Origin of the sequence: Streptomyces sp. NPDC002463, from assembly GCF_042889835.1 — a bacterium.
GTDB classification, from domain to species: Bacteria; Actinomycetota; Actinomycetes; order Streptomycetales; family Streptomycetaceae; genus Streptomyces; species Streptomyces nymphaeiformis.
The window spans coordinates 57,672-283,435 of sequence record NZ_JBIARL010000009.1 but is presented as its reverse complement, the minus strand read 5'-3'; the positions used below and the strand labels follow the sequence as shown (position 1 = coordinate 283,435).

The window sequence follows — 225,764 nt, the reverse complement described above, 5'->3', positions numbered from 1 at the left end:
CTTCGGCATCGACCGTACGGACGTACCGGACCTGGAGTACCGCACGTGACCCCGGTGAGTCCTCTGGCCCGGGCCGAACGGCTCGCGCCCGGGGCGCGGGTCGCCGTCGTCGCCCCCAGCGGACCCATCCCCGGGGAACGGCTCACGGCAGGGCTCGACATCCTGCGCGGCTGGGGCCTGGAACCGGTGGTCGCCCCGCACGTCCTGGACACCCACCCCACGCTCGGCCACCTCGCGGGCGCGGACCTGGCGCGGGCCCGCGACCTCACCGAGGCCTGGTGCGACCCCACGGTCTCCGCGGTGCTCTGCGCCCGCGGCGGCTTCGGGGCCCAGCGCATGGTCGACCTGGTCGACTGGCAGGCGATACGGGCGGCCGGGCCCAAGGCCTTCGTCGGCTACAGCGACGTCACCGCACTGCACGAGGCCTTCGCCGTCCGGGCCGGCTTCGCCACCCTGCACGGACCGATGGTCGCCGCCGGCACGTTTCTGTCGGACCCGCGCACCCAGGAGTCGCTGCGGGCCACCCTCTTCGAGCCCGGGACCGTCCTGACGCTCGGCCTGGACACGGCACGGGCCCTGGTGCCGGGCCGCGCGCGGGGCGTGACGCTCGGCGGCTGCGCCAGCCTCCTCGCCGCCGACCTCGGCACCCCGCACGGGCGGACCTCGGCGCGCGGCGGGCTGCTGCTCCTGGAGGACGTGGGGGAGGAGCCGTATCGCCTCGACCGCATCCTCACCCAACTGCTGCGCTCCGGCCTGCTCGACGGGGTCGCGGGCATCGGCCTCGGTTCCTGGGAGGAATGCGGTCCGTACGAGGAGGTACGGGCGGTGCTGGCCGACCGGCTCGGCGGCCTCGGGGTGCCGGTCGTGGAGGAGCTGGGCTTCGGGCACAGCACGACCGCGCTCACCCTGCCGCTCGGCCTGCCGGCCGTCCTGGACGCGGACACGTGCACGCTGACGCTGGAGGAACCGGCCTTCCGCTGACCGGGGCCGGGTTCTGCTCCAAGGCGCCCCTGCACGACGACCGCGCCCCCGCCCCCAGGGAGGTGGGGGCGGGGGCGCGGTCGTCCTGACGGTGTGGTGCCGGCCGGGGTGGTCACCCCACCGTCGCCTCGGGTGCGCCGACCGTCGGGGACCGGTCCTCGGGCTCGGACGGCCGCGACACGGCCCGTTCCAGGACGGCGTACGCGACCACCGCGACGACCAGGCCGGTGACCGCGTCGGACAGCTGCGGCGCCCACCAGTGGGCGGCACCGCCGGCCGTCGCGCCGATCGCCCAGGCCACGAAGGCCGTCGGACGGACCGCCACGGTGGGACGCCGGTCCATCGCGCCGCGGCCGCCGCGGGCGAAGAACATGTCGGCGATGAGCACGCCGCCGAGCGGCGGCACGAACACGCTCAGGATGACCAGCCAGCTCAGGAAGTGGTTCCAGACACCCGCGAGCGCGGCCGCCGTACCGATGAGACCGAGGACGATCGTCATCAGGCGCATCGTCGTGCCGGTCAGGTGCGACCAGCCCAGTGCGCCGTTGTACAGGCAGTGGCTGCACACGGAACCGAGGTTGACGAAGACGAACACGGCCGCGATCACGTTCAGGATCCCGGAGTGCTCGCCGGTCAGGATCGGCAGGAAGTCGCCGCCCGTCGTGCCGGCCGAGGCGATGGCGCCCGCCGCGACGACCAGACCACCGGTGACCTGGGCGACGAGGCTCGCGATCGGGAACGCGCTGACGGTCGCGAGGACGGCCTGCCGGCCGTTCTTCGACCAGCGGGTGAAGTCCGCGGTCATCGTGCCCGAGTCGGCGAACGTCGCCATGATCGTGGAGACGGCCGCGCCGAAGGTGAGCGCGGACGCGCCGCCGACGCCCTGGTACGAGAACACGGCACCCAGGTCGTGGTCACGGGCCACGACGACCAGGGCGATGACACCGGCGACGACGAACAGCGGCGCGGCGACCGCGCCCAGCCAGGACAGCGCCTTGATGCCCAGATAGGTCAGGCCTATGAAGCCCAGACCCGCGAGCACGGTGACCAACTGCTCGTGCCAGCCGAACGACGCGTGCAGCGTCGCGCCGGTGGCACCGGTGTTGAACGCGAACCAGCCGACCACGATCGTGGCCAGGAACGCGGAGGCGATGACGTAGCCGCCGCGGCCGAAGGTGCGTGTGGCCTGGAGCGAGAAGCTCTCGCCGGTGGTTCCGGCCCGGTGGCTGAGGATCCCCACGTACAGGAGCATGACGAGGTTGGCCACGAGGATGGCCGCGAGCCCACGCCAGAAGCCCAGCATGGCGACGACCACGCCGCCGGGGATGGCGTTGGTCAGGATCATCGGGAATCCGAACCAGACGGCCGAGACCGTCAGGAGCGACTTCCGGCGGTCGGCCGGTACCGGGCTGTGCTCGAACTCGTCGTCGAGTTCCCGGCCCGCGGAGGTGTCCGGTTCCGCGGCGGAGCGGTTTGTCTTCATCGTGTCCGGTCTTCCGGGAGGGCTGTCGCGCGTCAGGCGAGAGCGGAGGCGAGGGCGGTGGCAGCCTTGGTGAAGACCTCGGCGGGCGGGTGGGTGATGCCGGCGCCGATCATTCCGATGCCGGCCTCCTTGTGGGCGATGGCCGTGTTGATGATCGGCAGGATCCCGGTGTCGAGGACCTTGCGGACGTCGATGCCGGTGGGCAGGCCCTGGAAGTCGAGGGCCGGGATCGTGACGTTGGGGTTCTGCGCCGTGGTGATCTCGCCCATGTCGCGGGTGTAGCCCATGGCCTCGGCCACGGTGCCGCCGACCAGCGCGACGATGGCGGGGGCCGCCGACATCGCGAAGCCGCCGAAGCCGTACGTCTCGGTGATCGCGCTGTCGCCGATGTCGAGGCCGGAGTCCTCCGGCCTGTAACCGGCGAACATGGGGCCGATCACCTTCTGCGCGGGACCGGTGAACCACTGTCCGGGCAGGCCGGCGACGCGGATGCCGAACTCGACGCCGTTGCGGGCCATCGTGGTGACGATCGTGGAGTCCGCCACGCCGTTGGCGGCGTCGAGCGCGGCCTTGGCCATCGCCATCCACGTCGGTCCCGAGAAGTAGTCGGAGGACGCGACGAAGTCGAAGACCTCCTTCTTCTGCTCGGTCGTGAAGGACGACTGGAGCAGACCCGGCGCGAGCGCCTGGAAGAGCAGCAGCGTGCCGGCGCCGTTGCGGTTGTGGCACTCGTCGCCCATGTGAAGGGCCTGGGACAGCAGCAGGCGCAGGTCGAGGGGGCCGGTGAACTCCACGGCCTCCTTGAGCATCGGGCCGAAGACGTCCCGCATCCAGACGAGGCGGTCGACGACGCTCTGGTCGTTGGCGCCCATCCGCAGGATCTTCGCCATCTGCTCGGACAGGTTGGTGTACGCGATGTTGCCGTGCGTCTCGTTCTTCACGATGTGCACGTACATCGAGGCGGAGGTGACGCCGGCCATCGAGCCGACCGAGTCCGCCTCGTGGCACGGCTTGAAGGTGATCCGGCCGGAGGCGGCGACCTCGGCGGCCTCGTCGAGGTCCTCCGCCAGGCCCTCGAAGACGATCGCGCCGGTGACGGCGCCCTTCATCGGGCCGTTCATGTCCTCCCAGGCGATGGGCGGGCCCGAGTGGAGGATCGTGGTCGGGGTCATGCCGGGGACGACGTCGAGGGCGCGGCCGAAGCCGATCAGCATCGGGCGGGCGGCCATGATGCGCTCGACGGCCTCGGCGTTGGCGGCCTCGATCCGCGCGGCGAGCCCGGGGCGCTCCAGCGCTTCGAGGGCGCGGGCCGCCTCCGCGTTGCCGCCGCCGGGCGGCGTCCAGTCCAGGGTGGAGACCTTGGCGTCCTGGGCCTTGATGTCGGCGTCGAACATGGCGAGGCCGACGTTGACGACGCTCAGGTCGGAAGCGAACAGCCGGGCTGCCGGGGTGAGTTCGGTGTTCTCGGTGCTCATGCCTGGGCCTTCTTCGCGATCTCACGGGCGAACCGGCCCGTCTCGGTGGAGCTGAGGGTGACGGTGACGCCGGCCGCGCGCAGGGCGGCGCTCTGGGCGGCGACGGAGGGGGTGTCCAGGTCGGTGCCGAGGACGTAGGCGACGATCTCCAGGTGACGGCCGGCGTCCTTCGCGATGCGCAGGGCCTCCTCGATGGCGGGGAGGGTGGTGCCGACCGGGTCCTCGTGGGAGCCGAAGCCGAGGACGAAGTCCATGACGATCGCGGCGACCTCGGGGTCCTCGGCCTCCTCGACGATGCGCTCGATGCGCAGGGCCGGGTCGATCATCGGGTGCGGACGGCCGTTGGTGAAGTCGTCGTCGCCGAAGTCGAGGAAGGTGTGGCCGCGCGAGGCGGAGCCGGCCGGGAGGCGGAAGTCGGCGTTCTTCTGGATGTTGGACCAGACGTCGAGCCCGGCGTCGCGCACGGCGTACATGGTCTCGTCGCAGAGGGTGCCGCCGCAGAACAGGCCGCGCACGTACTTCTGGCCCTCGGCCAGGCGGGAGACGACGGCCTCGGCGGCGGCCTCCGCGCCGGCGCCGGCGTCCTGGGCGGCGTAGCCCTCGACGCCGGCGAGTTCGACGGCCTTGCGGGCGGCCTGGAGGCTGCCGGCGGCGAAGTGGCCGCCGGCGGCGGTGACCGCTTCCTCGGAGCCGTCGATGAACCAGACGACGACCGGCTTGCCCGCGGCGGCGACCTCGGCGAGGACCTTCTTCTCGACCGAAGCGGCCGGCGGCTTGGAGACCAGGACGATGACGTCGGTGGCCGGGTCGGCGGCGAGCGCGCGGATGCCGTCGACCATCATGATGCCGCCGACCTGCTCGGAGAGGTCGCGGCCGCCGGTGCCGATGAGCTGCGAGATGCCGCCGCCCAGGGCGTGGACGCGGACGGAGACCTCCTGCGAGCCGGTGCCGGAGGCGGCGACGATGCCGATCGAGCCCGGGCGGACCTTGTTGCCGAAGCAGAGCGCGATGTTGTTGACGATCGCGGTGCCGCAGTCCGGGCCCATCATGAACAGGCCCTTGTCGTGGGCGAGGTTCTTGAGCGCGATCTCGTCCTCGACGGCGACGTTGTCGCTGAACATCATCACGTGCAGGCCGCTCTCGAGGGCCTTGCGGGCCTCGCGGGCGGCGTAGGCGCCGTTGACGGCGATGACCGCGAGGTTGGCGCCGTCGATGCCCGCGGCGGCGGAGGCGATGGTCCGGTAGGTGACCTCGCCGCCGCCGGCGGAGGCGGGGGCCTTGCGGGTGAGGAGGTCCTCGATCTCCGCGAGGAGCGCCTCGGTGTCGGCGCCGTCCTCCGACACCAGGACGATCATGAGGTCGCCGCTCTCGGCGGCCCGCAGCTCGTCGGTGAGCAGGCCCAGGTTCTCCAGCACCCCCTTGTTCATCTCGGTGCCCATGGCGGTGAACGCCTGGTCCACCCCGTCCAGGCCGTTGGCCTTGGTCGAGACGGACATGAGGGACACGGAGTCGAAATAGGTGTTCTTCCGTACGACTGCTGTGATGCTCACAGCGGACCTCGCAGTTCTTCTTCCAGACGGAGTCCGGCCGCCAGGCCGGACAGGGTGTCGCCGCCCGAGGTGTGACCGATGGTCAGCACCTTCCGGACGGGAACGTTCAGGTCCCGCGCCGGGCGGCGTTCCGCCAGCAGACGCAGGAGGTCGAGGAGTTCGGCCCTGGTCCGGCCGTCGGCCGCCTCGCTCACCGTGGCGAGACCGAGGTCCGTGGTGCGGCCGCCGTGTCCGGTCAGGACGTCCCGCAGGACGGGCGGGAAACCGGCGAGCCGGCTGCCCGGCAGGGCGGCGAGCAGGGCGAGGCCGGTGAGGAAGTCGTCGCCGGCGGGGGTCAGTCCGGGGCCCAGGCCGAGCAGGGCGAGGACGCCGCGCCGTGTCCTGTCGGCGTCGCCGGCCCGTACGGCCTCGACCAGCGTCGTACGCCCCTCGTCGAGGGCGCGGGCGACGGCGGTCTCCATCGGTCCGGCGCCGGGGGCCGCGCCGAGCATGCCGCCGGGCGGTCCGTACGCGCGGCAGAGCCGGTCGAGGAGGGTGGCGGCGGCGGCGAGTTCGCCGGGCGGGAGGCCGGCGAGGGAGGGCGTGGCGGCGTGCCAGGGGCGGGCCTCCGCGGTGGTGACGCGGAGCGGGGGATGGGGGTGCGGACGGTCGAGGGTGACGCTCCCGTGCCCGAAGGCCACGCTCCGGCCGGCCTCGACGCCGCGCCCCGTCCAGGCGGCGAGGTCGGTGACCAGGGTCCGGGGCGCGTCACCGCCGTCGCGTGCGGCGAGGGCGATGAGCATGCCGTCCGGGGTCAGCAGGTTGACCATCCGGGCGAAGACCGAGTGGACCGAACCGCTGCCGGAAAGCCCCCGCAGGCGGTCGAGCAACAGCGCGTCGCCGGATCGGGCACGGAGACGGTCGGGCGTCCGGGCGTCGTGGGGCGGCAGTCCGTTGCCGGGCTGCGGCCGGGAGCCGCCGAGCGGCAGGGCGTCGCGGGACGGGGTCCCAGGGCGGTCGGGCGTCGGGGTGTCGCCGGACCGGGGCCGGGGGTGGCCGAACGGTATGCCGTCGCCGGACGCGGTCCGAGGGTGCTCGGGCGTCCCGGCGTCGCCGGGCCTGGGCCGAGCGTCGCCGGCATGGCTGTGGCACCTCACCGTGCCCTCCTCGTCGCCGTGCGTCAGTGACCGCTCCTGCCCCCTTTCGGTCATCCAATATTGGTATACCATTCTGGGTCTCATAGGCGAACACAAGCACCGCAAGGGAAATCGCATGCGCATCGTCGTCGCTCTCGGAGGAAACGCACTCGCCCGCCGCGGGGAGCCGATGACGGCCGACCGCCTGCGCGCCAACGTCCGGGGCGCCTGCCAGGCCCTGGCCGGTCTGGCGCGCGAGCACGAGGTCGTCATCACCCACGGCAACGGCCCCCAGGTCGGCCTCCTCGCCCTCCAGAACCTCGCCTACCAGGACGTCGCGGCCTACCCGCTGGACATCCTCGGCGCCGAGACCCAGGGCATGATCGGCTACGTCATCCAGCAGGAGCTCTCCAACGCCCTGGCCGGCGAGCGCGAGGTGGCGGCCGTCCTCACCACGACCGAGGTCGACGAGGCCGACCCGGCCTTCGAGCGCCCCACCAAGCTGATCGGCCCCACCTACTCGGCGCAGGACGCCGCCGAGGCCGCGGCCGAGTACCGCTGGACGATCGCCCGCGACGGCGGCGCGTTCCGCCGGGTCGTCCCGTCGCCCGAGCCGCTGCGCATCATGCAGGCGCCGCTGGTCGGCACGCTCCTCGACAACGGCACGCTGGTGGTCTGCGTGGGCGGCGGCGGCGTGCCCGTGCGCACCGACTCCAAGGGCCGCCAGATCGGCATGCAGGCCGTCGTCGACAAGGACGCGGCGAGCGCGGCGCTCGCCGCCGACCTGGAGGCGGACATGCTGATCATGCTCACGGACGGCGACTTCGTGAGCCGGAACTGGGGCACCCCCGAGCAGCGGGACATCCTCACCGCCTCCCCGGAGGGCCTGGCCGAGCTCACCTTCGCCGAAGGCTCGATGAAGCCCAAGGTCGACGCCGCCATCCGCGTCGCCCGGGCCGGCGGCCGCACCCTCATCGGCCCCCTGGAGCGCCTCGACGACCTGATGGCGCGCCAGGTCGGCACGGAGATCCGCGCCGACGTTCCCGGCGGTGTGGTGTACGTGGGGGAGTGACGGCCGTCAGCGCGGCCGGGGCGCCCATTCGGTATACCGTTTGATCATGAGCCGTGACGGCGACCCGCCGCCACGGCGCCGGCGGCCTACTCCGCCGCCGTCCTGCGCTGGTGCGCGGCGACCTCGTCGCGGCTGGTCTCCAGGTGGCGCAGGGCCAGCTTCTCGACGCGCTCCACGTCCCGCGCCTCGATCCCCCGGTACAGCTCCGCGTGCTCCTCGGCGACGACGGAGAGGTCGTCGTGCTGGCCGAGCAGCCAGCGCATCCGGCTGCGCAGCGTCGCGTTGAGTTCGTTGAGCAGGGCGTTGTCGGCGAGCTCCGTCACGGTCTCGTGGAAGTCGGCGGCCGCCCGTCGGGCAGCTTGGCCGTCGCCTGCCGCCGCCGCCGCCAGCTCGGCGTCGAGGTCGGCGCGGAGCTTGGCGAGCCCCGCCCGGGTGCGGCGCTGCGCGGCGAGCCGGAAGCCGAGGATCTCCAGGGCGGACCGCACCTCGCCGAGGTCCGAGATGTCGGACGCCGTGAACTCGCGGACCACCGCCCAGGTGCGGGGGCGCGGCGTCACCAGGCCCTCCGCGACCAGGTCCCGCAGGGCGTCGCGGACCGGCAGCCGGCTCACGTCGAGCTCGGCCGCGATCTCGCGCTCCACCAGCCTGCTGCCGGGGGCCCGGGTCCCGTCGATGATCTGATCGCGCAGCGCGCGCGTCACCCGCTCCGATTCGGGTCTGAATTCCTCAGCGCCTGTCATGCCCGCCATTCTCCCACCGAGGGCCGGGCGGTGATCCGCGGGACCCGGCGGCGGGCGCGGGCCGGGCCGCCTTCACTGAATCTCCGTCAGCGACCTTCGTCCTGCGCGTTGACGTGCTTATGACACGTGTCACAGCATGGGCGCTGCCCTCGTACCTACCAGTCGGTAGGCGCGAGTCGGTCTCTCGGCGTCGTCCCCAGCATGGAGGTCCCCGTGTCCCGTGCCGTGCCCCGATCCCGCACCGCCCTCGCGCTCGTGGCCGGCGCGGCCGCCCTCGCCGCGCCCCTCGCCCTCGCCGCACCCGCCGCCGGCGCGGAGCCGCCCGGCACCGAGGCGCCCGCCCCCGCCCCGTACACCGTGACCCCGCTCCGGTTCACCGTCCAGGCGGACGGCCGGAGTTGCACGGTCGACGCCGACCTCTACCGGCCCGCAGGTGCGGACGCCGACCACCCCGCCCCCGCCGTCCTCGCCACCAACGGCTTCGGCGGCAGCAAGAGCGACGGCTCCACCGCCGCCATCGGCAGGGCCTTCGCCGAGCGCGGCTACGTCGGCCTCGTCTACTCGGGCCTCGGCTTCGGGAAGTCCGGCTGCCTGATCTCCCTCGACTCCCCGGAGGCGGACGGCCGGGCCGCCGCCCGCCTCGTCGACTTCCTCGCCGGCACCCGCGCCGCCGACGACGGCACCCGCGCGGACTTCGTCGTCCGGGACGGCGCGGGAGACCCGCGCGTGGGCATGATCGGAGGCTCCTACGGCGGGGCCGTGCAGCTCGCGGCCGCCTCCGTCGATCCCCGTATCGACGCCCTCGTCCCCCTCATCACCTGGAACGACCTGGCGTACTCGCTCGCCCCGAACGCCGCCGACCGCGCCACCCCCGGCGTCTTCAAATGGCAGTGGGCCAACGGCTTCTTCCTCATCGGCGAGGGCCAGCCCCTGCTCTCCCCGTCCCTCGACCCCAGCCGGATCAACTCCCTCGGCTGTCTGCACTTCGTCACCGACGCCTGCGACACCGTGAGGCTCCTCGACTCCGGCAGCTATCCGGCCGCCGCGACCGAGAGGATGCTCGCCTACGCCCGCAGCGTCTCCCCGGTCTCCTATCTGGACCGGATCACCGCCCCGACGCTGATCGTCCAGGGCCAGTCCGACAGCCTGTTCAACCTCAACGAGGCGCGCGCCACCTACGACCGGCTGCGCGAGCGCGGCGTCGACACCCGGATGATCTGGCAGTCCTGGGGCCACAGCGGAGGACGGAAGCCGGGCGAACTCGACCTCTCGAACCCCGAGGCGAGTTATGTCGGGCAGCGCGTCCTCGCCTGGTTCGACCGCCACCTCCGCAAGAACGCGGCCGCGGACACCGGCCCCGCCTTCGCCTGGTACCGCGAGGGGCAGAGCGGTTACGGCACCGCGGACCGGGTCCCGGCGCTCAGCCAGAAGCTGTACCTCTCCGGCGACGGCAAGCTCGTCGACAACCGTACGAAGGTCGCCCGCGGCTCCCGCCAGTACAGCAACCGGCTGATCCCGACGAGCCATTCGGAGTCCTCGCTCGCCGGGACGATCGGGCTCCCCGACCCCCGGCCCTACGACACCCCCGGCACCTACCTCGGCTGGACCAGCGCCCCGCTCACCGCGCCCGTGGACCTCGTCGGCGCGCCGAGGGCGACCCTCAGGGTCGTCTCCCCGGCGACCGAACGCGTCCAGGACTCCGGCGACGCCGCCGACAAGCTCGTCCTCTTCGCGAAGCTCTACGACGTCGCGCCCGACGGGACGAAGGCCCTGGTCAACCGGCTGGTCGCGCCGGTACGCGTACCGGACGTCACCCTGCCCTTCACCGTCGAGCTGCCGGGCATCGTCCACCGGTACGAGACGGGCCACCGGCTGGAGTTCGTCGTCGCCGCGAGCGACACCGCGTACTCCGGCAACCGCGGCATCAAGCCGGTGACCGTCGTCAGCGACCCCGGGTCCACCGGGTCCGCGGGGACGCTCTCCCTTCCCCTGGTGGGCGGGGGAAGGGTGGAGTAGCCCCGGAGCGCCTACAGCGCCGCGTACCCCGGGCGGACGACCTCGTCGATCAGCCGCTGCCGCTCCGGCAGCGGCAGGAAGGCGGCCTCCAGGGCGGCGACCGTGAACTCCTCGAAGACCTCCGGGCCGTACCCGAACGCGTCCACCATGTGCTGGAACTCCTCGCTCATGGTGGTGCCGGAGACCAGCCGGTTGTCGGTGTTCAGCGTGATGCGGAAGCCGAGGCGGCGCAGCTCGTCGATCGGGTGCGAGGCGTAGTCCTTCGCGGCGCCCGTCTGGAGGTTGGAGGTCGGGCAGACCTCCAGGGCGATGCGGTTGTCCCGGACGTACGAGGCGAGCCGGCCCAGCGTGCCGTCCTCGGCGATGTCGTCCGTGATCCGCACGCCGTGGCCGATCCGCTCGGTGCCGCAGACCTGCACGGCCTCGTGGATCGACTCCGCGCCGACGGCCTCGCCGGCGTGGATCGTGTAGTGGCAGTTCTCCCGCTTCAGGTGCTGGAAGGCGGGGAGGTGGCGGGCCGGCGGGTTGCCGATCTCGCCGCCGGCTATGTCGAAGCCCGCCACGCCGTTGTCCCGGTGCGCGACCGTGAGCTCCGCGATCTCCAGGGAGCGGTCGGTGTGGCGCATGCCGGTGAGCAGCGTGCGGACGGTGATCCGGCCGCCGGCGCGGCGCTCGCCCTCGCGGAAGCCGTCGTTCACCGCCTCGACGACCTCGTCGAGGGTGAGACCGCCCTCCAGGTGCTGCTCGGGGGCGTAACGGATCTCGGCGTAGACGACGCCGTCCGCCGCCAGGTCCTCGGCGCACTCGGCCGCGATGCGCGCGAGCGCCTCGCGGGTCTGCATGACCGCGCAGGTGTGGGCGAAGGTCTCCAGGTAGCGCTCCAGCGAACCGGAGTCCGCGGCGTCCCGGAACCAGACCGCGAGCTCGGCCGGGTCCTCGGTCGGCAGCGCGGTGTAGCCGCACTCCCGCGCCAGCTCGACGATGGTCGCGGGGCGCAGCCCGCCGTCGAGGTGGTCGTGGAGGACGGCCTTGGGGGCCCGGCGGATCCACTCGGAGACGGTGGCGGCGGCGGGCGTGGCAGGGTTGTCAGACAAGTGCATGGCGGGGAAGTGTACGCCACGGGCGGGGCGGGTGCTGTGACGGCCGTGACAAGGGGCCGGGCCGGGCGGGCCGGGTCAGGCCGGGGCCTTGGCGGGCTCCCGGGGGCCTGGTCTGCCCGCGCCCGCGTTCCTGCGGGTGTTCCGCGCCCAGTGTTCCGCGCCCGGCGTTCCCGCGCCCGGTGTTCCGCGTCCGGCGCCCGGCGCGGCCGCGCCCCCCGCTCAGTGCGACTGCAGCACCGGCAGCGGGACCGTGCCCGTCGGGAGCATGTGCTTGGCGGCCAGGATCGGGGTCTCGCCGACCCGGACGACCTGGGTGACCAGGACCGCGGGGGTGTCCGCCGGGCGGCCCAGCTGCTCGCCGCGCCGCCGTCCGAGGAGCGTCGCCGTGATGCCGCTGTGCGCGTTCAGGGCCGTCTCCCGCGAGGCCCCGACCAGGACCGCGAGCATCGAGACCGCGGCCCCGGCGCCCGTCTGCCGCAGGGCCCGCGCGAACTCAGGGTGCACCCGGTCGAGCAGCCCGTCGGGCGCCGCCCACTCGTGGCTCAGTGCCGCAGCCGTGCCCTCCCCGGTGAGGAGGGACTCCCAGAACCGCAGCTCGGCACGGGCCGGCGCGAGGAGGTGCTGGGTGGTGAAGTCGGTCGGCTCCTCGACGGTCCTGAGCAGCGCCCGCACCCGCAGCGGCGCGCCCGCGCCGATCAGCTCCTCCAGCGGCTGGACGTGCTCGAAGCCGCGCCGGGGCGGGCGGTCGTTGACGGTACGGCCCACCCCGCGCCGTACCGTGAGGACGCCGTCCTCCTGGAGCAGCAGCAGCGCCTCCCGCAGGGCCGGCCGGCTGACGCCCAGCTCGGCGGCGAGCTTCGGCTCGGAGGGGAGCGTGGAGCCCGGCGGGTAGGTGCCGTCGTGGACGGCGTCCGCGATCCGCTCGTAGAGCGCCACGACCGGTCGCCGCCGCTGTCCGCTGACCGTCACGGCCCCTCCTCGTCTCGTCCCCGGCCGGTTCTTCGCCGGTCCTCGCACCACGGTAGTCGGCCCACGTTGTCTGACAAGTCACCCGTACGGCGCTGCTCGCCGTCACGGGGAGGCCCCGCGCGTCCCATTCTGGTGCCACGGCTGTGGCCGGGTACGACAGACGGCACGACGGAGGAGAGGGCCGGGCATGAGTCCCAAGCAGACGCCACGGACATCGGGCGGGGGCACGTCCCGGCTGGCCGGAGCCTTCACCCCGGGGCGGATCGCGATGATCGTGGTCGCCGTCCTCACCCTGGTCTTCATCTTCGAGAACACCCGCGAGGTCAGGATCCGCCTGCTGATCCCCGAAGTCACGATGCCGCTGTACGTGGCGCTGCTCGTGACCGCCCTCCTCGGCGCCGCATGCGGCTACTACGTCGCCGCCCGGAGGCGGAAGTGAGGCGGGCCACCGCCGTCGGCGTCGGCGCGCTCCTGGCGCTCGCGGCCGTCGCCGCCTCCTCGGTGGAGGACGCCGCCGCACCCGGCGACGAGGCCGGGACACGGCCGATGCCGGATTTCCTCGGCCGGGGCCTGTGGCGGGTCTTCACCCACCTGGACCGCCGGACCCGGCTCGACGTCCACGACGTGAGCGGCCGCGACCGGCGGGTGCTCTGGCCGCCGCGCTGGGAGGTCTGCACCCAGTACCCGGCCGCCGGCACGGTGCTCGACCGGCGGACCACCGTCATGATCGGAGTCGTACGGAAGGGGGAGACCTGCCCGCCCCGCGTCCGCGACGCCCGCCGCTGAGGCGCTGCGGCACCGCATAGCCTGGCCGCATGTCCGACGACTCCGGTACGTACCTCGCCAGCGGGCCCCGCGTGGGCCTGCGTCCGTTCTCCCCGGGCGACGCCGAGGAGTTCACCGCCCGCGCCCGCGAGAGCCGGGAGCTCCACCGGCCCTGGCTGTTCCCGCCGTGCACGACCGAGGCGTACGCCGCGTACGCGGGTGCGCTGATCGGCGACCCGGCGCGGGCGGGCTTCCTGGTGTGCGAGCGCGCCGACGGCGGAGCGATCGCCGGCTTCGTCAACATCAACAACATCGTCCGCGGCGCCTTCCGCAGCGGCGCCCTCGGCTACGGAGCCTTCGCGCACGCCGCCGGACGCGGACTGCTCACCGAGGCCCTCGGGCTGGTCATGGACCATGCCTTCGGGCCCCTGGAGCTGCACCGCCTGGAGGCGAACATCCAGCCCGGGAACACCGCCTCCCGCGCCCTCGTCCGCCGCGCAGGCTTCCGCCTGGAGGGTTTCTCGCCCGCGATGCTGCACATCGACGGTGCCTGGCGGGACCACGAACGCTGGGCGTTCACGGCGTCGGACTAGCGCTTGCGGTTGATCTTCATCGTGTCGAGGTCCGTCACCGCCGAGCGCAGCGCCTTGTACCCGTGGCCCAGCTCCTTGAGCGCGGTCTCCACCCGGTCCTCCGCGATCGCGCCCGCCATCTCCTCGCCGTCCTCGGCGTCCGAGACGACGACCAGGCGGTACGAGAAGGCCTTCAGCGTCCGGTCGTAGGCCAGCGAGCCCTCCTCCGTGAACTGCATCGCCGCCATCCCGTGGTCGTCCACCTCGGCGAGCAGCCGCGACCGGCTCTCCTCCGACAGACCGTCGAACGTGCCGCGCACGATGACCCGGTAGGTGTGCTGCGTACCCATTTCCTCGTACTCCCTGTGCCCCTGCTCTCCGGCCGCCACGGCGGCGGTCCGACCCTGCACACTACGGCGGCGGGCCGTGTCGCCGCCGGGAATATCCGGGCCCGCGGCCAGCGGGTCCTTTGCCGAAGCCTGACCGAAGCCTGACGTGGAGAGCCCCTGGTCAGGACCGGCTCCGGCGTGTTCCATGGATCGATGACGACCGTACGACGTGCCGTACTGACGCTGCCCGCGGCCCCGTTGGGCCCGGACAACCCTCTCCCCGCACTGCGGGCCCCCGCCGGCGCCGGGGCCCACGCGGTCGACGCGCGGACCCTCGCGGAGCTCCCGCGCGACATGGCCCGGGGCCTCGGACGGGCGCCGCTGCGCAGCCTGCTTCCCACCCCCGTGCGCGACGGCTACGGCCGCGACCGCACCCCCGCGGACCTCGACACGATCGTGATCGAGAACGACCGGCTCCGGGCGACCGTCCTCCCCGGCCTCGGTGGCCGTGTCCACTCCCTGCACCACAAGTCCACCGGACGCGAACTCCTCTACCGCAACCCGGTCCTCCAGCCCGCCGCCTTCGCCCTCAACGGAGCCTGGTTCTCCGGCGGCATCGAGTGGAACATCGGGGCCACCGGCCACACCACCCTCTCCTGCTCCCCCCTCCACGCGGCGACCGTCCGCGCCCCCGACGGCGGCCCGATGCTCCGCCTCTGGGAGTGGGAGCGCCTGCGCGACCTGCCCTTCCAGGTCGACCTGTGGCTGCCGGAGGGCTCCGACTTCCTGTACGTCGGCGTCCGCGTCCGCAACCCCCACGAGCGGACCGCCCCCGCCTACTGGTGGTCCAACACCGCCGTCCCCGAGGAGCGCAGGGTCCTCGCGCCCGCCGACGCGGCCTGGCACCACGGCTACGACCGCGGCCTGAACCGCCTCCCCGTGCCCCTCACCGAGGACGGCACCGACCGCTCGTACCCGCTGAACGGCGCCCACGCCGCGGACTACTTCTACGACCTGCCGGACGGGCAGCGCCGCTGGATCGCCGCGCTCGACGCCGACGGCCACGGACTCGTCCAGACCTCCACCGACGCGCTGCGCGGCCGCAAGCTCTTCCTGTGGGGCACCGAGCGAGGCGGTCGGCGCTGGCAGGAGTGGCTGACCGAACCCGGCACCCCCGGCTACGCCGAGATCCAGGCCGGACTCGCCCGCACCCAGCTGGAGCACCTGGAGCTCGCGGGCGAAGCGGAGTTCAGCTGGCTGGAGGCGTACGGACCGCTCGCCGCCGACCCCGCCACGGTGCTCGGCGACGACTGGGCCGCCGCCCGCGCGGACGTCGAGCACCGACTGGAGACGGCGCTGCCCCGCGCCGCGGTCGACGCGGCGTACACCGCCTGGCGGGAGGGCGCCGCGGACGCCGAACCGGAGTCCGTCCTCGCCGTCGGCTCCGGCTGGGGAGCCCTCGAAGTCCTGCGCGGGGGACACGCGTTGCCCGGTACGCCCTTCCCCGAGTCGACGCTGGGGCCCGACCAGGAACCCTGGCGGGAGCTCCTGCGCACCGGCGTCCTGCCGCCCCCGGCGAAGGGCGCGGGACCCGGTGCGCCGCTGGTCGCCGCCCCGTGGCGGGACATGCTGGAGACCGCACCCGCCGACCCGTCCACCGAGTACCACCTCGGCATCGCCCAGTGGCACGCCGGAGACCGCGCCCAGGCGGTACGGAGCTGGGAGCGCGGACTCCACCGGGCCGAGGTGCGCTGGCCCCTGCTGTACTGCCTGGCCGTCGCCGACCGGGAGGACGGGCATCCGCAGCGGGCCGCCGAACGGTTCGCGGAGGCCTTCGCCGAGCATGCGGGCCACGGGGACCACGACGGGGGCGAGGTCGTGGCCGCGGCCCTCGGCCGCGAGGGCGTGGCGGCGCTGCTCGCCACGGGCCGTCCTGGCCGGGCCCGGGAGCTGTGGGCCCGGCTGCCCGGCGAGGTCCGGGGGAGGGGAGCCTTCCGCCTCCTGGAGATCCGGATCCTGCTCGCCGAGGGCCGGACGGGCGAGGCCCGCGCCGTCTTCGACGAGGGCTTCGAGGTCGCGGACCTGCGCGAGGGTGCGGAGATCCTCGGCGAGGTCTGGGCGGAGCTCACCGACGAACCCCTGCCGGACGCCTACGAGTTCAGGATGCGGCCGAGCTGATGAACGGCGCCCGCCCGGAGTCCCGGGCGGGCGGACGACGGTACGGGTCAGGACACCCGACACAGGATCTCGCCGTGCGGGACCATGAACCAGGCGTCCTCCTGCCCGCCCCACTCCCGCCAGGCGTCCGCGATCGCCGCCAGTTCGGCGGCGGTCGCGTGGCCGCCGTCCACGGCCAGGTCGGCGTACCCGGAGGCGGTCGTACGGTCCGCCCACAGGCCGCTCCACCACTCCCGTTCCTCCGGGGTGGCGAAGCACCAGGTGCCGGCCGTCGTCGTGATCTCGGTGAAGCCGGCCTGCCGGGCCCAGGAGAGCAGCCGCCGTCCCGCGTCCGGTTCGCCGCCGTTGGCGCGCGCGACCCGGCGGTACAGGCCCAGCCAGCCGTCCAGGGCGGGCCGCTCGGGGAACCAGGCGAAGGCCCCGTAGTCGCTGTCGCGCGCCGCGACGACACCGCCGGGTCGACAGACCCGCCGCATCTCGCGCAGCGCCTGGACCGGGTCGCCCACGTGCTGCAGCACCTGGTGGGCGTGGACGACGTCGAAGGAGTCGTCGGGGAAGTCCAGGGCGTGGACGTCGGCGACGGCGAACTCGACGTTTTCCAGGCCGCGTTCGTCGGCGACCGCCTGCGCCTTCTTCAGTACGTCCTCGGCCGCGTCGACCGCGGTCACCCGACCCGGCGCGACCAGCGCGGCCAGGTCGGCGGTGATGGTGCCGGGCCCACAGCCCACGTCCAGGACGTCCAGGCCCGCGCGCAGTTCGGGCAGCAGGTAGGCCGCGGAGTTGGCGACGGTCCGCCAGCTGTGCGAGCGCAGGACGGACTCGTGGTGGCCGTGCGTGTAGACGGCGGTCTCATGGGCCGCGGGTTGCGCGGAGGCGTGCGTCATCGAAGCGACTCCCTCGGTGTGGGTGCGTGCCTCCACCGTACGCAGCGCCGCCGAATAATGAGACCCGCGTCTTGGGATGTGGACAACGGCTCAGCTCAACAGGTCCCGTCGATACCGGAGTTCCTCCAGGACCCGGCCGCCCGTCTCCTCCCGCGCCGCCGTACCGTCCGGCCGCCACCCGGCGGCCTCGTAGAACCTCCGCCCCCGGGCGTTCCCCGCGAACACCCACAAGGCCGCCGTCCGGAACCCGGCCGCGACGAGCGCCTCGGTCGTCGCCGACATGAGCGCCCGCCCGACGCCCGCGCCCCAGACCTCCGGCAGCGCGTACAGCGCCGCCAGCTCGGCCGTGCTCCCCGGCGCGAACTCCCTGTCGGGCCAAGGCCGGAAACAGGAGAACGCGGCGATCCGCCCGTCGTCCCCCGTCGCCACGAGGACCGAGGGCCGGTCCGCGGCCGTGAGGCGGGAGCGCCAGACGCCGGCCCGCTCGTCGACGTCCAGGGCGTCGAGGTACGGGGCGGGCACCAGGCCGCGGTAGGCGGCCCGCCAGGACCGGACGTGCACGGCGGCGAGTGCGGCCGCGTCCTCGGGAAGCGCTTCACGTATCGACATGCCGCATTCTGGCCCGGGAGCCACCCGTACCGCCCCTGCATTCCGGCCCGCGGGCCGCCTCGACCGCCAGTGCGTTCAGGCCCCGTCGATCGCTCGGGGCCGCCCGCGCATTCCGGTCCGGGGCAGTTCCGGCCGCCCCCGCATTCCGGCGCGATCCGGAGCGCCCCGCCGACCTGACGAACCCTCGTATGACGGCACTGTGAACAGACCGTCCGAAGCGCCGCCGCGCCCCTACCCTGGGCCCGCCGCCGACCGGTGGTCCGCCTCTCCCCCGTGCCGAGGAGTCCCGTGCCGTACTCGCCCGTGCCCGCCCGTCGCTCCCTCCTCAAGCTGCTCGCGGCCGGCCCCGCGGTCTCCGCCCTCGGCGGGCTCGCCGCCGCCGCTCCCGCGTACGCTGGTCCCATGGACGTCGTGGCGGATGCCGCGCCCGGCATCGTCAAAGCCCTCCCGCCCGAGTACTTCACGGTCCGCGGGACGAACGCCGAGGCCCGCTACGAGACCTTCGCGGACACCGGCCTCCTCACCCCCGTCGAGCGCTTCTTCGTCCGCAACCACACCTCCACCCCCGTCCTCGACGCCGCCGACTGGAGGCTGACGGTCTGGGGCGACGGACTGCACGGCCGCAGCCCCGTCCACTTCACCTACGGGCAGCTGCGCGACCTGCCCTCCGTCACCCGGACGGCCCTGATGGAGTGCGCCGGAAACGGCCGCAGCCTCTACGCCACCCAGCAGGGCCGGCCGGTCACCGGCACCCCCTGGACCCTCGGCGCCGTCGGAGCCGCCCGCTGGCGCGGCGTCCGCCTCGCCGACGTGCTCCGGCTCGCCGGGATCGCCCACGACGCCGTCGACCTCCAGCCGCGCGGCCTGGACGACCCGTACGTCTCCGGCGGCGTCGACTTCGGCCGGGTCCGCCGCCCGCTGCCGGTCGCCAAGGCGCTCGACGACGTGATCCTCGCGTACGAGATGAACGGCGAGCCGCTCCCGTACGACCACGGGTACCCGGTCCGGCTCGTCGTGCCCTCCTGGGTCGGCATCGCCTCCATCAAGTGGCTCGGCGACATCGAGGTCTCCACCAAGCCGCTCGGCTCGCCCTGGTCCACCGAGTGGTACCGCCTCTTCGGCGAGGCCTACCCCGCCGGCGGGAGCGCCCCCATCAGCCGCCAGACCCTCAAGTCCGCCTATCAGCTGCCCTTCGGCGCCACCCTGGAGGCCGGCGGCCCGCACACGCTCACCGGCCGCGCCTGGTCCGCCCTCGCCCCCGTACGGACCGTGGAGGTCTCCACCGACGGCGGCGCCCACTGGCGGCACGCCCGGCTCCACGACACCCCGCGCCGCGACGGCTGGGTCCGCTGGAGCGTGCCGTGGCGCCCGCACACCACCGGGCAGGTCACCCTGCTCTCCCGTACCACCGACGCCGCCGGCAACACCCAGCCCGAGCAGGCCGTGCACAACACCCAGGGGTACCTCTTCAACGCCGTCGTGCGTCACCCGGTCGCCGTCGTCTGAAGGGGCGAAAACAGCCGAACCTTCGTATAAAGGGCACGGGGGTGCCCGCCCGGCGCCCCCGTGCGCTCAGGAGGTACGGGACATGCGGCAGACGGCTCCGGAAGGCCGCGGCCCGGTGCGCTACGGGCCTCCCGCACCCGACACGGGCCTCGACACCGGCCTCCCCGTGCTGCCAGGACTCGCCGGGCTGCTCGCCGCCGCGGCCGGGCGGACCGCCCCCGAGCCGCCGGGCGGCGGGCCCGTCCTGCGCGAGGCCGCCGCCGGTTACTGGTGGCGCCGCGGCCTGCGCACCCATCCCGAGGACGTGGTGGCCGCGCCCGGCGCCCCCGCCCTCCTCCTGGCCCTGATCGCCGCCCACGGCGGCGATCTCCTGCTGCCCCGTCCCTGCCCCGCCTGGTGGACCCCGCAGGCCCGGCTCCTCGGCCGCCCGGCGTATCACGTGCCCACGCCCGCCGAGGCCGGTGGCGTCCCCGACCCGTACGCCCTCCTGGAGACCGTCCGGCGGATCCGCGCCGAGGGCGGCGACCCCCGGGTCCTGCTGCTCTCCGTCGCCGACGACCCCACCGCCACCGTCGCCCCGCCCGAACTCGTCCGCGAGGCCTGCGAGGCCGCCGTGGCCGAGGGCCTGCACGTCATCAGCGACGAGACCTGGCGCGACACCCTCCACGACCCGGGCGGCACCGTGCTGCTCAGCCCCGCCGAGATGTGCCCCGACGACGTCACCGTCCTCGTCGACCTCGGCGGCGCCCTCGCCCCCGCCGCCTGGCCCTGCGCCGTCGCCCGCTTCCCGCCCACCGACCCGTCCCGCGCCGACCGCTGGACCGACCCCAGGGCCCGCGTCCTCGACGTCCTCACGGCCCTCGGCGCCCTCGTCCCCGGACCCGTGGCCCCCGCCGTGGCCCACGCCCTCGACGAACCCGGAGACGTCACCGAACGGGCCCGGCGGGCCGCCGCCACCCACGGGCGGCTCGCGAGCGCCGCGCACCGCGCGGTCCTCGCCGCCGGAGCCCTGGCCCGGCCCCCGCAGGCCGGCCGCCACCTCTACGCCGACCTCGGGCCGCTGCGCGCCGGGCTCGCCGCCCGGGGCGTCGCCGACTCCCTGGAGCTGGAGAGCCACCTCACCGCGCGGCTCGGCGCGCCGGTGACCGGCGGCCACCGCTTCGGCGACGAACTCGGCGCGCTGCGCGTCCGGTTCGGCACCGGCATGTTCCTGGGCGCCGGCGAGGAGGAGCGCGCCGAGGCGCTCGGTGCGGACGATCCCGTGGAACTGCCACACGTGGCACGCGCGTTGGGGGACTTCGGAGGGGCCCTGGAGGAACTCCGGTGACCGCGACCGCGGCCCCGCGCCGATGTCCGGGGAACCCTCCACGACGCGCCGAGTCCGAGCGGAACGGAGCCCGCAGATGACCGAACGGACGGCACCCCCCGCGCAGGCCGGACAGGCCGCGGCCCCGCACCATCCCGGCCGGTCCGCGCCACCCGCCCCCGCCCCGCCCCCCGTCCTCCAGCCCGTCGGCCGGCTGCGGCACGACTGGCCCCGGACCTTCGCCGACCGGCTCACCGCGCCCCTGCCCGGCGTCCGGGCCCTGGCGCGGCTGGCCCGCGAGGGAGCCGTACGCCCCCGCCCCGAAGGCCTGCGGGACATCCCCCTGCTGCCCTTCGAGCCCGGCCCGCTGCCGCCCGCCGGGCCCGACACGCTCGCCGTCACCTGGGCCGGGCACGCCAGCTGGATCCTGCGCGTCGGCGGACTCACCGTCCTCACCGACCCGGTCTGGTCCCGCCGCATCTTCGGCGCACCGGCCCGGCTCACCCCCGTCGGGGTCCGCTGGGAGGACCTCCCGCGCGTCGACGCCGTCGTCATCAGCCACAACCACTTCGACCACCTCGACGGCCCCACCCTCAAGCGGCTGCCCCGGCACACCCCGGTCTTCGTCCCCGCCGGACTCGGCCGCTGGTTCACCCGCCGCCGGTTCAGCCGCGTCACCGAGCTCGACTGGTGGGAGGCCGCCGAACTCGACGGCGTCCGCTTCGACTTCGTGCCCGCCCACCACTGGTCCAAGCGCACCCTCCTGGACACCTGCCGGTCCCTGTGGGGCGGCTGGGTGCTCACCGACCGCGCCGGGCGCCGGATCCACTTCGCCGGGGACACCGGATACGGCCACTGGTTCGCCGAGATCGGCCGCCGCCACCCCGGCATCGACCTGGCGCTGCTGCCGATCGGCGCGTACGACCCCCGCTGGTGGCTCAGCGACGTCCACACCGATCCCGAGGAGGCGGTCCGCGCCCACCAGGACCTCGGCGCGCGGCGGATGGCGCCCATGCACTGGGCGACCTTCGTGCTCTCCTCCGAGCCGGTCCTCGAACCCCTCACCCGGGTCAGGGCCGCCTGGGAGAAGGCCGGCCTGCCCCGCGAGGACCTCTGGGACCTGCCGGTCGGCGGCTCACGGGTGCTCGTGCCCTGACGGGGCCCCGCTGTGACCGTGGTCCGAGGAGGCCCCGGAGCCCCGGATCCGCCGCCACAGCGCCGGGATCGCGCTGATCAGCACCGTCAGGCCCACCGCCGCGACCACTCCCTGCCAGGGCTCGGGGAAGAGCGAGCCGCCCAGGATCCCGATCAGCTGGTACGTCGCCGCCCATGCCAGGCACGCCGCCGCGTCCCCCCGGACGAAGCGGCGCAGCGGCATCTCCGCGAGCAGGCACGCCAGCATCACCGGGATCCGCCCCGCCGGTACGAGCCGGGACAGCACGAGCACCGACACCTGATGGGTGTCGAGCCGCTCCTGGGCCTGCGCGAGCCGGTCGGGCGTCACCCGCGACCGCAGCGCCGCGAGCCACCGGGAGCCGTTGCGGGAACGGACCCCGCGCTGCCCGAGCCAGTACAGCGCGGTGTCGCCGAGCAGCGCGGCGGACGCCGCGACCAGGAAGACGTAGAGCAGTGAGAACGGCGAGGAGTGGTGGAAGGCGACCACCGCCGCCGAGCTGACGATCGCGCCCGTCGGCACGACCGGCACCAGCGCGCCGAGCGCCACGAGCAGGAACAGCGAGGGATAGCCGACCGCCTGCTGCGTCGACTCCGGCGGCAGCTCGCGCACCGCCGTGACCAGCCCGGTGACACCGAGGATCACCGCGCGACCTCCGGCCGCACCCGGTCCCCGTGGCCGAGCAGGTGGACCGCCACCTTCGGCGCGAGCCGGGCCGCGTGCCGTACGAACTCGTCGCCCGGTGCGTGGAACTCGTGCGGCCGGACCCCGTCGAGTCCGATCGGCCAGTACGTGCCGAAGTGCACCGGCACCGCCGCCGCCGGCGAGAGCGCGGCGAGCGCCTGGGCCGCCCGCCCGGCGTCGAGGTGGCCGTGCCCGAGGTAAGGACCCCAGCCGCCGACCGGCAGCAGGGCCACGTCCACCGGTCCCACCGCGTCCGCCATGCCGTCGAACAGTCCGGTGTCCCCGGCGAAGTACGTCCGCGCCTCGCCCTCGACGACGTACCCGAGCGCGGGGGAGCGGTGCGGTCCGACCGGCAGCCGCCGCCCGTCGTGGAGCGCCGGGACGGCCCGTACCGTCACGCCCTCCACCGTCACCGCGTCACCCGGCTCCACCTCGGTCAGCCGCAGCCCGTCCCGGTCGAGCCTGCGAAGCCCCGGTACGGCGGCGGGCGCGCCGCGCGGCACGAGGACCCGCGTCCCCGGCGGGAGCTGGGCGAGCGAGGGGAGGTGGAGGTGGTCGGCGTGCAGGTGCGAGACGAGGACGGCCTCGGCCCGGGCGGCCTCGGGTGGCGGCAGGGCGCCGCGCCGCCGGCGCAGATGGGCGAGCCGCCGCGCGAACAGCGGATCGGTGAGGAAGCGGACCCCGGAGTCCTCGACCGTGCAGGTCGCGTGACCCCACCAGGTGACCTCCACCGGCATGCCGCCCTTCTGCTGTCCGTCTCGTCAGACGTCTGTCGTAACGAGGGTAAATGTCCGGAGCATGCTCCGGAGGATGTTCGGGCGTCACCTTCCGGCAGTAGGGTCTGGCCATGGACGACGTTCGGGTGGCGGCGATCGCCAGCCTCACCCCGCTCGAAGAGCTGGACAGCGACCCCTTCCTTGTCGACACGCGCGGTCAGCACGCGGTGTGCGCCCGCTGGGCCGTCGACAAGGGGTACGTGCTCGCCCGTCAGCTGTTCTGCTACGGAATCCGCCCGGACCACGCGGCGCTCTGGGACGACGTGGAGGCCGGGACGGTGGACCTCTTCGTGGCTCCCAACGAGCGGGTCCTGGCCCGCGCGTTGACCTCCGTGCCGGGCTTCCGCGCCGAGTGCGAGCGGCGCGGGGTGCGGGTGGAGACCGTCGGACTTGACGAACCCCCGTACGACACGGCGGCCAAAGCGGGGGTGCACCGGAGGCTTTCGATGCCCACCGCCGGGTACGACGGCTCCTGACCGCCGCACGCCGGCGAGGGCTTCCGCCTTTCCCGCCCGATCGCGGCCGTTGTGCCACGCTTGAGGCAGGTAACGGGCGAAAGGTGAAGCGCGCGTGGGTGACGGGCGATGGGGTGGCGCCGACCGCTGGCGGTCCGCGGGCAGAACACTGGCGCGCGTGCTCGTGGTCTGGGCGGTGTCCACGCTCACCATGCTCGTCCTCGCCGGGGTGCTGCCCGACTTCCAGCTCCAGTCCGCCGACGGCGACAGCTTCACGCGGACCGCGCTCACCGCCGCCACCGCCGCCGGCGCGTTCGGTCTGCTCGGGGCGCTCGTGTGGCCGGTGGCCGTACGGGCGCTGCTGCTCGTCCCGGCGCTCGTCCTCGGCCTGCTCGTCTTCTTCCTCAACGGCTCGCTGCTGCTCATCGCGCTGTGGGTGATCCCCGACGGGCGCGGCGCCGCCGCGCCCGAGACCGCCGTCGTGGTCGCCGCCGTCATGTCCGCCGTGGCCTCCGCCACCTCCACGGCCCTCGCCGTCCGCGACGACGACGCCTACCGGCGCCGGCTCTACCGGCTCACCGGCCGCACCCGCCCGCGGGATCCCGGCGACTCGGCGGGGGCCGGGCCCGGCACGGTCTTCCTCCAGCTCGACGGCGTCGGCCACCACGTGCTGCGCGGCGCCGTCGCCGACGGCCTCATGCCGACCGTCGCGGGCTGGCTGGACGCCGGCCACCGGCTCACCCCCTGGCGCACCGACTGGTCCAGCCAGACCGGCGCCAGCCAGCTCGGCATCCTGCACGGCTCCAACGAGGACGTGCCCGCCTTCCGCTGGTACGAGAAGGACACCGGCCGGATCATGGTGTCGAACCGCCCGGCGAGCGCCGTCGAGCTCCAGCGCCGGGCCGTGCACCGCACCGGGGACGGCGGTCTCCTCACCGTCGACGGCGCCTCCCGGGGAAACCTCTTCAGCGGCGGCGCCGACCAGCTCGCCCTCGTCCTGTCGATGGCGGCCCGCCGCGGCCGCCGCAACCGCTCCCGGGCCGGCTACTTCGCCTACTTCTCCGACCCGGCCAACGCCGTCCGCACCGCCGGCTCGCTCGTCGCCGAGTGCGTCCGGGAGATGTACCAGTCGACGCGGGCGCGGCTGCGCAGGGAGGCCCCGAGGGTCTCGCGCGGCGGCACGTACCCCTTCGTCCGCGCCTTCGCGACGGTCGTCGAGCGGGACGTCGTGGTCTCCGCCGTGATGGGGGACATGCTGGCCGGGCGGACCGCCGTGTACGCGGACCTCGTCGCGTACGACGAGGTGGCACACCACTCGGGACCGCACGGCCGCGACACGGACCAGGTCCTGGCGCGCCTCGACCGGGCGATCGCGCTCATCGCGACCGTCGCCGAGCACGCCCCGCGTCCGTACCGGATCGTGCTCCTCTCCGACCACGGGCAGAGCCCCGGCGAGACCTTCGAGTCGGCGTACGGTCTCACGCTCAAGGATCTCGTACGGGCGGGGTGCGGGCTTCCGGTGCCGCGCCGGGTGCGGCGCACCCCAAGCGGTTCGGAGGCGCGGGACGCGGCCAGGGACGCGCTGCGCAGTGCGCTGCACCGGCCGGTGGACGAGAGCGGCGAGACGGCGCGGGAGCTGCCCGCCCGGCCTTCGGAGCCGGTGGTCCTGGCCTCCGGCAACCTCGGGCTGATCTCCTTCCCCGACGTGCGCCACCGGATGACCCGCGAGGAGATCGACCGGCGCCATCCGGCGCTCCTGCGGACCCTCGCGCACCATCCGGGCGTCGGTTTCGTGCTCGTGGCGAGCGCCGAGCACGGCTCGGTGGTGCTCGCCCGCGACGGGGTGGAGGTGCCGGTCGCCGAGCTCGCGGACGGCGGGCCGCTCGCGGTCTTCGGGCGGGGCGCGGCGGCTGCGGTGCGGCGCACGGACGGCTTCCCGCACGTCGCGGACATCATGGTCAACTCCATGTACGACCCGGCGACGGGGACCGTGCACGCCTTCGAGGAGCAGATCGGCTCGCACGGCGGCCTCGGCGGCGAGCAGTCGCGCGCCTTCCTGCTGTCGCCGCCGGACCTGTCGCCGCCGGTCGGCGCGGGGGAGGAGCTGGTCGGGGCGGAGCGGGTGCACCGGGTGCTGCGGCGCTGGCTGCGCGAGTCCTCGGGGCCGCAGGTGCCGATCGGTCCGGTGGCGGCGGTGGAGATTTCCCCGTCCACACGCGAAACGGAATCAGTTCTTCCGGTCGAGGGGGCGGTCGCACCGGACAAAAACCACTGATTTGGACGCCTGTTCGTCGCTACCGGACGATGGTCCGGATTTGTACGACGGAAGGCGCACCACCCCATGAGCACGGCCACCACAACTCCACAGCGCGAGCCCGAGACGGACACCCCGCCGGCCGACCGGCACTCCCGCCGCTTCGGCCTCCCGATCGCGACCGCCCTGGTCATGGGCAACATCATCGGCGGCGGCATCTTCCTGCTGCCCGCCTCCGTAGCCCCGTACGGCACCGTCAGCCTCGTCGCCTTCGGCGTCCTCACCCTCGGCGCGATCGCCCTCGCCCTCGTCTTCGGCCGGCTCGCCCACCGCCTGCCGCAGACCGGCGGACCGTACGTCTACGCCCGCGCCGCCTTCGGCGACTTCGCCGGCTTCCTCGCGGCCTGGTCGTACTGGATCACCGCCTGGGTCTCCAACGCCGCCCTCGCCGTCGCAGCCGTCGGCTACCTCGACGTGATCGTGCCGATCCACGCGTCCAAGCCCGCCACCATCGCCGCCGCCCTGGCCTTCCAGTGGCTGCCCGCCCTCGCCAACCTGGCCGGCACCCGCTACGTCGGCGCGGTGCAGATCGTCGCGACCGTGCTCAAGTTCGTCCCGCTGATCCTCGTCGCCGTCGGCGGACTGTTCTTCTTCGACAGCGCCAACCTCGGTCCCTTCCACCCCGCCGAGGGCAGCACGCTCGGCGCGGTCTCCGCCTCCGCCGCGATCCTGCTCTTCAGCTACCTCGGCGTCGAGTCCGCCGCCGTCAGCGCCGGCGAGGTCCGCGACCCGCGCCGCAACGTCGGCCGCGCCACCGTCCTCGGCACCCTCGGCGCCGCCGCCGTCTACCTCCTCGGCACCCTCTCCGTCTTCGGCACCGTCCCCCACGACAAGCTGGTCGCCTCCAGCGCGCCCTTCTCCGACGCCGTGAACGCCATGTTCGGCGGCTCCTGGGGCGGCGCCGCCGTCGCCTGCATGGCCATGGTCTCCATGCTCGGCGCCCTCAACGGCTGGACCCTGCTGAGCGCCCAGACCCCCTACGCCGCCGCCCGCGACGGACTCTTCCCGAAGGTCTTCACGGTCAAGCGGCGCGGTGTTCCGACGGTCGGCGTCCTCGTCACCGTCGTCCTCGCCTCGCTCCTGACGGTCTACAACTACACGGCCGGCACGCAGGGCGTCTTCGAGATCCTCGTCCTCGTCACCACCTTCACCGCCACCGTGCCCTACCTGCTCTCCACCGCCGCCCAGATCTACTTCCTGCTGTGCGGGCAGCACGAGAAGGTCTCCCGCGCCCGGCTCGCCCGCGACGCCGTCCTCGCCCTCGCCGCCTTCGGCTTCTCCCTCTGGCTGGTCGCCGGCTCCGGCTACGCGGCCGTCTACCAGGGCGTCCTGTTCCTCTTCGCCGGCGTCCTCGTGTACGCCTTCATGGCGGCCCGCAAGCAGCGCGCCGCCGCCTCGGCGGGATGACCGCCGGGGCGGTGAATCCGGTGCCCTGACGTAGGCCGCCCGGGCGGATCCCAGGCCGGGGGCGCGTGCCCGTCCCCCGGCGGGGCAGTACGGATCACCGTGAGCCCCGCGCACCGGACGCCCGACCCGCCCGCCACCCCGGCGGGGCGCCGGACGCGCCCGGACCGGGGCCGGCACCGGTGGATCGCGGTCCTGCTCGTCCTCGCCGCGCTGCTCGGCGCCGGGGCCGCCGCCGCGCTCCCCGTCGCCGAGACGCGCGCCGCGGCCGCCGCCGCCCCGGCCTCCGACCCGGGCGGCGAGACCCACGACCACGGCGCCACCGAGGCCGGACTGCCGGGCCGGGCCCGGCGCCAGGACACGGGTCTCCGTCCCGCCGGGCCCGGACCCCGGCCCCACGGCCCCCACCGGGACCCGGCACCCACCCCCGACCCCGTACCCGCCCCGCACGGCGACGCGCTCCGGTGCGTGGTGATGCGCTGCTGAGAGGCCCCCGCCTCCCCGCAGTCCACCGACATCACCCCCGCACCACGAGGAGCTTCGCCATGTCCGTCGACCCGCACGCCGTCCTCCAGGCGCTGCTGCGCGCCGAGGCCTCCCGCGCCCGGCGCGCCGAGCGCACCGCCCCCGAGCCCGCCGCCCCGGCACCGGCCCGGACGCCCGAGCCGACCGCCCGCCGGGAGGACCCCGTCCACCACGAGGACCCCCTGCGCTGACCGCCGGCACAGGCCTCCCGGAGCGCGGCTCCGGGAGGTCAGGTCAGTACGGCGAAGGCATGGGCCGTCAGCGCCCGTTCGAACCGCTCACGCAGCCGCAGCCGCAGCCGCAGCCACTCGGGCAGCCGGGCTCCGCGCCGGCGCCCCTGGCCGGCGAGCCGGGCCCCGTCAGGCGGCCTCCGCCACGTCGATCGCCCGCGCGCCCCGCCTCGTGTGCAGCCCCACGAGGAGCGCCGCCGTCCCGGCGAGGGCCGTGAGCGCCACCAGGGCCGGGACGAGACCGACCAGCGGACCCGCCGCCAGGCAGCACACCCCGCCCACGGCCAGGGCGGTCGGCCGCCGTCCGGACGTGCGCAGGACGATCGCGGCGGCGCCCAGCAGATAGACGCCGACGCCCCCGGTCAGGGACCAGGCCACGACACCGTGCAGCGGCTCCGCGAGGCCGTAGTGCGCGGTGTCGGCGACCTGCTGGAGAACCTTCTTCATCCCGAGCGCGCAGAGCACGATCCCGGCGACCAGCGGCAGGTGCAGGAACGTGTACACGTCCCGCGCGAAACGGGTGCGGTCGTCGCCGGCGAGCGCGAAGAGACGGTGCTCGGCGGTCTCGCCCAGCTGCCGGAAGTACAGCCGCCACAGCCCGGCCGAGAGCAGCAGACCGGCGGCCGAGGCGCCGAGCACGGCGTACGAGAGGTGGAAGCCGGAGACGCCGACGCCCATCGCCACGATGGACTCGCCGAGCGCGATGATCACGATCAGGCCGTGCCGTTCGGCGAAGTGCCCGGGGGAGTTGACCCGCCAGCCGGAGGAGCCGGTGACGTAGATCCCGCCGTAGTCGACGGTCACCGCTCCCAGCCACCACAGGAGTTGGATCCGTCCGTCGAACGCACAGCCGATCAGCAGCAGCACGAGCGGCGGCAGTACGGACGCCATGGCCGTACGCCGCAGGGTGACGCGCAGCGCGGCGTCGCCCGGGCTGGAGAGCCAGTACGAGGTCAGGTGCAGGATCCGCACCGCGCCGTAGCAGAGCACGAACACCAGAGGCGCCGGGAGTCCGGCCGCCGTGTCCGCGAAGACCTCGGGCACGGCGATGGACACGATCAGGACGACGGCCATGACGGTGACGAGGACGCCGAACACGGCGCCGGAATCGGCCCGTACGACATTGCCCAGCCAGGCGAAGGCGCACCAGCACCACCACAGCAGCGCGAGGACCACCATCGCGCCGACCATCCGCACCGGCGAGGGCGCGGCCGCCATCAGGGCGGTGACCTGGGTGATCGCGTACACGAACACCAGGTCGAAGAAGAGCTCCGCGGGCGTCACCTTGTGATCGTCCCCGGTGGCCACCATGGCCCGTTCCCTGTTCCACGCCATCCGCGATCTCCCCCTTCGGGGCACCGGTTCCGGCCACCCCGGCGGGAAGACTACTCACCCCGGGGGAGCGGGCGACAAGGCTGTCCGGAGAACGGCATCGCCCCGGGCATGACCTCGCGCATTACCTCTCGCGTAATCGACCCCCTCCCCGCCGCCCGGCATGCTCATGAACACCGGAACCCGGGCGGCGCACTCCGCTCGGGCTCCGGGCCCACCACCAGCGCGAACGTCCCCTTCGGAGGGTGATCCACCATGTCCCAGGCCCTGCTCGCCGGTCTCGCCCGCACCGACCGCCCCCAGTCCGCGGTGCGCCGCTTCCTCGCTCTCGACGCCGTCGTCACCGGGGCCAACGGGATCGCCTACCTCGCGGCCTCCGGCCCCCTCGGCGAACTCCTCGGCGTCGACGCGGGGCTCCTCCTCGAACTGGGCCTCTTCCTCACCGCGTTCGCCGCCGGTGTCGCCTGGCTCGCGAGCCGTCCGCAGCCCCCGGCGCTCGCCGTGAAGGTCGTCGTCGACGCCAACGTCCTCTGGGCCGTGCTCAGCATCGTCGCCCTCGTGGCCTGGCTGGAGCCGACCACCGCCGGCCTGGTGTGGACCCCGATGCAGGCGGCCACCGTCGCCGGCTTCGCCGGACTCCAGTGGGCGGCGCTCAGGGCGACTGCGCGTTGAGCGACCGGAGGTACGCGACCGTCTCCGGGTCGGCCGGGAGGAACGTCTCGATGGCCAGCTCGGCGACGGTCACGTCCATCGGCGTGTTGAACGTCGAGATCGACGAGACGAAAGACAGCACATGGCCGTCGTGCTCGATCCGCAGCGGCAGCGCGAAGTACGGGTACGGCTCCGCGTCCGGCCGGTCCTCCGGGTCGATCCGCTCCGGCAGCGGATAGCCCGCCACCTCCTCGTACAGCTCCCGCAGCGCCTCCGAACGGGCCAGCGCGATCTGACGGTCCATCTGGGCCAGGAGGTGGCCGCGCCATTCCCGCAGGTTCCGGATCCGGGGCGCCAGGCCCTCCGGGTGCAGGGTGAGCCGCATCGCGTTCATCGGCGGGGTCAGCAGGTGCTCCGGAAGCCCCCCGAGCAGCAGCCCGATCCCCCGGTTGGCCGCCACCACCGTGTACGTGCCGTCCACCACCAGGGCCGGGTACGGCTCGTACCCGTCGAGCAGCTGCTGGATGCCCCAGCGCAGCGTCTCCAGGCGCGGCGCGTCCAGCGGCGACTCCGCGTACCGGGGCGCGTATCCCGCCGCGAGCAGCAGCGCGTTCCGGTCGCGCACCGGCACGTCCAGGTGCTCGGCCAGCTTCAGGACCATCTCCTCGCTCGGCCGGGAGCGGCCCGTCTCCACGAAGGAGATGTGCCGCGCCGAGGAGTCCGCGCGCAGCGCCAGCTCCAGCTGGCTCAGCCGCCTCTGCTCGCGCCACCCGCGCAGCAGCGGCCCTACCCCCGTGTCGCTCACGACAGTTGTCATGGCCAGACGGTATCCCAGAGGTGGACCCCGGGTAGTTTCACCCCGGGGCCCCTGTCCGTCACCCCGTCACCCGCAGCACCCGACCGGAGGGAGCACCGCCGTGCCCACACAGCCGCTGTCGCAGAAGGAGATCGAGGACCGCCTGAGGGAGCTTCCCGGCTGGTCCCTCTACGAGGACCGGCTCACCCGGAGCTACCGGCTCGGCGACCACTTCGCGGCGACCGCGCTGGTCGTCCACGTGGCCCAGATCCAGCAGGAGCTGAACCACCACTCCGACCTCACCCTCGGCTACGACACGGTCGCCCTCGCCGTGAACACCCACTCCGTCGGCGGCATCACCGAGAAGGACTTCGAACTCGCCGACCGCGTCGAGCGGATCGCACCCGGCCACGGCGCGAGCTGACCGGGCCCTACGATCACGGGCATGGCGGAAACCGTGCTCGACTACGAGGCAGAGGCAGCGCACTACGACCGGACCCGCGGCGGGGTGCCGAGGGCCGCGGCGGCCGCCGCGGCCGTCCTGCGGCTCGTCCCGCCCGGCGCCCGGACCCTGCTCGACCTCGCCTGCGGCACCGGCCTCGTCACCGAGCGCCTCACCCGGCCCGGCCTGCGCGTCTACGGGGCCGACGCCGCCCACGCCATGGTGCGGGTCGCCGCCGGCCGGGCGCCCGGCCGCGCCGTACGCGCCGACGCCCGCCGGCTGCCGCTGCCCGACGCATCGCTGGACGCCGTCGCCGCCGTCTGGCTGCTGCACCTCGTCCCCTTCGCGGCGGACGTCGTCGCCGAGGCGGCCCGGGTCCTGCGCCCCGGCGGCGTCCTCGTCGCCACCGTCGACAAGGACGCCGCCCACGACGTCGGCAGCGACATCGACGCGATCCTCCGCCCGCACCGCTCGGCCTCGGCGGCCTCCGACCGCACCGACCTCATCACCGAGGCCGCGGCCGCCCACGGCCTCGACCCCGCCCCCGGCACCCGCTTCACCGGCCACGGACAGGGCGGCACCCCGCGCGACACCGTCCGGAAGCTGCGCGCCGGCTACTTCGCCTCCTGGTTCGACGGCGACCCGGCGACCATCGAGACGCTCGCCGCCGCCCTGACCGCCCTCCCGGACCAGGACCGCCCCCGAGCCGACCCCCGTTACCGGCTCGCGAGCTTCGTCAGGCGCGGCTGAACTCCATCACCCAGTTCGTCACCCACGCGTCGCTACCCGCGGCGGCGAACGCCTGCTCCCAGCGGGCCGCGTCCGCCGTGATCCCCGACCACCGGAACCGCACCCGCACCGGCCGCCCCGCGTAGCTGTCGGTGCCGTGGAACTCGCCCGTCCCGTCCGCGGCGAACCGGCCCCGGACCGGCGGGTCCAGCCTCCCCGTACGACTGTTGGACCAGTTCAGCGTCCACTTGCCGGTCTCCGGCTCGTACAGCCGCAGCGTCAGACCGCCGAACCCCTCCGACGGGAAGACGATCTCGTCCACGTGCGCCCGGCCGTCCCGGAACAGACGGCCCGTGGTGTGCCCCTCGAACTCCTTCCACCCGCTCTCCGGGTCGAGGAAGTCCGCGAGGCGGCGGTTGCGGACCCGCCACCGGCCGTCGAGGAAGGCGAAGCCGTCGGCGCTCATGCCCGCCCTCCCGTCGTACCGGACGGCAGCGCGTCCCCGAGGTAGCCGGCGAGGTCGGGGACGTCCGGGGCCAGCATGTGCCGCACCCACGCGTCCCGTTCGTGCCCCAGCGGTCCCAGCTCCCACACGCACCCGATCCACGACCGGTCGACCCGGACGAAGTGCGCCGGATCGGTGTCGGGGCAGTCCAGGGCGGGCTGGCCCGCGGCCCCGCCGCCGAAGTGGAGCACGTTGTCCCACACCCAGCTGTACGCGTTGAGGTACGCGCCGCTGTCACCGCCCCGGTGCAGCACCACGAAGCCCGCCGCCGGAGTGCCGTCCGGGGCCGGCAGCAGTTCCGGAAGCAGTGCGTACGCCGCCTTCTCCACCTCCGGTTCGATGCCCGTGGAGCCGGAGGCGACGTGGTAGCGCTTGAGGTGCCGCCCGGCGATCTCGACCGGCGGCAGCACGAGGAGGTTCTTCTCTGCGAAAGCCATGGCTGGACTGTAGGAACCCTTCACTGACACCTTGTGTCAGTGAAGTCCAGCCGTCTGCTCTCGATCCTCCTGCTGCTCCAGACCGGCGGCCGGATGACCGCCGGCCGGCTCGCCGAGGAGCTCGGCGTCTCCGTCCGCACCGTCTACCGCGACGTCGAGGCGCTGCACGCCGCCGGCGTGCCCCTCTACGGCGACGCCGGACACCGCGGCGGCTACCGGCTCCTGCCGGGCAGCCGCACCCGGCTCACCGGCCTCTTCGCCCGCGAGGCCGAGGCTCTGGTCCTCGCCGGCATGCCCGGAGCCGCCGAAGGACTCGGACTCGGCCCGCACTTCGCCGACGCTCAGCTGAAACTCCGCGCCACCCTTCCGGAGGCCCTGCGCGAGCACGTCGACCGGCTGCGGGGCCGCTTCCACATCGACGCCCCCGGCTGGTACGACGAGGGCGACGAGGCCCCGTTCCTGCCCGAGGTCGCCGACGCGGTCCGCACCGGACGCGTCCTTGAGGTCCGCTACCGGCGCTGGAAGGAACCGACCGACGTCGACCGCCGCCTCGAACCGTACGGTCTCGTGCTCAAGGCCGGCCGCTGGTACCTGATCGCCGGACCCGGACCGCGGACCTACCGCGTCGACCAGATCCTCGCCCTCACCGTCACCGACGAAGAGGCCCTGATCCCGGAGGGCTTCGACCTCGCCGCGCACTGGCGGGCCAGCAGCACCGACTTCCACCGGCGGCTCCACCAGGGCGAGGCCGTCGTACGGCTCTCCCCGTGCGGCGCCGCCCGGCTCACCGGCGCCGCCGCCCGGGCACTCGCCGCCACCGGCACCCCCGAACCCGACGGCTGGACGCGCGCCACCCTCCCCGTCGAATCGCCCGAGCACGCCCACGACACCTTCCTCGGGCTCGGCGCGGAGGTGGAGGTCCTCGCGCCCGAGGACCTCCGCGATCGCATCGCCGCGACCGTACGGACCCTGGCCGAGCGGTACGGCTGAACCCGTCACGCCCCCGGTCCGCCCCACGCCTCCGCCGCGAACTCGGTGAAGGAGCGCGGCTCGCGGCCCAGGATCCGCTTCACGCCGTCCGTCGCCGAGGCGTTGTGGCCGTCGAGGAGCGCGCCGAACAGGGCCGCGAGCCACTGCGCCTCGCCGGCCGGGAGCCCGAACCCGGCGAGCAGCTGCGCGTACTCCGTCTCGGACACCGGCCGGTACACCACCGGGCGGCCCGAGGCGCGGGAGATCTCCGCCGCCACCTCGGCGAAGCCGACCGGCCGGGGGCCCGTCACCTCGTGCACCCGCCCCGCGTGCCCGTCCGCCGTCAGGGTCTCGACGACGACGTCCGCCAGGTCGTCCGCGTCGATGAACGGCTCCGCCGTGTCACCGGCCGGGAAGACGACCGCGCCCTCGGCGACGCCCTCCGCGAGCAGCCCCTCGTTGAAGTTCTGCGCGAAGAACGCGGCTCGTACGACGGTCAGTTCGGCCCCGGACGCGGCCGCCCGCAGCGCCTCCTCCGCCAGGACCGCCTCCGGCTCCCCCCGCCCGGAGAGGAGCGTGAGCCGCCGTACGCCGTTCTCCGCGGCCAGCCGGCCGAAGGTCTCCATCGCCTCGACCGCCCCGGGGGCGGCCAGGTCCGGGTAGTAGGCCACGTACGCGGCGTCCGCGCCCCGCAGCGCGGGGGCCCAGGTCTCCGGGGCCTCCCAGTCGAAGACCGTCGCCCCGCTCCGGGACCCCGCGCGGACCGTCGCGCCGCGGGCGGCCAGCCGCTCGGCCACGCGCCGCCCGGTCTTGCCGGTGGCGCTCGTCACCAGGATCGTCGTGTTCTCGAAGTGCTTCGTCTGCGTCGTCATGGCTCAAGACTCCCGCCCGGAGCGCCGCCCGCCCATGCTCCGCAGTCTCAGCTCCCTACGCCTCCGTCTCAGGACCTCGACGCCCTACGCTTGCGCACCATGGACGCACTCGCCGGACTCCTCGACGGGCCACGCGCCAAGGGCGCCTTCCTGCTCCGCATGATCATGGAGCCGCCGTGGTCCGTCCGTATCGAGGACGAGGCCCCGATCTGCCTCATGTGCGTCACCGACGGCGAGGCCTGGATCGTCCCCGGCACCGGCGAACCCGTCCTGCTGCGCCCGGGCGACATCGCCATCGCCCGCGGCCCCGAGCCGTACACCGTCGCCCACGCCCCCGACGCCCCGCCCCGCGCCAGGATCGGCCCCGACGGCGGCTGCACCACCCTCTCCGGGGAGCCGCTCGCCCAGTCCATGCGCCTCGGCGTCCGCACCTGGGGCAACGCCCCGGACGGCGGCACCACCGTCCTCGTCGGCACGTATCTGATGGACGGCGAGGTCGGCCGCAGGCTCCTCGACGCCCTGCCGGGCCTGGTGCACCTGCCCGCCGACGTGTGGAACTGCCCGCTCATGCCCTTCCTCGACGAGGAGATCTCCCGCGACGAACCCGGCCAGAGCGTCGTCCTCGACCGGGTCCTCGACCTGCTGCTCATCGCCGCCGTCCGCGCCTGGTTCTCCCGGCCGGGCGCCGAGGCCCCCGCCTGGTACCGCGCGATGGGCGACCCCGTGGTCGGCCGGGCGCTCCGGCTGCTCCAGAACGACCCCGCCCACCCGTGGACCGTCGCCTCGCTCGCCGCGAAGTCGGGCGTGTCCCGGGCCGCGCTCGCCCGCCGCTTCACCGAGCTCGTCGGGGAGCCCCCGATGGCGTACCTCACCGGCTGGCGGCTCGCGCTCGCCGCGGACCTGCTCCGCGACACGGACGCCACGGTGGAGTCCGTCGCCCGGCAGGTCGGCTACAGCGGTGCGTTCGCCCTGAGCGCCGCCTTCAAGCGCGTACGGGGCGTCAGCCCGCAGGAGCACCGGGGCCGTGGCTGACGGGCCCGGGGCGGGTGGCCGGAGCCGTTGCGGGACTGCTGTCGGACCTGTTGCCGGCTCTGTTGCCGGACCGGCAACATTTCTCGCGTTCGCGGCCGTCCCGTCGCACCCTGATGCCATGAGCCAGCATCACGCGTCCCACCACGGCCACCAGCACGGCACCGGTCACGGTCACGGCCCTCACGACCACACCCACCTCGACTGGAGCGAGATGGCTCCGCTCCTGGAGCGGCAGGCCGAGATCGCGAGCCCCGCCTACGCGGAGGCCGCCGCCTGGCTGGGCACCCTCGCGCCGGTGCAGGGCGTCCGCCGGATCCTCGACGTCGGCAGCGGTCCCGGCGTGGTGACCAGCCTGCTCGCCGAGGCGTTCCCGGCCGCCGAGGCCGTCGCCGTCGACGGCGCCCCCGAACTCCTCGCCCTGGCCCGGGCCCGCGCCGAGGCCCGCAACCTCGGCGCACGGGTCTCCACCCTCCACGCCGAACTCCCCGAGGCGATCGGCGCCCTGGGGCGGGCCGACCTCGTCTGGGCGGGCAACTCCCTGCACCACATGGGCGACCAGAGCGCCGCGCTCGCGGAGTTCGCCGGCCTCCTGAACCCCGGCGGGCTGATCGTCCTCGTCGAGGGCGGGCTGCCCCGGCGGCACCTGCCGCAGAACATCGGGATCGGCAGGCCCGGCCTGGAGGCCCGGCTCGACGCCGCCCACGCCGACTGGTTCGGCGAGATGCGCGCCGAGCTGCCCGGGGCCAAGGACGAGCCGGACGACTGGCGGGCGCTGCTCGCCGGCGCCGGTCTCACCCCGTCCGGCACCCGCACGTTCCTCGTGGACGTCCCCGCGCCCGTGTCCCCGGCGGTCCGGGAGCTGGCCCTCGCCCACTACGAGCGGCTGCGGGACGGCCTGGCCGCCCGGCTCGACGCGGACGACAAGGAGACCCTCGACCGGCTGCTCGACCCGGCCGACGCGCTGTCCCTGCACCACCGTACGGACCTGTTCCACCTCACCGCCCACACCGTGCACACCGCCCGCAAGGGCTGAGCCCGCACCGGGCCCGGGTCAGGACACCGGCTCCAGCCGCCACCACTGGAACGGCGAGTCGGTGTCCTCCCACTGCCGGACGTTCCCCCCGTCCTCCTTCGACTCGTCGGCGACCTCCAGGAACAGCCCGCTGACGAAGCTCACCAGGGCCACCGTCCCCGGCGACTGGAGGTCCTGCTCGATGATCCACTCCTGCGCGCCGAAGTTGTTCGGTCTCCACTGCTGGATGCCGGCGCCGTTCTCCGTGGACGCGTTCGCGACGTCGAGCCGTTTGCCGCTTGCCGCGTTGACCAGGTGGTGGAGCCCGCCGCCGTTCGGCACCGGCGTGATGTGCCAGTGCTGCCCGGGAGTTCCGTTCTCCGTGCCCTGCTGCACCTTCGCGCCGCTGCGGCTCGACCCCTGGTACACCTCCAGGAGCAGCCCGCTCGCCACGTTCCGCACCCGGTAGAGGCCCTCCCGCACGGGCTCCGGGGCACCGCTCACCGTACCGACTCCTTCTCCTCGCCGGGCAGTTGCACCGCGCGGCCGTCACCGCCGCGCGCAGCCCTCAGGGCCGTCTCCGACTGTACGTCCCGGGTACGACAACGGCCCCGGCCGCCGCCCCGCCCGGCGCACCGGCTGGCATGATGGGCCGGTGACCGATCCCGAACTCCGTACCCTGCTCGACGACCCCGCCGAGGTCCTGCGCCACGACCGCGCCGAGCTCCGCGCCCGCATCGACGCCCTGCCGGACGATCACGGCGGTGTCGGCCGCGAGGTGTTCACCCAGGCCGAGGCGGTGTTCGGGAGCGCCCCGGCGACCTCCGCCGAGTTCGCCTCCTGGCTGCACTTCGCCGCGACCGTCCTCGGCCACCGGGAGTACGCCGAGCGGGTGGCGGCCGCCGAACCGGGGCTGCCGTGGCGGACGGTGTGGGCCTGGTGGCGGCCGGTCGGCGCCCACGAGGCCGCGCCGAACCTCAGCGGAGACCGCTCCGCCGAGGTGTACGAGGCCGGGGGCGTACCGCTCCTGAAGCTCTGGGCGCTGTGGTGCGAGGACACCTGGTTCGACCTGGCCACCGGCGGGCCCCGGCCCGCCCCCGCCGAGGACACGGCCGAACCGTACGAGGAGAACGAGCCGGACGGGCCCTGGCTGTTCGACGGCGACGAGGAGTCCTGGGCGCTGCGCAGCCCCGACGGCTGGGAGGAGCCGATCCCGCTGGACGGCGGCCGCTACGTCTTCCTCGACGCGCGCGGAGTGGCCGTCGTGGAGCAGAACGACACGGCCCTCGCCGACTGGCCGACGGGCGGCGCCGATTCCGCCGGCCCGGTCCCGGCGGACGGCGGGCCGTGGTTCCGGACCGGCACGAGGAACGCGGACGGGCCGCTCACCGCGGCCCGGCTCGACGGGGTCTTCGGCCCCTCCGCGGTCCTCCGCGTCCCGGCGGCCGACCAGCCCGCCGCCCTCACGCACGCACCGACCAGGACGCTGCTCGCCGAGGCCGGACTGCCCAGGTACTGGGCGGCCGGCGTCACGTCCTTCGCGCTCGCCGACGAGCCGCTGGGCCCGGGCCCCGAGGGCCTGCTGCGGGTCGGCGAGTTCGACCTCGGGTACTGCGACCCCGGGGAGGTCTTCGTCCACCCCGGGACCGGCGCCGTGGGAATGCGCCAGCCGGACGGCAGCCACGGCCCCGGCGGCGACGCCGTCTTCCCGCTCGTCCGCGACCTGGAGTCCTTCGTCCGGTTCCTGGAGGGCGTCCGCCGTCACATGGGGGCCTGCTGGGACCCGTACCCGGGGGAGGAGGGCGTGAAGGACTTCCTCCGCGCGATGGAGGCCGTCGACGCCGAGGCCCTCGCCGAGGGCGCGCCCGGCGCCGAGGTCTGGGAGCACCTCTTCGCCTCGATCACCGAGCTCGGCGTCGACGGCTACTGAGCCGCGGGACCGCCGGGGCGCCGCGACGCACGCCCGCCGAGCCGGCGCACCGCGGAAGCGGCGCGCCGGCTCCACCCCCTCCGTCCCCTTCAGGCGCCGATGTTGAACTCCGCCGGGTTCGGGCCCAGGCGGCGGTTCTCGTCGAGGGCGGCGATCGCCGCCAGGTCCTCGGCGTCCAGCTCGAAGCCGAAGACGTCGATGTTCTCGCGGATGCGCGAGGGGGTGACCGACTTCGGGATCACCACGTTCCCCAGCTGGAGGTGCCAGCGCAGCACCACCTGGGCCGGGGTCCTGCCGTGCTTGCGGCCGATCGCGACGATCGCCGGGACCTCCAGGAGGCCCTTGCCGGAGCCGAGCGGCGACCACGCCTCGGTCGCGATGCCGTACCGCTCGTGCGCCTCGCGGGATTCCTTCTGCGCGAGCTGCGGGTGCAGCTCGATCTGGTTGACGGCGGGCACGACCGAGGTCTCGCCGATCAGCCGCTCCAGGTGCTCCGGGAGGAAGTTGGAGACGCCGATCGCGCGGGCGCGCCCGTCCGCGAGGATCTTCTCGAACGCCCGGTACGTGTCGACGTACGCGTCCTTCGCCGGCACCGGCCAGTGGATCAGGTAGAGGTCGACGTAGTCGAGGCCCAGCTTGTCGAGGGAGGCGTCGAAGGCGCGCAGAGTCGAGTCGTAGCCCTGCTCGCTGTTCCACAGCTTCGTGGTGACGAACAGGTCCTCGCGGGCGATCCCCGCGTCGGCGACGGCACGGCCGGTGCCCCGCTCGTTGTCGTAGATCGCGGCGGTGTCGATGGAGCGGTACCCGGCCTCCAGGGCCGTCGTCACGGCGGCCGTCGCCTCGTCGTCCGGCACCTGCCAGACGCCGAAGCCGAGCTGCGGCATGTGCACGCCGTTGTTCAGGGTGACCGAGGGGACGGTGCTGTCCGTGCTCACGTGGGGTGGATCCTTACGTCGTCGTGGTGGTACTTCCATGGTCAACGGGCGAGCGGCCGTACGCATTCCAGCGGGTTCCGGCCCGCTCGGAGGGGCGCCGGCGCCGGCTCACCCCTCCGTGAGCGCCGCCAGCTCCGCCCGGGCCTCCCGCGTGGCCGCGTTCCCCTCCCCGAGGACCCGCGCCCGGTCCGCGCACACCTCGCGGAGGAGCGCGGCCGCCTCCTCCGTCCGGCCGAGGCGCGCGAGGATCCGGGCCCGCCCGAACCGGGTCGTGATCACCTCGGGGTGGTCCGGGTTCCCGTACCGCGCCAGACGGTCCTCCAGCAGTCGGTCGAGCTCTCCGAGCGCCGTCTCCGGATCACCCAGCTGGGCCTTGAGCATGACGAGGTTGTAGCGGGTGATCATGACGGCGGGATGGGTCACGCCCAGCGCCTCCCGCTGGTCCACGAGGAGTTCCTCGTGCAGGACCCGGGCGGTCACCGCGTCGCCCAGCTCCCAGGTGAAGCGCGCGGTGTTCAGCCGGACCAGGAAGGTGTTCGGGTGGTGCGGGCCGCGGAGCCGGGTGACAAGGGGCAGCAGCGTGCGGTATCCGTCCAGTGCCTCCTGCCGCCGCCCCGACTCGCCGAGGAACCTGCAGATGTTCATGCGGCTGAAGACGACCTGTTCGTGCTCCTCGCCGAAGACCGCGATCCGGTCCCGCAGCAGCGTGGCGTGGAGGGCCAGGCTGCGCTCGTGGTCGCCGAGGGCGCCGTGCCAGTACGCGATGTAGTGGCGTTCCTCGAAGACGGCGACGTCCGTGGGGTCCAGGACCCGCTCCAGGTCGGGCAGCAGCTCCTCGTGCAGACGGAGCGCCTGCTCGCGGGCGCCCGCACGGCCCGTCCAGTACGCGATGTGGTGACGGGTGTGCAGGGTGCGCGGGTCATCCTCCCCGAACACGCGCCGTTGGTCGGCGAGGACCTCCTGGTGCAGCTCCAGGGCCCGCGTGAAGTCGCCGTTCTCGCCCGCCGCGTACGCCAGCCGGGCCCGGGTCTCCAGCGCCTCGGGGGAGTCCGCCCCGTGGACCCGCAGCTGGTCGGGGAGGAGCTCGGCGTGGAGCTCGGCGCTGCGGCGGTACGCCCCCGCCTTGCCGGTCCAGTACGCGGCCCGGGCCCGCGCACGCAGGGTCACCGCAGTGTCCGCGCCCAGCCGTTCCCGCAGCCGCTCCGCCCAGCCCGCCCAGCGTGCGCGGTTCACCGCCGCCTCGGGCGCCGGGCGCAGTTCCAGGGAGTCGAGCAGCCGGTCGTACAGCGGCCCGGCCTCCTCGCCCCGGGCGGTGGTCGCCAGGTGCCAGAGGTGTTCGGGTTCCGCCTGCTCGGCGTAGCGGTGCAGGGCGTCGTCGCGATCGTGCCGTTCCATGGGTGCCATGATCTCCAGAGCGTCCCGGAGCGCGCGATGCCCCTCTGCCACCGTCTGCCGGTCGGCGACGTACTCGATCAGCGAGGAGTGGTGGATGCCGAACAGTTCGGTGCCGGCCGGGTCCGGCACCCGGCCCACCAGTCCCACCAGCATGTCCACTACGCGCCCGCACTCCTCCTCGTCGGTCGGACGTCCCGGCCCGCCGGCCGCGTGGGCGAGCAGGGGGCCCGGCAGCGTCGTCCCGAGCCCGGCGGCGGCGAGGACGAGCAGCACCCGGTCCAGCAGCCTGCGGTCGACGTCCCGGGCCTCCCGCATCGGGGCGAGGACCGCGTCGTAGACGACCCGGACGCCCTTGCCCACCATCCGCGCCACCGAGGTGTGGTGCTCGGCCAGGACGCTGGTGAGCTGCCAGTTCCCCTCTGTGCTGTCGAGGAGCACGCGCTGGGTCTCCGCCGACACCTGCCGGGCGTCCAGGAAGGCCCTCAGGCTCCGCGCCTCGGGGGCCGCCGTCTCCGTCCGCTTCCACTCCGGGGGCAGCGGCACCCCTTCCCGCACGGTCGCGACCAGGCCGAACCAGTCGGGCGCCGCCTCGCACAGCGCCGTCAGCTCCGCGAGGAGCTCGGCCCGGCTCGTCGCGGCGGTCACCTGCTCGATGCCGTCGACCACGATCCGCACGGGCTCGCGCGGCCCCATGAGCGAGAGCGGGCCGCCCAGCAGGGCGACGGCGCTCGGCAGGACCTGCTCGGCGTCGGGCACCTGGGTCCTGTAGGCGTGCACCGCTTCGGCGAAGCCCGGCAGATGGTCGTGGAGCTGGTCGGCGAGCTGTTCGACATAGGTGCGGGAGGTCCACCGTCCGTCGGTGAGCCGTACGACCGCGCACACGGTCGGAGCGGTCTCCGCCTCGCCCGGCGGCAGCAGTTCGGCGCGGCTCAGCGCCGTCGCGAGGGTCGTCTTCCCGGTACCCATGCGACCCACCACCGCCACGCTCCGGTGGAGCCGCACCTGCCGCACGAGCCCCACCAGTTCCTGCGGTGGCTGGAAATGGCGCAGCGCGGGTACCAAGGTGCCCTGGTCGGGCGAGGCGGCCAGCACGCTCAGGAACGGGTCGTGCGCCACGTTCAGGGCGATCCAGGCGGGATCCGGGCGGCGGCCCGAGGCACCGCGCCCGTCGAAGGTCGCGACCTGCGGAAACTGGCGCCGGAGCATGCCGTACACGACGCCCCGGACGTCGTCGGTCCGCAGCTCGGGGTCGAGCCGGATGTCACCGTTCCGGATGACCCGGTTGAGTGCGCCCGAGAACTGGAGGCCGTACGAGACCTCGTCGTTCGAGGAGGTGAGGTGGTCGATCCGACGGCCCCTCGTCATGGCGGGGGTGTACCACCCCTTCACCGCCTCCAGCAGCGAACGCCCGGAGCGGCAGGCGTCGACCACGACGGTCAGTTCCAGTACGTTCCCGTGCCGCAGGGACCGCGAGCCCACCTCGCCGACGAGGTCGAAGGCGGTCTCGACCCCGGGCTCGGGCGGGGACGTGCGCACGGGGAACAGGAACGGGCCGGATCCGGCCATGTGCCCGTGACCCAGGAAGGCGAGGATCAGTGAGGCCTGGGCGGCCGAAGCGCCCTCGAACGCCTCGTCCAGGGCGGCGATCACCTCGTCCACCGACTCGGGGTTCAGCAGGAGCCCGTTGCCGCGGGCGGGCACGCAGGCCCCGCGCGCCGGGTCGAGGAGCAGGTCCCGCAGTTCGGCGGCGTTGGGCTCCAGCAGGGTCAGACGGTTCTCCTCCTTCCGCTCCTGGACGTCCCAGTGGGAGGCGATCACCAGTGCTCTGCGCGTATCGGTCACCCATGTATTTTCCGCCTGATGGCTTGTCAGCATCAGGTCGGATAAGGCCAGATGATCGTCGGCGGGGGAACCGGCCGCCACCCTCGGGCGTTGGAAGCGGAAGGGAACGGGACCGCCCCGCCCGGGTGTTCGGACGGACAGGGAGACACATGGCAGAGCTCGTCATGGTGCACGGCATCGGACCGGCGGAGCAGACCGGTGAGCAGCTCCGCGAGGAGTGGACGCGGGTCCTCGCGCGCACCCTGCGGGAGGAGGGCCGCGAGGAGGCCGCGGACCGTCTCGACGGCGGGGCGGTCTCGGTCGGCATGGCGTACTACCGGCACCTGTACGCGCCGTACGTGCCACGGGACGAGTTCGAGGTGCGGCTGCCGGCACCGATCGAGGCCGTCGGCACGGAGGTGGGCCGCGACATCGCCGACAACATCGTCCGGCACGCCTCCGACTCCCGGGACGCCGACGAGGCGGCCTACGCGCTGGAGGAGCTGACAGCCGAGGTCGGCCCCGAGCAGGGCCCGTTGGCGCCGCTGCGGATGACGGTGGCGCTGCTCTCCCGGCTCGGACCCGTCGCCCGGTCCGGCTTCGCCGCGCTGAGCAGCACGGGCGCCTTCCACCTCGGCCAGGTCGCGGCGTACCTGGAGGACGAGCGGGTCCGCGAGGGCGCCATCGAGGCGGTGCTCTCCCAGGTGACGCCCGACACCAAGGCGGTCCTGGCCCACTCGCTGGGCACGGTCGTCGCCTACGAGGCCCTGCACCGGCTCGACCGCCCGCTGCCGCTGCTCGTGACCTTCGGTTCGCCGCTCGGGCTGCGTTCGATCCTCAAGGGCCGTCTGCGGCCCCAGCCGATGCGCTCCCCGGCCCACCTCAAGCGCTGGGTGAACGTGGCCGACGGGGACGACTTCATCGTGGCCACGCTACGGCTGCGCACGCTCTTCCCGGACGACGACGCGGTGCTGGAGCGCACCCGGCGGGTCAAGAACCGGAACCTCGACCCGCACGGTGCCGCCGAGTACCTCAGCCGGTGGGAGACGGTGGAGCCGCTCGCCGACCTGCTCTGACCGGCCGTGCGCCGGTCGCCTGCGGCCGGCGCCGTCAGCCGTACAGTGCCTCGACCTCCGCCGCGTACGCCCGCTCGATCGCCTTGCGCTTCAGCTTCAGCGAGGGGGTGAGCAGCCCGTGCTCCTCGCTGAACGGATGCGCCAGGATCCGGAACGTCCGGATCGACTCGGCCTGCGAGACCAGCGTGTTCGCCGCCACCACCCCGCGCCGGATCTCCGTCTCCAGGGCCGGGTCGCGCACCAGCTCGGACGGGGAGAGCGGCGCCCGTCCCTGCATCGCCAGCCAGTGCTCGACCGCCTCCTGATCGACCGTCACGAGCGCGGCGATGTACGGCCGGTCGTTGCCGACCACGATGCACTGGGCGATCAGCGGATGCGCCCGCACCCGCTCCTCCAGGGCGGTGGGGGAGACGCTCTTGCCGCCCGAGGTCACCAGGATCTCCTTCTTCCGCCCGGTGATCGTCAGATAGCCGTCCGCGTCGAGGGCGCCGATGTCCCCGGTGGCCAGCCAGCCGTCGTTGAGGACGGCAGCCGTGGCCTCCGGGGCGTTCAGGTAGCCGGAGAAGACCTGGCCGCCGTGCAGCCACACCTCGCCGTCCTCCGCGATGTGGACCGTCGTTCCCGGGACCGGCTGGCCCACCGTGCCGTATTTGGTCCGTCCGGGCGGGTTCGCCGTGGCGGCCGCCGAGGACTCCGTCAGGCCGTACCCCTCGAAGACCGTGATCCCCGCGCCCGCGAAGAACAGCCCCTGCCGGCGGTCCATGGCCGAACCGCCCGACATCGCGTGCCGCATCCGCCCGCCCAGGGCCGCGCGCACCTTGACGTACACCGTCTTCTCGAAGAACTGGTGCTGCACGCGCAGCGCAGCCGACGGCCCCGGACCGGTCCCGAAGGCCTTCTGCTCCAGCGCCTCCGCGTACGCGACCGCCACCTCCACGGCCTTGTCGAAGGGGCCCGTCCTCCCCTCGCTCTCCGCCCTGCGGCGGGCCGCGTGGAAGACCTTCTCGAAGACGTACGGCACGGCCAGGACGAAACTCGGCCGGAACGCCATCAGGTCGGGGAGCAGCTCGGCCGCCGCCATCACCGGCTGGTGCCCCAGCTTCACCCCGCCGCGGACCGCCGCGACCTCCACCATCCGCCCGAAGACGTGCGCGAGCGGCAGGAACAGCAGCGTCGAGGCCTGTTCGCCGGGCCGCGAGCGGAACACCGGCTCCCAGCGGCCCATCAGCATGTCCGTCTCGAACATCAGGTTCGCGTGGGTGATCACACAGCCCTTGGGGCGGCCGGTCGTCCCCGAGGTGTAGATGATCGTCGCGACCGTCTCCGGGGTCACCGCCCGCCGGTGCCGGTGCAGGACCTCCTCGTCGATCCCCGCGCCCGCCGCCGTCAGCTCGCCCACGGCGTCCGCGTCCAGCTGCCACAGCCGCTGGAGCCTGGGCAGCCGGTCGATCACCGAGCCGATCGTCATCGCGTGGTCCTCGTGCTCGACCACGCAGGCGGTGACCTCGGCGTCGTGCAGCATCCAGAAGACCTGCTCGGCGGAGGAGGTCGGGTAGACCGGGACGGGCTGGGCGCCCAGCGTCCACAGCGCGAAGTCGAAGAGCGTCCACTCGTACCGGGTCCGGGCCATGATCGCGACCCGGTCGCCGAACCGCACGCCCTCCGCGATCAGCCCCTTCGCGAGGCTCACGACCTCGTCCCGGAACCGCGCGGCGGTCACGTCGTGCCACTGCCCGTCCGGGCCCTTGCGGCCGAAGGCGATCCGGTCCGGGTCGGCGAGGGCGTGGTCGAACACGGCGTCCGCCAGACCGCCGACCTGAGGCGCCGCCTCGACGGGCGGCACGGTGAACTCGCGCACTGACCTGCTCCTCGACGGCTCGATGGCTGGAAAAAGCCCGTTGTCGCGCTCCGTACGGCGCGGGTGACGGTACCCCACCGGACCGGCCGGTGGGAGGTCCTTCACCAAGCCGCGACATTCCGCGTTCGTACAGGTCAGGGCAGGTGAGGCGGCCAAGTCGAAGGGATCCCGGGGCGGTTACCGACCGGACAGTAGGTCCTCGGGGAGCGAATCTCCACGGAATCTGCGCCGACCACTCACGCCCCCGCCCCCGAAGCACCGGGCCGGCGCCTTCTCGCCGCCCGCAGGGCACGGCGGCAGGTGGGCAGGTGGGAGGCCCGACGCCCCCGCTCAGCGCGGCCGGTGCAGGCGGTCGCCGCCCGCCAGGATCGCCTCCGCGAGGGCGTCCGCCGCCTCCTGGGTCTCCCCGCCCCGGCGCCCCCTGCGCAGCACGAAACCCACGTCCCCGAGCTCCGGGAGCCCCGCGCGGGCCGGCACCGGGACGAGCCCCGGCGGCACCAGGCCCCGCGTGTGCGCCATCACCCCGAGCCCCGCCCGGGCCGCCGCCACGTTCGCGCTCAGGCTGGAACTCGTACACGCGATCCGCCACGCCCGGCCCTGCGCCTCCAGGGCCTCAAGGGCCCGCGCGCGGGTGATCCCCGGCGGTGGGTAGAGGATCAGCGGCACCGGGCGGTCCGGATCGAGCCGCAGCCCCGGCGCCCCGATCCAGACGAGCGTGTCCTCCCAGACGAGCCGGCCCTCGCTCTCGGCCCCGCGCCGCTTGGCCAGGATCAGGTCGAGACGGCCGGCCGCGAGCCGGGCCTGGAGCGTCCCGGACAGCTCGACCGTCAGCTCCAGGTCGACCTCGGGGTGCTCGCGCCGGAAGGACTCCAGGATCTCCGGCAGCCGGGTCGTCACGAAGTCCTCGGACGCCCCGAACCGCAGCCGCCCCCGCAGCCGCGTCCCGCCGAAGAAGGCCGCCGCCCGCTCGTGGGCCTGGAGGATCGTGCGGGCGAAACCGAGCATCGCCTCGCCGTCCTCCGTCAGCTCCACGCGGTGCGTGTCCCGGGCGAACAGCGGACGGCCCGTCGCCTCCTCCAGGCGCCGCACGTGCTGGCTGACGGTCGACTGGCGAAGCCCGAGGCGGTCCGCGGCCCGCGTGAAGCTCAGCGTCTGGGCCACGGCGAGGAAGGTGCGCAGCTGCGTCGGCTCGTACACCCCTCGACGTTATCGCGAACCGCGATGACAGTCAGAGCACTGTACGGGATTCCCGATCACCGGCCCGTGGAGCAGGATGGACGTGCGCGACCCCCAGCAGAGCAGTGGAGCCCATGACCCCCCGTACGCCCGGCCGCACCGCGCGCCGCCCCCTTCGCCTGCCGTCCCGGCTCCCCGTCGACGGGTACGTCCTCGCGCTGCTCGGCACGGTCGCCCTCGCCGCGCTCCTCCCCGCCTCCGGGGCCGCCGCGACCGTCACGGAAGGCGCGTCGACCGGGGCCGTCGCCCTGCTCTTCTTCCTCTACGGGGCCCGGCTCTCCACCCGCGAGGCCCTCGACGGCCTCCGGCACTGGCGGCTCCACCTCACCGTCCTCGGCGCCACCTTCCTGCTCTTCCCGCTGCTCGGACTCGCCGCGCGCGGCCTCGTCCCCGGGGTCCTCACCCCCCAGCTCTACAGCGGCTTCCTCTTCCTCTGCCTGGTGCCGTCCACCATCCAGTCCTCCATCGCGTTCACCTCGATCGCCCGGGGCAACGTGCCCGCCGCGATCTGCGCCGGCTCGTTCTCCTCGCTCGCCGGCATCGTCCTCACCCCGCTGCTCGCCGCGCTCCTCCTCGGCAACAGCGCGGGCGGCCTGTCCGCCGACGCGCTCCTGAAGATCGTGCTCCAGCTCCTCGTGCCGTTCCTGGCCGGGCAGTTCCTGCGCCGCTGGGTCGGAGGATTCCTCCTCCGCCACAAGAAGGTCCTCGGATACGTCGACCGGGGATCGATCCTCCTCGTCGTCTACACCGCCTTCAGCCAGGGCATGGTCGCCGGCATCTGGCACCTGGTGACCCCCGCCCGGCTCGGTCTGCTGCTCGCCGTCGAGGCCGTGCTCCTCGCGGTGATGCTGGCCGTGACCTGGTACGGGGCCGGCCGCCTCGGCTTCGGCCGGGCCGACCGGATCGCGATCCAGTTCGCCGGCTCCAAGAAGAGCCTCGCGGCCGGGCTGCCGATGGCGAGCGTCCTCTTCGGCCCGCAGGCCTCCCTCGCGGTGCTCCCGCTGATGCTCTTCCACCAGATGCAGCTGATGGTCTGCGCGGTCATCGCGAAGCGCCGCGCCGCCGACCCGGAGCCGACGGACGCGCCCGCGGCTCCGGAAGCCGTACGCACCCCCGCGGCTCCGGAAGCCGTCCGCGCCCCCGAGGTCCCGACGCCGGGCGGCCCGTGACGCGCGCCCGTACGCCCCTCCGTCGGCCGGATCACACCCACGGCCCGCCCGTGGTGATCATCCGGGCCGCTACGGTGCTCCCATGCCCGCTCACGATCTGCCCGCACTCGATCCCGGCAGCACCGCACTCGTCCTCGTCGATCTGATGGAACGCATCGTCGCGCTGCCCCTCGCCCCCCGCCCCGGCACCGACGTCCTCGACGCCTCCGCCCGGCTCGCCGACACCTTCAGGGCCGCCGGCGCGCCCGTCGTCCACATCCGCGTCGAGCGGCCGAACGTCGACACCCAGCCGCCCGGCAGCGAACTCGTCCCCGACCTCGTCCGCGACGGCGACCCCGTCGTCGTCAAGCGCACCATCGGCGGCTTCCAGGACACCGGACTCCACGAGCTGCTCACCGGACTCGGCGCCACCACCCTGGTCCTCGGCGGCATCGCCACCAACCTCGGCGTCGAGTCCACCGCGCGCGCCGCCTGCGACCTGGGCTACGACCTCGTCTTCGCCGAGGACGCCATGGCCGCCCTCACCGCCGACGAGCACCGGGCCTCCGTCGACCTCGACTTCCCGCGCCTCGGCAGCGTCGCCCCGGTCTCCGCGATCACCCTGGGCGGCCCCGAGTGACCCCGGTGCCGATACGGTACGGGGCCCGCCCCTGTTCCCTCGTCGTCTGCCGCGGCTGCTGCTGCGGCGACGCCCGCAAGAACCCCGGCACCGACCACGCCGGGCAGCTCGCCCGTCTCCGCGAGGCCGCCGCGGCCTCCGGCGGCCGCCTGGCCGTCCGTACGAGCGACTGCCTCGGACCCTGCGCGCAGGCGAACGTCGTCGTGGTCCAGCCCTCCACCGAGGGCCGGCGGCGCGGCGGGCGGGCGGCGTGGGTCGGCTTCACCCTGGACGAGGACTGCCTCGACGACATCCTCGCCTGGACGGCCGCGGGCGGCCCCGGCATCGCCCCGCCGCCGGCGACCCTCACCCTCCAGATGATCGACCCGCCGAAGAACTGAGAGCGGCTATACGGCGATCCGGTGCTCGCCCGCGTACACGTTCATGTCCGGCCCGCGCAGGAAGCCGACCAGGGTCAGGCCCGTCTCGGCGGCCAGGTCCACGGCGAGCGAGGACGGCGCGGACACCGCGGCGAGCACCGGGATCCCCGCCATCACGGCCTTCTGCGCCAGTTCGAACGAGGCCCGCCCCGACACGAGCAGCACCGCCCGCTCCAGCGGCAGCAGTCCCTCCCGCAGCGCCCGCCCGACCAGCTTGTCCACGGCGTTGTGCCGGCCCACGTCCTCCCGTACGTCGAGCAGCTCGCCGTCCTCCGTGAACAGCGCCGCCGCGTGCAGCCCGCCGGTGGAGTCGAAGACCTTCTGCGCCTCGCGCAGCCGCACCGGGAGCAGGGACAGCAGCTCGGGGGCGATCCGCAGCGGGGGAGTGTCGGCGATCGGGAAGCGGGCCGTGGTGCGGACCGCGTCCAGGCTGGCCTTGCCGCACAGCCCGCACGAGGACGTCGTGTAGACGTTCCGCTCCAGGGAGATGTCCGGGACCTTCACATCGGGGGCCAGCTGCACGTCCACCACGTTGTACGTGTTCCGGCCGTCCTCCGTGGCGCCCGCGCAGTACACGATGTTCCGCACGTCCGAGGCCGCCGCCAGGACCCCCTCGCTCACCAGGAACCCCGCCGCGAGCGCGAAGTCGTCGCCCGGCGTGCGCATGGTGATCGCGATCGGGCGCCCGTTCAGCCGGATCTCCAGCGGCTCCTCCGCCACCAGGGTGTCGGGCCGCGTGTTGACCGCACCCCCGCGGATCCGCAGGACACGCCGTCGCTCGGTGACCCGTCCCATCGTGACGCACTCGATTCTCTCCGCGGGAAGGCCGGGAAGGCCCTGACGGCCCCATTCTCCGACACACTCCTCCACCGAACGCACGTCCGGGGCCGGGCGGGGAGCCGTGCCCCGCCCGGGGCCTTGTCACGGTCGGCCAAGCGGTACGGGGGAATATTGGTGGTTTACGTCACCTGTTACTGATCAGTCGCTGACAACACTGGGACCTCCTGCCGGACGAACGAACCACCTAGGGGGTCCCGAGAATGACGGGCACTCGCATTGCCGCGCTCGGGCACTACCAGCCCGCCAAGGTGCTGACCAACCACGAACTGGCGGAGCTGGTCGACACGAGCGACGAGTGGATCCTCAGCCGGGTCGGCATCCGCACCCGGCACGTCGCCGGACCCGACGAGCCCGTCGACGAGCTCGCCGCCCACGCGGCCGGCAAGGCCCTCGCCCACACCGGCCTCACCCCCGGCGACATCGACCTCGTCCTCGTCGCCACCTCCACCGCGATCGACCGCTCACCCAACACCGCCGCCCGGGTCGCCGCCCGCCTCGGCATGGGCTCGCCCGCCACCATGGACCTCAACGTGGTCTGCGCCGGCTTCACCCACGCGCTCGCCACCGCCGACCACGCGGTCCGGGCCGGAGCGGCCCGCCGCGCCCTCGTCATCGGCGCCGACAAGATGACCGAGATCACCGACTGGACCGACCGCACCACCTGCGTCCTCACGGGTGACGGGGCCGGCGCCGCGATCGTCGAGGCCGTCGAGACCGACACGGGCGCCATCGGCCCGGTCCTGTGGGGCTCGGTCCCGGAGATGGGCAACGCCGTCCGCATCGAGGGCACCCCGCCCCGCTTCGCCCAGGAGGGCCAGTCCGTCTACCGCTGGGCCACCCAGCAGCTGCCCGCGCTCGCCCGGCAGACCTGCGAGCGCTCCGGCATCGCCCCCGAGGACCTCGCGGGCGTCGTCCTCCACCAGGCCAACCTGCGGATCATCGAGCCGCTCGCCGCGAAGATCGGCGCCGTCAACGCCGTCGTCGCCCGCGACGTCGTCGACTCCGGCAACACCTCGGCCGCCTCCATCCCGCTCGCCCTGGCCAAGCTGGTCGAACGCGGCGAACTCCCCTCCGGAGCCCCGGTCCTCCTCTTCGGCTTCGGCGGCAACCTCTCGTACGCCGGACAGGTCGTCCGCGTCCCGTAGGGGTGTCCTGCCGGTGGTCCTCCGGGCCGCCGTGCCCCGTTCGGCGGAGCCCCCGTGGCGGCGCGCCGGGGGCGGACCTAGCTTCGATCGCGGTGGGGGTCGTCCCCTACCGGACACGGAATCGCTCCGCGTCCGGGCCCCCGCCCGATCTGGAGGACCGCCATGCGCGCGATACGTGCCGCTTCCGCCGCTCTGCTCAGCGCCATCGCCGTCGTGTCGGTCGCGCCCCTGGCCCTGGCCGACGACGGCAACCACGACATCACGTCGTTCGGCTTCTCCGTCACCCCCGCGACGATCGCCCCCGGCGGCACCGTCACCCTGACGTCCGAAGGCTGCGAAGTGCCCTCCGTGACCGTCACCTCCACCGTGTTCGAGACCGTGACCCTCGACGAGGGCCGCCCCGGCACCGCGACCGTGGACGTCGACGCCAAGGCCGGCAGCCAGGTCGAGATCACCTTCGACTGCAAGGGCGAGCGCGGCACCACCCAGCTCACCATCGCCGGTGACGCCGGCGGGAACACCGGGCACGACACCGGCACCGGCACGCACACCGGAGCCACCAAGGGCGTCAAGGCCGGCTACGGCACCGCCGCCGGCACGGACCCCGCCGGGCTCGGCGCCACCGAGGTGGTCACGGGCGTCCTGCTCATCGCCGGAGCACTCGGCGCCGCCGTCGTGCTCACCCGCCGCCGCGCCGACGGCCGCGCCTGAAACGGCCCCTCCGCCCCGGTGTGACGAGGTCCGGGGCGGAGGGGCGCCAACACGTGCGGAACACGGAGGAGGGCGGACGTGGGGTGGTCGGACGGCACGGAGAGCCCACGGGACACCGAACGCCCGCAGCACGCCGGCACCGGACGACGCGGCGCCTGGGGCGTCATCGCCGTCGTCCTCCTCATCGGCGTGCACCTCGTGCGCGGCGGTACGGGGGCGTCCGGGGCCGACGGGCCGCCGCAGCCCCTCGCCGCGGCCGCCCCCGACGGGACCCGCGCCGGCCTCGCCGCGCTCGCCCCCGTGCCCGCTCCGCTGCCCGCCTCGCCCCCGGTGCGGGTCCGCGTCCCCGCCGTCCGCATCGACGCGCCGGTCACCGGCGTCGGGGTCGACGCCGACGGCTGGATCGAGGCCCCGCCGCCCGAGGACGACCGGCTCGCGGGCTGGTTCACCGGCGCGGTCACCCCCGGCGAGCGCGGCACGGCCGTCGTCGTCGGCCATGTCGACACCCCGAACGGGAGGGCCGTCTTCTACGACCTCGGAGCCCTCACCAAGGGCCACCGCGTCGAGATCGCCCGCCGCGACGGCACGACCGCCGTCTTCGCGGTGTACGGGGTCGAGGTCGTCCCCAAGGAGGGCTTCCCCGCCGAGCGGGTCTACGGCGACTCGGGCGTCCCCGAACTGCGGCTGATCACCTGCGGCGGCACCTTCACCGAGGAGGGCGGCTACGCGGGCAACGTGGTGGTCTCGGCCCGCCTGGCCGAGGTGCGCCGGCCGTCCACGACCTGACGGACTCCCGCCGGGGGATTGGCCTGGACCGCGTCGCGGTCGTCAAGGTGGCCCCACGGAGCCGGCGTCGGGGGGCGCCGGGCTCCCACCCACTGACCACGGGAAACGCTGGTGAAAGGCACCTCGAACCCCTGGTAGAGTTATCTCAGTCGCCGCGGGGGAAACCCCGGAACGACAATCACACCTAGTCCGGGTGGCGGAATGGCAGACGCGCTAGCTTGAGGTGCTAGTGCCCTTTATCGGGCGTGGGGGTTCAAGTCCCCCCTCGGACACCACACGAAGTGCCGGTCGATCTCGAATCGACCGGCACTTATCGTTTCCCCGGAAGCATCGCCCCAGGTCACGGCCACAACCGACGCTTATCCTGTGGGGGTGAACGAGAACCTTCCCCCTTGCCCCGAATGCTCCTGCGAATACACCTACGAGATGAACGATCTCGTGGTGTGCCCGGAATGCGCCCACGAATGGGTCCCCTCCGAGGGAGCCGCCGACGACGCCCCCGGTGAGCGTGTCGTCAAGGACGCCGTCGGCAACGTCCTGAACGACGGCGACACCGTGACCGTCGTGAAGGCCCTCAAGGTCAAGGGCAACCCCTCCGGCATCAAGGCCGGCACCAAGGTCCGCAACATCCGCCTCGTCGACGGCGTGGACGGCCACGACATCGACTGCCGCATCGACGGCTTCGGCGCCATGCAGCTCAAGTCGAGCGTCGTCAAGAAGGCCTGACCGCAGCCTGGTCCCGGAGGGCGGTCGGGGCCAGGGTCCGCAGGACGTCGAACTCGTTGCCCTCGGGATCGGCCAGGACCACCCAGCTCCGGTCGGGTCCCTGACCCACGTCCACCGCGGTGGCGCCGAGCCCGAGCAGCCTGGCGACCTCCTCGTCGGTGGAGACGTCGACCGGGCTCACGTCGAGATGGAGCCGGTTCTTCACCGTCTTTCCCTCGGGCACCTGGATGAAGACCACCGTCGGCGGCATCTGGCCGGCCCTGACGGCCTCGACGGTCGGCTCCCAGGACCCGATCTCGACCTTGCCCGGCCTCCGGTCGAGCACCCTGAAGTCCAGGACCGCGCACCAGAAGGCCGCGAGCCGCTCCGGATCGTGGCAGTCGACGACCAGTTCGGTGAACCTGCTGGTCATGACTTCTCCGGTTCGGTGAGGGCGGGGGCCGCGTTCTCCAGCTCGTCGACACTGCCGGACATCAGGGTCCGTACGTGCTCGGTGATGTGCTCCACGGGCCAGTCCCACCAGGCGAGCGCGAGCAGCCGGGCGATGTCCGCGTCGCTGTAGCGGGTCCGGACGAGGCCGGCCGGGTTGCCGGCGACGATGCCGTAGTCGGGGACGTCCTTGGTGACCACGGAGCCGGCGGCGACGATCGCGCCGTGTCCGATGCGCACGCCGGGCAGGACGGTGACGTGGTGGCCGAACCAGACGTCGTTGCCGACGACCGTGTCCCCGCGGTTCGGCAGACCGGTGAGCAGGTCGAAGTGCTCGGCCCAGGAGCCGCCCATGGTCGGGAAGGGGAAGGTGGAGGGGCCGTCCATGCGGTGGTTGGCTCCGTTCATGAGGAACCGCACCCCGGTGCCCAGCGCGCAGAACCTGCCGATGACCAGCCGCTCCGGTCCGTAGTGGTGGAGCACGTTGCGGGTCTCGAACGCGGTCGCGTCCTCGGGGTCGTCGTAGTAGGAGAACTCCCCGACCTCGATCAGCGGGGACGTGACCAGGGGCTTGAGCAGCACCACCCGTGGCTGGTCGGGCATGGGGTGCAGGACGGTGGGGTCGGCGGGTACGGGCATGACGGACGTCCTCTGCGTGCGTGGCGGCACGGCACGTGCCGTGCCGATGTGTTGAGAAGCGTGCCCGCGTCGGGGAGCACTGTCAAGAACGGCACGTGCCGTGCCGTTACTGTGGGGGCATGACCAACGCCCGTCGGAGCGGCCCCGACCTGACCGAAGCCATCATGCGAACCACGCTGGAACTCGGGCAGGAGCTCGGCTACGCCAAGCTCAGCATCGAAGCGATCGCGTCCCGCGCCGGCGTCGGCAAGCACACCGTGTACCGCCGATGGCCCTCCAAGGGCGCCCTGCTGCTCGACTCGCTGCTTTCGCTCAGCGAGTCGGCCCTGGACTACCCCGACACCGGTGATGTCGTCGCAGACCTGGGCCGGCAGATCCACGAGGCCGTCGACCTGCTGGCCGGGGCGCCCTTCGGCCCCCTCTTCCGGGCCCTGGTCGGCGAGGCCCAGCACGACCCCGGGGTTGCCGCCGCGCTCAACGAGCGGTTCATCGCTCCCCAGGAGGACAAGACCGTCGCCCGCCTGAGGGCGGCACGGGACCAGGGCCAGCTGTCGCCCGACTTCGACCTGGACCTGGCGATGGCGATCCTCTCCGGCCCGCTGTACTTCCGCCTCCTGGTCACGCAGGAACCGCTGACCCGCGCGTACGTCGACCGCGTTCTGGCCGCGCTCTTCGCCGGGATGGGACCGCGACCGTGAGGTGAGAACCGTGCATGTGGTTTCGGGCGGGATCACCCGGAGCCTTTTCGCGCCACGACGAGCCTGCAGCGCGGGCTTCCGCCCTCCCGGCGGCCCAGCGGCTCGACCGGGACGAGGGTGACGTCGAAGCCCGCGTCCTCCAGGCGGGCGCGGACGTCCGCGAGGCGGAAGGTGCGGTAGTACATGACGAACGGCGGGCGCCAGACGGCGTTCCTGACGCGCATCGCCGCGTCGAAGCCCCACAGGGTCCAGTAGAGGCGGGAGCCGACCGGCGGCGGGGCGGGGAGCGGGAAGGCGAAGGCGCCGCCCGGGCGCAGGGCGCCGTGGACCTGGGCGAAGAGGGTGCGCTGGTCGTCCGGGAGGAAGTGGCCGAAGGCGCCGAAGCTGACCGCCAGGTCGAAGGCGGGCGCGAAGGGGAGGGCCAGGGCGTCGGCGCGGACCAGGTCGGCGGCCGGGTGGGCGCCGCGGGCCCGGGCCAGCATGCCCGTACTGAAGTCGACGCCCGCGACCCGGCCCGCGCAGACCGAGCGGAGCACGCCGAGACCGGCACCGGTGCCGCAGCAGACGTCGAGGCCGGAGTCGAAGGGGCCGAGGGTCTCCAGGGTGTCGGCGACGGCGGCGAGGAGACGGTCGGAGGTGCGGAAGGGGGTCGCGTCGAACTTGGTCGCGAGCAGGTCGTAGCCGTGCTCGACCGAGGAGAGGGCCTGGACGGTCAGCTCGCGGAGGCTGGGACCCTGCGGGGTGAACATGGCACCGAGCCTAGGGCGTCGGCGGGCCCGCGCGTCAGAGCGTGGTGCTCACCGGCGGGGCCGACCAGGACGGCGCGATGCCCGTCAGCTGGCAGACGAGGAGGTAGAGGGGGATCGGCGGCGTGTACGGGGAGGTGCCGTCGGGGTGGTGGATGAGGCGCGGACCGCGGTCCGGGATCTCGGCGCCCCGCGCGTAGCAGGCGGGCAGCGGCCAGGTGACGTCGTGGTCGGAGCCGGCGGGGACCAGCCACCACCACCAGTCGGAGTCGGCGTAGACGCAGCCCTTGGCGGGGAGGCGGGAGAGGATCTTGAAGCCGAAGCGGGCGGGGACGCCGACGGCGTCGCAGCCGAGGCCGGTGTGCAGCCCGACGGGCACGGAGAGGCGGGTGGTGCCGAGCTCGTGCGCGCCCCGGGGGGACTCCGGTGAGCGGCGCGGGGCCGGTACGGAGGCTTCGAAGGGCCGGAAGGCCCGCGGGAGGATGCGCATCGACCTCAGCACGGTTCCCCCATGCCGTGGGCGAGTTCCGCCCAGACGACCTGCGCCGTGCCGAGGCCCGTGCGGTCGGCGCCCCAGGCGGTGCAGAGCGCGTCGACGATGAGGAGTCCGCGGCCGCGTTCCTCCTCGCCGCAGTCGCGTATCCGCGGTCCGGCGGGGCCGCCCTCGTCGCGTACGGCTATCCGCAGGGTGTCCTCGCCCTCGCGGAGTTCGCAGACGACACGGTCGCTCGCGGTGTGCACGACGGCGTTGGTGACGAGTTCGGAGACGACCAGGGCGACGGTGTCGCGTATCTCGGGGCCGCAGCCCCAGAGGATGAGCCGCTCCTCCGCGAGCCTGCGGGCGCGGGCGACCGAGGAGGTGAGGGCCGGGAGCTCGAAGGCGAAACGCCGGACGGGATCGGTGTGCTGCGGTGGGCGCTGGGCCATGACCCGAGGGGCTGCAGGGCTCATGAGACCTGAGGGCTGCGCGTTACCAGAAGCCACGACCGGTTCCTCACAACAGTGGGCAGGACTGCCGTACGGCGCTGTCGCCGTGGCGCGGTGGCGCACGGCGGCAGCGTGTACTGGTTCACCGGAACACTGTCCTCCTGCTTCGGACACTTGGCAAGGGGCACTCTGAAAATTGCAGAGTGCTGTGTTCTCTCTGGCCGGGCTTCATGGCACACTCGTCGAAACAGTGCGTCGGGGAGGTCTGAAGTGAGCGAGCCGCGGTCCGCCCCCACGGTGGGACAGGTCGTCCTCGGAAAGCGTCTGCAGGACCTGCGCGAGCGGGCCGGCATGAAGCGGGAAGAGGCCGCGAAGATCCTCCGGGTGGCCCCGGCCACCGTCCGGCGGATGGAGACCGCCGAGGTCGCGCTGAAGATTCCGTACGTGCAGCTCCTCTTGAAGGAGTACGGGATCACGGACTCCGAGGCGGAGGGCTTCGTCGCCCTCGCGGAGGAGGCCAACCTCCCCGGCTGGTGGCAGCGGTTCCACGACGTGCTGCCCGGCTGGTTCTCCATGTACGTCAGCCTGGAGGGGGCGGCGAGCCTCATCCGGGCGTACGAGCCCCAGTTCATCCCCGGTCTGCTCCAGACCGAGGGGTACGCCCGCGCCATTCTGCGCAGCGGGGCGGTCGGCGGTGGCGGCGACGCCGCCCGGGAAGAGGACATCGATCGGCATGTAGCCCTGCGGATGGAGCGCCAGTCCCTGCTGACCAGGGACGACGCCCCCAAACTCTGGGTGATCATGGACGAGACGGTGTTCCGCCGGCCGGTCGGTGACGGGCCCGAAGTGATGCGCGACCAGCTCGACCGGCTGCTCGAAGCGTCCGAGCTGCCGAACGTCACCCTGCAGATCGCGGAGTTCGCGACCGGCCACCATCCGGGCACCTACGGGCCGTTCGTCCTCTTCCGCTTCGCCATGCCCGAACTCCCGGACATGGTCTACAGCGAGTACCTGACCGGCGCCGTCTATCTCGACGCGCGTCCCGAGGTGGCTTCCCACCTGGAGGTCATGGACCGCATGGCGGCGCAGGCCGCGACTGCACAACGCACGAAGGAGATTCTCCGGAATCTCCGCAAGGAGCTGTGAATGGATCGCATATACAACGGCATGCCCGCCGCCGAGCTCGGTGCCGAGGGTTGGCACAAGCCCTGGAGCGGCGGGAACGGGGGCAACTGCGTGGAGGCCATGAAGCTGGCCGACGGCAGAGTCGCCGTGCGACAGTCCGCAGACCCTGAAGGACCAGCGCTCATCTACACCCACGGGGAGATCGCCGCTTTCATCCAGGGCGCGAAATCAGGTCAGGCTGACTTTCTGCTGACCTGAACCTTCCGCCTCACCCCTACCATCGCGTAACTCTTGTTTCAGTGCCACCCGTTCATCCCGACCAGGAGAGCCGATGACCCAGGACCCCGCATCCCCTCACGGCGGACAGAGCATCGACACCAGCAAGCCGCACCCGGCGCGCATGTACGACTGGTTCCTGGGCGGCAAGGACAACTACCCGGTCGACGAGGCGATGGCCCGTCAGCTCCTCACCGTCGACGCCCGGGGCCGGGACATGGCCCGCGTCAACCGGGCCTTCATGCACCGCGCCATCCGCTGGCTCAGCGCCCACGGCGTCCGCCAGTACCTGGACGTCGGCACGGGCATCCCGACCGAGCCCAACCTGCACCAGATCGCGCAGGAGGCCGCGCCGGAGTCCCGCATCGTCTACTGCGACAACGACCCGATCGTGCTCGCGCACGCGGCCGCCCTGCTGCGCTCGACCCCGGAAGGGGCCACCGAGTACATCCAGGCGGACGCCCGCGAGCCCGAGGTCATCCTCGAAAGGGCCGGAAAGGTCCTTGACTTCGACCAGCCCATCGCGCTGTCGATGCTCGCCCTGCTGCACTTCGTGGGGGACGAGGACGGCGCGTACGAACTGGTCTCCAAGATCGTCGACAAGCTCGCGCCGGGCAGCTATCTCGTCCTCTCCCACGTCACCGGGGACTTCGACCCCGAGGGCGCGGCGAAGGCGGCCGCCATGTACAAGGCGCGCGGGCTGACCCTGCGGCCCCGCTCGCGCGACGAGCTGGCCGCGTTCTTCGACGGCCTCGAGTTCGTCGAGCCCGGGGTCTCGCTCACCGCCGAATGGCACCCGGAGCTGGGCGAGCCCGTCCCGGTCCAGGGCGACGACCCCATCCCGGGGTGGGCCGCGGTGGCCCGCAAGCCCTGACCCCGAGCAGAACGAGAAGGGGGCCCGCCGACGGGCCCCCTTCGCGCTACCCCTCCACCAGCGTCACCAGGAAGCTCCGCGCCGGCCCGATGTTGCCGGCCGCGTCGATCGTGCGGTACTCGACGGTGTGCGTGCCGTAGTCCGGGCTGGCGTCGTCCCACGGCACCGCCCGGCTCCGGCCCAGCTTCCCGTAGACGAGATCGTCGATCACCGTGCCGCCCGGCGAGAAGCGGAACGGCGCGTCGGCGTCCGTCGGCCAGCCGTAGTACGTGTACCAGCCGTCGCCGTCGACCCGGAACTGGCTCACCACGGCGCCCTCCCGGTCGTCCCGCGCGGTCAGCCGCATCGTGAACGCCCCGTCGTAGACGTACTCCACCGGGCGCCCGGGACGCCGTACCGTCCGCAGCGGCTCGGACAGCTCGTACGCCGCCGTCGCCGGACGGGCGTCCACCGTCCAGCTCAACTCCTCGTCCGTGCCCGCGAGACGGGCCGTGAGGGTGTGCGTCCCGGGCGCGATCCGCAGCGCACGCAGGTCCAGGTCGCGGTCGTCGCGGCCGTACGTCGCGACCGGCCGCCCGTCCAGACGCCAGCGCACGGCGGGCGTGCCGTCCACCGCGTGGGTGGTGTCCGCGTGGACGACGCTCCGGGCCCCGACGGGGGAACCGGTCGGGGTGTACCCGGTGAAGCCGCGATCCTCCGGACCCCGCACCGTCGTCAGCGAGGGGTCCACCGTCCAGCCGACGGTCCGGGTGAGCGCCGCCGAGGCGCGGACCGCCGGGTCGCGGACGAAGGGCGTCGGGTCGGTGACCGTCGCCGTCAGCGTGTGCGTGCCCGGGGAGACCCGCAGCCCGCGCAGGTCGACGGTGCGGGCGCCGCGGGTGTCGAGCGTCCGCCCGTCCAGCCTCCAGGTCACGGCGAGCGCGCCGCCCACCGGGTGCAGGGTGTCCACCCACACCGTGCGGTCCGCCCCGATCGGCGCCGTGTCCGGGGTGTGGTCCTGGACCAGGTCCACCTTCGCCGAGATCGCCCGGACCATCACCTCGCGCTCCACCTGGTCGAAGGCGTAGCCGAGGGTCTTCATCAGGGAGTGCCGGCTCGGCCGCCAGACGCCCTTCGTGCTGTACATCCCGCCCTCGTGGCGGCCGATGACCCCGCCCGACTCGCTCTCCTCGCCGAGCCAGCGCCACCACTTGGCCCGCTGCTCCCGCATCTGGTCCTCGGTCAGGAGGGTGTGGTGGACCGAGGAGGGTTCGGGTCCTTCGTAGGCCTCGCCGGGGACTCCGCGCGCGTAGTAGTCGTACTCGTCCTGGAGGCCGCCCAGCGAATGGCCTATCTCGTGCGGGGTGATGAGCGAGGAGAGCGCGTTGCCGCCGGAGGCCGTGGCGTAACTCCCGCCCGCGCCGCCGTAGGTGTCGCTGTGGGCGAGGGCGACGATCTGACGGTTGGCGCGGCCGGTGCCGGGGACGAGGTCGGCAAGCGCGCCGGCCTTCCGGCTGTCGACGGTGAGCAGCCGCTGCACGCTGTCCGGATCGCAGCCGCCCCAGAAGCCCATGTCGAGCGCCGTGTCACGGGCGGGCGCGGTGAGACCGGGGTCGCAGTCCACGCCGGACTCGGCGGAGGGGACCTCCACCGCCCACACGTTGATGTACGAGCGGTACGAGGCGAAGGGCTCGATGCTCCACAGGGCGTTCAGATGCCGTTCGAGGTCCGCCCGGAACGCCGGCATCTCCGCCGCGGTGTAGCCGTCGCCCATGAACACCAGGTTGAACCGCTTGTCGGCGGGCCCGGTGGTCTGCACGGGGACGACGACCGGCCCCTCGCCGGGCGTGGGTGTCCCGGCCGCCGCCTGCGTGGTTCCCACCAGGCCGGCGGCCAGCAGACAGACCGCGGCGAGCCGCGCCACGGCACGCCGAACTCCCTTGCGCTGTGAGGTCATGGGGCGCGAGCCTAGGCCGCGCCCCCGGCCTCGTAAAGATGTTCGTCAGCCGACCGTTCGTCGGCCGGTCATCTCAGTTTCGCAGCCAGGCCAGGCCCGGGTGCTCCGCCGTGTAGCCCTCCACCAGCCGGCGCGCCACCGCCACCGAGTCCACCAGCGGGTGCAGCGCGAAGGCCTTGACGGCCGTCGCCCGCGAGCGGCTCTCCACCGCCGCGAGGACCTCGCGTTCCACCGCCTTCACGGCGGTCACCAGACCGACGGCGTGGTACGGCAGCGGGGCCACCGACACCGGGTGGGCGCCGTTCGCGTCCACGAAGCACGGCACCTCGATCACCGCGTCCGCGTCGAGCACGGACAGCGTCGAGCCGTTGCGCACGTTGAGGATCAGCGTGGTCCGCTCGTTCCGCGCGATGGCCCGCATGAGCGCGAGCGCCACCTTCTCGTAGCCGCCCGACTCCAGGTCCTCCTCGTCGCGCTCCCCGATCCCGGCGGCCTCCCGGTTCGCGGCCATGTAGGTGGCCTCGCGGTCGGCGAGCGTACGGTGCCAGGCCGCGAGGGCCGGGGTGCCGGGCTTGGCCATCTCCTCGTAGAACGCGCCCTGCTGGTCCCGCAGATACGCCCCGCGCGTCCGCTCGGCCGTCCGGTAGGCCTGCACCGCCTCCCGGTTGAAGTAGTAGTAGTGCAGGTACTCGTTGGGGATCGCGCCGAGCGACCGCAGCCACTCCGGGCCGAACAGCCTGCCCTCCTCGAACGAGCCCAGGGCCTCCTCGTCGGCGAGCAGCCGCGGCAGCACGTCCTGCCCGCCGACCCGCAGCCCCCGCAGCCAGCCCAGGTGGTTGAGGCCCACGTAGTCGATCCAGGCCTCGTCCGGGTTCGCGCCCAGGATGCGCGCGACCCGCCGGCCGAGGCCCACGGGGGAGTCGCAGATGCCGACGACCCGGTCCCCGAGCACCCGGGACATCGCCTCCGTGACCAGGCCGGCCGGGTTGGTGAAGTTGATGACCCAGGCGTCGGGGGCGAGTTCGGCGATCCTCCGGGCGATGCGTACGGCCACGGGCACGGTCCGCAGCCCGTACGCGATGCCGCCCGCGCCCACCGTCTCCTGGCCGAGCACGCCCTCGTCGAGCGCGATCCGCTCGTCGGCCGCCCTGCCCTCCAGACCGCCGACCCGGATCGCCGAGAACACGAAGTCCGCCCCGCGCAGCGCCTCGTCCAGATCCGTCGTCGCCGTCACCGCCGGCGCGTCCGGCACGCCCTCCGCCTGGTCGGCGAGGACCCGCGCGATCGCCGAGAGCCGCCCCTCGTCGAGGTCGTACAGGGTGACGTGCGTGACCCGCCCCTCGGCGTGGTCGCCGAGCAGGGCGCCGTACACCAGCGGCACCCGGAATCCGCCGCCTCCGAGAATCGTCAGTTTCATGCTCGTACGCTACTGGGACGAGTCCTCTGAGCAGCGGGATTCCGGGAGGTCGTCCACGGCGGCGTCCACATGCCGGGCGCCGCCGCGGCCCGTCGGGTGGGGGACAATGGCGCCATGTCCCGACGCAAGACCCGCCCCCGCACCTCCCCGGCCGCCGCCGTGCCCGCCGTGACCGCGGCCTCGCCCTGCCCCTGCGGACTCGACGCCGCGTACGGCGCGTGCTGCGGCCGGTTCCACTCGGGCACCGGTGGTACGGCACCCACCGCCGAGCTCCTCATGCGCTCCCGCTACAGCGCCTTCGTCGTCGGTGACGAGGCGTACCTGCTGCGCACCTGGGCGCCCGGGACGCGGCCGGGCGAGGTCGACTTCGACCCGGGGACGCGGTGGGCCGGCCTGGAGATCGAGGGGTCCACCGACGGCACCGCCTTCCACCAGCACGGAACCGTCACCTTCGTCGCCCGCTACGTCCACGGCGGTGAGGCCGGCGCCCTGCACGAGCGGAGCCGGTTCGCCCGCCACGAGGGCGCGTGGGTGTACGTGGACGGCGACTTCATCGAGTAGCGGGAACGCTCAGCGCGCGCCCGCGCCCGCCGGCACCCGTTCCCTCGGGAGCCCGTTCGCGAGGTCCTCGGCGACGATCTTCTTGGCGATGGAGTCCGTCGCCACCCGCAGCTCGGGTCCGCTGGGCCGGCCGCGCTCCTTCTCGACCTGGTCGGACAGCCAGTCGCCCCAGGCGTGGGTGATGACGTCCGCCTCGCGCTTGCCCGCCGTGGTGTGGGAGAGCAGGTTGCCGTCGCGCGTCAGGAAGCCCTCGTCGACCATCCGGTCGAAGACCGGCAGCAGGACCTCCGGCGGCACCCGGCGGCCGGCCGAGATCAGGCCCAGGCTGGCGTGCCCGACGGTCCGGGTGTAGAGCTCGACCTGCATGACCGCCCAGGCTCCGGCGAAGTCGAGCCGGGTGTCGGAGCCGATGACGATCCGGCGGGCCGTGTCCATGTCCTGGCGGCGCAGGATGCGGCCGACGGAGAGTTCGAGGAGCTTCTCCGAGTCGCCGGACATGGTGGGGGAGCCGAAGCCCTCGCCCATGTCGGGGGCGGCGGAGCGGGCCGAGTCGCGCAGCTCCACCTGCTTGAGGAAGAGGGCGACGACGAAGCCGACGGCCGCGACCGGCACCGTCCAGAGGAAGACGGTGTGCAGGGTGTCGGCGTAGGCCTGGACGATCGGTGCCGCGATCCGGTCCGGGAGCCGGTGCAGGCCGGCGGGGTTCTGGGCGGCCTGCGCGATTCCGGCCGGGTCGATGCCGAGGCTCCTGGCGATGGTGCCGGCCTCGACGAGGCCCGAGGCGAGGTTGGGCTTGAGGGAGTTGGTGTAGATCGTGCCGAAGACGGCCGTGCCGAAGGAGCTGCCGAGGGTGCGGAAGAAGGTGACGCCGGAGGTGGCGGTGCCGAGGTCGGCGTATTCGACGGTGTTCTGCACCGCGATGGTCAGGACCTGCATGCACAGGCCGATGCCGGCGCCGAGGACGAACATGTACAGCGACTCCAGCCAGGTGCCGCTGTCCGGTCCCATGAGGGAGAGCAGGTAGAGGCCGATGCCCATCACCAGGCAGCCGACGATCGGGAAGATCCGGTAGCGGCCGGTCTTGCTGACGTAGTTGCCGCTGAAGATGGAGGCGATGAGCAGGCCGATGACCATGGGGAGCGTGCGGATGCCGGACATGGTCGCCGACTCCCCGTCGACGTACTGCAGATAGGTCGGCAGGAAGGTCATCGCGCCGAGCATGGCGAAGCCGACGACGAAGCTGAGCACCGAGCAGACGGTGAAGACCGGGTTGCGGAACAGCCGCATGGGCAGCATGGGTTCGGCCGCCCGGGTCTCGACCCAGCAGAACAGGCCCAGGGCGACGATGCCGCCCGCGAAGAGCCCGATGATGACGCCGGAGCTCCAGGCGTACTCGTTGCCGCCCCAACTGGTCGCCAGGATCAGGGCGCTGGAGCCGACGGCGACGAGCGCGATGCCGGCGTAGTCGATGACCGGCCGGCTCGCGGAGCGTACCGAGGGGATCGAGCGGGCGGCGGCGATGACGACGAGGATCGCGATGGGGACGTTGACGTAGAAGGCCCAGCGCCAGCTGAGGTGGTCGGTGAACAGGCCGCCGAGGAGCGGTCCGATGACGGTCGAGACGCCGAACACGGCGCCGATCGCGCCCTGGTACTTGCCGCGTTCGCGCAGCGGGATCACATCGGCGATGAGCGCCATCGAGGTGACCATCAGGCCGCCGGCACCGACGCCCTGGAGACCGCGCCAGACGATCAGCAGGGTCATGTTGGTGGCGAGTCCGCAGAGGAACGAGCCGGTGATGAAGACGACCGCGGAGATCTGGAAGATCACCTTGCGGCCGAAGAGGTCGCCGAACTTGCCGACGAGGACGGTCGCGACCGTCTCCGCGAGCAGGTAGGAGGTGACCACCCACGACATGTGGGCGGCGCCGCCCAGGTCCGAGACGATCGTGGGCAGGGCGGTGCCGACGATCGTCTGGTCGAGGGCGGCGAGGAGGACGCCCAGCATGATCGTGCCGAAGACGATGTTGCGGCGGCGGCTGTCGAGCACGGGTGGCTCGGTGGCGGCCGAGGGCGCGGGCGCTGCGTCGCTGGTCGTGGTCACTCTCGCAGCGTCACACCGCCACGGTCCTCACGCATGCGGGGGACGGCCGAACAGGCGCACCTGTCAGGGGGTGACGGGCAGCTTGGGGTGGTGCTTGGCGAGGATCTTGTTCGCCCGGGCGAGGGCGGCGAGCGCGTGCTCGCGGTCCGCCCGGTCCTCCGCGCAGAGCGGTCCCCGGAAGCGGTACACCTCGCGCGCCGCGCAGTCCGCGTCGACCTCGGCCTGGAGGACGTGCAGCGGCAGGCAGGCGCCGATCATCGCGGCCACGCTGTCGGGGATCGGGACGGGAACGAGGCGCGAGGGCGAGGTGATCACGGGTCAGTCCTAGTCGGTCCGGGGAGGGTAAGGAAGGGTCTCCTCTCCATACGTACCGGATCGGCGTCCGGGTTCCGGCACGGCGATGTCGCGGGCGGGCAACGGCCGGGCGCGTCCGAGGAGCGCCGCGCGGGTCCCGGGGGGAGCGGACCGGGCGGGGGCGCGGGCCGGTGCCGGACGCGTTCCCGCAGGTACGGGGGCGGGCGACGGCCGTCGTGTCGTGCACGATCTCTGCGTATCGCTCGAATGTTCATCGAACGTGTTGCCGGTTCGAGGTGTCGGCGGCGGGTCTCGCGGCCGTCGAATGTGTGGCATCTCACGTTGCGGCGCGCCGGTTTCCCGGAGTGCGTTTCCGCGGCTGGGCGAGGACCTCGGTCAGGTCGTACGAGACGGGCTCGTCCAGCTGTCCGTAGCCGCAGGACTCCGGCGTCCGGTCCGGGCGCCACCGCTTGAACTGCGCGGTGTGGCGGAATCGCTCGCCCTCCATGTGGTCGTAGCCGACCTCGCAGACCCGCTCCGGCCGCAGCGCCACCCACGACAGGTCCTTCTTGCCCGACCAGCGGCTCGGCGCGCCCGGAAGCCGCGCCCCCTCGTGCGCCGCCTCCTCCGTCCACGCCTCCCACGGGTGCCCGTCCGGCGGGTCCATCCGGAGCGGCTCCAGCTCCTCGACGAGCTCGGCGCGGCGGGCGGCGGTGAAGGCCGAGCAGACGCCGACGTGCTGGAGGGTGCCCCGGTCGTCGTACAGGCCGAGCAGCAGCGAGCCGACCACGGGACCGCTCTTGTGGAAGCGGTATCCGGCCACGACGACGTCGGCCGTCCGCTCGTGCTTGATCTTGTACATGAGGCGGGCGTCCGGCCGGTACGGCAGGTCGAGCGGCTTGGCGATCACCCCGTCGAGCCCGGCGCCCTCGTACTGCTGGAACCACCGCTCCGCGAGCCCGGGGTCCCGGGTCGCCGGCGCCAGGTGGACCGGCGCGTCGACCCCGTCGAGGACGCGCTCCAGGGCGGAGCGGCGCTCGCTCAGCGGGGTGTCGAGCAGGGACTCGTCCCCGAGGGCGAGCAGGTCGAAGGCGATGAACCGGGCCGGGGTGGTCTCGGCGAGCAGGCGGACCCGGGAGTCGGCCGGATGGATCCGCTCGGAGAGCCGGTCGAAGTCGAGGCGGCCGCCTTGCTCGATGACGATCTCCCCGTCGACGACGCAGCGCTCCGGCAGCCGGGCCGCGAGCGCCTCGACCAGGTCGGGGAAGTAGCGGGTGAGCGGCTTGCCCGTACGGCTGCCGATGACGAGCTCCGTCCCGTCCCGGTGCACGATCGCGCGGAAGCCGTCCCACTTCGCCTCGTACTGCATCCCCGGCGGGATCCGCTTCACGGGCTTGGCGAGCATCGGTTTCACGGGCGGCATCACCGGAAGGTCCATGGGGCGATTGTCTGGTATGCGGGAGTTGTCGGCGAGCCCTAGGCTGACCCGCATGGCAGGCAAGGCGGCAGCGGTGGAACTCGAGGTCGGCGACCGGACCGTGCGGGTCTCCAACCCCGACAAGGTGTACTTCCCCGAACCCGGCTACACCAAGATGGACCTGGTCCGGTACTACCTGGCCGTGGGCGACGGCGTCACCCGCGCCCTGCGGAACCGCCCCACGACCCTGGAGCGCTATCCCGACGGGGTGACCGGCGAGTCCTTCTTCCAGAAGCGCGCCCCCAAGTACCTGCCCGACTGGATCCCGACGGCCCGCATCACCTTCCCCAGCGGCCGGTCGGCCGACGAGATGTGCCCCACCGAGCCGGCCGCCGTGCTCTGGGCGGCCAACCTCGGCGCCGTCACCTTCCATCCCTGGCCGGTGCGCCGGGACGACACCGACCACCCCGACGAACTCCGCATCGACCTCGACCCGCAGCCCGGCACGGACTACGCCGACGCCGTCCGCGCCGCCCACGAGCTCCGCGCGGTCCTCGACGAGCACGGACTGCGCGGCTGGCCGAAGACCTCGGGCGGCCGGGGCCTCCACGTCTTCGTGCCGATCGCCCCCGAGTGGACGTTCACCCAGGTCAGGCGGGCGGTGATCGCCTGCGGCCGGGAGCTGGAGCGGCGGATGCCGGACCGGGTCACGATCAACTGGTGGAAGGAGGAGCGGGGTGAGCGGATCTTCGTCGACTACAACCAGGCGGCCCGGGACCGCACGATCGCCTCCGCCTACTCCGTACGCCCCCGGCCGCACGCCCCCGTCTCGGCGCCGCTGCGGTGGGAGGAGATCGACGAAGCCGTGCCGAGGGACTTCGACATCAGGACGATGCCGACGCGGTACGCGGAGGTCGGCGACGTCCACGCGGACATGGACGACGAGCGGTTCAGTCTGGAGTCGCTGCTCGAACTGGCCCGGCGGGACGAGGCGGAACACGGTCTGGGCGACCTGCCGTACCCGCCGGAGTACCCGAAGATGCCGGGCGAACCCAAGCGGGTGCAGCCGAGCCGGGCGAAGGGGGAGGAGCCCGGGGAGAAGTAGGGAGAGGGCCGGGACGCTTCCGGGTGGGCGTCGCCGGCCCTCGATCTTCACTCTAAAACAACACGAACGATCGTGCTAGCATTTTTTCATCGTCAGGACGACCGAGGAGATCCGGCATGTACCCGATGGCTCCGCTCATCCGCACCGCCCTGAACACCACCGCCCGCCTCGCCCCCGGCACGGCCGGCCGCTGGGCCTTCCACCTCTTCGTCCGGCCGCTCGGCAGGGCCCCGGTGAAGCCGGGGGAGCGGGAGCTCCTCGCCGCCGCCCGCACCGGGACCCTCCACGTGCGCGGCAAGGAGGTCGTCACCTACGCCTGGGGCGACGGCCGGCGGCCCGTCCTGCTCGTGCACGGCTGGTCCTCCCGCGCCTCGCGGCTCGGGGCCTTCGCCGAGGAGCTCCTCGCGCGGGGATACAGCCCGGTCGCCTTCGACGGGCCCGGGCACGGCGAATCCTCCGGCAAGGCCACCAACATCGTCGAATACCGCGAGATCATCCGGGAGTTGCACGTCCGGCACGGCGACTTCGAGGCCGTCGTCGCCCACTCCTTCGGCGTCCTCGCCTCCCTCTTCGCCCTCCGCGACGGCGTCCGCACGGCCCGCTTCGTCGGCCTCGGCGGCGTCGGCTCCTTCGACCTGCTCATGGAGGGCTTCCGGGCCGGACTCGGCCTGGACGACCGGGTCGTGCGGGCCGTGCGCCGGTATGTCGAGCGGCGGCTCGTCCCCGGTGAGCCGGGCGTCTGGGACCGCTTCGGCGCCGACCACGCCCCGCACGAACTCGGCGCGCCCGTCCTGCTGTTCCACGACGAGGACGACGACATGGTGCCCCTGGCCCAGGCGCGGTTCCTCGCCCGCGCCCACGGCGAGAGGGCCCGGCTCGTCGTCACCCGGGGCCTCGGTCACCGCCGTATCCTCACGGATCCCGGCGTCGTGGCCGCGGCGGTGGAGTTCGCGACGGCGGGTGCCGTCGCATCCGAGCGTGTCAGTCTGCGCTGAGCGCCGCCCGGCCCTTCTCCGTGGCCGAGGACAGCAGACGGGCCGTGATGCCCCGCTCGGCGCGGGTGTACGTGCCGGGGTCGCCGAGCAGCAGGGAGTGGGCGTTGGCCGCCTCCATGAGGGCGATCACCTCGAAGGCCAGCTGCTCCACGTCCAGGTCCTCGGTGAACTCCCCGACGGCACGCGCTTCCGTCAGGGCCCCCTCCACGTACGCCGTCCAGTCGCGGCGGGTCCCTGCGACGGCGTCGTGGACCGGGCCCGTGCGGGCGTCGAACTCGGCCGCGACCGCGTAGAAGAAGCAGCCGCCGGTGAAGACCCGGTCCGATGAGTACGCGAGCCAGTTCCGGCACAGCTCGCGCACCCGCCGGGCGCCCGGCGGCAGGTCCTTCAGCGGGGTGACGACGCGGTCGGCGAAGACGGCGACGGCGGCCCTGACGGTGGCGAGCTGCAGCTCCTCCTTGGAGCCGAAGAGGGCGAAGACGCCGCTCTTGCTCAGCTCCAGCTCGGTCGCGATCCGGCCGAGCGACAGGCCTTCGAGCCCCTCGACCGAGGCGATGTCCATCGTCCGGCCGAGGACGAGGCGCCGGGTCTGGTTGCCCCGCTCGACACGTCCGTCCCGCTTGGTCCCGGTGCCGCTTCCCGTGCTGCCGCTCATGCCCCCATCGTACTGAACGCACGACCGTGCGGACATCTCGGTGCAGCCCCGGAGGCCGGCGGCCTCGGCGGTTTCCCGGCCCGCTCGCCCGGTCCCGGCGGCTACCCCGCCCGCTCGCCCGGCTCCCGGCGCTCCGCCGGGGCGAGCAGCAGCACCTCGAGGGCCCGCGCGCAGGCCCGCGCCTGCGCCAGGTACCAGTCGAGCCGCGCGTCGGTGATCAGATCGGAGGCTCCCCGGACCGAGAGCGCGAACCTCGCGTGCCCCGCCCGTCCCAGGACCGGCACGGCCAGCGCCCGGACCGCGTGGGCCGGCTCGCCGTCGTCGAGGGCGAACCCCGCCTCCCGTACACGCGCCGACTCGGCGGTGAGAGGGGCGGGTTCCTCGTCCGCCCGGGGCCAGGCGAGCAGCACCTTCCCGAGCGCCGTCGAGTGCAGCGGCCGCCGCAGTCCCACCCTCGGGGCCACCGGGCCGCCCGCCACGATCACCGCGTGCGGACCGCTGCGCAGCGCCAGGTCGGCGGTCGCGCCCGTCCGCTCGGCGAGATCGGCCAGCTCGGGACCCGCCCGGTGCAGCCCCCGCTGGTGGTACGAGAGCCGGCCCAGCTCGGTCATCGCCGGGCCGAGCCGGTAGCGCGCGGTCCTGGCGTCCTGCTCCAGGAAGCCCGCGCCGAGCAGGGTGCGGGCCAGCCGGTGCGCCGTCGAGGTGGAGAGCCCGAGCCGGCGCGCGAGGTCGGAGGCGCTCAGGTCGGGCCCGTTGTCGTGGAAACAGTGCAGCACGTCCAGTGCGCGGCGGACCGCCTGGGCGCCCGCCGGGGGTCGGACGATGCCGGCCTCGGTCGTCATAGGGTTCGCTCCCCGTGGGTGATCGTGCCCCCACGCTCCCACATGGCGGGAGCCGGATCAGGCGCTCGACGGGGTCGGAAACACACCGTTCATACGCGATTCCGGCCGACCGGAACGCCGCTCCCGGCGCGATGTATGCGCCATTGATCGAACGTTGATGGCGCGTTTACGGCCCCCGGGCAGGCTGTCGGTCATGGATACCGACGTGCTGACCGCCCCCGACCTCTCCTGGCGTGAGAACGCCCTGTGCGCCCAGGCGGGCCCGGAGTTCTTCTTCCCGGCCCCCGGTTCGTCGACGCGCGAGGCGAAGCAGCTGTGCGGGGCGTGCGAGGGGCGCCTCGCGTGCCTGGAGTACGCCCTGGCCCACGACGAGCGGTTCGGGGTGTGGGGCGGGCTCTCCGAGAAGGAGCGCGGGCGGCTCAAGCGGCGGAGCCGCTGAACCGCCCGGCCGCCCCGGCGGGCGGCTCAGCCGGCCGCGCGCGCGGCCATCCGGGCCTTGCGGGCCGCGAGCTTCTCGTCGAACTTGCTCGCCTCGCTGTCGAGGCCGTTCATGTAGAGCCCCAGCTCCTCCTGGGCGCGCAGGCCGTCCGGGCCGAGGCCCTCGATCTGGAGGACCTTGAGGAAGCGCAGGACGGGCTGGAGGACGTCGTCGTGGTGGATGCGCATGTTGTAGATCTCGCCGATCGCCATCTGCGCGGCCGCCCGCTCGAAGCCCGGCATGCCGTGTCCGGGCATCCGGAAGTTGACGACGACGTCCCGCACGGCCTGCATGGTCAGGTCGGGGGCGAGCTCGAAGGCCGCGCCCAGCAGGTTGCGGTAGAAGATCATGTGCAGGTTCTCGTCGAGCGCGATGCGGCCGAGCATCCGGTCGCAGACCGGGTCGCCGGACTGGTGGCCGGTGTTGCGGTGCGAGATGCGGGTGGCGAGCTCCTGGAAGGCCACGTACGCGACGGAGTGCAGCATCGAGTGCCGGTTGTCGGACTCGAAGCCCTCGCTCATGTGCGCCATCCGGAACTGCTCCAGCTTGTCCGGGTCGACGGCGCGCGAGGCGAGCAGGTAGTCGCGCATCACGATGCCGTGCCGGCCCTCCTCGGCGGTCCAGCGGTGCACCCAGGTGCCCCAGGCGCCGTCGCGGCCGAAGAGGCTGGCGATCTCGTGGTGGTAGCTCGGGAGGTTGTCCTCGGTGAGCAGGTTGACGACGAGGGCGATCTTGCCGATGTCGGTGACCTTGGACTGCGACGGCTCCCAGGCCTCGCCGTCCTCGAAGAAGCCGGGGAAGTTCCGGCCGTCGGACCACGGCACGTACTCGTGCGGCATCCAGTCCTTGGTGACCTTCAGGTGCCGGTTGAGCTCCTTCTCCACGACCTCTTCCAGTGCATAGAGCAGCCGTGCGTCGGTCCACCCTGCCGAGCTGTCGAGGGAGGGAGAGGTGAGCGTCACGGGAACTCCTGGGGACGGAGAAGGGCATACGGGCATACCTACGGATTCGTAGGTTACGAGACCGTAGGTTAAGCCTCCGTAAGGCGTCGGCCAAGCCCGCCCCGGCGATGTCCGATTACATTCCGTTATGCGTGCAGCTCCGGCGGGGTGCCGGAGACGCAGGTCACGTCCTGTCCGGCGTCCGTCGGTCAAGCGGCCGACTACACAGCGCAGATGTCCGGCGGCTCGGAGCGAGTGATCGGCGCCTCACAGCAGATGGTCGGCCGCCCCGGCCTTCACGGCCGAGATGAGCGCCCGCAGCGCCTCCACGGAGTCGGTGACGTACTCGCCGGGGGAGAGCGTCGAGCCGATGTAGGCGCGGCCGGAATCGTCGAGCCCGAAGCGGAAGCAGTTGGCGCCCTCGCTGCAGAAGGCCTCGTCCCAGTCGATCGCGGAGGCGGTGGGGGCGGACGGGGCGGTGGGGGCGGCGGTCGTGACGTTCATGGTGTGGGGGGTCCTTCACAGGTCCTGGGATATGGCGCGGACGAACGCGCGTGATTCGGTCGTGGACAGGGCGAGCCCGCGCAGCCGGTCCAGCAGGCCGCGGTACCGGCGCAGTTGCATGTCGGTGTCGAGCAGGAGCGAGCCGTGGGAGGAGTCGAGCTGCACGGTGTCGAGCTGCGGCACCGCTGCGGACACATAGGTGAACGACTGGCCCGCCCCGGGGAAACCCCCCGCGGCGAACGGGATGACGCGTACGGAGACGGTGTCGCGCTCGGTGTGGGCCAGGATGTGCTCCAGCTGCGCCCGCGCGACCTTCGCTCCGCCGAACTGCATGCGCAGCGCGGCCTCGTGGATCACGGCCTCGTACCGTACCGGCCGGTCGCCCTCCAGGATCTGCCGACGGCGCAGCCGCAGGGCGAGCCGGGACTCCAGGTCGGGTCCCGGCAGAGGGGGGACGGCGGTGTCGAAGACGGCCCGGGCGTGCTCCTCGGTCTGCAGGAGGCCCGGGATGTGGGTGGTGACGGAGGTCTCCAACTCCGAGGCGTGGAACTCCAGTTCGGCGAGGTCGAGGAGGGCGGGCGGGAGCAGTCCGCGGTGCTCCTCCCACCAGCCCCGGTCCCGTTCCCTGGCCATGCCGGCGAGGAGGTCGACGAGCCCGGTGTCCGGGCAGCCGTAGTTGAAGGCGAGGGTGCGGACGCGCTCGGGGCTGATCCCGAAGCGGCCCGACTCGATGTTGGGGATGCGAGTGCGGTCGACGCCCAGGAGGGCGGCGGCCTGCTGGGCCGACATCCCCGACTGTTCGCGCAGTTTGCGCAGTTCGCTCCCGAGGCGCTGCTGTCGCGCGGTCGGGCTGCTCCTGGGTGGCACGCTCCGCATCCCCTTCGCTCTGTGACGGCGTGGCCCGCGGCGGGCCGCCGATATGGCCGGAATGGTACGAGTGCCCGCAAGGTGTAGCACTGTGCTCCGGTCGTGCGCTACGGTCGGTAGTGCAAGTCTCACACGGGGCTACCGAGCTCGTGTGCAGGACCCCCCATGCACCAGGAAATGTGAGCAAACCGATGAAGGGCGCCCTGCGTTGCCTCCCGACCGCCGCCGCGGCCGGGCCCGTACCTCCCGCCACGGAGAACCTCAGCTACTCGATGCTGCTCCCCGGCGGCGCCTACTGCGCGGGACACGCGCGCGAGGCGGTCCACTCGCTCCTCACCCGGCACGGCCTCTCCGACCTCTGCGAGACCGCCGTCCTCGCGGCCTCCGAACTCGTCTCGGCCGCCTACCGGTTCACCCCCGACCGGGAGATGATCCTGCGCGTCCGCTGGCGGTTCGAGGCGTTGCGGATCGTCCTCTACGACCAGCACCCGGCCCATGCCGCACCCCGCGCGGCCGAGGAATGCCGCGACCGCCGCAGCCGCAGCATGTGGCTGCTGGCCGCGGCGGTCGACGCGCACGGCGGGGACTGGGGGCTCGCCCCCGTGCTCACCCCCGGAGGGGGAACCAAGTCCTGGGCGTTACTCCACCGCTAGGACCCGTCCGTCAGGACCCGTCCTGAGGATCACGCCGGGCTCGGGGCCGTCCCCCTGACCTCCTCCGCCGTCGTGGGCCGCAGCTCCCCGTCGAGCAGCAGCCAGCGGGTGATCCCCAGCGACTCCAGGAAGGCCACGTCGTGGCTCGCCACGATCAGCGCCCCCTCGTAGGCGTCGAGGGCCGCCGTCAGCTTCCGCACCGACGCCATGTCCAGGTTGTTCGTCGGCTCGTCCAGCATCAGCAGCTGCGGAGCCGGCTCCGCGAGGAGCAGCGCCGCGAGCGTCGCCCGGAACCGCTCCCCGCCCGACAGGGTGCCGACCGGCTGATCGGCCCGCGCCCCACGGAACAGGAGCCGCGCGAGCCGGGCCCTGATCACGTTCGCCGTCGCCTCGGGGGCGAAGCGGGCCACGTTCTCCACCACGCTCAGTCCGTCGTCGAGCACGTCGAGCCGCTGCGGCAGGAAGCGCAGCGGCACCCGTGCGTCCGTCTCGCCCGCCAGCGGCTCGAGCTCCCCGGCGATGGTCCGCAGCAGCGTCGTCTTCCCGGCGCCGTTCCGCCCGACCAGCGCGATCCGCTCGGGACCGCGCAGTTCGAACGCGCCGTCGACCCGCGCCCCGTAGCGCAGCTCCAGGTCCCGCAGGTGCAGGACCTCGCGGCCCGGCGGCACCGAGGTGCGCGGCAGCTCGACGCGGATCTCGTCGTCGTCCCGTACCGCCTCCACGGCCGCGTCGAGTCGCTCCCGCGCCTCCGAGAGGCGCTCGGTGTGCAGCGTGCGCTGCTTGCCGGCCGTGACCTGGGCGTCGCGCTTCCGCCCGTTCGCCACGATCTTGGAGGCGACCTTGTTCTCGGAGCTCTTCTGTCCGTACCGCTTGCGGCGCGCCAACTTCATGTGGGTGTCCGCGAGTTCGCGCTTCTGGCGCTGTACGTCGGCCTCGGCGACCCGCACCATCCGCTCCGCGGCCTCCTGTTCGGCGGCGAGCGCCGACTCGTACGCGGACCAGCTGCCGCCGTACCAGGTGACCTCGCCGTCACGCAGGTCGGCGATCTGGTCGACCCGCTCCAGGAGCTCCCGGTCGTGGCTGACCACGACCAGGACCCCGGACCACTTCTCCACCGCCTCGTACAGCCGGGCGCGGGCGTGCAGGTCCAGGTTGTTGGTGGGCTCGTCGAGCAGCAGCACGTCGGGCCGGGCGAGCAGCAGCGCGGCGAGGCGCAGCAGCACGGACTCGCCGCCCGAGATCTCGCCCACGGTCCGGTCCAGGCCGACGTGGTCGAGCCCGAGCTGGTCGAGGACGGCCCGGGCCCGCTCCTCCACGTCCCAGTCGTCGCCGATCGCGGTGAAGTGCTCCTCCGCGGGGTCGCCCGCCTCGATGGCGTGCAGGGCGGCCCGCTTGCCGGCGATGCCGAGGATCTCGTCCACCCGCCGCGAGGTGTCCAGGACCGGGTTCTGCGGGAGGTACCCGAGCTCACCGGTGACCTTGACCGTGCCCTCCAGCGGGGTCAGTTCGCCCGCGAGCAGCTTCAGGAGCGTGGACTTGCCGGAGCCGTTGAGCCCGACGAGCCCGGTACGGCCGGGACCGACCGAGAGCCGGAAGTCGTCGAGGACGGTGGTGCCGTCCGGCCAGGAGAAGGAGAGGGCGGAGCAGGTGATGAAGGTGGGGTGATGCGCCATGCAGGCCTCCGGGTCGCGCAAGCGTGAAAAGGGAGCAACGCGGGAGACACCGGGGCGCGGGCAGTGGAAGGAACGGCTCGTACGCCGAGGTCGAGAACGGCACACGCGGCACAGGGGGCACGCGCGGCTCGGTGTCTCGCAACCTCAGACGAGCAACGTCCTTCTCCGATCGGGTGACGACAAGGTCAGGAACGACCGTACGCCCCGGCCGGGAGGAGCGGCAAACGGATTAACGTCACGGGCGCTCGCGGAGCAGCTCCGCGAGGTCCTGGTCCCAGTCCAGGTACTGGTGCTCGCGGCCCGCCGGCACCAGGTGCTGCGAGCGCTCCAGGAAGCGGCGCAGCTCGGAGGTCCGCACATGGACCATGGCCACCCCCTCCGGGGCGTGGAACTCGACCACCGTGCGGTCGAACCCGTACGGACGCAGGCGCACGTCCCCGACCCCGGCCGGGCGCTCGACGCCCTGGACGAGCAGCTCGCGCGCGAAGGCCCAGGAGACCTCGACGCCCTCCAGGGTGGCCGGCGGCGGAAACGCCATGCTCACGGCGTACGGATCCTCGCGGTCGTACCGCAGGGTGGCGGGGACGGTCTCCATCCGGGGCGCGGACGCGACCAGACGGGCCTGCACGGCCTGCTCGATGACGGCGGACAAGACCGGCTCCTCTCACGCGGGCTTCGGATCCTGTGCGTCTCCCCGACACCAGGGCACCTGACACCCCTCAAGACGATCGGGAGGACCGGAACGTGCACTCCGGTACCACGTGAGTTGCGTCACCGGTCTTCCGGGACGTCGTCGTCGTCCGGTTCCGCGCAGGGGCCCGAGTGGTCGCAGTACGGCTGGTTGCCCGAGGCGCCGCAGCCGCAGAGCATCGCCCGGGTCTCGTGGCGGTCGCCGTGGGCGCCGGTCACCAGGAGGTCGCCGCGGACCACCAGCTGGCCGGCGGGCGTGCGCCGGACCGTGGTGGGGGAGTCCGGCTGCTCGGCGACGGCGTCCTCGGGACGGTGGTGGTACTGGAGCGCCCCGGAGGGGCAGCGCCGGACCACCTCCGCGACCCGGTCGGGGTCGGCGGCGTCGGGCAGCACCCACGGGCGCCGGGACGTGTCGAAGACCTCCGGCAGGCCGCGGACGCACTCCGCCGCGTGCAGACAGCGGCGCGGCTCGAACGTGACGGTGATGCCCTCGCCCTCGTACTCCTTGAGGCGGGGCCGTTCCTCCGTCGTACCTTCACCTTCCGTCATGCGACCCAGCCTAGGAACGCCGGGCCGAGGACGCACCCTGGACGCCGACCGGCCCGGGGCACTAGCTTCCGGCGCCATGACGTCCATGGGGAAGACGAGACGAACGATGTCGGTGGGGCTGATCGGGGCGGCGCTCGCGCTGACCCTGGCCGCCCCGGCGCGGGCCGGGGAGACCCCCACGGCCGCGGCCGGCTGGCAGCTCACACCGACAGGCACCGACGCCCGCTTCCGGGGCCTCGCGCCGGTCGACCGGAGGACCGCGTGGGCCGCGGGCTCCAAGGGCACGGTGCTGCGCACCACCGACGGCGGCCGCAGCTGGCGGAACGTGTCGCCGGCCGGAGCGGGCGACCTGGAGTTCCGCGACGTCGAGGCCTTCGACGCCCGCCGGGCCGTCGTCCTCGCCATCGGGGAGGGCGAGGCCTCCCGCGTGCTGCGCACCGAGGACGGCGGTGCCACCTGGACCGAGTCCTTCCGCAACACCGACGCGCGCGCCTTCTACGACTGCATGACCTTCTTCGACCACCGGCACGGACTCGCCCTGAGCGACCCGGTCGACGGGAAGTACCGCATCCTCTCCACCCGCGACGGCGGCCGCTCCTGGGAGGTCCTGCCGAGCGCCGGGATGCCCGACGCGCTCCCCGGCGAGGCGGGCTTCGCCGCGAGCGGCCAGTGCCTCGTGTCGGCCGGCCCCCGGGACGTGTGGCTCGCCACGGGCGGCGGCGCCACCGCGCGCGTGCTCCACTCCGCCGACCGGGGACTGAACTGGACGGCCACCGACACGCCGATCCCGGCCGGCGACCCGGCCCGCGGCGTCTTCGGGCTCGCCTTCCGCGACCGTACGCACGGCATCGCCGTCGGCGGCGACTACCGCAAGGACCAGCCGTCCCCTTCGGCCGGCGCGGTCAGCACCGACGGCGGACGCACCTGGAACCCCTCGGCGACCCCGCCGCCCGCCTACCGCTCCGGCGTCGCCTGGCTCCCGCACGGCAAGGCGGCCGCGCTTGCCGTCGGCCCGACCGGCACCGACCTCACCACCGACGGCGGCCGCACCTGGCGCACGGTCGACACCGGCTCGTACGACACGGTCGACTGCACCGCGGACGGCTCCTGCTGGGCCTCCGGCGAGAAGGGCCGCATCGCCCGCCTCGCCACGAAGGACTAGGAGGGCAGCTCCTCCCGGTACGCGGCGATCCCGTCGGCCGTCTTGGTCGCGTAGAACTCCGTGATCCGGTACGCGCACACGCCCTCGGCGCTGAACGGGTCGGCCGCCGCGATCTTCTCGATCTCCGCGCGGTCGACCCCGGCGGCCAGGATGATCCCGCCGTCCCGCGGGTTCTTCCGACCCGACGCCAGGAACACGCCGGCGGCGTACTGCGCGTCCAGCCATTCGACGTGCGCGTCGAGCAGCGCGTCCACCCGCTCGATCGGCGCGGTGTAGGTCAATTCGAGAATGAACATGATCGCCAGGCTACCCGTGCCGACCGGCGGCCGTTCGGCGTACGACCGGTCCCACGTACGGCCCACCGGGCGCGCCGCCGGCCGGGCAACCGCGAACGGGGCTGCCCCAATGACCGGGCACCACGCCCCGGGGCCCCGGGGCGCGGTGCCCCAGGAGAGTCTCCCCGTGAAGCGTTCCCCGTTCCCGCGCACGCGCGTCGCCGTCGGCGCCTCCCTGCTCGTCCTCGGCCTGGGCCTGGCGAGCGCCGCGCCCGCGATCGCGGTCTCGGGCCCGGGCGAGGTGAAGGACAAGAACGTCGTCCAGACCGACCACCTCACCGAGCAGGCCGCCTTCAAGGCCGCCCGCGCCGCGCTCTCCGCGGCCGCCCGCGCCGGCCGGCACGTCAGCGTCGCCGTCGTCGACCGCGACGGCAACACCATCGTCGTCCTGCGCGGCGACGGATCGGGTCCGCACACCTACGAGTCCGCGCAGCGCAAGGCGTACACCGCCGCGTCCTTCAACGCCCCGACCTCGGTCCTGGTCGGCCGCCTCCAGCAGAACCCGACCCTGGCCGACATCCCGGGCACGCTGTTCCTCGCCGGCGGCCTGCCGATCCACTACCACGGCGCCCCGATCGCCGGCATCGGCGTGGCCGGAGCGCCGAGCGGCCCGACGGACGAGGCGTTCGCCGCGGCGGGAATCGCGGCCATCAGCCTCCGAAGCCTCTGACCGCATCCGTGCGCCCGGGGGCCGCCGTAGGGTGGGCCCCATCATGACGATCATCGGGATTCCGGCGGGCTGGCCCGCCGACGAGGACGCCGCGCGGGACGTGCAGCGGGAGTTGCGGGGGCGGCTCGTGCTCGGGGAGAGCGGGCCGCCGCCGGGTGAGGGGCACGTCACCGGACTCGACGTGGCGTACGACGACGAGCGCGACCTCGTCGCCGCCGCGGCCGTCGTGCTCGACGCGCGCACCCTGGACGTGGTGGAGGAGGCCACGGCGGTCGGCCGGGTCTCCTTCCCGTACGTCCCCGGGCTCCTCGCCTTCCGCGAGATCCCGACCGTGCTCGCCGCGCTCGACTCCCTGAGCGCCGACCCGGGCCTCCTGGTCTGCGACGGCTACGGCCTCGCCCACCCGCGCCGCTTCGGCCTCGCCAGCCACCTCGGCGTCCTCACCGGCCGCCCGTCGATCGGCGTCGCCAAGAACCCCTTCACCTTCACCTACGAGCAACCCGGCGACGCGCGCGGCGACTTCACCCCGCTCCTCGCCGGCGGGGAGGAGGTCGGCAGGGCCCTGCGCACCCAGGCAGGCGTCAAGCCCGTGTACGTCTCCGTGGGCCACCGCGTCTCCCTCGACAACGCCTGCGCCCACACCCTGCTCCTCTCCCCGCGCTACCGGGTGCCCGAGACCACCCGTCACGCCGACTCCCTCTGTCGCAGAGCACTCAAGGAGGCGCAGGAATCACTCGGGTCACTCGGGTCCGTCTGAGTATCCCGGGTGAGTACCTGTACGGATACCCGTTGTCGTACCCCCGCGGCAGAGTGGTGCCCATGACAGCTCGCGTTCCCGCAACCCGTGGTCTCGGCGCCGCACTTGCCGTCGCCGGGGCCTCCGCCCTCGCCTGGGCCTGCGCCATCCTGTACGTCGTCGCGGACTGGACGCTGGGATGATCGGGCGTCTGCGCTGCCTCGTCCTCGACTGCCCCGACGCCCGTGAACTGGCCCTGTTCTACCAGGGGTTGCTGGGCGGCGAGATCGAGTGCCCCGATCCGGCGCTCGCCGTCGGAGAAGGGTCCGCCGTGCTCTGCGACGCGGGCGGCCCGGTGCTCGCCTTCCAGAGCGTGGCCGACCACCATCCGCCCGTCTGGGGCGCGCCCGAGCAGCAGTTCCACCTGGACGTACGGGTCGGGGACCCGGCCGCCGCCCACGCGGCCGTGCTCGCGCTCGGCGCCACTCCGCTCGACGGGGGCGAGGCGCCCACCTGGCGCGTCTACGCCGATCCGGCGGGCCATTTCTTCCGCCTCGTCGCTCCCTGAGACCGCGCCCCGGGGCGGGAACGGTGCGGCGCCGCCGGCCGTTGGGCGGGCATGGTGATGATGGTGAGCCTGATGGTCACGGCGGTGATCGTCCTGATCCCGTTCCTCTTGGCGGCCGCCCGGCACGTGGTGCTGCGGACCGGCAGACCGAAGTGGGTGCGCCATGTCCTGGCCGCCCGCGCCAAGGATGACGCGGACGGAGCGGGTGTCACCGTCACCGACGAGCTGCTCTCGTTCCTGAACCCCGGCAAGCGCGTCCAGATCGAGCGCCGCCAGGAGGAACGCCTCGTCCGCCACGACGTCCAGGACGGCGCCCCGCGCCGCGTGGGCGTCGACCTGGACAGGGGGACCGCCGTGATCCGCCCCGGCGGCGACAGGGGCTAACCGCGGTGCGCGACCCGGAAGCGGATGCCCGCCGCGCGCAGGCGGTCGGTCAGGGCGTCGCCCATCGCGACGGCCGTCGTGACCTGGCCGGCCGTCTTCGGCAGGTCGTCGAAGGCGAGGCACAGGGCGGACTCGGCGAGCATCTTCGCCGTCTCGTCGTAGCCCGGGTCGCCGCCCGAGACCTCGGTGAAGACCCGCCGCCCGCCGCCCTCGCCGACGAACCGGACGGAGAACCAGCTGTGGGCGCGCCGCTCGGCCGACGGACCCCGGCCCGCGGCATAACGCTCCATCAGCCAGGAACGCACCGGCGGGAGTTGGGCGGCCGCGACGCTCGCGCCGATGGCGGCGGTGCCTCCGAGTGCCATCGGGAGGGTCTTCACGGAGGCGTAGTGCCGGTAGCGGAAGTCCGGTCCGTACCGTTCGAGGGCGGCGGCCGAGCGGGCCACGACCTGCGGGTCGAGCGTCGGCAGCGGCAGCGCCCAGGTCCCCGTCTCCCGGCTGAACCGCGGCCCGGCGAGCGGCGCGCGGGCCCGGCGGCCCACCAGGCGCGGTTCGTGCAGCCTGCGCTCGTGCGCCGCCCGCAGGATCTCCCGACCCCGGCCGAACGCGGTCAGCGCCGAGGCGAAGGTGCCGCCGGAGAAGGCCGCCCCGGCCCGCACGAAGCCGTCGACGCGCAGCGGCACGTCCTCCGGCAGCTGCCGCACCGTGAAGTACACGCCCAGGTCGTGCGGGACGGAGTCGAAGCCGCAGGCGTGCACGATCCGGGCGCCGGTCTCCCGGGCGCGCGCGTCGTGCCGTACGAACATGAGGTCCACGAACTCGGCCTCGCCCGTCAGGTCGAGATAGTCCGTGCCCGCCTCCGCGCAGGCCGCGACCAGCCCCTCGCCGTGCCAGACGTACGGCCCGACCGTGGTCGCCAGCACCCGCGCGGACTCGGCGAGTTCGCGCAGCGAGCCGGGATCGGCCGAGTCGGCGACGAGCAGCGGCAGGGCGGCGAGCCGCGGCCGGCCGGCGGCGAGCCGGTCCCGCAGCGCCTCCAGTCTGCCGAGGCTGCGCCCGGCGAGCGCCCAGCGGCAGTCCGCCGGGGCGTGCTCGGCCAGGTACTCCGCGGTGAGCTCGCCCACGAAGCCCGTCGCCCCGAAGAGGACCACGTCGTACGGTCTGGCTCCGGTCTCGCGTCCCACGCCCGCCCCTGTCTCCATCAAGACCCTCGTCTCGGCCGTACCGCGCCGCCGCGCGCGGTTGTCGTCGGCGGAGGATAGCGGAACCGGGGCGGGCTCCCGTCCCGGAGCCCGCCCCGCACAATTTCCAAGCGCTTGCTCGGCCGGGGGGCTTGTGTCGAGTGGAACACGTTCCTAGCATCTCTGGTGTTACATCATTGGTGTCACATACTCCTGGGGGCTCGATGAGCACGACGCACACCGCCCGGAACGGCCCGCTCACGGGCGTGCGCGTGGTCGAACTCGCCGGGATCGGCCCCGGCCCCTTCGCCGCGATGCTCCTCGCCGACCTCGGCGCCGACGTCGTCCGCGTCGACCGCCCCGGCGGCGCCGGGATCGGCATCGACCCTGCCCGCGACCTCACCAACCGCAACAAGCGCTCCGTCCTCGTCGACCTCAAGGCCGAGGACGGCCCCGCCACCGTGCTCGACCTCGTCGAGCGGGCCGACATCCTCGTCGAGGGCTACCGGCCCGGCGTCGCCGAACGCCTCGGCGTCGGCCCCGAGGCCTGCCTCGCCCGCAATCCGCGCCTCGTCTACGGCCGGATGACCGGCTGGGGCCAGGACGGGCCGCTCGCCCCGACCGCCGGACACGACATCGGGTACATCGCGATCACCGGCGCCCTCGGCATGATCGGCCCCGACCCGGACGGCCCGCCCACCATCCCCGCCAACCTCGTCGGCGACTACGCGGGCGGCTCCCTCTACCTCGTCATCGGCGTCCTCGCCGCCCTCCAGCACGCCCGGACGCACGGCGAGGGTCAGGTCGTCGACGCCGCCATCGTCGACGGCACGGCCCACCTCACCACCATGATCCACGCCATGCTCGCGACCGGCGGCTGGCAGGACCGCAGGGGCGTGAACCTGCTCGACGGCGGCTGCCCCTTCTACGGCGTGTACGAGACCTCCGACGGCGGCCACATGGCGGTCGGCGCCCTGGAGGAACGGTTCTACGAGGAGTTCGCCCGCCTCCTGGGCCTCGCCGACGCCGGCTCCCTCCGCCACGACCTCGCCCGCTGGCCCGAGCTGCGCAAGGCCGTCGCCGACCGCTTCCGGAGCCGTACCCGCGAGGAGTGGACCGCCGTCTTCGGCGCCTCCGACGCCTGCGTCGCTCCCGTCCTCTCCCTGCGTGAGGCCCCCGGCCACCCGCATCTGGCCGCCCGCGCCACCTTCATCGAGCGGGACGGCATCGCCCAGCCCGCCCCCGCACCCCGCTTCTCCGCCACCCCCGGCACCCTGCGTACGGGCCCCGCCCTGCCCGGTGCCGACACCGCAGAGGTCGCCCGCGACTGGGCCGTACCCGCCCTGAACACCCAGGAGCCCGAAGCATGAAGCGTCAGCTCTACACCGAGGACCACGAGGCCTTCCGCGCGGTCGTCCGCACCTTCCTGGAGAAGGAGGTGCTGCCCCACTACGAGCAGTGGGAGAAGGACGGCATCGTCTCCCGCGAGGCATGGCTCGCCGCCGGCCGGCAGGGCCTCCTCGGCCTCGCCGTCGAGGAGGAGCACGGCGGCGGCGGCAACCCCGACTTCCGGTACGCCTCCGTCCTCGCCGAGGAGTTCACCAGGGCGGCCGCGCCCGGTCTCGCCATCGGCCTGCACAACGACATCATCGGCCCGTACCTCACCAAGCTCGCCACCGACGAGCAGCGCCGCCGCTGGCTGCCCGGCTTCTGCTCCGGCGAGATCGTCACCGCCATCGCCATGACGGAACCCGGCGCCGGCTCCGACCTCCAGGGCATCCGCACCACCGCCGAGGACCACGGCGACCACTGGATCCTCAACGGCTCCAAGACCTTCATCTCCAACGGCATCCTCGCCGACCTGGTGATCGTCGTCGCGAAGACCACCCCCGAGGGCGGCGCCCGCGGCCTCTCCCTCCTGGTCGTCGAGCGCGGCATGGAGGGCTTCGAGCGCGGCCGGAACCTCGACAAGATCGGGCAGAAGTCCCAGGACACCGCCGAACTCTTCTTCAAGGACGTCCGCGTCCCCAAGGAGAACCTGCTCGGCGAGCTCAACGGCGCCTTCGTCCACCTCATGACCAACCTCGCCCAGGAGCGCCTCGCCATCGCCGTCGCGGGCATCGCCGGTGCCGAGCACCTCCTGGAGCTCACCACCCGCTACGTCAAGGAGCGCGAGGCCTTCGGCCGGCCGCTCGCCAAGCTCCAGCACGTGCGCTTCGAGATCGCGGAGATGGCCACCGAGTGCGCCGTCACCCGCACCTTCGTGGACCGCTGCATCGCCGAGCACGCCGATCCGACCGGCCTCGGACTCGACCCCGTCAACGCCTCCATGGCGAAGTGGTGGGCGACCGAGCTCCAGAAGCGGGTCGCCGACCGCTGCCTGCAACTGCACGGCGGATACGGCTACATGAGCGAATTCCCGGTCGCCCGCGCCTTCACCGACGGCCGCATCCAGACCATCTACGGCGGGACGACGGAGATCATGAAGGAGATCATCGGCCGCTCCCTGCTGGGCTGACCACCGACCTCCCGGCTCGTCGAACACCCCCACCGCTTGTCGACAAACCCTCATCGCGAAAGGCTTCCCGTGAGCACCGAAGCGTACGTGTACGACGCGATCCGCACCCCGCGCGGACGCGGCAAGGCCAACGGCTCCCTGCACGGCACCAAGCCCATCGACCTGGTCGTCGGCCTCATCCGGGAGATCCAGGCCCGCAACCCCGGACTCGACCCGGCCGCCATCGACGACATCGTCCTCGGCGTCGTCGGCCCGGTCGGCGACCAGGGCTCCGACATCGCCCGCATCGCCGCCATCGCCGCCGGACTGCCCGACACCGTCGCCGGCGTCCAGGAGAACCGCTTCTGCGCCTCCGGCCTCGAAGCGGTCAACATGGCCGCGATGAAGGTCCGCTCCGGCTGGGAGGACCTCGTCCTCGCCGGCGGCGTCGAGTCCATGTCCCGTGTGCCGATGGCCTCCGACGGCGGCGCCTGGTTCGCCGACCCGATGACCAACATGGAGACGAACTTCGTCCCCCAGGGCATCGGCGCCGACCTCATCGCCACCCTGGAGGGCTTCAGCCGCCGGGACGTCGACGAGTACGCCGCCCTCTCCCAGGAGCGCGCCGCCGCCGCCGTCAAGGACGGCCGCTTCGCCCGCTCCGTCGTCCCCGTCAAGGACCGCGCCGGACTCACCGTCCTCGACCACGACGAGTTCATCCGTCCCGGCACCACCGCCGACACCCTCGCCCGCCTCAAGCCCTCCTTCGCCGACATCGGCGAGCTCGGCGGCTTCGACGCGGTCGCGCTGCAGAAGTACCACTGGGTCGAGGAGATCGACCACGTCCACCACGCGGGCAACTCCTCCGGCATCGTCGACGGCGCCTCGCTCCTCGCCGTCGGCTCCAAGGAGGTCGGCGAGCGGTACGGGCTGACGCCGCGCGCCCGGATCGTCTCCGCCGCCGTCTCCGGCTCCGAGCCGACCATCATGCTCACCGGCCCCGCCCCGGCCACCCGCAAGGCCCTCGCCAAGGCCGGCCTCACCATCGACGACATCGACCTCGTCGAGATCAACGAGGCCTTCGCGGCCGTCGTCCTGCGCTTCGTCAAGGACATGGGCATCTCCCTGGACAAGGTCAACGTCAACGGCGGCGCCATCGCGCTCGGCCACCCGCTCGGCGCCACCGGCGGCATGATCCTCGGCACCCTCGTCGACGAACTGGAGCGCCAGGACAAGCGCTACGGCCTCGCCACCCTCTGCGTGGGCGGCGGCATGGGCATCGCCACCGTCGTCGAGCGCGTCTGACGTCCCGTCCGCACCCCATACTCACGGAGAAGCAGCAGACATGAGCGAGAGCACCACCATCCGCTGGGAGCAGGACGAGACCGGGATCGTCACCCTCGTCCTCGACGACCCCAACCAGTCCGCCAACACCATGAACCAGGCCTTCCGGGCCTCGATCAAGGCGATCGCCGACCGCGTGGAGGCCGAGAAGGACTCCATCCGCGGCATCATCTACACCTCCGCGAAGAAGACCTTCTTCGCGGGCGGCGACCTCAAGGACATGATCAAGGCGGGCCCCGAGCACGCCCAGGACATCTTCGACTCCGCCATCGAGATCAAGAACGCCCTCCGCCGCATCGAGACCCTCGGCAAGCCGGTCGTCGCCGCCATCAACGGCGCCGCGCTCGGCGGCGGCTACGAGATCGCCCTGGCCTCCCACCACCGCGTCGCCCTCGACGCCCCCGGCTCCAAGATCGGCCTGCCCGAGGTCACCCTCGGCCTGCTGCCCGGCGGTGGCGGCGTCGCCCGCACCGTACGCCTCATGGGCATCACCGACGCCCTCCTCAAGGTGCTGCTCCAGGGCACCCAGTACGCCCCGAAGCGCGCCCTGGACAGCGGCCTCGTCCACGAGGTCGCCGCCACCGCCGAGGAGATGATGGCCAAGGCCATCGCCTTCATCGACGCGAACCCGGAGTCCCGCCAGCCCTGGGACGTCCCCGGCTACCGCATCCCCGGCGGCACCCCGTCGAACCCGAAGTTCGCCGCCAACCTGCCGGCCTTCCCGGCCAACCTGCGCAAGCAGCTCAACGGCGCGCCCTACCCGGCCCCGAAGGCCATCATGGCCGCCGCCGTCGAGGGCTCCCAGGTCGACTTCGAGACCGCCGTCACCATCGAGTCCCGTTACTTCACCGAGCTGGTCATCGGCCAGACCGCGAAGAACATGATCCAGGCGTTCTTCTTCGACCTCCAGGCGGTGAACTCGGGCGCGAGCCGCCCGAAGGGCATCGAGAAGCGCCAGGTCCGCAAGGTCGCCGTCCTCGGCGCCGGCATGATGGGCGCCGGCATCGCGTACTCCTGCGCCCGGGCCGGCATCGAGGTCGTCCTCAAGGACGTCTCCGCCGAGTCCGCCGCGAAGGGCAAGGCGTACTCCGAGAAGCTCTGCGCCAAGGCCGTCTCCCGCGGCCGCACCACCCAGGAGAAGGCCGACGCCCTCCTCGCCCGCATCACGCCCACCGCCGAGGCGGCGGACCTGGCCGGCTGCGACGCGGTCATCGAGGCGGTCTTCGAGGACACGGCGCTCAAGCACAAGGTCTTCCAGGAGATCCAGCACGTCGTCGCCCCCGACGCGCTGCTCTGCTCCAACACCTCCACCCTCCCCATCTCGGTCCTCGCCGAGGGCGTCGAGCGCCAGACCGACTTCATCGGCCTGCACTTCTTCTCGCCCGTCGACAAAATGCCGCTCGTCGAGATCATCAAGGGCGAGCGGACCGGCGACGAGGCGCTCGCCCGGGCCTTCGACCTGGTCCGCCAGATCAACAAGACGCCGATCGTCGTCAACGACTCGCGCGGCTTCTTCACCTCCCGGGTGATCGGCCACTTCATCAACGAGGGCGTCGCCATGGTCGGCGAGGGCATCGAGCCCGCCTCGGTCGAGCAGGCCGCCGCCCAGGCCGGCTACCCGGCGAAGGTCCTCTCCCTCATGGACGAGCTGACCCTCACCCTCCCGCGCAAGATCCGCAACGAGACGAAGAAGGCGATCGAGGAGGCGGGCGGCACCTGGGTCACCCACCCGGGCGAGGCCGTCATCGACCGCATGGTCGACGAGTTCGGCCGCCCCGGCCGCAGCGGCGGTGCGGGCTTCTACGAGTACGGCGAGGACGGCAAGCGCGGCAAGCTCTGGCCGGGCCTGCGCGAGCACTTCACGAAGCAGGGGTACGAGATCCCCTTCCGCGACATGCAGGAGCGGATGCTGTTCTCCGAGGCCCTGGACACCGTCCGGCTCCTGGAGGAGGGCGTCCTGACCTCGGTCGCCGACGCCAACATCGGCTCCATCATGGGCATCGGCTTCCCGGCGTGGACCGGCGGCATCCTCCAGTACATCAACGGCTACGAGGGCGGCGTCGCCGGCTTCGTGACGCGCGCCCGCGAGCTGGCGGCGACGTACGGCGAGCGCTTCGAGCCGCCGGCCCTCCTGGTGGAGAAGGCGGACCGCGGCGAGGTCTTCACCGACTCCTGAAGGCAGTCCTGAGCTCCTCGCTCAAGGACCGCTGGAACGCGGTGAGGAGGGCCTGGACCACCATCGGCTGCATGTGCGCCGAGAGCGACTTCATCGCGCTCACGTGGTCCGGGTCCTCCCCGCTCTCCCGGTACGGGCTCCACACCTCGTCCCGGAAGAGCCGGGACAGCTCCTGGGCGGCAGCGCGCGCGTGCTGCAGGAGCACGGTGCGGGAGGCGAGGATCGTCTCGTGCTCGATGGGCACGTCGAGCAGCTCGACGCCGAGCCGCAACAACGCACCGTCGAGCCGGAAGGTGTCGACGTCCTCGGTCCGGTCGAGCACGCCCATCGCGGCCAGCCGGTCCACGTCCCGTCCGGTCAGCGCCCGCCCTGCCCGCCGCTCCAGCTCCCGCCGGGTGATCGTCTCGGCGGACTCGGGCGCCCACGAGGCCACGAGGGCCCGGTGGATGGCGAGGTCCTGCGCGCTGAGGTCGTCCGGCAACTGCTCGAGGTACCGCTCGATCGCGGCGAGCGTCATCCCCTGCCGCTGCAACTCCTCGATCAGCGCGAGCCGCGACAGATGATCGGCCCCGTAGTGCCCCACCCGCCGCGCCCCGATGACGGGCGGCGGCAGCAGCCCCCGCGTCCCGTAGAACCGCACGGTCCGCACGGTGACCCCGGCCCGCGCGGCCAGCTCGTCCACGGTGTACACGGGCCCCTGCGCGTCACTCGCCTGCTCCATGGTTCAACAGTATTGCTGTCTCACCATTGCTGTAAAAGCCCCTGAAGGGCTCGTCTCGCAGGTCGGTCCCTCATCGGGGGCCGGGGGATCAGAGGGGCGCGGGCGAGGACAGGGCCGTGTCGACGGAGACGAACGTGACGCCGTGGTCGGCCAGCGCCTCGGCGACGACGCCGCCGAGGGCGGTGAGGGCAAGGAGGAGGTGCTCGTCGCCGATCTCGCGGTCCTTGCGGGCCAGGGCGACACGGAGGGACTTCTCCAGGACGGTCTTCGCCTCGCGGGAGAAGGAGAGGCGGCCCGACCACCACCCGGTGTCCTTGCGGTCGCCCTCCAGCGCGCCCGTGCCGTGGGTCTCCTCGACGCGCTCGACGATCGCGCCGACGTCGATGCCGAGGCCGGCCAGGGCCTCCGCGTCCGCCCGGGACAGTCCGGCCCGGCGCCGCGCGTCGGAGAGCGCGGCGAGCAGTGACGGGCGGCGCTCCGGCGGACACAGTTGCCCGAGGACCGCCGCCGCGCGGGTGTCCTCGCGGTCGAGCAGGGCCAGGAGGAGGTGCTCCGGGGTGACGACGGCCGCGCCGCCGCGCTCCGCGTGTGCGGCCGCGCCCTTCACCGTGGCCCGTGCGGCCTTCGTGAACCGTTCGAACATCACTGCCTCCCGTACTTCTTGTGGACGGCCTGCCGGCTGACACCCAGCTCGGTCGCGATCTCCTGCCACGACCATCCGTGGTTGCGCGCACTGCGCACCTGGACGGCCTCCAGCTGTTCCAGCAGTCGCCGCAGCGCGGAGACGGCCCTCAGTCCGACCCGTGGGTCGCGATCGCCGGCCCGTGCGGCGAGATCGGTCGCATCGGTCATGTTGTCAATGTAGGTTGACAGCGCAGAAGGTGTCAACCCTGGTTGACGTCCTCCGCGCCGCCCGCACTGTCGGTGCCGTCTCCTACGGTGATCCCATGACCGTGATCACGTACGTACGCGGGGATGCCACCGCACCCCAGGCCAAGGGCGTCAAGATCGTCGCGCACGTCTGCAACGACCTCGGGGGCTGGGGAAAGGGCTTCGTCCTGGCCGTCTCGCGCCGCTGGCCGGAGCCCGAGGCGGCCTTCCGGCGCTGGCACCGCGAGCGCGCGAAGAACGACTTCGGCCTCGGTGCGGCCCAGTTCGTCCAGGTCGAGCCCTATGTCTGGGTGGCCAACCTGGTCGGGCAGCGGGGGATGCGGACGGGGCGGAGCACCGGCGTGCCCGTGCGGTACGAGGCGATCGACGCCGCCCTCGGACTCCTCGCGGACAAGGCGGCCGAACTCGGGGCGTCCGTGCACATGCCGCGCATCGGCTGCGGCCTCGCCGGCGGCTCCTGGGGGAAGGTGGAGCCGCTGGTGCTCCGGCGTCTCGTGGAGCGGGGGATACCGGTCACCGTGTACGACTTCGGCGGGTAACGGGCGCGAGGGCGGGCCCTCGCAGAAGTGTTCGGGTGCGCGGGCTAGAGTCGGCGGTTCGCATCGGGGGAACGGGAAGCAGGGGAGTCGGATGTACGTGCAACTCAGGGAGACCGCGGACGAGTTGGCCGGGGTCCTGTGGCGGGAGCACGCCGTGTACCGGGAGCGGGGCGGCGGTGTGGTGATCCGGGGCGAGCACGTGCGCCGCTGGATCAGTCTCGCCCCGACCGGGGGCAAGGACCGGGCCCTGCTGCGGGCCGGGCGGATCCTGGACGGGGGGACGACCGCCCCGGCCCGTACGGAGGTCGTCGTCGACCTGACGGCCGGGACGGCGGAGCTCGCGACCGTCTGCCGCCGGCTGCTCGCCGACGTCGCCGCGGGCGTCGAGCCGGCCCGGTCCGCGGAGTCGGGGCCGTCCCGCGCCGGAAGGCCCGGGAAGCGCGAGAAGCCGGGGCGCGCGGCTCGTGCCGCCCGCCCCGGCCGCCGCCCCCGCAGGGAGCGGCACACCAGCCCCGGCTCCTGGTTCGTCCTGCTCTGCGTGGCCGGAGTTCTCGGTGTCTGGCTGTACAGCCTCTTCGGGAGCTACCCCTACTAGTAGGCCGTCACGGGGTAGTGGTCGGAGAGGTTGGTGTACGTGTACTGCGTGCCCCAGCTGGAGACCGTCCACGGCGCGGTCTGCTCCAGGACCACGTTGTTGGTCCAGCCGGCGGGCCGCGCGTTCCCGGCGCGGTAGAGGACGTAGTCGAGGTCCTCGCGCGGGTCGGTCGGGTAGCGGTAGGACGCGATCGAGTTCAGCTGAGTGTCGAAGGAGTACGGGTGGCCGGTGCGGGCGCCGGCCCCCACCAGGCCCGCGTCGGCGAGCATCGTGTCGTACTCGGGCGTGTGCGAGTCGACGTTCATGTCACCGGCGACGATGACCTGCTCGTTCGCCGGGATGTTCTTGGCGTCGAGGAACGCGTCGATCGCCTTGAACTGACGGCTGCGCATCTGCGCCGCCTCGCCCGCCGAGCAGCCCGGGTCGGTCGAGTTCGCGTGCGTGCCGACGACGTGGACGAGGCTGCCGTTCACGTTCAGGACGGTGTAGGCGAAGCCCTTGTTCGCGTACCAGTCGGCGCCGCAGGCGTCCTTGTAGACGTACTGCTCCTTGCGGACGATCGGCCACTTGCTGAGGACCGTCACCCCGCCGTCCTCGGGCGTGGTCGAGGAGTAGGCCCCGCCGGTCGCGTCCCAGCCGGTCTTGCTGCGGCCGACGACGGGGGTCTGGTACGGGTACTGGGCGGCGGCGTTCGCCTTGAGGGCGTCCGAGGCGGAGTTGTCGAAGGCCTCCTGGAGCACGACGACGTCCTGCCCCTGGAAGAAGGGGGCGGCGGGGATCGCCTTGGCCCGGTGGTCCTGGCCCCAGTTCGGGTAGAGGGTCTTCGACATCAGGAACGTGTTGTACGTGAGCACCTTCAGCCGCGGGGCCTCGGTGGTCGCGGCGGACGCGCCCGGGGCGGCCGCCGCCAGGGTGGCGGCGGCGAGGGCGAGCGAAAGGGCGGCGCCGGGGGCGCGGCGGAGCGCTGCGAACGACACGTGAACTCCCATGAGTGCGTGGGGGGTTGGGCTGGCGCCGCACATACAATCAGCCGTGGTTACCTTCCGGTAGCCTTTGGGTGCCGGGAATCTTGCCGAGCTCGCAAGATCACGCCAACTCACGTTCTGGTGTCTGAATTCTCATGTTTGCGCTGCTGTGCGGGCGGCATGGGTGCAGCCTGGAACATGTGAGGATGAGGCGATGGACCGTGTGAAGCCGCTGGACCGGGCCCCGGCCGGTCACGACCCCGAGCCGCCGCCCGTCGGCGGAGTGCTGTGGAGCGTCGCGGGGGACGTCCGGGCGCTGCTGATGCTGCCCGCCGCCCTCACCCTCCAGGTCGCCCATCCCGCGATCGGTGCCGGCGTCGACGACCACTCCGTCTTCCGCACCGACCCCTGGGGCCGCGGTGAGCGCTCCCTGCGCTCGCTGCAGCTGTGGATCTACGGAGGCGAGGAGGCCGCCGCGGAGGGCCGCCGGCTGCGGGAGCTGCACCGGACCATCCAGGGCACGGACGCCCACGGCCGCCGCTACCACGCGCTCACCCCGGCCTACTACTCGTGGGTGCACGCGACCGGCTTCCCGATCTACCGGCACGGGCTCCGTCTGCTCGCCCGCCCGCTGACCGAGGCGCAGGAACGGCAGCTGTACGCCGAGTGGCTCCAGGTCGGCCGGGTCCTCGGCATCCACGACCGGGACATGCCACAGACGATCGAGGCGTTCTGGCCGTACTACCGGAAGGTGCTCGCCGAGGAGATCGAGGCGACCGCGGTCGTACGGGAGCTGCTGGACACCGACCTGCCGCTGCCCGCCCCGGCCCGGGGCCCGCTGCCGCTCCGGCTCGCCCTCCGTCTCCTCTGGCCCGTCCTCCGCCGCCCCTTCCTGCGGCTGCGCGCGTTCCTCACGGTCGGTCTGATGCCGCCGGACGCGAGGGAGGCCATCGGCCTGGAGTGGACGGACGCGCAGGAGCGCACCCTGCGCCGTTTCGCCCGCATCGTCCGCACTGTGGTCCCGGCCCTCCCGGAACGCCTCCGCTATCTGCCCCTGGCCAGGAAGGCCCGCGAGGCCGCCCGCCGCGCGAAGGAGTAGGGCCCGCGCCCCCGCCCGTGTGGGCAATCGCCCCTGCGGGACGCCTGCCCACACGGGCGGGGCCGGGCCGCAGTGGGGCCCGTCGGCCCGGCCCGCGTCCCGGATCAGTGCGCCGCGTGGTTCCCCGGCGCCTCGTTCTCGTGGATCGTGTTCGTCGCCGCGATCTTCTTCCACGACTTCGGCTGTGCGGGCTTCGTCGGCTGCGCGGTGGTGCGGGCCGACAGGGCCGCCGTAGGGGCGGTCGCCGGGGCGGCGGGCTTCGACGGCTGGTACAGCCAGGTGTCGAAGAGGTCGGCCAGCGGCCGGCCGGAGACGCGCTCCGCGTACCGGACGAAGTCCGAGACGTGCGCGTTGCCGTAGGCGTTCTCCTGCGGCCAGCCCTTCAGGATCGCGAAGAAGGTCTCGTCGCCGACCTCGTTGCGCAGCGCCTGGAGCGCCAGCGCGCCCCGGTCGTAGACGGCGCCGTGGAACTGGTTGTCGGCGCCCGGGTCACCCGGCTTCACCGTCCAGAACGGGTCGTCGGCCGGCCGCGAGGCGTACACGTAGTCCGCCAGCTCCTGGGCCGTGCCCTCGCCCTCCTTCTCCGACCACAGCCACTGGCTGTAGCGGGCGAAGCCCTCGTTGACCCAGATGTCCTTCCAGTCCTTGACGGACACGCTGTCGCCGTACCACTGGTGCGCCAGCTCGTGGACGACCACCGACACGTTCGAGCCGTTGGCGAACTGCCGCGGGCTGTAGAACGGACGGGTCTGCGTCTCCAGGGCGAAGCCGCTCGTCACGTTCGGCACGTAGCCGCCGAGGGCGTTGAAGGGGTACGGCCCGAAGACCGACTCCAGCCACTCCGCCACCTCGGTCGTGCGCTCGATCGACGCGCGCGCCGCGCCCGCGTTGTCGCCGAGGTCCTTGCTGTACGCGTTGAGGACGGGCAGCCCGTTCGCGGTCTTGTCCGTCGTGATGTCGAACCTGCCGACGGCGAGCGTCGCCAGGTACGTCGCCTGCGGCTTGTCGGAGCGCCAGTTGAAGCGGGTCCAGCCGAGCCGCGAGGACTGCGACTGCAGCACGCCGTTGCTGATGGCCTGGTGGCCGTCCGGCACGAGCACCGAGACGTCGAAGGTGGCCTTGTCCAGCGGGTGGTCGTTGGACGGGAACCACCAGACGGCCGAGTCGGGCTCCTGCGCGGCGACGCCGCCGTCCGGGGTGCGGGCCCAGGCCGACCAGCCGTCGATCTTGAACTCGGAGGGCTTGCCCGCGTACCGGACGACCACCGTGATCGGCGTGTTCTTCACGAGCGGGGACGCCGGGGTGACCTCCAGCTCGTGGTCGCCCGAGGTGGCGAACTTCGCCAGGCGGCCGTTCACCCGGATCTCGCTGACCTTCAGACCGAGGTCGAGGTTGAAGCGGGAGAGGTCCTGCTTCGTGGTGGCGAGGATCGTCGCCGTGCCCTCCAGGAGGTCCGTCGCCGGCTGGTACTTCAGGCGCAGGTCGTAGTGCGAGACGTCGTAGCCGCCGTTGCCGCTGGCGGGGTAGTAGGAGTCGCCGATGCCCGGGGCGCCGACCTTGAAGTCGGCCGCCGATGCCGGGATCGCCAGCAGCAGGGAGGCCGCGAGGGCGCTCGGAACGATGATTCTGCGGTGCACAGGTGCTCCCCAAGTCATAAGAAACGTAAGACGCACGGGTGGTCGTCGATCCTTAACTCGGACCCTATTCAGCCTCCCGACGCACCGTCACGTCCAGAGGACCTCCTGTCACACGATCGCCATTCGGCCGACATGAACCCGCCCGTCACCTGAATGACCCGGAATCCCCCCTGAATCCCTCCGGCACTCTTTTGCCCGGGAGTCGACCGGGGTACGTTCCGGCGCATGCCGATGCGAATGCGGAGAACCCGCGGAGCCCGACTCACGTACGGAACCCTCGTGTCCGCGGCCACGGCCGCCCTGTTCGCCACCCTGATCACCCCCGCCGGCGCCCAGCCGGACCCGGTCCAGGCCGCCCCGCGCGAGTCCCGGCCGGCCTACTCGTACGCCGGCGCCGTCCGCGAGTCCGTCTGGGTCGACACCGGCCTCGACGGCGACGGCGACGGGCGCGCCGACCGGGTCGCCGTCGACATCGTGCGCCCCCGCGAGCCCGCGGCGGCCGGCCGGAGGATCCCGGTCATCATGGACGCCAGCCCGTACTACGCCTGCTGCGGACGCGGCAACGAGGGCCAGAAGAAGACCTACGACGCCGACGGCAACCCCGTCCAGCTCCCGCTCTTCTACGACAACTACTTCGTCCCGCGCGGCTACGCCTTCGTCGCCGTCGACCTCGCCGGCACCAACCGCTCCGACGGCTGCGACGACGTCGGCGGACGCTCCGACATCCAGTCCGCGAAGGCCGTCGTCGACTGGCTGAACGGCCGCGCCCGCGGCTACACCTCCCGCACCGGCGGCACCCCGGCCCGCGCCACCGCCTGGAGCACCGGGAACGTCGGCATGATCGGCAAGAGCTGGGACGGCACCATCGCCAACGGCGTCGCCGCCACCGGCGTCGAAGGGCTGAAAACGATCGTTCCGATCGGTGCGATCTCCTCCTGGTACGACTACTTCCACTCACAGGGCGCCCCGCTCTACGACGCCAACCCCAGCTGGCTCTCCGAGTACGTGAACAGCCCCGAGGCACAGGGCCGCTGCGGCGCCGTCCAGGAAAGGATCACCGCCGGCACCCCGTACAGCGCCGACTGGACCCCGGCCTGGACCGAGCGCGACTACGTGAAGGACGCCGGCAAGGTCAGGGCCAGCGTCTTCGTCGTCCACGGACAGCAGGACCTCAACGTCCGCACCAAGCAGTTCGGCCAGTGGTGGGACGCCCTCGCCGCCCACGGCGTCGAGCGGAAGATCTGGCTCTCCCAGACCGGCCACGTCGACCCCTTCGACTTCCGTCGCGCCGACTGGGTCCGCACCCTGCACCGCTGGTTCGACCACTACCTCCTCGGCTACGACAACGGCGTCGACCGCGAGCCGGTCGCCGACATCGAGCGCGCCCCGGACGCCTGGACCACCGACCGGCAGTGGCCGCCGCGCACCACGGCGACCACCACCCTGCGCCCCGCCCCCGGCGCCGCCTCGGGACCGGGCGTCCTCGGCCGTGCGTCCGCCGCTCCCGGCGCCACGGCGACCCTCACCGACGACCGGACCCTGGGCGAGCTGGACTGGGCCGCGCGGATCGACGACCCGACCCCCGAGAAGGCCGGGTTCGTCACCCGTCCGCTCTCCCGTGACCTGCGGATCTCCGGCTCCTCGAAGGTGACGGTCACCGCGACGCCCACCACGTCCACCGCGTACCTCTCCGCCGTCCTCGTCGACCTCGGGCCGGCCACGATCCGGGACTACGCGGCGGCCGGCGAGGGCATCAGCACGCTCACCGACCGCACCTGCTGGGGCGCGAGCACGCCCGGCGACAGCGCCTGCTTCAAGGAGACCGCGGCCCGTACGGCGGACGTCGCGTACACGGTCGTCAGCCGCGGCTGGGCCGACCTCGGCACGTGGGCCGACCCGCGCCGGGAGCGCCCGCTGACCCCCGGAAGGGCGTACACCCTCACCCTCGACCTCGCGCCGACCGACCACGTCGTCCCGGCCGGCCACCGGCTCGCCCTGATCGTCGGCGGCACCGACAAGGACCTCATCGACCCTCCGTCGACCACCCCGACCCTCACTCTCGACCTCGCCCGCACCTGGGCGAAGCTGCCCTTCGTCGGCGGTGCCGGGGCGTTCGACCGGGCGACGACGGGAGCGGCCCCGGCCGTTCCGGCGCCGACCGCGGCGCCGTCCCTGAACGGCCCCGTCCCGCCGGCCCCCGTCACCGGACCGCGACTGCCGGGGGCGGCCCGATGACCCCCCGTACCCGGAAGCGGAGTTCCCGGCGGGCGCTCGCCCTCGTCGTCGGCGCCGCCGCCCTCGCCCTGCCGCTCGTCACCGTCCCCGCGAAGGCGGCGGACAGTGCGCCGGCGCAGGCCCTCCCGCGCACCGGCTTCGAGGAGAGCGACGGCGGCCGGTGGACGACCGAGGCCGAGGAGACGGAGTTCCTCGCGGCGGTCGACCGGGGGAGCGACCGGGTGTCACTGCGCGAGATCGGCACCACCGGACAGGGCCGCCCGCTCAGGCTCGCCACCCTCGGAGCGGGCGGCACGACCGTGCTGCTCGTCTGCAGCCAGCACGGCGACGAGCCGGCGGGCCGGGAGACCTGTCTGAGCACGCTGCGCGACCTCGCGTACGCCGAGGACGAGGAGGCCCGGCGCTTCCTCGCCCGCACCACCCTCCTCGTCGTCCCGACCGCGAACCCCGACGGCCGGGAGGCCGACACCCGCGGCAACGGCGACGGCATCGACGTCAACCGCGACCACCTCGCCCTGCGGACCGCCGAGGCCCGCGCGGTCGCCGCCGTCATCCGCGACCGCAAGCCGTCGCTCGTCTACGACCTCCACGAGTACGGAGCCACCCCCCGCTACTACGACAAGGACCTGCTCGCCCTCTGGCCCCGCAGCCTCGACGCCGACCCGCACGTCCACGACGAGTCCCGGACGCTCTCGGAGTCCTACGTCCGGCCCGCCGCCGGACTCGCCGGATACAGCAGCGGCATCTACGGCATCTGGACCGACCCCCTCACCGGCGAGCCGGTCAAGCAGGTCGCGGGGGACGGCCAGGAGCGGATCCTGCGCAACACGGCGGGCATCAAGCACTCCGCCGGGCTGCTGGTCGAGACCCGGGTGGACGCCTTCGACCAGGCCGAGAAGGACGATCCGGCCCTGAACCGGCGGCGCCGCGTCGCCACCCAGCACGCCGCCCTGCGCGGGGCCTTCGCCTATCTGGACGAGCGGCGCGGGCCGCTCACGGCGGCCACCGCCCTCGCCCGGCGCGCCGGGTTCGCCGACCGGGGGCCGGTCTACCTCGGCGGCGCCGACAACGACCCGGCCGAGCCGGCGGAGATCCTCGCCGACCCGCCCTGCGGCTACCGCCTGGACGCCGCCCAGTACGCCGAGGTGGGCGACGAACTCGCCCTGCACGGCGTGACCGTACGGGCTGAGGACGCCGGGGTGTTCGTGCCGCTGCGTCAGTCGCAGCGCGCGCTCGTCCCGCTGCTCCTGGACGCGCGGGCGGCCTATCACCTCGTCAGTGGGAGTCCTGTGGAGGAGTGTTGACGATCGGGTGACCCCCGGCCGGGCGTGGCGCGATTCCGATGTTTGCCGAGGTAAAGTTACCGGTCGGTACTGACCATGCCTCGAACGGGCTCCCGGAGCCCTGGAGTTGGAGAACCACCATGCGCCACACCAAGCCCGCGCGCCGTACGCTCACGGCTCTGCTCGCCACGACGCTGCTCGCCGGGGGCGTGCTGTTCGGGCAGACGGTGACCGCCGAGCCGGCCGCCGCAAAGCCCATCACCTGCAACGTCAAGGCGCTGCGGGCGGAGGCCCACAAGGAGCGCGACCGGGCCGCCCGGCTCAAGAGGGACGGCGCCCCGGCGGAGGCCCGCAAGGCCCTCGCCCACGCCGACGCCCTGGAGCGCCGCGCCAAGCAGTGCGCCGACGCGGACAGCAACAGCAAGCCGCCGATCTGGAAGTAGTACGTGACGCGGGGCGGTCGCCCTCCGGAAGGAGGCGACCGCCCCGCGGCCGTTCCAGACCTTGAGCGGCCGGCCTTTCCGGCCCCGGGCCGGCCGCCCGCCTCAGCCCATCGCCAGCTCCGCCGCCCGCTCCGCACAGCCCCAGGCCACGGTCACCCCCGCGCCGCCGTGCCCGTAGTTGTGGACGAGCCGGCCGCCGCCCGGCAGCGGCACCGCCTCGATCCGCACCCCGCCCGCCCGCGCGGGCCGCAGGCCCACCCGGTGGCCCAGGATCCGGGCCCCCGCGATCTCCGGCCGCACCCGCGCGCACCGCGCCACGATCGCCGCCGCCGTCGCCGGGTCCGGCACGAGTCGCTCGTCGCCCTCCTCCGCCGTCCCGCCGAGCACCAGCCGGTCCTCGTGCGGGAAGTAGTACGTGGTCTCGCCCGCCGACTCGTCCGCCGCCGTGAACCACTCCTCGATCCCCGGGTTCTCCACCAGGACCAACTGCCCCCGCACCGGGCGCAGTCCGGGATCCGGTACGAGCTCCCGCGCCGCGAGCCCCGTGCAGTCGACGACCACGGGTGCCTCCGCCGCCGCCTCCTCGAGACCGGCGACCTCGCGCCGTTCGAAGGTCCCGCTCAGGGCCTCGAACCAGCCCCGCAGGAAGGTCAGATGGACCGGCATGTCGATCAACGGCAGCCGCGCGGCGAGCCCCGTCCCGTACGGCCCCGGCACCTCCTCCGGCGCCAGCTGCCGCAGCCCCTCGACCTCCTCGGCCCAGGCGCCGAGCTCGTCGAGGACCGTGCCCGCGTGGACCCCGGACACCCGACGGACCCCGGTCCGCTCCGGATCGACGGCCATCCGCTCGTACACCCGCAGCGATTCCAGGGACCAGGCGCCGACCTCGGCCGCCGGTTCGATCCGGTACGGCCACCACAGGGCGCCCGCCACCGCCGAGGTCGTCCCGAGGAGGTCGTCGCGGGACCAGATCCGTACCCGACGCCCGCGCTCCGCCAGCCGCGTCGCCGTCGCCAGGCCGACGACCCCGCCCCCCACCACGATCACGTCGTTCTTCATGCCCGGGACCGTACCGGGACCATGACATTTCCGGGACGGCGCGGCCACGGAAGGCCGAAATACTCGAGTCATGCCGGTCCCGTACACGTCCTTCGACCTCGTCCCCGCCGCCCCGTCCGGTGGTGACCACCTCCACCACGACTTCCTCGTCGACGGCAGGCCGCTGCTCCACCGGCTCGACGAGACCGACGGCTTCGACACCGTCTCGCCCCTCGCGGCGGACCTCCCGCCCACCGTCCGCGCCGAGCACGCCCACCGCCTGCTCCTGGCCGACGGCAGCCGCCAGGTGATCCACTCCTGCCCCGACTGCGAGGACCCCGGCTGCGGCGCGGTCACCGCCGTCGTCGCCCGCGAGGGCGCGGACGTCGTCTGGCGCGACTTCGCCTGGCAGACCGGCACCGCCGCCGAGCCCGTGCGCGAGCCCTACCCCGGCGTCGGCCCGTACCGCTTCCACGGCCCGACCTACCGGTCCGTGCTGCTCGGGCTCCTCGAATCCTCGGCGTGTCGCCGCGTCGCCTAGGATTCGTTCCCTGATGACTGCCACCCTCGTCGCCAAGGACCTCGCCGCCGGCCACGGCGAACGCACCCTCTTCGCCGGGCTCGACCTCGTCGTCGCCCCCGGTGACGTGATCGGCCTCGTCGGCGTCAACGGCGCCGGCAAGTCGACCCTGCTGCGGCTGCTCGCCGGGCTCGACACCCCGGAGGAGGGCGAGCTGCGGCTCTCCCCGCCCACCGCCGCCGTCGGTCACCTTCCGCAGGAGCCCGAGCGGCGCGCGGGGGAGACCGTGCGGGAGTTCCTCGCCCGCCGCACCGGCGTCGCCGCCGCCCAGGCCGCCATGGACGAGGCCACCCAGGGCCTCGTCGACGGCACGCCCGGCGCGGACGACGCGTACGCCGTCACCCTGGAGCGCTGGCTGAACCTCGGCGGCGCCGACCTCGACGAGCGCGCCGAGGAGGTCGCCGACTCCCTCGGCCTCACCGTCGGTCTCGACCAGCCGATGACCGCCCTCTCCGGCGGCCAGGCCGCCCGCGCCGGCCTCGCCTCGCTGCTCCTCTCCCGCTACGACGTCTTCCTGCTCGACGAGCCCACCAACGACCTCGACCTCGAAGGCCTGGAACGCCTGGAGTCCTTCGTGAAGGGGCTGCGCGCCGGGACGGTCGTCGTCAGCCACGACCGCGAGTTCCTCACCCGCACCGTCACCAAGGTCCTCGAACTCGACCTCGCCCAGCAGCAGATCACCCTGTACGGCGGCGGCTACGAGGCGTACCTGGAGGAGCGGGACACCGCCCGGCGCCACGCGCGCGAGGAGTACGAGGAGTACGCGGACAAGAAGGCCGCCCTCGAAGGGCGCGCCCTCATGCAGCGCAACTGGATGGACAAGGGCGTCCGCAACGCCCGCCGCAAGGCCTCCGACAACGACAAGATCGGCCGGAAGCTGCGCGGCGAGTCCAGCGAGAAGCAGGCCGCGAAGGCCCGGCAGACCCAGCGCATGATCGAGCGCCTCGACGTGGTCGAGGAGCCCCGCAAGGAGTGGGAGCTGCGCATGGAGATCGCCGCCGCGCCCCGCTCGGGCTCGGTCGTCGCGACCCTGCGCGAGGCCGAGGTCCGCCGCGGCGACTTCGCCTTCGGTCCCGTCACCCTCCAGATCGACTGGGCCGACCGGGTCGCCGTCACCGGGGCGAACGGCGCCGGGAAGTCGACCCTGCTCGCCGCGCTCCTCGGCCGTCTCCCGCTGGACTCCGGCGACGCGGTCCTCGGCTCGGGCGTCGTCGTCGGCGAGGTCGACCAGGCCCGGAAGCTGTTCCACGGCACGGAGACCCTCCTGGAGGCCTTCTGCGCGGCCGTGCCCGACACCGAGCCCGCCGAGGTCCGGACGCTGCTCGCCAAGTTCGGTCTCAAGGCCGTCCACGTGCTGCGGCCCGCCACCACGCTCTCCCCGGGCGAGCGGACGCGCGCCGCGCTCGCCCTGCTCCAGGGCCGGGGTGTGAACCTGCTCGTCCTCGACGAGCCGACCAACCACCTGGACCTGCCGGCCATCGAGCAGCTGGAGTCCGCCCTCGACTCGTACACCGGCACGCTGCTGCTCGTCACCCACGACCGGCGCATGCTGGACGCGGTCCGCACCACCCGCCGCATCGAGGTCGCCGACGGCAAGGTGACCGAGCTGTGATCACGGGCGCCTCCCTATGCGGTCGGCGATGACGGTCTCCTTCGGCTGGGGGCCCGTCGAGGCGCGGGCCCTCGCCCCGGCGGCCGCCTGCGTGGTCGTCGTCGACGTGCTGTCCTTCACCACCTCCGTGGGCGTCGCCGTCGAGGGCGGCACCGCCGTGTACCCGTACCGCTGGAGGGACGCCACGGCCGCGGCGTACGCGCGGGAGAAGGACGCCGTGCTCGCCGTCGGCCGCCGCGAGGCCACCGGGCCGCACCCGTGGACGCTCTCCCCGGCCGCCCTGCGCGCCGCCCCGAGGCCTTCGCGCCTGGTCCTGCCGTCCCCGAACGGCTCCACCATCGCCGCGGAGGCCGCCTCGGGCGGCGCGGTGGTCGTCGCGGCCTCCCTGCGCAACCGCTCGGCCGTCGCCCGCTGGCTCGCCGACCGCGGCCACGGCACGGCCGACCGGCCGCTGGCCGTCATCGCCTCGGGCGAGCGGTGGCCCGACGGCTCGCTGCGCCCCGCCCTCGAAGACCTGCTGGGCGCGGGAGCCGTGCTCTCCGCGCTCGCGGGCCCGCACACCCGCATGACCCCGGAGGCGACCGCGGCGGCCACGCTGTGGGACGCGACCGAGGACCCGGTCGCCGCCTTGCACGGCTGCGACTCGGGCCGTGAACTGTACGAGTACGGCTTTCCGCAGGACGTGGCCGTGGCCGCCGAGACCGACAGCTCGACGACCGTCCCCGCTCTCGTGGACGGCGCATTCCAGGAGGCACCATGACCGACCTACTGACCCGGCTGACCGAGATGCTGGACGATCTGGACGCGGACGTCGACGCCACGATCGACCTCGCCGACGAGATCGCGGCCTCGGGCGACGCCGGCCTCCTGCCGCGCCTCCAGGCGGAGCTGGACCGCGCCCTCGCCGAGCGGAACGCCTACGCCCGGGAACTCCTCGGCGGAGTCGTCGCCGCCATCGGCGGCACCGACACCCTCCCGGCCCTGGTCCGCGCCTCCGCCGTCGACCTCGGCGACGACCAGGACGGCCTGGCCGCCGAGATCGTCGACCTGGTCCAGGCGGACCCGAAGACGGCCCGCCGTCTCCTCCAGCCGATGACGGAGGACGACGACCTGTCCGTCGCCAACCGCGCCGACTGGGCGCTGCGCTTCCTGCCGTAGTCGCTGCGCACGCGAAGAGGCCACAGCCCGAGGGGCTGTGGCCTCTTCGACGCGGGCGCGGGGGCCGGCGGTCTACCAGAAGTTGCTGCAGGTCACGTTGCCGTTGTCATTGATGCAGACGCGGTAGTAGGCGCTGCCGCTGCCCAGCATGTTGGACCAGTCGGTGCCCGCCTGGTAGGGGAACTGCACCGAGAGGCTGCGCTGGAAGTCGGTGCCGGGGCCCAACCACTTCTCGATGGAGCCGTACCGGGGCCACCACTGGCTACCGGAGGGGGACGTGGTGCGGACCCAACCGGCCTGACAGGCGTTGGACCAGCGCAGCTCGGCCTTGAAGCCGTTGCCGTTGATGGTCGACGCCTTGGTCGTGGCGTCGGCGTCACAGCCCTGCGAGACGGGGCCGAGGTTGTCGCAGCCGCTGCCGGAGCAGCCGGCGGCGTACGAGGTGCCCGCGAGCGGGACGAGGGCCATGGTCATCGCGGCGGCGGAGACACCCGCCACCTTCGCGATCATGCGCTTCATCAGTCGATCCGATTCCAGGAGGGGGGAGCGTCGTGGGCGCCACGAGCAGAACGAAGATGATCATGAACCGTGTGCTCTGTCCACGTCAACCGGCGAATCGGACCACCTCGGCGCACGTCGCGACGGAGCCCCACGCGAAGAGGCCACAGCCCGGTGGGCTGTGGCCTCTTTCGTGCCGGAACGTTCCGGATCGCGCGGTCTAGCGGCGCTTGCCGCCTTCGCCGAGCAGCCCGGCCTTGCGGAGGGCGTCCGCCATCGCGCTGTTCGCGGGCGCGGGCGCCGCCGAACGGTCCCGGCCACCCCGGTCGTTCCGGTTGCCGCCCCGCTCCCCGCGCTCATTCCGCTTGCCGTCCTCGGAGCGGCGGCCACCGCCGCCCTGACGCTGCTGCGGAGGCCGGCCGGAACGCTCGCCGCGGTCGTCCCGCTCGCCCCGGTCCCGCCGGGGAGCGCCGCCCTGGCCCTCCGTGCCCGGCTCGTCGTCGAGCCGCAGCGTCAACGAGATCCGCTTGCGCGGGATGTCCACGTCCAGGACCTTCACCTTGACCACGTCACCCGGCTTCACCACGTCACGCGGGTCCTTGACGAAGGTCTTCGACATCGCCGACACGTGCACCAGACCGTCCTGGTGCACACCGACGTCCACGAACGCGCCGAACGCGGCCACGTTGGTGACGACACCCTCCAGGACCATCCCGGACGCCAGGTCGCCGATCTTCTCGACGCCCTCCTTGAAGGTGGCCGTGCGGAACGCCGGACGCGGGTCGCGGCCCGGCTTCTCCAGCTCGCGCAGGATGTCCGTCACCGTCGGCAGACCGAAGGTCTCGTCGACGAAGTCGTCCGCCCGCAGCGAGCGCAGTGTGCCCGTGTCGCCGATCAGCGCCGCGACCTCGCCGCCCGTCGCCTTCACCATCCGGCGCACCACCGGGTACGCCTCCGGGTGCACGGACGAGGAGTCCAGCGGGTCGTCGCCGCCCCGGATGCGCAGGAAGCCCGCGCACTGCTCGTACGCCTTCGGGCCGAGCCGCGCCACGTCCTTGAGCGCCTTGCGGGAGCGGAAGGGGCCGTTGGCGTCCCGGTGCGCGACGATGTTCTCGGCGAGGCCGCCGCTGATGCCCGAGACCCGCGAAAGCAGCGGCGCCGAGGCGGTGTTGACGTCGACGCCGACACCGTTCACACAGTCCTCGACCACCGCGTCGAGGGAGCGCGAGAGCTTCACCTCGGCCAGGTCGTGCTGGTACTGGCCGACACCGATGGACTTCGGGTCGATCTTCACCAGCTCGGCGAGGGGGTCCTGGAGCCGCCGGGCGATGGAGACCGCGCCGCGCAACGACACGTCCAGGCCCGGGAGTTCCTGCGAGGCGAAGGCGGAGGCCGAGTAGACCGAGGCGCCCGCCTCCGAGACCATCACCTTCGTCAGCTTCAACTCGGGGTGCTTGGCGAGGAGTTCGGCCGCCAGCTTGTCGGTCTCGCGGGAGGCCGTGCCGTTGCCGATCGCGATCAGCTCGACCGCGTGCTCCTTCGCGAGGCGCGCCAGCCTGTCGAGGGCCTGGTCCCACTTGTTGGCGGGCACGTGCGGGTAGATCGTGTCGGTGGCGACGACCTTGCCGGTCGCGTCGACGACGGCGACCTTCACGCCCGTGCGGAAACCGGGGTCGAGCCCGAGCGTCGCCCGGGTGCCGGCCGGCGCGGCGAGCAGCAGGTCCCGCAGGTTCGCCGCGAAGACCCGTACGGCCTCGTCCTCGGCAGCCGTCCGCAGCCGCAGCCGCAGGTCGATCCCCAGGTGCACCAGGATGCGGGTCCGCCAGGCCCAGCGGACCGTGTCCTGGAGCCACTTGTCTCCGGGGCGGCCGCGGTCGGCGACGCCGAAGCGGCCGGCGACGATCCCCTCGTACGAGGAAGGCCCCTCCGTCGGCTCCTCCGGCTCCAGCTCCAGGCTGAGGGCGTCCTCCTTCTCGCCGCGCAGCATCGCGAGCACGCGGTGCGAGGGCAGCGCCGTGAACGGCTCGGCGAAGTCGAAGTAGTCGGCGAACTTCGCTCCCGCCTCCTCCTGGCCCTCGCGGACCTTCGCCACCAGGCGTCCGCGGCCCCACATGCGCTCGCGCAGCTCGCCGATGAGGTCGGCGTCCTCGGAGAACTTCTCGGCGAGGATCGCCCGCGCGCCCTCCAGGGCGGCGGCGGCGTCCGCGACGCCCTTGTCCCCGTCCACGAAGGCCGCGGCGGCGGCCGCCGGCTCGACGGACGGGTCGGCGAGCAGCCCCTCGGCCAGCGGTTCGAGACCGGCCTCGCGGGCGATCTGCGCCTTCGTCCGCCGCTTCGGCTTGAAGGGCAGGTAGATGTCCTCCAGACGCGCCTTGGTGTCGGCGGCCCGGATGCTCGCCTCCAGCGTCTCCGTCAGCTTGCCCTGCTCGCGGACCGAGTCGAGGATCGCCGACCGGCGGTCCTCCAGTTCGCGCAGATAGCGCAGCCGCTCCTCCAGGGTGCGCAGCTGCGCGTCGTCGAGCATCTCGGTCGCTTCCTTGCGGTAGCGCGCGATGAACGGCACGGTCGAACCGCCGTCGAGGAGCTCGACGGCTGCCTTCACCTGTCGCTCGCGTACGCCGAGCTCCTCGGCGATCCTTGCTTCGATGGACGTCGTCACGGTGTCCCGACTCGCCTTCTCGTGCCTCAAGCTTGCGAGTGCATTCTGCCGGGTCGGTCACCCGTACGCGGCAACCGACCCGTCCCGCGCGCGTCCCCGGGGCCTGTCTCCCGGATCAGGCCCTCGGCCCGCCGGGTCAGCCCTTGCCGATCAGGTCCTCCGGGAAGGCGCCCGCGCCGGCCGCCGTGACCAGGAAGCCGCGCGCGAGCTCGGTGAGGCGCTCGACGCCGGCCGCGCCGAGGTGCTCGTACGGGGCGGAGTCCAGCCGGTCGGTGTGCTCCTCGAGCTCGGCGCGCAGGGCCGTGCCCGACTCCGTCAGCTCGCCCTCGGCGTCGATCAGCCCGCGCTCGCGCAGCCGCTCCCGTGCCGCCTCCCAGTCCTCGCGCCGCCAGCCGCGCGTGCCCAGGACCCAGCGCGGGGCCATGCCCTTGCCGGTGGCGGTGTGCGAGGCGAGGGCCTCGACGGGGTCGAGCCCGGCGGCGAGCAGGGCGGAGAGGTGGCCGTCGCCGCGGTGCTCGCGGAGCAGGGTGGCGGCGAACCAGTAGGCGAGGTGGGGCTGCTCGGGCACCGGCAGGTCGGCGTGGGCCGAGTACAGCGGCCGGGCGTGCCGGGTGCAGGCCTCGGCGGCGCGCAGGGCGAGCTCCGCCGCCTCGGCCATCTCCGGGGACGCGACCGCGTCCTCGCCGAGCAGCCGGCGCAGGGTCGCGTCGACGGTCCGGAGGCGTGCGTCCAGGACCTCGGCGGGGGAGGCGGTCTCCCAGACGGCCGGGAGGTGCCGGGCGAGGAGCTCGTGGTTGTAGTTGTAGAAGGTCGCGGCGACCGTGCCCGCGCCCACCGCGCCGAGCGCGGCGCTGCGCGCGGCGAGCCGCATCGCGCTCTGGTCGGTGAAGCCGAGCGCGGTGAACTCGCGGTCCAGGTCCGGCGAGAAGTACAGCGTGGAGTGGATCGGGTTGAGGACGTTGTGGCAGTGGCGTCCGGCGCGCGGGGGAAGGGCAGTCGTCATGGCACCGAACATTACCGACTGGTCGGTACGACGGGAACGGCTGGGGCGCATGGCGGAAAAGGTGGGTTCCCCGTCGTTGCGGACGCGACCGGGCACGCCGAGGATGGAGGCATGCCGCAGCGCCCCGTCCTCGTCGTCCTCTTCGACGACGTCCAGAGCCTGGACGTCACCGGCCCCGTCGAGGTGTTCGCCGGTGCCGGACGCGCCGCCGGGGACCCTTCCGCGTACCCGATCCGCACCGCCTCCCTCGACGGCGGACCGGTCCGTACGCACAGCGGACTGCGCCTGCTCCCCGACACCTCCCTCGACGACGCCGTCGCCGACGGGCCCCCGCACACCCTCGTCGTCCCCGGCGGCGAGGGCACCCGCGCACCCGACCCGGCGCTGATCGACTGGCTGCGCGTCCACGCCCCGACGGCCGGACGCCTCGTCTCCGTCTGCACGGGCGCCCTGCTCCTCGCCGAGGCCGGACTCCTCGACGGACACCGGGTGACGACCCACTGGATCGCCTGCGACCACCTCGCCCGCCGCCACCCCGACGTCGACGTCGACTCGGATCCGATCTTCGTACGGGACGGGCGGCTGTCCACCTCCGCCGGCGTCACCGCCGGCATCGACCTGGCCCTCGCCCTGGTCGAGGAGGACCTCGGCCGGGACGTCGCCCTCACCGTCGCCCGCCACCTGGTCGTCTTCCTGCGCCGCCCCGGCAACCAGGCCCAGTTCAGCGCACAGCTGTCCGCCCAGACCGCCCGGCGGGAGCCGCTGCGGGACCTCCAGCACTGGATCAGCGAGCACCCCGGCGAGGACCTCTCCGTCGACGCGCTCGCCGCCCGCGCCCGGCTCTCGCCCCGGCACTTCGCCCGCGCCTTCCACGCCGAGACCGGCACCCCGCCCGGCCGGTACGTCGACCGGGTCCGCCTCGAACACGCCCGCCGCCTCCTGGAGGAGACCTCGCGCGGCGTCGAGGAGGTCGCCCGCGCCTCCGGCTACGGCACGCCCGAGGCCATGCGCCGCGCCTTCCTGAAAGCCCTGGGGACCGGCCCCGCGGAGTACCGCCGCCGCTTCCACGCGCCCATCACCTGAGAGGAACCACCGATGCAGATCGCCGTCCTGCTCTACGACCGCTTCACGACCCTCGACGCCGTCGGCCCGTACGAGCTCCTCGCCCGGATGCCCGGTGCCGAGACCGTCTTCGTGGCCAAGGAGGCCGGGCCGGTCCGCAACGACCAGGGCAGCCTCGCGCTCGTCGCCGACCGGAGCCTCGCCGAGGTCCCGCGACCGGACATCGTCCTGGTCCCCGGCGGCCCCGACGCCCGGGTCGCCATGGACGACCCGGAGATCCTCGACTGGCTCCGTACCGCCGACGCCACCAGCACCTGGACCACCTCCGTCTGCACCGGCTCGCTCATCCTCGCCTCGGCGGGCCTGCTGAAGGACCGCCGGGCGACCACCCACTGGCTCGCCTTCGACGAACTGCGGGCGCTCGGCGTCGAACCCACCGGCGAGCGGGTCGTCTTCGACGGCAAGTACGTCACGGCCGCCGGCGTCTCCTCCGGCATCGACATGGCGCTGCACCTGCTCGGCCGGATCGCCGGGGACGAGACCGCCCAGACGATCCAGCTCCTCACCGAGTACGACCCGCAGCCGCCCTACGACGCGGGCTCCCCGGAGAAGGCCCCGGCGGCGATCGTCGCGCACTGGCGCGGCGAGAAGGAGCCGGTCCGGGAGGGCTGAGACTCAGAGCCCGTACGTGAAGCGGGGCGCGCGGCGCTCCAGGAAGGCGGCGACCCCCTCGGCGGTGTCGCCGCTGCCGCGTGCCTGCTCCGCCCAGTGCCCGTCCCGGTCCAGGCGCCCGTCGGCGAACTCCTTGGCCGCCGCCTGGGTGAGCAGCGAGCGGGAGGCGAGCAGCCGGGCGAACTCGGCCACCCGCTTGTCCAGTGCGCCCGCCGGGTGCAGCTCGTCCACGAACCCGGTCCGCAGCGCCTGCTCAGCGTCCATCAACTCGCCCGAGAACAGAAGGTACTTGGCGGTCGAGGGCCCGACGAGGGCGGTGAGCCTGCGGGTCGAGGAGGAGGCGTAGACGATGCCGAGCTTCGAGGGGGTGATCCCGAAGCGGGCACCCTCCTCGGCGAAGCGCAGGTCGCAGGCGGCGGCGAGCTGGCTGCCGCCGCCGACACAGAAGCCCCGCACGGCGGCGATCGTCGGCTTGGGGAAGGCCGCGAGCGCCTCCTCGGCCCGTACCGCGAGCGTCTGCTGCTCGTCCCCGGGCTCCCGCAGCGCCGAGATGTCCGCGCCGGCGCAGAAGGTGTCGCCCTCGCCGGTGAGGACGAGGACCCGCACGGTCGGGTCGGCGGCGAGCGGCTCCAGGACGCCGGGCAGGGCGCGCCACATTCCGACGCTCATGGCGTTGCGCTTGGCGGGGTTGGCGATGACGACGGTGGCGATCCCGTCCGTGACGCTGACCTTCAGCTGCGGCTCCATGGGCCGGATGCTATCCGCCGTACCCGAACGTACGATCAGGAAGGGGTCGCTCCGAGGAGGCACCGGACGGCCGGGGACGCCCACGGCGCACCCGCCGAACCGGACCCGGTCCGGGAGATGAGGCGCAAGGGGAAGAGGCTCCGCCGCAACTTCAGCCGGCTGGCCGTGCTCGGCGTCCTGCTGGTGATCGGCGGTGTCGTCGGCCTGATCTGCACGGCCGCCGCGACGCTGACCTCGATGATCCTCTTCGGCTGGCTGCTGCTCATCGGCGGGGTCGTGGGGCTGCTGCAGGCCGTCCAGTCGCGCGGCACCAGCTACTTCTGGCTCGCCGCGGTGGTGGCCGCCCTGAACATCGCGGCCGGTGTCGTGGTCATCCGCCACCCGGAGGGCTCGGCGGAGGCGCTGACGATGTTCGCCGCCCTGCTGTTCCTCACGGGCGGGCTGTCCCGGCTGGTCGGCGCCGTGGTGGTGCGGGGGCCGCAGTTCGGCTGGACGCTGTTCCAGGGAGCCTTCGGGCTGCTCCTCGGCCTGCTGGTCCTGTTCGACCGGCCGGACAGCAGCCTGTACGTCCCGGGCGTCTTCTTCTCGCTCGCCCTGCTCTTCGACGGGCTCGGCCTGATCGCGATCGGGGTGGGCGGCAGGCGGATCGTCCGTATGGTGACCCCGGCGGTGCCGGTCGCGGGCCCGGCTCCGGAGTCCTCAGAAACCGCACAGGACCAGTCGAACAACTGACGTTGGCATACTCAGCCGATCAGAATGTGGCCGATAGGTGTCGACTTCTGGTCAGTAGGCCGGTCGGCCTGCGCGCATTGCCAAGACTCGATCCGTGGCGAGAATCGAGCACGAGGGTGGGAACGGGACCGTGGGGACCCACGGAGGCGTCCCCGCCCGGCAACCGTCCTACGAAGGAGTCTGGCGCTTCACCGCTGCAGCGGTCGACGTCTCCGTCCCGCAGGCCCGGCACGCCGTACGCGACCTGCTGGTCCGCCAGGGAGTCCCGGTCCGTGAGGAGATCATGGACGGCCTGCTGCTGATCGTCTCCGAGCTGGTGACCAACGCCGTACGGCACGCGGCGCTGCTCTCCCCGGAGATAGCGGTGGAGGTCGCGATCGGCCCCGAGTGGGTCAGGGTGTCCGTCGAGGACAACCACCCCTACCGCCCCAAGGCCCTGGAGGCGGACTGGGGGCAGACCGGCGGTCGGGGGCTCCTCCTGGTCCGCGAGATCGCCCAGGAGGCCGGCGGCGCCTGCGACGTCGAGCACACCGCGAGCGGCGGGAAGATCATCTGGGCGGCGCTGCCCCTGGGACCGCTCTGACGGCTCCCGCCGGTCCGGCGGGAGACGTCGGACGGCCCCGGCCCCGATGGCACCGGGGCCGGGAGGCGTCGCCTCGGGAACAGGCGGTCACCAGCCCCCGGACGGACCCGTCAGCTCCCTGATCGCCGGACGCGCCGCGTCCAGGACCGTCATGAACCAGGCGGAGAAGGGCAGGGCGGCGTGCCGCTCGGCCAGCTCCTCGGGGGTGACGAAGTCGGTGGACTCGATCTCCTCCGGGTCCGGCCGCGGCGCGGCCTGCACCAGGCCGACGAAGAGGTGGTTGTACTCCTGCTCCACCAGGCCCGAGGCCGGATCCGGGTGGTTGTAGCGCACGGTGCCGGCCTCCGCGAGCAGCGACGGCGAGACGCCGAGCTCCTCGAAGGTGCGCCGGGCCGCCGCGGCGAACGGCGCCTCGCCCGGGTAGGGGTGGCCGCAGCAGGTGTTCGACCAGACGCCGGGGGAGTGGTACTTGCCGAGCGCGCGCCGCTGGAGCAGCAGCCGGCCCGACTCGTCGAAGAGGAAGACGGAGAAGGCGCGGTGGAGCCGTCCCGGCGCCTTGTGGGCGGCGAGCTTCTCCGCGGTGCCGATGGTCCTCCCCTCCTCGTCGACCAGTTCGAGCATGATCGGCGCCGGGACTCCGGACGGCTGGACGCCGTTCGACGCGATCTCCGGCGAGATCTGAGCCGCGGTGGCTGGTGTGGTCGGCATAAACCATCCTTCGCATCGGTCCTCGGCCCGTGGGGGCCACCACAGTCTGCCGTACAAAACCGGCTTGTCCGCACTTCGGCGGCCGGACGTGGCCGCTCCCACCGCACCGGAGTACACCCGGTGCGGTGGGAGCGGCGCCGCCCCGCGGGGCGCCTACACCCCGAAAGCCGCCGGATAGGCGATCGTGCCCGAGGGAACCGGCTGCGAACCGTCCAGGACGAGCGCCATCATCACCTCGTCCGGAACCTCGAAACCTGGCCGGATTCCGTACTCGGACGCCCGTGCGAACCCGAACCGCGGGTAGTACCCCGGATGGCCGAGCACGAGCACGAGCCGCTCGCCCCGCAGCCGGGCCGCGTCGAGGACCGCCCGGACGACGGCCTGCCCGGCACCGGCGCTCTGGTGCCCCGGAGCGACCGCGACCGGGCCGAGGGCCGCCGCGGGGACCCCGTTCACATGGCAGCGGGAGATCAGCGCGTGCGCGGCGACCGTGCCGTCCGGAGCCTCCGCCACGTACGACAGGCCCGGCAGCCAGGCTCCGGCGTCGGCGCGGAGCGCGTCGACGAGACCGGCCTCCTCCGGCGTCGGGAAGGCCGCCGCGTTGACGGCCCGTACGGCGTCGACGTCCCCGGGGGTCTCCGGCCGGGTGCGCCAGCGCGGATCGGCGGATCGCAGGACGAAGCCCGCGTACCCGTAGTCGGAGCCGTGCTCGCGCCGCAGCGCGATCTCGGCGCGCGCCCCCGCCACCGCCTCGGCCATGCCGGGCACGGAGGTGTCCGCCGCGTCGGCGTGCGCGGCCAGCGGGACGTAGTACTCGTCCCAGTCGCTCTCGGGCTGCGGGACGGTCCCCAGGACGTGGTAGCCGGCCCCGACGGCCGCCGCCGCGTTCCCGGCGACGGTGCGGAGGGTGTAGTGGTCCTCCCAGAAGGCGCGGGCCGCCGGGCCCGGCTCCTCGGCGGTCCAGACGCACTCGGTGAGCACCAGGATGCCCCCGGGCGCGAGGAGCCTGCGCCACTCGGCCAGGGCCCGGTCGAAGCCGAGGACGAAGACCGAGCTCTCGGCCCAGACCAGGTCGAAGGAGCCGTCGGGGAACGGCAGCGCGCCCATGTCGGCGTTCAGGGTGCGGACCGCCCCGTCGAGCCCGCGGGCCGCGGCGGTCTCCCGCAGCTCCGCGAGGAACGGCTCGTGGGTGTCGACGGCGGTCACCTCGGCACCCGCCTCGGCGGCCAGGAGCAGCGCGGAGCGGCCGGGGCCGCAGCCCAGGTCGAGCACGCGCGGACGCTCGGGAAGCCTCCCCGCGAGCGCGAGGAGCCGACGGGTGGTGGTGTCGGAGCCCGGACCCTGGCGCGGAAGGCCGTGGTGCAGGGCGAAGAAGGAGTCGTGCAGAGCGTTGTCGGACAACGTGGAAACCCTTTGGACGAAAGGGCCCCGGCCGACGACGTGACGTACCGGTGGGAAGACCGGGATCAGGTCAGCCGGAGACCCGGAGGCTGAGGGACGACCGGGCGCTGCCGCACAGGGCAGCCTCCATCGCGACGGTCATCAACCTCAGCTCCTCTCCACACGCGTTCGTACGACGAGACTAACAGCCGGGGCCGCTCAGAGGCAGAGCTTCGCCTCGTGCTCCGCGTGCCCGACCGGCTCCAGCTGGAAGGTGCAGTGCTCCACGTCGAAGTGCGAGCCCAGGCAGCCCTGGAGGTCGTGCAGCATCTTCTCGTGCCCGACGGAGTCCAGCGCGTCCTGGTCGACGACCACGTGCGCGGAGAGCACCGGCAGGCCCGAGGTGATCGTCCAGGCGTGCAGGTCGTGCACGCCCTCGACGCCCGGCAGGGCCAGGATGTGCGCCCGTACCTCCGCCATGTCGACGCCCTTCGGGGCCGCCTCCAGGAGCACGTCCAGGGTCTCGCGCAGCAGCTTGAGCGTGCGCGGCACGATCATCAGGCCGATCACGATCGAGGCGATCGGGTCGGCGTACTGCCAGCCCGTCGCCAGGATGATCCCGGACGCGACGATCACGGTGACCGAACCGAGGGCGTCCGCGAGCACCTCCAGATACGCCCCGCGGACGTTGAGGCTCTCCTTCTGGCCCCGCATGAGCAGCGACAGCGAGATCACGTTGGCCACCAGGCCGATCACCGCGAACGCGATCGCCGGCCCGCCCTTGGTCTCGGCCGGCTCGATGAACCGCTGGATCGCCTCGTACAGCACGTAACCGCCGACGACGAGCAGCAGCAGACAGTTGGCGAGCGCCGCCAGGATCTCGGCCCGGGCGTACCCGAAGGTGCGGTTCCCCGAGGGCGGCCGGTTCGCGAAGTGGATCGCGAGGAGCGCCATCGCGAGGCCGACCGCGTCGGTCGCCATGTGCGCCGCGTCCGCGATCAGCGCGAGCGAGTCGGCGACGAGTCCGCCGATGATCTCGATCACCATCACGGAGAGCGTGATGCCGAGCGCGATCCGCAGCCGGCTCCGGTACGCGGCGGCCGCCGTACCCGTCGGCGGCGGGCCGCCGTGGCTGTGCCCGTGGTCGTGTCCAGCCCCCATGACAAGGCCTCCCGGTCGTGTCTCTCGTGTGCCCCGATTCGCAAGTGAACTACGGGTGGGGGGTATGTGCAACACGGTACTGAACACCGTTGTCATATGCTCTGACCTGCGACGACGCCAGAACCGGGGGACAGTGCGGGTGGCCTCCCGGAACGGGGTTTGTCGGGCGTGCGGCCGATCGCCCATGATGATCTCCACGGAACGCGGCGCACCCGGACGGACACGGACGGTCCCGGGGGAGTACTGCCGACGAAGCCTCGGTGAAATCGCACTCCGTTCATCCGATAGCCTCAGCCGACGTGTCGCCGCCCGGTGCCGGGCCACACCGCCGCGCCCGGGGCCGCCATGGCCCCGCCGGCCCCTCCGTCAGCTTCAAGGAGTGAGTTCGTCTGTCGACCGCCATCCTCACCGGCCCGCCGGCACCCGGATCCTCGCTCGACGGTGATCTGCGGTCGCTCGGCTTCGACGTCCGGATCGCCTCCGGCGCCCAGGAGGCCGGCGCCCTGCTGGCCGCCGTCCCGGCGGGCGAGCGCGTCGCGCTCGTCGACCCCCGGTTCGTCGGTCACGTGCACGCCCTGCGCCTCACCCTGACCGACCCCCGCTTCCCCGCGGCCGCCGCCCCCGGCGCGCTCACCGCGCAGCCCGAGGCCCGCCCGGCGCTCGCCCGCGCCCTGGGAGCGGTCTCCGCGACCGCCGGCACCGGCGCGCGCACCGGCACCGACGCGCCGGCCCTCACCGAAGCGGGCGCCCGCACCGACACCGACGTCCTCACCGACACGCTCGCCGAGACGCTCGACGCCGACGGCGTCGCCGTGCACCGGCCCCAGCTCGGCACCCTCGTCGCCACCGTGCCCACCGACGCGGAGGCCCGCCACGAGGCCCGCGCCGCCGTGGACGCCGTCGACGACGAGGCCGTACGGCTGCGCTCCGCCGTCAAGGCGCACGACGGCTTCTTCACCACCTTCTTCATCAGCCCGTACTCGCGCTACATCGCCCGCTGGTGCGCGCGCCGCGGACTCACCCCCAACCAGGTCACCACCGCCTCGCTGCTCACCGCGCTGATCGCGGCCGGCTGCGCGGCCACCGGTGCGCGCGGCGGCTACATCGCCGCCGGCGTCCTCCTGCTCGTCTCCTTCGTCCTCGACTGCACGGACGGGCAGCTCGCCCGCTACGCGCTGAAGTACTCGACGATGGGCGCCTGGCTCGACGCCACCTTCGACCGGGCCAAGGAGTACGCCTTCTACGCGGGCCTCGCGCTCGGCGCCGCCCGCAACGGCGACGACGTCTGGGCCCTCGCCCTCGGCGCGATGGTCCTCATGACCTGCCGGCACGTCGTGGACTTCTCGTTCAACGAGGCCAACCACGACGCCACCGCGAACACGAGCCCCACCGCGGCCCTCTCCGACCGGCTCGACAACCTCGGCTGGACCGTCTGGGCCCGCCGCATGATCATCCTGCCGATCGGCGAGCGCTGGGCGATGATCGCCGTCCTCACCGCCGCCACCAGCCCCCGGATCGTCTTCTGGGCCCTGATCATCGGCTGCGCCTTCGGCGCCTGCTACACCACGGCCGGCCGCGTCCTGCGCTCCCTGACCCGCAAGGCGAAGCGGACCGACCGGGCCGCGCAGGCCCTGGCGGACCTCGCGGACAGCGGTCCGATCGCCTCGGCCGTCGCGAAGGCGGCCCGCCGCCTCCCGGCCCCCGCCCCGGTCGTCGCCCTCCTCGCCGCCGTGCTGATGGTCGCGGGCGCGCTGGTCCTGCCCTTCGGCGACGCCCTCCTCGTCGCCGTCGCGGCCGGGTACGCGATCCTCTCCGGCGCCGCCGTCGCCCGCCCCCTCAAGGGCGCCCTCGACTGGCTGGTCCCCCCGCTCTTCCGCGCCGCCGAGTACACCACCGTCCTCGTGCTCGCCGCCCGCTCCGACGTCCCGCAGGCGCTCCCCGCCGCATTCGGGCTGGTCGCGGCCGTCGCCTACCATCACTACGACACGGTGTACCGCATTCGCGGGGGCACCGGCGCGCCGCCCGCCTGGCTGGTGCGCGTCACCGGCGGACACGAGGGGCGCACGCTCCTGGTGACCGTCCTCGCCGCCCTGCTGGCGGACCGCGGCGACGACTTCACCCTGGCACTGACCGCGCTCGCGGTCGCCGTCGCGCTGGTGGTGCTCGTGGAGTCCATCCGCTTCTGGGTCTCCTCCGGAGCACCCGCCGTTCACGACGAAGGAGAAACAGCATGATCGGCCTCGTACTGGCAGCCGGTGCCGGACGGCGTCTGCGCCCCTACACCGACACCCTCCCGAAGGCCCTCGTGCCCGTCGACGGTGACACCACCATCCTCGACCTCACGCTGAAGAACTTCGCCGAGATCGGCCTCACCGAGGTCGCGATCGTCGTCGGCTACCGCAAGGAGGCCGTCTACGACCGCAAGGACGCACTGGAGGCCAAGTACGGCCTCGAGATCACCCTCGTCGACAACGACAAGGCCGAGGAGTGGAACAACGCCTACTCCCTGTGGTGCGCCCGTGAGGTCCTCAAGCGCGGTGTGATCCTCGCCAACGGCGACACCGTCCACCCGGTCTCCGTCGAGAAGACGCTGCTCGCCGCCCGCGGCGAGGACCGGAAGATCATCCTCGCCCTCGACACGGTGAAGAACCTCGCCGACGAGGAGATGAAGGTCATCGTCGAGGAGGGCAAGGGCGTCCAGCGCATCACCAAGCTCATGGACCCGGCCACCGCCACCGGCGAGTACATCGGCGTCACCCTCATCGAGGCCGAGGCCGCCGAGGAGCTCGCCGACGCCCTCAAGGCCACCTTCGAGCGCGACCCCGACCTGTACTACGAGGACGGCTACCAGGAGCTGGTCAACCGCGGCTTCACCGTCGACGTGGCCCCCATCGGCGACGTCAAGTGGGTCGAGATCGACAACCACGACGACCTCGCGAAGGGCCGTGAGATCGCGTGCCAGTACTGACTCGGCTGATTCCTTCGCCGGTCGTCGTCGACATCCGCAGGGGAGCGCTGGACGACCTGTCCGCGCTCCTCGCGGACCAGCGGATCTCCAGCAACGGCAAGATCGCCGTCGCCATCAGCGGCGGCTCGGGCCTCAAGCTGCGTGACCACTTCGCCCCCGAGCTGCCGGGTGCCGACTGGTACCCGGTCTCGGGCGGCACGATCGACGAGGCCGTCAAGCTCGCCGACGCCATGCGCGGCAAGCGGTACGACGCCGTGATCGCCCTCGGCGGCGGCAAGATCATCGACGTGACCAAGTACGCGGCGGCCCGGGTCGGGCTGCCGCTGGTGGCCATCGCCACCAACCTGTCGCACGACGGGATCTGCTCGCCGATCTCCACCCTGGACAACGACAACGGGCGCGGCTCCTACGGTGTGCCCACCCCGATCGCGCTGGTCATCGACCTCGACGTGATCCGGGACGCCCCCGTGCGGTACGTCCGCTCCGGCATCGGCGACGCGATCTCCAACCTCTCCGCCATCGCGGACTGGGAGCTCTCGCACCGCGAGACCGGCGAGCCCGTCGACGGCCTGGCCGCCGCCATGGCCCGCAGCGCCGGCGAGGCCGTGCTCCGCCACCCCGGCGGCGTGGGCGACGACGACTTCCTCGTCACGCTCTCCGAGGGCCTGGTGATGTCCGGCATCGCCATGTCGATCAGCGGCGACAGCCGCCCCTCCTCGGGCGCCTGCCACGAGATCAGCCACGCCTTCGACCTGCTCTTCCCGACCCGCGCCGCCAGCCACGGCGAGCAGTGCGGTCTCGGCGCGGCCTTCGCCATGCACCTGCGGGGCGACCGCGACGCGTCCGCGCTGATGGTCGACACCCTGCGCCGGCACGGGCTGCCCGTCCTGCCGGAGGAGATGGGCTTCACCGTGGACGAGTTCGTCCGGGCGGTGTCCTTCGCCCCGCAGACCCGGCCGGGCCGCTTCACCATCCTCGAACACCTCGACCTGTCCGACGACGAGATCAGGGACGCGTACGCCGACTATGCCAAATCCATCGGTAGCTGAGCTCCGTCCCGCGCGGAAGCCGACCGTCGCCGAGCTCCGCCCGGTCGTCCACCCCCCGGGTGTGAAGGACCGGCGGAGCGGCGAGCACTGGGGCGGCCGCCTCTACATGCGGGAGATCTCGCTCAGGATCACCCGTCAGCTCGTCGGCACCAAGGTCACGCCGAACCAGCTCACGTACGTCATGACGCTCGCGGGCGTCCTCGCCGCACCGGCCCTGCTGGTGCCCGGGATCCCGGGGGCGCTGCTCGGCGCGCTCATGGTCCAGCTCTACCTGCTGCTCGACTGCGTCGACGGCGAGGTGGCCCGCTGGAAGAAGCAGTACTCGCTGGCCGGTGTCTACCTGGACCGGGTCGGCGCCTACCTGTGCGACGCGGCGGTCCTCGTCGGCTTCGGCCTGCGCGCCGCCGACCTGTGGGGCTCGGGCCGGATCGACTGGCTGTGGGCCTTCCTGGGGACGCTCGCCGCGCTCGGCGCCATCCTGATCAAGGCCGAGACCGACCTCGTCGGCGTCGCCCGCCACCAGGGCGGTCTGCCTCCGGTCAAGGAGGCGGCGTCCGAGCCGCGCTCCTCCGGCATGGCGCTGGCCCGCCGGGCCGCCGCCGCGCTCAAGTTCCACCGGCTGGTCCTCGGCATCGAGGCCTCGCTGCTCATCGTGGTCCTGGCGATCGCGGACCAGGTCAGGGGAGACCTCTTCTTCTCCCGGCTCGGTGTCGCCGTCCTCGCCGGCATCGCGCTGCTCCAGACCGTGCTGCACCTCGTGTCGATCATGGTCTCCAGCAGGCTGAAGTGAGGCCGGCCGTGAGCACGCCGCTCAGGGTGGGTGCCGTCGTCATCACGATGGGCACCCGCCCCGACGACCTGCGCGCGCTCGTCGACTCGATCGCCGCGCAGGAGGGCGACCCGGTCGAGGTCGTCGTCGTCGGTCAGGGCACCCCGGTCACCGGGGTGCCCGACTGGGTCCGCACCGTCGAGCTGCCCGAGAACCTGGGCATCCCCGGCGGCCGGAACGTCGGCATCGAGGCCTTCGGCCCCGGAGGCACCGACGTCGACGTCCTCCTCTTCCTCGACGACGACGGACTGCTCGCCCACACGGACACCGCCGAGCTGGTCCGGCAGGCCTTCACCGCCGATCCGCGCCTCGGCATCATCAGCTTCCGGATCGCCGATCCGGAGACCGGGGTCACCCAGCGCCGGCACGTGCCGCGGCTGCGCTCGGCCGACCCGATGCGCTCCTCGCGGGTGACCACCTTCCTCGGCGGCGCCAACGCCGTCCGCACCAAGGTCTTCGCCGAAGTCGGCGGCCTGCCGGACGAGTTCTTCTACGCGCACGAGGAGACCGACCTCGCCTGGCGCGCGCTCGACGCCGGCTGGATGATCGACTACCGTTCCGACATGGTGCTGCTGCACCCCACGACAGCCCCGTCCCGGCACGCCTCGTACCACTTCAACGTGGCCCGCAACCGAGTGTGGCTGGCACGTCGCAATCTGCCCGCGCCCCTGGTGCCGGTCTATCTCGGCGTCTGGCTCCTGCTCACCCTGGCCCGGCGGCCCTCGCTCTCCGCGCTGAAGGCGTGGCTCGGCGGATTCCGCGCGGGCTGGACGACCCCCTGCGGACCGCGCCGTCCCATGAGGTGGCGTACGGTGTGGCGGCTGACCCGGATGGGTCGCCCCCCGGTCGTCTGACATCGTGGTACTCCACGTGCCGCGCATCTTGAACACGAAAGTTTCGACTGTGAGTGACACACACCTGGGCGTGGCGGTCGCGACGAGCGCGCCTCCGTCCGCCGTCGACGAGGGCCTGGAGCCGGCCGCCCTCGCCGCGAAGTACGGCCTCGCCGTCAGCGGCGCCCGGCCCGGCCTGTTCGAGTACGTCCGCGACCTGTGGAGCCGCCGCCACTTCATCGTGGCCTTCTCCTCCGCGAAGCTGGCCTCCCAGTACAGCCAGGCCAAGCTCGGCCAGATCTGGCAGGTGGCGACCCCGCTGCTCAACGCCCTGGTGTACTACCTGATCTTCGGGCTGATCCTGGGCGCCGGACGCGGGATGTCCGAGAACGTCTACATCCCGTTCCTGGTCACGGGCATCTTCGTGTTCACCTTCACCCAGAACTCGGTCATGGCCGGTGTGCGGGCGATCTCGGGCAACCTGGGCCTCGTCCGGGCGCTGCACTTCCCGCGCGCCACCCTCCCGATCTCCTTCTCGCTCCAGCAGCTCCAGCAGCTGCTGTACTCGATGATCGTGCTCGTGGCGGTCGCGCTCTTCTTCGGCAGCTACCCCTCCATGCGGTGGCTGCTGCTGATCCCCGCGCTGCTGCTGCAGTTCGTGTTCAACACGGGCCTCTCGATGATCGTGGCCAGGATGGGCGCCAAGACGCCCGACCTCGCCCAGCTGATGCCCTTCATCATGCGGACCTGGATGTACGCCTCGGGCGTCATGTTCTCGATCTCCGCGATGCTGGCCGACAAGCCCGCGTGGATCGCCAAGGTCCTCTTGTACAACCCGGCGGCCGTCTACATGGACCTCATCCGCTACTCCCTCATCGAGGGCTACGGCGCGGGGAACCTGCCGTCGCACGTCTGGATCACCGCCCTCGCCTGGGCCGTGATCTTCGGCATCGGCGGTTTCGTCTACTTCTGGAAGGCCGAGGAGAGGTACGGCCGTGGCTGACACGAACCAGAGCAACGTCCCCACCGTCATCTGCGACGACGTCCACATCGTCTACCGGGTCAACGCCGGTGGCGGAGGCAAGGGCAGCGCCACCGCGGCGCTCAGCCGGATCGTCGGCCGCGGCAAGGCCGAGGTCACCCGGGGCGTCCGCAAGGTCCACGCCGTCCGCGGCGTCACCTTCACCGCGTACAAGGGCGAGGCCATCGGCCTCATCGGCACCAACGGCTCCGGCAAGTCCACGCTGTTGCGCGCCATCGCCGGTCTGCTCCCCACCGAGAGCGGCAAGGTCTACACCGACGGGCAGCCCTCGCTCCTGGGCGTCAACGCCGCCCTCATGAACGACCTCACCGGCGAGCGCAACGTGATCCTCGGCGGCCTCGCCATGGGCATGAGCCGCGAGGAGGTGCGCTCCCGCTACGAGGACATCGTCGACTTCTCCGGCATCAACGAGAAGGGCGACTTCATCAGCCTGCCCATGCGGACGTACTCCTCCGGCATGGGCGCCCGGCTCCGGTTCGCCATCGCGGCGGCCAAGAACCACGACGTCCTCCTCATCGACGAGGCGCTCGCGACCGGTGACCGCAAGTTCCAGATCCGCTCCGAGGAGCGCATCCGCGAGCTCCGCAAGGAGGCCGGCACGGTCTTCCTGGTGAGCCACAGCAACAAGTCCATCCGGGACACCTGCGACCGGGTGCTCTGGCTGGAGAAGGGGCAGCTCCTGATGGACGGCCCCACGGACGAGGTGCTCAAGGCCTACGAGCGCGAGACCGCGCGCTGACGGCCCGCCGAAGGAACCCCTGCCGGAACTTCCGGTGGGGGTTCTTCCGTTTTCCGCGCGTCGCGCCCCTCACTCGTAATGTTCATGCGGTTAACTTCGGGCAGGATGAGCCCATGGCAGCGACCTCGGCGGGAAAGACCTACCACCACGGCGACCTGCGCAACGCGCTGATCTGCGCGGCCGTCGACCTCGCCACCGACGGCGGCCCCGAGCGGGTCGTCCTGCGCGAGGCGGCCCGCCGGGTCGGCGTCTCGCCCACCGCCGCCTACCGGCACTTCGAGGGACGCGGCGAACTCCTCCGCACCGTCCGGTCCCACGCCCGGCGGGAGCTCGCCGCCGCCATGGAGCGGGCGGCCGCCCGCGAGCCCGGCGCCGACGACCCCGTCCTCGCGGCCGAGCGCCGGGTCGCCGCCCTCTGCCGCGGATACGTCGGCTTCGCCGTGGAGCAGCCCGGCCTCTACCGGGCCGCGTTCTGCGCGGCCCACCCCGCCGCCGCGGGCGAACCCGCGCCCGGCCGCGCGACCGCCGAGCCCGAGATCCGCGCGTTCACCCTGCTCAGGGAGGCGCTCGAAGCGCTCGCCCGGCTCGGCGCCGGGCGACCCGGCGCCCGGCCCGCCACCGGTGCCGCCGCGTGGTCGGCCGTGCACGGACTGTCACTCCTCCTGGCCGACGGGCCCCTTCGCCGGCTCTCGGCGCACGGCAGGAGCGTCGTCGTCGACGCGACCCTCGCCATGGTGGTCTCCGGAACGGCCACCGTCTGAGCCCGAACTCCCTTGCGGTACCGACGGGTTGGTGCCATGCGCGAGGGGGTGGCGCGACGCCCGCCACCCCGGAATGGCGAAGGTCGTCGTACAACGTAAGCTGGACCGGTCTGTTTCGCGGCAAGTAGGGCGATACCCCGCGGCCATCGGGCCCCGCGGGTGGCGGCCCTACGGGCAGGGGTCGGCGGCGTGTCCGAAATAGGATGGATTGGATCGGCAGTGTAGAACGGGAGTCGTGACGGCCATGACGCAGAATCTCCAGCTCCACGAGGGTGTCGCCGTCCCTCCGTCAGGAACCGCCCAGTGACGGAGACCCGGCAGGCGCGCACCGACGCCGCCTCGCGCGCCACACTCGGCAAGGCCGCGGAAGAGAACTTCCCCGTGGCCCCCTTCTTCCTGCCCCGCGCCTGGCGCGACGACCTCATGGCCGTCTACGGCTTCGCCCGGCTCGTCGACGACATCGGCGACGGCGACCTCGCCCCCGGCGGCGCCGACGCCCGCCACCTCGGCGTCGGCCCCGAGGCCGAGGACGACCGGGTCGCGCTCCTCGACGCCCTGGAGGCCGACCTCCACCGGGTCTTCGACGCCACCCCGCAGCACCCGCTGCTGCGCGCCCTCCAGCCGACCGTCCGGCGCCGCGGGCTCACCCCCGGGCCCTTCCTCGGCCTGATCGCGGCCAACCGGCAGGACCAGCTGGTCCGCCGCTACGAGACGTACGACGACCTCCTCGCGTACTGCGAGCTCTCCGCCAACCCCGTCGGCCGGCTCGTCCTCGCGATCAGCGGCACCGACACCCCCGAGCGGATCCGGCGCTCCGACGAGATCTGCACCGCCCTCCAGATCGTCGAACACCTCCAGGACGTCGCCGAGGACCTCGCCCGCGACCGGATCTATCTGCCCGCCGAGGACCTCAAGCGCTTCCACGTCACCGAGCGCGACCTCGCCGCGCCCACCGCCGGAGCCTCCGTCCGGGCCCTGATCGCCTTCGAGGCCGAGCGGGCCCGCGAGCTCCTCCACGCGGGCGCCCCCCTCGTCGCCAGCGTCCACGGACGGCTCCGCGTCCTCCTCGCCGGCTTCACCGCCGGGGGACTCGCGGCGCTCGACGCGATCACCGACGCCCGGTACGACGTGCTGTCCGGCCCACCGAAGGCCACCAAGCCGAGCCTGATGCGCCAGGCGGGAGCGGTTCTGCTCCGGGCGCGGAGAGAGGGGTGAGCACGACCGTGGAGGCACCGCACCAGCCGTCCGCACCGGTCCAGGCCGCCTACAGCTACTGCGAGGCGGTCACCGGACAGCAGGCCCGCAACTTCGCCTACGGCATCCGGCTGCTCCCGGCCGAGAAGCGGCAGGCGATGTCCGCGCTGTACGCCTTCTCGCGACGCGTCGACGACATCGGCGACGGCACGCTCGCGGCCGAGGAGAAGCGCCACCGGCTCGAAGCCACCCGCGACGTCCTCGACCGCATCCGCAAGGGCCTCGTCGAGGAGGACGACACCGACCCCGTCGCCGTCGCCCTCGCCGACTCCGCCCGCCGCTTCCCGATCCCGCTCGACGGCCTCGACGAGCTCATCGACGGCGTCCTCATGGACGTGCGCGGCGCGACCTACGAGACCTGGGACGACCTCAAGGTCTACTGCCGCTGCGTCGCCGGCGCGATCGGCCGGCTCTCCCTCGGCGTCTTCGGCACCCAGCCCGGCGCCCAGGGCGCCGACCGCGCGCCCGAGTACGCCGACACCCTGGGCCTCGCGCTCCAACTCACCAACATCCTCAGGGACGTACGCGAGGACGCCGGGAACGGACGCACCTACCTGCCCGCCGACGACCTCGCCAAGTTCGGCTGCGGAGACGGCTTCCGCAGCGAGACGCCCGCCCCCGGCGCCGACTTCGCCGGGCTCGTCCACTTCGAAGTGCGGCGCGCCCGCGCCCTGTTCGCCGAGGGCTACCGGCTCCTGCCCATGCTCGACCGGCGCAGCGGCGCCTGTGTCGCCGCGATGGCCGGCATCTACCGGCGCCTCCTCGACCGGATCGAGCGCGACCCCGAGGCCGTCCTGCGCGGCCGCGTCTCGCTCCCGGGCCGCGAGAAGGCGTACGTCGCGGTGCGCGGGCTCTCCGGCCTCGACACCCGCCACGTCGCCCGGCGCACCGTCAGGAGGCGCGCCTGATGGGCCCGTCCTCCCGGCGGGCAACCCCGGACGCCGCCCCGGCGTCCCTGCCCGAGGCACCCCCGAACCCGACCGCGACGACCCGAACGGAGGCCCCGTGACCCCCGAAGGAACCGAACAGCCCCGTGCCGTCGTCGTCGGCGGCGGGCTCGCCGGGATCACGACCGCGCTCCAGCTCGCCGAGAGCGGCGTGCGCGTCACCCTGCTCGAAGGCCGGCCCCGGCTCGGCGGGCTCGCCTTCTCCTTCCGGCGGGGCGACCTGACCGTCGACAACGGCCAGCACGTCTACCTGCGCTGCTGCACCGCCTACCGCTGGTTCCTCGACCGGGTCGACGGCGCCCGGCTCGCCCCCCTCCAGGACCGGCTCGACGTCCCCGTCCTCGACGTCGCGCACCCCCGCGGCCCCCGGCTCGGCCGGATCCGCCGCGACGGCCTCCCCGTACCGCTGCACCTCGCGCGCAGCCTCGCCACGTACCCGCACCTCTCGCTCGCCGAGCGTGCCTCCGTCGGACGGGCCGCGCTCGCCCTGAAGAAGCTCGACCCCGCCGATCCGGCACTCGACGGCATCGACTTCGCCACCTGGCTCGGCCGGCACGGGCAGTCCCCGCGGACCGTCGAGGCCCTCTGGGACCTCGTCGGCATCCCCACCCTCAACGCCCCCGCCCCGCAGGCCTCCATGGGGCTCGCCGCGATGGTCTTCAAGACCGGGCTGCTCTCCGAGCCCGGCGCCGCCGACATCGGCTGGGCCCACGTCCCGCTCGGCGAACTCCACGACACCCGGGCCGCGAAGGAGCTCGACGCCCTCGGCGTCCGCACCCTGCTGCGCACCAAGGCCGAGCGGATCTCCCGTACCGAAGACGGGCGTTGGGCCGTCGACGTACCGGGAGAGCGGATCGACGCCGACGCCGTCGTCCTCGCCGTCCCGCAGCACGAGACCCACGGCCTGCTGCCCGAGGGCGCCCTCGACGACCCCGACCGGCTCCTCGACATCGACACCGCCCCCATCCTCAACCTGCACGTCGTCTACGACCGCAAGGTGCTGAAGCGGCCCTTCTTCACCGCGCTCGGCTCCCCGGTGCAGTGGGTCTTCGACCGCACCGACTCCTCGGGACTGCTGAGGGGCGGGCCCGAAGGGCCCTCGGACAAGGGTGGTGGCGGGCGACGGGTGGGCGGAGGCCAGTACCTCGCCGTCTCCCAGTCCGCCGCCCAGGACGAGATCGACGAACCCGTCGCCGCCCTGCGCGAGAAGTACCTCCCCGAGCTGGAGCGACTCCTGCCCGCCGCCCGCGGCGCCGGGGTCCGCGACTTCTTCGTCACCAGGGAGCGGACGGCCACGTTCGCCCCCACCCCGGGCGTCGGCCGGCTCAGGCCCGGCGCCCGCACCAGGGCCCCGGGTCTGTACCTGGCCGGGGCCTGGACCGCCACCGGCTGGCCCGCGACCATGGAGGGTGCCGTCCGCAGCGGATTCAGCGCCGCGGGCGCCGCGCTCTCCGCCCTCGGCCGCCGCCATGACCACCCGCTGCAGGAGGCGGTATGAGTGTGAGTACCGGAACAAGAGGAGAGACCGTGCCGACAGCGCAGCCGGGACATCCGGCCGTCGACACCGCGGACGTGTCCGCACTGCTGGAGCGGGGGCGGACCCTGTCCACCCCCGTACTGCGGGCGGCCGTCGACCGCCTCGCGCCGCCCATGGACACCGTGGCCGCCTACCACTTCGGCTGGATCGACGCCCACGGCAACCCGACGGACGCCGACAGCGGCAAGGCCGTCCGCCCGGCGCTCGCCCTGCTGTCGGCCGAGGCCGCGGGTGTCGGGCCCGAGGTCGGGATCCCCGGCGCCGTCGCCGTGGAGCTCGTGCACAACTTCTCGCTGCTCCACGACGACCTGATGGACGGCGACGAGCAGCGCCGCCACCGCGACACGGTGTGGAAGGTGCACGGGCCCGCGCAGGCGATCCTCGTCGGCGACGCCCTGTTCGCGCTGGCCAACGAGATCCTCCTGGAGCTCGGCACCGTCGAGGCCGGCCGCGCCACCCGCCGGCTGACCACGGCCAGCCGCAAGCTCATCGACGGGCAGGCCCAGGACATCTCCTACGAGCACCGCGAGCGGGTCACCGTCGAGGAGTGCCTGGAGATGGAGGGCAACAAGACGGGCGCCCTGCTCGCCTGCGCCGTCTCCATCGGCGCCGTCCTCGGCGGCGCCGACGACCGCACCGCCGACAAGCTGGAGGAGTACGGCTACCACCTCGGCCTCGCCTTCCAGGCCGTGGACGACCTGCTCGGCATCTGGGGCGACCCGGAGGCCACCGGCAAGCAGACCTGGAGCGACCTGCGCCAGCGCAAGAAGTCCCTCCCGGTCGTCGCCGCCCTCGCCGCGGGCGGACCGGCCTCCGAGCGGCTCCAGCGACTCCTCGCCGAGGACGCCAAGTCCAGCGAGTTCGCCTCTTTCACGGAGGACGACTTCGCCTACCGGGCCTCCCTCATCGAGGAGGCCGGAGGACGCGAGTGGACCTCCCAGGAGGCCCGCCGCCAGCACGCCGTCGCGATCGCGGCCCTGAACGAGGTGGACATGCCCGCCCGCGTGCGGGCGCAGCTCACCGCACTGGCCGATTTCGTGGTCGTACGGAAGAGATGATCACCATCACCCTGATATGAGTTCGCGGTCGCCGGCCGGTGCCACCCGGCGCCGGCCGACGGCAGACCCGCAGGAGCAGAAGGAACCGACTGCACGAAGGGGAAGCCATGACAGCGACGACCGACGGAAGCACCGGGGCCATGGGCCCCCGGGCCGCCGCGGCCAGCAAGGCGAACGACTCCGACGCCACGACGTCGGGACCGGACGGGACCGGCGCGGACGCCGGACCGGTCCTCGACGGGACCACCACGCCCGGCGCCCTCGGTCTCGACGGCACCGCCGCGCGGGCCGTCGAACGGGGTGTCGAGCACCTGCTCGCCCGGCAGGACCCCGCCGGCTGGTGGAAGGGCGACCTGGAGACCAACGTCACCATGGACGCCGAGGACCTCCTCCTCCGCCAGTTCCTCGGCATCCTCGACGCCGACACCACCCGCGCCGCCGCGCTCCACATCCGCCGTGGGCAGCACGAGGACGGCGCCTGGGCCACCTTCTACGGCGGACCCGGCGAGCTCTCCGCCACCGTCGAGGCCTATGTGGCCCTGCGGCTCGCCGGAGACCCGCCCGAGGCCCCGCACATGGCCCGCGCCTCCGCCTGGGTCCGCGCCCGCGGCGGGATCGCCTCCGCCCGGGTCTTCACCCGGATCTGGCTGGCCCTCTTCGGCTGGTGGCGCTGGGAGGACCTGCCCGAGCTGCCGCCGGAGCTGCTCTTCCTGCCGAAGTGGTTCCCGCTCAACATCTACGACTTCGGCTGCTGGGCCCGGCAGACGATCGTGCCGCTCACCATCGTCTCCGCCAAGCGTCCGGTCCGCCCCGCACCCTTCCCGCTGGACGAGCTCCACACCGACCCGGCGCGGCCGAACCCGCCCCGGCCGCTCGCCCCGGCCACCGGCTGGGACGGCGTCTTCCAGCGGCTCGACAAGGCGCTGCACGTCTACCACCGCTTCGCCCCGCGCGGGGTGCGCCGGGCGGCCATGAACGTCGCCGCCCGGTGGATCGTCGAGCGCCAGGAGAACGACGGCTGCTGGGGCGGCATCCAGCCCCCCGCCGTCTACTCGGTCATCGCCCTCCACCTCCTCGGCTACGACCTGAAGCACCCCGTCATGCGGGCCGGCCTGGAGTCCCTCGACCGGTTCGCCGTCTGGCGCGAGGACGGCTCGCGGATGATCGAGGCCTGCCAGTCGCCCGTCTGGGACACCTGCCTCGCCACCATCGCCCTCGCCGACGCCGGGCTCGCCCCCGACCACCCGTCGCTCGTCAAGGCCGTGGACTGGATGCTCGACGAGGAGATCACCCGCACCGGGGACTGGGCCGTGCGACGGCCCGAACTCCCGCCGGGCGGCTGGGCGTTCGAGTTCCACAACGACACCTACCCCGACATCGACGACACCGCCGAGGTGCTGCTCGCCCTGCGCCGGGTCCGGCACCCCGACCCGGCCCGGGTGGACGCGGCCGTCGCCCGCGGCGCCCGCTGGACGCTCGGCATGCAGTCGCGGGACGGGGGCTGGGGCGCCTTCGACGCCGACAACACCAGCGCCTTCCCCAACAAGCTGCCGTTCTGCGACTTCGGCGAGGTCATCGACCCGCCCTCCGCCGACGTCACCGCCCACGTGGTGGAGATGCTCGCGTACGAGGGCATGACCGAGCACCCGCGCGCCCGCCGCGGCATCGAGTGGCTGCTCGCCGCACAGGAGCCCAACGGCGCCTGGTTCGGCCGCTGGGGCGTCAACCACGTGTACGGCACGGGCTCGGTGCTCCCCGCGCTCGCCGCCGCCGGGCTGCCCGCCTCCCACCCGGCGGTCCGCCGCGCCGTGGGCTGGCTCGGCTCCGCGCAGAACGACGACGGCGGCTGGGGCGAGGACCTCCGCTCGTACAAGGAGGAGGAATGGGTCGGGCGCGGCCCCTCCACCGCCTCCCAGACCGCCTGGGCGCTGATCGCCCTCCTCGCCGCCGGCGAGCGCGACTCCGAGCCCGTCCGCCGGGGCGTCACCTGGCTGGCCGAGACCCAGCGGGAGGACGGCTCCTGGGACGAGCCGTACTTCACCGGCACCGGCTTCCCCTGGGACTTCTCCATCAACTACCACCTCTACCGGCAGGTGTTCCCGCTCACGGCGCTCGGGCGCTACGTGCACGGGGAGCCCTCGCCGCGCAAGGAGGACTGATGGGCCGCGAGCCCGGCCCGGGCGCCGGCCCACCCCTGCTGATCGCCTGCGCGCTCGGCATCGAGCAGTTCGCCCTGCGCAGCGGGGAGCGGGGCGCCGCGCCGGGCCCGGTGACCGTCCTTCGCACCGGCATGGGGCCGGACCGGGCCCGAAAGGCGGTGTCCCGGGTACTCGGCGAGGAGCCCTGGCGGGACGCCGCGGTGATCGCCTCCGGCTTCTGCGCGGGCCTCGTCCCCGGCATGCACCCGGGGGACCTGATCGTCGCCGACGAGACCCGCGGCCCCGACGGCACGACCCTGTGCACCGGGACCGAGCTCCTGGTGAAGGCCCTGGTCAAGGCGGTGCCCGGGCGCGCCGTCCACACCGGGCCGCTGATCGGCTCCGACCACGTGGTGCGCGGCCCCGAGCGGGCCGCGCTCGGCGCGGGCGGCGCGATCGCCGTCGACATGGAGTCCGCCACCACGCTCCGTACCGCCCGGGCCGCCGGAGCGCACGGGGACGGGCCGGACGCCCGCCCGGTTGCGGCCGTCCGGGTGGTCGTGGACGCTCCTGAACATGAACTGGTCCGGATCGGCACGGTACGCGGGGGAATATCAGCCTTCCGTGTTCTTCGTGCCGTCCTTCCCGCTTTCTTCGAATGGCACCGTTCTTTGCTGCTCCCCAGGAGGTGAACGAGTTATGGCCATGCCGCTCCGTCAGTCCATCCGGGTCGGGACCTACCTCTTCGAACAGAAGCTCCGCAAGCGGGACAAGTTCCCGCTGATCGTCGAGCTGGAGCCGCTCTACGCCTGCAACCTCAAGTGCGAGGGCTGCGGGAAGATCCAGCACCCGGCGGGTGTCCTCAAGCAGCGCATGCCGGTCGCCCAGGCGGTCGGCGCGGTCCTGGAGTCCGGCGCTCCCATGGTGTCCATCGCGGGCGGCGAGCCCCTGATGCACCCTCAGATCGACGAGATCGTCCGCCAGTTGGTGGCCCGGCGGAAGTACGTCTTCCTCTGCACCAACGCGCTGCTGTTGCGCAAGAAGCTGGAGAAGTTCACCCCCTCCCCGTACTTCGCCTTCGCCGTGCACATCGACGGGCTGCGCGAGCGGCACGACGAGTCCGTCGCCAAGGAGGGCGTGTTCGACGAGGCGGTGGCGGCCATCAAGGAGGCCAAGCGGCGCGGCTTCCGGGTCACCACCAATTCGACCTTCTTCAACACCGACACCCCGCAGACCATCATCGAGGTCCTCAATTTCCTCAACGACGACCTCCAGGTCGACGAAATGATGATCTCGCCCGCCTACGCCTACGAGAAGGCCCCCGACCAGGAGCACTTCCTCGGCGTCGAGCAGACCCGCGAACTCTTCCGGAAGGCCTTCGCCGGCGGGAACAGGCGCCGCTGGCGGCTCAACCACTCGCCGCTCTTCCTGGACTTCCTGGAAGGAAAGGCGGACTTCCCCTGCACCGCCTGGGCCATTCCCAACTACTCCCTCTTCGGCTGGCAGCGCCCCTGCTATCTGATGAGCGACGGATACGTCCCCACGTACCGCGAACTCGTCGAGGACACCGACTGGGACAAGTACGGCCGCGGCAAGGACCCGCGCTGCGCCAACTGCATGGCGCACTGCGGCTACGAGCCCACCGCCGTCCTCGCCACCATGGGCTCCCTCAAGGAGTCCCTGCGCGCGGTCCGGGAGACGGTCTCCGGGAACACCACGTCATGACCGGCGGGTTCGACCTGCGGGCGCTGCTCTCCGAGCGCGGCGCGGAGCGGTACGAGCTGCACGCCCGGTACCTCAACCACCAGCTGCCCCGCATGCTGCACACCATCGGCTTCGACAAGGTCTACGAGCGGGCCGAGGGCGCCCACTTCTGGGACGCCGACGGCGTCGACCACCTCGACATGCTCGCCGGCTTCGGCGTGATGGGCCTCGGACGGCACCACCCCGTCGTCCGCAAGGCCCTCCACGACGTCCTGGACGCCCAGCTCGCCGACCTCACCCGCTTCGACTGCCAGCCGCTGCCGGGCCTCCTCGCCGAGAGGCTCCTCGCCCACAGTCCGCACCTCGACCGGGTCTTCTTCGGCAACAGCGGCACCGAGGCGGTCGAGACCGCCCTCAAGTTCGCCCGGTACGCCACCGGGCGGCCGAGGGTCCTCTACTGCCACCACGCCTTCCACGGGCTCACCACCGGCTCCCTCTCCGTCAACGGCGAGCAGGGCTTCCGGGAGGGCTTCGACCCGCTCCTGCCGGACACCGCGATCGCCCTCGGCGACCTCGACGCCCTGGAGCGGGAGCTGCGCCGCGGCGACGTGGCCGCCTTCGTCGTCGAGCCCATCCAGGGCAAGGGCGTCCACGAGGCGCCGCCGGGCTTCCTCCGGGCCGCCCAGGACCTCCTGCACCGGCACGGCGCGCTGCTCATCGCGGACGAGGTCCAGACGGGCCTCGGCAGGACCGGCGACTTCTACGCCTACCAGCACGAGGAGGGCGTCGAGCCGGACCTGGTCTGCGTCGCCAAGGCGCTCTCCGGCGGCTACGTGCCGGTCGGCGCCACCCTCGGCAAGGACTGGATCTTCAAGAAGGTCTACTCGTCGATGGACCGGGTCCTGGTCCACTCGGCGAGCTTCGGATCGAACGCGCAGGCCATGGCCGCCGGGCTCGCCGTCCTCGCGGTCATGGAGGACGAGGACACCGTCGCGCACGCCCGCCGGATCGGCGACCTGCTCTCCGGCCGCCTGAAGGAGCTCGTGCCGCGGTACGAGCTGCTGCACGAGATCCGCGGGCGCGGCCTGATGATCGGGATCGAGTTCGGCCGGCCGTCCTCGCTCGGACTGCGCGGGCGCTGGACGATGCTCCAGGCGGCCCGCAAGGGCCTCTTCGCCCAGATGGTCGTCGTCCCGCTGCTCCAGCGGCACAGGATCCTCACCCAGGTCTCCGGTGACCATCTGGAGGTGATCAAGCTGATCCCGCCGCTGATCATCGACGAGGCGGACGTGGACCGGTTCGTGACCGCCTTCACCGCGGTCATGGACGACGCCCACGGCGGCGGCGGGCTGATGTGGGACTTCGGGAAGACGCTGGTCAAGCAGGCGGTCGCACAGCGCTGACCGATTCACGACGCCGGTTTTGCCTCTGAGGCAAGAAACTTGCCTCAGAGGCACGAGCCTGGCGGAATGGACGCATGGACCACGTCCCCGGGGACACCTCCCCGGACCCCGCCGTCACCGACGTCCTGCCGGACGTCGCCCCGCAGCTGCGGGCCCTGCGCCGCCGCCGGGGGCTCACCCTGGAGGCCGCCGCCCAGCGGGCCGGTCTCTCCCCGGCCCACCTCTCGCGCCTGGAGACGGGGAACCGGCAGCCCTCGCTGCCGATGCTCCTCGCCCTGTCCCGTATCTACGGTACGACGGTCTCCGAGCTCCTGGGCGAGACGCCCCCCGAGCGCGACCCCGTCGTCCGGGCCGACCGCTCCGAGCCCGTCGAGGCCGACGGCTGGATCTACCGCCAGGCGGGCGGCGCCGGCCGCGCCCTCCAGTGCCTGCGGGTGCACGTGCCCTACGCCACCCGGGCCGACATCGTGCGGGTCCACCCCGGCGAGGAGTGGATCCACGTCCTGGAGGGGCGGGTCCGGCTCGCGCTCGGCGACGCCGTCCACGTCCTCGACCCCGGGGACAGCGCGCACTTCGACTCGCTGACCCCGCACCGCATCGGTGCCGCCACGTCCGGCGGGGCCGAGCTGCTCTTCGTCCACACCCTGATGCAGAGCCCCGTCGCCGAGCTGTGCCTCGGCGACGGGACCCCGCATCGGCGCTGACATCCAGAAAGGACCGACATGTCCGAGAAGTCCGTACCGGTCACCGGCGAGGAGCGCGGTGAAGGCAAGTTCCCCAAGGGGCTCGTGCTCCGCCTCTTCGCCTATCTGATCGCAGGCCACCTCTTCGCCGGCTTCCTCTACCTGCTCTTCACGCTCGGCGCGCAGAACCAGTAGGGCGCGCGGGCGGGCCTCACGCCTCCGTCAGGAGGCGCTCCCGCAGGCGCTCGCGGGTCTCCGGGGCGAGCTTCAGGCCCTCCGTGAGGTAGGCGTCCACCGAGCCCCAGGTCGCCTCGATCGTCTCGAAGGCGGCCCGCAGGTACTCCACCCGCGCATCGAACAGCGGGCTCAGCAGCTCCATCACCTCGGGCGACATCGCGTCCGGGGAGGTGGAGCTGCGGCGCACCTTGTAGCGGCGGTGCGGGTCGTTCGACTTCACGTAGTCGGCCTCGATCGCCCCGCGCTCGACCCCGACCGCGAGCAGGGTGATCGCGATGGCGAGCCCGGCCCGGTCCTTTCCGGCCGCGCAGTGCATGAGGGCCGGGACGCTCTCCTCCGCCATGGAGTGCAGGATCCGGCTGTGCTCCGAGGTCCGCTCGACCACCATCTTCCGGTACGAATCGGTCATCCGGGCGGCCGCCTTGCCGTCGCCGAGGATCTCCCGCAGCTGCGCGATCTCGCCGTCGCGCACGAGGAGCCAGAACTCCTTGCCGTCGGCCGGGTCGTTGAGGGGTATGTTCACGTTCCGCACGCCGGGCAGGTCGACGTCCGCGCCCTCGACCCTGCGGTCCGACTCGTTGCGGAAGTCGAAGACGGTGTGCAGGCCGAGTGAGGCGAGGAAGGCGGCGTCGTCCTCCGTCGCGTGGGCGAGGTGGCCGCTGCGGAAGAGGCGCCCGGGGTGGACGGCGCGCCCGTCCGTCGTCGGCAGGCCGCCCACGTCCCGGAAGTTGCGGACCTCCGCCAGCTCGGGCTCGTCGGCTTCGGCGGGCGGGACCTGCGGCAGCTGCTGCGTCACGGCTGCTCCTGTTCTGTAGATCGGACCCTGTGTCCGGTGGATCGGTTCCTGGGGCGATCATCTCGGGTGGGGCCCGGAGGCGCACCCCCTCGGACGGGAATGGGCGATCTGTCCGTATTGAGAACTAAGAGGTAACCCGCCCTGGTTGCAGGGGAGATGGGGATCCGCGCGTGAGCAGCGTCATAACCGTGACGGACCGTGCCTGATCGTCTTTTCCAAATACCCCCCGCGAAAAGGAGATCGAGGGGCCGTCATCGACGGAGGGTGACCGGAATTCCGCCCGGAAATCAAGAAATCCCGGAGTGCCGGAAAACTGCGGCTTGTTCACGCCGACCCCACTCGTCTAGCGTCGCGCTCACTCCGGACGGACCGCCGAATCCTGCCACCGACCGGAATCCGCACTCACCGGTAGAAGGCAGGAGCGGGGGACCCAGGTAAGTCGCCGATCCCTTCGAAGAAGGACGGCTCGGGGTGAAGTCGCGTATGCACGCGGCCGGACATCTCCAGTCCGAACCCGACAGCTCACCTCGCAGGCGCCGGAGAGGAATTCGCCATGCCCGCGAAGGGTAAGCACCGCCGCACCAAGTCCAACCGTCTGACCCGTGGCCTCGCCGCCGCCGGCACCGGCGGCGCCGTCGTCGCCCTCCCGCTCCTCGGAGCCACCGGCGCCCACGCCGCCACCCCGGCCGCCGCTCCCGCGCAGGCCGTCGCCCAGGTGAAGGCCGCCGCCGTCGAGGCCGCGCCCGCCACCGCGAAGGCCGCGCCGAAGACGTACTCCGTCGTCCGCGGCGACTACCTGTCGAAGATCGCCGCCGAGCACCACCTGGCGGGCGGCTGGCAGAAGCTCTACAAGGACAACCGCCAGGTCGTCGGCGAGGACCCCTCGCTGATCCTGCCCGGCATGAAGCTCACCCTCGGCGCGAAGAGCACCGCCAAGGCCGCGCACCACGACCGGCAGACCTCCGGCAAGAACGGCGACACCCAGCGCGCCTCGCGCAGCAGCGAGCGCACCTCGGCCCCGGCCGCCCCCGCGACCGCCTCGGCGTCCTCCGCGCCGTCCTCGTCGGCCGGCACGACCTCCTCCTCCGGCTGGGTCGCCCCGATCGCCGGTGCCGCCATGTCGACCCCGTACCACCAGGCCGGCTCCATGTGGTCCTCCGGCTACCACACCGGTGTCGACTTCATCGCCTCCACCGGCACCACCGTCCACGCGGTCGGCCCCGGCACCGTCTACTCCGCCGGCGACGGCGGCGCGTACGGCAACCAGGTCGTCATCCAGCACGCCGACGGCACCTTCTCGCAGTACGCCCACCTCTCCTCGATCTCCGTCTCCGCCGGCCAGACCGTCACCGGCGGCCAGGAGATCGGCCTCTCCGGCGCGACCGGCAACGTCACCGGCCCGCACCTGCACTTCGAGATGCGCACCGGGCCGGAGTACGGCTCCGACATCGACCCGCTGGCCGCCCTGCGCCAGCACGGCGTGAACATCTGACGCGTCGTCGTCAGCGGTTCGTCATCCGGATGCCCGGCACACCCGTGCCGGGCATCCGGCGTATTCCGGTTTGGTGGAATCTTTATCGGTGGCATATGTCACCCTGCGTCAACCCCTCCTTACGGTCGCGTAGGTCACATCCGAGGAGGAAGGATGTGCTCCCGTGGCAGACGATTCGAGATCAACAGACAAGAACGCATTCGGGTCGTACGCGGCGATCGGTGACAGCTTCACCGAGGGCGTCGGAGACCCCGGGCCCGACGGGACGTACGTCGGCTGGGCGGACCGCTTCGCGGTGCTGCTCGCCGACCAGCTGCCGGAGCACGACGACTTCCGGTACGCCAATCTCGCCGTACGGGGGCGCCTTCTCGACCAGATCGTGGCGGAACAGGTCCCGCGGGCGAAGGAACTCGCCCCCGACCTGGTGACCTTCTGCGCGGGCGGCAACGACATCATCCGCCCCGGGACGGACCCCGACGACGTGGCCGAGCGCTTCGAGCGCGCCGTCGCCGACCTGAGCTCCGCCGTCGGCACCGTCATGGTGACCACCGGCTTCGACACCCGCGACGTGACCCTGCTCAAGCACCTGCGCGGCAAGATCGCCACGTACAACGGGCACGTCCGGGCCATCGCGGACCGCTACGGCTGCCCGGTCCTCGACCTGTGGTCGCTGAAGTCCGTCCAGGACCGGCGCGCCTGGGACGACGACCGGCTGCACCTCTCGCCCGAGGGACACACCCGCGTCGCCCTGCGCGCCGCCCAGGTCCTCGGCATGCCCGTGCCCGCCGACCCGGACCAGGCCTGGCCGCCGGTCCCGCCGCGCGGCACTCTCGAGGTCCGCAAGGACGACATCCACTGGGCCAGGGAGTACCTGGTGCCGTGGATCGGGCGCCGGCTGCGCGGCGAGAGCTCCGGCGACCACGTCGAGGCGAAGCGCCCCGACCTCATGCCCCTGTAGCCAGGGGCACGGCGGGGATCCGCTCCAGGACCCCGCCGGCGAACACGTCGTACAGCGGCAGCGTCTCCAGATGGACGTAGCCGATGTGGCAGTCGCAGACGGCGAGGGGGCAGGCGCGGGGACGCAGCGCGGCGCGGTACGAGCCGTCGTACAGGTTCCCGAGCCCGGCCTTGACGAAGTGGCAGCGCCGCACCGTCCCCTCGCCGTCCACCGAGACCACCGACGCGCCGGTGCGGCAGGGCAGCCCCGCCGACCGGTGCGGATGCCGGCTGTACGGGAAGAGCGGATCGAGCTCCGTCCAGCCCTCGGCCTCCGCGTCGGTGTACGTGTGCCCCTCCGCCGCGTTCACCCAGAGGTAGACGTGGGGCGGCAGCGCGGCCCGCAGCCGGACGGCGTGCTCCCGGTGCTCGGGCAGACCGACCACCCCGACGCTGTACCGGATCCCCCGACCGGCCAGATCGTGGGCTTTCGCGAGGAACCGCTCGTACGGAGTCTGCCCCGGGTGGTACGTGCACCAGAGGGCCACGACGTCGGGGTCCGCCTCCGCCAGCCACTCCGTGCGGCAGCTCAGATTGGTCTGGATCGCCACCCGCTCCACGTGCGGCAGCCGGGACAGCTCGACCAGCGCCCGCCGGTACCAGGAGCGGACGAGCCCCTCGCCCCACGGGGTGAACAGGATCCGCAGCCGGTCACCGGTCTGCTCGGCGGCCCAGCCGGTGAACCGTTCGAGCGCCGCCCGGTCCGCGCGCAGCTGCTCCCGGCTGTCCCGGCGCTTGGCGAAGGGGCAGTACGGGCAGTCGAAGTCGCAGGAGGACAGCGGGCCCCGGTAGAGCAGGGTGAGATCCACGGCCGCCGCCTACTTCGCCTCGTACGCGGCCATCGCGGCCCGCACGGCGGAAGAGAAGAGCTCGGGGCCGAGCCCGTCGGAGTGGGCGAGCCCCTCGGGCGACAGCCGCAGCAGCCCCGCCGGGGCGTCCGCGATCCAGCCGTACTCCTCGAACCGGGCGAGCTCCGGGCCGAAGTCCGCGAACGGCGAGGACCCGAACCGCTCCTCGTACCCGGCGACCGGCATGCCCTCGGCCTGGAGCAGCGACTGGAGGAGATGACGGCGACGCGCCTCGTCCCCGTCCACCGCCCGGCCCACCTCGGCGCGGGAGAAGTCCCCGGTCTCCGTGTACGCGTCGATGATCGAGCGGATCTCCCGCATGTCGACGGCGTAGTCGAAGGAGTAGTGCAGGTCCGAGGTGTACGAGCGGGCACCGCAGCCCAGGCCGATCATGCCGTCCGTCTGGCAGGCGTAGTCGTCCAGACCGGCAGGGCCCGCGTCCGCCCGGCGGAACATCCGCATCGACACCTGCTCGTAGCCGTGCGCGAGGAGATGGTCCCGGCCGTACCGGTACAGCCGCAGCCGCTGCTCGTCCCACTCCCGGTCGGCGGCCGCCGGGTCCTGGATCCGGCCGAGACCGGTGAGCGGGCGCACGTACAGCGGATAGAGGTACAGCTCCTCGGGCCGCCACGCGAGGGCCGCGTCGAGCGAGAACCGCCAGGACCGCTCCGTCTGCCCGTCGATGCCGTAGATCAGGTCGATGTTCAGCACGGGCACACCCGTGTCCCGGATCCGGCCGAGCGCCGCCTCGACGTCCGCGCGGCGCTGCGGCCGCACCGCCGCCCGCGCCTCGGCCTCCACGAAACTCTGCACGCCGATGCTGAGGCGCGTCGCGCCCCGGTCCGCGAGGACCGCGAGCCGGTCGGCGGTCGCGGTCGCCGGCGAGGTCTCCACGGAGAGCGGCACCGCCCGCAGGTCCGCACCCATCCGCTTCTCCGCGATGTCGCAGAGCCGCTCCAGCTCGGCGGCGGTCAGGAAGGTGGGCGTGCCCCCGCCGAACGCGGCCGTGGCGAACCGCACCGGCGACGCGTCCCCGAGGGCCTCGCGGACGGCGACGGCCTGACGGTCGAGGGCGTCGAGGTAGCGGGTGGTCAGCTCGTCCGGCGCGCCGATCCGGGTGAACAGGTTGCAGAAGCCGCAGCGGACCTCGCAGAACGGTATGTGCGCGTACAGCGAGAGTGCGTCCTTCGGCTCGTCCGCCCAGAGGGCGGCGAGCTCAGGGCGCTCCGGGAGCGCTCGGTAGGCCGTCTTGTGCGGGTAGGCGTAGACGTAGCTGCGGTACGGGCGGGGGGTGTCGCTCATGCCGCCACCCCGCCCTCGGGCCCGGCCAGGACGAACTGCGCGTACGGCACGGTCCACACCACCTCGTGGCCGAGCCGGTGCCCGGTGAAACCGTCCTCCCCGTACGCCGTGCCGTGGTCGGAGCACACGATCGCGAAGCAGGGGCGGCGGCTGCTCATCGCGGCGAACAGCCGACCGATGTGCCGGTCGACGTACTCCAGGGCGGCCGCGTGCGTCTCCCGGGAGTCGCCGGCCTCGCGGGTCGCGCCCGGCAGGTGGAACCAGTTGGGCTGGTGCAGCGCGGACACGTTGACGAAGAGGAAGAGGCGCTCCTCGCGCGGCAGCCCGGCGACGACCTCCTCCGCGCGGGCCACCTGGGACTCGAAGGAGGTCGGGGAGGCGACGCCGAAGGAGGGCTCCCAGTGGCTCTCCCGGAACAGGCCGGGGAGCACGGAGCCGAGGGGCGGCTGCTTGTTGAAGAAGCCCACCCCGCCGACGCACACCGTCCGGTAGCCCTCGCCCGCGAGCGCGGACACGAAGTCCGGAGTGTCGTGGACCCAGGTGCCGCCGGCCGTCGACTCGCTGCCCGCGAAACGGGCCGCGAACAGCCGGGGATGAGGTCCCTGGGCCGCGGGGGTCGGCAGGAAACCGGCGAAGATCGCCTGGTGGGAGGCGTACGTGAAACTCCCGGGCGCGTGCCGCCGCTCCCAGGCGCCGCCGGGGAGATGGCGGGCCAGGTTCGGGATGCGGCCCTCGGCCGCGAGCTCGGCCGCCACGTCGTACCGGAGGGTGTCGAGGGTGACCAGGAGCAGATCGTGGCTGCCGACGATCGCGTTCATGTCGGGCTGGTTCACGTCGGGCTGGCTCACGGGGTGCTCGTTCCTGTGGTGCTTGGTTCTGTGGTGCTGGTTCGTGCGGCGCTGGTTGGTGTGGTGCTGGTTCGTATGGTGCTGGTTCGTACGGTGCTTGGTCCCGTGGCGCCGGTTTCGTAGGGGTGCGGGAACTGCGCCGCGACCTGGGCCGCGTACGTGTCGAGCCCCTCGGCACCGCTGCCGGGCAGGCCCGTGAGACCGGGCAGCAGATCGCCGAAGGCGTTCACCTCGCCCACGGCGAAGCGGCGCCAGCCGCTCGCGGGCAGCAGGTCGACGCCCACGCACCGGGTGCCCGGGAAGGCGGTGGCGGCCCGCTCGCACACCGCGAGCGCGTCCGCCCACCGCCCGCCGGCCGCGGCGATCGCCGCCCTCGCCGCGTCGAGATCGCCCCGGGCGCCGCCCAGGTGCAGATTGGTCATGGGGGAGCGGCTGGTGCGGAGCACGGCGTGCGTGGCCCGCCCGTCGATCACCACCACCCGCAGATCGGCCGCCCGGCCGTCCTGCGTGGCCTTCGGCAGCCAGCGCTCGACGTGCAGGCCGTCGGGGGCGAGGGCGTCCACGATCGCGGCGACCTCGTGCTCGCTCGTATAGCGGCGTACGCGCAAGGAGTTGAAGAGCCGTCCGTCGGACCCGCGCTCCACCGAGGTGGTGGCCTGGACCCGGCCCGCGCCGTTCGTCTCGAGGGCGAGCACCCCCGAGGCGGAGGAGCCGTGCGCGAGCTTCACGAACACCCGGCGCATGCCGGCCCCGGCGGTCAGCGCCCTGACGTCCGCCCAGTCGCGCACCGCCGGGGCCTCGGGACCCGAGGTCGGCGACTCGGGCACCGGGACTCCGGCCGCCCTCAGCCGCCCGTGGCTCAGCCTCTTGTCGAACAGGACCGCCGGCTCGGCGGGATCGTCGACGAGGACGGCACCCGCCTCCGCCACGGAGCGGGCGAGGTCCGCCACGGCGGCGGTGAACCGCCCGTACCAGCGGCCGGTGCCCTCGACCCGGGCCGGATCGTCGACCCCGCGCAGCAGCCGGTCGGCCTCCGGATCCTCACCGGGAGAGTCGAGCCGCACGGTCTCGCCCCCGGCGAACCGCGCCCGGCCCCCGAGCACGTCCGGCCAGGACACCGCCCGCGCCTCGGGCAGCCCGGCGAGCCGCAGCGCGTCCTGGAAGAACGCGACGCGGCGGCCCGCCGGATCGCCGACGACCACGAGGCGCGGGCCGGAGGTCATTCGGCGACCGCGACGTAGCGCCAGACGTCCCCGTCGCCGTCGTCCTCGCCCACCTGCGCGTCACTGAGGTCGACGGTCACGCCGTACGGGACGAGCGCGGCGCGGACCCGCTCGGACATCGCCTCCGACAGATAGTGGTGGGAGAGGTCGAGGTGGGTGAGATGGGTCAGCGGCTGCCCGTCGAGGAGGGCCGCCGCGCCCTCGTCGGTCAGCACGCCCATGGACAGGTCGAGCCGCTCCAGGCGCGCGACGACGGGCGCGCCCGCGACGGCGGCGGCCACGGCGTCCTGGATCACGCTGTCGCACAGTCCCAGGCGGCGCAGGGCGGGGAACGCCGTGCCGGCGAGGAGCGGCGCCAGGTCCTCGGGGGTGCTGTCGCCGCCGTACTCGTCGGTGCCGAGCCAGAGTTCCAGCTTCCGCAGGGCGGGCAGGTCGCTGCCCGCGATCCCGCGCACCACCTCGGCGGGCAGGCCGCCGGTCTCCACGACCAGGGTCTCCAGACCGCTGTGCCGGACGGAGGGGAAGGCCAGCTGCGAACCACCGCGCACCCCGAACTCCCGCAGGGCCGGGTAGGCGGCGAGGAGCGGCGTCACGTCGGACTGGATGATCCAGGAGATCTCGCAGTCCTCGCCGGTCATGTCCCCGAGGAACACCGCCTCCAGGGCCGTGAGACGGTCGTTGGCGCCGATCAGCGCGGTGACGATGTCGGCGGAGGAGTTCTCGTACGCCTCGTCCCAGCCGCCGACGACCAGCGCGCGCACCCGGCCCGTGTCGACCGTCTTCAGGAAGCGCTCGAACCGCTGCCCCCACAGCTCGTCACCGGGGTCGGAGTACGTCGGGGCGGAGATCCGCCAGGCGACCGCGTCCGTCGCCGGCAGCTCGACCTGCACGTCCGCTTCGGGGAAGTCGAACACGGGCAGGCCGTGGAGTTCCTGCAGGTAGGTGCCAACGGTCATGGCGGTGCTCCAGACAACGGTCGGGACGGGTCGGCTGATGGAGAGAGTTCTACCAAGCGGCACCGACAACGCCCCTCGCCGGGGCGTCCCCGGACGGATTGTCAGTGCCGGGCCCTAGCGTCGTTCTCGTGTTCGGCAGCACGTGCCGGACGGGGAGGGGAGAGCCATGTACCGGCAGGGAGACGTGCTGATCGTGCCCGTCGCGGAGTCGGCCGTTCCGGAGCGGGCGAAGGAGGCGGCGGGGGAGCCGAGGGACGGCCGGGGCCGTCTGGTCCTCGCCCTCGGCGAGGTCACCGGGCACGCCCACGCGATCCCCGGCCCCGGCCGTCTCGTGAGGGAGCCGGGCCCCTTCGGCCCGCTCCTGCTCGAACTGCCCGAGGGCGGGCGGGTGGTGCACGAGGAGCACGCGCCGATACCCCTCCCGAAGGGCTGGTACCGCGTGGTGCGGCAGCGGGAGTACGTGCCCGGCGCGTACCGGATCGTCGCGGACTGACGTCCGCCGGAGAGGAGCGAAGGACATGGAGGAGTACGAGAGGGACCGCCTCACCGCGGCGGAGAGGTGGCGGGCGGTCGCCGCCGCCACCGGGCCCGCCGACCGCGCCGCCGCCGAGGTCGGCGTCCGGCTCGCCTACCGCTTGGCGGGCCTCGCCGAGCCGGAGCGCGTCCTCTGGGCGGACTCGCCGCTCGCCGCCGTCACGCTCGTACGGGGCCTGGCGGACCGGGGCCGTTCGGTACGGGACGAGGTGCGCACCCGGCCGTGGGCCGAGGAGCGCCGCCGCCTCCACGACGTGCTCGGCCCGGCCGGCTGGGCCGACCACTGGCAGGCGACCGGCGCCCAGCTCTGGGACCTGACGCGGAACCTCGCGGACCGGATACGGGCCGGGGTCACGGAAGCGGCCGACGCCGACGCGGCCGAGGTGCGGCTCCTGCTGCTCGACACGGTGCTCGGCCAGCACGACGCCGCCTGGCTCGCCGCCTTCGACGGACACGGCGTACGGCTCGCGGGCCTCGCCACCGTCGCCGAGCACGCCGGCTGGTGGTGGCCGTACGAGAACGCCGTCGTGATCTGCGAGCGGCCCGTGGAACTCCACCGGGACGAGGCCGGGCGCCTCGACCGGGGCGACGGCCCCGCGCTCGCCTTCCGTGACGGGTTCGCCCTGCACGCCTGGCGGGGCATGCCGGTCTCGGCCGAGTTCCTCGCCGGCCTCACGGGCCTCACCCCCGAGCGGATACGCGACGAGGAGAACGCCGAACTGCGGCGCGTGATGCTGGAGTACTACGGCTACGACCGCTACCTCGCCGCCTCCGGGGCCCGGCACGAGCACAGCGACGAGACGGGCGTCCTGTGGCGGATCGAACTCGCCGACGACGAGGACGTCGTGATGGTCGAGGTCGTCAACTCCACGCCCGAGCCGGACGGCACCCACCGCACGTACTGGCTGCGGGTGCCGCCCCGGACCCGGACCGCGCGGGAGGGCGTCGCCTGGACCTTCGGACTCCGTCCCGAGGCGTACGAGCCCCTCGTCCAGACCTGAGCCCGCGCCCGTGACCGGGCACGATTGGTGCGGAGAGGTGAAGGGAGCCGCCGGTCAGGAGTGGCGCGCGGGAGGCGGCGGCGCCGGGTGCTGGGATGTGCCCGCCGGAGCCCCGGCCCCCACCCCAGAGAGGACCGCCTGTGACGATCCGCCGGCCCAGCGCCGCCCGCACCGCCCGTCTGCTCGCCGCCACCGCCGTACTCGGCGGCCTCCTCGCCGGCACCACGGCCCCCGCCCTGGCCGCCGCACCCGGGCGGACCGCCCTCCGCGCCCCCGCCGGGGAGACCGCGCCGGCCACGGTCACCGTCACGGGCAACGGGCGCGCGTCCGCCGCGCCCGACCTGGCCATCCTGTCCGCCGGGGTCGAGGCCACCCGCCCGACGGCGAAGGAGGCGATGGCGGTGCAGTCCACCGCGGCCGAGGCGCTGCTCGACGTGCTGCACAGGCAGGGGATCACCGACCGGGACATCCGCACCGACAGCCTCTCGCTCGCCCCCGTCTACACCCAGAACAAGGACGGGGACAGCAAGGTCACCGGCTACCAGGCGGGCCAGTCCTTCTCCGTGAAGGTCCGCGACCTGGACAGGACCGGCCAGGTCATCGGAGCCGTCAACGACGCCAGCGGGGAGGCGGGCCGGATCAACGGCGTCGTCTTCGACGTCGCCGACCCCTCGGCGCTGCGCGCGAAGGCCCGCGAGGCCGCGTACAAGGACGCGTACGACAAGGCCGCGCAGCACGCGCAGCTCAGCGGCCACCGGCTCGGCCGGCTCGTCTCGCTGAGCGAGGGCGAGTCCGTACGTCCCGGCCCCGGCGCGTCCCCCGCGGCCTCCACGGACGAACCGGGCGTCCCGCTGGCACCGGGCGAGATCGAGGAGCAGGTCACGGTCTCGGCGGTCTACGAGCTGATCTGAGGGGTGCCGGGCGCGGGCTCTGCGGTGCCGGGCCTCCGCCGGCGACTTCGGTCTGTGACCGATTCGGTGCCGACCGTAGTGTTCGGCGCTCGCCGGCAGCCGTTCCTCCACCAGCCCGTGCGCCCGGGCGCACGGGCTGGTGCCGTACCTCCCCCGCCCGGCAGCGGGGGAGGGCTGAGCCTCGGCCGTTCTGGTCGACCGACCGCCCCGGACCGTTCCGGCGTGGGCCGCCCATAATGGAACGACCCCCAGAGATCAGGAGGTCCTGTGACCGGTACCGGCTCCGACCGTTCGCCGCGGGCGCGGCTGCGCGCGCTGCGCCCCGAGTCCTTCGGCGCGGACCCCACGGGCGAGCGTCTCGCCCGGATCCGCCGCTCGCCGAACTTCGCGGACGGGATCTTCCAGAACCCCGAACCGGCGCGACGCGGCCCCTCCGGGTCCAGCCTCGAGCTCGCCAAGATCTACTTCGAGAAGGAGGGGCGCGCGCGCCGAGCCCCCACCGGCACGATCCCCGTCCACCCCACCACCCTCGCCGACCTGGCCAAACCCCCGGCCACCGGTCTTCGGCTGACCTGGATGGGGCACTCCGGCGTCCTCGCGGAGATCGACGGCCACCGGGTCCTCTTCGACCCGGTCTGGGGCGACCGCTGCTCCCCGTTCCCCTTCGTCGGCCCCAAGCGCCTCCACCCGGTGCCCGTACCGCTCGCCGCGCTCGGCCCGGTCGACGTGGTCGTGATCTCGCACGACCACTACGACCACCTCGACCTGCCGACGATCAAGGCGCTCGCGGGCACCGACACGGTCTTCGCGGTGCCGCTCGGCGTCGGCGCGCACCTGGAGCACTGGGGCGTGTCCGCGTCCCGCCTGCGCGAGCTGGACTGGAACGAGTCCACCGAGGTCGGCGAGCTGCGGCTGACGGCGACCCCGGCCCGGCACTTCTGCGGCCGGGGCCTGCGGAACACGCAGCACACGCTCTGGGCGTCCTGGGTGGTGCGGGGGCCCGCCCACCGGATCTTCCACAGCGGCGACACGGGCTACTTCTCCGGCTTCGAGGACATCGGCGCCGCCCACGGCCCCTTCGACGCCACCATGATCCAGATCGGCGCCTACTCGGAGTTCTGGACGGACATCCACATGACCCCCGCCGAGGGGATGCGCGCCCATCTGGACCTCCAGGGCGGCGGTCCCGCCGGCGTCCTGCTGCCGATCCACTGGGGCACCTTCAACCTCGCCCCGCACCCGTGGGCGGAGCCGGGGGAGTGGACGAAGGACGCGGCCGAGGAGGCCGGCCAGGCGGTGGCGTTCCCCCGGCCGGGTGAGCCCTTCGAGCCCGGGGGGAAGCTGCCCGGGGAGGCGTGGTGGCAGGCGGTGTCCCACCCGATCGCGCGCCCGTGGCGTCGCCCCCGGAGCGTCGAGGTCGCGGCGGAGACGCACAGTGACGACCTCGACCTCGCGGGCGAGAGGTGACGTCAGTCCTGCGCCGACGGCTCACGAGCCGTCCACGCGGCCCCGCCCACTCGGCGGGGCCGCTGCGTTTCTGGATGCGGCAAAGGTGCGTGTGTCCTGATCTCAGGTGAGATGTCTTGCTGACCAGGGCTGTTGGCGGCGCGGCCCCGGCGCCGAGGCCTGGCCCATGTGCACTCGCACACACGCGAACCCCCTAACCTGGTGCCCGCCACGTGGCGGATACAGAGCACTGCGACGAACGGGATGTGACAGGTGACGGGGGCGAACGGCGAGGTTCTGGGCGGGCGGTACCGCGTGACCGCGACGATCGGCCGCGGTGGCATGGGCGTGGTCGCCCGGGCGGTGGACCAGCTGCTGAACCGCGAGGTCGCCGTCAAGGTCCTCCGGGCCTACACGGACGCCTCCCCGGCCGAACTGGCCGATCTGCGGGTCCGGATGCAGCGGGAGGCGCAGGCCGCCGCCCGTATCCGGCACAGCGGCGTGGTCACCGTCCACGACGTGGTCGAGGAGCGGGGACTGCCGGTCATCGTCATGGAGCTGGTCGACGGGCCCTCCCTCGACGACGTGCTGACGGAACGCGGCTCGCTGGACCCGCGCGAAGCGGCCGCGATCGGCGCCAAGCTGATGGACGCGCTCGACGCGGCGCACCGGGCCGGGGTCCTGCACCGGGACGTCAAGCCCGGCAACGTGCTCCTCGAGCGCGGAGGCCGGGTCGTGCTCACCGACTTCGGCATCGCCAGCATGGACACCTCGGGCGACGAGGCCCTGGCCAAGCTGACCCAGAGCGGTCAGATCGTCGGCTCTCTCGACTATCTGCCGCCGGAGCGCGCACAGGGCCAGGTCCCGGGCGCCGCATCCGACATCTGGGCGCTCGGCATGACGCTGTACGCGGCCGTGGAGGGCGCTTTCCCCTTCCGCCGTACGTCGGTGTGGTCCACCCTGGCGGCGATCGTCGGAGAACCGCTGCCGGAGCCCCGGCAGGCCGGACCGCTCGCCCCGGTGCTGCGGGCGCTGATGGCGAAGGACCCGCTGCAGCGGCCCGACGCCGCGCAGGCGCGCGAGATGCTGGAGGCGGTCGCCGGTGGCAGGGCGGTGGACCTCCCTGCCGCACCGACGCCCCCGCCCGCCACTCCGCCGGGCTTCGGCCCCGCCGTCGCCGCGCCGCCCTCCCGGCCCCTCGCCCAGCCGGGCTTCGGCCCCGCCTTCGCCGCACCGCCGGCCCAGCCCATGGCCTCCACCATGCCGGCCGGCGCGTTCGCGGCCCCGCAGCCGGGCACGGCGCCCGGCACGCCCGCCGGTCAGGACGGCCGTTCCGAGACCCGCGCCACGGCGGTCCGGGCCCGCCGCCGCACCCGCACCATCGTCGCGGTGGCGGCCGCCACCGCGCTCACCTGCGGCGGAGTCGCCTATGCGCTGATGAACGTGCGAGACGGCGAGGGCGGTACGTCGAACACGGCGCTTCCCACGCCGAGCACCTCCACCGACCACGGCGTGCCCGGCGCGGGCCCGACGACCGACGGCCCGACCTCCCCGGGGGACCTGACCTCCAGCACCCCCGGCGAGCTGGCCGGCACCCCCGGCGAGACGCCGTCCGGCACTCCCTCGAAGAAGCAGGAGGAGGACCGGACGACGAGCCCCACGTCGGCGCCCGGCGCGGGGGGCGACGAGCCGACCGGAAAGCCGTCGGCCTCCCCGAAGGCGACGCCCAGCGCCACGGTGAAGGAGCCCACCCCGGTGTCGACGACGTGCACCGGCTGGGCCCACCAGAACCGCAGCGACGGCTACGGCCGCGCGGCCCAGAACACCCACCTCTACACCGGGCCGTACGCGAAGTGCTCCTACGTGACCGCGATCGACTCCGGCACGAAGGTCTACTACCACTGCTACGTCACCAACGCCGAGGCCCACAAGTGGATCTACGCCCGCATCGCGGGCACGGACACCGAAGGCTGGATCTTCGGCGACAAGTCCACCCTGGACAGCGGCACGCTCGCCCGCTGCCAGGGCTGAACCGCAACGCGCCGGAGGCGCCCCGCAGATGGCCGGCCGGCCTCTGCTCTCACCGACCGTCACCGCGCACCCCGATCCGGCCCCCCGGGGCCGTCGTGGATCCTGGGGCCCGTGTGGCGGCAGGGGCGTCCGGCGGCGGCGCCGGGGTGGGGGCCGTCGGAGCTCGTTCAGCGCGCCGAGGGGGCGGCGGGTGCGGGGAGCCGTAGCTTCTCCGAGGGATTCCGGTAGGGGGCGATTTCCGCAGATTGCGGGGGTGTGGGGGCGCCTCCGTCCCCTTCCGCTCCCGCTCGCCGGAGACCCCGTCAGGGCCTGATGGCGCCTTTCGGTCGATCATTCTCGGCCAGTCGTCCCGGGGGTGATACCAGACCGGCCCGGTCTACGGGTAAGTTTGTCAACTGCGCACCGCACATGAACGGTTGACGACTACAGTGTGTGGCTGATGATCATCGGTAGGCTCATCGAACGTCTGTAGAACACCTCCCCCGTAGACCCCCCTGCAGAACACCCCCGCAGTACGCCGATTCCTGGGCACGTACCAAGGACACTCATGTCTCAACTTCGCGCACCCGCCTCGCGGTCCGACCGACGCGAGGGCGGGCGGCACGGCCGGCCAGGCGCCCGCTCCGCCACCGGTACCCACAGCAACCCCCCGGCGCAGACCTCCGCACCGCTTCCCGCCGAAGCCCGCATACGCCCCCAACTCCTGCGCACCTCCGTGCTTCCCGCCGTCGCGGTGGCCCTCGGCGGCGCGGCGGCCGTCATCTTCACCATCCGCTCCACGGGAGCCAGCCCGAGCGCCGGCCTCTGGGCCGCGCTCACCGGCGCCGCCGCCCTGACCGTCGCCTCCGTGACGGCCGCCGCGCTCGGCGCGGACCGGGCCGCCAAGGCCGTCCTCGACCGCTGCAACTCCCTGCGCCGCACCAGCGCCCGCGGCCAGAGCGAACTCCGGGTGGTCGTCGAGCAGCTGCGCAGGGGAGAGGGCCCCCCGCCCCGCCCCGAGCAGCCGGCCGCCCCCGTGTCCGGCGACGAATTCGATCTGCTCTCACACGAGTTGACACGTTCTCACGAGGCCGCCGTGGCCGCCGTCGTACAGGCGTCCCGGCTCTCCAGCAGCGTCGGAAACGAACAGAAGGTCGAGGTCTTCGTCAACCTCGCCCGGCGCCTGCAGTCCCTGGTCCACCGCGAGATCCAGCTCCTCGACGAGCTGGAGAACGAGGTCGAGGACCCGGAGCTGCTCAAGGGCCTGTTCCACGTCGACCACCTGGCCACCCGCATCCGCCGCCACGCCGAGAACCTCGCCGTGCTCGGTGGCGCCATCTCCCGCCGCCAGTGGTCGAACCCGGTCACCATGACCGAGGTGCTGCGCTCCTCCATCGCCGAGGTCGAGCAGTACCCGCGCGTGAAGCTCGTACCCCCGATCGACGGTACGCTCCGGGGCCATGCCGTGGCCGACGTCATCCACCTCCTCGCCGAACTCGTCGAGAACGCGACGCTGTTCTCCGCGCCGCACACCACCGTGCTGCTGCGCGCCCAGTACGTCACGGCCGGCCTCGCGATCGAGGTCGAGGACCGGGGTCTCGGCATGCCCGTCACCGAGCAGAACAAGATGAACGCCCTGCTCGCCGACCCCGACCAGGTCAACGTCGCGCACCTGCTCCAGGACGGCCGCATCGGACTCTTCGTCGTCTCGGCGCTCGCTCGCCGGCACGGCATCGCCGTGCGCCTCCAGTCCAACATCTACGGCGGTGTCCAGGCCGTCCTCGTCCTCCCGCAGGGCCTCCTCGGCTCCGACCCCGAGGGCCTCGCGCAGCACGAGCGCCAGACCGCCGCGACCGCCGGCTCCGCGGCGATCCCGCCCGGCCAGGTGCAGATGCAGCCGCAGGCCGCGCCGGAGGTCGCAGCCCCGGCGACGGCCCCGGCCCCGAGCCACACGTCCGCCCCGGCCCCGAGCCACGCCCCGGTCCAGGCTCCGGCCTCCGTGCCCGGTCAGGCGCCCGCCCCCGTCGCGGCGCAGGTCGCCGGCCAGGCAGCGGCGTACGGCACGGGTCAGACGCCTGCTCACGGTACGAGCCAGGCTCCGGTGCACGGCTCCGGCCATGCGCAGGCGCCCGCGCCGGCCGTCATGAACGGAGCGGCCGCCGCCGCTCCCGTACCGCAGTCCGTACCCTCGCCCTCCCCCGAGCGGGCCGCCGCCCGTCACGAGGAGGCCTCCGTGCCCGGCTCGCACCCCTACCTCCGTACGAACGAGGGGACGAGCGGATACGGGGACACCGGTCCCGCGATACCGGCCCAGTCGTCCGGCGCCGGCCACGCGGGCCCGCCGGACCACCTGCTCTCGCCGCTCCCCCCGGCCCCCCGTGCCGAGGACGACGGCAGGCCCCTGCTCCCCAAGAGGCGCGCACAGGAGCACATCGTCCCGCAGCTGCGGGACGAGCCCGTGGCCCGCAGGACCGAGGAGCACGCCCTGCACGACCCGGGTCTGATGGCCGCGTTCCAGCGCGGTATCGGCCTCGCCGAATCCCAGCCCGCCCCCCACGAATCGCTGCGTCTTGGCGACGCGCACAAGGAGTAGATCACCATGGCGAGCAATGCGCCGACCGGCCATTCCTCGGATCTCGACTGGCTGCTCAGTGGGCTGGTCCAGCGGGTCCCCTACACCCGCAACGCCGTCCTGCTCTCCTCCGACGGCCTCGTGAAGTCCGTGCACGGTCTCGACCCCGACGCCGCCGACCACATGGCGGCCCTCGCCTCCGGGCTCTACTCGCTCGGCCGCAGCGCGGGCGCCCGGTTCGGTGACGGCGGTGAGGTCCGCCAGGTGGTCGTGGAGCTCGACTCCACCCTCCTGTTCGTCTCCACCGCCGGCTCCGGCACGTGCCTGGCCGTCCTCGCCGGGCGCGAGGCGGACGCCGCCGTCCTCGGCTACGAGATGGCGATGCTCGTCAAGAGCGTCCGGCCGTACCTGGTCACCCCCGCCCGCCAGGCCGCGGGCGCGATGGGCGGGCGTGGGCAGTAGACGTGACGTCCCATCAGGAAGGACCCTGGCTCGACGACGCGGCCGGGCGGCTGATCCGCCCGTACACCGTGAGCGGCGGCCGGACCAAGCCGACCACCGCCCTGGACCTGCTGTCCCTGGTGATGGCGACCGGCTCGTCTCCGCAGGCGCACATGGGTCCCGAGCACAGCCTGGCCCTCGGGCTGTGCGGCGGGCCCACCTCGGTGGCCGAGATCGCGGCGCACTTACGGCTGCCGGCCGTCGTCACCAAGGTCCTGCTCTCCGACCTCGTGGACTGCGGGGCGCTCACCGCCCGGGCGCCCCGCTTCCACGCCAACCCAACCGACCGTTCCTTGCTGGAGGCAGTGCTCGATGGCCTACGACAACGGCTCTGAGCGCCACGACAGTTTCGCGGCCGACCCCTTCCCCACCGCGCTCAAGATCCTGGTGGCGGGAGGATTCGGCGTCGGCAAGACGACCCTCGTGGGCGCGGTCAGCGAGATCGAACCGCTGAGCACCGAGGAACTGCTCACCTCGGTCAGTGCGGCCACCGACAGCCTGGAGGGCGTGGAGTCGAAGACCACGACCACCGTCGCCATGGACTTCGGGCGCATCACGCTCGACGCCCGCCACGTCCTGTACCTCTTCGGCACGCCTGGCCAGGAGCGCTTCTGGTTCATGTGGGACGAGCTCTCCGAGGGCGCGCTCGGAGCGGTCGTCCTGGCCGACACCCGCAGGCTCCAGGAGTGCTTCTCCGCCGTGGACTTCTTCGAGCGGCGGGGGATCCAGTTCATCGTGGCGGTCAACGAGTTCGACGGCGCCTACCGCTACGAACCTGACGAGGTACGGGCCGCCCTCGACCTCAAGCCGGAGGTGCCGGTCGTCACCTGCGACGCCCGGATCTCCAGCTCCGGCATCAGCACCCTGCTGACCCTCGTCCAGCATCTGCTCACCACCATCCCGGACACCGTGCCGAGCTACGGAGCCACGCCATGACCTACGACCCGACCGGTCACCTCCTGCTGACCCCCATCGACAAGGACGCGCCCGCCCGCGTGCAGCGGCTGCGCGAACTCGGTCTCGGGGAGCGACCGGACCCGGCGTTCGACGACTTCGCCCACCGGCTCGCCGAGGTGACCGGCGCCCCGTTCTCGATGGTGAACTTCATCGACGAGAACCGGCAGTTCTTCGCGGGGCTGCACACCCCCGAGGGCACCCACTCCGGCAGCGACCTGGGCGCGGCCGCCGCGGGCGGCGGCGTCGGCCGGTTCATGGCGCGCGACCACGGCTACTGCCCGCACGTCGTGGTGCGGCGCAAGGCGCTCGTCCTGGAGGACGTCTGCGACTACCCGCGCTTCGCGGGGAACCCGGTCGTGGACGAGATCGGCATCCGCTCCTACATGGGGGCGCCGCTGATCGACCGTACCGGCGTCGCGCTCGGCACCATCTGCGTGGTCGACACCGACGTACGGCCGTGGGGCCGTGCCGGCCTGGAGACGATCAAGGCGATGGCGGCGGAGCTCATGGAGCAGATCCACCGCCGCGAGGACGGCGTGTTCTGACCGTCACCGTCCGACGACGGCCGGGAGCCCCGGTACGGCAGTGGCCGTACCGGGGCTCCCGGCCCGTGGGGGTGAGGATCAGGCGTGCACCGGCTCGAGGTCCCGGGTGCGGACCAGCTCGGACAGCCGCTCCGACCAGCTGCCCTTGTCCTGGCCGAGAGCGACCTCGGCCAGCCGCAGGAGCTGGATGTCGGAGGTGCCGGCGGGGGCGAAGATGTGGTGCGCGTCCCGGAGGTACCGCTCGATGGCCCGGTCCGTGTAGAGGCCGGCGGCGGCGTGGATCTCCATGGCGTTGCGGCCGGAGTCGATCGCCGACTCGACGTTGACGAGCTTGGCGTTCATCAGCTCGGTGTCGCAGGAGAGGCCCTGGTCGAGCAGGTGCACGGCGTGGTACGCGGCCAGCCGGGCGGTCATCAGCCGGGACTGCATCTGCCCCAGCTTCAGCTTCACCGTGGGCAGGTCGTGGAGCGGCTTTCCGTAGCGGATGCGCTCGGAGGCGAAGCGCGTGGTCTCCTCCAGGATGGCCTGGTGGATGCCGAGGGAGACGGCGGTGAGGTTGGCCCGTCCGTACAGCACGCTGGAGGAGTACGCGACGGCGAGGCCGTCGCCCTCGTCGCCGAGCCGGTTCGTGGCCGGCACCCGGCAGTTCTCGAAGATCAGCTCGCCGAAGCTGAAACCGTGCAGACCCATCGCGGGCTGCTGCGGACCGGTCCGGAAGCCCGGGCGATCGGCTTCGACCAGGAAGGCGGTGAGCCCCTTGGAACCGGGGCCGGTCCTGACCACGACACCGTGCAGATCGCCGACGTGACTGTTGCCGACGTAGACCTTCTGGCCGTTGAGGATGTAGTCGTCGCCGTCCCGGACCGCGCTCGCCTCCATGCCGAGGACGTGCCCGCCGGACTCGTACTCGGTGACCGCGATGGTCGGCAGGCACGCGCCGGCGGCGATCTCCGGGAGCCAGGTCTTGCGCTGCTCGTCGCTGCCGAAGTGGACGATCTTGGCGGTGCCCAGCTGGGAGGCCTGGACCATGGCGCCCATGGCGCCGCTGACCCGGGAGAGCTCCTCGATGATGATCGTCTTGGCCAGGTGGCCGGCGCCCATACCGCCGTACTCCTGGCTGATAGTCGCACCCAGCCAGCCCTGCTCGGCGATCTTTCGGGACAGCTCGTGGTGGACGGTCCGGGACGCCTCCATCTCGGCTATCCGGGGCCGGACCTCACGCTCTGCGAACTCTCGGACCGTCGCCCTGAGCTCATGATGCCGTCGGCTGCTGAAGTAGCTGTCCATCCGAGTCCTCACCTGCGAATCGCCTGCTCGGCGAGTTGTCCGAGCAGGTGGAGCATCGGCAGTGGTCCCGTCCCGAACAGGCCGACCCATTCATGGTGTTGATCTTTCCGGAACTGATCAATATCGCCACGGAGTTTGTCCGAAACCGGAGCGGTTGACGATCGAGTCTGACTGTGTTTCGCGTGGTCTAGGCGTTCTCTGTCAGGTCCGGAGCCTCGTCCGCGGGGGCGATTTTCTGCCACGCGCCGGCGATGACAATTTTGCCGATGTGTGGCAATTGAGTGCCCGATATCCCTGTATCAGCCGATTCCTCCAGAGAAGGGAGGCATTCCGGAAGCTCCCCCTCCTCTCTTCCCGCCCGCGCAACCCCGACCGGCACCCGCTCCCGCCCCGCCATGGCGGGCGCGGGCGCAGGAGGGCGCACAGGGGTGCGTCACGGAGAGTGAGCGCCCCGCGCCCGGCGCGCCGGGACCGCACGGAGGGCGCCAGGAAACGCGTGCGCGACCACCGGGGAAAGTGCGGTATTGTTCTCATGCGCGCTCGGCCGGGGGAAACCCCAGGTCAGACGGGCATCGGGACGTGGCGCAGCTTGGTAGCGCACTTGACTGGGGGTCAAGGGGTCGCAGGTTCAAATCCTGTCGTCCCGACCATGCGGAAACGCAGGTCGGAGGCCGTTCTCTCATCCGTGAGAGGGCGGCCTTTCGTGCGTCCGGGGTCGTGAATTCTCCAGGTGGGCGCCCCGTCGTGGCGCCTCGGGTGCCGTGTCGTGTGCGGCCGGCGCGGTTTTGTGCCAACTCCTCTGTTTCGCGGTCGAGTTGAACCGTTCTGACCTATGTTCGAGGGGCCCGCGACGGTTCACGGTTCGCCCAGGAGGTCCGATTGCAGCCCAGACGCATGCGCGCCCTTGCCGGAGCGTTCCGACGCTCCCCTCTCTACATCGCCTTCGCGCTCGGCTCGCTGCTCGTCGGGCTCACCCCCTTGCTGGGAGTGGCGAGTACGGGGCTGGACGGCCCCCGCCCGACGCCCCGGCCGGTGCCGGGGGTCCTTGAGCAGCAGACGGCGAAGCAGTCGCCGCATCACGGTGTGGCTCCGGCGAACGCCATGGAGCCCACGGCTCCCAAGCTCGACCGGACCGGATGGACCGCGACGGCGAGCGACGAGGAGACCGTCAAGGAGAACGGTCGCGCGGCCAACGTCCTCGACGGCGACGCGGCCACCCTCTGGCACAGCCGGTGGTCCGGGACCCCGGCCCCGCTGCCGCACAGCATCACCATCGACATGCACCGTACGGCGGTGATCTCGGCGCTCGTCTACCAGCCCCGCTCCGTCGGGGTCAACGGGCGCATAGGCGAGTACAGCATCAGCCTGAGCGCCGACGGCCAGAACTGGGGCAGTCCGGTCGCCACCGGCACGCTCGCGGACGATCCCAGCGCCAAGACCCTCGGATTCGCCCCGCAGGGGGCGCGGTTCGTCCGGCTCACCGCCAAGACCGAGGCCGGCAACCGCGGCCCGTGGAGCTCCGCCGCGGAGCTCAACCTCCTCGGCGACCCCGGAACCCCGGCGGCCACCGTCGACCTGCCCCGTACCGGATGGACCGCGACGGCGAGCGACGAGGAGACCGTCAAGGAGAACGGTCGCGCGGCCAACGTCCTCGACGGCGACGCCGCCACCCTCTGGCACAGCCGGTGGTCCGGCACCCCCGCCCCGCTGCCGCACAGCATCACCATCGACATGCACCGCACGGCGGCCGTCTCCGCCCTGGTCTACCAGCCCCGCAAGGACGGCATCAACGGGCGCGCGGGCGCGTACACCATCACCACCAGCACCGACGGCACCACCTTCGGCGCACCGGTCTCCACCGGCACCTGGCGCGACGACGACACCGTCAAGACCGCGACCTTCACCCGCAGCGCCAACGCCCGCTACATACGCCTGACCGTGACCAGCGAGGCCGGCAACCGCGGGCCCTGGACCTCCGCCGCCGAGATACGCCTGAGCGGACCCGCCAACCCGGCCGCCCACGGCTCCTGGAGCCGGATCACCGGCTTCCCCCTGGTTCCGGTCGCCACCGCCGTCCTGCCGGGCGACAAGCTCCTGGCCTGGTCGGCGTACGCCGTCGACCGCTTCGGCGGCAGCAACGGCTACACCCAGACCGCGATCCTGGACCTGAAGACGGGCAAGGTCACCCAGCGCCGCATCGACAACACCGGCCACGACATGTTCTGCCCGGGCATAGCGATGCTCGCCGACGGCCGGGTCCTGGTCACCGGCGGCAGCAACGCGCAGAAGGCGAGCATCTACGACCCCGCCACCGATGCCTGGTCGGCGACCACCGACATGAACATCGCCCGCGGCTACCAGGCGATGACCCTGCTCTCCACCGGCGAGGCCTTCGTCCTCGGCGGATCCTGGAGCGGAGCCACGGGCGACAAGTCGGGCGAGGTCTGGTCCCCGGACACCGGCACCTGGCGCAAGCTCCCCGGCGTCCCCGCCGTCCCGGCGATGACGGCCGACCCCCGCGGCGCCTACCGCGCCGACAACCACATGTGGCTGTACGCCACTTCGGGCGGCAAGGTGCTCCAGCTGGGCCCGAGCAAGCAGATGAACTGGATCACGACCGACGGGGACGGGAGCATCATCTCCGCCGGCACCCGGGGAGACAGCCAGGACGCCATGACCGGCAACGCCGTCGCGTACGACATCGGCAAGCTGCTCACCCTGGGCGGCTCGCCCGCGTACGAGAACACGCCCGCCACCCGGCGCGCGTACACCGTGAACGTCGACGGCGGTCAGGTCCAGTCTGCGCGCACCGGCGACATGGGCCACGCCCGTGCCTTCGGCAACAGCGTCGTCCTGCCCGACGGCAAGGTCGCCGTGTTCGGCGGCCAGGCGTTCCCCGTGCCGTTCAGCGACGCCACGTCCGTGCTGACCCCCGAGCTGTGGGACCCGGCGACCGGACGCTTCACCCCGCTCGCCAGCATGGCGATCCCGCGCAACTACCACAGCGTGGCGAACCTGCTGCCCGACGGTCGGATCTTCTCCGGCGGCGGCGGCCTGTGCGGCGACTGCGCCACCAACCACGCCGACGGGGCCGTGTTCACCCCGCCGTACCTGCTCAACGCGGACGGCTCGCCCAAGCCGCGCCCCGTCGTCACCGGCGGAGTACCGCCCCGGGCCGCCGCCGGCACCTCGCTCACCGTCACCACCGAGGGGCCGGTCGCCTCCTTCGTCCTGATGCGGGCAGCGGCCGCGACCCACTCGACGGACAACGACCAGCGGCGCGTCCCGCTGACCTCCACGGCCGCGGGAACCGGCACGTACACGGTCTCCATCCCGGCCGACAAGGGCGTCGTCCTGCCGGGCACCTACATGCTCTTCGCCCTGGACGCCCAGGGGGTGCCGAGCATCGCCAAGTTCATCACCGTCTCCTGACCGTCTTCTGACGGTACGACGGCGGCGTCCGTCGCCGGCCCCGAGCGCGTGCGGGGGCCGGTGACGGACGCCGCCGTCGCTCATCCGATGCGGCCACCGGCCGTGCACGACTTCAGGGCGACGCGCAATCTCTCGGCGAGCGGATGTTCCGCGTGCCGGTCGAGCCAGCCCTCGGCCAGACGAAGGAGCAGCGTCCTTTCGCTGCTCGGGAGCGACGGAAGAGCGAGCAGGTCTTCGAGGATCAGGCAGGCCTTGGGCAGGCCGCCGTGTCGATGGAGCCATCGCTGCGCACAGTCGACGGCGCGGGAGCGCTGGTCCGCCTCCAGAGCAGGGTTGCGCAGGACTCCTGAGAGTACGGCACGGTCCTTGGACGCCGTGTCGGCGGTCAGGCGATCCAAGGCGATGTCGATGCCGGCACGCGTCTGTTCGGCGGACAGGTCGTGGCGGGTGAGGAACGAAGCCAGCACGGGCCGTTGCGCCTTGCCGCGGTGGGAGGCCAGCCAGTGAAGGCTGACGTCGGCGATGGCCCGGGCCTGAGCGGTGGTCAGGCCGTTGAGCTGACTCAGCAGCATGGCCATGGCCTCGTGGTCGTGCGGGTGCGCCAGGAGATGGACGAACCCGTGCTCGACCGCCTTCTGCAGTTGGTGGGCGGTCAGTCCGGGCACGCGGAGAAGGGGGCTGAGGACGGTGGCGAGGCTTTCGGGGTCCTGATGATCTCTCAGCCATATGAGCGCGTGTGCGACCGTTGCGCGAGCCTGGTCCGGGCTGAGCTGGTCGTGGTGCAGGAGCAGGCGCTGCAGCACCGCCGGGGAGGAGGGAGAACCAGGCTGTGAGGCCAGCTGGTTCAGCAAGGGGAGAGCCGCGTCTTGTGTGTCGTCGTGGACGAGCAGGGCCTGCACGAGCTGGGAGTGGCTCGATGCCTCCCACTCGGCGAAACCTCGGGTGACCCACGAGCGCGCCAAGTCGCCCGCACGGCGCTTCAGTTCCGCCGGACAGCGCTCGTCGACCAGAACGCCGCGCAGGACGCGGCCCGTGCTCGGGTGCCTCCGCGGCTCGCCCAGCCACTCCAGGGCGAGGCGGAACAGTTCGATCCGGGCGGTTTCGGGCAGGCGGTCGCATTCCAGGAGAGCGCTCACGGTGGGTCCCACATCCGTGCCGGCTCGCATGCCCGAGCGCAACCAGGCGAACCCCCTGCTGACCGCCTCCTCGCGGACGGTGTCGTCGACGTCCTCGCGCTGGAGCAGGGCACGGATCACCGCACCGACTCCGCCGACCCGGTAGTGCGTCAACCACCCGAGTGCCACGCGCGTCACCTGCGCCAGCCGAGTGGGCGCGTGGTCCATCGTCAGCAGGCGCTTCAGAAGCGCGGGCGTGTAGCGCCAGTCGGGCCGGGACGGCACCCACCTGAGCGTGCAGTCGACGACGAGGGTCTCGGCCTCGGACGAGAGGTCCGGGCGGGCCAGCAGGGCGCGGAGGAGATGCTCGGCATCGGTCTGCCGGCCGCGACGCGCGAGCCAGCCGACGGAAGCGTCCAGCAGGGCGGCCGAGGGTTCGTCCGAACCGCGAAGGGCGGCGGTCAGGAAGGGCTGCGCCACGAATCCTTCCTCGGCCCGGACGAGCCAGGGTGTCACGAGCGCGCTCCACACCGAAGGCGCGTAGCCGTGCCACGGCCTGCTCGTCACCAGGGTCAGCAGCGCTTGTTCACCGTCATGGCCGGCGCCTTCCAGGAGGCGCCCCAGTGAATCCGCGCGGGCGACCAGCCATTCACCGCAGAACCGTTCCAGGGCGGTGGCGCGGTGGGCGGGGCCGTGAGCGGTCAGGTCGGCGGCGAGGCGCCGGAGATGACCGGTGAACACGGAGAACGTGCGGGGATGCCGCGCGACCGCGGCGAGCAGGGGGTCGGCGGAGGGCTGATGGACGCTCCACCCCGGAGCGGGCATCAGCGACTGCAGCAGCAGTTCGTCGGTGACGATGTCGTGGACGACCACCAGCCGTCCGTCGGCTTCGTCGAGCCATCCCAGCGAGATCAGCGTGTCGACCACCTGGCGCCCGCTGTAGCGCCTGCCCTGCTCCCCGGCCGCGGCGAGGAAGGAGTCGACGGTCTGCTCGACGATTCGCCGGGGTTGCGGGGTGGAAGCCACCGCCACGGCGAACGCGAGCTGCCCGACGTCAGGAGTCGCGACGTCCAGAGGCGAAGCGGAGCCGGCGAGACTCGTCGCGAGCGCGTCCCGCCGCATCCCTTCCCGCAGCCATGCGAGCAGTTCGCCGGGGCGTACCGAGGCCGTCACCTTGAGCGGGAGCCGCCCCAGGCCCTGCTCCTCGATGGCCCGGGCGATGAGCAGGGCGGTGACGGGACGGCGCCCGCACAGGCGTGACAGTTCCTCGAGCCCCCACGTACGCGCGGTCTCGGGGGCCGCGTGCTTCAGGACCTGCGTGATGACCGCGGACTGATGGGGCCAGTCGTCCCGTACGAAGACCTCGTCGAGCACGCGCGCGCTGCCGCGCAGATGGACGGCGTGCCGCGCGCCCGGCCGTACCGAGGCCAGGCACGCCACGGTGACGCCGCGCCTCCGGGCCTCCGGAAGCAGCACCTCGTCGAGGGCTTGCAGGTCCAACTGCGGGCAGGCGTCCAGGTGGTCCAGCACCAGCAGCACCCGTCTGCGTCCACCCGTCAGGACCGACGTCGCCACGTCGTCGAGGTCCACGGAGCTGTCGGCCTGGACGTGCAGGACCTGCCAGCCGGCGCGGTCGGCCCGCTGTGCGACCTCGAAGCACGTGCGTGTCTTGCCCGATCCGGCCGGTCCGATCAGAAGGACCCCGCGCGGCCGGTCGGCGCTCAGTCTGCCGAACAGCTTGTCCGGATGGGAGTCGTGGTCCACCCCCGGGTGGACGAAGGGGAGCTGCTCCTGATCCAGGTAGTTGCGTCGTCCGCGCAGATCTCGGGCCACGTCGGCGTGTGTACGTATGCGGCGGCGGATGTCGCCGTCCTCGGAGAAGGGCACGGCCGGGCCCAACGAGACCTGTTCCACCCCGTGTTCGACCAGCAGCCGCTCGAACTCCGGGTCTTCGGTCAGCCGGGAGAAACCGGTCGCCGTGAGGCTCGCGGCGCCGGCGGGAACGTGGTGGCTCGTGCACACACCCACCAGGACGTCGTTCCGGGTGAGGACACCCGCCCCCGAAACCCCCTGCCACGGGGATCCGACCGCCTGTCGGGGGGCGGGGCTCGAGAGCGAGAGCTCCATCTCGTGGCTTCCGAGAAAGGAACCCAACAGGATCGAACCGGTCATCTGCCGTGTCGTCGGCACGTCCCCGCGGGACGCGAAGTCGGGGAACCCGACGGCGACGAACGGGAGGGATCCCACGGCCGGAGGGACGACGCCCCACCGAGCCGGAGGGATCGGCTCGCCTCCGTCGCCGAGGAGCAACAGGGCGAGATCCACCCCCGGGTCGCGGTGCCGGAACACCTCCACGACGCCGACCCGCCGCGCGGACTGCCCCGGCAGCCGCACCTCGTGGACGGCTCCGTGTCGGGTGAAACCGTGACCCGCGCAGATGGCCAGCCCGGGAGCCAGCAGAAAACCGGTCGCCGCGAAACGAGGGGTGCCGTCGGGGTCCCGGCGGACCACCATGGCGACCCGCTCAAGACCCTGCTGTGTGCCGGTCATCGCCGACCCGCCCGGGATCCTCGGCGGCCGGCCGACTCACTCACGGCGTCAGTCCTCCAGCCGGGCCCCACGTGCCGAATCCGTCAGTACCGAGCCGCCCTCGGCCGTCTCCGCCGTCAGCTCCAACGAGACGGTGTGCGTGGCGGACGTGCCCTCGGTCGCCTTCCCGTCGGCGGACAGGACCCAGAACTTGACCCCGCCGTGGGCCTCCGCCGACGCCGTCACGGCGACCTGCACGTCCAGCTTCACGGACTGCACCCGAAGCCGGACGGGCTGACCCTCGCCGTCCGCCATGGCCCTCGACAGCTCCCCGCGCAGGGCCTTGATGGTGTCCGCCAGACCGATCTCCATGAACCCCCCTTTCATGCCGGTTCCCAGACGCGGCCGCACAGGTGGCGACGGCTGCGGAGGGGGACCGGGTGAGGTGCTCATGTTAGAGGTTCGCTTGTGGATCACCTACTCGATCGCGGGGACGCTCCCCGACCCTCCCGGCCCTCGTCGGCAGGGCTATTCGGCCGCCGCCGGAGCCGCGAGCTCCGGAGGGAGGTCGCGCAGGCCCGTGCGGAGGTGCTCGACGTGGTAGAGCGCCTGGTCGAGGAGTTCGGCGACGTGGTTGTCGTAGAGCGCGTAGACGATCGAGCGGCCGTGCCGTTCGCCGGTCACCAGGCCGAGGTTGCGCAGCAGGCGGAGCTGGTGGGAGCAGGCCGAGGGCTCCATGCCTACGGCGGCGGCGAGGTCGCCGACCGACGACGGTCCTTCGCGGAGGCGCGCCAGGATGTAGAGCCGCGAGGGCGTGGCGAGGGCCTGGAGGGTCGCGGCCACGTCGGTCGCGCCGACCGCGTCGAGGCGTTCGCGGGTGGTGGCGCTGTTGGCGTTCGTTCCGTGGCCCATGCGACCATGATACGGACGAGATATGAAGAGCTGTTCAGGTGTTCTTGTATGGTGGGCAGGTCGCCCCATCCGCCCGTGAAGGGTTGATCTGTCATGTCTTCTGTCCTGGAACGGCCCTCGACGGCCGCCCCCGGATCGAGCTCCGTGCCGCCCCGTCGGCGCACCGGGATCCTGGCCCTTCCCGAGGCCCGCTGGGCGCTCGCCGCCCTGGTGCTGTTCCTGCTCGCCCTCCCGCTGTACCTGCTGGACGCACCGGTGTGGCTGTGGGCGCCGCTGTTCGCCGCGACCTACGTCACCGGAGGCTGGGAGCCGGGCTGGGAGGGTCTGAAGGCGCTGAAGGACAAGACCCTGGACGTCGACCTGCTGATGGTCGTCGCGGCCCTCGGCGCGGCCGCGATCGGCCAGGTGCTCGACGGCGCCCTGCTGATCGTCATCTTCGCCACCTCCGGCGCCCTGGAGGCCGTCGCCACCGCCCGTACCGCCGACTCGGTACGCGGCCTGCTCGACCTGGCGCCCGAGACCGCGACCCGACTCGCGGACGACGGCACGGAGAAGGCCGTTCCGGCCGCGGAACTCGCCGTGGGCGACCTCGTCCTCGTACGACCGGGGGAGCGGATCGGCGCCGACGGCCGGGTGGTCGACGGCGCGAGCGACGTCGACCAGGCCACCATCACCGGCGAGCCGCTGCCCGTCGCCAAGCGGGCCGGCGACGAGGTCTTCGCCGGCACCCTGAACGGCTCCGGCTCCCTGCGGGTCAAGGTCGAGCGCGATCCCTCGGAGTCGGTGATCGCCCGGATCGTCGCGATGGTCGAGGAAGCCGCCGGGACCAAGGCGCCGACCCAGCTGTTCATCGAGAAGGTGGAGCAGCGGTACAGCCTCGGCATGGTCGCCGCCACCCTGCTGATCTTCGCGATCCCCCTGCTCGTGGGATCCGATCTCCGGTCCGCCCTGCTGCGCGCGATGACCTTCATGATCGTCGCCTCGCCGTGCGCCGTCGTCCTCGCCACGATGCCGCCGCTGCTCTCCGCGATGGCCAACGCCGGCCGTCACGGCGTACTGGTCAAGTCCGCCGTCGTCATGGAGCGGCTCGGTCGGATCGACGCGGTCGCGCTCGACAAGACCGGCACCCTGACCGAGGGCACTCCGCGACTGGCCGATGTGCGGGTCCTGGGCGGCCCCGGCGGCTTCGGCGACCCCGGTGCTCTCGGCGGCTTCGGCGACCCCGGTGCTCTCCGCCGCTTCGGCGACCCCGGTGGTCCCGGCCGCTCCGAGTTCGACGAAGACTCCCTGCTTCGTCTCGCCGCCGCCGCCGAGTACCCCAGCGAACACCCCCTCGCCCGCGCCGTCGTGGAAGCCGCCCGCGCCCGCGGGCTCGTCCTCCCCGCCGTCGAGGGCTTCGTCTCCACCCCCGGCACCGGCGTCACCGCCACGGTAGGCGGCCGCATCGTCGCCGTCGGCAGCCCGGCCCGCCTGCTCGGACGCGACGTCGACCACCCGGGGGCTGCGCTCGCCGCCGCGCTCGAAGAGGGCGGACGGACCGCCGTCGTGGTCACCGTCGACGGTCGCGCCGCCGGCGTCCTCGGCATCGCCGACCGGCTCCGTCCCGAGGCCGCCCTCGCCACCCGCGCCCTCACCGAACTGACCGGCCGGGCCCCGGTCCTGGTCACCGGCGACAATCCGCGCGCCGCGGCCCGCCTCGCCGCCGAGGTCGGCATCACCGACGTCCGCGCCGGCCTGCTGCCGCAGGACAAGGTCGCCGCGGTCGACGAGCTCCAGGGCGCCGGAGCCAAGGTCCTCGTCGTCGGCGACGGCGTCAACGACGCCCCCGCACTCGCCGCCGCGCACACCGGCATCGCCATGGGCCGCGCCGGCTCCGACCTGGCACTGGAGACCGCCGACGCCGTCGTCGTACGCGACGAACTCGCCGCCATCCCGACGGTGATCGGCCTCTCCCGCAGGGCCCGCGCGCTCGTCGTCCAGAACCTGGTCATCGCGGGTGCGTTCATCGCCGTCCTGGTCGTCTGGGACCTGGCAGGCACCCTCCCGCTGCCCCTCGGCGTCGCCGGTCACGAAGGGTCCACGGTCCTCGTCGGCCTCAACGGCCTGCGTCTCCTCGCGGACGGAGCCTGGCGACGCGCCCGGCCCGAGGCGGTCCGGTGAGCCGCCGAAGCCGGCCGCCACGGCGTGGGGGCGGCCGGGGCGGCCTCGGAAGCCGGTCCGATCCGGACTCTTCGGACGGCCTCCGTCGTCCCGTGCCTACCATTCCCTCATGGCTTCACGCGAGGGAACCCCGACCGCACCCGATGCGCATCAGCGCACGCCGGGTGTCACCGAGCTGACGGCGGCGGCGCGTGTCTTCGCCCAGCTCGCAGACCCCACCCGGCTCCACATCGTGTGGCTGCTGTCCCGTGGGGAGTCGGACGTGAGCGCCCTCGCCGAGGCGGTGGGTGCCGCCCGGCCCGCGGTGAGCCAGCATCTGGCGAAGCTGCGCCTCGGTGGTCTCGTCGAGTCGCGCAAGGAGGGCCGTCGCGTGGTGTATTCGCTGCCGGACGGGCACATGAAGCGGATGGTCGTGGAGGCCGTCAGCCACGCCGATCACCAGGTGACGGGCGAGCCCTGGCACGACTGACCGCGGGGTCGAGCCGCAGCGACAAGTCAACAGGTGCGCAATCATGCACGCGTCGGTTACGGTGAAGACCCAGCCGACCGAGGGATGCCCGCATGCTGTCCGTCCTGAGGAACCGCACCTACCGCCACCTCTTCACCGCCCAGGTCGTCGCCCTCGTCGGCACCGGTCTCGCGACCGTCGCGCTGAGCCTGCTCGCGTACGACCTCGCGGGCGGAAACGCCTCCGCCGTCCTCGGTACGGCACTGGCGATCAAGATGGTGGCGTACGTCGGGATCGCGCCGCTCGTCAGCGCCTTCGCCGACCGCCTGCCCCGGCGGGCGCTGCTCGTCTCCATGGACCTGATCCGGGCCGGCGTCGCGCTGACCCTGCCGTTCGTGACGCAGGTCTGGCAGGTGTACGTACTGATCTTCCTGCTCCAGGCCGCCTCAGCCGCCTTCACCCCGACCTTCCAGGCGACCGTCCCCGAGGTGCTGCCCGAGGAACGCGACTACATTCGGGCGCTGTCGCTCTCCCGACTCGCGTACGACCTGGAGAGCCTGTTCAGCCCGGCGCTCGCGGCGGCCCTCCTCTCCCTGATCTCGTACCCCTGGCTCTTCACCGGCACCGCCGCCGGCTTCGTCGCCTCCAGCGTGCTCGTCGTCTCCGTCCTGCTGCCCAAGCCCCCGCCGGTCGAGCGCACCGGTGGCGTCTACGCCAAGGCCGCCTTCGGGACGCGCCTCTTCCTCGCCACCCCCCGGCTGCGCGCCCTGCTCGCCCTCGACCTCGTCGTCGCCGCCGTGGGCGCCATGGTCCTGGTCGACACGGTGGTCCTCGTCCGCGACACCCTGGGTGGCTCCGCAGGGGACGTGTCGCTGGCGCTCGGCGCGTACGGGGCGGGTTCCATGCTCGTGGCGCTGCTGCTGCCCCGGGTGCTCGGCCGCGCGGGGGACCGGGCCCTCATGCTGCCGGCCGCGGTCGTCATGACCGTCGTGCTCGGGCTCCTGGGGGCCGGGCTCGCGGCAGGGCCCGGGAAGGGCCCGTGGGCGTGGCCCGCGCTGCTCGTGGCCTGGCTGCTCATCGGCGCGGCGACCTCGGCGATCCTCACCCCCGGGGGCCGGCTCGTCCGCCGCTCCGCGGCGACGCCCGATCTGCCCGCCGCCTTCGCCGCCCAGTTCTCCCTCACGCACGCCTGCTGGCTCGTCACCTACCCGCTGGCCGGCTGGCTCGCGGCACGGGCCGGCCCGGCCGTCGCGGCGGGTGCTCTGACGGTGGTCGCGCTCGCCGGAACCGTGGTCGCGGTACGGCTGTGGCCCCGCACCGACCCGGCCGAACTGCCGCACGCCCACCCCGAACTGCCCCGGGACCACCCGCATCTCGCGGGAGCCGGGCAGAGCCACACCCACGACTTCCGCATCGACGTCCTGCACCCGCACTGGCCGACCCACGGGCGTCGGCGGCGACTGGTACGACGTGATCCCGCTGTCCGGCGCCCGCGTCGGGCTCGTGGTGGGCGACGTGGTGGGCCGCGGGCTGCACGCGGCGGTCACGACGGGGCGGCGGCGGACGACCGTACGCGCCCTGGCCGCGCTCGACCTCGCCCCCGAGGAGCTCCTCGGCCGACTCGACGCCCTGGTCGGGCAGGCCCGTATCGGCGTCGACCCCCAGGAGACGAACGGCATGGACCCGGCCGTGGGCGCGCGAGTCTGTACCTCGTGTACGACGCCGTCCACCGGCGGTGCGCCGCGGCCGGCGCCGGGCATCTCCCGCCGGTCCTCGTCGCCCCGGGCGGGTCGGCCGCACCCCTGGAGATGCCCGTCGGCCTGCCCCTGGGAGTGGGCGGACTGCCCTTCGATTCCGCGGAGTTCGAGATCGCCGGGCGCAGCCTGCTCGCACTGTTCACGGACGGACTGGTGACGGGCCCCGAGCGCGATCCCGATGCCGGCGTCGCCGACCTGTGCCGGACCCTGACCGAGTACTCAGGTCTCCGTCCGGACGAGATGCGCGACAGGATCGTCGCGTCCGGCCTCCCCGCCCACGCCCGCGACGACATCGCGCTCCTGCTGGTCCGGGTGCACGCCCTGGCCGAGGACGGCATGGCCGGCTGGCGCATCGACCCGGACCCGGCGAAGGTGGCCGGAGCCCGCGCGTCCACGAACGCCCAGCTGGAGCACTGGGGGCTCGACGCCGTCGGCTTCGCCGTCGAGCTGATCGTCAGCGAACTCGTCACCGACGCCGTCCGGTACGGCGCCCCGCCGGTCTACCTGCGGCTCCTGCGCGACAAGGACCGCGCGCTGATCCGCGAGGTGTCGGACGGCCGTGAGACCTCGCCGCATCTGCGGCGGGCGAGGCCGGACGAGGAGGGCGGCCGCGGACTGTTCCTCATCGCCCACCCAGCTCGCCGACCAGTGGGGTACGCGCTCCACGCGCGAGGGGAAGACGATCTGGGCCGAGGTCCCGATCGCCACCGACGAACCGGACCTCGACCTCTTCGGGGACGTGCTCGGCGACGCTCTCGGCGACTGACCCCGAGACGGACAGGGCGCACTGTCATTCAATGATCTTGTACGGCCTCCGGCTGATATTCTCGACTCATGGTCGAGAACCGGGTGGAATCGCAGGTGGCTTCTCGCCCGGCGCCCGTGCAGCGCCGCGGCATGCTGCGTGTACAGGCGATCCTGGACGCCGCCGATCAGATCCTCGCGGAGGAGGGATACGAGGCCTCCACGCTCGGCGCCATCGGCAAGCGCGCCGGCATTCCCACCGCATCCGTCTACCACTACTTCGCCGACCGCAACCAGGTCGACGCCGCGCTCATGGAGCGCCACGGCCGGAACGTCGAAGAGCTCGTCGTCGCAGCGGCGGACAACCCCGGGCTCGGCACCCTGCGCGAGGTGATCGACGCGCTGATCGACCCGCAGCTCGCCTACTGCCGCGAACACCCGAGCGTGGTGGAGCTCTGGTACGCCCCGGGACGCTCCCCGATGCTCGTGGAGCTCGGGGAGTCCTGGGGCAGGGCGCAGGCCTCGGACTTCTGGCGCTACCTGCTCGACCGGGAGCTGATCGCCGCCGATACGCCCGAGCTCGCCGTGTACGTCGGCTACAAGGCCGCCGACCGGGTCTTCGGCGTCGCCTTCAAGGGATCCAGGACCGGCGACGAGGCCACGATCGACGAGGCGCGCCGCCTGATGACCGCGTACCTCGAGACGTACGCCCCGAAGCGCCGCTAGGGGACCGGCCGTGTCCACATCCGAGGGGCGCCGGAGAGGCCGGCCGCCGGCGACCGTCAACGGCCGCACGGCCCCTGAGCGGTTGCTGGACGCGGCCCTCGAGCTCTTCGCGGAGAAGGGCTTCGACGGCACGTCGGTGCAGGACGTGGTGCGCGCCGCAGGGGTCACCAAGGGCGCCATGTACCACTACTTCCCTTCCAAGGACGACCTGCTCCACGAGATCTACCTCCGGGTGCTGCGGATGCAGACCGAACACCTCGACGCCGTGGTGGCGATGGACCTGCCGGTGGCGGAACGCGTCCACGCGGCGGTGGTGGACGTCGTCGTGACGACGATCGAGAACATCCAGAGCGCCACGATCTTCTTCCGGTCGCTGCACCAGCTCGCCGAGGAGAACCAGCGGCAGGTGCGCCGTGAGCGCCGCCGCTACCACGAGACCTTCCGGGCGCTCGTCGTCGAGGGGCAGCGCGAGGGTGTGTTCCGCGACGACGTCAGCGCCGAGCTGGCCGTCGACTACTGCTTCGGGTCGGTCCACCACCTTCCGATGTGGTGGCGCGCCGAGGGCGACGCCTCGGCCGACGAGGTCGCCCGTACCTTCGCCGACCTGTTCATCGCGGGCATCGCGGTCCGCTGACTGCAGCCTTCGAGCGCCGCTGTCGACATGACATAAGTCATTCCGCTCGCATCCCCCTTGCCTGTTGACGGCTCTCCGTCGCCCGTTGCACAGTGGGCCCCTCTTGAGTAAGCAACCGCTTAGCATGTAAATGGAGGTCCCGATGCCCGAAGCAGTGATCGTCTCGGCGGCCCGGTCCCCGATCGGCCGAGCCGGCAAGGGTTCGCTGAAGGACATGCGCGCCGACGAGCTGACCGTCCAGATGGTCCGGGCGGCGCTCGCGAAGGTGCCCGAGCTCGACCCGCGCGAGATCACCGACCTGATGCTCGGCTGCGGTCTGCCCGGCGGTGAGCAGGGCTGGAACATGGGGCGCAACGTCGCCGTGCTCTCGGGGTACGACCACCTGCCCGGCACGACCATCACGCGCTACTGCTCGTCCTCGCTGCAGACCACCCGGATGGCGTTCCACGCGATCAAGGCCGGCGAGGGCAACGCGTACATCTCCGCCGGTGTCGAGTCGGTCAGCCGCTTCCGCAACGGCACCAGCGACCACATCCCGGGCCACGACATCCTCAACCCGGCCTTCGGCGACGCCGGCAAGCGCACCCACGAGCGCACGCAGGGCGGCGCGTCCGACTGGACCGACCCCCGCGAGACCGGCGCCCTGCCCGACGTCTACATCACGATGGGCCAGACCGCCGAGAACGTGCAGCAGGTCCTCGGCATGTCGCGCGAGGAGCAGGACGCCTTCGCCGTCCGCAGCCAGAACCTCGCCGTCCAGCGCGTCGAGGAGGGTTTCTGGGCCCGCGAGATCACCCCGGTCACGCTCCACGACGGCACCGTCGTCACCGCCGACGACGGCCCGCGCCCCGGCACCACCCTGGAGGGCGTCAGCGGCCTCAAGCCGGTCTTCCGCCCCGACGGCACCGTGACCGCCGGCAACGCCTGCCCGCTCAACGACGGCGCCGCCGCGCTGGTGATCATGAGCGACACCCGGGCCAGGGAGCTGGGCCTCACCCCGCTCGCCCGGATCGTCTCGACGGCCGTCACCGGGCTCTCCCCGGAGATCATGGGCCTCGGCCCGGTCGAGGCGATCCCGGCCGCGCTGAAGAGCGCCGGCCTCGGCCTCGACGACATCGACCTCTTCGAGATCAACGAGGCGTTCGCCGTGCAGTCGCTCGGCTCCGCGCAGCAGCTCGGCATCCCGCTGGAGAAGCTCAACGTCAACGGCGGCGCCATCGCCGTCGGCCACCCGTTCGGCATGACCGGCGCCCGCATCACCGCCACCCTCGTCAACTCGCTCCAGTGGCACGACAAGCAGTTCGGCGTCGAGTCCATGTGCGTCGGCGGCGGCATGGGCATGGCCATGGTCATCGAGCGCCTCAGCTGAAAAGGGAGTACGAAGACATGAAGCGTTTCGAGGGAAAGACCGCGATCGTCACCGGCGCCAGCCGCGGCATCGGCCTGGCCATCGCCGAACGGCTCGTCTCCGAGGGAGCCAGGGTCGTCATCACCGGCCGCACCAAGGAGACGCTCGACCAGGCGGTCGCCGGCCTCGGCGGCCCCGCGCACGCGCTCGGCGTCGCCGGCAAGGCCGCCGACCTCGCCCACCAGGCCGACACCGTCCGCCAGGCGATCGAAACGTTCGGCAGCGTCGACCTGCTGGTGAACAACACCGGCGTCAACCCGGTGTACGGCCCGATGGTCGAGCTCGACCTGGAGGCCGCCCGCAAGATCGTCGAGACCAACTGCCTGGCCGCGCTCTCCTGGATCCAGCACGTCCACGGGGCGTGGATGAAGGAGCACGGCGGCTCGATCGTCAACGTCGCCTCGGTCTCCGGCGTCCAGCCGGCGCCCATGATCGGCATGTACGGCGCCAGCAAGGCGATGCTGCTCTCCATGACCGAGCTCCTGGCCGTCGAGCTGGGACCGGACATCCGCGTCAACGCGATCGCGCCGGCCGTCGTCAAGACGAAGTTCGCCACCGCCCTGTACGAGGGCCGCGAGCAGGAGCTCGCGAACGCCTACCCGCTCAAGCGGCTCGGCGAGCCCGAGGACATCGGCAGCGTCGTCGCCTTCCTGCTCTCCGCGGACGCCGCCTGGCTCACCGGCCAGAACGTCGTCATCGACGGAGGCGTCACGCTCGTGGCAGCGGCCTCGTGACCGCCTCCGGGCAGGCGAGCGCACCGGTCGAGGCCGTCGTCTTCGACTACGGCGGCGTGCTCACCCGGCCCGTGAAGGAGTCGATCGCGGCCTGGACCGAGGCCGACGGCATCGAGCCGCACTCCTTCTCCCGGACCCTCAAGGCCTGGATGTCCCGCGGCGTCCCCGCCGGCACCCCGATCCACCGCCTGGAGACCGGCGAGCTGACCGTCGAGGAGTTCGACGCCCTCCTCGCCGCGGAGCTCAGCACGATCGACGGCCGCCCGGTCGACCCGGTCGGCGTGCTCTCCCGGCTCTTCGCCGCGATGCGCCCCGACCCGGCGATGTTCGACCTCGTCGAGGAGCTGCGCGAGCTCGGCATACGGGTCGCGCTCCTCTCCAACAGCTGGGGCAACACCTACCCGCGCGAGCGGATCGACGCGCTGCTCGACCCCGTCGTCATCTCCGGTGAGGTCGGCCTGCGCAAGCCGCAGGCCCCCATCTACGAACTGACCCTCGCGCGCCTCGGCGTCCCCGCCGGGAGCGTGCTCTTCCTCGACGACGCCGAGCCCAACGTGCTCGGCGCGCGGGCCGTCGGGATGCGGGCCCACCTGCACGTCGACGCACCCTCCACCCGCGCGGCGCTGGCCGCGCTCGTCCCGGGGCTGCGCCCCACGCCGAACGGAGCTCCCGTATGACCACCCGACGGACGTTCGACGGCCTGGCCGAGCTGGAGAAGGCGGCCGGTACCCACCTCGGCCACTCGGACTGGCACACGATCTCCCAGAAGCAGATCGACACCTTCGCCGACTCCACCGGTGACCACCATGGGGCATCCCCTGCTCGAAGAGCTCGGGGAAGGATCCACGTCGACCCCGAGAAGGCCGCCCAGGGCCCGTTCGGCACCACCATCGCGCACGGCTACCTCACCCTCAGCCTGGTTCCGATGCCGTGCTGGGAGGTGTACGGCATCCAGGGCGTGCGCTCGAGCGTCAACTACGGCGCGAACAAGGTCAGGTTCCCCGTGCCGATCCCGGTCGGCCCTCGGGTACGGGCCGGCGTCGAGCTCCTCGAAGTGACCCCCGGCGATGGTGGCCACCAGGTCGTCACCCGGATCACCATCGAGCGCGACGGCGGCGACAAGCCGGTGTGCGTGGCCGACACCGTCACCGTGGTGGTGCCGTGACGAGCGCTCGGCACCCCGCCACGCCGGGCCTCGACCCGGACAGGCTCGGCGGCTGGCTGACCGCGCACGTCCCCGGCGCCGGCACCGACCTGTCGGCGACGCTGATCGCCGGCGGCAAGTCCAACCTGACCTACCGGGTCACCGACGGCACCAGCACCTGGATCGTCCGCCGGCCGCCCCTCGGCCACGTCCTGGCGACCGCGCACGACATGGGCCGCGAGTACCGCGTGATGAGCGCGCTGCGCGACACCTCGGTGCCGGTGCCGCGGACGTTCGGTCTCTGCGACGACCCCGAGGTCCTGGGAGCGCCGTTCTACGTGATGGCGCGCTGCGAAGGCACCCCGTACCGGCTCGGTTCGGAACTCGCGGCCCTCGGCGAGCAGCGCACCCGGCTGATCTCGGAGCGGCTCGTCGACACCCTCGTCACACTGCACCGGGTGGACCCGGCGGCCGTCGGTCTCGCCGACTTCGGGCGCCCCCAGGGCTACCTGGAGCGCCAGGTCCGCCGCTGGAAGAAGCAGCTCGACGCCTCGTACAGCAGGGACCTCCCGGCAGCCGAGGAGCTCTACCGCCGGCTCTCCGCCGACGTCCCCGCGGAGTCGGCGAGCGGCATCGTGCACGGCGACTACCGGCTCGACAACCTCCTCGTCGACGAGGACGACCGGGCGACGGCGGTGCTCGACTGGGAGATGGCCACGCTCGGCGACCCGCTGTCCGACCTCGCCCTGATGGTCGTCTACAACCGGCTCGGCGAGGTCGCCGGTGACGACGCCGGCGTCAGCACCGTCGCGGGCGCGCCCGGCTACCTCACCGAGGCCGAGACGATCGAGCGGTACGCCGCGGGCAGCGGCCGCGACCTCTCCCGCATCGGCTTCCACCTGGGTCTGGCCGCCTTCAAGCTCGCCGTGATCATCGAGGGCATCCACTACCGCCACCTCAACGGCCAGACGGTCGGGGAGGGCTTCGAGACCCTCGGCGACGCCATCGATCCACTGCTCGACGCCGGCCTGTCCGCACTGAAGGAGAACCACTGATGGAATTCCAGTTCGACGCCAGGACCGAGGAACTGCGCGCGTCCCTGCTCGAGTTCATGGACCGGCACGTGTACCCGGCCGAGAGGGTCTTCCACGAGCAGCTTGCCGAGCTCAAGGACCCCTGGGCCTGGGACTCGGTCCCCGTCCTCCAGGAGCTGCGGACCGAGGCCCGCAGGCGCGGCCTGTGGAACCTGTTTCTCGTGGACCGGCACGGCCTGCCGGGGGAGGAGGGCGGCGGCCTGACGAACCTCCAGTACGCCCCGCTGGCGGAGATCAGCGGGCGCAGCCTCCACCTCGCGCCCCCCGCGATGAACTGCGCGGCGCCGGACACCGGCAACATGGAGGTGCTGCACATGTTCGGCACCCCGGAGCAGAAGGAGCGGTGGCTGGAGCCGCTGCTCAAGGGCGAGATCCGCTCGGCGTTCGCGATGACCGAGCCGAACGTCGCCTCCTCGGACGCCACCAACATCGGCACGTCGATCGTCCGTGACGGCGACTCGTACGTGATCAACGGCAGCAAGTGGTGGATCACCGGCGCGATGAACCCCAACGCCGAGATCTTCGTCGTGATGGGCAAGACCGACCCGGACGCCGAGCGGCACCGCCAGCAGTCGATGATCCTCGTCGAGCGGGACACCCCCGGCTTCGAGATCCTCCGCGGCATGGAGGTCTTCGGCTACGACGACCGCGAGCACGGCGGTCACGCCGAGCTGACCTTCACCGACGTGCGGGTGCCCGCGGCGAACCTGATCGGGGGCGAGGGCGACGGCTTCGCCATCGCCCAGGCGCGCCTCGGCCCCGGCCGCATCCACCACTGCATGCGCTCGATCGGCATCGCCGAGCGGGCCGTGGAGCTGATGTGCGCCCGCGCCGACGAGCGCGTCGCCTTCGGCAGGCCGATCGCCGATCAGGGCGTCATCCGCGACTGGATCGCCGAATCACGCATCCGCATCGAGCAGTTGAGGCTGCTCGTGCTCAAGACCGCGTGGCTGATGGACACCGTCGGCAACAAGGGCGCGCACGCCGAGATCCAGGCGATCAAGATCGCGACCCCGTCGACGGTGCAGTGGATCCTCGACAAGGCGATCCAGGTCCACGGGGCCGGCGGGCTGTCCCAGGACTTCATGCTGGCCGACATGTACGCCCACATCCGCACCCTGCGGTTCGCCGACGGCCCGGACGAGGTCCACAAGAACGCTCTGGCGAAGAGCGAGCTGCGGCAGCAGGCGAAGGCACGCGCGGCGCGGCCGTGACGGATGCGCTGCGGGAGCCACCCCGGGCTTCGCCGCGTGGCGCGAAACCGTCGGCGTGGCACCGGGCCTCCGGCCCGCGCTCGTCACACCAGGGCCGCCGTGTGCGCGCTCTGCGACCATCCTCGACCGCCCTGTCGGGTGATGTGGGATGGATCACCGCTCACACGCTTCCGATCGGGGCGGTGGCGGCCCGATTCTGGTCGGACTCAGAACCCGAATCGTAGTCGGGGATGTTTACAGACCATCGACGGCACCTCCAGCGAACGGAGAACACTCGTGATTGTCGGAGTCCTCAAGGAAGCGCGGGCAGGTGAGCATCGGGTCTCGGCCACGCCGGCCACGATCGAGCCGATCCGCAAACTGGGGTACGACGTGGTCGTGGACTCCGGCGCGGGTGTCGCCGCGGGCTTCACCGACAGTGCGTACGAGGCCGCCGGGGCGCGCATCGGCGACGCCACGGCCGCCGACGTGGTGCTCGGTGTCAACGCCCCAAGTCCCGCACAGCTGGACGGAGTACGGCCCGAGGCGACGGTGATCGCGCTGTTCGCCCCGGCGTTCGACCCCGAGATGGTCGAGGAGCTGGGCCGCCGGCCGTTCACGGCGCTCTCGATGGACGCCGTGCCGCGCATCAGCCGGGCGCAGTCGATGGACGTGCTGTCGTCGATGGCGAACATCGCCGGCTACCGGGCCGTGGTCGAGGCCGCGCACACCTTCGGCCGGTTCTTCACCGGCCAGGTGACCGCGGCGGGCAAGGTGCCGCCGGCGAAGGTGCTCGTCGCCGGTGCCGGCGTCGCGGGCCTGGCCGCGATCGGCGCGGCGGGCTCGCTCGGCGCGATCGTACGGGCGACCGACCCGCGGCCCGAGGTCGCCGACCAGGTCCGGTCCCTCGGCGGCGAGTACCTGTCGATCGAGTCCGCGGAGGTCGAGGTCTCCAAGACGGGCTACGCCAAGGAGATGGGCGACGACTACAAGGCGCGCGAGGTCGAGCTCTACGGCGCGCAGTGCCGCGAGGCCGACATCGTCATCACCACCGCGCTGATCCCCGGACGCCCCGCGCCGACGCTGATCACCGCGGAGATGGTGGCGAGCATGAAGCCGGGCTCGGTGATCGTCGACATGGCGGCCGCCAACGGCGGCAACGTCGTGGGGACGGTGAAGGGCGAGAAGGTCGTCACCGACAACGGTGTGACGATCATCGGCTACACCGACCTGGCGGGCCGGCTGCCGGCACAGGCCTCGCAGCTGTACGGCACGAACCTCGTGAACCTGCTGAAGCTGATGACGCCCGGCAAGGACGCGACCCTCGTCCTCGACTGGGACGACCCGGTGCAGCGCTCCATCACCGTCGTACGCGAGGGCGAGTCGGCCTGGCCGCCCCCGCCGGTGCAGGTCTCGGCGGCCCCGGCGCCCGCGACCAAGGTGGCCGAGACGAAGCCCTCGCCGGTGAAGGAGCCGATGTCGGCGAAGCGGAAGTTCGGCGGTGTGGCCGTCGGCGCGCTCGCGCTCTTCCTCGCCGCCGGGTTCGCACCGGCTGCGCTGCTCCCGCACGTGACGGTCTTCGTGCTCGCGATCGTGATCGGCTACTACGTCATCGGGCATGTGCACCACGCCCTGCACACGCCGCTCATGTCGGTGACGAACGCGATCTCCGGGATCATCGTCGTCGGCGCGCTCCTGCAGATCGGGCATTCGAGCATCACGGTCACGGTGCTGTCGGCCGTGGCGATCCTTCTGGCCAGTATCAACGTCTTCGGCGGCTTCGCGGTGACGCGTCGCATGCTCGCCATGTTCAACCGGAGCTGACATGTCTGCGACCATCGCCGCACAGGCGGCTTACCTCGTTGCCGCGCTGCTGTTCATCCTCGCGCTGGCGGGACTCTCCAAGCACGAGTCCGCACGGCTCGGCAACGCGTTCGGCATGCTCGGCATGGCCGTCGCGCTCGTCGCGACGATCGTGCTCGCGATCGACGGCGACATCAGCACCGCGGGCCTCGGCCTGATGGCCGTGGCCATGCTGATCGGCGCGCTGGTCGGGCTGCAGCGGGCCCGCGGCGTCGAGATGACCGGCATGCCCGAACTGATCGCGCTGCTGCACTCCTTCGTCGGTCTGGCGGCCGTACTGGTCAGCTGGAACGGCTTCCTGAACGTCGAGCACGAGCCCGAGGGCCACGAGGCCCAGGCCCTGGACGCGCTCGGCACGCTGGGCATCCACCACGCCGAGGTGTTCATCGGCCTGTTCATCGGCGCGGTGACCTTCACCGGCTCCATCGTGGCGTACCTGAAGCTCTCGGCGAAGATCAGCTCCAAGCCGCTCGTGCTGCCCGGCAAGAACGTGCTGAACCTCGGTTCGCTCGGCCTGTTCCTCGCCCTGACCGTGTGGTTCGTGATCACGCCGCAGCTGTGGCTCCTGATCGCCGTGACGGTCCTCGCGCTCGCCCTCGGCTGGCACCTGGTCGCCTCCATCGGCGGCGGCGACATGCCGGTCGTCGTCTCGATGCTCAACAGCTACTCCGGCTGGGCCGCGGCGGCCTCCGGCTTCCTCCTCGGCAACGACCTGCTGATCATCACCGGCGCGCTGGTCGGCTCCTCGGGTGCCTACCTCTCCTACATCATGTGCCGGGCGATGAACCGCTCCTTCCTCTCCGTGATCGCCGGCGGCTTCGGCATCGAGGCGCCGTCGTCCTCCGACGTCGACTACGGCGAGCACCAGGAGATCACCCCCCAGGCCGCCGCGGAACTCCTCGGCGCGGCCCGGTCCGTGGTCATCACCCCCGGCTACGGCATGGCCGTGGCCCAGGCGCAGTACCCGGTCGCCGAGCTCACCTCGAAGCTGCGGGCGAAGGGCGTCGAGGTGCGCTTCGGCATCCACCCGGTCGCCGGCCGCCTGCCCGGCCACATGAACGTGCTCCTCGCCGAGGCCAAGGTGCCGTACGACATCGTGCTCGAGATGGACGAGATCAACGACGACTTCGCCGACACCGACGTCGTCCTCGTGATCGGCGCCAACGACACCGTCAACCCGGCCGGAGCCGAAGACCCCAGCAGCCCGATCGCCGGCATGCCGGTGCTCACCGTCTGGGAGGCCAACAAGGTCATCGTCTTCAAGCGCTCGATGGCCTCCGGCTACGCGGGCGTCCAGAACCCGCTGTTCTTCCGCGAGAACACCGCGATGCTCTTCGGCGACGCGAAGGCCCGAGTCGAGGACATCGTCGGCGCCCTCTGACCCACGGGTCGGAACCCCTCCCGGGCCGGTCGCGGCCGGGGAGGGGTTGCGGCACAGGTCCTCCGAGGCCCTACGACACCAGCCCCTGCCCCTCCAGCTCGGTCAGGCGCACGGTGCACAGGCCGCCGCGCTCGGTCGTCACCTCCGTGACCTTCAGCTGGGTGCCGGGGGTGAGGATGTACTCCTCCTCGCCCGTGAACGCGGAGAACCGCCGGATCCCCACCGCGCGCGCCGGCGTCACCTCGAACAGGGTCCGTCGGCCGCGGCTGCCGAGGAAGGAGCGGGCCACGCTCGGCTCGGACGTGCACGAGGAGACACCCCACCACGTCACCGTGCGCCCCAGCGGATACTGGGACCGCAGGTCCAGGGCCACGCCGCGCCACAAGGGCTCTGTCCGTACGGGCAGTTCGGCGACCGCCGAGAACAGCAGGCGCAGGTACGGCAGGTACGGGACGAGGCGCTCCCGGTCGGGTGAGCGCAGCACGGCGTTGATCTCGCGGTAGAACGCCGACTCGCACGTGTACAGGTACAGCGCCGAGATCGCGTCGGCCGACAGGCCGCCCTCGGCCCCCGCCTCCGTCACCTTGGTCTCCGCGAACCGGCTGGACCGCTCCACGTACCGGTCCAGGTTCGCGAGCACCTGCGTCACCGGCTCGACGGCCTTCCGGAAGTCCATCACCGGCGTGTCGAACACCCCGGTGATCGGCGGCAGGACGAGCCCCTCGTCCTTGACGCTCGTGAGCCGCTCCAGATAGAGCTGGTGCAGCTCCATCGTCGACGCGATGAACGCGCCCATGCGCTCCGAGACACCACCACCGCCGGACCCGCCGGCCCCGGCCGAGTCCTGGTCCCAGCCCTTCGCCGGCAGCCAGTCGACCGGCTCCGCCCCCACCGACGCCAGGGCGTCGTTCACCTGGGCGAAGTGGTCGCCCTCGCAGAAGACGTCCCCCTGCGCCGCCGGGTTCACGTGGTCCAGGTGCCGGACCTCCACCCCCGGATACTTCTTCTCGAGCCGCTGGACGACCCGCTTCAGACTCCGGGCGTGCGCGCCCCACCACGCGAACACCACTCCACGGTCCTCCTCCTCGGCGTCCTGCTTCGCCCGGAGGATCTCCTCGACGATCTGCTCGGCCACGGGCCGCCAGAACGAAGTGTGCTGCTCGGTCGCCACGGCCCCGTCCGCACTCGCCGTGAGGGACGCGTTCAGCAGGAGGACACCCTGGGTGAGCATCGCCTGGAACCACTCCGGCGGCTGGACCGTGTCCTCCTTCTTCAGCAGGGCCCGGACGTCGGCGATCGGCGTCTTCTTCGCGATCCCGTACTTCCACATCGCGGCCGCCTTGATCAGGCAGCGGATGCTCACCACCCGGCCGAACTGGCTGTCCTTCCAGTCGTGGAAGGTGTTGTCGAACATCGCGATGCCCGTCGCGCTCTCCGCCCGCGGATACGGGTTCTGCCCGAAGGCCACCACCCTCCACTTGTGCGGCGGATGCGGCTTCAGCGCCTGGAACGTCAGCTCGCGCACCGGAACCACCTCAGGGCTCCGCTTCGGCCCGATGAACGCGCCGGCCCCGGGCTGCGCCTCGATCACCGGGGCGAGGAGCGGCAGCCACGGCTCACCGCCACCGGTGAACAGCTCGGCGAGCTTCAAGGGGTCGCCCGCGGGTGCGGGGGAGGGCGACGGGGCGGCCGGCGCCTTGATCCGCACCCGCTGCGCCGGGCCCGCGCCCTCGATGTCGTCCAGCTGCCCCAGTACCGCCGCCCGCAACGCGTCGTAGTCCGCGAACCCGTGGTCGTGGAACAGGGTGTACCCCGTCCACATCAGATTGGCGCACACCTGCGCGGGCACCTGCCCCGTCCGCGCGCCCATCCCGACGAGCGCCACCGAGCGGATGCTGCCGGGCTTCGCCAGGTTCTGCAGGTGGACCGCCTGGAACGCCGCCGCGCACGCCAGCGCCACGTTCATCGTGTCGCTGACGTTCTGCGAGGACTGCCGCATCGTCGGCGTCGAGATCAGATGGCGCGGCACCGCCGCCCCCGACGGGACGCACACCGCGCTGCCCACCGGCAGGCTCCCGCCGAAATGCTCGCGGATCGCCCGCTGCACCCGCACCTGTACACCGGCACCGAGGTGCCGCTTCACGAGGGCGTCGACCCCTCCGTCCATCCGGCCCCGCGCGTTCGTGGGGGACACCCACGCGTCCACATCGACGTCCAGAAGGGAGCCCTGCCGGATCTCGACCCCGGGCGTGTCCGCGAACGCGGACTTCCAGGCCGCCACCACCTCGTCGTTGACGTCGACGAGAACGACCCTCAACGCACGCTCGACACCCATGAATTCCCCCTGTCGTGCAATCTTCCGAACGATCTCGAAGCTATCGCCCACCACTGACAACGCCCGTGAGCCGTGTCTCACCGGCCCGGTCCGCCTTGCTATGCAACTCGTTGCATAGCAAGATCGGGCGCATGGCGCTCGACCACGCGATCCTCGTGTCCCTGCTCGAGAAGCCCGGATCCGGCTACGAGCTGGCCCGGCGCTTCGAGCGGTCCATCGGATACTTCTGGACCGCCACCCACCAGCAGATCTACCGCGTGCTCAAGCGCATGGAGAGCGACGGCTGGGTGGACGTCCGGGACGTCCCGCAGCAGGGGCGTCCCGACAAGAAGGAGTACTCCGTCGCCGGACCGGGCCGGGACGCGCTCTCCGCGTGGCTGCACGAGCCGATCGAGCCCGAGAGCGTGCGCCACGACCTCGCCGTGAAGATCCGGGGTGCCGCCTTCGACGATCCGGCCGCACTCATCGGCGAGGTCCAGCGGCACCGGCGGGCGCACACCGACCGCCTCGAGCACTACCTCGCGGGCGAGGCGCGCGACTTCCCGGAAGCCGAGAGCGACGGGCCGCTCGACGCCGAGCGGGAGCTCCAGCACGCCGTGCTGCGCGGCGGCATCGCGTACGAGCGGATGATGATCGCCTGGCTCGACGACGTCCTCGCCACGCTCGCCCGGTTCGAAGCCGACCGCTGAACCGAGCCGTACCAACCCCTCGATCCCCGAAAGGCGGACGTCATGGCCGACCCGCTGCTCTTCAACCCGCACACCTACGATCCCGCGCACTTCGACCCGGAGACCCGCCGGCTGCTCCGCGCCACCGTGGACTGGTTCGAGGCGCGCGGCAAGCGCCGGATCATCGAGGACTACCGGACCAGGGCCTGGCTCGGCGACTTCCTCGCCTTCGCCGCCGAGGAAGGGCTCTTCGCGACCTTCCTGACCCCGTCCTCCGCCGCCGGGGAGGGCGAGGGCGACAAGCGCTGGGACACCGCCCGCATCGCCGCCCTCAACGAGATCCTCGGCTTCTACGGCCTCGACTACTGGTACGCCTGGCAGGTCACCATCCTCGGGCTCGGCCCGGTCTGGCAGAGCGACAACGCCGCCGCCCGCGCCCGCGCCGCCGAACTCCTCTCCCAGGGCGAGGTGTTCGCCTTCGGACTCTCCGAGAAGTCGCACGGCGCCGACATCTACTCCACCGACATGCTGCTCACGCCCGACGGCGACGGCGGCTTCCGCGCCACCGGCTCCAAGTACTACATCGGCAACGGCAACGCCGCAGGGCTCGTCTCGGTCTTCGGCCGCCGCACCGACGTCGAGGGCCCCGACGGCTACGTCTTCTTCGCCGCCGACAGCCGCCACCCCGCGTACCACCTCGTCAAGAACGTCGTCGACTCGTCGAAGTACGTCAGCGAGTTCCGTCTGGAGGACTACCCGGTCGCCGCCGAGGACGTCCTCCACACGGGTCGCGCCGCCTTCGACGCCGCGCTCAACACCGTCAACGTCGGCAAGTTCAACCTGTGCACCGCCTCGATCGGCATCTGCGAGCACGCGATGTACGAGGCCGTCACCCACGCGCAGAACCGCATCCTGTACGGCAAGCCGGTCACCGTCTTCCCGCACGTGCGGCGCGAGTTGACCGACGCGTACGTCCGGCTCGTCGGCATGAAGCTGTTCAGCGACCGCGCCGTCGACTACTTCCGCACGGCCGGTCCCGACGACCGCCGCTACCTCCTCTTCAACCCGATGACGAAGATGAAGGTGACCACGGAGGGCGAGAAGGTCATCGACCTGATGTGGGACGTGATCGCCGCCAAGGGCTTCGAGAAGGACAACTACTTCGCCGAGGCCGCCGTGGAGATCCGCGGCCTGCCGAAGCTGGAGGGCACGGTCCACGTCAACCTGGCGCTGATCCTGAAGTTCATGAGCAACCACCTCCTCGACCCGGTGGCGTACGAGCCCGTGCCGACGCGTCTGGACGCGGCCGACGACACGTTCCTGTTCCGCCAGGGCCCGGCCCGCGGCCTCGGCTCGGTCCGCTTCCACGACTGGCGCCCGGCCTACGAGGCGTACGCCCACGTGCCGAACGTCGCCCGCTTCCGCGAACAGGCCGACGCGCTCTGCGAGTTCGTGCTCAAGGCCGCCCCCGACGAGGAGCAGAGCCGCGACCTCGACCTGCTGCTCGCCGTCGGTCAGCTCTTCGCGCTCGTCGTCCACGGGCAGCTGGTCCTGGAGCAGGCCGCCCTGACCGGACTCGACGAGGACGTGCTCGACGAGCTGTTCGCCGTCCTCGTCCGCGACTTCTCGGCGCACGCGGTCGAGCTGCACGGCAAGGACTCCGCGACGGAGCAGCAGCAGCTCTGGGCGCTCGGCGCGGTCCGCCGTCCCGTCGTCGACGAGGCGCGGTCGGGGCGGGTCTGGCAGCGCGTCGAGGCGCTGTCGGGCGCGTACGAGATGACGCCCTGATCGACCCCCGACCGCCTCTGCCCGCCGTCCTCTCGGGGGTCGGCGGGCAGAGTCGGCCGAGGTGTTACGGCTTGGGCAGGGTGCAGCCCGGGCGGTTCAGGTCGATCACGTTGCCGGCGCCGATGCAGGGGACGATCGTGTACGTCTCCTGGGCGTAGTTGATGCCCTGGCGGACGGTGACCGCGCCGCTCTCGTCGATCTCGCACGGGTTGTTCACGGTGCAGCTCTCACCGTTCTCGTTGCCCGTGTTGTTGACGGCGACGACCTTGCCGGTGGTGGCGTCGATCACGGGCGAGCCGGAGGTGCCGCCGATCGTGTTGCACGCCGAGGTGTAGCGGACCGAGTCCTTCCAGGTCCAGTCGCCCTCCTTCATGCGGTAGACGAAGCCGTCCACGTCGCAGCTGTAGATCCGCTTCCAGTATCCGGAGACCACCTTGATCGCCGAACCCTGCACCGGGTGGGCGTCGTTGAGGGTCAGGGCGCTGATGCCGTACGTGCTCTGTATCTGCGCGTACGTCTTGGTCAGCTGGTAGATCGAGATGTCCGTGTCGGTCATCGTGCCGTACGCGATCTTGCTGGCGCGCAGGGTGCCGACGCCGGTGCCGGCCGAGTTGAGCAGCGTGAACGAGCGGGAGGAGCGCTTGTTCAGGACGACCTGGCCGGGCGCCGGGAAGCCCGTCTCCAGGCAGTGGCCGTTGGAGAGGACCAGCGCGGGGTCGCTCGGCAGGGAGCTGGGCGTGCGGACGACGGAGCCGGAACAGTTGCTGAGCGCGACCGTTCCGGCGAAGTCGACGGCGGTCACTGCCGGGGCCTGCGCGACCGTCTCCCGGGGTGCGGAGGCGGCGGCCGGGACCGCTGCCGCGCCCGTCAGGAGCAGGGCGAGCAGGGCGCCGACGAGAGGCTTCTTCATGTGGGGGTTCCCCTCTGATGACTGTGCAGCCGAAGATCCTTCGGTTGTCATGCACATTCTTTGGAGGAGATGCCGCAACTGGCAAGACCACGTGCCCGGTTGAGGAGAAAGCGTCGGAGAGGTCCGGTCCCGGCCTCGTACGTCCAGCCGAGTGGATCACTCGTTCGTGAGTTCCGCCGCCACGGCCACCCGTCCGCCGCCACGCTGGGAGCGAGAGGTGACCATGAACCGGGGGAGTTGGGTGTGACGCGAGAACCGGAATCCCGTGGGGGTCTGGACGAGCGGGCGGTGCTACTGGCGGCGGGTCTCGCGGATCTGGCGGTGACCACGCTGGGTTCGGGCCTCGGGATCGTACGGGGGCTGTTGAGGAGGTCGGACGCCGCCGAGATGGCGAGCGAGGCCGAGCGGGACCTGGAGGCGCGCGGCCGCCTCGTGCTCGACCGGTACGTGTCCCCGCCCCCGGCCCACCTGGAGGTCCTCGCCCGGCACGTCCTCGCGCGACGGGCCGGCGACGGTGGCTGAGCACTGGGAGCCGACCGCGTTCAAGGCGCGCGTCGACGAGGTGCTGCGGAGGTACGCCGCCGAGGAGGCCGACGAACTCACGGCGGTCGACCCGGCCCTCGGCCCGGTGGCCGGGCAGCTGGAGTCGGCGGTCGCGGACGGCAAGCGACTGCGGGCGGCGTTCTGCTACTGGGGCTGGCGCGCGGTGGGACAGCCCGACAGCGACGCGCTCGTGCGGGCGGCGGCGTCCATGGAACTGGTGCACGCGGCCGCCGTCGTGCACGACGACCTGATCGACGACAGTCCGCTGCGGCACGGCCGGCCCACCGCGCACATGGCCCTGCGCGGCGCGGTCGCGCATCACCCGCGGCCCGCGGCGGGAGCCCGCTCGCTCGCGATGCTGGTCGGCGACCTGCTCATGTCGCTCGCCGGGCAGCTCTTCGTCACCAGCGGCCTGCCCGCCGCCTACCTCGGCCGGGCCCGCCCCCTCTGGGCGGCGCTCGCCCGGGACCTCATCGCGGGGGAGTCCCTGGAGATCCTGCGTACCGGAGCCGCCCCGGACACGACGGCCTCGCTGAAGGTGATCCGCTACAAGACCGCCAAGTACACCGTCGAGCAACCCCTGTTGATCGGCGGCGCCCTGGCCGGCGCCGGCCGGCGCCTGCGCGAGGGCTACACCGCGTACGGCGTGCCGCTCGGCGAGGCGTTCCAGCTGAGGGACGACCTGCTCGGCCTGTTCGGCGACCCGGAGGCCACCGGAAAGGCCGACGCCGACGACGTACGGGGACACCGGCCCACCGCCCTGCTGGCCGAGACCTGGCGGCTCGCCGGCGACGGGGAACGTGCCCGGCTGCGCGAACTGCTCGGCCGCTCCGAACCCGACGGGGACGCCCCGGAGGCCGTACGCGAGCTGATGCGGCGGCTGAAGGCGCCCGAGCGCGTCGAGGCCATGATCGCCGAGCGGGTCGACGAGGCCCTGCGCGCGCTCGACGAGCTGAACCTGCTCGCGGCCCCCGCCGCCGCGCTCACCGCCCTCGCGCACTCGGCCGCGGTCCGCCGTTCCTGACGCAGAACGACCCTGGACAAGGAGCTCTTCCCATGACCCCCACCGAGACGTCCATGGACGCCCTGCGCCACGCCGGTGACGAACTCGCCGACGCCACGGTCGCCACCCTCTTCGAACGCGGCGAGGTCGGCACGTTCAACACCCTCATGCGGTACGTCTCCACCGCGGGCGCCCCCCTGCCGGCCGGGCTGCCCGACGTCGCCCGCGAGTACCTCCACGCCACGAGCGCCCCGCCGTCCTGGGTGGACTGGGGGGAGATGGAGAAGGCCCGGCTGTTCTTCATCGACAACAACGTGCACATCTCCACCGCCCTCTCCTTCGCCTCCATGCCCGCCTGCTACCTCGTCCCGCACGTGGCGAAGCTGCTCTCGGCGACGCACGGTCTCAAGTACCCCTCCAAGCGGATGGCGGAGACCGGACAGTTCACCGTCCACCTGATGCAGCCCGACGCCTTCGAGGCCGGCAGCCGCTTCATCCCCGCCGCGCAGAAGGTCCGCCTGCTGCACGCGTCCATCCGGCACCACCTCAGGCGCGAGAACCGCTGGGACGTCGAGGCCTCGGGGGTGCCGATCTGCCAGGAGGACATGATCGGCGGGCAGATGTTCTTCTCGATGCTCGTCCTCGACAGCCTGCACCGCCTCGGCATCCACATGTCCTCCGAGGGGGCCGACGCGTACTACTACGCCTGGCGCGTCGTCGGCGCCATGCTGGGCGTCGACCAGGAGGCCGTGCCCAAGACCCTCGACGAGGCCCGCCGCTTCCTCGACCTGTACATGCTCCGCCACATGGGACCCTCCCCCGAGGGCGTCCATCTGACCCGGCAGCTCATCGACCTCTACGAAGAGGTCGTCCCCGGCACCTTCTTCGACCCGATCGTCTCCGCGCTCATCCGCCACCTCGTCGGCGACACGTGCGGTGACTGGCTCGAGGTGCCCCGCACCCCCTGGGACACCGTCGTGAAGTCCGTCCCCCACCTCCTCGGCGTCCTGGAGACCGTCGAGGACCGCTCCCCGCTCGGCGCCTGGGTCCTGGACCGCCTCGGCCACCTCGCCACCGTCCTCGAACTGTCCTCCCTCACCCGAGGACGCGTCATGCACTACGCCATCCCCGAACACCTCAAGAAGGACTACGGCCTCCCCACCGGCCCCCCGCGCACCCGCCGCTGGACCCCGCCGCCCGCCACGGTCTCCCCGTGACCCTCCCTCCCACCCCCGCTGACCACCGGAAACGTGGGTGAAGAGCACCCCGAAGACCTGGTAGATTGTTCTCTGTCGCCGGGGGAAACCCCGGAACGACAATCACCTGGTCCGGGTGGCGGAATGGCAGACGCGCTAGCTTGAGGTGCTAGTGCCCTTTATCGGGCGTGGGGGTTCAAGTCCCCCCTCGGACACAAGAAGAACACCACGTGGTGGTCGGGATCTCCCGGCCACCACGTGGTGTTTCTGCGTGCTGCGACACGACGCGAGGGGCGGAGGCCCGACCGGACGGTCGGACGGAAAATGCTTGGACCGCGAGAGCGTCCGCGCGGGAGACTCCTTTTGCTCACCTTCGGTACGACAACACAGGGTTGGGTATGGGATCACCAGAATCGCGCGAAGGTTCGCCGAGCAAGGGTTCGGTACTCCTCGCGCTTCGCTTCTACGGACGGGAAATGGTCCGCCTTCGACGGCTGACCACGTCGACGCTGCTCCTGGCGGCGCTCGGCAACATCGGCATCCACTACGTCGCACCACTGGTCGTCGCCAAACTCGTCGGACGGATCGCGGAAGGCGGCACCGGCGGCGTCGGCCCCCTTCTTCCGTACGTTCTGGGCTTCGCCGGCGTCCTGCTGCTCGGCGAGGTCCTGTGGCGCGTCTGCTACCACTGCCTGAACCGGGTCGACGCACGCGGCATCGAGCACCTCTACGTCATCGGCATGGACGAACTCTTCGCCAAGGACGCCGCGTTCTTCCACGACAACTTCGCCGGGTCGCTGACCAAACGCGTCGTCACCTTCGCCTCCCGCTTCGAGGAGTTCATCGACACGCTGACCTTCTCCGTCATGGGCAGCTTCGTGCCGCTCGTGTTCGCTTCGGTGGTGCTGTGGCAGTACGACCCTCTGCTCGTGGTCGGACTCCTGGTCCTCATCGCGCTCACGGGCGCGTGCGTGACCCCGCTGATCCGGCGGCGACAGGTGCTCGTCGCCGAACGCGAACAGGCCATCGCCCGGGTCTCGGGTCACGTCGCCGACAGCCTCACCAACATGGACACGGTCCGGTCCTTCGGCGCCGAGCGGCGCGAGGCCGCCGAGCACCGGTCCCGCGTCGCGGAGTCGCGGCGGCTCACCCTGCGCTCCTGGGACTACGGCAACCTGCGCATCGACACGCTCGTCGCGCCCATGTCCGTCCTCACGAACGTCCTCGGACTCGTCCTCGCCGTCGCCCTCGGCGGCGGGGAGCACGGCGTCGAGGCCGTCATCGTCGCCTTCACGTACTACGCCAACGCCACCCGGATCATGTTCGAGTTCAACCAGATCTACCGGCGCCTGGAAAGCTCGATGACGGAGGCCGCGCAGTTCACCGAGCTCCTCCTCGACAAGCCGACCGTCCTCGACCCGGAGACCCCGGAACCCCTCCGGCCCGCCGACGCCGAGGTCCGCTTCGAGAAGGTGACCTTCGCCCACGCGGGCGCGAAGCCGCTCTTCGAGGGCCTCGACCTGGACGTGCCCAGCGGCGCGAAGATCGGATTCGTGGGCCGCTCCGGCGGCGGCAAGACCACCCTCACCCGGCTGCTCCTGCGCATGACGGACGTCGACGGCGGCCGGATCACGATCGGCGGCCAGGACATCAGCCGGCTCAGGCAGACCGACCTGCGCAGCATGATCGCGTACGTCCCGCAGGATCCCGCGATGTTCCACCGCACCCTGCGGGAGAACATCGCCTTCGCCCGGCCGGACGCCACCGAGGCCGAGATCCGGCGCGCGGCCGAGGCGGCGCACGTCACGGAGTTCGCGGACGCCCTCCCCGAGGGCTTCGAGACCATGGTCGGCGAGCGGGGCGTCAAGCTGTCCGGCGGCCAGCGCCAGCGGGTCGCCCTCGCCCGGGCGATCCTCCGCGACGCCCCGATCCTGCTGCTCGACGAGGCGACCAGCGCCCTGGACTCCGAGAGCGAGATGCTCGTCCAGGACGCGCTGTGGCGGCTCATGGAGGGGCGGACGGCCCTCGTGGTCGCCCACCGGCTGAGCACGGTGGCCACGATGGACCAGCTCGTCGTCCTCGACCGCGGACGGATCGTCGAGCAGGGCACGCACCAGGAGCTCCTCACCGCCGAGGGCGCCTACGCGAAGCTGTGGCAGCACCAGTCGGGCGGCTTCATCGACGACACCCCCGCGGCGGCCGGCCTGCGGTGACGCGGTGACGTGAGGTGTCGGGGGTTGTCCACAGGTTGTCCCGGGCGGGGCCGGAGTGTCGGTGCGGACGGCTAGGCTTCAGAAATGCTCCTTTCCGACGCTCCCGACGCCACCCCCGAGATCTCCGACGCCGCCCGGGTGCTGAACCGTGTCTTCGGCTACAGCTCCTTCCGAGGGAAGCAGCAGGAGATCATCGAGCAGGTCGTCGGCGGCGGCGACGCGCTCGTCCTGATGCCGACGGGCGGCGGCAAGTCGCTCTGCTACCAGATCCCGGCCCTGGTCAGAGCGGGTACGGGCGTCGTGATCTCGCCCCTCATCGCCCTGATGCAGGACCAGGTGGACGCGCTCAGGGCGCTGGGGGTGCGGGCCGGCTTCCTGAACTCGACACAGGACCCGTACGAGCGGCAGGCCGTCGAGCAGGCGTTCCTCGCGGACGAGCTGGACCTGCTCTACCTGGCCCCCGAGCGGCTGCGCACCGAGGGCACCCAGCGGCTGCTCGACCGGGGCACGGTGTCGCTCTTCGCGATCGACGAGGCGCACTGCGTCGCCCAGTGGGGCCACGACTTCCGGCCCGACTACCTCGCCCTCTCCATGCTCCACGAGCGGTGGCCGAAGGTGCCGCGGATCGCCCTGACGGCGACGGCCACCGAGGCCACCCACGCCGAGATCGCGAAGCGGCTGGGTCTCGAGGACGCCCGGCACTTCGTCGCCGGCTTCGACCGGCCGAACATCCAGTACCGCATCGTCCCGAAGAACAACCCGCTCAAGCAGCTCCTGGAGCTGATCGGGACCGAGCACGACGGGGACGCGGGCGTCGTCTACTGCCTCTCGCGGGCCTCCGTGGAGAAGACGGCGGCCGCCCTCGTGGAGCACGGCGTCGACGCCGTCCCGTACCACGCCGGCATGGACGCCCGGACGCGCGCGGCGAACCAGGCCCGCTTCCTGCGGGAGGACGGGGTCGTCGTCGTGGCGACCATCGCCTTCGGCATGGGCATCGACAAGCCGGACGTACGCTTCGTGGCCCACCTCGACCTGCCGAAGTCGGTCGAGGGCTACTACCAGGAGACCGGCCGCGCGGGCCGCGACGGGGAGCCGGCCACGGCCTGGCTGGCGTACGGCCTCCAGGACGTCGTCCAGCAGCGCAAGCTCATCGACGGCTCCGAGGGCGACGAGACGCACCGCCGCTCCCTGGCCATGCACCTGGACGCCATGCTCGCCCTCTGCGAGACGGTCGACTGCCGCCGCGTGCGCCTCCTGGAGTACTTCGGGCAGTCCGGCAAGCCCTGCGGCAACTGCGACACCTGCCTCACGCCCGGCGAGTCCTGGGACGGGACCGTCGCCGCGCAGAAGCTGCTGTCCACGGTGTGGCGGCTCGCGAAGGAGCGGCGGCAGAAGTTCGGCGCCGGGCAGATCATCGACATCCTCCAGGGCAAGAAGACGGCCAAGGTCATCCAGTTCGACCACGACCAGCTGTCGGTGTTCGGCGTCGGCTCGGACCTGGGCGCCGCCGAGTGGCGCGGGGTCGTCCGCCAGCTCCTCGCGCAGCGGCTGCTCGCGGTGGAGGGCGACTACGGGACGCTCGTGCTGACGGAGGACAGCGGGGAGGTCCTCGGCGGACGGCGCCAGGTCCCGATGCGCAAGGAGAAGGCGCCCGCCGCCGCCTCCCGCAAGGAGTCCGGCGGCCGCTCCGGCAAGGGCGCGCGCGTGCCCGTCGACCTGCCCGCGGCTGCCGTGCCGGTCTTCGAGGCCCTCCGCGCCTGGCGGGCGGCGACGGCGCGCGAGCAGGGCGTGCCGGCGTACGTCGTCTTCCACGACGCGACGCTCCGCGAGATCGCGACCCGGCTGCCCGCCACCGTCCAGGAGCTCGGCAGCATCGGCGGCGTCGGCGAGGCCAAGCTCACCAAGTACGCGGAGGGGGTCCTCGAGGCCCTGGCGCAGTCCGGGGGCGGGGGGACGGGCGACGCGGGTCCGGACGGGATCACCACGTCCGCGCCTGCCGCGCCGACCGCGCCCGCTTCTGCGCCTCCCGCCCCGACCGTGCCCGCCGCACGCGCCGCGTCCGGCTCCGCGCCGTCGGTGCGCGGGGCAGAGCCGGACGTTCCGCCGTCCTACGACGAGGAGCCGCCGTGGGACGACGAGTTCGAACCGCCGTGGGACGAGGACGAGTAGACCGGGTCATACCGGTCGCCGGAGGCCGTGTCGGAGACATCCGACACGGCCTCCGGCCGTTCCCCGGCAGGGAACGCCTGTGCGGCGGCGGTGCGTTGGACGGGGGCGATGATCATGGTCGCGTCAGAACCTGCGATGATGTGCGGGTCTTCGGCCTTCCACCCGAACGTCAAGACGCCGTGACCCATTCATGTGAGGAACCTTCCGCCGATGACGAGCAGCCGGGACCGAATCCTGCGGACGGGTGCGGCCCTTGCCATGGCCGCCCTCGCCCTGACGGGGTGTTCCTCCGGGCAGCCGACAGGGCACGCGGCGCCGGCCGCCGCCACCGTCACGGCCGGCTCCGCCGCCGACCCGTCGTCCTGGACGCTGCCCATGCAGGCGTACCGTCCCACCACCGAGCAGGCCCGGACGCTCGCCCGGGCGGAACAGAAGCTGGTCGGCCAGTGCCTCAAGGGGTTCGGGATCCCCTGGAAGCCGGCGCCGGAGCTTCCCCGGGTCGGCCCGAAGAACTTGCTCGACTGGCGGTACGGGATCCACGACGCGGGAATGTCCGCGAAGTTCGGCTACCAGGTGGACCCGGCGCAACAGGCCCGCTACGACAAGGCGTTGCGTGCCGCAGACGCGCGGCCGCAGCTCTCCGACGACGCCCAGCTGGTCCTGGGTGGCACCGACGTCCCCGCCGAACTGCTGCAGAAGGTCGGCCCCGAGGCCCGGCGCGGCTTCTACGCGGGGCGGAAGATCCCCGAGGGCGGCTGTTTCGGCCGGGCCCGCCGGACCCTGGGCGGTTCGTCGCAGGGCGCCTCCCCCCTCGTACAGCGGCTCACGAGCGACTCGTACCCCGCGTCCATGGAGGACCCGCTGGTGAAGGCGGTGTTCGCGCGCTGGTCCGCCTGCATGAAGGCGAAGGGCTTCACGTATCCGGCGCCCATGGCCGCCAACGACGACCCCCGGTTCCGGCCCCGGCCCGAGGGCGCGTCCCGCGAGGAGATCGGCACGGCCCTGGCCGACATCGGCTGCCGCGCCACGCACCACGTCGCGGAGATCTGGCACGAGGCGGAGACCCGGATCCAGCGCGCGTCGATCGCGAGCAACGCGACGGCGCTCGCGGCGGACCGCCGCGCGCTCGACGCGTCGCTGCGCAAGGCGGCGGAGGTCCTGGCCCACTCCTGACCCTGCGGAGCGGGTGACGTCCCCGCCCGCGCCGACTTCCGCGAGCGGCGGGCGTCCTCGCCCCGCGCCCTCCCCGCGAGGCGGTGCAGGTCCTCGCCTTCCCTCGGCCCCGCGAGGGGGTGACCTCCCCGTGCCCGACTCCCGCGGAGCGGGTGACGTCCTCGCCCGAGCCCCGATCCCGCCGGCGCCGGACGTCCTCGCCCGCGCCCGACCCGCAAGGCGGCGGACGTGCCCGCCTGCACCGCCCCCGAAAGGCGGCGGACGTCCTCGTCCGCCCCTTCCCCACCCGACCTTCCTTCCTCTCGATTCCGATCCGACAATCATTCTGGAGATCCTGATGCAGACCTCGACCACCTCGCGGCGCCGCCTCCGCACCGCTCTCGTCGCCGCCGTGATGGGCGCTTCCGCCCTGTCCGGCACGGGCATGGCCCACGCCGAGGGCAACCCCACCGCCTGGATCTCCAGCGACGAGGACACCATCATGTCGATGCAGAAGTGCGCCGGCTCCTCCGAGGAGTTCCGCTTCCGCCTCTACTACAGCCCCAACTACTCCGGCGCCTGGGTCAACATCGGCCACAACATCTACGACATGCTGGCCCTCAAGATGCCGTACACCCCGGCCACGCCGCTCCGCTTCTGCTCCAACACCGGCTCGGGCAGCGGCCAGGTCGCCGGCAACAACGCCGCCTCCGCCTACAACTGGTACGACGGCTACTCCGCCAACGTGTACTACAGCGCCGGCTACAAGGGCGCCTACGACTACGTCGGCAGCCGGTCCGGCGTCTCCACGCTGGTGAACACCCGGAACGACAACCGATCCATCCAGTTCAGCGTCTCCTGGTAATCGTTCACTCGGGTTGCGGCGTGAGGCGCCGCAGCCCCCTGCGGTCGTAGTAGTGGGTCATGGCGAAACCGAACGCCAGGGCCGCCACCATGCCGACCGCGATCATGATCCAGCCGCGGGCGAGTCCCGCGTCGGCTCGGGCGTCGAAGTACAGGATGGACCTGACGCCCGAGCTGAGCTGGTGCATCGGCTCGAAGACGCCGAGGAAGCGGTAGAACGCCGGGGTGGCCTCCAGGGGGACCGTCGCCCCCGAGGAGGGGAGGGCCAGCGCGATGAAGACGAACATGGACACGAGTTGGCCGATGCCTCCGAAGGCGGCGTTGATGGCCTGGACGCCCAGGCCGACGGCTACCGTCGCGCAGTAGGAGAAGAGCCACAGCATCGGGATGTGGTCGGCGTCCATGCCCAGGATCGCGATCGTCGCGATCATGACGAGCGTGGTGGTCAGGAGCGAGATCCCGGCGGTCATCACCATCTTCAGGACGAGCGTCTGCGTGCGGCTGACGGGGACGGTCGGCCGGCGGGTGTGCCAGGGGCCGATCTCGCTGTCGGCGTAGCCCAGCGCGGTGTCGGCACCGGCGTTGACGAGGTTGCCGCCGATGAAGCCGCCCAGGACCAGCAGCAGCGTGTAGTAGAACGCGGTCAGGCCGAGCCCGCTGTGCCGGCCGATCGGATGGCCGACGCGGGTGACGACCGCGACGGGGTCGGCGAGGAGCACCCGCGTGGTCGGTACGGTGCTGGTGGCCGCGAGCTGTTTGCCGATGGCCAGTGAGGCCTGGTGTGCCGCGCCCTGGTTGATCTGGGACGCCAGGGACGAACCCAGGCTGCCGAGGCCGGGGTTGGTGAGCACGGTCAGCGTCGGGCGGGTCGTCGCCCGGTTCGTGGCCAGGGCCGCGACGGAGGCGGTGAAGTCCGCCGGGACGACCAGGGCGCCGAAGACCTTGCCCGAGGCCAGCGCGTCCTGGGCCTCCGCCGCGTCGAGGCGGCGCCAGTCGATGCTGGTCTTCGAGGAGCCGGCCGTGGCGACGGTGTCGGTGATCTGCTTCCCCAGGTTCTCCTGCTGTCCGGGCAGCGGGCGGCCCTGGTCCTCGTCGACCAGGGCGATGGGCAGCCGGTCCAGGTGGTCGCCGGGGCTGAGGATGCCCCCCATGTAGAGGAGTGACAGGAGCAGCGACACCAGGGCGCACAGGATGGTCGGTACGAGCCACAGCTTGGCGTGCCGCAGGAGCGCGGAGGCGTGGACCTGGGGGCCGCGGGCCGGGTCCGAGGCCGGGGCCGGGGTGTTCGGGGGAATCGCGGAGGTCATGGGGCCATCGTCGGCGGACGGAGCCGCGATCCGGGCATTTCGGTCGTCCGTACGGGGCGGGCGTGTCGGGCGGGCGCGGCCGCGTTCGCTCTCCGATTGCGGACCCGTCGGCGCCGGGTTTGAGTGAGAGCGACCCCTTTCGCGCCCTCATCCGGTGGGGAAGCCCCTCCGCGCTTTCAGGAGCAGCCATGTCGATGGCGTTCGGTTCGCCCTTCGGTTCGTCGGATCCGTTCAGTGACCTGTTCAACCGGTTCTTCGGGATGTCGCCGGCCTCGTCGCCGCCCGCGGTGCAGCGCGTGCCCATCGGACGGCTGCTGACCGAGTCCGCCCACGAACTGCTGAACACGGCCGCGCGCAAGGCCGACGAGGACGGCAGCTCCGACCTCGACACCGAGCACCTCCTGTGGGCCGCGACCCAGGTCGAGCCGACCCGCGGGCTCCTCTCCCAGGGCGGCGTGAACCCCGACAAGCTCGCCGACCAGCTCGCCGAGGTGCTCCCCCGGGAGTCCGCCGAACCGTCCGCCGAGCCCGGACTCACCCCGGCGGCCAAGCGGACCCTCGCCAGGGCCCACGCCTACTCGCAGGCGGCCGGCGTCTCGTACATCGGCCCCGAGCACATCCTCAGCGCCCTCCTCGGCGACGCCGACTCCGGCGCCTCCCGCTTCCTGCGGGCCGAGGACCTGGACGTGAAGAAGCTGCGCGGCCTCACCGACCAGGCGGCCCGCCCGGAGCCGCGCGGCGCCCCCGCCGCCGCGAAGGAGCCGGCCACGACCCTCGACGAGTACGGCAGGGACCTGACCGAGGAGGCCAGGGCGGGCAGGCTCGACCCCGTCGTCGGCCGGGCCGAGGAGATCGAGCAGACCATCGAGATCCTCTCCCGGCGCTCCAAGAACAACCCCGTGCTCATCGGCGAGCCCGGCGTCGGCAAGACCGCCATCGTGGAGGGCCTCGCCCAGCGGATCGTCGCGGACGAGGTCCCCGACACCCTCAAGGGCAAGCGGGTCGTCTCCCTCGACCTGTCCGGCATGGTGGCGGGAGCGCAGTACCGGGGACAGTTCGAGGAACGCCTCAAGAAGGTCATCGAGGACGTCCAGGAGGCGGAAGGGGAGATCATCCTCTTCATCGACGAGCTGCACACGGTCGTCGGCGCCGGCGCCACCGGCGAGGGTGCGATGGACGCGGGCAACATGCTGAAGCCCGCCCTCGCGCGCGGCGAACTGCACGTCGTGGGCGCCACCACCATCGACGAGTACCGCAAGCACATCGAGAAGGACGCCGCCCTCGAACGCCGCTTCCAGCCCGTCCTGATCCCGGAACCCACCGTCGAGGAGACCGTGCAGATCCTCGAAGGACTCAGGGACGCGTACGAGGCCCACCACCAGGTCCGCTTCGCCGACGGCGCCCTCGCCGCGGCGGCCGAGCTCTCCGACCGCTACATCAGCGACCGCTTCCTGCCCGACAAGGCCATCGACCTGATGGACCAGGCCGGCGCGCGGGTACGGCTCCGCAGCGGCGGCCGCTCCACCGAGGTCGTGAGCCGCGAGGACAAGATCGCGAAGCTGCAGCGCGAGAAGGACCAGGCGGTCGCCCGCGAGGACTTCGAGCGGGCCAAGGAGCTCAAGGAGCAGGTCGCTGAGGCCGAGGGCGAACTCGCCGGGATCGAGGAGCGCCGCGAGGGCGTCGTCTCGGTCACGGCCGCCGACATCGCCGACATCGTCTCCCGCCGTACCGGCATCCCCGTCTCCCAGCTCACCGCCAGCGAGAAGGAGAAGCTCCTCAAGCTGGAGCAGGAGATGCACGCCCGGATCGTCGGCCAGGACGAGGCGGTCACCGCCGTCTCCGAGGCCGTGCGCCGCAACCGGGCCGGCATGGGCGACCCCGACCGGCCCGTCGGCTCCTTCCTCTTCCTCGGCCCCACCGGCGTCGGCAAGACCGAACTCGCCAAGACCCTCGCCGAGCTGCTCTTCGGCGCCGAGGACCGCATGATCCGGTTCGACATGAGCGAGTTCCAGGAGAAGCACACGGTCGCCCGGCTCGTCGGCGCGCCTCCCGGATACGTCGGTTACGAGGAGGCCGGCCAGCTCACCGAGAAGGTCCGCCGCCAGCCGTACAGCGTCGTGCTCTTCGACGAGATCGAGAAGGGGCACCCCGACGTCTTCAACACGCTCCTCCAGATCCTCGACGACGGGCGCCTCACGGACGGCCAGGGACGCACGGTCGACTTCCGCCACTGCGTCGTCATCATGACGTCCAACATCGGCGCCCACCGCATCCTCGCCCACCAGGGCGACGCGGCCGAGCTCAAGGACGAGCTGATGGAGGACCTGCGGGGACGCTTCCTGCCCGAGTTCCTCAACCGGATCGACGACATCATCGTCTTCCACAGCCTCACCGAGGACGACCTTTCGGAGATCGTCGACCACCTCCTCGACCGGAGCAAGCACCGCGTCCGCTCCCAGGGCATGACCCTGGAAGTCACCGAGGCGGCGAAGAAGCTGCTCGTCGCCCACGGCTACCAGCCGGCGTTCGGCGCCCGGCCGCTGCGCCGCACGATCCAGACGGAGCTCGACAACCGCGTCGCCACCCTGCTCCTCGGCGGCGAGGCCGACCCCGGCGACACGATCGTCGCGGACGTCATCGACGACTCGCTGCACTGCACGGTCCGCAAGCCGGAGGGGGCGGAGAGCGCCGCCGCGGCCTGAACCGCGGACAGGAGCCCGGGAGGCTCCGTGCCCTCGTCTCACCGAGGTACGGAGTCTCCCGGGAGCCGGTCCAGGACGGCGGCGACGTCGGTGCGGCCCGCGACCTCACGGAGCGCGCGGGCGAGGACGGGCTCGGGCTCCCGGACGACCGTCACCAGGCCCATCGGCACCGACCGGGCCGGCTCGGTCATCGGGACCGCCCGCATGCCGTGCGGCACCCCGAAGACGTGCAGCCAGGTGTGCGGCACGATGCTCGTCCAGCCGCCGGTCCGCACATGCGCGAAGAGCGCAGCCACCGAGTCGGTCTCGACCCGGGGCGTGGGCCGCACCCCCGCCTCGGCGAACACCTCGTCGAGCACCTGACGCCCCTGCATGGACCCGGTCAGCAGACAGAGCGGCAGCCGCGCGGCCTCCGCCCAGGTCGCCGTCGTCCGGTGCGCGGGAGCGTCGGCGGCGCCGGTGAGCAGCACGTACCGCTCCTCGTACAGCGGCACGGCCCGGAAGTTCTCCGCGAGCCCCTTGTGCAGGTACGTCACTCCGGCGTCGAGCTCGAAGTCCCGCAGCTGCCGCAGGACGTCCTCCGACCGGAGGTCGGCCGCCACCTCCACGTTCACCAGCGGGTGCGCCTGGCAGAACGGCGCCGTCAGCTGGGCGACCGCGCCGGACGCGGTCGGCACCGAGCCTATCCTCAGCCGGCCGCTCAGCCCCGTCCGCAGGGCGCCGACCTCGCTCTTCAGCGCGTCGCGGTCGGCGAGCAGCCGCTGCGCCCACACCACGATGCGCTCGCCCTCGGGCGTGAGGCCCTCGTACCGGCGGCCGCGCTGGACCAGCGGGACGCCCAGCTCGTCCTCCAGCTTCCTGACGGCCTCCGAGAGCGCGGGCTGGGAGACGTGGCAGGCCTGGGCGGCGCGGGCGAAATGACGCTCCCGGGAAAGGGCGACCAGGTACTCGAGTTGACGGAACAGCACGTCACGGGTCTACCCGACCGCCCGCCGCAACGCCAGTCGGCCCCGCCGTCACCCCGTGGCGGGGGTACGGGCCGGCTCCAGGCGGACCACGACGCCCTTGGACGTCGGGCAGTTGCTGATGTCGGCGACGCTGTCCAGAGGCACCAGGACGTTCGTCTCCGGGTAGTAGGCCGCCGCCGACCCCCGGCTCGCGGGGTACGCGACCACCCGGAAGCCCTCCGCGCGCCGCTCCCGCTCGTCGTGCCAGACGCTCACCAGGTCCACGAGCTGCCGGTCGGCCAGGCCGAGGGCGTCGAGGTCGGCCGGGTTGACGAGGACGACCCGGCGGGCGTCGTGGATGCCCCGGTAGCGGTCGTTCGGCGCGTACCAGACGGTGTTCCACTGGTCGTGCGAGCGCAGCGTCTGCAGCAGCAGGTGCCCCTCGGGGACGTGCGGCATCGTGAACGCGTTGCACGTGAAGACGGCCTTGCCGCTCGGCGTGGGGAAGACCCCGGAGTTCACCGGATTGGGCAGGTGGAAGCCGCCCGGCCGGGCCACGCGCGCGTTGAAGTCCTCGAAGCCGGGCACGACCCGCGAGATCCGGTCCCGGACGGTGCCGTAGTCCCGCTCGAACTCCTCCCACGGGACGGCCGGCTCCTCGCCGAGCGTCCGGCAGGCGAGGCGCGCCACGATCGCGACCTCGCTGAGCAGGTCGGGCGAGGCGGGCGGCAGCTTGCCCCGGGAGGCGTGGACGTCGCTCATGGAGTCCTCGACCGTGACGAACTGCTCGACCCCGCCCTGCACGTCCCGGTCGCTGCGGCCGAGCGTGGGCAGGATCAGCGCGGTCTCGCCGCAGACCGTGTGGGAGCGGTTGAGCTTGGTGGAGACGTGCGCGGTGAGCCGGCACCCTCGCATCGCCTCCTCGGTGACCGCGCTGTCGGGGGTGGCCCGGACGAAGTTGCCGGCGACACCCAGGAAGACCTTCGCGCGGCCCTCGTGCATGGCCCGGATGCCGTTCACCGCGTCCAGACCGTGGTGGGCGGGCGGGCTGAAGCCGAACTCCCGTCCCAGGGCGTCGAGGAACCTCTGGGGCATCCGCTCCCACACGCCCATCGTGCGGTCGCCCTGCACGTTGCTGTGACCCCGCACCGGGCACACGCCCGCGCCGGGCCTGCCGATGTTGCCGCGGGCGAGGAGGAAGTTGACGACCTCGCGGATCGTGGGAACCCCGTGCTTGTGCTGCGTGAGGCCCATCGCCCAGCACACGATGATCCGCTCGCTGCGCAGGACCCGCTCGAAGACCTCCTGGATCTCCTCGCGGGACAGCCCGGTCGCCGTCAGGACGTCCTCCCACGAGACCTTCCGCGCGTGCTCGGCGAAGGCGGTGAAACCGGTCGTGTTCCGCTCGATGAAGCCGCGGTCGAGGACGGTGCCGGGAGCGGCGTCCTCGGCCTCCACGAGCAGCCGGTTCAGGGCCTGGAAGAGCGCGAGGTCGCCGCCCGCGCGGATGTGCAGGAACTGGTCGGCGATCGCCGTGCCGCGGCCGATGATCCCGCGCGCCTTCTGCGGGTGCTTGAAGCGCATGAGCCCGGCCTCGGGCAGCGTGTTGACGGCCACGACCTGCCCGCCGTTGCGCTTCGTCTCCTCCAGGGCCGACAGCATCCGGGGATGGTTCGTGCCCGGGTTCTGACCGACGACGAAGACCAGGTCCGAGTGGTGGATGTCGTCCAGGGAGACGCTGCCCTTGCCGATGCCGAGCGTCTCCGACAGAGCGGAACCACTGGACTCGTGGCACATGTTGGAGCAGTCCGGCAGGTTGTTCGTGCCGTACGCGCGCGCGAAGAGCTGGAGGAGGAACGCGGCCTCGTTGTTCAGCCGGCCCGAGACGTAGAAGAGGGCCTCGTCGGGGGAGTCGAGCGCCGTGAGCTCGTCAGCGAGCAGCCCGAGCGCCTCGTCCCAGCCGATCGGCTCGTAGTGCGTCGCATCGGGCCGCTTCACCATCGGCTCGGTGAGCCGGCCCTGCTGGTTGAGCCAGTAGTCCGACATTCCGTCGAGCTCGGCGATCGAGTGCTCGCGGAAGAATTCCCTCGTGACGCGGCGCGAGGTGGCCTCGTCGTTGATGTGCTTCGCGCCGTTCTCGCAGTACTCGTTCCTGTGCCGCTCGCCCGGCGCGGGCTCGGGCCAGGCGCAGCCCGGGCAGTCGATGCCCTCGGGCTGGTTGATGTTGAGGAGAGTGAGCGCGGTGCGCCGCGGGGACGTCTGGCCCAGGGAGTACTCCAGGGCGTGCGTCACGGCGGGGAGCCCTGTCGCCCAGGTCTTCGGCGGGGTGACCTTCAGGTCGTCGACCGGGTCCTCGATGCCGCTCATGCTCTGGTCCGCCTCGTTTCTCGCGCCTGGCCGGATTCACGCCGCAGAGCAGATTCGACCCGTTGCGGAACGAAGTCAAAGAGATGTTTTCGATGAGCTGATAGGTGCGGCCTATGAGCCCTTTCCCGGCAGGTCGACAAGACCGGTGGATCGCGTCATCGGAATTGCCTCTTTGACTTGCGAAACGAATTCGCCGAGGGTGATCGGGTCATGCACAAACGCCTCGGTCGCACCCTCTCCCCGAGAGGCGCGCTCGCCCTGCAGAGCGTGGACGGCGCCCTGTCCTTCGCCCTGCGCGCCGCGCTCGCCATGGCGCTGCCCGCGCTGCCGCTGGCGCTCGCCGGGCGGGCCGACCTCGCCGTCTCCACGATGCTGGGGTCCTTCACCACCACCTTCGGGCGCAATCTGCCGTACGCGCGCCGGGCCCGGGTGCTCGCCGTCGTCGCCGTGGCGATGACCGCGTGCGTGGGCTGCGGCGCGGCGCTCGCCGCCTGGGCCCAGCCCCGGAACGGGGGAGCGGGCGCCGCCGTCACGGTCGCGGCCACGGCCCTGGTCGCCGGGCTCGCGAAGCTCGCCTGCGACGCGGCCCGGCTCGGCGGGCTCGGTGCGGTGCTGCTGCTCTTCTCCTTCGCGGTGGCCGCCAACGGGGCGTCGACCCCCGCCGACGTCCTGCCGCAGGCCGGCCTGGCCGCCTGCGGTGCGGCCGTGGCCTGGGTCCTCGCGGTGGCGGGCGGGCTCCTGCACCCGGACCGCCCGCAGCGGCTCGCCGTCGCCGCCGCGCTCCGCGAGCTCGCGGACCTGTGGGAGGCGGGCGGAACCGGTCCCGTACGGCACCGGGCGACGGCCGCCGTGCTCCAGGCGTACCGCACGCTCGGCGTCCTGCCCCCCTCGGGCACCGACCCGCACGGCCGCGACGACACCTGCGTCCGTCTCGCCGACCTCTCCTGGTCGCTGCTCGTCGGCTCCGCCCGCCGCCCACCGAGCGACCCGGCCCCCCTCGCCCGCGCCCTGCGCCGCCAGGTCCGGGTACTGGTCAGCCGCCGCCGACGGCCCCCGCGGCTCCTGCCGGAACTGGCCCTCCCGGTCCTGATCGCCCAGGGCGGCATGCCGGCCCGTCCGGACGGGTCTGCAGGGTCGCCCGACGCCACCATCGGGTCCTCCGGGGCCGCCACCGGACCCCCCGACCCCACCACCGGCATCTCCGCCCCCGCTCCCGGCCCGGCCGGCCCCACCACCCTCCGCGCCACCGAGCTCCGTGCCGCCGCTCTCGTGGCAGGCCCGGTCCACGGCCGCGCGGCCGTCCTCCTCGTGCCCGCGCTGCGGATGGTCCTCGGCACCGGTCTCGCGGGCGGGGCCGCGCTCCTCCTCGGGCTCGGGCACGGCTACTGGGCGGCGATCTCCGCCGCCGCGGTCCTGCACTCGGTCAACGTGCGGACGGCGGCCCAGCGCGCCGTCCAGCGCACCCTCGGCACCGTCGCGGGCCTCCTGCTCGCCTTCGGCGTCCTCGCCCTGGGCCCCGAACCGGTGGTGCTGGTCCTGGTGATCGTGCTCTTCGAGTTCCTCCTGGAGTACGTCGTCGCCCGCAACTACGGCCTCGGCGTCGTCTTCCTCACCCCCCTTGCGCTGCTCCTCACGGATCTGGCCGCGCCCGCACCGGCCGGGTCCCTCGTGCGGGACCGGGCGCTGAGCAGCGCGCTCGGCGTCGTCGTCGGGCTCGGCTGCGCGCTGCTGGTGGTCCACGACCGGGCGGCGGTACGGGCGGAGCGCGCGCTCACCGCCTGCGCGGCGGCCTCGGAGCAGGCCGAACGGGCCCTGGGGGAAGGGGCCGTGGCGTCGTTCCCGCTCGTGCAGGCGCGGCTCGCGGCGGCCGCCGTGGAGCTGCGGGAGGCCGACGACGCGGCGGCGGGCGAGCTCTGGCCGGCCGAGATCGACCCCACCGAGCTCGCCGCCGCCGAACGCCGCGCGTACCTCCTCCTGGACCGGCTGGTCCGCCAGGAGTGACGGAACGTCAGGAGGCGGTCTCGATCGTCACCTTGACGTGCTTCATGATCGGCTGGTCGCTCTGGGTGCTGTAGTCGCCGAGCGCGCACAGCACGTTCATCTCCGGCATGTAGCCGGCCGCGCAGCCGCGCGGGATGTCGTACGGGACGGCGAGGTAGCCCTTCAGATGCCGTCTGCTGCCGTCCTTCGCGGTGCTCGTGATGTCGACGGGGCCCATGTCGGCGATCCCGCGCTCACGCATGTCCGCCCGGTTCATGAAGACCAGCGTGCGGAGGTTCTTGACACCCCGGTAGCGGTCGTTGTCGGAGTAGATCGTGGTGTTCCACTGGTCGTGGGAGCGCATGGTGCCGAGCGCCAGGGTGCCGGGCGCGGGCACCACGTCGGGCAGCTCGGCGGCGGAGAACTCGGCGCGCCCGGACGGGGTGAGGAAGACCAGCTCGCGGGCGGGCTGCTTGATGCGGAAGCCGAGCGGCAGCCGTACGCGCCGGTTGAAGTCCTCGAAGCCGTCGAGCGCCCGGGCCATGGTGTCCCGGATGCGGTCGTAGTCCTCGACGTACCACTCCCACGGCGTGGCGCTGTCGGGCAGCGCGGCGCGCGCCATGCCGGCGACGATCGCCGGCTCGGAGAGCAGGTGCGGCGAGGCGGGCTTCTTCATGCCGACGGACAGGTGCACCATGCTCATCGAGTCCTCGACCGAGGTGCTCTGGATCCCCTTGCGCTGGTGGTCCTTCTCGGTCCGGCCGAGGCAGGGGAGGATGAGGGCCTGTCGGCCGTGCACGACGTGGCTGCGGTTCAGCTTCGTGCTGACCTGCACGGTGAGCTCGCAGTTGCTCAGCGCCGCGTAGGTGTACGGGGTGTCGGGGGCGGCGAGCGCGAAGTTGCCGCCCATGCCGACGAAGACGCTGATCCCGCCCTCGTGCATCGCCTTGATGCTCGCGACGGTGTCCTTGCCGTGCGCGCGGGGCGGCCGGATCTCGCAGACCTCGGCGAGCCGGTCCAGGAACTCCTCGCTCGGACGGTGGTCGATGCCGCAGGTGCGGTTGCCCTGGACGTTGCTGTGGCCGCGCACGGGGGAGGGGCCCGCGCCCTCCCGGCCGAGGTTGCCGCGGAGCAGCAGCAGGTTCACGATCTCCCGGACGGTGTCGACGCCGTGCTCGTGCTGGGTGATGCCGAGACACCAGCTGACGATGGAGCGGTCGGCCTCGCCGTACACGCGCGCGGCCTTGAGGATGTCGTCGCGGCTCAGCCCCGACTGCCGTTCGAGCTCCTCCCACGGGGTGGCCTCGCACAGCGCCCGGTACTCCTCGAAGCCGGACGTGTGCCGCTCGATGAACTCGCGGTCCAGGGCCTTCGGGTCCGTCGACGACTGCTCCAGGATCGCCTTCGCCATGCCCCGTACGAGCGCCATGTCGCCGCCGATGCGCGGCTGGAGGTTGAGCGTGCTGGTCTTCGTCGTCTTGAACAGCGCCATGTCCGTGAAGTCGTGCGGGACGATCGTGCGGGTGGCGGCGGCCTCGACGAGCGGGTTGACGTGCACGATCTGCGCGCCGCGGTGATGGGCCTCGGCGAGGGCGGTCAGCATCCGGGGCGCGTTCGACGCGGCGTTGACGCCGAAGATGAACAGCGCGTCGGCGGTCTCCCAGTCCTGGAGGTCGACGGTTCCCTTGCCGGTGCCCAGGGAGGCCTGGAGGGCGCGGCCGCTGGCCTCGTGGCACATGTTGGAGCAGTCGGGCAGGTTGTTGGTGCCCAGTTCGCGGGCCATCAGCTGGTACAGGAACGTGGCCTCGTTGCCGAGGCGGCCCGAGGTGTAGAAGGTGGCCCGGTTCGGGTCGTCGAGGCCGCGCAGGGTGCGGCCGACGAGCGCGAAGGCGTCCTTCCAGCTGATCGGGACGTAGTGGTCCGACTCGGGGTCGTAGACCATCGGCTCGGTGAGGCGGCCCTCGTTCTCCAGGTCGTAGTCGCTCCACCCGGCGAGCTCGGTCACCGAGTGGGCGGCGAAGAACTCGCGCCCGACCCGCTTGCGGGTCATCTCCCAGGTGACGTGCTTGATGCCGTTCTCGCAGATGTCCAGGTGGAGGCCCTTGGTGTCGTCGGGCCAGGCGCAGCCGGGACAGTCGAAGCCGGTGTTCTCGTGGTTCATCCGCATGATGGCGCGAGGCCCGTCGACCAGCGCGCCCTCGCGCACCAGGAAGTTCGTCACGCTCTTCGCGGCGCCCCAGCCGGCGGCCGGATGGTGGTACGGACGGAATTCCGGATCGCCCTCGGGGGTCGGGCCCACCCGGTGTCCGAGGGGTTCCCGCTCGTCCCGGGCCGTGTTCTCGTCCTGGTCGGTGCTCAAGGCGCCTCATCCTCTCGCCCTGCGGACGCATGGGCATGATGGACAGAAGGACCCCCTGGGCAGGCTAAGCCCGCCACCCCGCGCCCGCCACCCCGCACCGGCCCGCCACGCCCGTCGCCCCCGCACCGGCCCCCCACGCCCGTCGCCCCCGCGTCGGCCCCCCACGCCCGCGGAGCGGCCGCCGGGCTGCGTACCGGATCATGCGCACCTACGCTGACGCTGTCCCTATTCCTCCGCATTCCGGTCATCTCTCGTGGGAGCGTCATGGTCGTACCCCAGCCCGTCGTCGCTCCGCCCGCCCGGGCGGCCGTCTTCCTGGTGGCCACCGTCAACCCGGGCGGCGAGAGCGCGGTGCGGGAGGCGCTCCAGGACCTGTCGGGACTGACCCGTTCGGTGGCGTTCCGGTACCCCGACGCCCGGCTCACCTGCGTCGCCGGCATCGGCTCCACGGGCTGGGACCGGCTCGTCGGCGGCCCCCGCCCCCACGAGCTGCACCCCTTCCCGACCCTGCGGGGCCCCCGCCACCGTGCCCCGGCCACCCCGGGCGACCTGCTCTTCCATCTGCGGGCCCGGCGCCTCGACCTCTGCTTCGAACTGGCCCGGCACATCGTGGCCGCCCTGGGCGCGGCGGTGACCGTCGTCGACGAGGTGCACGGCTTCGCGTACTTCGACGACCGCGACCTGCTCGGATTCGTCGACGGCAGCGAGAACCCCGACGGCACGACGGCCGCCGACGCGGTCCACATCGGCGACGAGGACCCGGACTTCCGCGGCGGCAGCTACGTCGTCGTCCAGAAGTACGTGCACGACATGCCGGCCTGGGACGCGCTCACCGTCGAGCAGCAGGAGCACGTCATCGGGCGCGGCAAGGGGTCGAACATCGAGCTGTCCGACGACGTCAAACCGGCGGACTCGCACGTCGCGCTCAACACGGTCACCGACGAGAACGGCATCCAGCAGCAGATCTTCCGCGCCAACATGCCGTTCGGCCAGGTCGGCACGGGCGAGTTCGGCACCTACTTCGTCGGCTACGCGCGGACGCCCGCCGTGACCGAGCGGATGCTCCGCAACATGTTCCTCGGCGATCCCCCCGGCACCACGGACCGCATCCTCGACTTCTCCCGGGCCGTCACCGGCGGCCTCTTCTTCGTGCCGAGCGCCGGCCTCCTCGACGACCTCCCCGCCCCCTCGGCCGCCGCGACCCCCGGGACGACCCTCGGCATCGGCAGCCTGAAAGGAGCCCTCGCCCCATGACGTCCCCCGAGTCCACCAGCAACCTCCACCGCGAACTCGCCCCGATCACCGCGGCCGCGTGGGCCGAGATCGAGGAGGAGGCCCGCCGCACCTTCCGGCGCAACATCGCGGGCCGCCGCGTCGTCGACGTCCCCGACCCGGCGGGACCGGAGCTCTCGGCCGTCGGTACGGGGCACCTGACCGACCTGGCGGATCCCGCGCCCGGCGTCACGGCACGGCTGCGCGAGGCGCGGCGGCTCGTCGAGGTCCGGGTGCCGTTCACCGTCGACCGGGCCGCCGTCGACGACGTCGAGCGCGGCTCGAAGGACTCCGACTGGCAGCCCGTCAAGGACGCGGCCCGCGCGCTCGCGTTCATCGAGGACCGCATGGTCTTCGAGGGGTACGAGGCCGCCGGCGTCGAAGGGCTGCGCGCCCGCAGCTCGAACCCGCCGGTGCGGCTGCCGACCGAACCCCGCGACTACCCCGACGCGGTCAGCCGGGCCCTCACCGCCCTGCGGCTCGCCGGTGTCGACGGTCCGTACGCGCTGCTGCTCGGCGCCGACCAGTACCGGGCGGTCAGCGAGACCTCCGACCACGGCTACCCGATCGCGGCCCACCTCGCCCGGATGCTCGACGGCTCCCCGATCTGGGCACCCGCCCTCGACGGCGGCTTCGTCCTCTCCACCCGGGGCGGCGACTTCGAGCTGCGCCTCGGCCAGGACGTGGCCATCGGCTACACCGGGCACGACGCGACCGGCGTGCAGCTGTACCTCCAGGAGACCCTGACCTTCCTGGCCTACACGGACGAGGCAGTCGTCGTCCTGGAGCCCTGAACCGTGGACCGACGCCTCTTCGGCGCCGTGCCCCGGCTCGCCGCGTCGGCGTTCGGCGGCGCGGCGGCCGGCGCGTCCGTGGCGGCGCTGACCCATGCGCCGCTGGGCGTCCTCGCCGGCATCGCCGCCGCCGAGACCCTCTTCGTCGTCACCGGCTGGATCGTCCTGTGGCCCATGGACGCCGCCACGACCCACCACAACGTCCGGCGCGAGGAGTTCCGGCCCGTCGTCGAGGAACTCGTCGTCGTCGCGACCTCCCTGTGCGGACTCGTCGGCATCGTGGTGCTGCTCCTGGTCGGCCGCACCGACCTCAGCCACGCGGCGGCCGCGACGGCGCTCTGCGGCGTCTTCATGGCCTGGGCGGCGCTCCACCTCATGTACGCCACGAGGTACGCGTACCTCTACTACGCCCTGAAGCCCGGCGGCGGGATCGACTTCAACTCCCCGTCCCCGCCGAAGTACAGCGACTTCCTCTACTTCAGCTTCAACCTCGGCATGACCTACCAGGTCTCCGACACGAACGTCTCCAGCGCCACGGTCCGGTCGATCGTCCTGCGGCACTGCCTGCTGTCGTACGTCTTCGGGGCGAGCATCCTGGCCACCACCATCAACCTCGTCACCGGGATCGTCACCGGCTGACCGGGGCGGGTCTCAGCGCCGCCACCACGGCTCGCGTACGTAGCGGCTCTCCTCGCTCACGCACCCGAGGCCGTTGGAGATCTGCTCCGAGTCCAGGTTCCAGCCGACCACGCCGTCGCCCTCGCGGCTCAGCTCGATCAGGCGGTCGCTCTCGGTCCGGGTGCCGTCCGTGACACGGCACTCGACGATCCCCGTCCACGCCTGCCCGTCGAGTGCCGACACGAACGCCAGGAACGGCAGCACGACCACCGTCAGGGACAGGGCCGCCCACTGCTCCGCCCCGGCGGTCCTGCGCAGCCAGACGGGCGGCCGGTAGCCGGGATCGCCGTGCCCGGCGCCGTCCTGCTCGCGGTGGTGGTGCGGCCGGCGGCGTCCCGTGCGGTACTCCACGACCACGCCCTGGCGCAGCGCGAAGGCACCGAGCCCGGTGGCGAGTCCCCACCACGGCCCGAAGAAGCAGGCGTCGATGATCCCCACCGCGATCGGGTTGACGACCGTGAGCGCCGCCCGCCGCAGGGCGCCCACCGGCCCGCCGCCGAGGGGGACCGCGCCGCGCGCGGCGAACAGGGCGAAGACCACCCGGGAGACGACGACGGCGAGGACGGACCCGAGGAGCGGGTCCGTGATGACCATGCCGACGAGGATGTCCGGCCAGTTCGCCGGCTCCATCCCGACCAGCACGTCACGGACGGCGTCACCGCCGCCGACCGTGTACGCCAGCTTCGTGACCGGTACGGCGAGGGCCAGCGCGAGCAGGACGGTGTGCCCGGGGCCGCCCTTGCGGTCGGCCTTCCCGAGTTGCCGCTCCCCCACCGCCGTCAGCCGAGCGAGAGCACGACCGCGGTCGTCCGGCCCTCGGGCGTGTCGTACGTGACGGTGTCACCGGCCCGGTGGCCGAGCAGGGCCCGGCCGAGCGGGCTGTCGGCGGTGACCAGCGTCGCGTCGAGGGCGTTCGCGAGCTCGCCGACCTGGAGGGTCGACTCGGTGCCGTCCTCGAACCGCACGGTCACGCTGCTGCCCACACCGACCGCGTCGGTGGACGGAGCCCCCGCGACGGACGCCTCCTTGAGCCGCCCCTCGATCTCGGTGATACGGGTGTCGAGGCGGTCGAGGTCGTCGCCGCGCTGCAACTCGTCGGCCTCGTCGGCCCGGTCGCCGACCTCGTCGCCACCGCCGTCCCGCAGGGTGGCGGCGACGGCCTCGCGTTCGACGCGCAGATCGGCGAGCTCGCGCTCGAGCTCCTCCCGGCCGACGGCGCTGATGGGCTCGGGTCCACCGGTCATTGCTGCTCCCGATTCTGCGGCGGCACGGACGACCGCCGGGGATCATTCAGGACGAAACGGAGATTAACAGGCAGGTGGTCGTGGGGTGGAAGGACGCGCGTCAGCTTCCGCTCGGACTCGGCTTGGGCTCCGTCACCGGGATGTCGAAGACGTGGTCCGGGGTCACGATGCGGGTGATGGCCTGACCGAAGAGCGTGCTGGGCTCGTTGTTGTCGTGCAGGACGTCCGTGTTGAGGAGGACCACCAGCGTGGCCCTGGCCTCCGGCAGGTAGACCGTGAGCGACTCGTAGCCCGGCAGGGAGCCGTTGTGGCCGATCCAGCCCTGGACGTCGAAGATGCCGAGGCCGTAACCGGCGCCGGGGACGCCCGAGGGGTACGTGTGCAGCCGCTCGGCCTGCGTCTTCGGCGTCAGCAGGGTGCCGGTCGCCACGACGCGGGCCCAGGTGCGGAGGTCCTGGAGGTCGGAGATCATCGCACCGGCCGCCCAGCCCCAGGACGGGTTCCAGTCGGTGGAGTCCTCCAGCTTCCCCGAGGCGGTCTGCTCGGTGTAGCCGTGGGCGTGCGGGCTCGGGAACGCGGCGTCCGTCGGGAACACCGTGTGGGGCAGGCCGGCCGGCTCGACGACGTTCTTCCGGATGAACTCGTGCAGCGGAGTCCCGCTGACCTTCTCCACGACGAGACCGAGCAGGATCAGGTTCGTGTTGCAGTAGTCGAACTCGGCGCCCGGCTGGAACTGGATCGGGTGCTTGAAGGAGTAGGCGAGCAGCTCCTGCGGGGTGAAGGGCCGGTACGGATCGGACGTGAGGGCCTTGTAGAAGCCTTCGTCCGCCGAGTAGTTGAAGAGACCGCTGCGCATGGACGCCAGGTTGCGCAGGGTGATCTTGTCGCCGTTCGGCACACCGTCGACGTACTTCGAGATCGGGTCGTCCAGGCCCACCTTGCCCTGGTCGGCCAGTTCGAGCAGGGCGGTCACCGTGAAGGTCTTGGTCTCGCTGCCGATCCGCATGTAGAGCCCGGGGTCCATGGGCTCTCCCGTGGCCTTGTCGGCGATGCCGAAGGAGCGGATGTACGTGCCCTTGCCGGGAGCGGAGAGGGCGACGCTGACACCCGGGACACCGGTCTCCTTCATCACGCCCTGGATCGCCCGGTCCAGGCGCGCGGCGACGTCCGGGGTGAGTTCCGGGAAGTTCGCGTCCGCCGAGGGCGAGGGCGCCGCCGCCACCAGGGTGGCGGGACCGGGGGGTTCGGCCGCGAAGGCGGCACCCGCGCCGACGGGGGCGACGAGGATGCCCAGGGCCGCGAGAGCCGCGCAGACGCGTCGGTCCCGGGTGTGCGAGTACCTCACGGCGGGCCTCCTGCCGGCCGGGGACAACACTCCACCTCCAGGCTAGGTCGGCGTGGGCGCCCTCGCATCGCGGCCCGGTCCGTCTGTTAGGTTGCGGATCCCTGACCCGGGGGCGAGAGGGAGAAGCGCACGATGGCCGTCATCCACCACACCACCATGCAGCCCACCAAGCTGGAGCTGCTCGCCTCGTGGCTGCCCACCCGCGCCTGGTATGCCGGTGGGGCCGAGGAGCCGCGCCCCGCGAAGACCGGCGGCTTCCGGCTCGACGACCCGGCCGGCGAGGTGGGCATCGAGTTCATGGCGGTCGCCGACGGCGAGGGTCCCGACGCGGTCACCTACCTGGTCCCGATGACCTACCGCGGCGAGCCCCTGGAGGGCGCCGAGCACGCCCTCATCGGCACCTCCGAGCACGGCGTCCTCGGCACCCGCTGGATCTACGACGGCGTCCACGACCCGGTGCTCGTCGCCGAGTTGTACGCCCTGCTCGCCGGCCGGGCCGAGGCGCAGGCCCAGTCCGTCGACAGCACGCCCGACCCCACCGTCGCCGCCTCGCTCGCCCCCGCCGGGACCGGGGCGGAGCTCGTAGGGGTCACGGACGGCCCCGACCACACCGACGTGGTGGTACGGGAGACCGGCGCGGCCGCGCCGCTGACGCTCCGGGTGCGGCGCGTCCTGCGCCCCGGCGAGGACGGCGGCCCCGGCCGCGGCCGGGTCACGGCCGAGTGGCGTCTCGGCGACGGCACCACCGCCCGCGGCGCGTACACCGTGGCCCTCGCCGAGTAGGGCCCGCTCAGACCCAGTTGACCTCCGCCTTCTCCAGCAGCGGATCCTCCACGAGCTCCCACAGCGGGACGGCGAAGTTCCCCGTGCGGTAGCGGCCCCCGAAGTGCAGCCCGAGGACCCGGTGGTCCGCGAGGTCGAACACCGGGGAGCCGCTGTTGCCGCCGAGCGTCGAGCAGTCGTGCTTCATCACCAGACCGCCCGGGGTGAACTCGGTGGCCGTGCCCGGCTGGAGCCGCTTCACGTTGTAGACGTCCATGAAGATCCGGCGCATCGACTCGGGCTCGTTGCGCCGGCCGTCCCAGGCCGGGTAGCCGATCACGTACACCGGGCGGCCCGGCAGGCTCGCGGGTGCGTCCGCCGCGACCGCGAGCGGCGTCGGCAGACCGCCGTCGGACGCGGGCTCGACCCGGAGCAGGGCCATGTCGACGTCCGGGTGGATGCCGATGACGTCGGTGATCTCGTACGGCACCGAGGGCCCGGGCGGTCCGCCCTCGGCGGGCAGCTCCTCCGCCGGGTCGACCCGCGCCGACATCCCGAACTCCAGCGCCCAGCGCTCTCCCTCGAAGCGGCTGAACTCCGCCGCCACGTGACGGTTCGTCATCACGGTGCGCGGGCCCACCAGGAACGCCGTGCCGATCCAGTCCAGGCTGGGGTGCCCGGTGACCTCGACCCGGCCGACCCGCAGGAGCGACTCGCGGATCGCGGGCCGCTGCGGCTCCAGGACCGCCCACTCGTCGTACTGCGGGGCGAAGTCCTGGCGCTGCACCAGGATGGCGGGCCGGCCCTCCAGGAGGACGATCGCCTCCACGCCGAAGGTCTCGTCCCCGTCGAGCTCGTCCTCGCGGTGCGCGGCCAGTTTCTCCAGGCCGCTGACCCCCGCCTCCAGGACGCGGGCCCGCTCGTCACGGGCGAAGCGGGAGATCTCGGCGGCCGGTGCCGCGTCGGCGGGCAGTTCGAGCGCCGACTCGGCGATCTCCGCCTCCAGTTCCGCGCGCACCCGCGCGGCGACCTCCCGCAGATCGTCGAAGATCCGCTCGGCGCCGGTCGCCACCGGCGACACGCTCCGTCGTCCGTTCGGCATGGTCGCTCACCTCGGCTTCGCGTTCGGTTCCCCCCGGCCCGGCCGCCCGGACTGGGCCGCCATGATCTCCGCGTACAACTCGGGCCGGAACTCCCGGAGATGGGCCAGGATGCCGCTCATCTGGGTGCCCACGTTCACGAACCGCGTCCGGGCGCCCTGGAACTCGACCTCGTCCACCTTCCGCGTCCCCCGGTGCAGCCCCACGACCGTCCAGTCGTCGAGGCAGACCGGGGAGCCGGAGGAACCGCCCCGGGTGTCGGTGAAGTACAGGATGTCGTGCTCGTCCGCCCGGTAGACCAGGTTGTTGCGGAGCGCGACCCGCTTCGGCAGTCCGCCCGGGTGCTGGATGATGTTGACCGGGACACGCTGCCGCTCGCGGACGAGCAGCGGCCGGGTGGCGATCCGGAGCGTCGGCCGCTCCTCCTGGTCGGCGGAGAGCCGCACGATCGCGTAGTCGAGCGCCGCGTCCCAGGCCGCGAGCTCACCCGCCGTCGCCTCCGGCGCGGCCGCCGCGTTCTCGACGAAGTCGAAGCGGGAGCGGGACATCAGCGCCTGGAGCCGCAGGTCCGTGTCGCTCACGTACGGCCGGACGCCCGCCTCCCACGAACGGGCCATCACCACATGGTGGTTGGTGATCAGCAGCCCGGGGGCGATCATCCAGCCGGTGCCGCCGTGCGGGTACGCCGGCAGGAGCGGCTCCCCCGACTCGTACGGCGGGATCCGCAGCAGCGCCACGGAGGCGCCGGCCCGGATGCCGCCGTGCAGGAACTCGTACGGCACGGTGTCGTCCTGGAGGACGATCTCCTCCTTCATCTCCCCGGGCATCATCTCCGCCGGAAGCTCCGCCTCGCCCGTGATCTCCCGGGCCACGGTGTCCAGGGCGCCCTGGAGGACGGCGCGCGGGCCCGGCTCGTGGGTCTGCTCGATCGCGTTGTGCAGCCAGATCTCCAGCGGCACCAGACCGTCGAGGAGGCGCTCGACCTGGTTCATCGCGTCCAGGTCGGCGTGCGTCTGCTCCAGGGGGTCGTCGAGGGGGTCGAGCTCGGCCGTGAAGTAGCCGGGGACGCCCTTGAGCAGCGCCTGGCGCAGGCTCCGGTCGGCGAGCCCGGCCTCCATGGCGGCGTTGCGCACCCGGACCAGCTCCGGCTGCGGCAGGAACGGCACCTTCCGGAGCGCCGCCCCGGCGGCGGTCGGCGGCGGCCGGGTCCACAGGCCGGTCCCTCCCGGCCGGGGACGGGTCCACCGGCCGGTGTCTCCCTGGCGGGGACGCGCACCGGTGCGTCCCCTCCGGAAGCGCATCCGGAGTCTCCGCTCCGCGCCGTCTCCCTCGTCGGCCGCTGCCGGCGGAGGCGGACCGAGCCCCGGCTCGGCGCCGTACCCGTGGCGGAGGTCCTCTCCGGGCGGAGGCGGCGGGGGAGTGCCGGCGCCGCGTGGGGCCGGGCCCGCGTCCATCGCGGAGGCCACCCCGAGCAGCAGGTCCCCGCTGCCGTCCCGGAGCATGAGCGCCTGCCGGGCGACGCTGTCGAGGGTGCCGCGCCGCCGCGCCTCCCGCAGGTCCCGCTCGATCCGCTCCAGGTCCGGGCGGTCCCCGCCCGGGGAGTCCTCCGATCCGGCGGCGGACTCCAGGATGCGGGTCAGCGGCACGCGCAGGCCCGGCTGGTCCGTGAAGGCGACGTCGATCCAGCGGGCCAGCTCGGTGACCACCGCCTCCTCGTCCGCCGGAAGCCCCACGAGCCGCAGCGTGTGCTCCAGGAGCCGGGGGTCCGCCCGGTACGCCGCGGCCGCCGCCGTGCGGGCCAGTGAGGGCTGCCGGGCCAGGTCCGCGTCAGGCATCCCCCGCAGGGTCCGGGCAAGCCGTTCCTCCGCCGGGGCGGCGTCGACGTCCGCGAGCGCCGCGAGGCGCGACCGGGCGACGAGCACCCCCAGCGACTCGTGGCGAAGGCCGAGCCCGGCGGCGATCTCCTCCGCCTCCTGGAGGTCACGGTCCGCCTCAGCGAACGCGCCGGAGTCCTGGGCGAGCCGCGCCGACAGCTGGAGCAGTTCGAGCTGCGTCTCCGCGCAGCCCGCCTCCTCGGCCCGGTCCACGGCCCGCTGGGCGCCCTCGCGGGCCTCCGCCGTCCGCCCGGAGCGGGCGAGGGTCTCGGCGAGCAGCGCGTGCAGCCTGCTGCACGGCGTCCACGGCCGCCGCTCCGAGAGCCGCTGGCCGGCGGCCTCCACGTACCCCTGGGTGAGCAGGTCCTCGACCTCGCGGGCCGCGATCCGCTCCCAGTCCTCCTGGTCGGCCTCGGTCATGATCTGGTCGGGCACGTGGCCGCCGATCCTGCCGAGGAGGAACGCGGCCGAGCGGTGCGCCATCTCCCGGTGCGTCGAGCCGCCCAGGTAGGGCGCGACCCCCGGCTCCCAACGGGCCTCCACCGTACGGGGGTTATCCCCGAGCCGGAGCCGGTGGTAGATCTCCTCGGCACGGTCCCGGGGCCCCTCGCGGACCGCGTAGTACGCGACGGCCCTCCGGTCCACGGCCCGCATCAGATCGGTCCGCGCGCTGTCCGAGAGGCGCAGCATGATGGCCCGCAGGTCGGTCCGGTGCCGGATGGCCTCCGGTCCCGCCGACTCCATCAGATCGACCCGGGAGGTGAGCAGCCCGTAGAGCCGCCGGGCCTCCCCGGCACTGTCGACGACGAGCCCCGCCGGCCCGGCGAGGACCTCCCGGATCAGGTCGGGGGTGATGAAGCGGAGGGCCAGGCCCGCCTGTACGAGGGCCCGGACGTCGTCCTCCGCGATGTGGTTGAGCAGTCGGTCGTACAGCGTGCCCTGGATGAGCATCTGGTCGACCTGACGGTCGAAGTAGCGGCGTCGGGAGGGCAGTCCGCGCAGCAGCTCGCCGAGCGAGGGGGAGTCGGCGCCGAGGGCGACCGCCGTCCGGGCCGCGAGCTTGAGGCTCAGCGGGTGGCCGCCGATCCGGTCGGCGAGGTCCTCGGCGAGCGGCTCGTCGTCCACTCCGGAGGACATCAGCAGGTCCACCGAGGCCTCGTGGTCCAGCTCGGTCAGCTCCATCGTGCGCGGGGTCAGGACCCGGGCCGGGTGGTCGATCGGCGCGCGCCCGGAGACGACGAACCGGAGCCGCGAGTAAGCCGCCCGCAGGGCCGTCCAGACGGCCCACATGCGGGCGAGGACGGGGGAGCCCCGGTACTGGGCCTCCTCGAAGGAGTCGACGACCACGAGCAGCGGCGGGCGCTGCTCGCCGGGCGCGGGACGGACGGCCTCGGCGACCAGGGACGCGGCCCGGTGCGCGAGCTCCTGCTCGCGTGCGCTGGCCCGGGCGTGGAAGTCGGAGGAGTAGTCGCGGCCGAGCGTCGCCCGGGTGCCGGCCAGCTGGGAGAGCTCGTCGAGCTCGTTGCGTTCGGCGCGCTGCAGCGCCGCCGTCCGCTCGCACTCGTCGGCGAGCTCCTCGAACGCGGCGCGGTGGGACGGGTGGTGGACGCCGAGCTGCCGGGCCATCTCCGCGATCACGGTCGCGGGTTCGTGGATGGAGAGCGTGGGGCGCGCGAAGTCGATGTGGACGAAGGGGAATCCGCCGGGTTTCGCGGCGGCGAGCGCGTCGACGAGGAACTTGGCGAGCAGGGTGCTCTTGCCGATGCCGCCGACGCCGTGGATCAGGACGGGCGGCTCCGCCGGCTCCTCGGGCAGCGCCAGATACGCGTGCAGGGCGTCGAGTTCGGCGGTGCGGCCGTGGAAGGTCCCCCGGACGAGCCGGCGCATCGGCTGGAGCAGCCGGGCCTGCTCCAGGCGGTGCTGCACCTCGTCGACCTCGGGCAGCCCGGTCACGCCCGGTACCCGGCTCAGCCAGAGCGTGGCCTGGAGGGCGTCGGAGAGCACCTCGACCTCGTCCCGGCCGGCCTCCGGCGGCGGCAGACCCGCGCCCGTGAGCAGGGCGAGCGCGGTGCGTTCCGGTCCGGGGCCCTCGGGCCGCAGGCCGATGTTGGCCCGCAGGGCGTCACGCGCGGCACCGGGGCCCGCGAGGCCCGCCAGGGCCGCGTCGCGGACCTCGGGCTTGAGCACCCACACGGTGGCCCCGGGCGCCGGCAGGGCCGTGCAGTCGTCGACGAGCTCCAGGACGGCCCGCCCGGTGGCCTGCTCCTCACCGGGGAGCCGCAGCCCCGCGGGGTCGAACTCCCGGAGCAGGCAGGCGGCCTCGCGGTAGGAGCGGCGCAGGTCGGGCAGCGCGGCGGCGGGGGCGGCGAGGCTGGTGCGCAGCGCGTCGCGCAGCACATGACCGGCCTCGCCCGGCGGCGGCGACGTCGACGGCAGCGCCCGGTGGAGCCGTACGACGTCCTCCACGGCCGTGCACAGGCGCCGCATGTGGCTGTCGCCGTTCGACGGGGACTCGACGGACCGGAGCACCTCGGCCACGGCCGTATCCGTCAGCTCGCCGACGGTCCCCTCCTGCCCGGCGGGGACGGTGTCGGCGAAGAACTCCCGGAAGAACACGCGGAGATCGCCCTCGTCGGCGAGGCGGGTCGTGTCACGGCACTCGTTCTTGCGGATCTCGTACGGGAGCTGCCGCATCGTCGTCGCGTAGCCGAGCAGGACGAGGCGCGGCACGGTGTCGGTGCGGACCGGGGTGTGCTCGTAGATCGCCCGCGCCAGGACGCCGATGCAGTCCCACACGTCCGAGTGCGGGTCGAGCCGGTCGCAGTCGTCGAGGACCAGCCAGAAGCGCTCTTCGGCGGCGGTCGCCCGGGCGACGATCCGGTGCGCCGCGTCCTCGAAACAGGGCAGTGGATCGTTCAACCGTGTGGGGTTCAACGGGAGCCGGTCCTCCTCGGGACCGGCCACGAAGGCCGAGAGCCGCTCCATCAGCCGCGCCGCCGTCGACGTCCGGGAGAGCGTGACCCGGACCGGCCGGAAGTCGCAGTGCTGGCCGAGGTGGCGGATCAGCTCGTACGTGTAGGAGCGGCCGCTGTCCGGCGGCCCGTCGACGACGAGCACCGTCTGCTCCGGGTCGGCCAGGAAGCCCCGGAGCTTCTCGCGCAGCTCGCTCCGGTCCAGGAACACCTCCGTGCCGTGCTTCAGGAGCGTGCTGAGGAACGGGTCTCCGGGCGAACGGCGCAGCCGCTCGTCCTCCCGCAGCCGGGTCAGCAGGTTCCGGGCCTCCGCGCCCTGCTCGAAGCCGTGCGGGTCGTCGATGGCGGCCAGCGCGTCGAGACCGGCGAGCACGGAGAGCAGCCGGCGCTGGTGGGCGATGTCCCGGCGGGCCGCGGCGACCACGAGCAGGGCGTTCCGGTCGGGGTCCGGGGTGAGCGGCAGGTCCTCCACGAAGTCGGCCGGAAGACCCGCGCGCAGCAGCCGGTCGCGTGGCTCGGGGGTGTCGAGGAGGTGGTCCCGCACCCAGCTGGCGACGAGCCCCCACTCCGTCTCGGTGAGCGGCATACCGCACCTGCCCGGCGCTCTTCGCGCAGCGCCGGTCGCTCCGGCGCCGGACCTGACGAGATCAGTCGTGACCGGACATGACCGGTCGAGGCCAGACGAACTGGCTGATCCCTCTCATCGTTTCACCGGCCGGGAACGGTCGCAATCGCTGCCCCGGGACCCGCCGGGGTCACGGGTGCAGGACCATGTCCGCGTACGACTCCAGGCGCCGCCAGCGCTCCTCCGGAGCACGGAACACCGGCATCACGTCCACGTCCGGCAGCGGACCGAACTCCAGCTCCGTGATCTCCGCGACGTCCGAGACCGGCACCTGGTACGTCCGGAACGGGCCCAGCGGCGGCGGCGCACCGGCCGTCGCCCCGGCGAGGGCCCGCTCCGCGTCCCGGCTCAGGTCGGGGCTCTGGTCGAGGACGTACGCGGCGGCGGCGAGCGCCCCGTCCTGGACGAACGCGGCCACCTTCCAGAACCGCATCGGCACCTGGAGCCCCCGGTAGGGCGGATCGGAGTCCTGGAGCACCGGGCCCGTGAGGACCGCAAGCTTCCGGTCGTACTCGGCGGCGTGGTCGAGCAGATAGTTCTCCAGGCCCTGCCAGAGCTCCCTGCCCTGGTTGAAGACGTCGGCCTGGGGCGCGGCGTTGGTGAAGTGGAAGGTGTCCGTATTGGCCAGGGAGGCCACGGCCGGGGCGCCCCAGACCGGATCGAGCCGGCGGACCAGATGACCCCGGTCGAGGCTGTTGTTCCGGTAGATCTCCTCGCCGGCCTGCTGCTCCTCCGGCAGCCGGGGATCGAACTCCCAGACGTCCTCCCGGGGCACGTCCTCGAGGAGCTGACCCCCCTCGATGCAGACCGCGGTCGACGCCGCGAGCCGCCGGTCGGGCCGGAAGACCACGGTGAAGTGGGTGTACGGCAGGATCACCGTCTCGACCGTGCTCCGGACCGGGAGCGCCAGCGGCACGACGGGGCCGAGGAAGGTCTCGTCGTAGCCGGTCCGGCCGGTGAGGGCGGCACGGCGGGCACCGGGCGAGGCGGGAGGCGGCGGAGGGGCGGAGGAGACCGGGGGATCTGGGGAGAGCGGGGGATCGGAAGGATTCATACGATGTAAGTACCGCGTGGAGAGGGTCGCGCTCGGCACGGGACCACAGGCCACTCGATCAGCCGCCCCTGCGTCCCCGGGAGACCGGCGTCACCGGCCGCCCGGCATCCCGGGCCCCCGGCCGTCCCCCGCCCCGGCATCCCTCCCTTCCGCACCAGGAGGCACCCCATGGCCACCGGACTCTCCCTGCACGTCGGACTGAACCGGGTCGACCCCGCCCGGTACGAGGGCTGGGACGGCACCCTGAACGCCTGCGAGAACGACGCCCACGACATGGCGCGGCTGGCCAGGACCGCGGGCTTCGAAGCCACCACCCTGCTCACCCCGGACGGCACGACCGCCAACATCACCTCCGTGCTCCACGGGGCCGCCGCCCGGCTGGTCGCGGGCGACATCCTGCTCTTCACCTACTCGGGCCACGGCGGCCAGGTCCCCGACGTCACCGGCTCCGACGACGAGCCCGACGCGCTCGACGAGACCCTCGTCTTCTACGACCGCCAGTTCCTCGACGACGAGGTGGCGCAGGCCTTCCGCGCCTTCGCCGACGACGTACGGATCGTCGCCCTCCTCGACTGCTGCCACAGCGGCAGCAGCATCGAACTCCCCGGCGGAGGCCAGGACGAGAGCACGGGCCGCTACATGCCGGAGCCGCGGCAGCGGCAGCTCTACGAGCGCGACCGGTCCTATCTCGAAGAACTCCAGCGGACCCTGGCGAAGGACGCCCCCGCCGACGGGAAGGGGCACGACGCGCTGCTCGTCTCGGCCTGCCAGGACAACCAGGTCGCCTCCGACGGCGACGTCAACGGCGCCTTCACCGAGGCCCTGCTCCAGGTGTGGGACGAGGGCTCGTTCCGGGGCGACTACCGCACCTTCCACCGGCACATCCAGCGCCGGCTGCCTCCGCGCCAGAGCCCGAACCTCTACGTGACCGGCACCCCGTCGCCGGACTTCCTGAACCAGCGGCCGTTCACCGTCTGAGCGAACCGAGGGCCGAAAACAACAGAGGCAAGGAGGGAAGACCTCTCCTTGCCACTCTCAAGATATAGCGCACAGGGGGCCTTGCGGCAAGGCCCCCTTCCTGCCGCAGAATCTCCGCTCGAAGCAAGGAACTGCGGAAACGGGGCGTACTGAATGTTTGACGTGATCGTGGTCGGCGGCGGACCGACCGGCCTGATGCTCGCGAGCGAACTGCGGCTGCACGACGTGCGCGTGGTCGTCCTGGAGAAGCTCGCCGAGCCGACGAAGGAGTCCCGGGGGCAGGGCCTGCACGCGCGCAGCGTCGAGATGATGGACCAGCGGGGGCTCCTGGAGCGGTTCACCGCGGTCAGCGAGAAGTTCTCGGTCGGGGGCCTCTACGGCGGCGTGATGAAGCCGTGGCCCGAGCGGCTCGACACGGCCCACCCGTACGGCCTCGCCACCCCGCAGCCGGTCACCGAGCGGCTGCTGAACGAGCGCGCCCTCGAACTCGGCACGGAGATCCGGCGCGGCACCGAAGTGGTCGGCGTCGGCCAGGACGAGGACGGCGTGACCGTCACCCTCGCGGACGGCACCGAGCTGCGCTCGCGCTACCTCGCCGCGTGCGACGGCGGCCGCAGCACGGTCCGCAAGCTGCTCGGCGTGGCCTTCCCCGGCGAGCCCGCCACCGTCGAGACGCTCCTCGGCGACATGGAGGCGACCGCGGACGAGGAGACGATCGCCGCCACCGTCGCGGAGGTCCAGAAGACCCAGCTGCGGTTCGGCCTCAAGGCCCTCGGGGACGGCACGTACCGCGTCATCGTGCCCGCCGACGGGGTGGCCGAGGACCGTACGGCCGCGCCGACCCTCGACGACTTCAAGACCCGGCTGCGGGCCGTCGCCGGCACCGACTTCGGCGTCCACTCGCCGCGCTGGCTGTCCCGCTTCGGCGACGCCACCCGGCAGGCCGAGCACTACCGGGTCGGCCGGGTGTTCCTGGCCGGCGACGCGGCCCACGTCCACCCGCCGACCGGCGGCCAGGGCCTCAACCTCGGCATCCAGGACGCGTTCAACCTCGGCTGGAAGCTGGCCGCCGCGGTCGCCGGCTGGGCGCCCGAAGGGCTGCTCGACACGTACGAGTCCGAGCGGCACCCGGTCGGGGCCCGCGTGGTGGAGAACACCCGCGCGCAGATGACCCTGCTCGGCACCGACCCCGGGGCGACGGCGCTGCGGAAGCTCCTCTCGGAGCTGATGGACTTCGAGGAGGTCAACCGGTACGTGACCGGCCTGATCACCGCGGTCGACGTCCGCTACGACCTCGGCGAGGACCACGAACTCCTCGGCCGGCGCCTGCGGGACCTGACGCTGAAGCGGGGACGGCTGTACGAGCTGACGCACGGCGGCCGCGGCCTGCTGCTGGACCAGACGGGCCGGCTGTCGGCGGAGGGCTGGGCGGACCGCGTCGACCACGTCGTCGACGTCAGCGAGGAACTGGACGTCCCCGCCGTACTGCTCCGGCCGGACGGCCACGTCGTCTGGGCGGGCGAGGACCAGGAGAGCCTGGCGGGTGCCCTGCGGGAGTGGTTCGGCACGCCGACGGCCTGATCGTGTGCGTTGCCCCGGAGGGCGGGGTCCGGCCGGCCGGACCCCGCCCTCCGGGCGCTTCGGCGCGGGCCCGTCGTGTTCCGGGCCTCGGGTGGGCGCGGGGTGTCCGGCCTCGGCCGGAGGGGCCGGTCGTGCGGGTGCGGAGCGGGACGGCTGCCGGGGGCGGCGTACCGTCGGATGTCAGGGGCGCAGGGCCGTGGCCAGTTGGGCGCGGGAGCGGACGTCGAGTTTCTGGTAGATGCGGGTCAGGCGGGCCTCGACCGTCTTCACGCTCAGGTACAGCTTCGCCGCCGCCTCCTGGTTGCTCGCGCCCTGGCCCACCAGACGGGCCAGGCGCAGTTCCGCCTCCGTCAGGGAGGAGAGGGCGGGCACCGACTCCTCGACCCCGGCACCGGGTCCCGTGCCCTCGCCCGCCGGTGTCTCGCTCGCCAGGGCCAGCCACGGGGCCGCCCCGGCCCGCTCGAACACCGACGCCGCCTCGTGCAGGGCGGTCTGCGCCGCCGACCGGCGCCGGCGGCGGCGCTCGACCCGGGCCAGGGCGATCAGCGCCCGGCCCCGCTCGAGCGGCAGCCCGGCCCGGCCGAAGCTCTCGGCCGTACGGGTGAGCAGCTCGGCCGCCTCGTCGGTCCGCCCCTCCGCCGCGAGGCACAGGGCGTACGCCCGGTCGCAGCCGAGCAGGACCGTGGACCGGCCCAGGCGCTCCGCCACCGGCCGAACCTCCGCCAGGAGCGCCAGGGCCTCGTCGCCCGCGTCCTGGGCGAGCAGCGCCTCGGCCAGCTCCTCGTGCCAGCGCAGCATCGAGGGGTCCACCGTCGACTGGGCGCGCTCGTCGGCCTGGACCCGCCGCAGGGTCTCCAGGGCGGTGGCGATGTCGCCGGTGATCAGCTGGACCCGACCGAGCGCGTACCGGCTGCGGGAGAGGAAGACGCGGTCGCCCTCCTCCTCCGAGGCCTGCACGCTGCGGCGGGCGTAGCTCGCGGCGCGCGCGAAGCTGCCGCCGGCCGTCTCCGCGAGCGCGAGCGTGTACCAGGCGGGGCCGGGGGAGAGGCCCGCCTCCAGGGTGAGCGCGAGGGCCTGCCCCGCGTGCGACAGCGCGGCCGCGCAGGCGCCCCGGCGGGACTCGATGGCGGCCAGCGTGGAGAACAGCTCGATGGTGTCCTCCACCGAGCCGCGTCGCTGGACCAGCGGAAGCAGCGCGTTCAGCTCGTCGCGCGCGTCCGTGAGCCGGTCGTCGAACAGGGCGTGGCGGATCGTCAGGATCTGGGCGGCGTTGCGGATCCCGAGCGGTCGCTCGGCCAGCTCCAGGGCGCGGGCCTGCGCGAGCACGGCCTCGGCGTCCGGGGCGCCGAGGGCCCGCTCCATCCGCGCCTGCACGGTCAGCGCCTGCACCGCGAGCCGGGGGTCGCCCATCGAGGCGGCCAGCGCGGCCGATTCGACCGCCGCCGTCCGCGAGCGCTCCGGATCGCCGTCCGCGAGCACGTACTTGACGGCCAGTCGCAGCTGCACGGCGGCCCGCAGGGCGGTGTCGCCCTCGGAGTCCTCCATGGCGTGGGCGTACATCTCGTCGAGCCCGGTGAGCCCCTGGCCGGCCGTGTCGAGCACGGCGAGCCGCGCCCTGACCCGGTCGGACGGCCCCGCGTCCCGGGCGAGCAGATCGGTGGCGGCCCGCATCGCGAGGTCGGCGCGGGCGGCGCGGGCGGCCTCCTCGGCGGCGTCCACGAGCCGCGCGATCCGTCGCGTGCCGTGCCGGCCGGGTGTCGACTCGGCGGCGAGCAGGGCGAGTTCGGCGGCGAGCGCGCTGTTCCCGCGCCGCCGGGCCAGATCGGCGGCGGCCGCGACCTCGGCGGCCAGCTCCTCGTCCGGCCGCTCGGTCGCGAGCGCCCGGTGCCGTACGGCCTCGACGGGGTCGTCCACGACCTCCGCGAGCGCGGCGTGCCCGGCGCTCCGCTCGGCCCAGCAGGCGTCGTGCACAAGCGTCGAGGGCAGCAGCCCGGCCGTGAAGGTCACCGAGCCGTCCTCGGACAGCGACACCAGATCGGCCCGCTCGGCGGCGGCGAGGTCCGCCTCCGCGGTGGGCCGCCCTGCGCGTCGTACGAGCGTGGCCGAGGGGCGCAGCGCGAGTGCGGCGAGCAGCAGCGTCTCGCGTACGGCGGGCGGTGCGGCGCCCAGGAGCTGGCGGGCGAGGTCGCGGGCGCGCCCGGAGAGCGTCAGCGCCTCGGCGTGGTGCACGGGGGTCCGCGCGTCGGCGAGCGAGCGGCCCACCGCGAGCGCGAGCCGCGGATTGCCGCCGCTGGCGCGGTGGATGCGGCCGGCCATCCGGGAGGGCAGCCGGTGGTGGATGAGGAGTTCGGCGATCTCGTCGGCGTGCAGCGGCGGGACGCGCAGCACGTCCGCCTCGGACGGCACCCACAGGTGCGCGGCGTGCGGGTCCTCGGTGCGGTGGCCCTCGCGGTACGGCTCGTGGGCCTCCGCGTACGGCTCCGGGGTCTCCACCGCCACCACCCGCAGCGAGGGCGGGGCCAGGTGGAGGGCGAACCGCAGCAGGTCCGCGCTGTCCGCGTCGATGTGCTGCACCCCGTCGACGACGAGCAGCACCGGGCCGCGGCAGGTCAGGGCGCGCAGGATCCGGGCGACACCGAGGCGCAGCGCGATCGGGTCCCAGCCGCCGGCGTCGATCGGCGCCTCGCGGCAGAGCATGGCGACGGCCGTGCGCTGGGGGCCCGGCAGCTGGTCGAAGACTCCGGAGGAGAAGATCCCGGAGTCGAGCACGCCCGCGGTGAGGATCCCGGAGGCGAGCGCGCCGGGGGCTGCGGCCCCGTACGGCTCGGTGGTCGGGTCGGCTCCGGCCGCATGCGTATCGGCGGCGGGGGCGGGCGGTTCGGGACGGCTCGTGCCGAGCCCCGGCCAGGTGACCGTCGCCGCCACGGAGGCCACGAGCGCGGCGGCGGCCGCCCCGGGTATCTCGCGGTCGGACGGCAGGGTCGCGAGCCACAGCACGGTCTCGCCGCGCGCTTCCGCACGGGCGGCCTCGGCGAGCGCGACCTCGGTCTTACCGACGCCGGCGGGCCCGGTGAGCAGCGCGCGGCCACGGGTGTGGAGTGCGCGTTCCAGTCGGGTGAGGAGTTCCTCCCGGCCCACCGGGGCAGGGCTCTGCGGAGCTGTCGTCACTGTCCACCACCTCCGGCCCCTCGGGGCCCGGCCCATGAACCCCGTGCGCAGAGGATACGGAGCCCACGGGCACAGTCCAGGCCTTGTGTCCGGCATACGGACAGGGGGCCCGGCGCGTGCGCGCTCCCACGGTGCTCCCACAACGCCAGAACGCGCCAGTGGTGTAGACCACGGGCGCGTCGCTGACCAGCAATGATGCTGTTGTGGGGGGTGGTTCAGAGGTGGTGCGGGCGGAGCGTCAGAAGGTGAGGCTCCAGGAGTCGATGTAGCCGGTGTCACCCGAGGCCACATCGCGGACCTGGAGCTTCCAGGTGCCGTTGGCGACCTCGCTCGACGCGTCGACCGTGTAGGTGGCCAGGACGTTGTCGGCGCTGTCCGAGGAGGACGAGGTCTTCAGGTTGCGCACCGTGCCGTCGGGGGCGACCAGGTCGACGACCAGGTCTCCGCGCCAGGTGTGCTTGATGTCCACGGCGACCTTGAGGGTGGCGGGCGCGTTGCCGGTGAGGCCGGTGACGGCGATCGAGGACGACACGGTGGTGTTGTCGGGGATCGCCACGTCCGTCGCGTTGGTGAAGACGGTGCCGGACGGCGGGGTGGTGTTGAGGACCGCGTTCACGGACTTCGCGGCGTCGGCGATGCCGGTGCCGCAGCCGCCGGTGCAGGTGCCGGGCAGCGGGCGGGCGTTGGCCTTGATCGTCGACTCGATGTCGGCCGGGGTGAGCGTGCTCTTGGCCGACTTCAGGAGGGCGGCGAGGCCGGCGATGTGCGGCGCGGCCATCGAGGTGCCCTGGTAGGGCTTGTACGTCTCGGTCGACTGGGTCGTCAGGCCCGAGTTCAGCGTCGAGTAGATCGCGTTCTCGGGGGTGGTGACGGTGCCGGGCGTGTCGGTGGCGTTGCGGGTCTCGCCACCGGGGGCGGCCACGTCCACGATCGTGCCGTAGTTGGAGTAGTACGACCGGGCGCCGGCGCGGTTGGTCGACGCCACCGTGATGACGCCGGTGCAGTTCGCCGGGGTGAAGCCGGAGGCGTTGGCGTTGCTGTTGCCCGCGGCGACGACGACGGTGGTGCCGCGCGAGACGGCGCCGTTGATCGCGGTCTGGTAGACGCTCGGGCAGGTGGCGCTCGCGCCGCCCAGGCTCATGTTGATGACCTTGGCCGGGGTCGGGTTGGCCGGGACGCCCGGCACGGTGCCGCCAGAGGCCCAGGTGATGGCGTCGGCGATGTCGGAGGACGAGCCGCCGCACTTGCCGAGCACGCGCACGGGCTGGATCTTCGCGTTGTACGCGATGCCCGCGATGCCCTTGGTGTTGTTCGTGACGGCGGCGATGGTGCCGGCCACGTGGGTGCCGTGCCAGGAGGAGTTGGAGGCCGTGGAGCCGGTGCCGCACTCGCCGTCGGTGGCGTTCCAGTCGCCCTCGTCCTTCGCGTCCGCGTCGCGGCCGTTGCCGTCGCGGGCGTCGGCGGAGGTGGAGATGAAGTCGTAGCCGGAGACGACGTTGGACGCCAGGTCCGAGTGGGCGGCGTAGCCGGTGTCGATGACGGCGACGGTGACGCCGGAGCCGGTCGCCTTGTCCCAGGCGGCAGGAACGTTCATGCCACCGGTGGGCTCGAAGAGGTCCCACTGCTTGGCGTAGTCGGTGTCGTCCGGGGTGACCGCCATCGCGTAGGCGCGGATGTCGGGCTCGACCGAGGCGACGGACGGGTCGGCGCGGAACGCGTCCATGACCTCGGTCACGTCCTGCTTGGTCGCCTTGCCGCCCAGGTTCACCAGGGCGCCACCGCCGGCGAGGCGGCGCTCGAAGGAGAGCTTCTCGCCCGTCTGCGCGGCCTTCTCGGCCGTGTCGCTCTTCGCGGCGGTGTTGGAACCGGCCTCGGCGGTCCGGCTCTTGTAGGTGACGATCACCTTCTCGACGGGGGCCTTGGGAAGGGCCCGCATCGTCTGCGAAGCCGGAACCGGCTTCGGGGTGGCAGCGACCGGGGTTGCGGCGAACGCCCCGGAAGTCATGGCAGCGGCACCGAGGATCGCGGCGCTCGCGACCACGGATATGACTCTCCGCCTGGAACCGTTCAAGGTGTGGCCCTTTCGAATACGACGTAACTGCGGAGCAGTGGCGGCGGCGCGGGACGCACGGGGCGAAGTGGGGTCGCGTCCGCCGTTCCCTGGGCTTGGGGGGCCCGTGCGCCGCCACCGGCGCGACGGCCCGGGTCAAGGCCGTCAGCGGCGGATGGCACCCTCCGCATGCACCTGTCATGGTGCGGTCGGGGGATGATATCTGCCGGTGTGGAGGACAGTAGGGAACGGGGGGGTGAACCCGATACGGGGAAAACCCTTGTCACCCCTCGGGGGGTGGTGGGGGTTACGGGGAGGGTGGTCCGGGGAGCGGCGGGGGCGGCCGAGCCGGAGGGTGGTGACCCCGGGGAGGCGGGCTCGTGCCGCGGGGCGGTGTGGCGGGTCGGCCGAGTCGGAGGGTGGTGCACCGAGGACGCGGTCTCGGGCCTCGGGGCGGCGCGGCGGGGTCAGCCGAGTTCGAGGGTCGTGACGCCGTAGACGCGGTCCCGGGCCACCGGGCGGACCGGGCCCGTGTACATCCGGGCCGTCTCGAACGTCGGCTCCAGGCCCCGCTCCTGGGCCAGCCGGGCCGCCGCCGGGTTCGCCTCCGGCATGTCGACCGCGATCCGGGCCGCGCCGAACTCCCGCGCCTCGGCGGCCAGCCCGTCGAGCAGGGCGGCCGCGTCCGCCGGGGTGTCCGCGAACAGCGGCCCCACACGCGCCTCGTCCTCACAGGGGCGAACCAGCCCGTATCCGGTCAAGCGGCCGTCGACCACACGGGCCAGCGCCCGATGGCCGGGAGTGGACAGCCAGGTGCCCAGGAACCGGGGCCGGTCGGCGTGGTGGCAGGCGCTGTCGTACGCGGCGAGCGCGGCCGGATCGACGCGGTCGGCGGCCACCACGCCGGTCACCGGGCGGTCCGGGGCCGGGACCTCGCCCACGTACCGGGCGGTGCGGTAGGCCGTGGTGAAGCCGGAGCG

General features: G+C 72.9%; 206 protein-coding genes, 3 tRNA genes, 3 pseudogenes and 1 riboswitch (2 of these 213 cut by a window edge). Of the genes and pseudogenes, 130 read left to right on the top strand and 82 right to left on the bottom strand.

All coding sequences use genetic code 11. The features are described 5' to 3' along the window. Both ACFYX3_RS20385 and ACFYX3_RS20380 read left to right on the top strand, forming a co-directional pair. Positions 1-49 carry the end of a prolyl oligopeptidase family serine peptidase gene (locus ACFYX3_RS20385; RefSeq protein ID WP_389015176.1) on the top strand. 1,973 nt of this gene lie to the left of the window's left edge, so 49 of the gene's 2,022 nt are visible here — the last part of the coding sequence; its start codon lies beyond the left edge, outside the window; the stop codon is at positions 47-49. Then, positions 46-981, top strand: a complete 936-nt coding sequence (locus tag ACFYX3_RS20380) for an LD-carboxypeptidase (protein WP_389015173.1) — start codon at positions 46-48, stop codon at positions 979-981. Before ACFYX3_RS20385 ends, ACFYX3_RS20380 begins: the two co-directional genes overlap by 4 nt. A gap of 112 nt (positions 982-1,093) precedes the next feature. Here the strand turns inward: ACFYX3_RS20380 and ACFYX3_RS20375 are convergent, their stop codons facing one another. From ACFYX3_RS20375 to ACFYX3_RS20360, 4 genes are read right to left on the bottom strand one after another with little or no spacing between them, the layout of a single operon-like run. Further along, positions 1,094-2,464, bottom strand: a complete 1,371-nt coding sequence (locus tag ACFYX3_RS20375) for a cytosine permease (RefSeq protein ID WP_389015170.1) — start codon at positions 2,462-2,464, stop codon at positions 1,094-1,096. Between the two features lie 32 nt (positions 2,465-2,496). Next, positions 2,497-3,939, bottom strand: a complete 1,443-nt coding sequence (locus ACFYX3_RS20370) for a DUF1116 domain-containing protein (protein ID WP_389015167.1) — start codon at positions 3,937-3,939, stop codon at positions 2,497-2,499. Beyond that, entirely contained in the window at positions 3,936-5,489 is a 1,554-nt protein-coding gene (gene fdrA, locus ACFYX3_RS20365) for an acyl-CoA synthetase FdrA (protein ID WP_389015164.1), read from the bottom strand. The genes ACFYX3_RS20370 and fdrA overlap by 4 nt, the downstream gene beginning before the upstream one ends. Further along, positions 5,486-6,679, bottom strand: coding sequence for a DUF2877 domain-containing protein (locus ACFYX3_RS20360; protein WP_389015161.1), 1,194 nt, complete (start codon positions 6,677-6,679; stop codon positions 5,486-5,488). Before ACFYX3_RS20360 ends, fdrA begins: the two co-directional genes overlap by 4 nt. Positions 6,680-6,740: 61 nt before the next feature. Here ACFYX3_RS20360 and ACFYX3_RS20355 point away from each other — a divergent pair, with 61 nt between their 5' ends. Further along, positions 6,741-7,676, top strand: coding sequence for a carbamate kinase (locus tag ACFYX3_RS20355; protein ID WP_389015158.1), 936 nt, complete (start codon positions 6,741-6,743; stop codon positions 7,674-7,676). Positions 7,677-7,762: 86 nt separating this feature from the next. Here the strand turns inward: ACFYX3_RS20355 and ACFYX3_RS20350 are convergent, their stop codons facing one another. Then, a complete protein-coding gene (locus tag ACFYX3_RS20350; RefSeq protein ID WP_376591385.1) occupies positions 7,763-8,416 on the bottom strand; it encodes a GntR family transcriptional regulator in 654 nt (217 codons plus the stop codon). 201 nt (positions 8,417-8,617) lie between these two features. Between ACFYX3_RS20350 and ACFYX3_RS20345 the strand changes: the two genes are divergently transcribed. After that, entirely contained in the window at positions 8,618-10,432 is a 1,815-nt protein-coding gene (locus ACFYX3_RS20345; RefSeq protein ID WP_389015154.1) for a CocE/NonD family hydrolase, read from the top strand. A gap of 11 nt (positions 10,433-10,443) precedes the next feature. On the opposite strand, the gene ACFYX3_RS20340 is transcribed toward ACFYX3_RS20345, so the two are convergent. After that, entirely contained in the window at positions 10,444-11,532 is a 1,089-nt protein-coding gene (locus tag ACFYX3_RS20340) for an adenosine deaminase (RefSeq protein ID WP_382652181.1), read from the bottom strand. A gap of 219 nt (positions 11,533-11,751) precedes the next feature. Next, positions 11,752-12,501, bottom strand: coding sequence for a GntR family transcriptional regulator (locus ACFYX3_RS20335; protein ID WP_389015150.1), 750 nt, complete (start codon positions 12,499-12,501; stop codon positions 11,752-11,754). 187 nt (positions 12,502-12,688) lie between these two features. Here ACFYX3_RS20335 and ACFYX3_RS20330 point away from each other — a divergent pair, with 187 nt between their 5' ends. From ACFYX3_RS20330 to ACFYX3_RS20320, 3 genes are read left to right on the top strand one after another with little or no spacing between them, the layout of a single operon-like run. After that, complete coding sequence (locus tag ACFYX3_RS20330) at positions 12,689-12,940, top strand: lipopolysaccharide assembly protein LapA domain-containing protein (RefSeq protein WP_184932034.1); 252 nt, start codon at positions 12,689-12,691, stop codon at positions 12,938-12,940. After that, on the top strand, positions 12,937-13,287 hold the full coding sequence (locus ACFYX3_RS20325; protein WP_116158020.1) for a hypothetical protein: 351 nt from the start codon (positions 12,937-12,939) through the stop codon (positions 13,285-13,287). The genes ACFYX3_RS20330 and ACFYX3_RS20325 overlap by 4 nt, the downstream gene beginning before the upstream one ends. Before the next feature lie 29 nt (positions 13,288-13,316). Further along, a complete protein-coding gene (locus tag ACFYX3_RS20320) occupies positions 13,317-13,859 on the top strand; it encodes a GNAT family N-acetyltransferase (protein ID WP_376591378.1) in 543 nt (180 codons plus the stop codon). Here the strand turns inward: ACFYX3_RS20320 and ACFYX3_RS20315 are convergent. Next, complete coding sequence (locus tag ACFYX3_RS20315) at positions 13,856-14,188, bottom strand: DUF6204 family protein (RefSeq protein WP_359518541.1); 333 nt, start codon at positions 14,186-14,188, stop codon at positions 13,856-13,858. The two genes, ACFYX3_RS20320 and ACFYX3_RS20315, sit on opposite strands and share 4 nt — an antisense overlap. Before the next feature lie 192 nt (positions 14,189-14,380). Here ACFYX3_RS20315 and ACFYX3_RS20310 point away from each other — a divergent pair, with 192 nt between their 5' ends. Beyond that, positions 14,381-16,345, top strand: coding sequence for a DUF5107 domain-containing protein (locus tag ACFYX3_RS20310; RefSeq protein ID WP_389015144.1), 1,965 nt, complete (start codon positions 14,381-14,383; stop codon positions 16,343-16,345). Positions 16,346-16,392: 47 nt separating this feature from the next. Here the strand turns inward: ACFYX3_RS20310 and ACFYX3_RS20305 are convergent, their stop codons facing one another. Together ACFYX3_RS20305 and ACFYX3_RS20300 are read right to left on the bottom strand one after the other, a co-directional pair. After that, a complete protein-coding gene (locus ACFYX3_RS20305) occupies positions 16,393-17,229 on the bottom strand; it encodes a class I SAM-dependent methyltransferase (protein ID WP_389015140.1) in 837 nt (278 codons plus the stop codon). Between the two features lie 90 nt (positions 17,230-17,319). Continuing rightward, a complete protein-coding gene (locus ACFYX3_RS20300; protein ID WP_389015137.1) occupies positions 17,320-17,838 on the bottom strand; it encodes a GNAT family N-acetyltransferase in 519 nt (172 codons plus the stop codon). Positions 17,839-18,126: 288 nt separating this feature from the next. Here ACFYX3_RS20300 and ACFYX3_RS20295 point away from each other — a divergent pair, with 288 nt between their 5' ends. The 3 genes from ACFYX3_RS20295 (at position 18,127) to ACFYX3_RS20285 (ending at position 21,806) form a co-directional block, all read left to right on the top strand. After that, positions 18,127-19,344, top strand: coding sequence for a sulfite oxidase (locus ACFYX3_RS20295; RefSeq protein ID WP_389015134.1), 1,218 nt, complete (start codon positions 18,127-18,129; stop codon positions 19,342-19,344). Positions 19,345-19,426: 82 nt separating this feature from the next. After that, the gene (locus tag ACFYX3_RS20290; RefSeq protein ID WP_389015131.1) at positions 19,427-20,671 is read left to right on the top strand and encodes an aminotransferase class I/II-fold pyridoxal phosphate-dependent enzyme; all 1,245 of its coding nucleotides are present in this window, start codon (positions 19,427-19,429) and stop codon (positions 20,669-20,671) included. A gap of 76 nt (positions 20,672-20,747) precedes the next feature. Next, entirely contained in the window at positions 20,748-21,806 is a 1,059-nt protein-coding gene (locus ACFYX3_RS20285) for an MBL fold metallo-hydrolase (RefSeq protein WP_389015128.1), read from the top strand. On the opposite strand, the gene ACFYX3_RS20280 is transcribed toward ACFYX3_RS20285, so the two are convergent. Together ACFYX3_RS20280 and ACFYX3_RS20275 are read right to left on the bottom strand one after the other, a co-directional pair. Then, entirely contained in the window at positions 21,786-22,469 is a 684-nt protein-coding gene (locus ACFYX3_RS20280) for a DedA family protein (protein ID WP_389015125.1), read from the bottom strand. The two genes, ACFYX3_RS20285 and ACFYX3_RS20280, sit on opposite strands and share 21 nt — an antisense overlap. Further along, the gene (locus tag ACFYX3_RS20275; RefSeq protein WP_389015122.1) at positions 22,466-23,245 is read right to left on the bottom strand and encodes an MBL fold metallo-hydrolase; all 780 of its coding nucleotides are present in this window, start codon (positions 23,243-23,245) and stop codon (positions 22,466-22,468) included. Before ACFYX3_RS20275 ends, ACFYX3_RS20280 begins: the two co-directional genes overlap by 4 nt. A 110-nt stretch (positions 23,246-23,355) precedes the next feature. Between ACFYX3_RS20275 and ACFYX3_RS20270 the strand changes: the two genes are divergently transcribed. The 5 genes from ACFYX3_RS20270 to ACFYX3_RS20250 all read left to right on the top strand — a co-directional run bounded on the left by ACFYX3_RS20270 (position 23,356) and on the right by ACFYX3_RS20250 (position 28,173). Next, positions 23,356-23,760: a hypothetical protein gene (locus ACFYX3_RS20270; RefSeq protein WP_382652214.1), complete on the top strand. Its 405-nt coding sequence runs from the start codon at positions 23,356-23,358 to the stop codon at positions 23,758-23,760. A 94-nt stretch (positions 23,761-23,854) separates the two neighbouring features. Beyond that, on the top strand, positions 23,855-26,014 hold the full coding sequence (locus tag ACFYX3_RS20265; RefSeq protein ID WP_389015118.1) for a phage holin family protein: 2,160 nt from the start codon (positions 23,855-23,857) through the stop codon (positions 26,012-26,014). Between the two features lie 66 nt (positions 26,015-26,080). Next, complete coding sequence (locus tag ACFYX3_RS20260; RefSeq protein ID WP_389015115.1) at positions 26,081-27,460, top strand: amino acid permease; 1,380 nt, start codon at positions 26,081-26,083, stop codon at positions 27,458-27,460. A 99-nt stretch (positions 27,461-27,559) separates the two neighbouring features. Next, a complete protein-coding gene (locus ACFYX3_RS20255; RefSeq protein WP_389015112.1) occupies positions 27,560-27,943 on the top strand; it encodes a hypothetical protein in 384 nt (127 codons plus the stop codon). A 59-nt stretch (positions 27,944-28,002) separates the two neighbouring features. Continuing rightward, positions 28,003-28,173 (top strand): hypothetical protein, encoded by a 171-nt coding sequence (locus tag ACFYX3_RS20250; protein WP_389015109.1) that lies wholly within the window; start codon positions 28,003-28,005, stop codon positions 28,171-28,173. A 168-nt stretch (positions 28,174-28,341) separates the two neighbouring features. Here the strand turns inward: ACFYX3_RS20250 and ACFYX3_RS20245 are convergent, their stop codons facing one another. Next, positions 28,342-29,547 carry a low temperature requirement protein A gene (locus ACFYX3_RS20245; RefSeq protein WP_389015107.1) on the bottom strand — a complete coding sequence of 402 codons (1,206 nt, stop codon included), beginning with the start codon at positions 29,545-29,547 and terminating at the stop codon, positions 28,342-28,344. A 252-nt stretch (positions 29,548-29,799) separates the two neighbouring features. Here ACFYX3_RS20245 and ACFYX3_RS20240 point away from each other — a divergent pair, with 252 nt between their 5' ends. Next, positions 29,800-30,216 (top strand): hypothetical protein, encoded by a 417-nt coding sequence (locus tag ACFYX3_RS20240; protein ID WP_389015105.1) that lies wholly within the window; start codon positions 29,800-29,802, stop codon positions 30,214-30,216. Here the strand turns inward: ACFYX3_RS20240 and ACFYX3_RS20235 are convergent. Further along, a complete protein-coding gene (locus ACFYX3_RS20235; RefSeq protein ID WP_376591684.1) occupies positions 30,197-31,012 on the bottom strand; it encodes a helix-turn-helix domain-containing protein in 816 nt (271 codons plus the stop codon). The genes ACFYX3_RS20240 and ACFYX3_RS20235 overlap by 20 nt on opposite strands. A 100-nt stretch (positions 31,013-31,112) precedes the next feature. On the opposite strand from ACFYX3_RS20235, the gene ACFYX3_RS20230 reads away from it, so the two are divergent. After that, complete coding sequence (locus tag ACFYX3_RS20230) at positions 31,113-31,415, top strand: 4a-hydroxytetrahydrobiopterin dehydratase (RefSeq protein WP_376591682.1); 303 nt, start codon at positions 31,113-31,115, stop codon at positions 31,413-31,415. A 33-nt stretch (positions 31,416-31,448) separates the two neighbouring features. Next, on the top strand, positions 31,449-32,183 hold the full coding sequence (locus ACFYX3_RS20225) for a class I SAM-dependent methyltransferase (protein ID WP_382652770.1): 735 nt from the start codon (positions 31,449-31,451) through the stop codon (positions 32,181-32,183). Here ACFYX3_RS20225 and ACFYX3_RS20220 read toward each other — a convergent pair. After that, a complete protein-coding gene (locus tag ACFYX3_RS20220; protein WP_389015101.1) occupies positions 32,170-32,628 on the bottom strand; it encodes a hypothetical protein in 459 nt (152 codons plus the stop codon). The genes ACFYX3_RS20225 and ACFYX3_RS20220 overlap by 14 nt on opposite strands. Then, the gene (locus ACFYX3_RS20215; protein ID WP_382652236.1) at positions 32,625-33,104 is read right to left on the bottom strand and encodes a hypothetical protein; all 480 of its coding nucleotides are present in this window, start codon (positions 33,102-33,104) and stop codon (positions 32,625-32,627) included. The genes ACFYX3_RS20220 and ACFYX3_RS20215 overlap by 4 nt, the downstream gene beginning before the upstream one ends. 39 nt (positions 33,105-33,143) lie before the next feature. On the opposite strand from ACFYX3_RS20215, the gene ACFYX3_RS20210 reads away from it, so the two are divergent. After that, the gene (locus ACFYX3_RS20210) at positions 33,144-34,094 is read left to right on the top strand and encodes a helix-turn-helix transcriptional regulator (RefSeq protein WP_389015098.1); all 951 of its coding nucleotides are present in this window, start codon (positions 33,144-33,146) and stop codon (positions 34,092-34,094) included. Between the two features lie 5 nt (positions 34,095-34,099). On the opposite strand, the gene ACFYX3_RS20205 is transcribed toward ACFYX3_RS20210, so the two are convergent. After that, entirely contained in the window at positions 34,100-34,945 is an 846-nt protein-coding gene (locus ACFYX3_RS20205) for an NmrA family transcriptional regulator (RefSeq protein ID WP_389015096.1), read from the bottom strand. Positions 34,946-35,044: 99 nt separating this feature from the next. Here ACFYX3_RS20205 and ACFYX3_RS20200 point away from each other — a divergent pair, with 99 nt between their 5' ends. Continuing rightward, entirely contained in the window at positions 35,045-35,977 is a 933-nt protein-coding gene (locus ACFYX3_RS20200) for a cupin domain-containing protein (RefSeq protein ID WP_389015093.1), read from the top strand. Between the two features lie 118 nt (positions 35,978-36,095). Further along, a complete protein-coding gene (locus ACFYX3_RS20195) occupies positions 36,096-37,010 on the top strand; it encodes a class I SAM-dependent methyltransferase (protein ID WP_389015090.1) in 915 nt (304 codons plus the stop codon). 18 nt (positions 37,011-37,028) lie between these two features. Here the strand turns inward: ACFYX3_RS20195 and ACFYX3_RS20190 are convergent, their stop codons facing one another. Continuing rightward, on the bottom strand, positions 37,029-37,493 hold the full coding sequence (locus ACFYX3_RS20190) for an RICIN domain-containing protein (protein ID WP_376591668.1): 465 nt from the start codon (positions 37,491-37,493) through the stop codon (positions 37,029-37,031). Positions 37,494-37,644: 151 nt separating this feature from the next. On the opposite strand from ACFYX3_RS20190, the gene ACFYX3_RS20185 reads away from it, so the two are divergent. Next, on the top strand, positions 37,645-38,919 hold the full coding sequence (locus ACFYX3_RS20185; RefSeq protein WP_389015087.1) for an SUKH-4 family immunity protein: 1,275 nt from the start codon (positions 37,645-37,647) through the stop codon (positions 38,917-38,919). A gap of 89 nt (positions 38,920-39,008) precedes the next feature. On the opposite strand, the gene ACFYX3_RS20180 is transcribed toward ACFYX3_RS20185, so the two are convergent. Then, complete coding sequence (locus tag ACFYX3_RS20180; protein WP_389015297.1) at positions 39,009-39,893, bottom strand: aldo/keto reductase; 885 nt, start codon at positions 39,891-39,893, stop codon at positions 39,009-39,011. Between the two features lie 69 nt (positions 39,894-39,962). Beyond that, complete coding sequence (locus ACFYX3_RS20175; protein WP_389015084.1) at positions 39,963-43,091, bottom strand: tetratricopeptide repeat protein; 3,129 nt, start codon at positions 43,089-43,091, stop codon at positions 39,963-39,965. A gap of 149 nt (positions 43,092-43,240) precedes the next feature. Between ACFYX3_RS20175 and ACFYX3_RS20170 the strand changes: the two genes are divergently transcribed. After that, positions 43,241-44,146: a hypothetical protein gene (locus tag ACFYX3_RS20170; RefSeq protein ID WP_389015081.1), complete on the top strand. Its 906-nt coding sequence runs from the start codon at positions 43,241-43,243 to the stop codon at positions 44,144-44,146. Positions 44,147-44,180: 34 nt separating this feature from the next. Here ACFYX3_RS20170 and ACFYX3_RS20165 read toward each other — a convergent pair whose 3' ends face one another. After that, positions 44,181-46,004, bottom strand: a complete 1,824-nt coding sequence (locus tag ACFYX3_RS20165) for an AMP-dependent synthetase/ligase (protein ID WP_389015079.1) — start codon at positions 46,002-46,004, stop codon at positions 44,181-44,183. A 330-nt stretch (positions 46,005-46,334) separates the two neighbouring features. Continuing rightward, on the bottom strand, positions 46,335-47,201 hold the full coding sequence (locus ACFYX3_RS20160; protein WP_389015076.1) for a LysR substrate-binding domain-containing protein: 867 nt from the start codon (positions 47,199-47,201) through the stop codon (positions 46,335-46,337). Between the two features lie 113 nt (positions 47,202-47,314). On the opposite strand from ACFYX3_RS20160, the gene ACFYX3_RS20155 reads away from it, so the two are divergent. The 3 genes from ACFYX3_RS20155 (at position 47,315) to ACFYX3_RS20145 (ending at position 49,408) form a co-directional block, all read left to right on the top strand. After that, positions 47,315-48,409 (top strand): bile acid:sodium symporter family protein, encoded by a 1,095-nt coding sequence (locus ACFYX3_RS20155; protein WP_389015073.1) that lies wholly within the window; start codon positions 47,315-47,317, stop codon positions 48,407-48,409. Positions 48,410-48,491: 82 nt separating this feature from the next. Continuing rightward, the gene (locus tag ACFYX3_RS20150) at positions 48,492-49,028 is read left to right on the top strand and encodes an isochorismatase family protein (protein ID WP_389015070.1); all 537 of its coding nucleotides are present in this window, start codon (positions 48,492-48,494) and stop codon (positions 49,026-49,028) included. Beyond that, positions 49,025-49,408 (top strand): (2Fe-2S) ferredoxin domain-containing protein, encoded by a 384-nt coding sequence (locus ACFYX3_RS20145; RefSeq protein ID WP_389015067.1) that lies wholly within the window; start codon positions 49,025-49,027, stop codon positions 49,406-49,408. The genes ACFYX3_RS20150 and ACFYX3_RS20145 overlap by 4 nt, the downstream gene beginning before the upstream one ends. 6 nt (positions 49,409-49,414) lie before the next feature. Here ACFYX3_RS20145 and fdhD read toward each other — a convergent pair whose 3' ends face one another. Beyond that, positions 49,415-50,242 carry a formate dehydrogenase accessory sulfurtransferase FdhD gene (gene fdhD, locus ACFYX3_RS20140; protein ID WP_389015064.1) on the bottom strand — a complete coding sequence of 276 codons (828 nt, stop codon included), beginning with the start codon at positions 50,240-50,242 and terminating at the stop codon, positions 49,415-49,417. A gap of 245 nt (positions 50,243-50,487) precedes the next feature. On the opposite strand from fdhD, the gene ACFYX3_RS20135 reads away from it, so the two are divergent. The 5 genes from ACFYX3_RS20135 (at position 50,488) to ACFYX3_RS20115 (ending at position 53,655) form a co-directional block, all read left to right on the top strand. Continuing rightward, on the top strand, positions 50,488-51,432 hold the full coding sequence (locus tag ACFYX3_RS20135; RefSeq protein ID WP_389015061.1) for a beta-ketoacyl-ACP synthase III: 945 nt from the start codon (positions 50,488-50,490) through the stop codon (positions 51,430-51,432). A 162-nt stretch (positions 51,433-51,594) separates the two neighbouring features. Next, positions 51,595-52,143 (top strand): hypothetical protein, encoded by a 549-nt coding sequence (locus tag ACFYX3_RS20130; RefSeq protein ID WP_389015058.1) that lies wholly within the window; start codon positions 51,595-51,597, stop codon positions 52,141-52,143. Between the two features lie 78 nt (positions 52,144-52,221). Beyond that, positions 52,222-52,929 carry a class F sortase gene (locus ACFYX3_RS20125; RefSeq protein ID WP_389015055.1) on the top strand — a complete coding sequence of 236 codons (708 nt, stop codon included), beginning with the start codon at positions 52,222-52,224 and terminating at the stop codon, positions 52,927-52,929. A gap of 187 nt (positions 52,930-53,116) precedes the next feature. After that, positions 53,117-53,204, top strand: a tRNA-Leu gene (locus tag ACFYX3_RS20120). Between the two features lie 97 nt (positions 53,205-53,301). Next, positions 53,302-53,655 (top strand): zinc ribbon domain-containing protein YjdM, encoded by a 354-nt coding sequence (locus tag ACFYX3_RS20115; protein WP_389015052.1) that lies wholly within the window; start codon positions 53,302-53,304, stop codon positions 53,653-53,655. Here ACFYX3_RS20115 and ACFYX3_RS20110 read toward each other — a convergent pair. Continuing rightward, positions 53,642-54,067: a VOC family protein gene (locus ACFYX3_RS20110; protein WP_382652267.1), complete on the bottom strand. Its 426-nt coding sequence runs from the start codon at positions 54,065-54,067 to the stop codon at positions 53,642-53,644. The genes ACFYX3_RS20115 and ACFYX3_RS20110 overlap by 14 nt on opposite strands. Further along, entirely contained in the window at positions 54,064-54,723 is a 660-nt protein-coding gene (locus ACFYX3_RS20105; RefSeq protein ID WP_389015048.1) for a CatB-related O-acetyltransferase, read from the bottom strand. Before ACFYX3_RS20105 ends, ACFYX3_RS20110 begins: the two co-directional genes overlap by 4 nt. A gap of 119 nt (positions 54,724-54,842) precedes the next feature. Between ACFYX3_RS20105 and ACFYX3_RS20100 the strand changes: the two genes are divergently transcribed. Beyond that, positions 54,843-55,421 (top strand): TetR/AcrR family transcriptional regulator, encoded by a 579-nt coding sequence (locus ACFYX3_RS20100; protein WP_389015045.1) that lies wholly within the window; start codon positions 54,843-54,845, stop codon positions 55,419-55,421. Positions 55,422-55,453: 32 nt separating this feature from the next. On the opposite strand, the gene ACFYX3_RS20095 is transcribed toward ACFYX3_RS20100, so the two are convergent. The 3 genes from ACFYX3_RS20095 to ACFYX3_RS20085 are packed head-to-tail and all read right to left on the bottom strand — an operon-like array spanning position 55,454 to position 57,094. Continuing rightward, on the bottom strand, positions 55,454-56,170 hold the full coding sequence (locus tag ACFYX3_RS20095) for a class I SAM-dependent methyltransferase (RefSeq protein WP_389015042.1): 717 nt from the start codon (positions 56,168-56,170) through the stop codon (positions 55,454-55,456). 34 nt (positions 56,171-56,204) lie between these two features. Further along, positions 56,205-56,657, bottom strand: coding sequence for a hypothetical protein (locus ACFYX3_RS20090; RefSeq protein WP_389015039.1), 453 nt, complete (start codon positions 56,655-56,657; stop codon positions 56,205-56,207). A gap of 5 nt (positions 56,658-56,662) precedes the next feature. Further along, the gene (locus ACFYX3_RS20085; RefSeq protein WP_376591638.1) at positions 56,663-57,094 is read right to left on the bottom strand and encodes an ATP-binding protein; all 432 of its coding nucleotides are present in this window, start codon (positions 57,092-57,094) and stop codon (positions 56,663-56,665) included. A gap of 270 nt (positions 57,095-57,364) precedes the next feature. Here ACFYX3_RS20085 and ACFYX3_RS20080 point away from each other — a divergent pair, with 270 nt between their 5' ends. From ACFYX3_RS20080 to ACFYX3_RS20070, 3 genes are all read left to right on the top strand, one after another. After that, entirely contained in the window at positions 57,365-58,240 is an 876-nt protein-coding gene (locus ACFYX3_RS20080; protein WP_359516089.1) for a helix-turn-helix transcriptional regulator, read from the top strand. Continuing rightward, positions 58,241-58,477 carry a DUF397 domain-containing protein gene (locus ACFYX3_RS20075; RefSeq protein ID WP_015037566.1) on the top strand — a complete coding sequence of 79 codons (237 nt, stop codon included), beginning with the start codon at positions 58,241-58,243 and terminating at the stop codon, positions 58,475-58,477. It abuts the gene before it with no gap. Positions 58,478-58,550: 73 nt separating this feature from the next. Continuing rightward, positions 58,551-59,369 (top strand): SAM-dependent methyltransferase, encoded by an 819-nt coding sequence (locus tag ACFYX3_RS20070; protein WP_389015034.1) that lies wholly within the window; start codon positions 58,551-58,553, stop codon positions 59,367-59,369. Between the two features lie 46 nt (positions 59,370-59,415). Here ACFYX3_RS20070 and ACFYX3_RS20065 read toward each other — a convergent pair whose 3' ends face one another. Further along, on the bottom strand, positions 59,416-61,305 hold the full coding sequence (locus tag ACFYX3_RS20065) for a M64 family metallopeptidase (protein ID WP_389015031.1): 1,890 nt from the start codon (positions 61,303-61,305) through the stop codon (positions 59,416-59,418). Positions 61,306-61,378: 73 nt separating this feature from the next. Further along, entirely contained in the window at positions 61,379-62,722 is a 1,344-nt protein-coding gene (locus tag ACFYX3_RS20060) for a 6-phospho-beta-glucosidase (RefSeq protein ID WP_389015028.1), read from the bottom strand. 114 nt (positions 62,723-62,836) lie between these two features. Here ACFYX3_RS20060 and ACFYX3_RS20055 point away from each other — a divergent pair, with 114 nt between their 5' ends. Beyond that, entirely contained in the window at positions 62,837-63,283 is a 447-nt protein-coding gene (locus ACFYX3_RS20055; protein ID WP_382652285.1) for a YchJ family protein, read from the top strand. A 9-nt stretch (positions 63,284-63,292) separates the two neighbouring features. Here ACFYX3_RS20055 and ACFYX3_RS20050 read toward each other — a convergent pair whose 3' ends face one another. The 3 genes from ACFYX3_RS20050 to ACFYX3_RS20040 all read right to left on the bottom strand — a co-directional run bounded on the left by ACFYX3_RS20050 (position 63,293) and on the right by ACFYX3_RS20040 (position 67,118). Next, a complete protein-coding gene (locus ACFYX3_RS20050; protein ID WP_389015024.1) occupies positions 63,293-65,386 on the bottom strand; it encodes an MDR family MFS transporter in 2,094 nt (697 codons plus the stop codon). A gap of 63 nt (positions 65,387-65,449) precedes the next feature. Continuing rightward, positions 65,450-65,644, bottom strand: a complete 195-nt coding sequence (locus ACFYX3_RS20045; RefSeq protein ID WP_052499750.1) for a hypothetical protein — start codon at positions 65,642-65,644, stop codon at positions 65,450-65,452. 373 nt (positions 65,645-66,017) lie between these two features. Then, a complete protein-coding gene (locus ACFYX3_RS20040; protein WP_389015021.1) occupies positions 66,018-67,118 on the bottom strand; it encodes an ATP-dependent DNA ligase in 1,101 nt (366 codons plus the stop codon). A gap of 52 nt (positions 67,119-67,170) precedes the next feature. Between ACFYX3_RS20040 and ligD the strand changes: the two genes are divergently transcribed. Beyond that, positions 67,171-68,202, top strand: a complete 1,032-nt coding sequence (gene ligD / locus ACFYX3_RS20035) for a non-homologous end-joining DNA ligase (protein ID WP_389015018.1) — start codon at positions 67,171-67,173, stop codon at positions 68,200-68,202. Positions 68,203-68,318: 116 nt separating this feature from the next. Continuing rightward, positions 68,319-69,197, top strand: coding sequence for an alpha/beta hydrolase (locus ACFYX3_RS20030; RefSeq protein ID WP_389015015.1), 879 nt, complete (start codon positions 68,319-68,321; stop codon positions 69,195-69,197). Here the strand turns inward: ACFYX3_RS20030 and ACFYX3_RS20025 are convergent. Both ACFYX3_RS20025 and ACFYX3_RS20020 read right to left on the bottom strand, forming a co-directional pair. Beyond that, positions 69,184-69,852 carry a TetR/AcrR family transcriptional regulator gene (locus ACFYX3_RS20025; RefSeq protein ID WP_382652298.1) on the bottom strand — a complete coding sequence of 223 codons (669 nt, stop codon included), beginning with the start codon at positions 69,850-69,852 and terminating at the stop codon, positions 69,184-69,186. The genes ACFYX3_RS20030 and ACFYX3_RS20025 overlap by 14 nt on opposite strands. 101 nt (positions 69,853-69,953) lie before the next feature. Then, positions 69,954-70,694 (bottom strand): IclR family transcriptional regulator, encoded by a 741-nt coding sequence (locus ACFYX3_RS20020; protein WP_389015012.1) that lies wholly within the window; start codon positions 70,692-70,694, stop codon positions 69,954-69,956. Positions 70,695-70,887: 193 nt separating this feature from the next. Between ACFYX3_RS20020 and ACFYX3_RS20015 the strand changes: the two genes are divergently transcribed. Then, positions 70,888-71,133: a WhiB family transcriptional regulator gene (locus ACFYX3_RS20015; protein WP_359516061.1), complete on the top strand. Its 246-nt coding sequence runs from the start codon at positions 70,888-70,890 to the stop codon at positions 71,131-71,133. Positions 71,134-71,159: 26 nt separating this feature from the next. Here the strand turns inward: ACFYX3_RS20015 and ACFYX3_RS20010 are convergent, their stop codons facing one another. From ACFYX3_RS20010 to ACFYX3_RS20000, 3 genes are all read right to left on the bottom strand, one after another. Then, the gene (locus tag ACFYX3_RS20010; RefSeq protein ID WP_352026575.1) at positions 71,160-72,134 is read right to left on the bottom strand and encodes an acyl-ACP desaturase; all 975 of its coding nucleotides are present in this window, start codon (positions 72,132-72,134) and stop codon (positions 71,160-71,162) included. A gap of 246 nt (positions 72,135-72,380) precedes the next feature. Beyond that, positions 72,381-72,617, bottom strand: coding sequence for a hypothetical protein (locus ACFYX3_RS20005; RefSeq protein WP_376591616.1), 237 nt, complete (start codon positions 72,615-72,617; stop codon positions 72,381-72,383). A gap of 15 nt (positions 72,618-72,632) precedes the next feature. After that, positions 72,633-73,484 carry a helix-turn-helix domain-containing protein gene (locus tag ACFYX3_RS20000; RefSeq protein WP_389015007.1) on the bottom strand — a complete coding sequence of 284 codons (852 nt, stop codon included), beginning with the start codon at positions 73,482-73,484 and terminating at the stop codon, positions 72,633-72,635. 179 nt (positions 73,485-73,663) lie between these two features. Here ACFYX3_RS20000 and ACFYX3_RS19995 point away from each other — a divergent pair, with 179 nt between their 5' ends. Continuing rightward, positions 73,664-74,137, top strand: coding sequence for an ATP-binding protein (locus ACFYX3_RS19995; protein ID WP_389015004.1), 474 nt, complete (start codon positions 73,664-73,666; stop codon positions 74,135-74,137). Between the two features lie 29 nt (positions 74,138-74,166). Here ACFYX3_RS19995 and ACFYX3_RS19990 read toward each other — a convergent pair whose 3' ends face one another. The 3 genes from ACFYX3_RS19990 to ACFYX3_RS19980 all read right to left on the bottom strand — a co-directional run bounded on the left by ACFYX3_RS19990 (position 74,167) and on the right by ACFYX3_RS19980 (position 77,049). Continuing rightward, positions 74,167-75,810 carry an ABC-F family ATP-binding cassette domain-containing protein gene (locus ACFYX3_RS19990; protein WP_389015001.1) on the bottom strand — a complete coding sequence of 548 codons (1,644 nt, stop codon included), beginning with the start codon at positions 75,808-75,810 and terminating at the stop codon, positions 74,167-74,169. Between the two features lie 235 nt (positions 75,811-76,045). Next, the gene (locus ACFYX3_RS19985) at positions 76,046-76,462 is read right to left on the bottom strand and encodes an SsgA family sporulation/cell division regulator (protein WP_376591611.1); all 417 of its coding nucleotides are present in this window, start codon (positions 76,460-76,462) and stop codon (positions 76,046-76,048) included. Positions 76,463-76,581: 119 nt separating this feature from the next. Then, positions 76,582-77,049: a (4Fe-4S)-binding protein gene (locus ACFYX3_RS19980; protein WP_389014997.1), complete on the bottom strand. Its 468-nt coding sequence runs from the start codon at positions 77,047-77,049 to the stop codon at positions 76,582-76,584. Positions 77,050-77,134: 85 nt separating this feature from the next. Between ACFYX3_RS19980 and ACFYX3_RS19975 the strand changes: the two genes are divergently transcribed. After that, complete coding sequence (locus ACFYX3_RS19975; protein WP_389015294.1) at positions 77,135-78,211, top strand: WD40/YVTN/BNR-like repeat-containing protein; 1,077 nt, start codon at positions 77,135-77,137, stop codon at positions 78,209-78,211. Here the strand turns inward: ACFYX3_RS19975 and ACFYX3_RS19970 are convergent. Next, entirely contained in the window at positions 78,208-78,507 is a 300-nt protein-coding gene (locus ACFYX3_RS19970) for a YciI family protein (RefSeq protein ID WP_389014994.1), read from the bottom strand. The genes ACFYX3_RS19975 and ACFYX3_RS19970 overlap by 4 nt on opposite strands. Before the next feature lie 166 nt (positions 78,508-78,673). Here ACFYX3_RS19970 and ACFYX3_RS19965 point away from each other — a divergent pair, with 166 nt between their 5' ends. From ACFYX3_RS19965 to ACFYX3_RS19945, 5 genes are all read left to right on the top strand, one after another. After that, complete coding sequence (locus ACFYX3_RS19965) at positions 78,674-79,216, top strand: heme-binding protein (protein ID WP_389014991.1); 543 nt, start codon at positions 78,674-78,676, stop codon at positions 79,214-79,216. A gap of 43 nt (positions 79,217-79,259) precedes the next feature. After that, positions 79,260-79,973 (top strand): endonuclease V, encoded by a 714-nt coding sequence (locus tag ACFYX3_RS19960; protein ID WP_389014988.1) that lies wholly within the window; start codon positions 79,260-79,262, stop codon positions 79,971-79,973. Positions 79,974-80,035: 62 nt separating this feature from the next. Further along, positions 80,036-80,155 (top strand): morphogenic membrane protein MmpA, encoded by a 120-nt coding sequence (mmpA, locus tag ACFYX3_RS19955; RefSeq protein WP_385659231.1) that lies wholly within the window; start codon positions 80,036-80,038, stop codon positions 80,153-80,155. Beyond that, the gene (locus ACFYX3_RS19950) at positions 80,152-80,520 is read left to right on the top strand and encodes a VOC family protein (RefSeq protein WP_359516042.1); all 369 of its coding nucleotides are present in this window, start codon (positions 80,152-80,154) and stop codon (positions 80,518-80,520) included. The genes mmpA and ACFYX3_RS19950 overlap by 4 nt, the downstream gene beginning before the upstream one ends. A gap of 51 nt (positions 80,521-80,571) precedes the next feature. Beyond that, a complete protein-coding gene (locus ACFYX3_RS19945; RefSeq protein WP_389014983.1) occupies positions 80,572-80,904 on the top strand; it encodes a DUF6191 domain-containing protein in 333 nt (110 codons plus the stop codon). Here the strand turns inward: ACFYX3_RS19945 and ACFYX3_RS19940 are convergent. Further along, a complete protein-coding gene (locus ACFYX3_RS19940; RefSeq protein WP_389014980.1) occupies positions 80,901-82,106 on the bottom strand; it encodes a saccharopine dehydrogenase family protein in 1,206 nt (401 codons plus the stop codon). The genes ACFYX3_RS19945 and ACFYX3_RS19940 overlap by 4 nt on opposite strands. 203 nt (positions 82,107-82,309) lie before the next feature. Between ACFYX3_RS19940 and ACFYX3_RS19935 the strand changes: the two genes are divergently transcribed. From ACFYX3_RS19935 to ACFYX3_RS19920, 4 genes are all read left to right on the top strand, one after another. Then, on the top strand, positions 82,310-83,455 hold the full coding sequence (locus ACFYX3_RS19935) for a CaiB/BaiF CoA transferase family protein (RefSeq protein WP_389014977.1): 1,146 nt from the start codon (positions 82,310-82,312) through the stop codon (positions 83,453-83,455). After that, positions 83,452-84,603, top strand: a complete 1,152-nt coding sequence (locus ACFYX3_RS19930) for an acyl-CoA dehydrogenase family protein (protein WP_389014974.1) — start codon at positions 83,452-83,454, stop codon at positions 84,601-84,603. Before ACFYX3_RS19935 ends, ACFYX3_RS19930 begins: the two co-directional genes overlap by 4 nt. A gap of 69 nt (positions 84,604-84,672) precedes the next feature. After that, on the top strand, positions 84,673-85,887 hold the full coding sequence (locus tag ACFYX3_RS19925; protein WP_376591592.1) for an acetyl-CoA C-acetyltransferase: 1,215 nt from the start codon (positions 84,673-84,675) through the stop codon (positions 85,885-85,887). Between the two features lie 40 nt (positions 85,888-85,927). Then, the gene (locus ACFYX3_RS19920) at positions 85,928-88,102 is read left to right on the top strand and encodes a 3-hydroxyacyl-CoA dehydrogenase NAD-binding domain-containing protein (protein ID WP_389014971.1); all 2,175 of its coding nucleotides are present in this window, start codon (positions 85,928-85,930) and stop codon (positions 88,100-88,102) included. Here ACFYX3_RS19920 and ACFYX3_RS19915 read toward each other — a convergent pair. The 3 genes and pseudogenes from ACFYX3_RS19915 to ACFYX3_RS19905 all read right to left on the bottom strand — a co-directional run. After that, positions 88,089-88,823: a MerR family transcriptional regulator gene (locus ACFYX3_RS19915; RefSeq protein WP_116157951.1), complete on the bottom strand. Its 735-nt coding sequence runs from the start codon at positions 88,821-88,823 to the stop codon at positions 88,089-88,091. The two genes, ACFYX3_RS19920 and ACFYX3_RS19915, sit on opposite strands and share 14 nt — an antisense overlap. Before the next feature lie 88 nt (positions 88,824-88,911). Beyond that, positions 88,912-89,466, bottom strand: coding sequence for a Clp protease N-terminal domain-containing protein (locus ACFYX3_RS19910; RefSeq protein WP_389014967.1), 555 nt, complete (start codon positions 89,464-89,466; stop codon positions 88,912-88,914). Continuing rightward, positions 89,466-89,756, bottom strand: a pseudogene (locus ACFYX3_RS19905) (hypothetical protein); the annotation flags it as partial. The gene ACFYX3_RS19910 and the pseudogene ACFYX3_RS19905, both read right to left, overlap by 1 nt. Positions 89,757-89,770: 14 nt before the next feature. Between ACFYX3_RS19905 and ACFYX3_RS19900 the strand changes: the two are divergent. Further along, entirely contained in the window at positions 89,771-90,253 is a 483-nt protein-coding gene (locus ACFYX3_RS19900; protein ID WP_376591586.1) for a macro domain-containing protein, read from the top strand. A gap of 91 nt (positions 90,254-90,344) precedes the next feature. Beyond that, positions 90,345-90,848 carry a hypothetical protein gene (locus tag ACFYX3_RS19895; RefSeq protein WP_389014963.1) on the top strand — a complete coding sequence of 168 codons (504 nt, stop codon included), beginning with the start codon at positions 90,345-90,347 and terminating at the stop codon, positions 90,846-90,848. Here the strand turns inward: ACFYX3_RS19895 and sph are convergent. After that, a complete protein-coding gene (gene sph, locus ACFYX3_RS19890; protein WP_389014960.1) occupies positions 90,845-91,870 on the bottom strand; it encodes a sphingomyelin phosphodiesterase in 1,026 nt (341 codons plus the stop codon). The genes ACFYX3_RS19895 and sph overlap by 4 nt on opposite strands. Before the next feature lie 157 nt (positions 91,871-92,027). Here sph and ACFYX3_RS19885 point away from each other — a divergent pair, with 157 nt between their 5' ends. After that, positions 92,028-92,912 (top strand): oxygenase MpaB family protein, encoded by an 885-nt coding sequence (locus ACFYX3_RS19885; RefSeq protein WP_389014957.1) that lies wholly within the window; start codon positions 92,028-92,030, stop codon positions 92,910-92,912. Positions 92,913-93,016: 104 nt separating this feature from the next. Here ACFYX3_RS19885 and ACFYX3_RS19880 read toward each other — a convergent pair whose 3' ends face one another. Continuing rightward, a complete protein-coding gene (locus ACFYX3_RS19880; protein ID WP_389014953.1) occupies positions 93,017-94,549 on the bottom strand; it encodes a M1 family metallopeptidase in 1,533 nt (510 codons plus the stop codon). A gap of 225 nt (positions 94,550-94,774) precedes the next feature. Here ACFYX3_RS19880 and ACFYX3_RS19875 point away from each other — a divergent pair, with 225 nt between their 5' ends. The 3 genes from ACFYX3_RS19875 (at position 94,775) to ACFYX3_RS19865 (ending at position 98,510) form a co-directional block, all read left to right on the top strand. Further along, on the top strand, positions 94,775-96,784 hold the full coding sequence (locus ACFYX3_RS19875) for a Xaa-Pro dipeptidyl-peptidase (protein WP_389014950.1): 2,010 nt from the start codon (positions 94,775-94,777) through the stop codon (positions 96,782-96,784). After that, entirely contained in the window at positions 96,781-98,088 is a 1,308-nt protein-coding gene (locus ACFYX3_RS19870) for a M14 family metallocarboxypeptidase (protein ID WP_389014947.1), read from the top strand. The genes ACFYX3_RS19875 and ACFYX3_RS19870 overlap by 4 nt, the downstream gene beginning before the upstream one ends. Before the next feature lie 119 nt (positions 98,089-98,207). After that, on the top strand, positions 98,208-98,510 hold the full coding sequence (locus ACFYX3_RS19865; RefSeq protein WP_376587414.1) for a hypothetical protein: 303 nt from the start codon (positions 98,208-98,210) through the stop codon (positions 98,508-98,510). A 102-nt stretch (positions 98,511-98,612) separates the two neighbouring features. Here the strand turns inward: ACFYX3_RS19865 and ACFYX3_RS19860 are convergent, their stop codons facing one another. Then, on the bottom strand, positions 98,613-99,569 hold the full coding sequence (locus tag ACFYX3_RS19860) for an NAD(P)/FAD-dependent oxidoreductase (RefSeq protein WP_389014944.1): 957 nt from the start codon (positions 99,567-99,569) through the stop codon (positions 98,613-98,615). 70 nt (positions 99,570-99,639) lie between these two features. Here ACFYX3_RS19860 and ACFYX3_RS19855 point away from each other — a divergent pair, with 70 nt between their 5' ends. The 4 genes from ACFYX3_RS19855 to ACFYX3_RS19840 are packed head-to-tail and all read left to right on the top strand — an operon-like array spanning position 99,640 to position 102,898. Then, positions 99,640-100,089 carry a hypothetical protein gene (locus ACFYX3_RS19855; protein WP_382652365.1) on the top strand — a complete coding sequence of 150 codons (450 nt, stop codon included), beginning with the start codon at positions 99,640-99,642 and terminating at the stop codon, positions 100,087-100,089. Between the two features lie 13 nt (positions 100,090-100,102). Further along, positions 100,103-101,740, top strand: coding sequence for an ABC-F family ATP-binding cassette domain-containing protein (locus tag ACFYX3_RS19850; protein ID WP_382652367.1), 1,638 nt, complete (start codon positions 100,103-100,105; stop codon positions 101,738-101,740). A 28-nt stretch (positions 101,741-101,768) separates the two neighbouring features. Next, positions 101,769-102,500 (top strand): 2-phosphosulfolactate phosphatase, encoded by a 732-nt coding sequence (locus ACFYX3_RS19845; RefSeq protein WP_389014940.1) that lies wholly within the window; start codon positions 101,769-101,771, stop codon positions 102,498-102,500. Then, entirely contained in the window at positions 102,497-102,898 is a 402-nt protein-coding gene (locus ACFYX3_RS19840; RefSeq protein WP_352026599.1) for a hypothetical protein, read from the top strand. The genes ACFYX3_RS19845 and ACFYX3_RS19840 overlap by 4 nt, the downstream gene beginning before the upstream one ends. A 72-nt stretch (positions 102,899-102,970) precedes the next feature. Here the strand turns inward: ACFYX3_RS19840 and ACFYX3_RS19835 are convergent, their stop codons facing one another. The 3 genes from ACFYX3_RS19835 to ACFYX3_RS19825 all read right to left on the bottom strand — a co-directional run bounded on the left by ACFYX3_RS19835 (position 102,971) and on the right by ACFYX3_RS19825 (position 107,058). Next, positions 102,971-103,417 carry a DUF2690 domain-containing protein gene (locus ACFYX3_RS19835; RefSeq protein WP_389014937.1) on the bottom strand — a complete coding sequence of 149 codons (447 nt, stop codon included), beginning with the start codon at positions 103,415-103,417 and terminating at the stop codon, positions 102,971-102,973. A 199-nt stretch (positions 103,418-103,616) separates the two neighbouring features. Next, a complete protein-coding gene (locus tag ACFYX3_RS19830; RefSeq protein ID WP_389014934.1) occupies positions 103,617-106,055 on the bottom strand; it encodes a Tex family protein in 2,439 nt (812 codons plus the stop codon). A gap of 136 nt (positions 106,056-106,191) precedes the next feature. Next, complete coding sequence (locus ACFYX3_RS19825; protein WP_389014931.1) at positions 106,192-107,058, bottom strand: hypothetical protein; 867 nt, start codon at positions 107,056-107,058, stop codon at positions 106,192-106,194. Between the two features lie 111 nt (positions 107,059-107,169). On the opposite strand from ACFYX3_RS19825, the gene ACFYX3_RS19820 reads away from it, so the two are divergent. Together ACFYX3_RS19820 and ACFYX3_RS19815 are read left to right on the top strand one after the other, a co-directional pair. Continuing rightward, positions 107,170-108,141, top strand: coding sequence for a GlxA family transcriptional regulator (locus ACFYX3_RS19820; protein WP_389014928.1), 972 nt, complete (start codon positions 107,170-107,172; stop codon positions 108,139-108,141). 12 nt (positions 108,142-108,153) lie between these two features. Continuing rightward, positions 108,154-108,792, top strand: a complete 639-nt coding sequence (locus tag ACFYX3_RS19815; protein ID WP_389014925.1) for a DJ-1/PfpI family protein — start codon at positions 108,154-108,156, stop codon at positions 108,790-108,792. A gap of 3 nt (positions 108,793-108,795) precedes the next feature. Here ACFYX3_RS19815 and ACFYX3_RS19810 read toward each other — a convergent pair whose 3' ends face one another. After that, positions 108,796-109,539, bottom strand: coding sequence for an enoyl-CoA hydratase/isomerase family protein (locus tag ACFYX3_RS19810; protein ID WP_389014922.1), 744 nt, complete (start codon positions 109,537-109,539; stop codon positions 108,796-108,798). A gap of 117 nt (positions 109,540-109,656) precedes the next feature. On the opposite strand from ACFYX3_RS19810, the gene ACFYX3_RS19805 reads away from it, so the two are divergent. Together ACFYX3_RS19805 and ACFYX3_RS19800 are read left to right on the top strand one after the other, a co-directional pair. Next, on the top strand, positions 109,657-110,271 hold the full coding sequence (locus ACFYX3_RS19805) for an HdeD family acid-resistance protein (protein ID WP_389014919.1): 615 nt from the start codon (positions 109,657-109,659) through the stop codon (positions 110,269-110,271). A gap of 130 nt (positions 110,272-110,401) precedes the next feature. Next, positions 110,402-110,854 carry an ATP-binding protein gene (locus ACFYX3_RS19800; protein WP_376587440.1) on the top strand — a complete coding sequence of 151 codons (453 nt, stop codon included), beginning with the start codon at positions 110,402-110,404 and terminating at the stop codon, positions 110,852-110,854. A gap of 87 nt (positions 110,855-110,941) precedes the next feature. Here ACFYX3_RS19800 and idi read toward each other — a convergent pair whose 3' ends face one another. From idi to ACFYX3_RS19780, 4 genes are all read right to left on the bottom strand, one after another. Beyond that, positions 110,942-111,562, bottom strand: a complete 621-nt coding sequence (gene idi / locus ACFYX3_RS19795) for an isopentenyl-diphosphate Delta-isomerase (protein WP_389014916.1) — start codon at positions 111,560-111,562, stop codon at positions 110,942-110,944. A 153-nt stretch (positions 111,563-111,715) separates the two neighbouring features. Beyond that, entirely contained in the window at positions 111,716-112,963 is a 1,248-nt protein-coding gene (locus ACFYX3_RS19790; RefSeq protein ID WP_389014913.1) for a GNAT family N-acetyltransferase, read from the bottom strand. Between the two features lie 198 nt (positions 112,964-113,161). Continuing rightward, the gene (locus ACFYX3_RS19785; RefSeq protein WP_389014910.1) at positions 113,162-114,103 is read right to left on the bottom strand and encodes a cation diffusion facilitator family transporter; all 942 of its coding nucleotides are present in this window, start codon (positions 114,101-114,103) and stop codon (positions 113,162-113,164) included. A gap of 290 nt (positions 114,104-114,393) precedes the next feature. Further along, positions 114,394-114,669, bottom strand: coding sequence for a hypothetical protein (locus ACFYX3_RS19780; protein ID WP_382652394.1), 276 nt, complete (start codon positions 114,667-114,669; stop codon positions 114,394-114,396). Here ACFYX3_RS19780 and ACFYX3_RS19775 point away from each other — a divergent pair. The 18 genes from ACFYX3_RS19775 to ACFYX3_RS19690 all read left to right on the top strand — a co-directional run bounded on the left by ACFYX3_RS19775 (position 114,550) and on the right by ACFYX3_RS19690 (position 133,243). After that, positions 114,550-116,337 carry a DUF5941 domain-containing protein gene (locus tag ACFYX3_RS19775; RefSeq protein WP_389015291.1) on the top strand — a complete coding sequence of 596 codons (1,788 nt, stop codon included), beginning with the start codon at positions 114,550-114,552 and terminating at the stop codon, positions 116,335-116,337. The genes ACFYX3_RS19780 and ACFYX3_RS19775 overlap by 120 nt on opposite strands. Beyond that, positions 116,334-117,071, top strand: a complete 738-nt coding sequence (locus tag ACFYX3_RS19770) for a sugar phosphate nucleotidyltransferase (protein ID WP_376587450.1) — start codon at positions 116,334-116,336, stop codon at positions 117,069-117,071. The genes ACFYX3_RS19775 and ACFYX3_RS19770 overlap by 4 nt, the downstream gene beginning before the upstream one ends. Continuing rightward, entirely contained in the window at positions 117,059-118,120 is a 1,062-nt protein-coding gene (locus tag ACFYX3_RS19765) for an iron-containing alcohol dehydrogenase family protein (protein ID WP_389014905.1), read from the top strand. Before ACFYX3_RS19770 ends, ACFYX3_RS19765 begins: the two co-directional genes overlap by 13 nt. Continuing rightward, positions 118,098-118,910: a CDP-alcohol phosphatidyltransferase family protein gene (locus ACFYX3_RS19760; RefSeq protein ID WP_359515970.1), complete on the top strand. Its 813-nt coding sequence runs from the start codon at positions 118,098-118,100 to the stop codon at positions 118,908-118,910. The genes ACFYX3_RS19765 and ACFYX3_RS19760 overlap by 23 nt, the downstream gene beginning before the upstream one ends. 47 nt (positions 118,911-118,957) lie before the next feature. Next, positions 118,958-119,803, top strand: a complete 846-nt coding sequence (locus tag ACFYX3_RS19755; RefSeq protein WP_376587672.1) for a glycosyltransferase family 2 protein — start codon at positions 118,958-118,960, stop codon at positions 119,801-119,803. Positions 119,804-119,852: 49 nt separating this feature from the next. After that, positions 119,853-120,785: an ABC transporter permease gene (locus ACFYX3_RS19750; RefSeq protein ID WP_382652399.1), complete on the top strand. Its 933-nt coding sequence runs from the start codon at positions 119,853-119,855 to the stop codon at positions 120,783-120,785. Further along, complete coding sequence (locus ACFYX3_RS19745; RefSeq protein ID WP_376587459.1) at positions 120,778-121,563, top strand: ABC transporter ATP-binding protein; 786 nt, start codon at positions 120,778-120,780, stop codon at positions 121,561-121,563. The genes ACFYX3_RS19750 and ACFYX3_RS19745 overlap by 8 nt, the downstream gene beginning before the upstream one ends. 113 nt (positions 121,564-121,676) lie before the next feature. Then, positions 121,677-122,324 (top strand): TetR/AcrR family transcriptional regulator, encoded by a 648-nt coding sequence (locus tag ACFYX3_RS19740; protein WP_389014900.1) that lies wholly within the window; start codon positions 121,677-121,679, stop codon positions 122,322-122,324. Positions 122,325-122,627: 303 nt separating this feature from the next. Then, positions 122,628-123,539 carry a squalene synthase HpnC gene (gene hpnC / locus ACFYX3_RS19735; RefSeq protein ID WP_389014897.1) on the top strand — a complete coding sequence of 304 codons (912 nt, stop codon included), beginning with the start codon at positions 122,628-122,630 and terminating at the stop codon, positions 123,537-123,539. Then, positions 123,536-124,486: a presqualene diphosphate synthase HpnD gene (gene hpnD / locus ACFYX3_RS19730; RefSeq protein WP_389014894.1), complete on the top strand. Its 951-nt coding sequence runs from the start codon at positions 123,536-123,538 to the stop codon at positions 124,484-124,486. The genes hpnC and hpnD overlap by 4 nt, the downstream gene beginning before the upstream one ends. Positions 124,487-124,583: 97 nt before the next feature. Further along, positions 124,584-126,023, top strand: coding sequence for a hydroxysqualene dehydroxylase HpnE (gene hpnE, locus ACFYX3_RS19725; protein ID WP_376587471.1), 1,440 nt, complete (start codon positions 124,584-124,586; stop codon positions 126,021-126,023). Next, entirely contained in the window at positions 126,020-127,120 is a 1,101-nt protein-coding gene (locus ACFYX3_RS19720; RefSeq protein WP_376587473.1) for a polyprenyl synthetase family protein, read from the top strand. The genes hpnE and ACFYX3_RS19720 overlap by 4 nt, the downstream gene beginning before the upstream one ends. Positions 127,121-127,227: 107 nt before the next feature. Continuing rightward, entirely contained in the window at positions 127,228-129,279 is a 2,052-nt protein-coding gene (shc, locus tag ACFYX3_RS19715) for a squalene--hopene cyclase (RefSeq protein WP_389014889.1), read from the top strand. Beyond that, positions 129,279-129,950 carry a 1-hydroxy-2-methyl-2-butenyl 4-diphosphate reductase gene (locus tag ACFYX3_RS19710; protein ID WP_389014886.1) on the top strand — a complete coding sequence of 224 codons (672 nt, stop codon included), beginning with the start codon at positions 129,279-129,281 and terminating at the stop codon, positions 129,948-129,950. Before shc ends, ACFYX3_RS19710 begins: the two co-directional genes overlap by 1 nt. Before the next feature lie 7 nt (positions 129,951-129,957). Then, complete coding sequence (gene hpnH, locus ACFYX3_RS19705) at positions 129,958-130,983, top strand: adenosyl-hopene transferase HpnH (RefSeq protein ID WP_116157914.1); 1,026 nt, start codon at positions 129,958-129,960, stop codon at positions 130,981-130,983. Then, complete coding sequence (locus tag ACFYX3_RS19700; RefSeq protein ID WP_389014882.1) at positions 130,980-132,365, top strand: aspartate aminotransferase family protein; 1,386 nt, start codon at positions 130,980-130,982, stop codon at positions 132,363-132,365. Before hpnH ends, ACFYX3_RS19700 begins: the two co-directional genes overlap by 4 nt. Before the next feature lie 74 nt (positions 132,366-132,439). Then, on the top strand, positions 132,440-133,069 hold the full coding sequence (locus ACFYX3_RS19695) for a helix-turn-helix domain-containing protein (RefSeq protein WP_376587484.1): 630 nt from the start codon (positions 132,440-132,442) through the stop codon (positions 133,067-133,069). Between the two features lie 18 nt (positions 133,070-133,087). Beyond that, entirely contained in the window at positions 133,088-133,243 is a 156-nt protein-coding gene (locus ACFYX3_RS19690) for a DUF6126 family protein (protein ID WP_376587485.1), read from the top strand. Between the two features lie 16 nt (positions 133,244-133,259). On the opposite strand, the gene ACFYX3_RS19685 is transcribed toward ACFYX3_RS19690, so the two are convergent. Then, positions 133,260-134,081, bottom strand: coding sequence for a tyrosine-protein phosphatase (locus ACFYX3_RS19685; RefSeq protein WP_389014877.1), 822 nt, complete (start codon positions 134,079-134,081; stop codon positions 133,260-133,262). A gap of 360 nt (positions 134,082-134,441) precedes the next feature. Continuing rightward, a riboswitch (cyclic di-AMP (ydaO/yuaA leader) is annotated at positions 134,442-134,630 on the top strand. Between the two features lie 4 nt (positions 134,631-134,634). Between ACFYX3_RS19685 and ACFYX3_RS19680 the strand changes: the two genes are divergently transcribed. Both ACFYX3_RS19680 and ACFYX3_RS19675 read left to right on the top strand, forming a co-directional pair. Beyond that, positions 134,635-135,573, top strand: coding sequence for a peptidoglycan DD-metalloendopeptidase family protein (locus ACFYX3_RS19680; protein ID WP_389014874.1), 939 nt, complete (start codon positions 134,635-134,637; stop codon positions 135,571-135,573). Positions 135,574-135,736: 163 nt separating this feature from the next. Next, entirely contained in the window at positions 135,737-136,531 is a 795-nt protein-coding gene (locus ACFYX3_RS19675) for an SGNH/GDSL hydrolase family protein (protein WP_116157909.1), read from the top strand. Here the strand turns inward: ACFYX3_RS19675 and ACFYX3_RS19670 are convergent. The 5 genes from ACFYX3_RS19670 to ACFYX3_RS19650 are packed head-to-tail and all read right to left on the bottom strand — an operon-like array spanning position 136,518 to position 141,746. Beyond that, on the bottom strand, positions 136,518-137,378 hold the full coding sequence (locus ACFYX3_RS19670; RefSeq protein WP_389014871.1) for an STM4011 family radical SAM protein: 861 nt from the start codon (positions 137,376-137,378) through the stop codon (positions 136,518-136,520). The two genes, ACFYX3_RS19675 and ACFYX3_RS19670, sit on opposite strands and share 14 nt — an antisense overlap. A 9-nt stretch (positions 137,379-137,387) precedes the next feature. Continuing rightward, the gene (locus ACFYX3_RS19665; RefSeq protein WP_389014868.1) at positions 137,388-138,719 is read right to left on the bottom strand and encodes an STM4012 family radical SAM protein; all 1,332 of its coding nucleotides are present in this window, start codon (positions 138,717-138,719) and stop codon (positions 137,388-137,390) included. Then, positions 138,716-139,537, bottom strand: a complete 822-nt coding sequence (locus tag ACFYX3_RS19660) for an STM4013/SEN3800 family hydrolase (RefSeq protein ID WP_116165218.1) — start codon at positions 139,535-139,537, stop codon at positions 138,716-138,718. The genes ACFYX3_RS19665 and ACFYX3_RS19660 overlap by 4 nt, the downstream gene beginning before the upstream one ends. A gap of 26 nt (positions 139,538-139,563) precedes the next feature. Then, positions 139,564-140,790 carry an STM4014 family protein gene (locus tag ACFYX3_RS19655; protein WP_389014865.1) on the bottom strand — a complete coding sequence of 409 codons (1,227 nt, stop codon included), beginning with the start codon at positions 140,788-140,790 and terminating at the stop codon, positions 139,564-139,566. Beyond that, complete coding sequence (locus ACFYX3_RS19650; RefSeq protein ID WP_389014862.1) at positions 140,787-141,746, bottom strand: STM4015 family protein; 960 nt, start codon at positions 141,744-141,746, stop codon at positions 140,787-140,789. Before ACFYX3_RS19650 ends, ACFYX3_RS19655 begins: the two co-directional genes overlap by 4 nt. A 166-nt stretch (positions 141,747-141,912) precedes the next feature. On the opposite strand from ACFYX3_RS19650, the gene ACFYX3_RS19645 reads away from it, so the two are divergent. From ACFYX3_RS19645 to ACFYX3_RS19600, 10 genes are all read left to right on the top strand, one after another. Further along, complete coding sequence (locus ACFYX3_RS19645) at positions 141,913-142,239, top strand: hypothetical protein (RefSeq protein WP_116157904.1); 327 nt, start codon at positions 141,913-141,915, stop codon at positions 142,237-142,239. Between the two features lie 25 nt (positions 142,240-142,264). Next, positions 142,265-143,281, top strand: a complete 1,017-nt coding sequence (locus tag ACFYX3_RS19640; protein WP_389014859.1) for a DUF6745 domain-containing protein — start codon at positions 142,265-142,267, stop codon at positions 143,279-143,281. Between the two features lie 140 nt (positions 143,282-143,421). Then, a complete protein-coding gene (locus ACFYX3_RS19635) occupies positions 143,422-144,192 on the top strand; it encodes an SIMPL domain-containing protein (RefSeq protein WP_382652434.1) in 771 nt (256 codons plus the stop codon). Positions 144,193-144,459: 267 nt separating this feature from the next. Next, the gene (locus tag ACFYX3_RS19630) at positions 144,460-145,659 is read left to right on the top strand and encodes an MBL fold metallo-hydrolase (protein ID WP_389014856.1); all 1,200 of its coding nucleotides are present in this window, start codon (positions 144,460-144,462) and stop codon (positions 145,657-145,659) included. Positions 145,660-145,953: 294 nt separating this feature from the next. Continuing rightward, positions 145,954-147,669, top strand: coding sequence for a protein kinase (locus ACFYX3_RS19625; protein ID WP_389014853.1), 1,716 nt, complete (start codon positions 145,954-145,956; stop codon positions 147,667-147,669). A 547-nt stretch (positions 147,670-148,216) separates the two neighbouring features. Then, complete coding sequence (locus tag ACFYX3_RS19620) at positions 148,217-150,241, top strand: ATP-binding protein (protein ID WP_389014850.1); 2,025 nt, start codon at positions 148,217-148,219, stop codon at positions 150,239-150,241. 6 nt (positions 150,242-150,247) lie between these two features. Beyond that, positions 150,248-150,682 carry a roadblock/LC7 domain-containing protein gene (locus ACFYX3_RS19615; RefSeq protein ID WP_389014847.1) on the top strand — a complete coding sequence of 145 codons (435 nt, stop codon included), beginning with the start codon at positions 150,248-150,250 and terminating at the stop codon, positions 150,680-150,682. 2 nt (positions 150,683-150,684) lie between these two features. After that, positions 150,685-151,056 (top strand): DUF742 domain-containing protein, encoded by a 372-nt coding sequence (locus ACFYX3_RS19610; RefSeq protein WP_376587522.1) that lies wholly within the window; start codon positions 150,685-150,687, stop codon positions 151,054-151,056. Further along, positions 151,034-151,657, top strand: a complete 624-nt coding sequence (locus ACFYX3_RS19605; RefSeq protein ID WP_382652443.1) for an ATP/GTP-binding protein — start codon at positions 151,034-151,036, stop codon at positions 151,655-151,657. The genes ACFYX3_RS19610 and ACFYX3_RS19605 overlap by 23 nt, the downstream gene beginning before the upstream one ends. Beyond that, the gene (locus ACFYX3_RS19600) at positions 151,654-152,223 is read left to right on the top strand and encodes a GAF domain-containing protein (protein WP_116157897.1); all 570 of its coding nucleotides are present in this window, start codon (positions 151,654-151,656) and stop codon (positions 152,221-152,223) included. The genes ACFYX3_RS19605 and ACFYX3_RS19600 overlap by 4 nt, the downstream gene beginning before the upstream one ends. A gap of 78 nt (positions 152,224-152,301) precedes the next feature. Here ACFYX3_RS19600 and ACFYX3_RS19595 read toward each other — a convergent pair whose 3' ends face one another. Further along, positions 152,302-153,510 carry an acyl-CoA dehydrogenase family protein gene (locus ACFYX3_RS19595; RefSeq protein WP_389014842.1) on the bottom strand — a complete coding sequence of 403 codons (1,209 nt, stop codon included), beginning with the start codon at positions 153,508-153,510 and terminating at the stop codon, positions 152,302-152,304. A 573-nt stretch (positions 153,511-154,083) separates the two neighbouring features. On the opposite strand from ACFYX3_RS19595, the gene ACFYX3_RS19590 reads away from it, so the two are divergent. Both ACFYX3_RS19590 and ACFYX3_RS19585 read left to right on the top strand, forming a co-directional pair. Next, positions 154,084-154,160 (top strand) — tRNA-Pro (locus ACFYX3_RS19590). Positions 154,161-154,389: 229 nt separating this feature from the next. Next, positions 154,390-156,942 carry a discoidin domain-containing protein gene (locus ACFYX3_RS19585; RefSeq protein WP_389014839.1) on the top strand — a complete coding sequence of 851 codons (2,553 nt, stop codon included), beginning with the start codon at positions 154,390-154,392 and terminating at the stop codon, positions 156,940-156,942. Positions 156,943-157,022: 80 nt separating this feature from the next. On the opposite strand, the gene ACFYX3_RS19580 is transcribed toward ACFYX3_RS19585, so the two are convergent. From ACFYX3_RS19580 to ACFYX3_RS19570, 3 genes are all read right to left on the bottom strand, one after another. Beyond that, the gene (locus tag ACFYX3_RS19580) at positions 157,023-160,607 is read right to left on the bottom strand and encodes a hypothetical protein (RefSeq protein ID WP_389014836.1); all 3,585 of its coding nucleotides are present in this window, start codon (positions 160,605-160,607) and stop codon (positions 157,023-157,025) included. Positions 160,608-160,655: 48 nt separating this feature from the next. After that, complete coding sequence (locus ACFYX3_RS19575) at positions 160,656-160,958, bottom strand: trypco2 family protein (protein ID WP_116157892.1); 303 nt, start codon at positions 160,956-160,958, stop codon at positions 160,656-160,658. A gap of 156 nt (positions 160,959-161,114) precedes the next feature. Then, the gene (locus tag ACFYX3_RS19570) at positions 161,115-161,498 is read right to left on the bottom strand and encodes an ArsR/SmtB family transcription factor (protein ID WP_382652453.1); all 384 of its coding nucleotides are present in this window, start codon (positions 161,496-161,498) and stop codon (positions 161,115-161,117) included. Between the two features lie 93 nt (positions 161,499-161,591). Here ACFYX3_RS19570 and ACFYX3_RS19565 point away from each other — a divergent pair, with 93 nt between their 5' ends. The 15 genes and pseudogenes from ACFYX3_RS19565 (at position 161,592) to pntB (ending at position 176,784) form a co-directional block, all read left to right on the top strand. Further along, on the top strand, positions 161,592-163,658 hold the full coding sequence (locus ACFYX3_RS19565; RefSeq protein WP_389014831.1) for an HAD-IC family P-type ATPase: 2,067 nt from the start codon (positions 161,592-161,594) through the stop codon (positions 163,656-163,658). Positions 163,659-163,767: 109 nt separating this feature from the next. Continuing rightward, positions 163,768-164,127, top strand: a complete 360-nt coding sequence (locus ACFYX3_RS19560; RefSeq protein WP_359510450.1) for a metalloregulator ArsR/SmtB family transcription factor — start codon at positions 163,768-163,770, stop codon at positions 164,125-164,127. Positions 164,128-164,219: 92 nt separating this feature from the next. Beyond that, positions 164,220-165,542, top strand: a pseudogene (locus ACFYX3_RS19555) (MFS transporter); the annotation flags it as partial. Between the two features lie 34 nt (positions 165,543-165,576). Next, a pseudogene (locus ACFYX3_RS19550) lies at positions 165,577-165,681 on the top strand (SpoIIE family protein phosphatase); the annotation flags it as partial. Positions 165,682-165,818: 137 nt separating this feature from the next. Further along, positions 165,819-166,664 (top strand): SpoIIE family protein phosphatase, encoded by an 846-nt coding sequence (locus tag ACFYX3_RS19545; protein WP_389015287.1) that lies wholly within the window; start codon positions 165,819-165,821, stop codon positions 166,662-166,664. Between the two features lie 96 nt (positions 166,665-166,760). Next, positions 166,761-167,333 (top strand): TetR/AcrR family transcriptional regulator, encoded by a 573-nt coding sequence (locus ACFYX3_RS19540; RefSeq protein ID WP_389014827.1) that lies wholly within the window; start codon positions 166,761-166,763, stop codon positions 167,331-167,333. Between the two features lie 10 nt (positions 167,334-167,343). After that, entirely contained in the window at positions 167,344-167,967 is a 624-nt protein-coding gene (locus ACFYX3_RS19535) for a TetR/AcrR family transcriptional regulator (RefSeq protein ID WP_389014824.1), read from the top strand. Positions 167,968-168,109: 142 nt separating this feature from the next. Further along, complete coding sequence (locus ACFYX3_RS19530; protein ID WP_389014821.1) at positions 168,110-169,336, top strand: acetyl-CoA C-acetyltransferase; 1,227 nt, start codon at positions 168,110-168,112, stop codon at positions 169,334-169,336. A 17-nt stretch (positions 169,337-169,353) separates the two neighbouring features. Next, a complete protein-coding gene (locus tag ACFYX3_RS19525) occupies positions 169,354-170,109 on the top strand; it encodes an SDR family oxidoreductase (RefSeq protein WP_389014818.1) in 756 nt (251 codons plus the stop codon). Further along, positions 170,106-170,786, top strand: a complete 681-nt coding sequence (locus tag ACFYX3_RS19520; protein WP_389014815.1) for an HAD family hydrolase — start codon at positions 170,106-170,108, stop codon at positions 170,784-170,786. The genes ACFYX3_RS19525 and ACFYX3_RS19520 overlap by 4 nt, the downstream gene beginning before the upstream one ends. Then, positions 170,783-171,274: a MaoC family dehydratase gene (locus ACFYX3_RS19515; protein WP_389014812.1), complete on the top strand. Its 492-nt coding sequence runs from the start codon at positions 170,783-170,785 to the stop codon at positions 171,272-171,274. The genes ACFYX3_RS19520 and ACFYX3_RS19515 overlap by 4 nt, the downstream gene beginning before the upstream one ends. Further along, positions 171,271-172,308 carry a phosphotransferase family protein gene (locus ACFYX3_RS19510; RefSeq protein WP_389014809.1) on the top strand — a complete coding sequence of 346 codons (1,038 nt, stop codon included), beginning with the start codon at positions 171,271-171,273 and terminating at the stop codon, positions 172,306-172,308. The genes ACFYX3_RS19515 and ACFYX3_RS19510 overlap by 4 nt, the downstream gene beginning before the upstream one ends. Further along, a complete protein-coding gene (locus ACFYX3_RS19505; RefSeq protein WP_389014806.1) occupies positions 172,308-173,561 on the top strand; it encodes an acyl-CoA dehydrogenase family protein in 1,254 nt (417 codons plus the stop codon). Before ACFYX3_RS19510 ends, ACFYX3_RS19505 begins: the two co-directional genes overlap by 1 nt. A 276-nt stretch (positions 173,562-173,837) precedes the next feature. Further along, entirely contained in the window at positions 173,838-175,364 is a 1,527-nt protein-coding gene (locus ACFYX3_RS19500) for a Re/Si-specific NAD(P)(+) transhydrogenase subunit alpha (RefSeq protein WP_382652481.1), read from the top strand. A gap of 1 nt (position 175,365) precedes the next feature. After that, positions 175,366-176,784, top strand: coding sequence for a Re/Si-specific NAD(P)(+) transhydrogenase subunit beta (gene pntB, locus ACFYX3_RS19495; protein ID WP_389014802.1), 1,419 nt, complete (start codon positions 175,366-175,368; stop codon positions 176,782-176,784). Positions 176,785-176,854: 70 nt separating this feature from the next. Here the strand turns inward: pntB and ACFYX3_RS19490 are convergent, their stop codons facing one another. After that, positions 176,855-179,119, bottom strand: coding sequence for an ADP-ribosyltransferase domain-containing protein (locus ACFYX3_RS19490; protein ID WP_389014799.1), 2,265 nt, complete (start codon positions 179,117-179,119; stop codon positions 176,855-176,857). Positions 179,120-179,250: 131 nt separating this feature from the next. Between ACFYX3_RS19490 and ACFYX3_RS19485 the strand changes: the two genes are divergently transcribed. Together ACFYX3_RS19485 and ACFYX3_RS19480 are read left to right on the top strand one after the other, a co-directional pair. Then, positions 179,251-179,808, top strand: a complete 558-nt coding sequence (locus ACFYX3_RS19485; RefSeq protein WP_376587564.1) for a PadR family transcriptional regulator — start codon at positions 179,251-179,253, stop codon at positions 179,806-179,808. Between the two features lie 42 nt (positions 179,809-179,850). Next, positions 179,851-181,575 carry an acyl-CoA dehydrogenase family protein gene (locus tag ACFYX3_RS19480; protein WP_389014795.1) on the top strand — a complete coding sequence of 575 codons (1,725 nt, stop codon included), beginning with the start codon at positions 179,851-179,853 and terminating at the stop codon, positions 181,573-181,575. A 64-nt stretch (positions 181,576-181,639) separates the two neighbouring features. Here ACFYX3_RS19480 and ACFYX3_RS19475 read toward each other — a convergent pair whose 3' ends face one another. After that, entirely contained in the window at positions 181,640-182,485 is an 846-nt protein-coding gene (locus ACFYX3_RS19475; protein WP_389014792.1) for a serine protease, read from the bottom strand. A 243-nt stretch (positions 182,486-182,728) separates the two neighbouring features. On the opposite strand from ACFYX3_RS19475, the gene ACFYX3_RS19470 reads away from it, so the two are divergent. From ACFYX3_RS19470 to ACFYX3_RS19435, 8 genes are all read left to right on the top strand, one after another. After that, positions 182,729-183,007, top strand: a complete 279-nt coding sequence (locus ACFYX3_RS19470) for a polyprenyl synthetase (RefSeq protein WP_389014789.1) — start codon at positions 182,729-182,731, stop codon at positions 183,005-183,007. Next, positions 183,000-184,052 (top strand): polyprenyl synthetase family protein, encoded by a 1,053-nt coding sequence (locus ACFYX3_RS19465; RefSeq protein WP_389014786.1) that lies wholly within the window; start codon positions 183,000-183,002, stop codon positions 184,050-184,052. Before ACFYX3_RS19470 ends, ACFYX3_RS19465 begins: the two co-directional genes overlap by 8 nt. Before the next feature lie 32 nt (positions 184,053-184,084). Then, the gene (locus tag ACFYX3_RS19460) at positions 184,085-185,248 is read left to right on the top strand and encodes an oxygenase MpaB family protein (RefSeq protein ID WP_389014783.1); all 1,164 of its coding nucleotides are present in this window, start codon (positions 184,085-184,087) and stop codon (positions 185,246-185,248) included. A gap of 109 nt (positions 185,249-185,357) precedes the next feature. Beyond that, positions 185,358-185,442, top strand: a tRNA-Leu gene (locus ACFYX3_RS19455). 261 nt (positions 185,443-185,703) lie between these two features. Next, a complete protein-coding gene (locus ACFYX3_RS19450; RefSeq protein ID WP_389014780.1) occupies positions 185,704-187,440 on the top strand; it encodes an ABC transporter ATP-binding protein in 1,737 nt (578 codons plus the stop codon). Positions 187,441-187,524: 84 nt separating this feature from the next. Beyond that, the gene (recQ, locus tag ACFYX3_RS19445; protein ID WP_389014777.1) at positions 187,525-189,609 is read left to right on the top strand and encodes a DNA helicase RecQ; all 2,085 of its coding nucleotides are present in this window, start codon (positions 187,525-187,527) and stop codon (positions 189,607-189,609) included. A gap of 210 nt (positions 189,610-189,819) precedes the next feature. After that, a complete protein-coding gene (locus ACFYX3_RS19440) occupies positions 189,820-190,782 on the top strand; it encodes a hypothetical protein (protein ID WP_389014774.1) in 963 nt (320 codons plus the stop codon). Between the two features lie 337 nt (positions 190,783-191,119). Further along, positions 191,120-191,626, top strand: a complete 507-nt coding sequence (locus tag ACFYX3_RS19435) for a hypothetical protein (RefSeq protein ID WP_389014771.1) — start codon at positions 191,120-191,122, stop codon at positions 191,624-191,626. Between the two features lie 4 nt (positions 191,627-191,630). Here the strand turns inward: ACFYX3_RS19435 and ACFYX3_RS19430 are convergent, their stop codons facing one another. Next, complete coding sequence (locus ACFYX3_RS19430; RefSeq protein ID WP_389014768.1) at positions 191,631-192,932, bottom strand: YhgE/Pip domain-containing protein; 1,302 nt, start codon at positions 192,930-192,932, stop codon at positions 191,631-191,633. Positions 192,933-193,120: 188 nt separating this feature from the next. Here ACFYX3_RS19430 and ACFYX3_RS19425 point away from each other — a divergent pair, with 188 nt between their 5' ends. Then, the gene (locus ACFYX3_RS19425) at positions 193,121-195,634 is read left to right on the top strand and encodes an ATP-dependent Clp protease ATP-binding subunit (protein ID WP_389014765.1); all 2,514 of its coding nucleotides are present in this window, start codon (positions 193,121-193,123) and stop codon (positions 195,632-195,634) included. Between the two features lie 38 nt (positions 195,635-195,672). On the opposite strand, the gene ACFYX3_RS19420 is transcribed toward ACFYX3_RS19425, so the two are convergent. Together ACFYX3_RS19420 and ACFYX3_RS19415 are read right to left on the bottom strand one after the other, a co-directional pair. Beyond that, positions 195,673-196,602: a LysR family transcriptional regulator gene (locus ACFYX3_RS19420; RefSeq protein ID WP_389014762.1), complete on the bottom strand. Its 930-nt coding sequence runs from the start codon at positions 196,600-196,602 to the stop codon at positions 195,673-195,675. A 48-nt stretch (positions 196,603-196,650) separates the two neighbouring features. Next, positions 196,651-198,948 carry an FdhF/YdeP family oxidoreductase gene (locus ACFYX3_RS19415; RefSeq protein WP_389014759.1) on the bottom strand — a complete coding sequence of 766 codons (2,298 nt, stop codon included), beginning with the start codon at positions 198,946-198,948 and terminating at the stop codon, positions 196,651-196,653. Between the two features lie 210 nt (positions 198,949-199,158). On the opposite strand from ACFYX3_RS19415, the gene ACFYX3_RS19410 reads away from it, so the two are divergent. Further along, positions 199,159-200,949, top strand: coding sequence for an FUSC family protein (locus ACFYX3_RS19410; RefSeq protein ID WP_389014756.1), 1,791 nt, complete (start codon positions 199,159-199,161; stop codon positions 200,947-200,949). A 7-nt stretch (positions 200,950-200,956) separates the two neighbouring features. Here ACFYX3_RS19410 and ACFYX3_RS19405 read toward each other — a convergent pair whose 3' ends face one another. Continuing rightward, the gene (locus ACFYX3_RS19405) at positions 200,957-203,287 is read right to left on the bottom strand and encodes an FdhF/YdeP family oxidoreductase (protein ID WP_389014753.1); all 2,331 of its coding nucleotides are present in this window, start codon (positions 203,285-203,287) and stop codon (positions 200,957-200,959) included. 264 nt (positions 203,288-203,551) lie between these two features. On the opposite strand from ACFYX3_RS19405, the gene ACFYX3_RS19400 reads away from it, so the two are divergent. The 3 genes from ACFYX3_RS19400 to ACFYX3_RS19390 are packed head-to-tail and all read left to right on the top strand — an operon-like array spanning position 203,552 to position 205,992. After that, on the top strand, positions 203,552-204,541 hold the full coding sequence (locus ACFYX3_RS19400; RefSeq protein WP_389014750.1) for a Dyp-type peroxidase: 990 nt from the start codon (positions 203,552-203,554) through the stop codon (positions 204,539-204,541). After that, positions 204,538-205,353: a family 1 encapsulin nanocompartment shell protein gene (locus tag ACFYX3_RS19395; RefSeq protein ID WP_389014747.1), complete on the top strand. Its 816-nt coding sequence runs from the start codon at positions 204,538-204,540 to the stop codon at positions 205,351-205,353. Before ACFYX3_RS19400 ends, ACFYX3_RS19395 begins: the two co-directional genes overlap by 4 nt. 3 nt (positions 205,354-205,356) lie before the next feature. Next, positions 205,357-205,992, top strand: coding sequence for a DUF1345 domain-containing protein (locus tag ACFYX3_RS19390; RefSeq protein WP_359510396.1), 636 nt, complete (start codon positions 205,357-205,359; stop codon positions 205,990-205,992). A gap of 12 nt (positions 205,993-206,004) precedes the next feature. Here the strand turns inward: ACFYX3_RS19390 and ACFYX3_RS19385 are convergent, their stop codons facing one another. From ACFYX3_RS19385 to ACFYX3_RS19375, 3 genes are all read right to left on the bottom strand, one after another. Next, on the bottom strand, positions 206,005-206,805 hold the full coding sequence (locus ACFYX3_RS19385) for a hypothetical protein (protein WP_389014743.1): 801 nt from the start codon (positions 206,803-206,805) through the stop codon (positions 206,005-206,007). A gap of 5 nt (positions 206,806-206,810) precedes the next feature. Then, positions 206,811-207,275, bottom strand: a complete 465-nt coding sequence (locus tag ACFYX3_RS19380) for a GreA/GreB family elongation factor (RefSeq protein WP_376587614.1) — start codon at positions 207,273-207,275, stop codon at positions 206,811-206,813. A gap of 100 nt (positions 207,276-207,375) precedes the next feature. Continuing rightward, entirely contained in the window at positions 207,376-208,620 is a 1,245-nt protein-coding gene (locus tag ACFYX3_RS19375; protein ID WP_389014739.1) for a serine hydrolase domain-containing protein, read from the bottom strand. A gap of 132 nt (positions 208,621-208,752) precedes the next feature. Here ACFYX3_RS19375 and ACFYX3_RS19370 point away from each other — a divergent pair, with 132 nt between their 5' ends. Continuing rightward, a complete protein-coding gene (locus ACFYX3_RS19370; protein ID WP_389014736.1) occupies positions 208,753-209,403 on the top strand; it encodes a 1,4-alpha-glucan branching protein in 651 nt (216 codons plus the stop codon). A 7-nt stretch (positions 209,404-209,410) separates the two neighbouring features. Here ACFYX3_RS19370 and ACFYX3_RS19365 read toward each other — a convergent pair whose 3' ends face one another. From ACFYX3_RS19365 to ACFYX3_RS19355, 3 genes are all read right to left on the bottom strand, one after another. Next, the gene (locus ACFYX3_RS19365) at positions 209,411-210,484 is read right to left on the bottom strand and encodes a trypsin-like serine peptidase (protein WP_389014733.1); all 1,074 of its coding nucleotides are present in this window, start codon (positions 210,482-210,484) and stop codon (positions 209,411-209,413) included. Between the two features lie 6 nt (positions 210,485-210,490). Continuing rightward, positions 210,491-215,914 (bottom strand): trypsin-like peptidase domain-containing protein, encoded by a 5,424-nt coding sequence (locus ACFYX3_RS19360; protein WP_389014730.1) that lies wholly within the window; start codon positions 215,912-215,914, stop codon positions 210,491-210,493. Between the two features lie 169 nt (positions 215,915-216,083). After that, entirely contained in the window at positions 216,084-217,007 is a 924-nt protein-coding gene (locus ACFYX3_RS19355; protein ID WP_389014727.1) for a DNA/RNA non-specific endonuclease, read from the bottom strand. Positions 217,008-217,175: 168 nt separating this feature from the next. On the opposite strand from ACFYX3_RS19355, the gene ACFYX3_RS19350 reads away from it, so the two are divergent. Together ACFYX3_RS19350 and rox are read left to right on the top strand one after the other, a co-directional pair. Continuing rightward, complete coding sequence (locus ACFYX3_RS19350) at positions 217,176-217,985, top strand: caspase domain-containing protein (RefSeq protein ID WP_389014724.1); 810 nt, start codon at positions 217,176-217,178, stop codon at positions 217,983-217,985. A 153-nt stretch (positions 217,986-218,138) separates the two neighbouring features. Beyond that, positions 218,139-219,566, top strand: a complete 1,428-nt coding sequence (gene rox / locus ACFYX3_RS19345; protein ID WP_376587631.1) for a rifampin monooxygenase — start codon at positions 218,139-218,141, stop codon at positions 219,564-219,566. A gap of 180 nt (positions 219,567-219,746) precedes the next feature. Here rox and ACFYX3_RS19340 read toward each other — a convergent pair whose 3' ends face one another. The 3 genes from ACFYX3_RS19340 to ACFYX3_RS19330 all read right to left on the bottom strand — a co-directional run. Further along, positions 219,747-222,734, bottom strand: coding sequence for an AAA family ATPase (locus ACFYX3_RS19340; protein WP_389014720.1), 2,988 nt, complete (start codon positions 222,732-222,734; stop codon positions 219,747-219,749). 238 nt (positions 222,735-222,972) lie between these two features. After that, entirely contained in the window at positions 222,973-224,670 is a 1,698-nt protein-coding gene (locus ACFYX3_RS19335; protein WP_389015284.1) for a S8 family serine peptidase, read from the bottom strand. 581 nt (positions 224,671-225,251) lie between these two features. Beyond that, positions 225,252-225,764: the 3' portion of a GNAT family N-acetyltransferase gene (locus tag ACFYX3_RS19330; protein ID WP_389014717.1), read on the bottom strand. 339 nt of this gene lie beyond the right edge of the window; only the last 513 of its 852 coding nucleotides appear in the window; its start codon lies off the right edge, out of view — the gene reads right to left on this strand; the stop codon is at positions 225,252-225,254.

Bases quoted from the DNA above. Each gene is read 5' to 3' on its own strand.
- ACFYX3_RS20375 (WP_389015170.1), bottom strand. From the start codon at position 2,464: ATGAAGACAAACCGCTCCGCCGCGGAACCGGACACCTCCGCGGGCCGG.
- ACFYX3_RS20370 (WP_389015167.1), bottom strand. From the start codon at position 3,939: ATGAGCACCGAGAACACCGAACTCACCCCGGCAGCCCGGCTGTTCGCT.
- ACFYX3_RS20360 (WP_389015161.1), bottom strand. From the start codon at position 6,679: ATGACCGAAAGGGGGCAGGAGCGGTCACTGACGCACGGCGACGAGGAG.
- ACFYX3_RS20355 (WP_389015158.1), top strand. From the start codon at position 6,741: ATGCGCATCGTCGTCGCTCTCGGAGGAAACGCACTCGCCCGCCGCGGG.
- ACFYX3_RS20350 (WP_376591385.1), bottom strand. From the start codon at position 8,416: ATGACAGGCGCTGAGGAATTCAGACCCGAATCGGAGCGGGTGACGCGC.
- ACFYX3_RS20345 (WP_389015154.1), top strand. From the start codon at position 8,618: ATGGAGGTCCCCGTGTCCCGTGCCGTGCCCCGATCCCGCACCGCCCTC.
- ACFYX3_RS20340 (WP_382652181.1), bottom strand. From the start codon at position 11,532: ATGCACTTGTCTGACAACCCTGCCACGCCCGCCGCCGCCACCGTCTCC.
- ACFYX3_RS20330 (WP_184932034.1), top strand. From the start codon at position 12,689: ATGAGTCCCAAGCAGACGCCACGGACATCGGGCGGGGGCACGTCCCGG.
- ACFYX3_RS20320 (WP_376591378.1), top strand. From the start codon at position 13,317: ATGTCCGACGACTCCGGTACGTACCTCGCCAGCGGGCCCCGCGTGGGC.
- ACFYX3_RS20315 (WP_359518541.1), bottom strand. From the start codon at position 14,188: ATGGGTACGCAGCACACCTACCGGGTCATCGTGCGCGGCACGTTCGAC.
- ACFYX3_RS20310 (WP_389015144.1), top strand. From the start codon at position 14,381: ATGACGACCGTACGACGTGCCGTACTGACGCTGCCCGCGGCCCCGTTG.
- ACFYX3_RS20305 (WP_389015140.1), bottom strand. From the start codon at position 17,229: ATGACGCACGCCTCCGCGCAACCCGCGGCCCATGAGACCGCCGTCTAC.
- ACFYX3_RS20300 (WP_389015137.1), bottom strand. From the start codon at position 17,838: ATGTCGATACGTGAAGCGCTTCCCGAGGACGCGGCCGCACTCGCCGCC.
- ACFYX3_RS20290 (WP_389015131.1), top strand. From the start codon at position 19,427: ATGCGGCAGACGGCTCCGGAAGGCCGCGGCCCGGTGCGCTACGGGCCT.
- ACFYX3_RS20285 (WP_389015128.1), top strand. From the start codon at position 20,748: ATGACCGAACGGACGGCACCCCCCGCGCAGGCCGGACAGGCCGCGGCC.
- ACFYX3_RS20275 (WP_389015122.1), bottom strand. From the start codon at position 23,245: ATGCCGGTGGAGGTCACCTGGTGGGGTCACGCGACCTGCACGGTCGAG.
- ACFYX3_RS20270 (WP_382652214.1), top strand. From the start codon at position 23,356: ATGGACGACGTTCGGGTGGCGGCGATCGCCAGCCTCACCCCGCTCGAA.
- ACFYX3_RS20260 (WP_389015115.1), top strand. From the start codon at position 26,081: ATGAGCACGGCCACCACAACTCCACAGCGCGAGCCCGAGACGGACACC.
- ACFYX3_RS20250 (WP_389015109.1), top strand. From the start codon at position 28,003: ATGTCCGTCGACCCGCACGCCGTCCTCCAGGCGCTGCTGCGCGCCGAG.
- ACFYX3_RS20245 (WP_389015107.1), bottom strand. From the start codon at position 29,547: ATGGCGTGGAACAGGGAACGGGCCATGGTGGCCACCGGGGACGATCAC.
- ACFYX3_RS20240 (WP_389015105.1), top strand. From the start codon at position 29,800: ATGTCCCAGGCCCTGCTCGCCGGTCTCGCCCGCACCGACCGCCCCCAG.
- ACFYX3_RS20235 (WP_376591684.1), bottom strand. From the start codon at position 31,012: ATGACAACTGTCGTGAGCGACACGGGGGTAGGGCCGCTGCTGCGCGGG.
- ACFYX3_RS20220 (WP_389015101.1), bottom strand. From the start codon at position 32,628: ATGAGCGCCGACGGCTTCGCCTTCCTCGACGGCCGGTGGCGGGTCCGC.
- ACFYX3_RS20215 (WP_382652236.1), bottom strand. From the start codon at position 33,104: ATGGCTTTCGCAGAGAAGAACCTCCTCGTGCTGCCGCCGGTCGAGATC.
- ACFYX3_RS20205 (WP_389015096.1), bottom strand. From the start codon at position 34,945: ATGACGACGCAGACGAAGCACTTCGAGAACACGACGATCCTGGTGACG.
- ACFYX3_RS20200 (WP_389015093.1), top strand. From the start codon at position 35,045: ATGGACGCACTCGCCGGACTCCTCGACGGGCCACGCGCCAAGGGCGCC.
- ACFYX3_RS20195 (WP_389015090.1), top strand. From the start codon at position 36,096: ATGAGCCAGCATCACGCGTCCCACCACGGCCACCAGCACGGCACCGGT.
- ACFYX3_RS20180 (WP_389015297.1), bottom strand. From the start codon at position 39,893: ATGGAAGTACCACCACGACGACGTAAGGATCCACCCCACGTGAGCACG.
- ACFYX3_RS20170 (WP_389015081.1), top strand. From the start codon at position 43,241: ATGGCAGAGCTCGTCATGGTGCACGGCATCGGACCGGCGGAGCAGACC.
- ACFYX3_RS20155 (WP_389015073.1), top strand. From the start codon at position 47,315: ATGACCCCCCGTACGCCCGGCCGCACCGCGCGCCGCCCCCTTCGCCTG.
- ACFYX3_RS20150 (WP_389015070.1), top strand. From the start codon at position 48,492: ATGCCCGCTCACGATCTGCCCGCACTCGATCCCGGCAGCACCGCACTC.
- fdhD (WP_389015064.1), bottom strand. From the start codon at position 50,242: ATGGGACGGGTCACCGAGCGACGGCGTGTCCTGCGGATCCGCGGGGGT.
- ACFYX3_RS20135 (WP_389015061.1), top strand. From the start codon at position 50,488: ATGACGGGCACTCGCATTGCCGCGCTCGGGCACTACCAGCCCGCCAAG.
- ACFYX3_RS20130 (WP_389015058.1), top strand. From the start codon at position 51,595: ATGCGCGCGATACGTGCCGCTTCCGCCGCTCTGCTCAGCGCCATCGCC.
- ACFYX3_RS20110 (WP_382652267.1), bottom strand. From the start codon at position 54,067: ATGACCAGCAGGTTCACCGAACTGGTCGTCGACTGCCACGATCCGGAG.
- ACFYX3_RS20105 (WP_389015048.1), bottom strand. From the start codon at position 54,723: ATGCCCGTACCCGCCGACCCCACCGTCCTGCACCCCATGCCCGACCAG.
- ACFYX3_RS20100 (WP_389015045.1), top strand. From the start codon at position 54,843: ATGACCAACGCCCGTCGGAGCGGCCCCGACCTGACCGAAGCCATCATG.
- ACFYX3_RS20095 (WP_389015042.1), bottom strand. From the start codon at position 56,170: ATGTTCACCCCGCAGGGTCCCAGCCTCCGCGAGCTGACCGTCCAGGCC.
- ACFYX3_RS20090 (WP_389015039.1), bottom strand. From the start codon at position 56,657: ATGCGCATCCTCCCGCGGGCCTTCCGGCCCTTCGAAGCCTCCGTACCG.
- ACFYX3_RS20085 (WP_376591638.1), bottom strand. From the start codon at position 57,094: ATGGCCCAGCGCCCACCGCAGCACACCGATCCCGTCCGGCGTTTCGCC.
- ACFYX3_RS20075 (WP_015037566.1), top strand. From the start codon at position 58,241: ATGGATCGCATATACAACGGCATGCCCGCCGCCGAGCTCGGTGCCGAG.
- ACFYX3_RS20070 (WP_389015034.1), top strand. From the start codon at position 58,551: ATGACCCAGGACCCCGCATCCCCTCACGGCGGACAGAGCATCGACACC.
- ACFYX3_RS20065 (WP_389015031.1), bottom strand. From the start codon at position 61,305: ATGACCTCACAGCGCAAGGGAGTTCGGCGTGCCGTGGCGCGGCTCGCC.
- ACFYX3_RS20060 (WP_389015028.1), bottom strand. From the start codon at position 62,722: ATGAAACTGACGATTCTCGGAGGCGGCGGATTCCGGGTGCCGCTGGTG.
- ACFYX3_RS20055 (WP_382652285.1), top strand. From the start codon at position 62,837: ATGTCCCGACGCAAGACCCGCCCCCGCACCTCCCCGGCCGCCGCCGTG.
- ACFYX3_RS20045 (WP_052499750.1), bottom strand. From the start codon at position 65,644: ATGATCGGCGCCTGCCTGCCGCTGCACGTCCTCCAGGCCGAGGTCGAC.
- ACFYX3_RS20040 (WP_389015021.1), bottom strand. From the start codon at position 67,118: ATGGACCTTCCGGTGATGCCGCCCGTGAAACCGATGCTCGCCAAGCCC.
- ligD (WP_389015018.1), top strand. From the start codon at position 67,171: ATGGCAGGCAAGGCGGCAGCGGTGGAACTCGAGGTCGGCGACCGGACC.
- ACFYX3_RS20030 (WP_389015015.1), top strand. From the start codon at position 68,319: ATGTACCCGATGGCTCCGCTCATCCGCACCGCCCTGAACACCACCGCC.
- ACFYX3_RS20025 (WP_382652298.1), bottom strand. From the start codon at position 69,852: ATGAGCGGCAGCACGGGAAGCGGCACCGGGACCAAGCGGGACGGACGT.
- ACFYX3_RS20020 (WP_389015012.1), bottom strand. From the start codon at position 70,694: ATGACGACCGAGGCCGGCATCGTCCGACCCCCGGCGGGCGCCCAGGCG.
- ACFYX3_RS20015 (WP_359516061.1), top strand. From the start codon at position 70,888: ATGGATACCGACGTGCTGACCGCCCCCGACCTCTCCTGGCGTGAGAAC.
- ACFYX3_RS20005 (WP_376591616.1), bottom strand. From the start codon at position 72,617: ATGAACGTCACGACCGCCGCCCCCACCGCCCCGTCCGCCCCCACCGCC.
- ACFYX3_RS19990 (WP_389015001.1), bottom strand. From the start codon at position 75,810: ATGGCGCATCACCCCACCTTCATCACCTGCTCCGCCCTCTCCTTCTCC.
- ACFYX3_RS19980 (WP_389014997.1), bottom strand. From the start codon at position 77,049: ATGACGGAAGGTGAAGGTACGACGGAGGAACGGCCCCGCCTCAAGGAG.
- ACFYX3_RS19975 (WP_389015294.1), top strand. From the start codon at position 77,135: ATGGGGAAGACGAGACGAACGATGTCGGTGGGGCTGATCGGGGCGGCG.
- ACFYX3_RS19970 (WP_389014994.1), bottom strand. From the start codon at position 78,507: ATGTTCATTCTCGAATTGACCTACACCGCGCCGATCGAGCGGGTGGAC.
- ACFYX3_RS19960 (WP_389014988.1), top strand. From the start codon at position 79,260: ATGACGATCATCGGGATTCCGGCGGGCTGGCCCGCCGACGAGGACGCC.
- mmpA (WP_385659231.1), top strand. From the start codon at position 80,036: ATGACAGCTCGCGTTCCCGCAACCCGTGGTCTCGGCGCCGCACTTGCC.
- ACFYX3_RS19950 (WP_359516042.1), top strand. From the start codon at position 80,152: ATGATCGGGCGTCTGCGCTGCCTCGTCCTCGACTGCCCCGACGCCCGT.
- ACFYX3_RS19945 (WP_389014983.1), top strand. From the start codon at position 80,572: ATGGTGATGATGGTGAGCCTGATGGTCACGGCGGTGATCGTCCTGATC.
- ACFYX3_RS19940 (WP_389014980.1), bottom strand. From the start codon at position 82,106: ATGGAGACAGGGGCGGGCGTGGGACGCGAGACCGGAGCCAGACCGTAC.
- ACFYX3_RS19935 (WP_389014977.1), top strand. From the start codon at position 82,310: ATGAGCACGACGCACACCGCCCGGAACGGCCCGCTCACGGGCGTGCGC.
- ACFYX3_RS19930 (WP_389014974.1), top strand. From the start codon at position 83,452: ATGAAGCGTCAGCTCTACACCGAGGACCACGAGGCCTTCCGCGCGGTC.
- ACFYX3_RS19920 (WP_389014971.1), top strand. From the start codon at position 85,928: ATGAGCGAGAGCACCACCATCCGCTGGGAGCAGGACGAGACCGGGATC.
- ACFYX3_RS19915 (WP_116157951.1), bottom strand. From the start codon at position 88,823: ATGGAGCAGGCGAGTGACGCGCAGGGGCCCGTGTACACCGTGGACGAG.
- ACFYX3_RS19910 (WP_389014967.1), bottom strand. From the start codon at position 89,466: ATGTTCGAACGGTTCACGAAGGCCGCACGGGCCACGGTGAAGGGCGCG.
- ACFYX3_RS19900 (WP_376591586.1), top strand. From the start codon at position 89,771: ATGACCGTGATCACGTACGTACGCGGGGATGCCACCGCACCCCAGGCC.
- ACFYX3_RS19895 (WP_389014963.1), top strand. From the start codon at position 90,345: ATGTACGTGCAACTCAGGGAGACCGCGGACGAGTTGGCCGGGGTCCTG.
- sph (WP_389014960.1), bottom strand. From the start codon at position 91,870: ATGTGCGGCGCCAGCCCAACCCCCCACGCACTCATGGGAGTTCACGTG.
- ACFYX3_RS19885 (WP_389014957.1), top strand. From the start codon at position 92,028: ATGGACCGTGTGAAGCCGCTGGACCGGGCCCCGGCCGGTCACGACCCC.
- ACFYX3_RS19875 (WP_389014950.1), top strand. From the start codon at position 94,775: ATGCCGATGCGAATGCGGAGAACCCGCGGAGCCCGACTCACGTACGGA.
- ACFYX3_RS19870 (WP_389014947.1), top strand. From the start codon at position 96,781: ATGACCCCCCGTACCCGGAAGCGGAGTTCCCGGCGGGCGCTCGCCCTC.
- ACFYX3_RS19865 (WP_376587414.1), top strand. From the start codon at position 98,208: ATGCGCCACACCAAGCCCGCGCGCCGTACGCTCACGGCTCTGCTCGCC.
- ACFYX3_RS19860 (WP_389014944.1), bottom strand. From the start codon at position 99,569: ATGAAGAACGACGTGATCGTGGTGGGGGGCGGGGTCGTCGGCCTGGCG.
- ACFYX3_RS19855 (WP_382652365.1), top strand. From the start codon at position 99,640: ATGCCGGTCCCGTACACGTCCTTCGACCTCGTCCCCGCCGCCCCGTCC.
- ACFYX3_RS19850 (WP_382652367.1), top strand. From the start codon at position 100,103: ATGACTGCCACCCTCGTCGCCAAGGACCTCGCCGCCGGCCACGGCGAA.
- ACFYX3_RS19845 (WP_389014940.1), top strand. From the start codon at position 101,769: ATGACGGTCTCCTTCGGCTGGGGGCCCGTCGAGGCGCGGGCCCTCGCC.
- ACFYX3_RS19840 (WP_352026599.1), top strand. From the start codon at position 102,497: ATGACCGACCTACTGACCCGGCTGACCGAGATGCTGGACGATCTGGAC.
- ACFYX3_RS19835 (WP_389014937.1), bottom strand. From the start codon at position 103,417: ATGAAGCGCATGATCGCGAAGGTGGCGGGTGTCTCCGCCGCCGCGATG.
- ACFYX3_RS19825 (WP_389014931.1), bottom strand. From the start codon at position 107,058: ATGACGACTGCCCTTCCCCCGCGCGCCGGACGCCACTGCCACAACGTC.
- ACFYX3_RS19820 (WP_389014928.1), top strand. From the start codon at position 107,170: ATGCCGCAGCGCCCCGTCCTCGTCGTCCTCTTCGACGACGTCCAGAGC.
- ACFYX3_RS19815 (WP_389014925.1), top strand. From the start codon at position 108,154: ATGCAGATCGCCGTCCTGCTCTACGACCGCTTCACGACCCTCGACGCC.
- ACFYX3_RS19810 (WP_389014922.1), bottom strand. From the start codon at position 109,539: ATGGAGCCGCAGCTGAAGGTCAGCGTCACGGACGGGATCGCCACCGTC.
- ACFYX3_RS19805 (WP_389014919.1), top strand. From the start codon at position 109,657: ATGAGGCGCAAGGGGAAGAGGCTCCGCCGCAACTTCAGCCGGCTGGCC.
- idi (WP_389014916.1), bottom strand. From the start codon at position 111,562: ATGCCGACCACACCAGCCACCGCGGCTCAGATCTCGCCGGAGATCGCG.
- ACFYX3_RS19785 (WP_389014910.1), bottom strand. From the start codon at position 114,103: ATGGGGGCTGGACACGACCACGGGCACAGCCACGGCGGCCCGCCGCCG.
- ACFYX3_RS19770 (WP_376587450.1), top strand. From the start codon at position 116,334: ATGATCGGCCTCGTACTGGCAGCCGGTGCCGGACGGCGTCTGCGCCCC.
- ACFYX3_RS19760 (WP_359515970.1), top strand. From the start codon at position 118,098: ATGCCAAATCCATCGGTAGCTGAGCTCCGTCCCGCGCGGAAGCCGACC.
- ACFYX3_RS19755 (WP_376587672.1), top strand. From the start codon at position 118,958: ATGGGCACCCGCCCCGACGACCTGCGCGCGCTCGTCGACTCGATCGCC.
- ACFYX3_RS19740 (WP_389014900.1), top strand. From the start codon at position 121,677: ATGGCAGCGACCTCGGCGGGAAAGACCTACCACCACGGCGACCTGCGC.
- ACFYX3_RS19720 (WP_376587473.1), top strand. From the start codon at position 126,020: ATGAGTGTGAGTACCGGAACAAGAGGAGAGACCGTGCCGACAGCGCAG.
- shc (WP_389014889.1), top strand. From the start codon at position 127,228: ATGACAGCGACGACCGACGGAAGCACCGGGGCCATGGGCCCCCGGGCC.
- ACFYX3_RS19710 (WP_389014886.1), top strand. From the start codon at position 129,279: ATGGGCCGCGAGCCCGGCCCGGGCGCCGGCCCACCCCTGCTGATCGCC.
- hpnH (WP_116157914.1), top strand. From the start codon at position 129,958: ATGGCCATGCCGCTCCGTCAGTCCATCCGGGTCGGGACCTACCTCTTC.
- ACFYX3_RS19700 (WP_389014882.1), top strand. From the start codon at position 130,980: ATGACCGGCGGGTTCGACCTGCGGGCGCTGCTCTCCGAGCGCGGCGCG.
- ACFYX3_RS19695 (WP_376587484.1), top strand. From the start codon at position 132,440: ATGGACCACGTCCCCGGGGACACCTCCCCGGACCCCGCCGTCACCGAC.
- ACFYX3_RS19690 (WP_376587485.1), top strand. From the start codon at position 133,088: ATGTCCGAGAAGTCCGTACCGGTCACCGGCGAGGAGCGCGGTGAAGGC.
- ACFYX3_RS19680 (WP_389014874.1), top strand. From the start codon at position 134,635: ATGCCCGCGAAGGGTAAGCACCGCCGCACCAAGTCCAACCGTCTGACC.
- ACFYX3_RS19665 (WP_389014868.1), bottom strand. From the start codon at position 138,719: ATGAGCGACACCCCCCGCCCGTACCGCAGCTACGTCTACGCCTACCCG.
- ACFYX3_RS19660 (WP_116165218.1), bottom strand. From the start codon at position 139,537: ATGAACGCGATCGTCGGCAGCCACGATCTGCTCCTGGTCACCCTCGAC.
- ACFYX3_RS19655 (WP_389014865.1), bottom strand. From the start codon at position 140,790: ATGACCTCCGGCCCGCGCCTCGTGGTCGTCGGCGATCCGGCGGGCCGC.
- ACFYX3_RS19650 (WP_389014862.1), bottom strand. From the start codon at position 141,746: ATGACCGTTGGCACCTACCTGCAGGAACTCCACGGCCTGCCCGTGTTC.
- ACFYX3_RS19645 (WP_116157904.1), top strand. From the start codon at position 141,913: ATGTACCGGCAGGGAGACGTGCTGATCGTGCCCGTCGCGGAGTCGGCC.
- ACFYX3_RS19640 (WP_389014859.1), top strand. From the start codon at position 142,265: ATGGAGGAGTACGAGAGGGACCGCCTCACCGCGGCGGAGAGGTGGCGG.
- ACFYX3_RS19620 (WP_389014850.1), top strand. From the start codon at position 148,217: ATGTCTCAACTTCGCGCACCCGCCTCGCGGTCCGACCGACGCGAGGGC.
- ACFYX3_RS19615 (WP_389014847.1), top strand. From the start codon at position 150,248: ATGGCGAGCAATGCGCCGACCGGCCATTCCTCGGATCTCGACTGGCTG.
- ACFYX3_RS19605 (WP_382652443.1), top strand. From the start codon at position 151,034: ATGGCCTACGACAACGGCTCTGAGCGCCACGACAGTTTCGCGGCCGAC.
- ACFYX3_RS19600 (WP_116157897.1), top strand. From the start codon at position 151,654: ATGACCTACGACCCGACCGGTCACCTCCTGCTGACCCCCATCGACAAG.
- ACFYX3_RS19595 (WP_389014842.1), bottom strand. From the start codon at position 153,510: ATGGACAGCTACTTCAGCAGCCGACGGCATCATGAGCTCAGGGCGACG.
- ACFYX3_RS19580 (WP_389014836.1), bottom strand. From the start codon at position 160,607: ATGACCGGCACACAGCAGGGTCTTGAGCGGGTCGCCATGGTGGTCCGC.
- ACFYX3_RS19575 (WP_116157892.1), bottom strand. From the start codon at position 160,958: ATGGAGATCGGTCTGGCGGACACCATCAAGGCCCTGCGCGGGGAGCTG.
- ACFYX3_RS19570 (WP_382652453.1), bottom strand. From the start codon at position 161,498: ATGGGCCACGGAACGAACGCCAACAGCGCCACCACCCGCGAACGCCTC.
- ACFYX3_RS19565 (WP_389014831.1), top strand. From the start codon at position 161,592: ATGTCTTCTGTCCTGGAACGGCCCTCGACGGCCGCCCCCGGATCGAGC.
- ACFYX3_RS19560 (WP_359510450.1), top strand. From the start codon at position 163,768: ATGGCTTCACGCGAGGGAACCCCGACCGCACCCGATGCGCATCAGCGC.
- ACFYX3_RS19540 (WP_389014827.1), top strand. From the start codon at position 166,761: ATGCTGCGTGTACAGGCGATCCTGGACGCCGCCGATCAGATCCTCGCG.
- ACFYX3_RS19530 (WP_389014821.1), top strand. From the start codon at position 168,110: ATGCCCGAAGCAGTGATCGTCTCGGCGGCCCGGTCCCCGATCGGCCGA.
- ACFYX3_RS19525 (WP_389014818.1), top strand. From the start codon at position 169,354: ATGAAGCGTTTCGAGGGAAAGACCGCGATCGTCACCGGCGCCAGCCGC.
- ACFYX3_RS19515 (WP_389014812.1), top strand. From the start codon at position 170,783: ATGACCACCCGACGGACGTTCGACGGCCTGGCCGAGCTGGAGAAGGCG.
- ACFYX3_RS19505 (WP_389014806.1), top strand. From the start codon at position 172,308: ATGGAATTCCAGTTCGACGCCAGGACCGAGGAACTGCGCGCGTCCCTG.
- pntB (WP_389014802.1), top strand. From the start codon at position 175,366: ATGTCTGCGACCATCGCCGCACAGGCGGCTTACCTCGTTGCCGCGCTG.
- ACFYX3_RS19490 (WP_389014799.1), bottom strand. From the start codon at position 179,119: ATGGGTGTCGAGCGTGCGTTGAGGGTCGTTCTCGTCGACGTCAACGAC.
- ACFYX3_RS19485 (WP_376587564.1), top strand. From the start codon at position 179,251: ATGGCGCTCGACCACGCGATCCTCGTGTCCCTGCTCGAGAAGCCCGGA.
- ACFYX3_RS19480 (WP_389014795.1), top strand. From the start codon at position 179,851: ATGGCCGACCCGCTGCTCTTCAACCCGCACACCTACGATCCCGCGCAC.
- ACFYX3_RS19475 (WP_389014792.1), bottom strand. From the start codon at position 182,485: ATGAAGAAGCCTCTCGTCGGCGCCCTGCTCGCCCTGCTCCTGACGGGC.
- ACFYX3_RS19460 (WP_389014783.1), top strand. From the start codon at position 184,085: ATGACCCCCACCGAGACGTCCATGGACGCCCTGCGCCACGCCGGTGAC.
- ACFYX3_RS19450 (WP_389014780.1), top strand. From the start codon at position 185,704: ATGGTCCGCCTTCGACGGCTGACCACGTCGACGCTGCTCCTGGCGGCG.
- recQ (WP_389014777.1), top strand. From the start codon at position 187,525: ATGCTCCTTTCCGACGCTCCCGACGCCACCCCCGAGATCTCCGACGCC.
- ACFYX3_RS19440 (WP_389014774.1), top strand. From the start codon at position 189,820: ATGACGAGCAGCCGGGACCGAATCCTGCGGACGGGTGCGGCCCTTGCC.
- ACFYX3_RS19435 (WP_389014771.1), top strand. From the start codon at position 191,120: ATGCAGACCTCGACCACCTCGCGGCGCCGCCTCCGCACCGCTCTCGTC.
- ACFYX3_RS19430 (WP_389014768.1), bottom strand. From the start codon at position 192,932: ATGACCTCCGCGATTCCCCCGAACACCCCGGCCCCGGCCTCGGACCCG.
- ACFYX3_RS19425 (WP_389014765.1), top strand. From the start codon at position 193,121: ATGTCGATGGCGTTCGGTTCGCCCTTCGGTTCGTCGGATCCGTTCAGT.
- ACFYX3_RS19415 (WP_389014759.1), bottom strand. From the start codon at position 198,948: ATGAGCGGCATCGAGGACCCGGTCGACGACCTGAAGGTCACCCCGCCG.
- ACFYX3_RS19410 (WP_389014756.1), top strand. From the start codon at position 199,159: ATGCACAAACGCCTCGGTCGCACCCTCTCCCCGAGAGGCGCGCTCGCC.
- ACFYX3_RS19400 (WP_389014750.1), top strand. From the start codon at position 203,552: ATGGTCGTACCCCAGCCCGTCGTCGCTCCGCCCGCCCGGGCGGCCGTC.
- ACFYX3_RS19395 (WP_389014747.1), top strand. From the start codon at position 204,538: ATGACGTCCCCCGAGTCCACCAGCAACCTCCACCGCGAACTCGCCCCG.
- ACFYX3_RS19380 (WP_376587614.1), bottom strand. From the start codon at position 207,275: ATGACCGGTGGACCCGAGCCCATCAGCGCCGTCGGCCGGGAGGAGCTC.
- ACFYX3_RS19370 (WP_389014736.1), top strand. From the start codon at position 208,753: ATGGCCGTCATCCACCACACCACCATGCAGCCCACCAAGCTGGAGCTG.
- ACFYX3_RS19365 (WP_389014733.1), bottom strand. From the start codon at position 210,484: ATGCCGAACGGACGACGGAGCGTGTCGCCGGTGGCGACCGGCGCCGAG.
- ACFYX3_RS19360 (WP_389014730.1), bottom strand. From the start codon at position 215,914: ATGCCGCTCACCGAGACGGAGTGGGGGCTCGTCGCCAGCTGGGTGCGG.
- ACFYX3_RS19355 (WP_389014727.1), bottom strand. From the start codon at position 217,007: ATGAATCCTTCCGATCCCCCGCTCTCCCCAGATCCCCCGGTCTCCTCC.
- ACFYX3_RS19350 (WP_389014724.1), top strand. From the start codon at position 217,176: ATGGCCACCGGACTCTCCCTGCACGTCGGACTGAACCGGGTCGACCCC.
- rox (WP_376587631.1), top strand. From the start codon at position 218,139: ATGTTTGACGTGATCGTGGTCGGCGGCGGACCGACCGGCCTGATGCTC.
- ACFYX3_RS19335 (WP_389015284.1), bottom strand. From the start codon at position 224,670: ATGCGGGCCCTTCCCAAGGCCCCCGTCGAGAAGGTGATCGTCACCTAC.